Here is a 224251-nt window from a genome sequence, read left to right as displayed (position 1 = left end):
CGCGCCCCTTCTCGGCGAGCCTCAGCCACTCCGTCTCCGGCAGCTCCTCGGCCAGCCGGGCGGCGATCGCCGGGGTCGCGTCCGTGCTGGCGTTGTCCGCCACGGTGATCCGGAACGGGTACGGGAAGGTCTCGCGCAGATGGGCGTGCAGCCGCCGCACGCTGCGCTCCAGGTCCGCCTGCTCGTTGTGGACCGGGACGACCACGTCCAGGACCGGCTCGCGCTGGTGCGCCGGGAGCGGCGTCCGGAGCGGCAGATGATCCATCAGGTTTGTCACGTTCCATCCAGGTTCGTTCTCTGGCGCAGGGCATGCCGAAGGCGCTCGTGGCGTCACGGGGTGACCTGCCGCGGTGAGTGGTCGGGGTCGGGGGGCCGAGGGCCGGGTCGGCGGGGGCGGCTAGAAGAGCTCCCCCGAGGGCGGCGCGGAGACCTCCGTGTTGCTGGGCCGTCCGTCCGGGGTGTTCGTGGGCGGGCTGGTGTCCCGGTCCGGCGGCGCCTCGGTGTTCGTGTCCGCGTCGCCGTCCGACCCGGCCTCGGTCTCCGTCCCGCCGCCCCGGTCCTTCTCCTCGTTCTCGGTCCGGGTCGGGTCGGCGGTCGGGGACTCGCGGCCGGCCGAGGGGGCGGTGGTCGTCGGCGCGGAGTCGTCGGCGGATCCGCTGGGCGACTCCGGCGGCGACTCGGTGGGGCCGGAGAGCTCGGGCGAGGGGGTGGGGCCGGGGGTCGCCGGGGCCGTCGCCGGGCGCGGGAACGGGCCCTGCGGATGCTCGTCGCCCCGGTCGTGGGGCAGCGCGAACCAGGCGAAGCCCAGGGCGATGCCGACGACCGCCAGCACCGAGCCGGCAGCCCGCTTCACCGCGCGGACGCGCCGGTGGGCCCGCACCCCCGCGTGCAGCCGCACCTGGTGCTCGGGCTCGAAGGGGGTGTGCTCCCGGGAGTCGCGCATCATCCGCGCCAGCTCCCGCTCGAAGTGGTCCATCGGCTTCTTCACCCCACCGGCTCGATCACGTCGGACAGGAGGCGGCGCAGCCGTGCCACGCCCCGCGAGGCGTGCGACCGCGCGGTGCCCACCGGGCACCCCAGCACCTCGGCCACCTGCCGCTCCGACAGGTCCTGGTAGTACCGGAGCACCACCGCGGCCCGCTGCCGCGCCGGCAGCTGGGCCAGCGCGGCCTCCAGCCGGGAGCGCTCCACGACCGCGGCGGACACGTCACCGGTCTCGGGCAGGTCCGGCAGCTGCTCGACCGGCCGCTCCCCCCACCAGCGCCGCCGCGCCGACCGGGCCGCCGCGCGCACCAGCACCTTCCGTACGTACGCCTCCGGCGCCTCGTCCGCGATCCGGGGCCAGACGAACCACAGCTTGACCATCGCGTCCTGGAGCAGGTCCTCGGCCCGGTGCCGATCGCCACCCACGAGGAGACGGGACAGGTGGAACAACGCCGACCAGCGAGCTGCCACGAACCCGTCGAACCCTTCGGCCCGACTCTGCTCCACGCCCACCGTCCCCTGTCGCCACCGGCCCCCTACATTCAGGGAAAGACACTGGGCACGCCGAAACGATGCACCGGATTCGTGTGATCCGGGTTACACCGGGGGCCGCGTCGCCGAACGGCGTCAGGAGCAGCGGAACTTGGAGTCCGCCCAGTCGGCGAGCAGCAGGGTGTCGAAGGCGCCGTGCGGCTCCACGACCAGCCGTACGGTCCGCCGTCCGGTCAGGTCGACGTGGACGGGCACGGCGGCGTCACCCGCCTTCACCGTGCCGGACCGCCACAGCCGGACCCCGTCGGCGTGCACAGAGAAGGAGAACCGGCCGAGCCCCAGCGTCGAGTCGTCGACGCCGACCCGCGCCTCGTAGGCGTCGCACCGCCGGTTGAGGTCGATGGTGACGGAGGACCGGCCGTTCACGGTGACGCCGTGCGCGTAGTGCCGGCCCGCGATCGACAGCCCTTGCCGCTGCCACACCCAGCTGCTCTCGGCCAGCCGCATCTCGGGCCCGCTGCCGTCACCGGTGAGGTCGTACGCCAGCTCGTCCCACCGGTACTCGGCCGGGGCCGGCGGGGGAGGGGGCGTGGGTGTGGGGGCAGGGGTGGTCGGTGCCGGTGTGCGAGGCGGCTCGGGGGCGGGCGGGGCCGGCTTCGCGCTGGGCGTGCGGGTCGGTGTGGGGGAAGGGGTCGGAGTGGGCTTCGGGGCGGCCTTGGGGGCGGGCGGGAGCGGCTTCGGGCTGGGCGTGGGGCGCTCGGACCGAGGTGGCCGCGGGGTCGGTGTCTCCTCGACCACGGGGGACGGGACGGGCGGCTGCTTGGCGTCCGTCTTCTCGGCCGGCTTGTCGTGCCCGACCAGCGCGAGCACGATCGCCGCCACGACGCCCACGGCGACGACCCCGGCCGCGATACCGGCCTTCAGCGGGGCGCCCAGCCCTTCGGACGCGGCCGCGCCGCCGCCTCCGCCCGTGCCTCCGGACGAGGCGCCGCCCGCGGCACCGGCACCGCTCGCCGCGCCACCGCCACCCGAGGCCGCCGCGGCTCCCGCGGCACCGGCCGCGCCCGCTCCGGCGCCCCCGGCGACGAGGGCGGCCACCTTGGCGTACCCGGCGGCACCGAACCAGCCGATGACCGCGACCGGGACGACGGCCGGGATGCCTCCGGCGACCTCCTTGATCTGGCCCGCGGCCAGCCGGCACCGGGCGCACTCGTCGAGATGCTTGCGCAGACCGCGTTCGGCCCGGGTACGCAGACTGCCGCGCGCGAACGCGCCGAGCCGGTCGGCATAGCGGGCGCACTCCCCGTCCCGGGCGAGGCTGGCGCTGACATGCGCCTGGAGATAGGCCTGCTTGAGCCCCTCACGGGCCCGACTCGCCAGCACCCGCGTGCCGTTGGCGTCGAGCCCGAACAGCGTGGCGACCTCGCTCGGCGACTCGTCCTCCACCTCGGTGTGCCACAGCACCGCCTGCCAGCGCTCCGGCAGCGACCGGAACGCCTGCATGGCCAGCGACTGCTCGGCCTCGTGCATGGCCCGCACGTCCGCGCCGAGGTCGAGGGTGTCGTCGTCGGACATCTCGGCGGCCCGCGCCGACTGCGCCGCGAACACGGCGAAGTCGTCGACCAGTTGCTCCCGCCGCGCCGACCGCGTCCAGTCCGCCGCCGCCCGCCGGATCGAGGTGAGCAGATAGGCGCGTACGGCGTGCTCGGGACCGGAGCCGGACCGCACCGCCTGGAGCATGCGGGCGAACACCTCGGCCGTCAGGTCGTCGGCGGTGTGCGCGTCACGGCAGCAGGTGCGCGCGTACCGGCGTACGGCCTGCGCGTGCCGGCGGTACAGCTCCTCGTAGGCGCTGTCGTCCCCGGCCCGCATCCGGCCGATCAGGTCGGTGTCCGAGGGTGGCGGCATGTGCGGGGGCGTGCTGCTGTCCTCGCGCCGGTCGCGCTGCGCCGGGACGTTGCCCTCCGCGCGCGGAGCGCGGTCGTCCGGGGCGTCGCCGGGCGGCGGGACGTCCGGGCGGCCGCCCTGACTCGGCACCTGTGGGGTCGCCGCGTCGCCGTCGTCGCGCGACTCGTCCCACCCGTCAACGCTCATCGCGGAAAGCCCCCGCTGCCAGCTCCACCAGTCCCGGACACCGGGTCAGGGTGCCACATCGCCATTTGGCCGGGACCGGCGCGAACGGACATCCACTCGTCCGTGGGGACTTGGCGCGAGATGGCATGAGCATGACCCGAACGGGGGAAGGCTCAACGGGCCTGTTGGTGACGGCAGTTGAGCGATCGGGCCGGAACGCCCCGGTGTGTCCGTGACCGTGTTCGAGGGGGGCGGCGGGTCAGTGCCCCCCTTGTGCAACCACCCGTTCGGGGGCCCGGCGTCCGGCGGCCAGGGTGACCGCCGGACCGGCGGGCGGCACCCGCCGGGACACCGGATCACGCCGGCCAGGACGCCGCATCACGCCGCCGGGACGCCGGATCACGCCTGGGGGCGCGACCGCAGGCCCTCCAGCAGGATGTCGAGCAGCCGTGCCGAGGCCGCCGCCTGCTGGGCCGCGTCCGGCAGGGAGGGCGCGGCCGTCGCTATCACCAGCAGGACGTCCGACACCGACACGTCCGGCCGCAGCTCGCCCGCCGCGCGCGCCCGCTCCACGAGCCGGCCCACCACGTCGAGCAGCGCCGCCGCACCGGCGTCGTCCACCGGGTCGGCCGCCACGGCCGGAGCCGGCTCGGACACCAGCCGCAACTCGCCCGCGCCCGGCTGCACCCGCTGCTGCGGCACCCGCGCCTCGTCGGTCGCGGCCTCCTCGGCGACCCCGACCCGCAGGACCTGCGGCGGCAGCAGCCGGCCCGCGCCGGACGCCACCGACGTCCGCAGGAAGCGCGACAGCGCCGACCACGGCTCGTCCTCCTGGCCGAGCGCCGCACGCGCCTGGTCCGTCAGCCTCGACGTCTCCTCCTCGGCTATCCGCCGCACCAGGACGTCCTTGCTCGGGAACCGGCGGTACACCGTCCCGACGCCGACCCGGGCCCGGCGGGCCACGTCCTCCATCGGCGCCCCGTACCCGAGTTCGCCGAAGACTTCACGCGCCGCGCGCAGCACGTGCTCCAGATTGCGCTGCGCGTCCACGCGCAGCGGCGTCGTACGCGACGACTCCCCACGTCCGGCGCCCGCGCTCATGGCGGAGCCCATCGCCCCACCCGCCGGCGCGACGGCGGACGCGGAAGCCCATCGAGAATCCTGAACATGCATAAGTGATCCCCCGGTAATGACGTCTCCCCCCGGAGACACTCCCCGTCATTGCTAGCCGGAGCGTCGCGGAACAAGCCCGGGACAACGAGCCCGTCCCGTGTGTCTCACGGACCCGATGAGCGCATCCCCCTGCACCCCGTCGACACACGAACATAGTTGAGAGGGGGTCAATTCAGAAGGGGCACGTTCCGCACGGAGCGCCCCTCGATCGGAGTACGGGTCGTTTACGTCCCGATTGCGCCACCCGCGCACCCCCAGTCCACCCCTTCTGACCTGCGGACTCTTCGCACAGTCCGGCAATTCGGCCAAATCGCGGCGGCGTCGGCCACCGGTCATACAAATCGTCGAGGCTGTGGACAAACGCAAGCGACGGGTGCGTCATGGGATGGTGAAGGAGCGTGCGCGCATTCTCGTTGTCGGCGGCGGCTACGTCGGGATGTACACGGCCCTGCGTCTCCAGCGCCTCCTCAGACGGGAACTGGCGCGGGACGAGGCCGAGATCCGCCTCGTCACCCCGGACCCGTACATGACGTACCAGCCGTTCCTCCCGGAGGCGGCGGCCGGCTCCATCTCGCCGCGGCACGTCGTCGTCCCGCTGCGCGCCGTCCTCCCACGGTGCCGGATCGTCCTCGGCGAGGTCACCGCGATCGACCACGCCGCCCGCACCGCGACCGTGACCACCCTCGCCTCCGGCGAGGAGGGCCCGAGCGAGGCCATCGCCTACGACGAACTCGTCCTCGCCCCCGGCTCCGTAGCGCGCGCCCTGCCCGTCCCCGGCCTCGCCGACCACGGCATCGGCTTCAAGACCGTCGAAGAGGCCATCGGCCTGCGCAACCACGTCATCGAACAGATGGACATCGCCTCCTCCACCCGCGACCCCGAGATCCGCGACGCCGCCCTCACCTTCGTCTTCGTCGGCGGCGGCTACGCGGGCGTCGAGGCCCTGGGTGAACTGGAGGACATGGCCCGCTACGCCACGCGGTACTACCACAACGTCCGCCCCGAGGACATGAAGTGGATCCTCGTCGAGGCCTCCGACCGGATCCTCCCCGAGGTCGGCGCGGACCTGGGCCGCTACACCGTCTCCGAGCTGCGCCGCCGCAACATCGACGTACGGCTGCACACCCGCCTGGAGTCCTGCCAGGACCGTGTCGCCGTCCTCGACGACGGCTCCCGCTTCCCCACCCGCACCGTCGTGTGGACGGCCGGCGTCAAACCCCACCCGGTCCTCGCCGCCACCGACCTGCCCCTCGACGAGCGCGGCCGGCTCCGGTGCACCGCCGAACTGTCCGTCGAGGGCACCACGCACGCGTGGGCCGCCGGGGACGCCGCCTCCGTCCCCGACGTCACCGCCCGCGAACCCGGCACACTCTGCGCGCCCAACGCCCAGCACGCCCTGCGCCAGGCCAAGGTGCTCGGCGACAACATCGTCCACACCCTGCGCGGCGAACCCCTCGAGACGTACGCGCACGCGTACGCCGGCTCCGTCGCCTCCCTCGGCTTCCACCAGGGTGTCGCCCAGATCTACGGCCGCCGGCTCAAGGGCTACCCTGCCTGGTTCATGCACCGCGTCTACCACCTCAGCCGGGTGCCGACCTTCAACCGCAAGGCCCGCGTCCTCGCCGAATGGACGCTCTCGGGTCTCTTCAAGAGGGAGATCGTCTCGCTCGGTTCACTCGAACATCCGCGAGCCGAGTTCGAACTCGCGGCCGGTGGAAAACATCCACACAGGCCCGAAGACGACCCGAAGGGGTCGTCCTGACCGGACCCAGGAACTCCCCGGCCGGGGCAGGCGTCTGACGGGTGTCGGCCGGGACGGCCGCCCTGCCAGACTGACCCCGACCGATCCCGGACGACCGGAGCCGGCCGAAGACGACGACACGAGGCAAGGATTCGTGAACTTCACGCGCTGGAGCGCCCGGCTCCCCGGAACGCAGCGCCGCGCCGCAGCGCGGACCGAACCCGCGGCGGCCCTCGCCCAGGACCGGCCGGGCGACGGTCCCGGAGCCGTCCCCGCGGCCCGTGTCGAGCAGCTCACCGACGCCGGCCGGCCGATCCCCGCCCTCGACGAGCTGCCCGCGCGTGAGGTCCTCGACCGCGTCCCCGCCCTGGTCGCCCTCGTCCACGGCCCCGAGCACCGCCTCGCCTACGTCAACGACGCGTACGCCGCCGCCTTCGGCCCCCGCCTCACCGGCGAACCCGCGCGCGCGGCCCTCCCCGAACTCGCCGGGCTCGGCCTGCTCCCGCTCCTCGACCAGGTCCTGCGCAGCGGCCGCTCCCGCACCCTGAAGTCCCGCAAGGCCACCGACGGCCGCTCCTACACGTTCACCTGCACGCCGGTCACCGAGGGCGACGGCGGCGTCCTGGTCTTCGCCACCGACGTCACCGACCACGCCGAGGCCGCCGAGCGCCTGCGCGCCAGCGAGCGCCGCCAGCGCGAGACGGCCGTCACCCTCCAGCGCTCCCTGCTCCCGCAGGAGCTGGAGGAGCCGGACGACCTGCGCATCGCCGCCACCTACCACCCCGGCGGCACCGAGGCCGCCGTCGGCGGCGACTGGTACGACGTCATCACCCTCGGCGGCGGCCGCACCGCCCTCGTCATCGGCGACGTCATGGGCCGGGGCGTCCGCGCGGCGGCCGTCATGGGCCAGCTCCGCACGGCGGTACGCGCGTACGCCCGCCTCGACCTCCCCCCGCACGAGGTGCTCCAGCTGCTGGACGGCCTCGCCATGGAGATCGACGCGAACCAGATCGCGACCTGCGTCTACGCCATCCACGACCCCAACGAGGGCAGCCTGGTCTACGCCTCCGCGGGACACCTGCCGATCCTCGTCCGCGACGAGCACGGCGCCGTCCAGCGCGCCGACGAACCGACCGGGCCGCCCCTCGGCACCGGCGGCTGGATGCACGCGTCCGGCTCGATCGCCCTCAGCCCCGGCTCCACGGCCGTCCTCTACACGGACGGCCTCGTCGAACGCCGGGACAAGGACCTGGACGAGGGCATCGCCTCCCTGGAGACGGCCCTCGCCGGAGCGACCGGCACCCCGCAGGTCGTCTGCGACCGCCTGGTCCGCTCCGCCGGCGTCACCGCCGACCACGACGACGACGTCGCCGTCCTCGTCCTCCAGCACCCCGCCCGCACCGGCCCCGACCACGAGCTCTTCCGCAACGCCGCGCTGGAGCTGCTCGGCGGCGTCGAGGCGGCCCCCCGCGCGCGTGCCTTCGCCTCCGGGGTGCTGACCAGCTGGCGCTTCCCGTCGGACCTGCACGACCACGGCGTCCTGGCCACCAGCGAACTCGTCGCCAACTCCCTCCAGCACGGCACACCGCCCATGCGCCTGCGCCTGCGCCGCACCGACCGCCGCCTGATCATCGAGGTCACCGACGGCGACGACCACCTGCCGCGCCGGCGCCGCGCCGAACCGGCCGACGAGTCGGGCCGGGGCATCGCCATCGTCGCCAGCATCGCCTCGGCCTGGGGCTCCCGCCGCACCCCCGGCGGCGGCAAGGCCGTCTGGTGCGAGTTCGTCCTGCCCCGGGACAGCTCTTAGGGCCAGGGCCCTTCGCTCGGATCAGGCGTGCGCCGACTGCCCCGCCGGCGTCGCGGTCCCCTGGGCCACGACCCGGCTGCGGTGCAGCCACGGCTGGTCCTGTGCGACGGTCAGCCGCCGCCCGAGCCGCAGCGCCAGCCAGGTGACCCCCAGCGAGAACAGCGCGAACGTCACCACGTACGGCCCGTGCAGCGACGCCCCCATGGGTCCGCCCACAGCCGGCCCCACCGCCAGCGCGAGCTGCTTCACCAGGGCGAACGCCGAGTTGTACTGCCCGGCCAGACCCGTCGGCGCCAGATCCGCCACCAGCGGGGCGACGGTCGGCGACAGCATCGCCTCACCCAGCCCGAACAGCGCGTACGTGGAGATGAAGGCGGCGGTCGCCATCTCCTTGCTGCCGTTCCCCAGCCCCGCGTACGCCGCCGCGACCCATGCCACGGCCCAGATCAGCCCGACCGCGGCGATGACCCGCGTCCGACGCCGGCGCTCGACGAACCGCAGGACCACGAACTGCGCCACCACGATCATCGCGGTGTTCGCCGCGAGCGCGGTGCCCAGCGTCGACGTCGACACCCCGGCCGCCTCCACGCCGTAGGCGCTCAGCCCCGACTCGAACTGCCCGTAGCAGGCGAAGAACAGCACGAAGCCCAGCACACACAGCTGCACCATCTGCCGGTGGCGCAGCATCTCCCGCCAGCTGCCCTTGGCCGAACGGCCCTCCGGCGCCCCGCCGACCTGCGGCGCCCGCGGCATCCGCACGGTCGCCATGACGACGACCAGCAGCAGGAACATCGCGGCCTCGATCGCGAACAACAGCGTGAACGAGGACACGCTCGTCGCGTCGACGAGATGCCCGCCGATCAGCCCGCCGACCCCGAGCCCGAGGTTCTGCAGGAAGAACTGCGTCGCGAAGGCACGGGACCGGGTGTCCGCCGAGGAGCAGTCCACGATCATCGTGGCGAGCGCCGGCTGCATCACGGCCTGCCCGGCGCCGAGCACGGCCGACGCCAGCAGCACGGCCGCCGCGCTCCCGGCGAGCCCGAGCCCCATCGCTCCGACGGCGGCGGCGACCAGGGCGGCGAGCAGCACCGGCAGCGGGCCGCGCCGCACGATCGCCCGTCCGGCGAACGGCAGCACGACCAGCGCGGCCACGGCGAAGACGGCGAGGACCAGCCCCGCCGTCATGGCACCCAGTCCCCGCACCTGCGCCACATAGACGTACAGGTAGGGGACGGTGAAACCGAGCCCGAACGCGCTGAGTGCGTTGCCCACGTGGATCCGGCGCATCGCTGCGCCCCTCGCCCTGGTCACGTTCACCTCTCTTCTGGCAGACCCTCGATGCAGGCCTGAAGACTTCGAACCTAAACTTCGAAGCTAAACAGTACACAATGAAGGACTTCGATGCGAAGCAGGGCCGTGCCATACTCCCCCCATGGGCGACCCCGACATCGGCGAACCGACGCTCGAAGAGCAGATCGCCGCCTACCAGCGCGAGTTCCAGGACCTCGACCCCCAGGTCGAGAAGATCGTCTCTGCCCTGTCCCGGCTGAACCGGCGCATGAACGTCGCCTACGGGCGCCAGACCGCCGCCCTGGGGATCAGCAACACGGACTGGGAGGTCCTCAAGGCCCTCGTCCTCTCCGGCGCCCCGTACCGGATGGGCCCCGGCGAGCTCGCCAAGCGCCTCGGCCTCACACCGGCCGCGATGACCCACCGGATCGACCGCATGGTCGCCGAGGGCCTGGTCACCCGGGAGCGCGACGAGAACAACCGGGTCCGCGTCATCATCGAGCTGACCGCGGAGGGGCGTGCCAAGTGGCTCGAGGCGATGCGCCTCGCGACCGTCTTCGAGGAGGACCTCCTCCAGGACCTCTCTCCCGAGGAGCGCGCGACCCTGGGTGAGGCCCTGACCCGTCTGCTCCGCCGGGTGGAGGACGCCCAGCCGGACGCCGGCGGACGCCTCACCGACCTGGACTGAAAAGATCTTGACAGGGGGCGGTTGACATCGCCTTGGCCGATCCGTAAGGTTCTTCGGGTTGCCACGGAGCCGGAACGGTTCTGCGACAACACCTCCCGCCGCGACAGCGGCACCTCAAACCACCAGCACGATCTCCCTGACGGGTTGATTTCGGCGTGCCCGAATTCAATTCGAATAAGGGGCCGGCGGCCCGATTGGGAATCGCCGGAAGGATCCGCTAAGGTTTGAGACGTCGGAACGGCCCAACCGCCGCGAAGACAAGCTCCGCTGACTGGGGATCAGGCCGAAAAGGATCTGGTAAAGTCGGAACCGCCGGAAGGGGAAACGCGGAAGCGGGAACCTGGAAAGCACCGAGGAAATCGGATCGGAAAGATCTGATAGAGTCGGAAACGCAAGATCGAAGGGAAGCGCCCGGAGGAAAGCCCGAGAGGGTGAGTACAAAGGAAGCGTCCGTTCCTTGAGAACTCAACAGCGTGCCAAAAGTCAACGCCAGATATGTTGATACCCCGTCTCCAGCATCTGCTGGGGCGAGGTTCCTTTGAAAAAACACAGCGAGGACGCTGTGAACGTCGGGATTATTCCTCCCGATGTTCCGCTCTCGTGATGTGTGCACCCGATCACGGGTAAACATTCACGGAGAGTTTGATCCTGGCTCAGGACGAACGCTGGCGGCGTGCTTAACACATGCAAGTCGAACGATGAACCACTTCGGTGGGGATTAGTGGCGAACGGGTGAGTAACACGTGGGCAATCTGCCCTGCACTCTGGGACAAGCCCTGGAAACGGGGTCTAATACCGGATACTGAGCCACTTGGGCATCCAAGTGGTTCGAAAGCTCCGGCGGTGCAGGATGAGCCCGCGGCCTATCAGCTTGTTGGTGAGGTAATGGCTCACCAAGGCGACGACGGGTAGCCGGCCTGAGAGGGCGACCGGCCACACTGGGACTGAGACACGGCCCAGACTCCTACGGGAGGCAGCAGTGGGGAATATTGCACAATGGGCGAAAGCCTGATGCAGCGACGCCGCGTGAGGGATGACGGCCTTCGGGTTGTAAACCTCTTTCAGCAGGGAAGAAGCGAAAGTGACGGTACCTGCAGAAGAAGCGCCGGCTAACTACGTGCCAGCAGCCGCGGTAATACGTAGGGCGCAAGCGTTGTCCGGAATTATTGGGCGTAAAGAGCTCGTAGGCGGCTTGTCACGTCGGTTGTGAAAGCCCGGGGCTTAACCCCGGGTCTGCAGTCGATACGGGCAGGCTAGAGTTCGGTAGGGGAGATCGGAATTCCTGGTGTAGCGGTGAAATGCGCAGATATCAGGAGGAACACCGGTGGCGAAGGCGGATCTCTGGGCCGATACTGACGCTGAGGAGCGAAAGCGTGGGGAGCGAACAGGATTAGATACCCTGGTAGTCCACGCCGTAAACGGTGGGCACTAGGTGTGGGCAACATTCCACGTTGTCCGTGCCGCAGCTAACGCATTAAGTGCCCCGCCTGGGGAGTACGGCCGCAAGGCTAAAACTCAAAGGAATTGACGGGGGCCCGCACAAGCGGCGGAGCATGTGGCTTAATTCGACGCAACGCGAAGAACCTTACCAAGGCTTGACATACACCGGAAACGTCCAGAGATGGGCGCCCCCTTGTGGTCGGTGTACAGGTGGTGCATGGCTGTCGTCAGCTCGTGTCGTGAGATGTTGGGTTAAGTCCCGCAACGAGCGCAACCCTTGTCCCGTGTTGCCAGCAGGCCCTTGTGGTGCTGGGGACTCACGGGAGACCGCCGGGGTCAACTCGGAGGAAGGTGGGGACGACGTCAAGTCATCATGCCCCTTATGTCTTGGGCTGCACACGTGCTACAATGGCCGGTACAATGAGCTGCGATACCGCGAGGTGGAGCGAATCTCAAAAAGCCGGTCTCAGTTCGGATTGGGGTCTGCAACTCGACCCCATGAAGTCGGAGTCGCTAGTAATCGCAGATCAGCATTGCTGCGGTGAATACGTTCCCGGGCCTTGTACACACCGCCCGTCACGTCACGAAAGTCGGTAACACCCGAAGCCGGTGGCCCAACCCCTTGTGGGAGGGAGCTGTCGAAGGTGGGACTGGCGATTGGGACGAAGTCGTAACAAGGTAGCCGTACCGGAAGGTGCGGCTGGATCACCTCCTTTCTAAGGAGCACTTCTTACCAACTTCGGTTGGTCAGAGGCCAGTACATCAGCGAATGTCTGATGCTGGTTGCTCATGGGTGGAACGTTGACTACTCGGCACGGTCCAGGATGGACCAGGCGCTAGTACTGCTCTTCGGGGCGTGGAACGCTGATCTGGTCAACTGACTGTGTCGGGCACGCTGTTGGGTGTCTGAAGGTACGGCCGTATGGTCGCTTTCAGTGCCGGCCCCAGTGCACTCGAGCTTCTGCTCGGGGTGATGGGTGGTTGGTCGTTGTTTGAGAACTGCACAGTGGACGCGAGCATCTGTGGCCAAGTTTTTAAGGGCGCACGGTGGATGCCTTGGCACCAGGAACCGATGAAGGACGTGGGAGGCCACGATAGTCCCCGGGGAGTCGTCAACCAGGCTTTGATCCGGGGGTTTCCGAATGGGGAAACCCGGCAGTCGTCATGGGCTGTCACCCGCTGCTGAACACATAGGCAGTGTGGAGGGAACGCGGGGAAGTGAAACATCTCAGTACCCGCAGGAAGAGAAAACAACCGTGATTCCGGGAGTAGTGGCGAGCGAAACCGGATGAGGCCAAACCGTATGCGTGTGAGACCCGGCAGGGGTTGCGCATTCGGGGTTGTGGGATCTCTCTTTCATGGTCTGCCGGCCATGAGACGAGTCAGAAACCGTTGATGTAGGCGAAGGACATGCGAAAGGTCCGGCGTAGAGGGTAAGACCCCCGTAGTCGAAACGTCAGCGGCTCGTTTGAGAGACACCCAAGTAGCACGGGGCCCGAGAAATCCCGTGTGAATCTGGCGGGACCACCCGCTAAGCCTAAATATTCCCTGGTGACCGATAGCGGATAGTACCGTGAGGGAATGGTGAAAAGTACCGCGGGAGCGGAGTGAAATAGTACCTGAAACCGTGTGCCTACAAGCCGTGGGAGCGTCGGGCGAGCACTTGTGCTTGCCTCGTGACTGCGTGCCTTTTGAAGAATGAGCCTGCGAGTTTGCGGTGTGTTGCGAGGTTAACCCGTGTGGGGAAGCCGTAGCGAAAGCGAGTCCGAATAGGGCGATTCAGTAGCGCGCTCAAGACCCGAAGCGGAGTGATCTAGCCATGGGCAGGTTGAAGCGGAGGTAAGACTTCGTGGAGGACCGAACCCACCAGGGTTGAAAACCTGGGGGATGACCTGTGGTTAGGGGTGAAAGGCCAATCAAACTCCGTGATAGCTGGTTCTCCCCGAAATGCATTTAGGTGCAGCGTCGTGTGTTTCTTGCCGGAGGTAGAGCACTGGATAGGCGATGGGCCCTACCGGGTTACTGACCTTAGCCAAACTCCGAATGCCGGTAAGTGAGAGCGCGGCAGTGAGACTGTGGGGGATAAGCTCCATGGTCGAGAGGGAAACAGCCCAGAGCATCGACTAAGGCCCCTAAGCGTACGCTAAGTGGGAAAGGATGTGGAGTCGCAGAGACAACCAGGAGGTTGGCTTAGAAGCAGCCACCCTTGAAAGAGTGCGTAATAGCTCACTGGTCTAGTGATTCCGCGCCGACAATGTAGCGGGGCTCAAGCGTACCGCCGAAGTCGTGTCATTGCGATATGTACCCCAACGGGGATCGTGATGGGTAGGGGAGCGTCGTGTGCCGGGTGAAGCAGCACCGGAAGGTAGTTGTGGACGGTTCACGAGTGAGAATGCAGGCATGAGTAGCGATACAAACGTGAGAAACGTTTGCGCCGATTGACTAAGGGTTCCTGGGTCAAGCTGATCTGCCCAGGGTAAGTCGGGACCTAAGGCGAGGCCGACAGGCGTAGTCGATGGATAACCGGTTGATATTCCGGTACCCGCTGTGAAGCGTCAAACATCGAATCCAGTGATGCTAAGCCCGTGAAGCCGCCGGCTGAGTCTTCGGACGAGGTCGGAGTGGTGGAGCCGGTGACCCGAGCTGGTAGTAGGTGAGTGATGGGGTGACGCAGGAAGGTAGTCCATCCCGGGCGGTGGTTGTCCCGGGGTAAGGGTGTAGGACGGTGTGTAGGCAAATCCGCACACCATTGAGTCTGAGACCTGATGCCGAGCCGATTGTGGTGAAGTGGATGATCCTATGCTGTCGAGAAAAGCCTCTAGCGAGTTTCATGGCGGCCCGTACCCTAAACCGACTCAGGTGGTCAGGTAGAGAATACCGAGGCGTTCGGGTGAACTATGGTTAAGGAACTCGGCAAAATGCCCCCGTAACTTCGGGAGAAGGGGGCCACATCCGGTGAGAGGACTTGCTCCTCGAGCTGGGGGTGGCCGCAGAGACCAGCGAGAAGCGACTGTTTACTAAAAACACAGGTCCGTGCGAAGCCGTAAGGCGATGTATACGGACTGACGCCTGCCCGGTGCTGGAACGTTAAGGGGACCGGTTAGTCCGATTTCGGTCGGGCGAAGCTGAGAACTTAAGCGCCAGTAAACGGCGGTGGTAACTATAACCATCCTAAGGTAGCGAAATTCCTTGTCGGGTAAGTTCCGACCTGCACGAATGGCGTAACGACTTCTCGACTGTCTCAACCATAGGCCCGGTGAAATTGCACTACGAGTAAAGATGCTCGTTTCGCGCAGCAGGACGGAAAGACCCCGGGACCTTTACTACAGTTTGATATTGGTGTTCGGTTCGGCTTGTGTAGGATAGCTGGGAGACTGTGAAGCTTGGACGCCAGTTCAGGTGGAGTCGTCGTTGAAATACCAGTCTGGTCGTGCTGGATGTCTAACCTGGGTCCGTGATCCGGATCAGGGACAGTGTCTGATGGGTAGTTTAACTGGGGCGGTTGCCTCCTAAAGAGTAACGGAGGCGCCCAAAGGTTCCCTCAGCCTGGTTGGCAATCAGGTGTTGAGTGTAAGTGCACAAGGGAGCTTGACTGTGAGACCGACGGGTCGAGCAGGGACGAAAGTCGGGACTAGTGATCCGGCGGTGGCTTGTGGAAGCGCCGTCGCTCAACGGATAAAAGGTACCCCGGGGATAACAGGCTGATCTTCCCCAAGAGTCCATATCGACGGGATGGTTTGGCACCTCGATGTCGGCTCGTCGCATCCTGGGGCTGGAGTCGGTCCCAAGGGTTGGGCTGTTCGCCCATTAAAGCGGTACGCGAGCTGGGTTTAGAACGTCGTGAGACAGTTCGGTCCCTATCCGCTGTGCGCGTAGGAGTCTTGAGAAGGGCTGTCCCTAGTACGAGAGGACCGGGACGGACGAACCTCTGGTGTGCCAGTTGTCCTGCCAAGGGCATGGCTGGTTGGCTACGTTCGGGAGGGATAACCGCTGAAAGCATCTAAGCGGGAAGCCTGCTTCGAGATGAGGACTCCCACCCACTTGATGGGGTAAGGCTCCCAGTAGACGACTGGGTTGATAGGCCGGATCTGGAAGCACGGTAACGTGTGGAGGTGACCGGTACTAATAGGCCGAGGGCTTGTCCTCAGTTGCTCGCGTCCACTGTGTTGGTTCTGAAACCACGAACAACCCCATGCCATGGTCACGGTGTGGTGCGGTTGGACAGTTTCATAGTGTTTCGGTGGTCATAGCGTGAGGGAAACGCCCGGTTACATTCCGAACCCGGAAGCTAAGCCTTACAGCGCCGATGGTACTGCAGGGGGGACCCTGTGGGAGAGTAGGACACCGCCGAACAATTTTTGGGAAAGGGCTCACACCTTATGGTGTGGGCCCTTTCCGCATTTCCGGAGCTTTTTCGGAGTTGTTCAGGACGGGTGCACCAGGCCTGTGTCGTAGGCCAGGATCACCGCCTGGATGCGGTCCCGGGAATTCGTCTTGGCCAGGATGCGGCCCACGTGGGTCTTCACCGTCGATTCGGCGAGGTGCAGACGCGTCGCTATCTCGCTGTTCGTCCAGCCCTGGCCCACCACGGTGAGGATCTCCCGTTCGCGTTCGGTGAGGGCGGACAGGCGTGGGTCCTCACCCGTCACCACAGGGGCCCTCTCGGGAGTTCCTGACGGCAGGTGGTGGACGTAGGCGTCCAGGAGGCGACGGGTCACGCTGGGGGCGACCACCGCGTCACCCGTGGCCACCGCCCGGATGCCGGCCAGGAGTTCCTCCGGCTGGGCGTCCTTCACCAGGAAGCCCGAGGCGCCGGCGCGGAGTCCGGCGTAGGCGTACTCGTCCAGGTCGAACGTGGTCAGGATCAGGACCCGGGTGCGGTCTCCGGCGGCCGTGATGCGGCGGGTCGCCTCGATGCCGTCCAGGCCGGGCATGCGGACGTCCATCAGGACCACGTCCGGATTCAGTTCCGCCGTCATACGGACCGCTTCGCTGCCGTTGGCGGCTTCGCCGAGGACGGTCATGTCGTCCTGGCTCTCCAGGAGCATGCGGAAGCCGAAGCGCTGGAGGGTCTGGTCGTCGGCGATGAGGACGGTGGTCACTGCGGGGGTTCCTCCGGGAGGCTCAGACGGACGCGCCAGCCGCCCGCAGGGTGCGGGCCGGCCTCAAGTGTGCCGCCGTACAGGGCCGTTCGCTCGCGCATTCCGGGCAGGCCGCGGCCGTCCGGGCCCGGTGCGGGGCCGCCCCGGCCGGTGTCGGTGACCGTGGCGGTGACGGCGCCCCTCTCCTCGTACGACAGCTCTATGCGGGCGGTGGTGCCGGGGCCCGCGTGTTTGAGGGTGTTGGTGAGGGACTCCTGGAGGACTCGGTAGACGGTGAGCTGGCGGCCGGTGGAGAGGGACGGGGTGCCGGTGACCGTGAGGTCGAGGGGGAGGCCGGCCGCGCGGCCGCCGCTCACGAGCTGGTCGAGGTCGGTGAGGCCGGGCTGGGGGGCGAGTTGGAGGCCCGAGGTCTCGTCGGGGTGGTCCTCCTCGCGCAGGACGTCCAGGAGGCGGCGGAGTTCGCCCAGGGCCTGGCGGCTGGTCGTGGCGATGGCGTGCAGGGCCTGGGTCGCGCGCTCCGGGGACTTGGCGGCGGCGTACTTTCCGCCGTCCGCCAGGCCGGTGATGACGGAGAGGTTGTGGCCGATGATGTCGTGCATCTCCCGGGCGATCCGGGCGCGTTCGGCGGCCGCGGCGAGCCGGGCCTGCTGGTCGCGTTCGATCTCCAGGCGGCGGGCGCGGTCCTCGAGGGTCTCGGTGTGGTCGCGGCGGGTGCGGACGGTGATGCCGATGGCCGTCGCCACGGCGAACGTCATGAGGACGGGGACGATGTCCTGGTCCGGGCCGCCGCCCTGCGGATGGCGTACGGCCGTCACGGCGGCGCTCGCGGCGAGGAGGGCCGCGGCCCACCACAGGGTACGGGCGGGGCGGCGCAGGGCGATGTGGAAGACGACCAGCAGGTGCAGCATGACGGCCTGGAGGACGATGCCCGTCCAGGCGTTGACGAGGGCGAACGGGGTCAGCGCCAGGAGGACGGTGCGCGGGTGGGTGCGGCGCCACAGGAGCGGCACGGACAGGGCCAGGCTGAGGGTGAGGACGAGCCAGCGGGGGCTGTCGGGGGCGCGGGTGACGGTGAGCCAGCCGCCGCCGTAGTAGTCGATGAGGGCCGCCGTCACCCAGAAGCCGGTGAGGTGCAGGTCCCAGACGAGCGGACGGCGTGCGTCGAAGGCGCGGACGCGGCGGCTGACGCGCTGGACGTACTGGGTCAGCGGCTCGGCCGTGCGTGCCCCGGTGGCTGGTTGCTCCGTCACGTCGTCCATCGTGCGGGTTCTTCGCGACCGGTCCCAGAGGCGTGGGGCGTATTCCGGATGAGCGATGTCGTACCCGGGTACTACGGTTGCCGTCATGTGCACCGAGAGCTATGTGATCAGGTCGATACGGGCGGACGAGTGGCCGGCCGTGAAGGAGCTGCGCCTCGCCGCGCTCCAGGACCCGGTCGCGCACCTGGCGTTCCTGGAGACGTACGAGGACGCCCTGACCCGGTCGGACGCCTACTGGCAGGAGCGGGCGGCCGGAGCGTGCGAGGGGGCCGACGGGGCGCAGCAGATCATCGCCGAGCGGCCGGACGGGGTGTGGGTCGGTACGGCCACCGTGCTGATGGAGGAGCCGGGCACGACGGACTGGGCCGGGCTGCCGGTGGAGCTCAAGCAGGGGCATGTCGTCGGGGTGTTCGTACAGCCCGAGGAGCGCGGGAGCGGGCTGACGGACGTGCTGTTCGACGCCGCCCTGGAGTGGGCCTGGTCGCGGGGCGCGGAGCGGGTGCGGCTCATCGTGCACGAGGACAACGCGCGGGCGCAGCGCTTCTATCGGCGGGTGGGGTTCGAGCCGAGCGGTGTGGTCATGCCGCTCGGGGGGCCCGGGGGCGACGAGGAGATGCGTGAGCTGGAGTTCGTCATCGAGCGGCCCTGACCGGTGGGCCCTCGGCCGGGGAGTCTCGTCAAGCGGGGAGCTCGGCGTGCGGCCAGCGGGAGCGGGCCTGTTCGCGGGACCGGAGCAGGGCCAGGGTCGGCATACCCCGGTCCGCTCCGGTGGCCAGCAGCTCCGGCACCTGGGGAAGCGGAGCCACGGCGGCGACGTCGTCCAGGACGAGCGTCATTGGTGGGTCGAGGCGACCGGAGGATGACCGTTCGGCCATGCGCCGGCCGCGCTCGACCACGCTTGCGGCCAGGGCCGTCAGAAGGGGCATGGCGCCTGGTTCGGCTCTGGGATCCTCGATGGATTCACCCACCACGTAAAGCGTGCCCGTTTCGTGGACGAAGGAATCCAGGGTGAGGGTGTCGGTTCGGTGGGGAGTGCATGACTCCCGGATGTTGACCCTGGAGAGGGCGGCGAGCGCCCGGGTGGTCAACTCCTGGGCCATGTCCCGGCGTTCCGGGTGGGCGGTCAGGGCCGCCTCCAGCTCCCCCGCGGCGCCCGCCGCGGCCTTCGGGTGGGTCCGCAGGATGCGGACGGCGTCCTGGATCTGGCTTCCCTGGGACCAGCGGTGGACGTGCCGGACGGTACGGCCGTCGACGGCGGCGGCGTGCAGATAGCTGCGCAGCAGGGTCTCGGCGGTGTCGCCGAGCGCCTGGTCCAGCCGGGAGGTGGGGCGGACCGGGGCGAGCAGTGAGGCGGCCCGGGCGGCGGCCGTCGCCTTGTCCTCGCAGCCGCTGGTGGGCGACCAGTGGAGGCGGGCCGGGGTGTCGCACAGGTGGGTGGGGTCGTACAGGAGGACCGGGCCCAGCTTGCCGCGGGCGTCCTTGGTGTCCTGCCAGAGCGCCGGGTTGGACGTGACGACGAGCGCGGCGCCCTCGGCGTCGAGGACGGCCTGGACGGCGCTGCGCAGGCGGGCGTCCCTGGGTGCCACGAGGAGTGTGTCGCGGGTGGTGAGGGCGTCCGGGAGGGGCGCGAGGGCCGTCTCGGCCAATGCGGGGGCCTTGTTCCCCAGCGGGGCGGCCGGCCCGGCGATCGCTTCCGGGTGCTGCCCGACGGCAACTTCCTGCGTCGGCCGCACGGCTTCCTGCGTCGGCCGCACGGCCTCCGGCGCCGGGCGTACCGCCTCCGGCACGGGCTCGGGTTCCGTGCGCGGGGCCGGTACCTCGTGTTGCGGAGTGTCCCGGCGTACGCGTCCGGCGTACGGGTGTCCCGCGCGGCGGGCGGCGCGGACGGCGCGCCAGCGGGCCAGCGTGCCCATCACGAACACGGTGAGCACGACCAGCACCATCAACTGGCCGATGAACAGGCCCCAGAACAGCCCGTAGCCGGACAGCTGTCCCGCCGGCGTGTCCGGCCAGGCGCCCGCGAGGTCGTGGGCGTCGCCGATCAGGGCGCGCATGGCGAGCGGGGTGCGGGAGACCGTGACGCCGTCCGGCCACGACCCGTGTGCGAACAGGCCCGCGAGGCCCGTCGCCGTCCACACCATCAGGGTCATGCCGAGGAGGAAGCCGAGCATGCCGATCAGCAGGCCGTCGGGAATGCCTCCCTGGCCCTCCCGGTCCCGGCGCTCCCCGCGGTCGTCCGGTCTCACGCTCGCCTCCCCCTACGCCACCGTCGATTCCGAGTCGCCCAGATGCTGCTCCACGAAGGCCGCCGCCCGCTCCTCCGCCTCCAGTTCGGCGGCGCGCAGGGCGTCGTCGGCGAGGTGGTCGGCGGACGACTCGGTCATCGCGCGGTCGGTGAAGACCAGCGGGCGTTCGGACTCCGTGATCAGGTGTTTGACCACCTGCACATTGCCGTTGACGTCCCAGACCGCGATGCCCGGGGTGAGCGACGGGATGATCTCCACGGCCCAGCGGGGCAGGCCGAGGACACGTCCGGTCGCCCGTGCCTCGTCGGCCTTCTGCGCGTAGATCGTCCTGGTCGACGCCATCTTCAGGATGGCCGCGGCCTCCTTGGCCGCGGCGCCGTCGACGACGTCGGACAGATGGTGGACGACGGCGACGAAGGACAGACCGAGGCGGCGGCCGAACTTCAGCAGGCGCTGGAACAGCTGGGCCACGAACGGGCTGTTGATGATGTGCCAGGCCTCCTCGACCAGGAAGATGCGCTTCTTCCGGTCGGGGCGGATCCACGTGTGCTCCAGCCATACGCCGACGATCGCCATGAGGATCGGCATGGCGATGGAGTTGCGGTCGATGTGGGACAGGTCGAACACGATGAGCGGCGCGTCCAGGTCGATGCCGACCGTCGTGGGGCCGTCGAACATGCCCCGCAGGTCACCGTCGACCAGCCGGTCCAGGACCAGCGCCACGTCCAGGCCCCACGCCCGTACGTCGTCTATGGCGACGTTCATCGCCTCCGCCGACTCCGGTTCGGGGTGGCGCAGCTGCTCCACGATGTCGGTGAGGACCGGCTGCCGTTCGACGATGGTCTCGTTGACGTAGGCGTGCGCGACCTTCAGCGCGAAGCCGGAGCGTTCGTCCAGGCCGTGGCCCATCGCCACCTCGATGATCGTGCGGAGCAGCGCGAGCTGGCCCGTCGTGGTGATCGAGGGGTCGAGGGGGTTGAGACGGATGCCGTGGTCGAGGGCGGCCGTCGGGTCCAGCCGGATCGGCGTTATGCCCAGCTGCTCGGCGATGAGGTTCCACTCGCCGACACCGTCCTCGCCCTGGGCGTCCAGGACGACGACCTGGCGGTCGCGGAAGCGGAGCTGGCGCAGGACGTACGTCTTCTCCAGCGCCGACTTGCCGTTGCCGGACTCGCCGAGGACCAGCCAGTGCGGGGCCGGGAGCTGCTGGCCGTACAGCTGGAAGGGGTCGTAGATGTAGCCCTTCCCGGAGTACACCTCGCGGCCGATGATGACGCCCGAGTCGCCGAGACCGGGGGCGGCGGTCGGCAGGTACACCGCCTGCGCCTGGCCCGTGGACGTGCGCACCGGTGGCCGGGTCGTCTCGACCTTCCCGAACAGGAAGGACGTGAAGGCGTCGGTGAGGACGGACAGCGGGTCCCGCATCAGGTCCTACCTCCGAATGCCGGTGGCGAAGGGGAGTGTGTTCACGAATGCCCGGTGGTGCTCGCGGTCGCACCACTCCAGCTTCAGATACGACTTTCCGGCCGACGCCCGGATGGTCCGCTTGTCGCGGGCCAGGGCTTCGGGGGAGCGGGACGAGACGGTGATGTAGCCGACCAGGTTGACGCCCGCGGCGCCGCTCGCGAGGTCCTCGCCGCGCTGGTCGAGGCGGTTGTGGGCGGCGATGTCGCGGGGGTCGACCGTGCGGTTCATCTTGGCGGCGCGGCTGGCCTCGGCCTCGTCGTTGGTCTTCTCGGTGAGCATGCGCTCGATGGCGATCTCGGTGGGTTCGAGGTCCATCGTGACGGCGACCGTGCGGATGACGTCCGGGGTGTGGACGAGCAGCGGCGCCAGGAAATTGACGCCGACCGGGGTCATCGGCCACTCCTTCACCCAGGCCGTGGCGTGGCACCAGGGCGCGCGGGTGGAGGACTCACGGGTCTTCGCCTGGAGGAACGTCGGCTCCATGGCGTCGAGCTCGGCCGGCCACGCGTTGCGCCGGGTCATCGCCTGGATGTGGTCGATGGGGTGGTCCGGGTCGTACATGGAGTGGATCAGCGACGACAGCCGGCCCTGGCCGAGGGGCTGGCGGACCCGGATGTCGGCCTCCTGGAGGCGCGAGCAGATGTCGGTCAGCTCGCGGGCCATGACCACCGCCAGCCCGGCGTCCCGGTCGACCTTGCCGCGGCCGTGCGGGCGGGCGGCGCGGGCCATCGCCTGGGCCTCGGCGGCCAGTTCGCGCGTGTAGTGCATGCAGGCGACGAGGTAGGCGCGGTGCTGCTCGCTGCTCGTCGACACCATGGACTGCAGCTGGTCGTACGACTGCTGCAGCCAGGCCGGGGACCGGTCGTCGCCGCGGACGGCGACATCCTTGGCGTGGGCGTCGGGGTCGGCGGGCAGGGTGCGGGCCAGCATCTGCAGACGGGTCACGAAGCCGTCGTTGTTGGCGACGTGCTTCAGCAGGGTGCCGAAGCGGTCGACCAGGGCCTCCTGGTCCTCGGAGTCGCGCAGGCCGACGCCGGGGCCCTCGATCTCGATGGCGGCGGTGACGGTCCGGCGGTCGGCGTGCAGCAGCACGGCGATCTCGTCGGGCCCGAACGGGGCCGCCAGCCAGGTGATGCGGCCGATGCCCGGCGGCGGGCCGACCTCGACCTCACGCCCGTCGATACGGGTGCCGGCCTCCATGGCGGAGGAGCGGTAGGTGGTGCCCCGGCGCAGGGTGCGCTTGTAGCTGCGGTTGATCTCGAACCACTTGTAGAACGTCCGGTGCTTGTACGGCACGTAGACGGCGGCGAGCGCGAGCAGCGGGAAGCCCATGAGCAGCACGATGCGCAGGGACAGGCTCGGGACGAGGAGGCCGCACATCATGCCGAGGAACGCGCCGGCGATGATCAGCGCGATCTCGCCGGACTCGCGGTTGCGGCCGACGATGGCGTTCGGGCGGGCGCGGCCGATGAGATAGGTACGGCGGGGCGTGACCGGATGGGACACGTGGGACTCGGTCGTCAACGCCCGTCACCTCCTGGACGGTTGCTGCGGGTGTTGCCTGCGTGCGGGGTGTTCACCGGGCTGCTCGAACGGGGGGCCGGTGCGGCGGAGGGGACAGATCCGCCGCCGTTCGAGGAGCGCGAGCTGTGGGCGGCGACGCCGCCGGAGGCCGGGTTGGACGGGCGGGGACTGCCGGCCCCGCCTCCGCCGCCGTTGTTGTCGGCCCGGGAGCTGTGCGTCTTGATGCCCTGGGCGACGAGGGTGGCCGGGGAGCTGATGACGGCGGCGGCCTTGCTCTCGGCGCCGCGCATGATGCGGTTGTTGCGGGTGTTCGCGATCTCGTCGCCGAAGCCGGGGACGAAGCGGTAGATCATCGCCGAGGCGAAGATCGCGAGCAGGATGATCGCGAGGCCGGAGACCACGGCGGCGAGGGAGTCGGGGCCCTCCTCCGCGGCGAGGGCGCCGGCGAGGCCGAGGACGATGACGATGACCGGCTTCACCAGGATGACGGCGATCATGATGCCCGCCCAGCGGCGGACGTGGCCCCACAGGTCCTTGTCGACGAGCCCGGCGTACACGACGACGCCGAGCAGGGCGCCGACGTACAGCAGCACGGCCCGGATGTAGAGCTCCAGGTAGAGGACGCCTGCGGCGAGGATCGAGATCAGCGAGACCAGGATCAGCATGATCGGGCCGCCGCCGATGTCGTCGCCCTTCTCCAGGGCCTCGGAGAACGTGCCGAAGAACGTGTCGGTCTGGTTGCCGGTCGCCTTCGCCAGGACGTCGCTGACGCCGTCGGTCGCGGAGACGACGGTGTAGAGGATCAGGGGGGTGAAGGCGGACGCCAGCACCGTGAGCCACAGGAAGCCGATGGCCTCCGACAGGGCGGTCGCGAACGGCACGCCGCGCACGGCGCGCTTGGCGACGGCGAGCAGCCACAGGAGGAGGGTGAGGATGGCGGACGCGGCGAAGACGATGGCGTAGTGCTTCAGGAAGGTGAGGTTCGTGAAGTCGACCGTCGCGGTCTCCTTCACGGCCTCGCTGAGCCGGTCGACGGTCCACGCGGCGGCGTCGGCACAGCCCTTGGCGAGGGAGGAGAGGGGGTCGAGGGTGGTGGTGGGGTCGGTGAGGGAGGGGGTGCCGCCGCCACCGCCGGTTCCGCCCTGGTCCTTCTCGCAGTAGTCCTTGGCGGGGCCGACGATGAGGTCGCAGTTGTCACCGGACGGGGTGGGAGACGGTGTCGGTGCGGCGACGGCGCGCGTGGCCAGCAGGATGACCGCGGTCTGTGCGGTGGCGAGGGTGGCAGTGACCCTGAGCGCGCGGCGCGGGCTATCGGGCATACGTGAACCCTCCGTACGTATCGACGGCCTTGGCCATCTCGTCGGCGCTGGATGCCTTGTTGTCGCCCGGGACGGGCGCGGGGCCGTCCTTCTGGGAGAAGCTGTCGACCTTCCAGTCGTTGTTCGCCCAGCGCAGTTGCAGCGTCATGGTGAACCAGTCGCTGCTGGCCGGGTTGGTGGAGCTCTCCCCGGCCATGCCGAACACGCCCGTGCACCACACCTCGACGGCCGCTGCCGTGGCGGAGTAGCTCGTGACCTTGGTGCCGATCGGCACGGTGCGCGAGACGTACGTGTTACCCGCTGTGGCGGTGCCGTCGTCGTTCAAGCCGATGCTGCTGAGGAATTCCTTCGAGTAGGCCTTGTCGAACTTGGCGGCGAGTTCGGGCTGCCGGGCTTCGACGAACACCTGCCGGACGATGTCGGCACGGCGTTCGGGCTGCAGGATGTCGGCCGAGACCAGCGTCACCGCGAAGTTCGCCGCAGCGCTCTGCGCCCCCTGCTCGTCATGGGCGTACCCGCCGGGGATGCCCGCGGACTTGCCCTTGACCGGGCGCGTGCCCGTGGCCGCCGTGGACGAGGCGTCCGGCTTGTTCTCGTCGCCGGCGGACGCGCCGGAACCGTCGCCTCCACGGTTCGCGAAGGCGATCGCGGCGATGAGGAGCACGACCACGCCGACGACCGTGATCATGCTGCGGGACGACGAGCGGCCCCCTCTGCGCGCGCCCCCGTACACGTCACCACCGGCGTCGGGCAGCCGGGTGCGGGTCTGCCCCTCCCGATCGTCTCCCAGACTCATGCCGCGTACGCCCCCTCGGCGTCGGACGGATACACGTTGGAGTACGACGGTAGCCGCGCTGGTTCCCGCGCGGGCGCGGTGTGGTGACTCGACATCAGGGAGACGCAACCTCAGCCGGTGGGCACGACGGGTGGGTGGGGGACAGCGAGCCGGGCGTGCCCGGAAGGACGGCCGGAAGGACGGAGAGGTGAGGCGCTAGACGGCCATGCCGTACACGATGGTGAAGAGCGTGCCGAGGGAGCCGATGATGAAGACGCCCGTCAGGCCCGCCACGATCAGTCCCTTGCCCTGCTCGGCACTGAAGGTGTCCCGCAGCGCCGTGGCGCCGATGCGCTGTTTGGCCGCCCCCCAGATGGCGATGCCGAGACAGATCAGGATGGCGACCGCCATGACGACCTGGATCATTGTCTTGGCTTCGTTTCCCAGCGCTCCGAACGGACCCCAGTCCGGGGCGATCCCGCCGATGATGGTGTTGATGTCGCCCTTGTCGGCCGCAAAGAACATGTAAGTCACCGCCCCTGTTGGGTAGTTCCACGGTCCCCCCGCAGTGAGCAGAGGTCAGGTCTCATTCTCGCCGACAATGACGCTTCCGTATGTCGACTTGGCGTCATTGATGGTCGGGATTCGTACGAATAGCTCGTATGGTCACTCTGTGTATCACGCCAGGTTACGCCGGGCAACGAGGCCTGAGCGGAACCTGGGGTGTGGTTCTGTCGTTAGCCCCTCTTCGCGCCGGTGCCGCTTCTGGCGGCCTCCGGGGTGAGGGGTCGTGCCCGTGTTCTGCGGGTGAAGGCTATCCCGCCCGGGTGAACGCGCGCGTGACAGGGTGTCAGGCCTCGCTGGCCCCGCCGACGTTCGCCGTGATGAGCCGCAGAAGCTCTTTGGCCAGGGCGTCCTGTTCGGCCGTCAGGCCCATGGCGTCGCCGATCGCGAGCGGTACGGCGGCCGCGCGCTCGCGCAGCGCGGCGCCGGCCTCGGTGAGGCGCAGGGCGACCGACCGTTCGTCGTCGGGGCGGCGCTCGCGGCGCAGCAGCCCGCCCGCCTCCAGGCGCTTGAGCAGCGGCGACAGGGTGCTGGACTCCAGCTGGAGGGCCGCGCCGAGCTCGCGCACGGAGATCGAGTCCTGCTCCCAGAGCACCAGCATCACCAGGTACTGGGGGTAGGTCAGGCCCAGTTCGTCGAGAAGTGGCCGGTATCGAGCGGTCACCGCGCGGGAGGCGGCGTACAGGGCGAAGCAGAGCTGGTCGTCCAGGAGCAGGGAGCCGGGGTCGCGCGGGGGCGGATCGGGCGTCGGGGTCGGGCTCATCGCGGTCGCTCCTGGTGCGGCGGTTGCTTCCTGTGCGTTCTCCAAGTGTATCGAGTGCCATCTCATCGAGCCCTAAGAAGTCGACTACCAATCCATCGTTGCCTAATAAGTTGCGCACGACTTAATCGGGCGCTACTTTTACGTCGTGCCGCCGAACCCGGCAAGCCGGCCGGGCGGCCCTGCCCGCGGCACCCCGATCCGAGGAGATCGCCATGACCGAGTCCCAGCGCCCCGTTCTCGAGCCCGCCGCCCAGGCGTTCGCCGAGGCGACCGCGCAGCCGCCGTACCTCTTCGACCTCGGGCCGGAGGCCGGGCGCAAGGCCGTCGACGAGGTGCAGTCGGCGGAGGTGGCCAAGCCGGACGTCGACGAGGAGTGGCTGACCGTGGCCGGTGGGCCGACCGGGGAGGTCCGGGTCCGGATCGTCCGTCCGGCCGGGGCCACCGGGACGCTGCCGGTGATCGTCTATCTGCACGGCGCCGGCTGGGTGTTCGGCAACGCCCACACCCACGACCGTCTCGTCCGTGAACTGGCCGTCGGCGCCGGTGCCGCGGTCGTCTTCCCCGAGTACGACCTCTCGCCCGAGGCCCGCTATCCCGTCGCCGTCGAGCAGAACCACGCCGTGGCGCGCTGGGTCGTCGCCGAGGGCGCCGGGCACGGCCTCGACGCCGGCCGGATCGCCGTGGCCGGTGACTCGGTGGGCGGCAACATGGCGGCGGCGCTGACCCTGATGGCCAAGCAGCGCGGGGACGTCCCGCTGGTGGCGCAGGTGCTCTTCTACCCGGTCACGGACGCCTCGTTCGACACGGAGTCCTACCACCGGTTCGCCGAGGGGTACTTCCTGCGCCGGGACGCCATGCAGTGGTTCTGGGACCAGTACACGACCGACGCGGCCGAGCGCGCGCAGATCACCGCCTCGCCGCTGCGCGCCACCGTCGAGCAGCTCACCGGCCTCCCGCCGGCCCTCGTCGTCACCGCCGAGGCGGACGTGCTGCGGGACGAGGGCGAGGCGTACGCGAACAAGCTGCGCCAGGCCGGTGTGCCGGTGACCGCCGTGCGGTACCAGGGCGCGATCCACGACTTCGTGATGCTGAACGCGCTGCGCGGGACGCGGGCCGCCGACGGGGCCATCAAGCAGGCGATCGGCGTGCTGCGGGACGCCTTCGGGGCGTGACGGCGGCCCGGTGAGGGACCGTCAGCCGGCCGTCCCGCCATCGCCGGGCGCCAGGCTCGCGCGTACCGCCTGCGCCGTCGTGCCCGGGTCGTACCCCTCGGGGACCCCGTCGACCAGGATGATGTCGCCCCGCGCGTGGCGTGTGCGCAGCGGGGCGATCTCCCGGTAGGCGGGGGACTCCCACCAGGCGCGGGCCTCGGCGAGAGTGGGGAAGGCGATCATCACCACGGCGCCGGGCCAGTCGCCCTCGACCGTCTCGTGCGCGGTGCCGTGCACCAGGAAGCGGCCGCCGTACGGCTCGAAGGTCGCGGTGATGCGGTCGATGTACTCGGCGACCTCCGCGTGCGGGGTGACATCGCGCAGGTGGGCTATGGCGTAGGCGGGCATGGGGTCCTCCCGGAAGGGTCGGTTCGGTCGGAGCGAGCGGCCTGTGACCGGGATCGTGGCATGCCGGCCACGCGGGGGGCGATTACCCGCCGGGTCATGCGGGGGCGCCGGGTGGGCCGGTTGCCTGGGGCCGGGGGCGGGAAGCTCCTACACTGGCGCGGGCGGACTCCCGGCGGGTGAGGGGCGATTGACGGTGCGTAAGGCTTGGATCGTGGCGGGTTCCGCCGTCGCGGCGGGGCTGAGCTTCGTGATGGTGCTCGTCGTCGGGGTGTATCTCGTGGCCGGGAACCTGGCCGGCGGTCTGAGCGGTGGGGCCCGCAATCTGGCCAAGGGTGCGGTGCCGGCCGCGTATCAGGCGCTCGTGGAGAAGTGGGGCAACCTCTGCCCCGCCATCAACCCGGCCCTGCTCGCCGCCCAGCTGTACCAGGAGAGCGGCTTCAACCCGAAGGCGCAGAGCGCGGCGGCCGCCCAGGGCATCGCGCAGTTCATCCCGGGCACCTGGGCCACGCACGGCATCGACGGCGACGGCGACGGCGACCGTGACGTGTGGGACCCGGCGGACGCCATCCCGTCGGCCGCGTCGTACGACTGCTCGCTCGCCAAGTACGTGAAGGACGTGCCCGGCGACCCGAAGCGGAACATGCTGGCGTCGTACAACGCCGGGGCGTACGCGGTCATCAAGTACCGGGGCGTGCCGCCGTACAAGGAGACCCAGAACTACGTGAAGACGATCACGACGCTGGAGGAGAGCTTCGCCGCGCCGGTCTCCCGGCTCGACCCGAGCAAGCAGGCCGCCGGGGCCATCGCCTACGCGCAGAAGAAGCTGGGCACCCTGTATCTCTGGGGCGGCGACGGCACCGCCGAGGACGGCGGGCGCTTCGACTGCTCGGGGCTGACCAAGGCCGCGTACGAAAGTGTCGGGATCACGCTGCCCCGGGTCGCGAACGACCAGTGGAACGCGGGACCGCATCCGGCCAGGAACGAACTGCTGCCGGGGGACCTGGTGTTCTTCTCGGACGACCTGGGGAACTCACGGGCCATCCGGCATGTCGGCATTTATGTCGGCGGCGGGTACATGATCGACGCCCCGAGAACAGGTGCTGTGATCCGGTTCGACCCGATCGACACCCCCGACTACTTCGGCGCGACCCGGGTGACGGAGGATGGCGCGAAAGCGCTGCCCACGACGGTGTAGACGGAGCGTCAACCCTCCCCCTGAGCTGCGATGACGGGTCTCTCTTCGATAACGTCTGCGTGATCATTCAGTGGAGTGTGGAACGTAATGACAGGGACCGTGCGTTCCTGGTGACGTAGCCGGATCTACAACCACGGGGGTGGCGGAACGGCGTACGCAGGATGCGCCGAGAGACGATGAAGGGGCCGCGGCATCATGGCTGGACTCGCAGAATCCGGGTCGAACCCCGACGTCGAGCTGCTGTACGACATCAATGGCCTGGCCAAGGACGCACCGCACTGGTTCGACCGGGTCATGGAGTACGTCGGTGAGTACGGCGTGCTGCTCGGCCTGGTCCTCGCCGTGCTCTGGTGCTGGTGGACCGTACGGCGGCGCGGCGCGGAGGACGCGGCCTCCTCGGTGGCCGCGCTCGTGTGGGCGCCGCTGGCGGCGGGCATCGCCGTCCTCGTCAACGTGCCGATAAGGGGCTTCGTCGAACGCCCCCGGCCCTTCAACGACCATCAGGGCCTCGAGGTCCTGGTCAGCGGCAAGACCGACTACTCGTTCGTCAGCGACCACGCCACCATCGCGATGGCGCTCGGTGTCGCCCTGTTCGTCGCCAACCGGAAGTTCGGGCTCGTCGGTATCGGCCTCGCGCTGCTCGAAGGTTTCTGCCGGGTCTACATGGGTGTGCACTACCCGACCGACGTCGTCGGCGGCTTCGCGCTCGGCACCGCCGTCGCCCTGCTGCTGTCGCCCCTGGCCATGGCCCTGCTGACGCCGCTGATGTCCGCCATCGAGCGGTCGCCGCGCGCCGGCTGGCTGATCCGGGCCCGGGGAACCGCCGGTGACGACGGCGGCGCGGTGCTGCGCGGCTCCCGCAAGGACGGCTCCGGGGCCGAGGAGCGGGACCTGGCCGCCTGAGGCCTTAGAGCTCCGAACAGAAGTGGAGTCCGCGAGCCGGGCTCCACTTCTGTTCGGAGCTCTTACAGTGCCTGCGGGTAGGTGAAGAAGCCCTCCGGGTCGTACTGCCGCTTCAGCTTCGTCAGCCGGGTCGCCGCGTCCCCGTAGTACGCCGTGCGCCAGTTTCTCAGGGACGCGTCGGTGTAGTTCTGGTACGCGGCGCCCGAGGCGTACGGGCGCATCGCCTCGTGCGCGGCCGTCAGCCAGGACTGGACGGCGGTCCCGGACGTGCCAGCCCGCCACGAGCCGATGTACTGGGCCAGCATCCGCGAGCGGCGGTGCACGAACGCCGTCGCGGTGGGCGAGACCCGGTTCACGGCGCCGCCCAGGGCCGTCAGTGCGATGCTGCCGGAGCCGCCGCGGACCGACTCCATCTGCCGCATCAACGTCCGGATGCCGGCCGCCGACAGCGAACGGTCGAAGAAGTCCGACCTCGCCGCGTACGTCTCCCGGCCCAGCGCGCCCTGCGGGGAGCGGCCCGGAGTGTCGCCGGGCAGATGGCACCGCTCGTCCGAGAACGAGGAACAGCCCGCGTACAGCTCCATCGACTCCTCGTAGGAGCGGCGCTTGAGGACGACGTTGCGCGCGGGGCCGGGGCCGCCGGGGCCGTCGGCGAGGCGGTCGACGGCGTTCTGCAGCTCGCCGTAGGTGCCCAGCGAGAACGCCGAGACGGAGACGGTGGGGGTGGCGCCGGCGCCACCGAGGTGCAGCGCCGACCAGATCTCGTCCGGCTGGGAGGGGCCCCACTCCTGCCACGCCCGGATCACCGCGGCCGCCTTCGACCAGGGCCAGCTCATGTACGCGGTCACGGACTGCGGGGCGGGGTGCGTCTTGAAGTGCAGCTCCGTGACGACGCCGAAGTTGCCGTTGCCGGCGCCGCGCAGCGCCCAGAAGAGGTCCTTGTGCGTGGACGCGTCGGCGGTGAGCCGCTTGCCGTCGGCGGTGACGACGACGGCGCGGGTGAGGCTGTCGCAGGTCAGGCCGTAGGCGCGGGAGGTGACGCCGTGGCCGCCGCCCAGGGTGAGGCCGGAGACGCCGACGGTCGGGCAGGAGCCGGCGGGTATGGTCACGCCCTTCGCCGCGAGCGTCCGGTAGACGTCGATGAGCTTGGAGCCGGCGCCGACGACCGCGGTGCCGCCGGAGACCCGGATGCGGTCGAGCCGGGAGACGTCGACGATGAGGCGGCCGTCGCCGGAGGACCAGCCCGCGTAGCTGTGGCCGCCGTTGCGGATGGCGACCTTCAGACGGTGGGCGCGGGCGTAGGCCAGCGTGGTGCGGATGTCGTCGGTGTGGGCGACATAGGCGACGGCGGCGGGCTTCAGATGGTCGAAGCGGGTGTTGTAGAGCTGCCGGGCCGCAGCCCAGGAGGCGTCGCCGGGGCGTACGAGGGAGCCGTCGAGGTCACGGGCGAGCGCGGCCCAGGAGGCGGGGGCGGAGGCGGCGGAGGTGCGGGTCCGGGTGCCGGTCGCCTTCGGCGAGGACGACGACGGGGTTGCGCCGCCGCTCGCACCGGCCTCGCAGGCGGTGGCCGTCAGGGCGGTGAGCGCCGCCGCGGTACCGCCGATGAACGTACGCCGTTCCATGTCGCCTCCAGGGGTCACGTGGAACGAGACGGGGTGGTGCGCCGCGGGGTTCCACGACCGGGCCGCGAAGGCGCGACGCGCCCGGCGGCGTGACGGTGACTCCCACCGTTCGTTAAGCGGAACGACAAGGAGCCCGTGACGGACGTACCGGCTGGGGGTAGGCAGGCGATGGCGGAGAGGCAGCAGCACAGGCGCATGCGGGGAGCCGGCGTCGCGGTGGGTCTCCTGTGTGTCTGCCTCGCGGGCGGCGGATGCGCGCACAGCGGGGCCGCCGCCGAGGACGCCCGCGGCGGCGATCCGGTCGACGTGGTGCGCGAGGCCGCCGACGCGCTCGTGGACGCGCGCAGCTCCCGGGCGCGTACGTCCATGGAGATGGCCACCGGCGGCACCCGGGTCACCATCCGGGGCGAGGGCGTCTACGACTTCGGGCGGCAGCTCGGGCGGCTGAAGGTACGGCTGCCGCAGGACCCGGCGGGGACGGCCGGGCAGCGGCCGATCACCGAGCTGCTCGCGCCCGGCGCGCTGTTCATGAAGAACCGCGGCGCCGGTGTGCCCGCCGACAAATGGGTGCGGGTGGAGGCCCGGTCCCTGACCGACGGCAACCTCGTCACCGGCGGTGCCACCGACCCGTACGCCGCCGCCGAGGTGCTGCGGGGCGCCCGGACCGCGACGTACGTGGGGCGGGAGGAGATCTCCGGGACGCGGGTGCGGCACTACCGGGGGACCGCCGACCTGGGTGCCGCGGCACGCAGGGCGTCCGACGGGAACGCCCGGGCGCTCGCGGCGGCGGCGAAAGGGTTCGCCACGGACCAGGTGCCGTTCGACGTCTACCTGGACGACAAGGGGCTCGTCCGCAAGGTCAGACACCGCTTCAGCTTCGTCAACGGACAGCACCGCAGCGCCGTCGACGTGACCTCCACCACGGCGCTGTACGACTTCGGGGCCCCCGCCGACGTCCGGCTGCCGGACGACGACGACATCTACGCCGGGCAGATCGCCGAGGAGTAGAGGGGTCCCACCGGGGCATTGAGGACTAGCCCGTCCGTGCCATGCGCGGTCTGTAGGCCGCTCCCTACTCTAGGAAGCCGGTGACGGCAGAGAAGAGGTGATGCGCGTGGCTCCGGTCGGCGGTACGGCAGTTCAGGACCACGTGGCCCTCGCCGAGATCGAGCTGTGCGGAGAGCTGATCATCGCGGCGTCGGCCGCCCGTGAGGAGCGGCTCAGCCTGGAGAGCATCGACCAGGTGCTGCGGGTCGCGGAGGAGCGGGACACCCGGGCCCGCTGACGGGCGGGCGGAGGCTCAGGTCCGCAGCAGACGGCCGATGGCCTTCGTGGCCTCCTCGACCTTCGCGTCGATCTCGGCACCGCCCTTGAGGGCCGCGTCGGCGACGCAGTGACGGAGGTGCTCCTCCAGCAGTTGCAGCGCGAAGGACTGGAGCGCCTTCGTCGACGCGGAGACCTGCGTGAGTATGTCGATGCAGTAGACGTCCTCGTCGACCATGCGCTGCAGACCGCGGATCTGGCCCTCGATCCGGCGCAGCCGCTTGAGGTGTTCCGACTTCTGGTGGTGGTACCCGTGGACGCCGCGGTCGTGATCCGTCACGATGTCCGCGCCGGCCGTCGTCTCCACGGCGTCGGCGGCGGCGGAGGGCGCACCCGCGCCGGCCTCTGTGGTCGTCATCGCGTCCTCCCGACGTAAACCGCTTCTATACCCCTACCGGGTATATCGTATCGAACTTTGCCGGGTAGGGGCGTGACCACCACCACCCGTGGGCCGGGCCGACCCCGGCTTACGGGCGGCCCCCGTGCCGACCACTCTGCCTGATGGGCGACACTGGGAGGCGGCCCATTAGCCGTGGCCGGATGATGCGCCTAGCATCAGCCTGACCGAAACCGATGCATCCTGAGGACCACACGTGCGATTTCGTCTGACCCCCCGGGAGACGAGCTTCTACGACATGTTCGCCGCATCCGCGGACAACATCGTCACGGGCTCGAAGCTCCTGATGGAACTGCTCGGGGCGGACACCGCCGGCCGGGCCGAGATCGCCGAACGGATGCGGGCCGCGGAACACGCGGGTGACGACGCGACGCACGCGATCTTCCACCAGCTGAACTCCTCGTTCATCACGCCGTTCGACCGCGAGGACATCTACTCCCTCGCGTCGTCCCTCGACGACATCATGGACTTCATGGAGGAGGCCGTCGACCTGGTCGTCCTCTACAACGTCGAGGAACTGCCCAAGGGCGTCGACCAGCAGATCGAGGTCCTGGCGCGCGCGGCCGAGCTGACGGCCGAGGCCATGCCGAACCTGCGCACCATGGACAACCTCACGGAGTACTGGATCGAGGTCAACCGCCTCGAGAACCAGGCCGACCAGATACACCGCAAGCTGCTCGCCCACCTCTTCAACGGCAAGTACGACGCCATCGAGGTGCTGAAGCTCAAGCAGATCGTGGATGTGCTGGAAGAGGCTGCGGACGCCTTCGAGCATGTGGCGAACACGGTGGAGACCATCGCCGTCAAGGAGTCCTGACCCCTTCATGGACACCTTCGCTCTGATCCTGACCATCGGGGTCGCGCTCTTCTTCACGTACACGAACGGTTTCCACGACTCGGCGAACGCCATCGCCACCTCGGTGTCGACGCGCGCGCTGACGCCGCGGGCCGCGCTGGCCATGGCGGCCGTGATGAACCTCGCCGGTGCCTTCCTGGGCTCCGGGGTCGCCAAGACCGTCAGCGAGGGCCTGATCGAGACGCCCGAGGGCTCGACGGGCATGGGCATCCTGTTCGCGGCGCTCATCGGCGCGATCGTCTGGAACCTGATCACCTGGTACTTCGGGCTGCCGTCGTCGTCCTCGCACGCGCTGTTCGGCGGCATGGTCGGCGCGGCGCTGGCCGGCGGGACGAAGGTGTACTGGGACGGCGTCGTCGACAAGGTCGTCATCCCGATGTTCGTGTCGCCGGTCGTCGGCCTGGTGGCCGGCTATCTGGTGATGACGGCCATCCTGTGGATGTTCCGGCGGGCCAACCCGCACAAGGCCAAGCGGGGCTTCCGTATCGCGCAGACGGTGTCGGCGGCCGGTATGGCCCTCGGGCACGGCCTGCAGGACGCCCAGAAGACGATGGGCATCGTGGTGATGGCGCTGGTCATCGCCGACGTCGAGGACTACGGCGACCCGATCCCGGTGTGGGTGAAGATCGCCTGTGCGCTGATGCTGTCGCTCGGCACCTACGCGGGCGGCTGGCGCATCATGCGCACCCTCGGCCGCAAGATCATCGAGCTGGACCCGCCGCAGGGCTTCGCCGCCGAGACCACCGGCGCGTCGATCATGTTCGGCTCGGCCTTCATCTTCCACGCGCCGATCTCCACCACCCATGTGATCACCTCCGCGATCATGGGCGTGGGTGCCACCAAGCGGGTCAACGCCGTGCGCTGGGGCGTCGCCAAGAACATCGTCCTGGGCTGGTTCATCACCATGCCGGCGGCGGCGGTCGTCGCGGCCGTGTCCTTCTGGATCGTGGATCTCGCGGTCCTCTGAGGCCGTCTCGGTACGCCGTACGTACGTGGAAGGGCCCGCCCCCGGCTCCTGGGGGCGGGCCCTTCCTCTGCCTCGCGATGGCACCGCCATGCAGCACCGCGAGGGGTCCGGCGGGCGGCCCGGTCAGCCGAAGCGGCCCGAGATGTAGTCCTCGGTGGCCTGGACCGACGGGTTGGAGAAGATCCGCTCGGTGTCGTCGATCTCGATGAGCCGGCCGGGCTTGCCGACCGCGGCCAGGTTGAAGAACGCCGTGCGGTCGGAGACGCGCGCCGCCTGCTGCATGTTGTGGGTCACGATGACGATCGTGAACCGTTCCTTCAGCTCCCCGATCAGGTCCTCGATGGCGAGCGTGGAGATCGGGTCGAGGGCCGAGCAGGGCTCGTCCATGAGCAGGACGTCCGGCTCGACCGCGATGGCGCGGGCGATGCACAGCCGCTGCTGCTGGCCGCCGGACAGCCCCGAGCCAGGCCTGGCCAGCCGGTCCTTGACCTCGTTCCAGAGGTTGGCGCCCCGCAGGGACTTCTCGACGATGTCGTCCAGCTCGGACTTCTTGTAGGAGCCGTTGAGCTTCAGGCCGGCCGCCACGTTGTCGTACACCGACATGGTGGGGAAGGGGTTGGGGCGCTGGAAGACCATGCCGACCTCGCGGCGCACGGCGACCGGGTCGATGCCGGCGCCGTACAGGTTCTCGTCGTCCAGGAGGACCTTGCCCTCGACGCGGCCGCCCGGGGTGACCTCGTGCATCCGGTTGAGCGTGCGCAGGAAGGTGGACTTGCCGCAGCCGGACGGGCCGATGAAGGCCGTCACGGAGCGGGGCTCGACGGTCATGGAGATGTCCTCGACCGCGAGGAAGGAGCCGTAGTAGGCGTTGAGGCCGCTGACATCGATGCGCTTGGCCATGGGGATCACTGCTTCTTTCGTCCGGGTCGCTGACTGTGGCCGGCAGAGGGTCGCGTCAGCGACCGGCCTTGGGGGCCTTCCAGCGGGCGATGCCGCGGGCCGCCAGGTTGAGGATCATGATGAAGGCGATGAGCACCAGGGCCCCCGCCCAGGCGCGGTCGTAGGCGGCGCCCGAGCCGCCGCTGTTCGCGTACTGCAGGTAGATGTAGACGGGCAGGGAGGCCTGCGGGTCCTGGAAGGGGTTGGCGTTGATGAAGTTCGTCACCCAGACAAGGAGCAGCAGCGGGGCGGTCTCGCCGGTGATGCGCGCGACGGCGAGCATCACACCCGTCGTGATGCCGCCGACGGAGGTCGGCAGCACCACCTTGAGGATGGTCCGCCACTTCGGCACGCCCAGCGCCAGCGACGCCTCGCGCAGCTCGTTCGGGACGAGCTTGAGCATCTCCTCGGTGGAGCGGACGACGACCGGCAGCATCAGGATGGCCAGGGCCATGGAGCCGGCGAAGCCGGAGTAGCCCATGCCGAGGACGACGATCCACAGGCTGAGGACGAACAGGCCGGCGACGATCGACGGGATGCCCGTCATGACGTCCACGAAGAACGTGATCGCCTTCGCGAGCCTGCCGCGGCCGTACTCGACCAGGTAGATCGCGGTGAGCACGCCGATCGGGACGGCGATGGCGGTGGCGATGCCGACCTGCTCCAGGGTGCCGAGGAGCGCGTGGTAGATGCCGCCACCGGTCTCGGTGTCGGCGACCACGCCCATCGAGTGGGTGAGGAAGTAGCCGTCGAGGACCTTCACCCCGCGCCGGACGGTCTCGTACACGAGGGAGGCCAGCGGGATCACGGCGAGCAGGAACGCCACCCAGATCAGGCTGGTGGCGACGCGGTCCCTGGCCTGCCGGCGGCCCTCGACCCGGGCCGAGACGCCGTACGTGCCGGCGACGAACAGCAGGGCGGCGATCAGCGCCCACTGCACGCTGCTGTCCAGTCCGGCGGCCGCGCTGATGCCGAGGCCGAGGGCCACGGAGCCCGCGGCGACCGCCCAGGAGAACCACCTGGGCAGGGTGGCGCCCTTCAGGCTGCCCGGGCGCCGGGCGGAGAGGGTGGTGCGGCTCATGCGTTGGCCCCCGAGAACTCCTTGCGCCGCTCGATGATGAGCCGGGCGGTGCCGTTGACGAGCAGGGTGATGACGAAGAGAACCAGACCGGAGGCGATCAGCGCGTCCCGGCCGTCCGTGGTGGCCTCGTTGAACTTGCTCGCGATGTTCTGGGCGAAGGTGCCGCCGCCCGGGTCCAGGAGGCTGGCCTCGATGTCGAAGGTCGGCGACAGGACCATCGCGACGGCCATCGTCTCGCCGAGCGCGCGGCCGAGGCCCAGCATCGAGGCGGAGATGACGCCGGAGCGGCCGTAGGGCAGGACGGCCATCCGGACGACCTCCCAGCGGGTGGCGCCGAGGGCGAGGGCGGCCTCCTCGTGCGCCCGCGGGACCTGCCGGAAGATTTCCCGGCTGACGTTGGTGATGATCGGCAGGATCATGATCGCGAGCAGGATGCCGACGGTGAACAGCGAGCGCGGGGCGCCGCCGTTCCACTCGAGGACGCCGGTCCAGCCGAGGTACTCGTCCAGCCAGGCGTACAGGCCGCCCAGGTGCGGCACCAGGACGAGGGCGCCCCACAGGCCGTAGACGATCGACGGGACCGCGGCGAGCAGGTCGATCACGTACGCGATGGGGCCGCCGAGGCGGCGCGGGGCGTAGTGCGTGAGGAACAGCGCGATGCCGACGGAGACCGGCACGGCGATCGCCAGCGCGATGACCGACGACACGACCGTGCCGAAGGCGAGCACGGCGATGCCGAAGACCGGTGGGTCGCCGGTGGGGTTCCACTCGAAGGTGGTGAAGAAGTTGGCCTCGTCCTTGCCGATCGCGCTCGCGGCCCGAAGGCTCAGGAAGACGGCGATGGCGGCCATGAGGACCAGCAGGAAGATGCCGGAGCCGCGGGAGAGGGCGAGGAAGATCCGGTCGCCGGGGCGGGTGGCGCCTCGGGCGCCGGATCCGCGCTCGGCCCGGTCCGGGAGGGAGGCGGGTGGAGCAGTGTCGTTGTCGTTCTTTACCGATATGTCCATGGGGGTCTCCGGTCTGCGGAGCCGCCGCGCGGGGCGGCTCACGGCGGAGCGCGCCCGGCGGCGGGACGCTCCTGGCGGCGGTGCACCGGAAGTGCGGCCGGACCCGGGCCTGGGCCCGGCCGCGGCTCAGGTCAGCTCAGGCTCGAGATGGTGGAGCGGACCTTGGTGATGATCTCGGCGGGGACCGGGGCGTAACCGGCGTCGGCCAGCAGGCCCTGGCCGTCCTCGGAGGCGATGTAGGAGAGGAAGGACTTCACGGCGGGCAGGGACTCCGCCTTGTTGCCCTTGTCGCAGACGACCTCGTAGGTGACGAGGGTGATCGGGTACGCGCCCTCGGCGGACGGCGTGTAGTTCAGCTCCAGCGCCAGGTCCTTGCCGGTGCCGACGACCTTGGCCTCGGAGATGGACTTGGTGGCGTTCTCGGTGGTCGCCTCGACCGGCTCGGCGGCACCCGTCTTGATCTTGACGGCCTTCATGCCGTCCTTGACGTAGGACAGCTCCATGTAGGAGATGGCGCCCGAGGTCTGGGCCACCTGCTGCGCCACGCCGGAGGAGCCGGACGCGGACTGGCCGCCCTTGGCCTCCCAGGACTTGGCGGGCTCGTACTTCCAGTCGTCGGGAGCGGCGGCGGCCAGGTACTTGGTGAAGTTGTCGGTGGTGCCGGACTCGTCCGAGCGGTGGAACGCCTGGATCTTCAGGTCGGGCAGCTTCGCGTCGGGGTTGAGCTCCGCGATGGCCTTGTCGTTCCAGTTGGTGATCTCGCTGTCGAAGATCTTGGCGAGGGTGGGCGCGTCCAGGACGAGGCTGTCGACGCCCGGCACGTTGTAGCCGACGCCGATCGGGCCGACGACCATCGGCAGGTCGATGGCCTGGCCGCCGTCGGTGCAGGCGGTCTTCTTCGACTCGGCGATCTCCTCCGCGTCCAGTGCGGAGTCGGAGCCGGCGAACGCGGTCTGGCCCTGGAGGAAGGCGGTGACACCGGCGCCGGAGCCGGTCGGGTTGTAGTTGAGCTGCACGTCCTTGCAGGCCGCGCTGTACTGCCGGACCCATGCGTCGATCGCGTTCTTCTGCGCGGACGAACCGGACGCCTGCAGCTGGCCCTTGGCGTCGCCGCAGTCGATGGCGCCGGCCTTGGCGGTCGCCGCCGAGTCGCCGCCGGAGGTGCCGGTGTCGTCGGAGCCGCACGCCGTGAGCGCCAGGGCGCCGGAGACGGCGAGAGCGCCGAGTGCGAGAGCCCGCCGGGTCTTGCGCTGAAGCTTCACTTGAGGGGTTTCCTTCCGGGAGCCGCCGTCCTGAATTCGGCGGCGTGCGAAGAATGGTGATGAGGACACGTCCCCCGGGGCGCGGTCTCTCATCGTGCACGGCCGAAATTAGACAGATCAGGTGAAGCCGCCGAAGGGCGTGCGTGAACGGAGGGTGAACCCCTGAGGACGGGGCGGTGCGGCCGTAGCCCGGCCTGATCCGAACGAAAGGCCCTACGCCTGGTGCAGTAAGGCGAGCAGCGTGTCGACGAGGACGCGGTCCCTCGGCTGGGTCAGCCGGTCCCGGGCGCGCTCGGGGGTCAGCCAGAGCACCTGGTCGACCTCGGAGCTCGGCGTGAAGGTGCCGGGGCCCGCCTCGGCGGCCCAGTACCGCACCTCCTTGGGGCGGCCGTCCACGAGATAGCGGACCGTCGGCAGCTCGGCTCCGGGCCGGGGCGGGTGCCCGGTCTCCTCCTCGACCTCGCGCAGCGCCCCGGCGAGCGGGTCCTCGCCGGGGCGCAGCTTGCCCTTGGGGTGCGACCAGTCGTCGTACTTGGGCCGGTGGACCAGGCAGATCTCCAGCGCGCCGGTGTCGGGCGAGCGGCGCCACAGGGCGCAGCCCGCGGCGTGCACCGTACGGTCGTCGGCTCCTGTCATCGGGTGCGCCTCCTTGGGCCGGTGTGGGTCAGGGCGTGCCCACGGTCTGTTTCTGCCAGGACTGCTGGAACGCGAACCGGGCCGCCTCCACCTCGTGCCGCTGGTCGGCGTGCAGGACGCCGAGCGCGTAGGCCGTCGCGGGGGCGATGCGGGGGGTGCGGGCCGCCTGGGCGGCGGCGGTGGCCGCCTCGGCGGCGTCCCGGTGCCGGTCCAGGGCCTGCCCGGCCGCCGTCAGCCGTACGTCCATCAGGCCGGGGTCTGCGTGCAGGACCTCGCGGGCGTAGCGGTGCAGCCGCAGCAGGAGGCGGACCTGGTGCCAGGGCGCGTCCTGCGGATGCGGCGCAGGGTCCGGGGACAGGCCGTGGACCAGTGCCTCGGCGTTGTACGGGTGCCCGGCGGTCACCAGGGGCAGCGCGGCCACCGCGGCGGAGAGCCGCTCCTCGGCGGCGGCCGCCAGGGGCCGCAGATCGGCGCCGGCCGCCCCCGGGGCGAGCGGGACCTCGCTGGCCAGCAGGGCGACCGTGTCGGCGAGCGCGTGGAAGCGGCTGCCGCCGAGGGCCCGCAGGGCGGTGGAGTGGGCGCGGGTCCGGGCCAGGGTGAGCTGCCGTTCGAGCAGGGCGCCCGCCTTCGCCGCGCCCACGGCGAGCTTGCCGGGCTCGGTGGCACCGGACGGCGCCGGGCCCGGTGCCTGCGCCGGGAGCACCGGGGTCCCCGACAGCCGGTGCAGGGCCAGCAGCAGCCGCTCCAGACGGGCCGCGTACGCCTGCTCCAGGGCGAGCGTGCCCGACAGCCAGGACAGTTCCGGCTGTACGGACTCCGACCAGGCGGCGTCCAGCAGCGGGCGGAAGGTGTGCAGGCTGCCGCTGATCCGGCGGGCCGAGCGCCGCAGCGCCCGGACCGCGTCGACGGGCTCCGCGGCCGTGCCACCCTCCCGGTGCAGGCGCAGCGCGCGGAGGAACTCCGTGGCCTGGGCGCGGAGTTGGTCTGCGAGGGCCGTCCCGGGCACCGCGCCGGCCGCGGGGTCCGCCGGATCAGGGGGTCGGTGTGCCACGCCGGCGCCTCCGGGCGTCTATGAGCATCTCCTGGACGTTGCGCAGGGGCTGGCCCTCCGCGTCCGTCGCGTGCCGGGTCCACTCGCCGTCCGGGCCGAGATGCCAGGACGCGGTGGTGTCGGACATCCCGGTCTCCAGGAGCCGGTTCAGCGCCGCGCGGTGCGCCGGGTCGGTGACCCGGACCAGGGCCTCGATCCGGCGGTCGAGGTTGCGGTGCATCATGTCGGCGCTGCCGATCCACACCTCGGGCTCGCCTCCGTTGCCGAAGGCGAACACCCGGGAGTGCTCCAGGAAGCGGCCGAGGACCGAGCGGACGCGGACGTTCTCCGAGAGGCCGGTCACGCCCGGGCGGACCGCGCAGATGCCGCGCACCCAGATGTCCACCGGGACGCCCGCCTGGGAGGCGGCGTAGCAGGCGTCGATCAGGGCCTCGTCGACGATCGAGTTGACCTTGATGCGGACGTAGGCGGGACGTCCGGCGCGGTGGTGCTGGACCTCCTTGTTGATCCGGGCGATCAGGCCGTCCCGCAGGGACTTGGGAGCGACCAGCAGACGTCGGTAGGTCTCGCGGCGCGAGTAGCCCGACAGCCGGTTGAACAGGTCGGACAGGTCCGCGCCGACCTGCGGGTCGGCGGTCAGCAGGCCCAGGTCCTCGTACAGGCGGGCCGTCTTCGGGTGGTAGTTGCCGGTGCCGACGTGGCTGTAGCGCCGCAGGGTCTCGCCCTCCTGACGGACCACCAGCGACAGCTTGCAGTGCGTCTTCAGGCCGACCAGGCCGTACACGACGTGGCAGCCGGCCTCCTCCAGCTTGCGCGCCCACTTGATGTTGGCGTGCTCGTCGAAGCGCGCCTTGATCTCGACCAGCACCAGGACCTGCTTGCCGGCCTCGGCCGCGTCGATGAGCGCGTTGACGATGGGGGAGTCGCCGGAGGTCCGGTACAGGGTCTGCTTGATCGCGAGGACGTCCGGGTCGTCGGCCGCCTGCTCCAGGAACGCCTGCACGGACGTGGAGAAGGAGTCGTACGGGTGGTGCAGCAGGACGTCCCGGCTGCGCAGCGCGGCGAAGATGTCCGGCGCGGACGCCGACTCCACCTCGGCGAGGTCGCGGTGGGTGCCCGCGATGAACTTCGGGTACTTCAGCTCGGGCCGGTCGATGGAGGCGATCCGGAAGAGGCCCGTGAGGTCCAGGGGGCCGGTCAGCGGGTAGACCTCGGCCTCGCTGATCTTCAGCTCGCGCACCAGCAGGTCCAGGACCTCCTGGTTGATGTTCTCCTCGACCTCCAGGCGCACCGGCGGCCCGAAGCGGCGCCGCATGAGCTCCTTCTCCAGAGCCTGCAGGAGGTTCTCCGCGTCGTCCTCCTCGACCTCCAGGTCCTCGTTGCGGGTGACCCGGAACGCGTGGTGCTCCAGCACCTCCATGCCCGGGAACAGCTCCTCCAGGTGCGCGGCGATGACGTCCTCCAGCGGGACGTGCCGGCCGGGGGAGGCCTCCAGGAAGCGGGAGAGCAGCGGGGGCACCTTGACGCGGGCGAAGTGCGGGGTGCCGGTGACGGGGTTGCGGACCCGGACGGCCAGGTTCAGGGAGAGCCCGGAGATGTAAGGGAAGGGGTGCGCCGGGTCGACGGCCAGCGGGGTCAGCACCGGGAAGATCTGGTGCCGGAACAGGGTGAAGAGGCGGGCCTGCTCCTTCTCCGTCAGCTCGTTCCAGCGGACCAGGTGGATGCCCTCCTCCGCGAGTGCGGGAGCGACGTCCTCGTGGTAGCAGGCGGCGTGCCGGGCCATGAGCTCGCGCGAGCGGGCCCAGATCATCTCCAGCACCTCGCGCGGCTGGAGCCCGGAGGCGGAGCGGGTGGCCACGCCGGTGGCTATGCGGCGCTTCAGACCGGCCACCCGGACCATGAAGAACTCGTCCAGGTTGCTGGCGAAGATGGCCAGGAAGTTCGCCCGCTCGAGCAGCGGGGTGGTGGGGTCCTCGGCGAGTTCCAGCACCCGCTCGTTGAACGCCAGCCAGCTGCGCTCCCGGTCGAGGAAGCGGCCCTGGGGCAGCTGGACGCCCTCGACCTCGCCGATGTCGTAGGCGTCGAGATCGGCGTCGATGTCGGGTTCCAGGTCGGAGACGGCCGCGGAGGTGACGGTGTGCGGGCGGTGCGCCGCGATCGAGCCCACGGAGGGCTGCGCGTGCTGGACCTGTGCCTGGGCGTTCGAGGACTGGCTCATACGCCCATTCTTCCGCGCATCGAGGCGTACAGGCGCGTCGGAACGCGCGGGTGGGAGCGTCACCGGGAGGTGTCGTACGTCCCCGTTCCCCGCGCCCGTGTGCGGAGGCGGCGCGGGCTCTGGCACGGCGGGAGTCATGCGCCGAGGGTGGCAAGGCCGGTTGAACCGCCGGTTACCAGGACATGGCGTGCGGGACACGGCCGCGCCCGCCCGCACGTCCCCCCCCCCGTGGAGAGACGTACGGACGCGTGCGAGCGGCCGCTCCCGTCATACGGCTCGCGCGACCCGGCGGTTCAGCAGACGGAAGGAGAGCAGCACCGCGAGGGCCGCGAGGGTGAGGACGACGGCCGTCTCGGCCAGCTGCAGCGGCCAGAAGTGCGAGGCCGGGTGGAAGTCGCGGTAGTAGCCGACGATGTCGTGCTCGGCCAGACAGCGGGCGTCGTCTACGCAGATGGGGTCGCTGACGCGGGCGCCGGTCGAGGTCAGGGCGCCGTCGTCGACGACCATGCCGCTCCACTCGGGGTACTGCTTGCCGGTCAGCGTCTTGACCGGCCACAGGTACGGGCGCACATCGCTGAGGGCGATCATCAGCGCGCCGAGGCCGAGGACCGCGGTGCCGAGCGCGGGCAGGGCGCGGCGCTGGAGCATCCCCGCGAGGGCGCCGACGGCCAGGCCCAGCAGGGCGTAGGCGGTGGCGAGGGTGCCGTTGGCCTCGTAGGCCGGGCTCTGGTGCCAGTCCGCCATGCCGATGGTGACGCGCAGCGCGGGGTCGGCGGTGAACAGCAGGCGGTGCAGCAGGGTGAGCACGAGCATGCCGGCGGCCAGCAGCGCGGCCGGGACGGCGAGCTTCGCGGCGAGCCAGCGGGCCGGGGAGACCGACTGGGTCCAGGCGAGGCGTGCCGTGCCGTTCTCCAGCTCCCGGCCGATGAGCGCGGCGCCGGCCCAGGCCGCGGTGAGGAAGGGGACGATCTGGATGAGCCCGCCGGCCAGCGCCTCGGCGCTCCGGTAGCGGTCGGCGGCACGGCCCCCCATGTCGCAGCCCAGGTTCGGCCGACCGTCGAGACAGCCCCGGGACCGGTACTCGGCCCAGGCGGCGTCCGCGCCCGGCCCGTACGCCCACAGCAGGACGCCGGCGGCGACGGCCACCAGCATCACCCAGAACCACAGCGCCGAGCGGTGCAGCCGCAGCATCGCCCAGAGCAGGCCCCGGGGTCCGCGCCGCGCGGTGACGGCGGGCGCGGTGCTCTTGAGGGTCACGGTGGTCATACGGCGGCCTCCCGCACGTCGTCGAGGAGCAGGGCGGGGGCCTGCGGGGCACGGAGATGGGCGAGGACCAGCTCCTCCAGGGTGGGGGCGGTGTCCTGCCAGCCGGCGTCGAGAGGGCCCTCGGGCCGGATCAGGGCGGTGAGCGAGCGGCCGGTGGTGCGCGACTCGACGACGGTGTGCGGCTCCAGGGAGGTGTCGGCGCGCCCGGTGACCAGGCGGTGTGCGGCGAGCACGTCGTCCAGGGGGCCGGACAGGCGTACCCGTCCGGCGTTGAGCAGCAGCAGATGGTCGCAGGAGCCCTCCAGCTCGGCGACGACGTGCGAGGACATCACGACCGTGGTGCCGTGTCCGGCCGCGTCCGCCATGAGGGACGCCATCAGCTGGTGCCGGGCGAGCGGGTCGAGGTCGGCCATCGGCTCGTCCAGGAGGAGCAGTTCGGGCCGCTTGCCGAGCGCGAGGGCGAGGGCCACGCGGGTGCGCTGACCGCCGGAGAGGGAGCTGATCTTCGCCTCCGGGTCCAGCTCGCCCTCGGTGACGATCCGCTCCGCGACCTCGTCGTCCCAGCGGCCGGGGTTCAGCTCGCGGCCCCAGCGCAGGGTCTCGGCGACGGTGAGCTGGAGGTGCAGCGGCTTGTCCTGGGCGACGTAGCCGACGCGGGCGCGGGCCTCGGCGGGGGACCGGCCGAGCACGGTGAGCGTGCCGGCGGTGGGCCGGGCCAGTCCGGCGGCCAGGGAGAGCAGGGTCGACTTGCCGGCGCCGTTCGGGCCGACGACGGCGCACACGGCGCCCGCCGGGATCCGGAACGCGCAGCCGTCCAGCGCCGGCTTCCCCCGCCGTCCGAACCGCATGCCCAGCCCGGCCGCCTCGATGGCGGTCACGGTCATGACGGGTCCCCCTTGAAGTGTGTGTCCAGTACGGAAGTGAAGAGCGCGTCCACGTCGTCGCGGTCGAGTCCGGCCTCGCGGGCCCGTACGGCCCAGGCGTCCAGCTCGGCGCGGAGCGGCGACTCCGCCGGGGCGGTGCTCAGCGCCCGGCGCACGAAGGTGCCGAGTCCCCGCCGCGCCTCGACCAGGCCCTCGCGCTCCAGCTCCCGGTACGCCTTGAGGACGGTGTTCGGGTTGATGGCGGTCGCCTCGACGACCTCACGGGCGGTGGGCAGCTTGTCCCCGGGCTCCAGCAGGCCCAGGCGCAGCGCCTGTTTGGTCTGCTGGACGATCTGCACATAGGTGGCGACGCCGGAGCGCCGGTCGATGCGGTACTCGATCATCGCGTTCCACCACCCTTTCACTAATTGAGTAGTGAAAGGGTGGTGTAAGGGGGTCGGGAATGTCAAGCGGGGGCCGGTACGGTGACGGCGGCCGAGGGCGAGGGAGGGGCGCGTGAAGCTGTCCGCAGCGTGTGTGGTGGCCGTCGACGTGGGCTCCGTCCGCACCGGTTCCTTCGCCTGGGCGGCGGTCGACATGCCGGGGCACACGCTCACCGCGCACGGCGACGACCCCGCGGGTGCGGCCGGAGCGCTGAGCGCGGCCCTGACGGACGGGGCGAGCGCGGTGCTGGCGCTCGAGGCGCCGATGTCCGTGCCGGTGCCCGGCGACTGGAAGCTGCTGGGCAAGGGCCGTACCGGGGAGGGGAACCGGGCCTGGTCGGCGAGCGCGGGGGCCGGCGCGCTGGCGACCGGTCTGGCGCAGGGGGCGTGGTTGCTGGCGGAGATCGCCCGCGCGCTGCCCGGACTCGCGGCCACCACTCAGGTATCGCGCTGGCGCGGTGCGGCGGACGGGGGCGGGGCTCCGCTGCTGCTCGTGGAGGCGTTCGTGTCGGGGGAGGGCAAGCCGGTGCCGACCGCGCTGGGGCCGCACGCCGCCGACGCCGAGGCGGCCGCCCGGGCGGTGGCGGAGCGGCTGGCCGGCGAGGACGGCACCGATGGCACCGATGGCACCGACATGACCTGCGCGCCGCAGCGCGCGTTCAGTCTGCTCGCCGCGCAGGCGCACTGGGCCGGGCTGGCCGTCGCCGGCGACGAGCTCGCGCTCGACGTCCTCGTGGTCCGCGCCCGGCCCGCAGGGTGAGGGCCGCTCAGGTCTCCGTGCGGTACATCAGGTCCGTCTCGTACGTCGTGAAGCCGAGCCGTTCGTAGACGGACACGGCCGCCTTGTTGTCGGCGTCGACGTAGAGCATCGCCGTGGGCAGCCCCTGCGCGGCCAGGTGCCGCAGCCCGACCGTCGTCAGGGCCTTGCCGAGGCCGCCGCCCTGGACGCCGGGGCGCACCCCGAGGACGTACACCTCGCCGAGCCGCTCCTCCGCGTGGACCTTCGTCCAGTGGAAGCCGACCAGTTCGCCCTCCCGTTCGGCCAGGAAGAAGCCCGCCGGATCGAACCACGGCTCGGCCATGCGGTCGTCGAGGTCGCGCTGGGTGAGCGAGCCCTGCTCGGGGTGGTGGGCGAACGCGGCGGCGTTCACCGCGAGCCAGGCCGCGTCGTCCTGGCCGGGTACGAACGTGCGGACCGTGACGCCCGCCGGGAACACCGGGTCCGGCAGGTCGAGGCCGGTCAACGGCAGGCGCATCTGCCGCAGTTCGCGGAACAGGGTCAGCCCCAGCACCTGGGCGAGATGGCGGGCGGCGGAGTGCCCGCCGTGCGCCCACACCCGCAGCCGCTTGCCGGACGCCGCCAGCAGGGCCGTCCCCAGCGCCCGCCCGTGCCCATGGCCGCGGTGCGAGGGGTGCACGACCAGTTCGGCGGCGGGCGCCTCCACCGGATCCGTGTCCTCCAGCTGGGCGTACCCGACGAGTTCGCCGCCCACCGTCAGCAGCAGATGGGAGACGCCCTCCCGGCCGCCGCCAACGCTGTGCCGCAGCTGGAGTCTGCCCTGTTCGGACACCGCCTGCTGCCCGTCGATCCGGGCGGCCTCCGCGAGCAGTTCGAGGACGGCCTCGGTCTGCTCCGGGGCGAGGGCGGAGTAGGTCTCGACGGAACGGGACGGGACAGAGCGGGCGATGTCGTCGCTGGTCATGCGTACGAGGGTAAGGCGCTGTCCGGGCAAAGTCGCGGCACAGAAGCAACCAAGGTGTAACCCGGAACCCCCTGTCGCGCTACGCGCGTTGACTCTAGGCTGCGGGCCGACGGGCCCATGCCACTCACGACCCACAGGGGGGCGGATGTCAGCCACATCCCACCAGCAGCACCGCAGACGCCGTACATACGCACTGGTCGCGACGGCCGCCGGGCTCGCCACCGCCGGCGCGCTCGCCGCGGCCCTCCCCGCGACCGCCTCGCCGGCCCCTTCCGGCAAGGGCGGCCACGGTCACGGCCACACCAGCCGCTACCAGGACGTGCAGCTGCTGTCCTTCAACGACCTGCACGGCAACCTGGAGCCGCCGTCCGGCTCCTCCGGCCGGGTCACCGAACTCCAGGCCGACGGCACCACGAAGACCATCGACGCGGGCGGCGTGGAGTACCTGGCCACCCATCTGCGCCAGGCCCGCGAGGGCAACAAGTACTCCGTCACCGCGGCCGGCGGCGACATGGTCGGCGCCTCCCCGCTGATCTCGGGCCTCTTCCACGACGAGCCCACCGTCGAGGCGCTGAACAAGCTCAAGCTCGACGTCACCTCCGTCGGCAACCACGAGTTCGACGAGGGCTCCAAGGAACTGGCCCGCCTGCAGAACGGCGGCTGCCACCCCACGGACGGCTGTTACTCGGACAAGAAGTTCAAGGGCGCCGACTTCCCCTACCTCGCCGCGAACGTGCTGAGCGAGAAGAGCGGCAAGCCGATCCTCAAGCCCTACTGGGTGTGGAAGAAGAAGGACGTCAAGATCGGCTTCATCGGGGTCACCCTCGAGGGCACCCCGGGCGTCGTCTCCGCCGAGGGCGTCAAGGGCCTGAAGTTCAAGGACGAGGTCGAGACGATCAACAAGTACGCCAAGGAGCTGCAGCGCCAGGGCGTCAAGTCGATCGTGGCCCTCATCCACGAGGGCGGCTTCCCGGCCTCCACCTCGTACAACTACGACTGTGACTCCGGGAGCGCCGGCTCCGGCGTCTCCGGCCCGATCGTGGACATCGCCAAGAACATCACGCCGTCGGTGGACGCGCTGGTCACCGGCCACACGCACAACGCGTACGCGTGCACGATCCCCGACCCGTCGGGCAAGCCCCGCACGGTCACCTCGGCCTCGTCCTTCGGCCGCCTCTACACCGACACCACGCTGACGTACGACCGCCGCACCGGCGACATCGCCCGTACGTCCGTGAAGTCCGCGAACCACGTGGTCACCCGGGACGTCGCCAAGGCCCCCGACATGACCGCGCTGATCTCGAAGTGGAACACCCTCGCGGCGCCCATCGGCAACCGCCCGATCGGCTACATCTCCGCCGACATCGTCAAGGACGGCACCGAGTCCCCGCTCGGCGACCTGATCGCCGACGCCCAGCTCGCCTACGGCAAGGAGCTGGACCCGGAGACCGACCTCGCGCTGATGAACCCCGGCGGCATCCGGGCGCCCCTGACCTACGCGGCCCAGGGTGCCGAGGGCGACGGCGTGGTCACCTACGCCGAGGGCTTCACGGTGCAGCCCTTCTCCAACACGGTGAACCTCCAGGACCTCACCGGCGCCCAGCTCGTCCAGGTGCTCAAGGAGCAGGTCAGCGGCACCAACGCGGCCTCGCCGAAGATCCTGCAGATCTCCGCGGGCCTCACCTACACCCTCGACCTGACCAAGTCGGGCGCGGACCGTGTGGTGACGGACTCGATCAAGCTGAACGGCGCCCCGATCGCCCCGGCGGCCACCTACCGCGTCGCGATGAACAACTTCCTCGCGGGCGGCGGCGACGGCTTCACCACACTGGGCCAGGGCACGAACCCGCTCGTCGGCACGGACGACCTGACGGTGCTGCAGAAGTACCTGACGGCCAACTCCACGCCCACGAACCCGATCGCGCCCCCGGCGGCCGGCCGGATCACCGTCGTCCAGTAGGACGGCACCCCCGCACCGGTGGACAGGCGTGAACTGGATCGCAAACCTCCGGTAGCGGTTGCGGGTGGGGGGAGTGCGCATGGTCGGATGGACCGATGCGTTCCCCCCACCACATAACGGCGCATCACCCCCCGAACCCCTACGAGGAACTCGGCAGGCTGGACGACGGCCCGCTCGACCACTTCCTCACCGAGGACGTTCTCACCGAGGACACCGGGCTTCGGCCCGTGGAGGCGGACGCCCAGGACGACCCCTGGGCCCCGCCGGACCACCGCAGGAACGGCCGGCGCAGGCGGCGCGGCCGGCTCGCCGGAGCACCGCTCGCCCTCAAGGCCGTCGTCGGCCTCCTCGTCCTCGCCGCCTTCCTGACCCTGGCCGACCGCTGGGCCCTGCTCTACGCCGAACGCCGGTCCGCGGACGCCCTCCAGGACCGCCTGCATCTCGCGGCGGCCCCCGAGGTCGAGATCGACGGCTTCCCCTTCCTCACCCAGCTCGCCGGCGAACGCCTCGACTCGGTCAGGGTGACCGTCCCCGACGTGGCCGCCGACCGTGTCTCGCTCGCCCAGGTGACGGCCACCGCCCACGACGTACGCCTGGACACCGACGGCCCGCTGAAGGTGCGCGGCGCGTTCGTGCCCGCCCTGGAGGGCGACGTCCTGCTCTCCTTCGCCGACCTGCGGCGTGAACTCGGCGCCTCCCAGGTCACGTTCACCGGCGAGGGCCGCGACCGGGTGCGGGCCCGCGGCACCCTGCCCGTCGCCGGGCACGACCTCAGACTGCACGCCGAGGCCCAGGTCCGGCGCGAGGGCGAGCGCGGCATCGCCACCCATATCGGCGGGATGCGCCTGGAGATCGGCGACCTCGCGACCTACCGCCCCGGCGCCCGCGCCTCCGACGGCCTGCATCTGAGCCGGACGTCGGCGGCCCGGCTGGCCCGCGAGACCCGCAAGGCGAAGGCGCTGCTGTCGGTCCCGGCCGTCGTCGGGCGCCTCGGCGTCCCCGACACGGCCGTCCGCGCGGCCCTGCGCAACGAGGCGAAGCTGACCGAACTGACCGGCAGCCCCCGCTTCGTACGGCAGGCCATGCGCCTGAACCTCATCGACCTGGCGCTGGAGCACCCGAAACTGCTCGGCCTGCTCGGCTTCGACCCGGCCCTCCTGGACGCGCTGCCCCGTCTCACCCGCCCGGTCCTCACCGACCGACTCTCGCTCGGCTTCCGGCTGCCCGAACCCCCCAACGGACGGCTGCGGCTGCGGGACGTCCGTGTGGAGAAGGACGGCATCCGGGTCCGTCTCCAGGGCACGGACCTGGCGGTCGGCCGGAGTTGAGGAACAGCGATCACTCCTGGTCACAGGCGCGGGCGGGACCTTCCCGCTTCCCTCACGCCCTCTCCATCCACCCGGATCGGCCGGTGGTAGGTTCGGGCGCGTGACAACCACGGGGTCCGAGCGCACGCCGGCGCCGGAGGTCCTTTCCCGCGGCCCCGCCGGGCACGACGCCGCCGACGCGTCCACCGACGACCCCGGGGTCCGGCCCTGGCGATGGCGGCCCTCCGCACGACGCGCCGCCGGCGCGACCGCGGCCGTGCTCTGGGCGTCGGCCGCCGCCGTCCTCGCCCTCCACCGGTTCGACCCGGCCACCGTCGGGTCCGTCCTGCTCCCCACCGCCCTGGCCGCCGCCGCGGCCGGGGTCCTGTGCGGGCGCGCCCGGCGCTCCACGACCGCCGTCGTCCTTCTCGCGCTGGCCGCCGCCCTGGCCGTCGTCGGCGTGTGGGCCTCGGCCGGCGCGCACGACTGGCCCGGACCGCTGCGGGCGGCGGCCCTCGCCGGTGCCGTGGCCGCCGCGTCGGCGCTCGCCGGCTGGTGCACCCCCGCCGGGCGTCCCGCGCTGACCGGCGCCGCGGCCATCGTCGGCTGCCTCGTCCTCGGAGAGGCGGCGGTCCTGTTCCAGGGCGGCGCACACACGGCCGTCCAGCAGAGCCGGGCCGCCGCCCTGCCCGCGCTCGCGGTGGGCCTCGCCCTCGGCGTCCTGCCGCGGCTCGCCCTGACCGCCAGCGGCCTCACCGCCCTCGACGACCGCCGCACCGGCGGCGTCTCCGTCAGCAGCCACGGCGCCGGCACCGCCCTCGCGGTCACCCACCGCGCCCTCGCCCCGGCGACCGTCGTCCTCGCCCTGGCGTCGGGCGCGTCGGGCGTCCTCCTGCTGCGCACCGCGACCGCCGGGACGGTGACGCTCGCCGTGCTGCTGGCCCTCGTCCTCGTCCTGCGGGCCCGCGCGTACCCCCTCACCGTCGAGGTCGGGGCGCTGCTGCTGGCCGCCGCCGCCGTCGTCGTGCGGCTCGCCGCCACGTGGGGGGAGCCGGGCGTCGTCGTCCTCGCCCTGCTCGCGGTGCTGCATCTGACCGTGCGTCCGTCCGAGGCGCTGCGCGCGACGCTGCGCCGGGCCGGCGACCTGCTGGAGCCGTGGGCCGTGCTCGCCCTGGTACCGACGGCGGTCGTGGTGTCCGGCGGCTTCGCGTAGGGCAGGGTGACGGCGTGACGGGGACTCAGGACACACAGCGCGGCCCGCTCGGGCCCGCACCGGACGGCGGCCGGGGCCAGGAGCCGTCCCCGCCGCCGGTCCCCCGGCAGACCTTCGTTCCCGACCACACCCGGGGGACACCCGAGTCGGTGCCGACCGTCGACCCCCGCCTCGCCGTCGCCCTGGGACGCCCGCAGCACGGCGACTCGGCCGCCCGGCGGGCCGGTGCCTCGCTGCGCCGGCTGACCGCGTCGGCCGCGCAGGAGGTCACCGAGCACACCCGGCTCGCCCGTGAGGTGCAGCAGCCCGTCACCACCGGACGGGTCGTCGCCGTCACCTCGATCCGCGGCGGCGTCGGCAAGTCCACGGTCGCCGCGCTCCTCGGACGTACCTTCAACCACTACCGGCACGACCCCGTGCTCACCCTGGAGGCCGACGCCGCCCTCGGCACGCTCCCGATGCGCATGGGCGCCAAGACCGTGCGCTGGACCTGCGCCGACCTCGCGTCGATCCTGACCCCGTCGATGGGCCTGACCGACCTCACCGGCTATCTGGTGCCCGTCCAGGACGGCGGCTGGCTGCTGCCCGCGAGCCAGGGCCGGGTCGGTGCCCCGCTGGACGTACGGACCTACCGGACCGTGACCCTCGCGCTGCGCCGCTACTTCGCGGTCACCGTCGTGGACAGCGAGACGCTGCCCGGCGAGGTGGCCCGTACGGCGATGGACACCGCGCACGCCCGGGTCGTGGTCGCCCCGATGACCGCCGAGGGCATCCACGGCACCCGGCAGGTGCTGGACTGGCTGGCCCAGCTGCCGCACTCCGCGCTGCACAGCACCGTCGTGGCCCTCAGCGCCGCCACCCCGGACGCCACTCTCGACGAGCGGACGGCCGTGGCCCACCTGCGGGAACCGGGGGTCCCGGTGGTCCTGCTCCCCTACGACCGGCATCTCGCCCAGGGCGGCCCCATCCGCACCGACCTGCTCGCCACCGCCACCCGCGACGCGGCCGTCCGCCTCGCGGCGGAGACCATGCGCCGCGCGGTCGCCGCCCGCTGATCCGCTACGGCGTCTCGGGCGGGGGCGTCGGCGCCCCCGGCAGCCGTACCGTCGCCACCGTGCCGCCGCCCTCGGCCCGGGTCAGCGCGACCTCGCCGCCCGACTGCTCGACCGTACGGGCCACGATGGACAGGCCGAGCCCCGAACCGGGCAGCGCCCGCGCGCTCGGGGAGCGCCAGAACCGGTCGAAGACGTACGGCAGTTCGTCGGCGGCGATGCCCGGGCCGTGGTCGCGGACCGTGAGGACACCGTCGGCCAGGTCCACCTCGACCGTGCCGTCCGGCGGGCTGAACTTCACCGCGTTGTCGAGGATGTTGACCACCGCGCGCTCCAGCGCCGCCGGTTCCGCGCGGACATACCAGGGCCGCAGGTCGGCGCTGATCGTCAGCTCGGGGCCGCGCAGCCGCACCCGGCGCAGCGCGGCCTCCACGGTGTCCGTCAGGGAGACCACCTGGACCCGCTCCCCGCGCTGGCCCTGCGGCCGGGACAGCTCCTGGAGGTCGCCGATCAGGGCGGCCAGTTCGGTCATCTGCGCCTTCACCGAGGCGAGCAGCGCCTTGCGGTCCGCCTCCGGGAGGGGCCGGCCCGTCTCCTCGCTGCGGGTGAGCAGTTCGATGTTGGTGCGCAGCGAGGTGAGCGGGGTGCGCAGCTCGTGCCCGGCGTCGGCGATGAGCTGCTGCTGCAGCTCGTGGGAGCTGGCCAGCGAGGACGTCATGGAGTTGAAGGACCGGGACAGCCGGGCGATCTCGTCCTCGGCGTCGTCCTCCACCGGGATGCGGATGCTCAGGTCCTCGGTGCGGGCCACGTGCTCGACGGCCTCGGTCAGCTTGTCCACGGGACGCAGCCCGGCCCGCGCGACCGCGAGCCCGGCCGCCCCGGCGCCGACCACCCCGACCCCGGAGACGAGAAGGAGGATGAGGGCCAGGTCGTTGAGGGTGGCGCGGGTGCTCTTGAGAGGCACCGCGAGCTGGAGGGCGACCCCCTGCCCGTCGGTCGGGTCCACCCCGAGGTACCGGGTCAGCACCCTGACCTGCTCGCCGTCGTCGTCGGTGCCGTCGCGGAAGTGGACCTTGCGCTGGTCGGCACGCCGGATGACGTCCGCGTCGGAGCCGGTGACCTCGACCGTGCCCGGCGAGTTCGGGTCGACGCACGGGGTGCCCCGCTCCTTGATCGCCTGGACGTAGTCGCTGCGGCCCGGGAAGACCTGCGTATTGGCCGGGGGGTCCTGCGTGCACTCCTGCAGGAGCGCCGTGACCGTGCCGGGCCGGCGGGCCATCTCGTTCAGGTCGTCGTTCAGCTGCTCGTACAGCTTCCCCTGCACCAGGAACCAGCACGTCACCGAAACCGCCGCCACCGCGAACGCCACCGCCGCCGCCACCAGCAGCGACAGCCTCGTGCGGATCGGCAGGGCGCGGAAGCGGCGCAGCGCCCTGGTCACTCGGCGCCGCCCTGGCGCAGTACGTACCCCACGCCCCGGACGGTGTGCACGAGTCGCGGCTCGCCGCCCGCCTCCGTCTTGCGGCGCAGATACATGACGTAGACGTCGAGGGAGTTGGACGAGGGCTCGAAGTCGAAGCCCCAGACGGCCTTCAGGATCTGTTCACGTGTCAGGACCTGCCGGGGGTGCGTCAGGAACATCTCCAGCAGCGTGAACTCGGTGCGGGTCAGCTCGACGGGCCGCCCGCCCCGGAAGACCTCCCGGGTCGCGAGGTTCATCCGCAGATCGCCGAAGGCCAGCAGATCACCGTCGTCCGGCCGGCCGGCCCCGGCCGCCGCGTACGAGCTGCGCCGCAGCAGCGCGCGGACCCGGGCGAACAGCTCGTCCAGCTCGAACGGCTTGACGAGGTAGTCGTCGGCGCCCGCGTCCAGCCCGGTGACGCGGTCGCCGACGGTGTCGCGGGCGGTGAGCATCAGGATCGGCGTGGTGTCACCGGAGCCGCGGACGCGCCGGGCGGCGGTCAGGCCGTCCATCCGGGGCATCTGGATGTCCAGGACGATGAGGTCGGGCCGGTAGGCGGCCGCCTTCTCCAGGGCGTCCGCCCCGTCGACCGCGACCTCGGTGGCGTATCCCTCGAAGGCGAGACTGCGCTGGAGGGCTTCACGCACCGCCGGCTCGTCGTCGACGATCAGGATGCGCTGCGGTTCACGGTCGCCGTCGGCGGGGCTCATGGGCTCGGTTTCCTCGGATGCGGTGGGACGGACGGGATTCAGCGGCTGAACGTCTTCAGCCTCGCACGGTTGACGACAGGCCCTAAGGGCTGTCCCGTCATTCCCGGTGGATCGGCGCGCGGCGTCGGATGCGGTGCATCGCAAGGCGGAGGGTCGTCCGCATACTGGATGTATGCGGACGACCCGACAACGCGGCGAGGTGCCGTAGCCGGCGTCGCGCGCCCGCCGGGAATGACGGGACAGCCCTTAACTCTGCGATCCCGCCCGCAGCTTCGCCAGGTCGGCCTTGACCGTGTTCACCGGGATGGCGAAGCCCAGGCCGACGCTGCCGGCGTCGGAGGAGCCCGACCCGGCGGCCGAGTACATCGCCGAGTTGATGCCGATGATGTTCCCGTTCATGTCGATCAGCGCGCCTCCGGAGTTGCCCGGGTTCAGGGACGCGTCCGTCTGGATCGCCTTGTACGTCGTCGTCGACGACCCGGTGTCGCCGTTGAACTCCCGGCCGCCGAACTCGAACGGCCAGCCGCCGTCGGGCTGCTGCTGCCGCTGCCCCTCGTCCGTGGAGACCGTGACGTCGCGGTCGAGCGCGGAGACGATGCCGCTGGTGACCGTGCCGGTCAGTCCCTCGGGCGAGCCGATCGCCACGACCTGGTCGCCGACCTGCACCCCGCCGGAGTCGCCGAGGGTGGCCGCCGTCAGCCCCGACGCCCCCTTGAGCCTGATCAGCGCGAGGTCCTTGCCGCTGTCGGTGCCGACGACCTCGGCGGTGTACTGCTTGCCGTCGTCGGTGCGCACGGTGACCTGGGAGGCGCCGGAGACGACGTGGTTGTTGGTGACGATCTCGCCGTCGCTCGTGATGATCACGCCGGAGCCGGTGGAGGTGCCGGAGTTCGACTGCGCCTTGATCTCGACGATGCTCGGGCTGACGGCCTTGGCGACCCCGGCGACCGTGCCCTTCTGGCTGGACGGGACGACCGTCGTGCCGGTGGGCGCTCCGGTGGCCGCGGTGCCGTCGCGGGTCAGCTCCTGGATGCCGTAGGCGGTGCCGCCGCCGATCGCCGCCGCGACGATCGCGACGGCGGCGAGGAGGGCGACGGGGCGGCCGCGCCTGCGGGTCCGTCCGGCCGGCGGCTGCGCGACCGGCTCGTGGAAGAGAGCGGTGGGCGCCGACCCGCCCTCGGGGTGACCGGCCGGGTAGGCCGGCGGGGGCGGCCATTCCGGGTTCACGGGGGAGGAGGCGTGCTGCTGGGCGCCCGGGTACGGGTGGTCGTCGTCGCCGCTGCGGCGGTAGCTCTCGGTCATACCGTCGAGCGTGGCGCCCGACCATGAGAGCTTCCTGAGCGCGGGCTGAGAAGCCCGGCAGAAGGCCGTATGCCCGATATAAAGACGGTCAGGCGCAGCCGCAGGACTGCCGCTGGACGAGCCGGGACGGGAACACCTTCAGCCGCTCCCGGCGCGAACCCGCGACCCGCAGCCCGTCGTCGAGGACGAGGTCGACCGCGGCGCGCGCCATGGCCGAGCGGTCGGAGGCGACCGTCGTCAGCGGCGGGTCCGCCAGCGCCGCCTCCTTGATGTCGTCGAAGCCGGCGACGGCCAGCTCGCCCGGCACGTCGAGGCGCAGCTCGCGCGCCGCGCGCAGCACACCGATGGCCTGGTCGTCGGTGGAGCAGAAGATCGCGGGGGGCCGGCGCGGCCCGGACAGGATGTCGAGCGCTATGCGATAGGCGTCATAGCGGTTGTACGGCGCCTCGAAGAGCCGTCCCTCGGTGGGCAGCCCGGCCTCGGACATCGCCCGCTTCCAGCCCTCGACGTGGTCGGAGACCGGGTCGCCGACCGCGGGGGTCTCCGCGGTGCCACCCATACAGGCGACATACGCGTACCCGTGTTCCAGCAGATGGCGTACGGCGAGCTGGGCGCCGCCCAGGTCGTCGGTGACGACGGCGACGTCGTCGATGGCCTCGGGCCGCTCGTGCAGCAGGACGACCCGGGCGTCCCACGCCTCGATCTCGGCGGCGGCCAGGTCGTTCAGGGCGTGCGAGACGAGGATGAGCCCGGAGACCCGCATCCCGAGGAACGCCCGCAGATAGTGGACCTCGCGCTCGCCGACGTAGTCGGAGTTGCCGACGAGGACCATCTTGCCGCGCTCGGCGGCGGCCCACTCGACGGCGTGCGCCATCTCCCCGAAGAAGGGCTGGCGGGCGTCCGGGACGATCAGGCCTATGAGGTCCGTGCGCCGCGACGCCATCGCCTGGGCGACCCGGTCGGGCCGGTAGCCCAGCTCCTTGATCGCGGCGAGCACGCGCTCGCGGGTGGCCGGGGCGACCGGCCTGGGTCCGTTGTTGATGACATAGCTGACGACGGCGGTCGATGTCCCCGCCAGTCGTGCGACGTCATCGCGAGTCACCTTGGCCACGCGCGGAGTCTACGCGGATGGACCCACTCTGGGCAGGGCGTGCGGGAGCTTCCCGTATGCCGGACAGGACCCGGCCGCGCCGGTGCGCCCCGCCCGGCGGGCCGTCAGGCGTCGGCGCGGAGCTCGGTGGCGTCCAGGGCGGCCGCGGTGTCCGTATCCACCGGCTTTGCCCGCCCCGAAGCGGCCTTCGGCTCCTCGGCGGAGCGCTCCGGCTTCTCCGGGGTAACGAATCGGTAACCGACGTTGCGGACGGTGCCGATCAGCGACTCGTGCTCGGGGCCGAGCTTCGCGCGCAGCCGCCGTACGTGCACGTCGACCGTCCGGGTGCCGCCGAAGTAGTCGTAGCCCCAGACCTCCTGGAGGAGCTGGGCGCGGGTGAAGACACGTCCCGGGTGCTGGGCGAGGTACTTCAGCAGCTCGAACTCCTTGAAGGTCAGGTCGAGGACCCGGCCCTTCAGTTTCGCGCTGTAGGTGGCCTCGTCCACGGACAGGTCGCCGTTGCGGATCTCCATGGGGGAGTCGTCGTTGACGATCTGCTGGCGTCCCATGGCGAGCCGCAGCCGGGCCTCGACCTCGGCCGGGCCCGCGGTGTCGAGCAGGACGTCGTCGATGCCCCAGTCGGCGGTGACGGCGGCGAGGCCGCCCTCGGTGACGACGAGGACGAGCGGACAGCCGGGGCCGGTGGAGCGCAGCAGCTGGCACAGGCTGCGCACCTGCGGCAGGTCGCGGCGGCCGTCGACGAGGATGACGTCGGCGCCGGGGGTGTCGACGAGGGCGGGGCCCTCGGCGGGGGCCACGCGCACGTTGTGCAGCAGCAGGCCGAGTGCGGGGAGCACCTCCGTCGACGGCTGGAGGGCGTTGGTCAGGAGCAGCAGAGAACTCATACGTCTGGTTCCTCCTCGGTCCCTGCGAGGACGTGTGCGGTACGGAACTGCTCTGCGATCCCGAAGGCCCCGTACACACCCGCGGTCTCCCGCGTCGTATACAACGCTTCCGAAAGCACAAAAGGACCCGGGGGCAACGCTGCCCGAGTCCTCTGCCCAGCAGAATAGCCCACATGAGCAACGGTCCGGCAGGTCATGTGGCACGATCCACGGTTCGTCCGAATCCCGAGACGGCCCAGGCGGCCGGACCGGGACGTATGCGGACGTTCCTCAGCACCGACGACGGTGTGGCCGTCGATTCCGTATACGACCCGGGCCAGGCCGTATACGAAGAGGGCCGGCCGTCCGGCGACACCCCGGTGTTCGTCGTCGCGCACGGCTTCACGGGCGACGCGGACCGGCCTCACATTCGACGGGTGGCGGGCGTGCTCCGGCGGTACGGCGCGGTCGTCACCTTCTCCTTCCGCGGCCACGGGGCGTCGGGCGGCCGCTCGACGGTCGGCGACCGGGAGGTGCTGGACCTGGCCGCGGCCGTGCGGTGGGCGCGGCGACTCGGGCACGCGCGCGTGGTGACCGTCGGCTTCTCCATGGGCGGCTCGGTGGTCCTGCGCCACGCCGCGCTCCACCGCGACGACGACGCCCGCACGGACGCGGTGGTGGCGGTGAGCGCGCCCGCGCGCTGGTACTACCGGGGCACACCGCTCATGCGCCGGCTGCACTGGATGGTCACCCGCCCCGAGGGCCGGCTGGTGGGCCGCTACGGCTTCCGCGTCCGCATCCACCACCGCGAATGGGACCCGGTGCCGATGTCGCCGGTCGAGGCGGTCCCCAGGATCGCGCCGACACCGCTGCTGATCGTGCACGGCGACCGGGACGGCTACTTCCCCCTCGACCACCCCCGGATGCTGGCCGCCGCGGCCGGTGACCACGCCGATCTCTGGCTGGAGCCCGGCATGGGGCACGCCGAGAACGCGGCGGGCGAGGACCTGCTGGCCCGGATCGGGGACTGGGCCGTCACCCGGTGCGGCTAGCCTGACCGTGTACACAGACGACCGATCGAGGGACGGGATGGCAAAGGTCACGGTGCGCTACTGGGCCGCCGCGAAGGCCGCAGCCGGGGTGGCGGAGGACGCGTTCGACGCGGCCACGCTCGCCGAGGCGCTGGACGCCGTACGCGCGCGGCACCCCGGTGAGCTGGAGCGCGTCCTGCGGCGATGCTCGTTCCTCGTCGACGGTGACCCCGTGGGCACCCGCGGGCATGAGACGGTACGGCTGGCCGACGGCGGCACGGTCGAGGTGCTCCCGCCGTTCGCAGGAGGGTGACGATGACCGACCAGCCGTATCAGGGATACGACGGGTACGACGGGTACGACCCGTACCGGCAGCAGCCGGCGCCCCAGGGGTGGCCGCAGCAGCAGCCGTACGACGACCCGCAGGCGGCCCAGCCGTACACACAGCAGTGGCAGGGGCAGACCTGGGAGACACAGGTCCAGCCCCCGGTGGCCCCGCCCGCCGAGGAGACGGCGTACATGCCGTCCCAGGGAGCCGGCGCGGCCTACGGCGGCCACCAGCAGCCGGGCTGGGGCGGCACGCAGGCCCCCGCCCCGACGCAGACCCCCGCTCCCGCGCAGACGCCGCCCGCCGACGGTTCCGAACCCGGGTACGGGCCCGCGACCGTCGCCGGGAACGCCCGCATCACGGACGCGCAGCGGGCCCGCCTCGAGGGCCGCTCGCCGATCATCGAGCCGGGCGTGCAGCCGGCCGGGCTGACCGCGCTGCTCGGGCTGCTGCTCGCGGGGGCCGCGGCGATCGGGCCGTACGCCCTCGTCGTTCCCCTCGTCGCGCTGCAGGCGGTGACGGCCGCGGGCTGGTTCCGGCTGAACGGCATGTGGCCCGCCCGGCAGGGCATCGCGCTGGCCTTCGCGGGCGCGCTCACGGCGGACGTGGCGCTGCTGGCGTCCGGCCGCACCCCGGCGGCCATCCTCGGCACGCTGGGCGTCTGGGTGCTGCTGGCGCTGGTCCTCCAGCTCCGCTCGCACGCCGACCCGGACGAGCGGATGTACGGCCTGATGGCGACGGTGGCCTCGGCCGCCCTCGCGATCGTCGCGTCCGGCTACCTCGCCGCGCACGGCGACGCGGTGACCGTGGGCGCCGCCTCCGTCGCCGTCGCCGTCCTGGTGCGGGCGCTGCCGACGCCCGCGTCCGTGGCCGCCTCGCTGCTCGCCGCGGCGGGAGCGGGGGCGCTGGCCGGCGCGCTGACCGGCCTGGGGTCGGCGGGCGCCCTGCTCGGCGCCGGTGCCGCCGTGTGCGCGCTGATCGGGCACCGGGTCGCGAGCTACGACTACCCCTCGCGCTTCGTCCACTTCACGGCGGGCGTCGCCCTGCCGCTGGCCGCCGCGGCCCCCGCGGTGTACCTGCTCGGGCGGGCCCTGCTCTGAGGCCGGGGTCCGGGCCGCCGGACGGTCGCGCCTGTCACAGGTGATCGACAATCCGGCGGTCCGGCCGCGCCACGGGGTTAGTCTCACGGCGTGGACGGCCACCCGGCCGTCGGGAACCGTCGTCGTGGACGACCGTCGAGGTGGGGGAAGACCAGCCATGCGAGCCCTGCGCATACTGCTCATCGTCGTGGTGATCCTGGGCGGCCTGTTCGTGCTGGCCGACCGGCTCGCCGTCGGGTTCGCCGAGGACGAGGCCGCCGGGAAGCTCCAGGCCACCGAGAACCTCGCCGCCACCCCGGACGTGTCCATCAAGGGCTTCCCGTTCCTCACCCAGGTCGCCGGCGGCACGCTGGACGACGTCGAGGTCGGCATCAAGGACTACGAGGCCACCGCCGAGGGCGGCACGATCCGCATCGACGACCTCCAGGCGAACATGAAGGGCGTCGAGTTCTCCGGCGACTACAGCTCCGCCACGGCGGCCAGCGCCACCGGCACCGCCTCCATCACCTACGCCGAGCTGCTGAAGACCGCCAAGTCCGAGCAGACGCAGGTCGCGCCCGGTGTCACCGCCCGTGTGGTCGGCCTCTCCGACGGCGGCAACGGCAAGATCAAGGTCTCCGTCGAGGCGACCGTCCTCGGCACCAAGCTGCCCCAGCCGGTCTCCGTCCTCAGCTCGGTCACCGCCGAGGGCGACACCGTGCGGGTGCACGCGGACAAGCTCCCCTCGTTCGGCGGCGCCGACGTCGCCGAGAACCGGGTGCGGACCATCACCGACTTCGAGCAGAAGATCGACGGTCTGCCCGGCGGTATCAAGCTCGACAGCGTCCAGGCCGCGAAGGACGGCGTGGAGATCACGGTGCGGGGTTCGAACGTCCGCCTCGCCGGGTAGGACGGGCCTGGACGAAGCGGACGGCCGGCCTTCCCGGGCCGGACACCGCGCGTCCAAGGGGCGAGACGCCGCCGTCCGCCCCCTAACCACGACCGCCGACACGGACGCCCGGAACCCCTTCCGGAGCGGGGTCGGCGGTCTTCTGGTTTCACATCCCGGACAATCTTGTCTCAGCATGCGACACACCGGTGACATGGCCGCCCGTCCGTCCCTACGATCGAGGCCATGAAGCGACAGGCGGACCTCACGAAGCGGCGGGCAGTAGACCTGTGCCGCGTCGCCGCCATGCTCTGTCGCCCCTTCTGAGCGGACAGGCCGGCTCCGCGCCGGTCCCACCCCCCGCATCCCCGCAGCCCTGACTCGGGCACCCGTGCGCGAACCGGCCGCCTGGCCGGTGCCGAACCGCACGCCCGCACCTTCGCAACGCCCCGCCGCAACTGCCCCGGAGGAGAAACATGAGCCGCAGCGACGTCCTGGTCGACGCCGACTGGCTGGAGCAGCACCTCGACGACGCGAACATCGCGATCGTGGAGGTGGACGAAGACACGTCCGCCTACGAGAAGAACCACATCCGCAACGCGATCCGGATCGACTGGACCAAGGACCTGCAGGACCCGGTCCGCCGCGACTTCGTCGACCAGGAGGGTTTCGAGAAGCTCCTGTCGAAGAAGGGCATCGCCAACGACACGCTGGTGATCCTCTACGGCGGCAACAACAACTGGTTCGCGTCCTACGCCTACTGGTACTTCAAGCTCTACGGCCACGAGAACGTCAAGCTCCTCGACGGCGGCCGCAAGAAGTGGGAGCTGGACGCACGCGAGCTGGTCGCCGGCGACGACGTCCCCGAGCGCCCGGCCACCGACTACAAGGCCAAGCCGCAGAACACCGCGATCCGCGCCTTCCGTGACGACGTCGTGGCTGCCATCGGCTCGCAGAACCTGGTCGACGTCCGGTCGCCCGACGAGTTCTCCGGCAAGCTGCTCGCCCCGGCGCACCTGCCGCAGGAGCAGTCGCAGCGCCCGGGCCACGTCCCGACCGCCGCGAACATCCCGTGGTCGAAGAACGCCAACGACGACGGCACCTTCAAGTCGGACGACGAGCTCAAGGAGCTCTACGCCCAGGAGGACGTCGACCTGGCGAAGGACACCATCGCCTACTGCCGCATCGGTGAGCGTTCCGCGCTGACCTGGTTCGTGCTGCACGAGCTGCTCGGCGTGGAGAACGTCAAGAACTACGACGGCTCCTGGACCGAGTACGGCTCCCTGGTCGGCGTGCCGATCGAGCTCGGCACCGGCAAGTAACCCACCTCAGCGACCCCGACCGGCCTTCCTTCCGGTCAGACCCAACCTGGAGAAAGACATGTGTGGAGCGAAGGCCGGCGGCCCCGACGCCTCGACGATCAAGCCCGGTGAGACCACGATCCAGGGTCATGTGACCCGCGACGGCGAGCCGGTGACGGGCTACGTCCGTCTGCTGGACTCGACCGGCGAGTTCACCGCCGAGGTCCCCACCTCCGCGACGGGCCAGTTCCGCTTCTACGCGGCCGAGGGCACCTGGACCGTCCGCGCGCTGGTGCCGGGCGGGACCGCCGACCGCACGGTCGTCGCCCAGCAGGGCGGCCTGGCCGAGGTCGCGATCGCGGTCTGAGGCAGTACGGACGAAGGGCCGCACCCCGGGGACACCGGGGTGCGGCCCTTCGGCATGCGAGCCCGGCGAGCCGACCTACCCTGGACGTATGTACGCACGGCGGCGTCACCGGTACTTCGCCTTGATGGGGCTCTGCGTCACGCTCTTCGTCCTGGCGTGGGCCGTCGTGCGCCTGTGGTCGGTCCCCGTCGCGGTGGGCATGTGCGTGGTCGCCATGGTGATCCCGCCGCTGGCGGCGATGGTCGCCAACCGGCGCGGCCCCGACGACCGCTGGTGGGACGAGCCCTCCGGGGACCCGCAGTCCGACGAGTGGTGGGACGAGCTGGACGGCAAGAAGAAGCCGCAGTAGAACGGGCCGTATGCCGCCCGCCCGCGTGTCCACCGTCGTGCTGGACGCCCCCGATGCCCATGAACTCGCGCGGTTCTACCGCCGGCTCCTCGGCTATGTGGTGCGGGCCGAGGAGCCGCACTGGGTGCTGATCGGCCCGCCGCCCGGCTCCGAGGGCGTCGCGCTGGCCTTCGAGACCGAACCGGACTACGTACGGCCGATCTGGCCGACGCGCCGCCCGGGCGACCAGCAGATGATGCTCCACCTGGACGTCGAGGTGGACGACCTGGCCGCCGAGACCTCGCGGGCCGTCGAGGCGGGGGCCGCCCTCGCCGCGTACCAGCCGCAGGACGACGTGCGGGTGCTGTTCGACCCGGCGGGCCACCCGTTCTGCCTGTGGACGGAGGCCGGTCGCTGGACGGGGGCCGGGGGTCAGTAGACGAGGGCCTGGGTGCCGTCCGTCATCGCCTCCTGGACGAAGACCTGGGCGCCCGCGATGCGCACGCCCTCGAGCACGTCCTTCTCCGTGATGTCCCGGCGGGCCGCGCACTGGGTGCACAGGGTGACCCGGCCGCCCGCGAGGAGGGAGTCCAGCAGGTCGGGGAGCGGGGCCGCGTGCGGCAGCTCGAACTCGGCGGCCCGGCCCGGCAGGGCGAACCAGGCGGACTCGCCGGTCAGCCACAGGGAGACCTCCACGCCACTGGCCACGGCCACCGCCGCGACCGTGAACGCCTGGGAGCAGCGTTCGGGAGCGTCGGCCCCCGCCGTCACCTTGATCACCAGCTTGTTCGCCATGGCCGAATCGTAATCAAGACCGCTACAACCTGAGGCTTGGGTCATCGGTCTCCTGTGCGCCGCATGTGAAATGCGCACGTCACGCACTGTGGGAGACGTCGTGGAACAACCCGAAAGACCGGGCGAGCCCGAGGGCAAGGCCCCACCCGGCACCGCGCCCGAGCCCGGGCCCGCCGAGCCGGAGACCGCCGCCGAGCCGGCGGCCATCGAGCCGGAGACCGCTGCCGAGCCCGGCGCCGTCGAGCCGGAGACCGCCGCAGCGCCGGTCCGTGCCCGCCGCCGTGGTCGTACGGCGCTGCTGATCGCCGGGGCCGTCGTGCTCGGGCTCGTCGCCGGGACCTGCACCGGATACCTGGTGCAGGCCGACCGCGAGCCCACGAAGCTGCCGCCGCTGTCCCAGCCGACGCTGAAGCAGTCCAAGGGCGAGGCTCCCGAGCCGCTGTCGGCCGCGCGGGACCGGCACGTACGCACCGACGGCGACCTGCGCAAGCTGCTGCTGAAGAAGCCGCGCGGCGCGAAGGACGCCGACTGGTCGTCGGCCGAGGACGGCTGGATGGACCTGGCCTCCTATGCCGAGGCCTTCGAGCGCCCCAAGCCCGCCTTCGCCCATCTCGTGGGCGACGAGTTCCGGCGTGCGGCCGTCGTCGCCTGGGAGCAGGGCCAGACCGCGGTGGAGATCCGGCTCGTCCAGTACCGGCAGGAGGAGTCGATGGCGGCGTCCGAGAGATCGAACGGAGCCCATTACTGGGCGGACGACGACGGCAACCAGTCCTGGCCCGTCCCCGGCACGGAGGAAGGCATGGCGTACGCCTACACGAAGCCGGAGACCAAGCCGGGCTACCTGCCGGAGTACAAAGCGAGAGCCTTCGCCTGGCGCGGTGACATCGAGATGGAGATCTTCGTGAGCTCCACCAAGCCGGTCGGCAAGAAGACCATTCTCGGACTGGCCAAGCGGCAGATGGAGCGGCTGTGAGCGAGGAACGTCCCCTGGACGAGGGCAGCGCCCCCGCCACCGAGAGCCCGGCCGAGACGGCCGCCGAAGAGCAGCCGCCCGCCCGGAAGAGGTGGTCCCGCCGCCGGGTCGCCACCATCGCCGGAGCCGTCGTGGCCGTCGCCGCGATCGTCGCCGGCACCGGCTACACAGTCGTCACCGTGCGTGACGCCGACCGCGACGCCGGGGCGCCGACGTGGAAGTTCCCGTCGGCCGCCGCCGACCGCCCCGCGAAGGCGCCGAAGGCCACCGGCCTCGCCGGGATGCTCGTCCCGTACGGCACGGACAGCTGGGTCCGCGGTCCCGACATGGGCGAGTTCGGCTCGGACGCCCAGCTCACCGGCACCCAGGCGGAGGCCCTGCGCAAGGAGTCGCTGCGCGACCTGCCGCGCTCCCAGCGCCGTGAGCTGGAGAAGCGGATGGACCGCATGCGCCCGAAGGGCGTGGCGATGCGCAGCTACTTCAGCGAGTTCGCCGCCGGCCGCGCCGGAGGGTCCGTCTACGACATCTACGGCGTGAGCGTCATGCTCAGCCGGATGGACAACCGCACGGCCGTTCGGGACATGGTCCGGACCCAGAACGGCCTTCTGACCGCCCTCGACATCTTCCGCAAGGGCCCGGCGGTCAAGGGTCACAAGGACGCCAAGTGCTTCCTGATGCCGAAGGAGCTCAGCGAGGGCACCGACGAGATGTCCTGTTCCGGATACGTCGGGGACGTGCTGGTCACGCTCTCGGCGCAGGGCGCCCGCCCTCTGGACGCCAAGGCCGTCGCGAAGCTCATGAGCACCCAGCTCGACCGCATCGCCGAACCCGGGAAGGCCGTATGACCGAGCAGCAGGCCCGTGCCGTCGAGCCGGGCCCCGAGACGACGCCCGCGGGCGGCCTCGCGACGGCGGAGGCACCGGCGCCCGCACCGGAGCAGACCCCAGCCCCGGAGACCGCCGTCCCCGAGACTCCGGGACCCCCGAAGGACCGCCGGGTCCTGCGGGCCGTCCTGCGCTGGACCGCCGCCGTGGTGGTGTTCGCGGCCGTCGGGGCCGGAACGGCGTACGGGATCACGGGGATGGAACGCACCGAGGTGCCCGGGCTCGCCACCGAGTCGGACGGGCGCTGGGACTACCCCACGCTGACCCGGCCGCCACTGCCGTCGGGCAGCCCCCGGCCGTTCGCCGAGGAGAACGGCGCGGAGGCGCACCACGCCGACCCGCGCGCTCTGCTGCTGCCCGCGCCCGCGGGTGCCGTCGAGGACCGCGCCCTGCGCGGCGAGGACGGCTGGCTGCCGACAGAGGATTTCCTGAAGGAGTTCGCCGACGAGGACGAGCGCGCCGACCTGCGGCAGATGCTCAAGGACGACGGTCTGCGGCACATCGCGGCCCGCGGCTGGACCACCGAGGACGGCACCAGCACCCGGATCTATCTGCTCCGCTTCGACACCTCGGTGATCGTGGACGACCTGGCCGCCCGCATGGCGCCCTTCGGAGCCCCGGGCTACCAGCTGCGCGGCACGGAGACGTCCGTCGCCGACGAGGGCTTCGCGAACCTGCCCTGGCCCGGTGACTTCCCGCGCTGGGCGTACACCGAGTCCAAGCCGTACGGCGCGGAGCAGGTCCGGCAGGCGTACCTGGGCGCAGGTGACGTCCTCGCCGTGATCGTGCAGTCACGGAAGGGCACCGCCGCCTCCGTGCCGTTCCGCCAGACGGTGACCCTGCAGGGCCAGCTGCTCGGCTGATCCCGCGAGGGCGCACCTCACACGAAGGGCCGGTCCCGGGCCGACTAAGCTGGGGACCGGCCCTTGTACGTTCCGCTCAACCTCCGCTCAATCGAGGAGCACCCCGTGGAGATCTTCTTCGAAGCCCTGCTCGTCCTGGTCTGCGTCGGCGTCCTCGCCTTCGCCGGCCTGACCGTGAAGAAGCTGTACCAGGGCCAGCGCTGACCCCCCGTCCCAGACGTACGAGACTTCTGAGCTGCTCATGATCGAGATCCCGTCCGACCTCCACAAGGACCTCGTGCCCCTCGCCTTCCTGCTCGGCAACTGGGCCGGCGCGGGCGTGCACGACTTCCCCGGTTCCGAGAAGTGCAACTTCGGTCAGGAGGTCTCGTTCACGCACGACGGCCGGGACTTCCTGGAGTACCAGTCCCACACCTGGGTGCTCGACACCGAGGGCAACAAGGTGCGCCCGCTGGAGTCCGAGTACGGCTTCTGGCGCATCGACGCCGACCGCAAGGTCGAGGTGACCATGGTCCGCCATGACGGCGTGGTCGAGATCTGGTACGGCGAGATGGCCGACAAGAAGCCCCAGATCGACCTGGTGACCGACGCCGTGGCCCGTACGGCCGCCTCCGGGCCCTACTCCGGCGGCAAGCGCCTGTACGGCTACGTCAAGAGCGACCTCATGTGGGTCGGCGAGAAGCAGACCCCCGAGGTCGAGCTGCGCCCCTACATGTCGGCGCACCTGAAGAAGGTCGTCACCCCCGAGGACGTCGAGCGCTGGGCCAAGGCCCTCCCCGACGACATGCCGGACGACGGCATCGCCTTCTTCAAGTAGTCCTAGACTCTTCGGTGTGGTGAGCACCGACTGGAAGAGCGACCTGAGGCAGCGCGGCTACCGGCTGACGCCGCAGCGCCAGCTTGTCCTCGAAGCCGTGGACACCCTGGAGCACGCGACCCCCGACGCCATCCTCGTGGAAGTGAGGAAGACGGCGTCGGGGGTCAACATTTCCACGGTCTACCGCACCCTGGAGCTGCTGGAGGAGCTGGGCCTGGTCAGCCACGCCCACCTGGGGCACGGCGCCCCCACCTACCACCTGGCCGACCGCCACCACCACATCCACCTGGTCTGCCGGGACTGCGACAACGTCATCGAGGCCGATGTGTCGGTGGCCGCCGAGTTCACCGCCAAGCTGCGCCGCGACTTCGGCTTCGAGACCGACATGAAGCACTTCGCGATCTTCGGCCGGTGCCGGGACTGCGCGGCCCGGGGGACGACCGGGAAGACTTCAACTACCGGGTCGTAGGCTGGACCCATGAAGAGCCCCCTGCTGACCCTGCCCGGCGCCGTGCCCGCCGAGGGCGTGGACGAAGGCGTCGCCGCCCACTACGGCGATCTGTTCCGCGAGCAGCGCGCCCTCGCCGACGGCACCGGCTTCGTCGACCTCTCCCACCGCGGTGTCGTCACCGTCTCCGGCGAGGACCGGCTGACCTGGCTGCACCTGCTGCTCACCCAGCACGTCGCCGACCTGCCGGCGGGCGAGGCCACCGAGGCGCTGATCCTCTCCGCGCACGGCCACATCGAGCACGCCCTGTACCTCGTCGACGACGGCACGACGGTCTGGGCGCACGTCGAGCCCGGCACCCAGGAAGCGCTGATCGCGTACCTGGAGTCGATGAAGTTCTTCTACAAGGTGGAAGTCGCCGACCGAACCGGCGAGTTCGCCGTGGTGCACCTGCCCGCAGGGTCGATCGCCGAGGTCCCCGAGGGCGTCGTCGTCCGCGAGACGGCGTACGGGCGCGATCTGTTCCTGCCCCGCGCGGACCTGGAGTCCTACGCCGAGCAGGCCGGCCCGCCCGCCGGGCTGCTCGCGTACGAGGCGCTCCGCGTCGAGCGGCACCGCCCCCGTCTGGGCTTCGAGACCGACCACCGCACCATCCCGCACGAGCTGGGCTGGATCGGTACGGCCGTGCATCTGCAGAAGGGCTGCTACCGGGGCCAGGAGACGGTCGCCCGGGTCCAGAACCTCGGCAAGCCGCCCCGCCGCCTGGTCTTCCTGCACCTGGACGGCAGCGAGGTGCACCTGCCCGTCGCCGGCACCGAGATCCGCCTCGCGGACGAGGAGCCCGACGGCCGCAAGATCGGTTTCATCACGACCTCGGTCCGCCACCACGAACTGGGCCCGGTCGCCCTCGCCCTGGTCAAGCGCAACGTCCCCGTGGACGCCCGCCTGATCGCGGGCGACACCGCTGCCGCCCAGGAAGTGGTCGTCGAGCCCTGACCGGCAGGGTCCGGGTCTAGATCTCGATCAGCACGGTGAACGGGCCGTCGTTCGTCAGGGACACCCGCATCTTGGCGCCGAAGCGGCCCGTCGCCACCGTCGCGCCCAGCGCGCGCAGGTGCGCGACGACCTCGTCGACGAGCGGCTCGGCGACATCGCCGGGGGCCGCCGCGTTCCAGGTGGGGCGGCGGCCCTTGCGGGCGTCGCCGTAGAGGGTGAACTGGCTGATGACGAGCAGCGGGGCGTCGATGTCGCTGCACGACTTCTCGTCGTCCAGCATGCGGATCGACCAGAGCTTGCGGGCGAGCTGCGCCGCCTTCTCCTTGGTGTCCTCGTGCGTGACGCCGACGAGGACACACAGCCCCTCGCCGGTGATCTCGCCGACCGTCTCGCCGTCCACGACGACGCTCGCGCCGTCCACTCTCTGCACCACAGCTCGCATACGGCCATCATGCCGTGCGTCCGGAGACGGTCGGGCACCGCCCGGTGGGCGACGTCCGCTGTCCCGAAGCCCCCTTCGGGTGCTTCTTTTTGAACAGGTAACCCCCCATCTGGGGCTGTTCGGGGGCTCTCGGTCACTCGGGGGCCGGTCGGGATGGCACGATGCTCCCACACGCCGGTCGAGGGGACGGTTGAGGCACATGAGCACACCGAGTACCGGGCAGCCGCCCGGGGCTGTCGTGCTGGCCCACACGGGCCGGCTGGACAGTCTGCGGCCGCCCACGCAGCGCACCGCCGACGATCCGGGCCCGGGCCCGCACGCACCGCTGCCCCCGGAGCCGCCCGAGCAGGACCTGACCCTTCTCACCCTGCCCGAACTGCGCACACTGCGCCGGGACGCGCAGAGCGACGAGGCCGATCTGAGCTATGTGCGGCGCCTGTTGCAGGGCCGTATCGACATCCTGCGGGCGGAGCTGGCACGCCGGTCCCCGGCGGGCGCCGCCGCCGTCGTGGACCGCCTCCCGGAGATCCTCACCGACGCCCCCGCACGGCACCGCTCGTCGGCCCGCCATGTCACGCTCGGCACCCCGCAGAGCGAGGAGTCGCGGCGGCTGGCGTCCGAGATGCTGGCCGAGGTCGAGCTGTCCGACCTGCGGGCCCGCACCGACGCCGAACTGAGCGCCGCGATGGGGCGCCTGGTCCGCTACGAGCAGCAGGTCTCCCGCCGGCGCCAGCGTCTGCAGCGCACCGCCGACGAGTGCGGTGCGGAGATCACCCGCCGCTACCGCGACGGGGAGGCCCAGGTCGACGACCTGCTGAGCTGACGGCCGAACGGCTCGGGGCGCGTGGGTGCGGGAAAATTCCCGGGACACCTTCCGCGCCCCGACCTACCGTGGCCCCATGAGCCGTTCCGCAGCCCCCAGCGACATCGACATCCGCCCCCTGACCGAGGGCGACGTCCCGGAGTGGAGCCGGGCCATGAGGACCGGGTTCCTTCGCTCGCCGGGGGTCAGCGATGCGGAGGTCGCGGACCGGGAGTCGTACATCGACCCGGCCCGCACGCTCGGTGCCTTCGACGGGGGCCGCTGTGTGGCCACCTTCCGGTCCTTCGCGCAGGAGATCACCGCCGTCGGCGGCGCCGCCGTCTCCGCCGACGCGGTCACCAACGTCACCGTCAGCCCCACCCACCGCCGCCGCGGTCTGCTCAGCCGGATGATGGCCCGGGACCTGACGGCCGCCCGGGAGCGCGGCGACGTCGTCGCGACGCTGATCGCCGCCGAGTACCCGATCTACGGCCGTTTCGGGTTCGGGCCCGCCGCGTGGACGGCCGAGTGGACCGTCGACGTGCTGCGCGCCGGGGTCGACCCCCGGTGGTCGGGGCCTGAGGACGGCGGCCGTATCGAACTGGTCGACCCGGGCGAGGTCCGCAAGGCGGGTCCCGAGCTGTTCGAGCGGGTGCGCCGGGCGCAGCCGGGGGCCGTCGACCGGGACGACCGGTGGTGGCAGGTGAACACCGGCGGGCTGGTGCTGGAGGGGTCCTCGTGGACCGAGCCGTTCTTCGCCGTGTACCGCTCGGCGGACGGCGCGGTCGACGGGCTGGTGTCGTACACGGCGGACGACCGCTGGGGCGACTCCAAGCAGCCCCTCAACACGGCGACCGTGAACTGGCTGATCGCGGCGACCCCGCGGGCCGAGCGCTCCCTGTGGCACTACCTGTGCTCCATCGACTGGATCACCGCGGTGAAGAGCGGCCGGCGGGCCCCCGACGATCTGCTGCCCCTGTATCTGCCCGATCCGCGGGCCGCGCGCATCACGACGCTGGCGGACTGGCTGTGGGTGCGGGTCCTGGACGTCGTACGGGCGCTGGAGGCGCGTACCTATGCCGGGCAGGGCGCGCTGGTGCTGGAGGTCGTGGACGGCTCCGGGCTGTCGGGCGGGCGGTTCCGGCTGGAGGCGGCCGCGGACGGCGCGTCCTGCGCGCCGACCACGGCCGCCGCGGACCTGACCCTCGACGTGGCCGACCTGAGCCGGCTGTGGCTCGGCGACGAGTCCGTCGTACGGCTCGTCGCGCTGGGGCGGGTGCGGGAAGAGCGAGCGGGCGCCGCCCTGACGGCCGACGCCCTGCTGCGTACGTCCAGGCGACCGTGGTGCCCGGACGTCTTCTGAACCTCCTTGCGACGAGGGGGTGACGGGTCCGCTCATCCGTAGCGAGCTGTTCAGTTGTGGCTGTGCGTGCTGCTATGCGGTTGTGGCTGTGCGATCGCTGTTCGGTTGTCGATGTGAAGTTGTGGCTGTGCGGACCGACCGGACTCCCGGCTCCCCTCCGGAAGGGAGCCCAGCTGGTGAACCTGCGGCGACTCATGGCCAACTCCTTGAAGCTTGACCATGTCGCTGAAGTTGGCGACCAACTTCACTGTAGTTATGACCGTCTCGACGCGTCCTATAACCACCATCCGGTGAACTGCCCAAAGATGGCGGGAAGTTGTAATGTTCGGTCGTGGAGCCGAAACACGCCTCCGCCACTGGGCGGAAGAGGTCACAGCGGCCACAGACTTCACACCGGGAGGTGGCCGCGGCGCTGCGTGCCCGGATCACCTCGGGCGAACTGCGGCCGGGCCAGCGCATGCCCACCCAGGCCAAGCTGGCCGACGAGTTCGGCGTCGAGCGCGGAGCCGTCCGGCAGGCCCTGCGCATCCTGCAGTCCGAGCACCTGCTCACCAACGCCTCCAAGGGCGCTCCGGCGACCGTGGCCCCCGAGCCGGGCAGGCCCGTCACCGGCCCGGAAGCCGTGCCGCAGCCCACCATGGTGACCCTCGGACCGCGTATCGCGGCCGCCTTCGCCGCCCCGCACGTCGAGATCGACGCGCTGTGCCTGACCTCGGTCTCGCTCACCCTCGCCATCGGTGAGCCGCTCCGCCGGATCCACGCGGGGCATATGAAACCGGCCAAGGTCGACGTGCGGATCCTGCTGCCCAGCCGGGACATCCCGCTCGCCTTCCCGACGCCGGTGGACGAGGCGTCCGGCGACTTCGACGTCCAGCTGCGCCGGCGCTGGCTCGACCAGCGCAACGCCCAGGGCCAGGTCCTCCGGCACAACCTGCTCGCCCTGCGCTCCACGCACGGCATCGACGTCCAGGTCACCTTCCGCGCGCTGCCGTTCACCCCGCCGGTGAAGCTGTACCTGCTCAACGGCACGGAGGCGCTGTTCGCCTACTACACGCTGACCCGCAGCGAGGTCGAGATCGGGCAGCGTCAGCTGGAGATGTACGACGCCCCGGGCATCCAGTCGACGCTGTTCGCCTTCGAGCAGGGGGCCGGACTGCGCGACACGACGTTCGTGGAGCAGTCGCACGTGTGGTTCAACGCACTGTGGGAGACCATCAGTTCGGAGCTGACGCTCACGACCTGACGGCCTCCCACAGCGTTCGGCCTGCGCCTTTCGACAGTCCCTCGCGCGTACGGCTCACAGGGCCGGGCCCGAGAAGAGGACGGCGAGGACGGCGGCACCGATGGAGCTGACGGCCGGGTTCCTGGCCTTGATGCCTATGGTGAGGAGGAGCAGGCCGATGAGGCCGGTGGCGCCGTACTTCCACTGCAGAAGCTGCTCGACGCCGACGACGAAGACGGCGGAGAGGAGTGCGAGAACGGGCATCGGTGTTTCCCCCTTCGATCTTCCGGGGATGGAAGGATTACTTCCGCCAACTCAACCAACTTGGTGCCAACTCTGAAGAGGTTGTCCCCACTTGGCGCCTACTTTGAAACAAGCTACAAACAACTCCCGCTAGATGGGCACAAGTTGTAGCGTTTGGTCGTGACTCAGGAGAACGTGGCCGTGAACGGCAGCAGGAGACTCTCGCCGCAGGAGATCGCCGACATCCTGCGGGAACGCATCCGCGTCGGGGAACTCAAGGCCGGCGACCGCCTGCCCACGCAGGCCGAGCTCGCCGAGGAGTTCGGCGTGGAGCGCGGCACCGTGCGCCAGGCCCTGCGCGCCCTCCAGGAGGACGGCCTGCTCACCAATGTCAGCAAGGGCAGCCCGCCGCGGATCGCCCTGCCCGCGCCCACCCGGGGCGCTCCCCAGCCGACGATGGTCGGCCTCGCCCCCCGCCTGGCCGAGGCCTTCGCCGCGCCCCACGTCCGCATCGACGTCGTCTGCCACACCTCCGAGACCCTGATGCTCGCCCTCGGCGAACCGCTCCGCCTGATCCACGAGGGTTCGATACGCCCCGAATCCGTCGACGTCCGCGTCCTGCTGCCGTCCCGCACCATCCAGCTCGCCTTCCCGGTCTCCGTGGCCGGCGGCGAGGGCGACGACCCGGTGCACAAGCGGTGGCTGGAGATGCGCAACGCCCAGGCGCGCGTGCTGCGCCACAACCTCCAGGCGCTGCGCTCCACGGTCGGCGTCGACGTCCGCGTCACCTTCCGGGCGCTGCCGTTCACCCCACCGGTGAAGCTGTATCTGCTCAACGGCACGGAGGCGCTGATCGGCTACTACGTCCTCACCGAGCGGCAGGAGGAGTACGAGAGCCGGACCCTGGACATGTACGACGCCCTCGGCTCGACGTCCCTGCTCTTCTCCTTCGTGGAGCAGGCCGGACAGCGGGACGCCGCGTTCGTGCAGGAATCGCAGAAGTGGTTCGACGCCCTCTGGGAAACCATCACGACTGACCTGACACTCTCCTAGTGACTCCTGATACGACGCACACTGAAGCGGTGGCAGCACACCCGGACGCCGAACCCGACGACCTGACGGCCCTGGTCGAGCGCGCGCGGGTGGTGGTGTGGGACTTCGACGGCCCGATCTGCCGGCTCTTCGCAGGGCACAAGGCGGAGGGCGTCGCACGCGACCTGGTGAGCTGGCTCGAGGGACGCGGACTGCACAGCCTGCTGGACGAGGCCGAACGGGAGTCCCTCGACCCGCACGTCGTCCTGCGCGCCGTGAACCGCCGCCACCCGGGCAGCGACCTCGTCGCCGAGCTGGAGGAACGCCTCACCCAGGAGGAGCTGCGCGCCTCCGCCTCCGCGATGCCCACCGCGTACGCCGACGTCCTGATCCACACCTGGGCGGAGATCGGCGCCCGCCTCGCCGTCGCCACGAACAACTCCCCCCGGGTCGTCCGCACCTACCTCACCGGCCGCCGCCTCCTGCACCGCTTCCAGCCCCACATATACGGCCGCACCCAGGACCTCCAGTACCTCAAGCCCCACCCGCACTATCTGAACCGGGCGTTGAGCGCGATGGGTGCGGCGCCGTCCGAGGCCTTGTTCATCGGTGACGCGCCGACGGACTACTCGGCCGCCATGGAGGCCGGCGTTCCGTTCGTGGGCTACGCCCGTGACGAACGCAAGGAGAAGCAACTGCGCCAGGCTGGGGCTGCCCATATCGTCACGGACTTCCTCGATGTGTTGAAGGCCGTACGGCAGTCCGCTTGACGAGCGAGCCGGGGGCCGGCCGACGATGGTCGGCCCTGGGCTCGAAACTCGGTCAGCTGTCCGGAATGCGCCGAACGAGTTGTCCGCGACGTGCCGTCATCAGAACCGGGCACCGGTGGACTGAGCTGTGACCACCGCCTGGACGTGCGCGAATCAGGGTGCGCGACGGTTCATCAGGGCGGAACAGTTATGCACTTGTGCGTAAAACCGTGAGCGTCAGGCGCTAATCTCGGCCAGTGCCTCCTCTGCCACACGGAGCGCGCCTTTCGCTGGCGCACCGCCTTCTGGACTCCCGTCTGCTCCGGGGCGAGGCCGATGTGCTCCAGGGCCACCACAACACCAATTACGTGATCCGGCTGGGACTGCGTCTTGGCCTGGCACTGGGAGCTCCGCCCTTCACCCGTGCCAAGTACCGGGTGCCCCTGAAGACGGTCGAAGTCGTTCCCCGTATCTGGCCGAGCGAGGCCGAGGTACTGGAGGTCGTCTGCAGACATCTGCCGGAGGTGCCGCGCTGCCTCGCTGTGCTCGGCGAATCAGGCGAACGGTCCCTGCACCGGTATCGCAGGGGAGAGGCGCTCAGTGAGCGCAACCCGGCAGGCGCCGTCGACGAGCGATTGATGCGGGAGTTCGCCGCCTTCTTCGTCAGGACCGCCGAGGTACCGGTCGACGAGCTTCCCCCGCTCCCCGCGGACTGGCCCGCCGACGGGGACGGCGACGCCTTCCTGCACTGGCTCGTGAACTTCACCGAGCAACAGGTGTACCGACCCAACCGGGAGCGCTTCGGTGCCCTCTTCGAAGCGCTCGGCATCCCGCATGATGCGATGGCACGGTTCAAGGAGCGCCACCATGGCCTGGCCTCCCGCCCCTTCGCGCTCCTGCACACCGATGTCCATCGCGCGAACATCCTGGTGCACCGCGGGCGTGTGGCGGTGATCGACTGGGAGCTGGCGATGTACGGGGATCCGCTCCATGACCTGGCGACCCATCTCGTCCGTATGGGGTACGAACCGGCGGAGCGCGCGCGTATGGTCGAGCTGTGGACGCGAGCCATGACGGAGGCCGGTCGCACCGACCTCACGGCGGAACTCCAGAAGGACCTCGAGGTCTACCTGGCCTTCGAGTACGCCCAGTCCGTGTACACCGACATCATGCGCCCCGCGCTCGACCTGCTGGCCGACGCCGGTGACCAGCACTTCAAGATGGCCGCAGGCCGGGTGCGACGCGCTCTGGGGCGCGCGCAGCAGCCTCTGCTGCTCGATGACGTGCTGCCTGCGGAGGAGGAGATCGTGGAGGCCCTGAGGACGTGGCACAGCACGGACTCACGTTCCGGTCCAGCCACGACGGTGCGACGGGAGGCGTCGCGCCGGAACCCGTCCGAACTCCGTGCGCTGCGGGCCACGGCGGAGCGGATCTCCCGCGGCCGATGCGTGTTGTTCGACTTCGACGGACCGCTGTGCCGGTTGTTCCCGAACGGGTCGGCCGCCCTCGCGGACGAACTGCGAAAGGTCGTCGCGACACGGGGGGCCATGGCCTCCCTGCCCGCCGACGCGTTGATCTCCGATGACCCTCAGGTCGTACTGCGAGCGGTCGACCTGCACTGCTCCGACGACGCGCTGCTGGCCGCACTCGAAGCGTGTCTCGTCCGGGGCGAGATCGACGCGGCACGGGACGCGCCGGCCACTGAGGGCGCCGTGGACTTCGTGCGGCTGCTGACCAGGGAGCGGGTACGCCTGGCCGTCACCACGAACAACTCGCCGCAAGCCGTGGCGGTATACGTGGACCGGATGGGCCTCGCGAAGAGCTTCGGGGGCCGCATCCATGGCCGTACCGGCGATCCGAAGCGGCTGAAGCCCGACCCGGACTGTCTGCTGCGCGCACTGGGCCAGCTGGGCGCCGACGCGGCGGACGCCGTGATGATCGGGGACACGGCGACGGACCTCGCGGCGGCGGAGGCGGCCGGAGTCTCGTTCATGGGATACGCCTTCGACGAGCAGGCAGCGAAGGTGCTGCGCGAGGCGGGCGCCCCGGTCGTCATCACCAGGTTCGAGGACCTCGCGTCCATGATTCCGTGGTGAGGACGAGGGCCTCTTCCTGAGAGGTCGGATCAGCGGCACCATGAGCGGGTTCGATCCAAGTCGGGGGCTCACAGGGGGAATCGGTGTCGGACACGAGGCCGTCGTGGGGCGGCAGGCTGGCGGCTCGCTGGGGCCGTGCGGAACCCACACTCACGCGGCTATTCCTTGCCGGTGTCTTCGGCGTGGGGCTGGTCGCGCAGTTCGTGAAGCCCGTCGGGGACGCGCTCGCGGACAAGGTCTATCTGGGCGGGGCGCTGGTCACCGTCGTGGGGTACGTGCTCTACGCGGAGGTGCAGAGGCTTAACGGTCGTCTGGACAGCCAGATGCAGAGGCTGCACTCGGGAAGGATCGTCACGCCGAGGGAACTGGAGAGCGAGTTCCAGGAGGCGCTCGAGGGCAGGGACGTCCGGCTGGCGGCGATGGCCTTCACCGGGGAGACACTCGCCGTCCCGCTGAAGAACTTCCTCCAGGACCTGGGTGAGAACAGGCAGCGCAAGGTGAGCATACGAGTCCTGGTGCCCGACTTCAGCCGGCAGATCGAGGTACCGGGTTTCGCGGGCGAGGACGGGAAGATCTCCGACTCGCCGGCTTTCCGCGCGGAACTGAGACGCAAGATCACGGATTACGAGAGAAGCCTGAGGGAGCAGAGGGGCCGGATGGCCGTTGCGAACAAAGGGACCCTGACCGTCGAGTTCCGAGTCCTGCACATGTCGCCCTCTCTTAAGCTCTACTTCATCAACGACCGGGTGTACGAGGGGATCTACGACAAGATCGACCTCCGTCCTGAACCCTGGACCACCGGCGGCCCCGCCCAGCCTGGTTCCGCTCCGGTGGACGGCCGTCTCCTCGACCTCATCGGTTACGACTCCCTCCTGACCCGATGGTCACCGGACGGCGGGGCCCACGACCGCATGATGATCAGGCGTCGTCAGGAGTTTTTCGAGACACTTTGGAACGCAGCACGTGAACTCGCGCCGACAAACCAACCTCCCGCCCAATCAGGCGGGCCCTGAGCTCTGGCTCGGACGTCACGCGGGCATGCGCTTGTTCACAGCGAGCCTGGGAGGGTGTCTACGAGCGCGGAGTACATCCTTTGCCAGACAACTTGCCGCCGAAGAGGCCGTCCAGTTGAGCAGTGGCGACTCGGGCGCGGTCGAGGGTCCGCTCCAGGGCTACCACCACGAGACATATGAGATCGCCCTGCCCGGTGCCGCTGGTGATGGTGAGTCCGAGGCACGCCGGGTCAAGTGCCGTGCCCCCCGGGACCATCTGCTGTGGTTCGACCGGCGGTGCTTCCTCTCGGAGGAACAGCTGCTGGCGACCTTGCAGGGACTTGTCTCCCGTATCCCGGGGTTCGTTGAAATCGGGGACATCCGGCTGCAGAGGTTCATCGAGGGGCGCACCCTCGGGGCCGTGCACGGTCCCGGGCGGCCCGTCCCGGAGCATGTGCTCGACCAGATCCTCCGGCTCTTCGGCGAGCTGATCGCCGTCGCGCCGGGCACCGTACGGGCCGAGCGCCGTTGTCTGGCGGAGGACCGGGCCGAGGACCGGGACTGCGCCGGGTTCCTGGACGGACTGATCCGGTTCGCCGAGGAGCGGGTGTACGAGGACAACCTGGACGCGTTCGGCGGGCTGTTCGCCGCGCTCGGGGTGGACGACGAATCGTTCGGGCGGCTGCGCAAGCACGTCCTCGTCCCCGGTCTCACGCGGCGGCCGTTCAGCCTGCTCCACGCCGACCTGCACCGGGAGAACTTCGTCCTGGATCCCGTCGGCCGGCTGTGGGTCATCGACTGGGAACTGGCCATGCTGGGCGACCCGCTGTACGACCTCGCCACGCATCTGCACCTCATGGGCTACCCGGCCGCACAGGAGGCCCGGGTGATCGAGGGCTGGCTGGCGGTCGCGGAGCGGTCCGCGCCCGGCAGCACCGACGGCTGGCGGGACGACCTGCCCCGGCTGCGGGACTTCAAGCGGGCCCAGAGCGTCTTCACCGACGTCATTCGGGCGACCCAGGTCCTCGGCGACGGGCGGGCGTTGAACTGGGGGCGCTGGTTCACCGAGTCGGTGAAGGTCCAGCGGGTGCTGGAGCGGGCGGCCGTGCCGCTCGGCCTGGACGAGGTGCCGACCCTGACGGCCGTGGCACGCTCGCTGCGCGACTGGCACCGCAGGCATCGCGGCTGAGCCGTCCGGACGGCTGGGGCCCGTGCGTGCCCGGCGCGTAGGCTCGCGTTCATGAGCGACGACAGCACCCCCGCCCCCGGCCTGCGGGAACGCAAGAAGCGGCGTACGTACGAGACCGTCTCCGAGACGGCCATCCGGCTCTTCCTGGAGAAGGGCTTCGACGCCGTGTCCGTCGCCGAGGTGGCCGCCGCCGCCGAGATCTCCAAGCCGACCCTCTTCCGGTACTTCCCGGCCAAGGAGGACCTCGTGCTGTACCGGATCGCCGATCACGAGGAGGAGCCCGCGCGCGTCGTGGCCGCGGCGGAGGGATCGCCCGTCGAGGCGCTGCGGCGGGACTTCCTCGACGCGATCGAGCGCGGGGACCCCATCACCGGGCTCGACGACCACCCGCAGGTGCTCGCCTTCCACTCGCTCGTCTACGGCACACCGGCCCTCGTCGCCCGGATGTACGCCTACCTCGAGCGCTCCGAGACCGCGCTCGCCGAGGCGCTCGGCGGCGGGCTGGACGCGCGGCTCGCGGCCGGGCAGATCGTGGCCGTACGGCGGATCCTCGCGGAGGAGAACTGGCGCCGGATCAAGGCGGGGGAGCCGTTGGAGGAGGTCAGGAGGGATGCGATCGCGGCGGCGGAGCGGGCGTTCGGGTGGCTTGAGGCCGGGCTTCCGGAGCTGGCGGCGCACACTCGGTGAGTTACGGTAAATAATTTAACCGAGTTGCCTTTTCGGGGTAGGGTGGCGGCATGACGCCTGCCGACCCCTCCGCCGACGACCTGCACACCGTGCTCCTGGACGAGCGCGCCCATCACGACCGCTGCCGTGCCGGCCTCGCCGCGATGGCCGACGGGGCCGACCACCAGGTGGTCATCGGCGAGCAGGCCTCCGCCTCCGGCGCCGACGCCGAGGTGCTGGGGCGGCGGCTGCGCGGTCAGGCCAAGGCGCTGCGCGAACTGCCCGAGGGGCCGCTGTTCTTCGGGCGGCTGGACTTCACGGACGGCGAGCGGCAGACCGCCCTGCACATCGGCCGGCTGCGGATCAGCGAGCACCCCGCCGACCTGCCCCTCGTCGTCGACTGGCGTGCCCCCGTGGCCCGCGCCTTCTACCAGGCCTCCGCCCGCGACCCGCAGGGCGTGGCCGTACGGCGGCGCTTCGGATGGGCGCCGGGCAGCAGGGGCGACTCCGGCGACCTCACCGGGCTGGAGGACGAGCATCTGGACCGGGGGGAGTCGCGGGTCAGCGAGATCGTCGCACGGGAGATCGAGCGGCCGCGCGTCGGGCCGATGCGGGACATCGCCGCCACCATCCAGCCCGAGCAGGACGACCTCGTACGGGGCGACCTCGCCGTCTCCCTGTGTGTGCAGGGCGCCCCGGGCACCGGCAAGACCGCCGTCGGCCTGCACCGGGCCGCCTATCTGCTCTACACCCACCCGCAGCGCATCCGCCGTGGCGGACTGCTGATCCTGGGGCCGAACCCGACCTTCTTGTCGTACATCTCCGAGGTGCTGCCCGCGCTGGGCGAGACCGGGGTGCGCCAGTCGACGCTGGCCGGCGAGATCGCCCGGCATCCGGTCCGCGGGACCGACGACGAGCGAGCCGCCCGGCTGAAGCACGACGTCCGGATGGCGGAGGTGCTGCGGCGGGCGCTGTACGTGCGCGTGGGGCGGGCCGAGGGCCTGGCCCCGGTCGTCGTGGCCGACGGTTCCTACCGGTGGCGGGTCCCGGTGGACGCGCTGCGGGGGATCGTCGAGGGCGTCCGCGCGGAGGAACCGCCGTACGAGGTGGGGCGGGAGCGGGTGCGGTCCCGGGCCGTACGGCTTCTGCGCGAGCAGGCCGAGCGGCGGGCCGGGCCGCAGACCGCCGCCTGGGCGCAGCGGGTGTCGCGGGGGCGCGCGGTCGGCGCGTATGTGGAGGCCGTCTGGCCGAAGGTGCGGCCGGAGGAGGTCGTCGCCGAGCTGTTCACGGATCCGGAGGTGCTGGCGGACGTCTCTGACGGGGTCCTCGATGACGACGAACGGAAGGCGCTGCTCTGGGCGAGACCGCCGCGCTCGGGGAAGTCGGCCCGCTGGTCGGCCGCCGACCTGGTCCTCCTGGACGAGGTCGCCGGGCTGATCGAGCGCCCGGAGGGGTACGGGCATGTCGTCGTCGACGAGGCGCAGGACCTGTCGCCGATGGAGTGCCGGGCGATCGCGCGCCGCTCGCCGTTCGGCTCGCTGACCGTGCTGGGGGACCTGGCGCAGGGGACGACGCCGTGGGCGGCGCGGGACTGGGCGTCGGCGATGGCGCACCTGGGCAAGCCGGACGCCGTGGTCGTCCCGCTGACCACCGGGTTCCGGGTGCCGCGCGCGATCCTGGAGCTGGCGGACCGGCTGCTGGCGCGGCTTGCGGTGTCCGTGCCGCCGGCCCGCTCGCTGCGCGCCGACGGGGAGCTGCGGTTCCGGGCGGCCGGGGACGACCTGGCGGGTGCCGTCGTGGGGGCGGTCCGGGACGCGCTGGGGTGTGAGGGATCGATCGGGGTGATCGCGGCCGACGCGGACGTGGCCCGGGTGCGGGAGGCGCTGGCGGCGGCCGGGATCCGGGCGGGGCCGGCGGACGAGCCGGGGGAGCGGGTGGTCGTCGTACCGGCGCGCGAGGTGAAGGGACTGGAGTACGACCACGTCGTCGCCGTGGAGCCGGCAGCGATCGCGGAGGCGGAGGAGCGCGGGTTGCACCGGCTGTACGTGGTGCTGACGCGCGCGGTGGCCGGGCTGGAGGTGGTGCACGGGAGGCCGCTGCCCTTCTGAACGGCGGCACGGCGGCCTCCCGAGCGCGCGTCCGTCAGCCGGCGGCGTCGAGGAGCGGTATCAACTGCTCCTCCTCGTACGTCAGATGGGCCTCCAGCTCCGCCGTCAGCCGGGCCACCTCGTCCCGCGCCGCATCCCGCCCGTTCGCCGAGCCCTCCTCCCCGACGGCCCGGCGCAGCCGCTCCACGAGGTCGGCGATGTGCTCGTGCTCCTCGCGCAGACGGTCCAGCACGGGGGCGTGGGCGGGGTGGCGGTCGGCGAGGAACGGGAACAGCGCGGTGTCCTCGCCGGTGTGGTGGTTGTGCAGGCCCTGGCAGAACGTGAGGCAGTTGACGCGCAACTGGGCGCCCAGGGTGGAGCCGCCCTTCGCCATCTCGTCGCGGATGATGGCGAGTTCACGGCGGAAGGCGTCGTGCACGACCTTGATGGCCTCGCCCATGGAGGAGGCGTTGATGTTCGGCGGGCCCTGCGTGATCTCGTACAGGGCGACCACGGGGATGACGCGTTCCGTCCGCTCCTGGTAGGCGGCCCAGCCGGGGTCCGCCTCCACGGCCCGCGCGAAGGCCCGGTCCCGTTCCTCGCCCTGCAGGACGACCGCGCGCGCCGGGTAGGTGAACGCCCCGGACTCCACGGTGACCTCGGGGTGGGCGACGAGGTTGTGGAACCACGCCGGGTGCTTCGACGACCCGGCGGCCGAGGCGATGACCAGGACGCGTTCGCCGCCGTCCGGGAGATAGGCGACCGGGGTGGTGTGGGGGCGCCCGGTGCGGGCGCCGGTGGTGGTGAGGAGGAGCAGCCGGCCGCCTTCGAAGGGGCCGCCCACGCGGCCCTTGTTGGCGCGGAACTCCTCGATGACCTGCTGATTGAAGTCATGGGGCATGCGGGGTGTCTGGTCTCTTTCTCTTCGTCTTCTCTTCGTCGGTCTCCGTCTGGGAGGGAAGCGAAGAGAAAAGGCGGGCTCCTGGCCCGCGCCCATGGCCTCACTCAGAGGCCGGGCAACACCCAACTCGCTCACGGCACAAGGCCGACCCGGCAGTCATGCGGTCGACGGTAGCGCAGGGACCGCCCAAGGGCGATCCTGTTTTCGATGCTTCTGTTCCTCGACGTCGACGGCACGCTCATCCCTTTCGGGTCGCAGCGGCCGTACCCCCTGTACGAAGCACCCCGCACCCTGCCCGGACCACCCGCCCACCCGCTGCTCGCCCGCGTGGACCCCACGCTGGGCACCCGTCTGCGACGGCTCGCGAAGCTGGGCTGCGAGCTCGTCTGGGCCACGACCTGGCTGGACGACGCGAACTCCGCCCTCGCGCCCTGGCTCGGCCTGCCCCCGCTCCGCCTCGTCGACTGGCCGGACGAGGACGCCGAGCCATGGCTCGGGAAGCGTGCCCCGCACTGGAAGACACGGCCGCTGGTGGCCTGGGCGGCGGGCCGGGCGTTCGTCTGGGTGGACGACGAGATCACCGATGTGGACCGCGTCTATGTGGCCGCGCACCATCCCTCCCCGGCCCTCCTGCACCGGGTCGACCACCGCCACGGCCTCACCGACCACGACTTCACGGTCCTGGAGGAGTGGATCGCGGGCGGGGGCCGGAAGAGCGGGTCACCGGCCCTTTGATCTCGTAGGACAGGTGCCCCCTTCGGGGCCCGGACTGTGCCGTGGCAGAGGTCTGCGGCTAGGCCGTGTCCGCAAAGTCCCGCCTGCCGTTCGACGCCCGGCACTCCCCCAAGCTCTTCGAGCAGGGGGGACCCCCACTCGCCGCACCGGCCGGCCACCCGCGTACAACCAGTACGCGGGAGCCCGTCCGGCACTCCCCCCAGCTCTTCGAGCAGGGGGTACCCCCAGAGCACGCACCGGACGCCGCTCGGCCCGCCCTACGGGCGGACGACGCGACTTTACGGACACGACCCAGCGGGCGCCCTCAGGTTCGTCACGCGGAGCACTGTCGGTGGAGTGCAGCACGGCCTCGGCGATCTCGCGCACCCGTTCCATGGTGATGCCGGTCCGTTGTTCGACGGCGAGCGGGTGGTCGGTGGGTTCCAGCTCGACCGAGGGCCGCTCGCCGACCGGACGGGTGTGGACGTGGGTCCGCAGGTTGATGGTGCTGGGGGAGTAGATCGGCAGATCGGTGGTGAGCCAGCCGAAGTACGGCTTCTCCGACTCGCGTCCTGGCGTGTCCCACAGGTCGGCCGAGCGGGAGAAGTTCTCACGGCTGAGAGAGACCCAGACAGCCCAGGAGAACACCTCTTCGCTGTCGATGACCGGTATCTCGATCAGGCCCTTGACGAAGTAGTGCTGCGCCTTGATGACGCACTGATCCGAGGAGAGCAGGCAGTCGGGGGCGTCGGCGAAACGCGGGTCCCAGACGTAGGGGGCGGCGGCGGAGTAGTTCATCGGCAGCTCGCCGTGGTGCCTGCCGCAGCACGTGCAGGTGAATCCGAGATCGTCGGCCATGGCTAGGAGCCTAGTGATCCCACTCGTCCCCGCTGAAGGTGAGGCGACTGCTGTCCGTTCCCAAAAGATCTGGATCGAGGAGGTGTCTCTGACCTGGGGAATCCACCAAAAGTTTTGGGCCGAAACCCCTCATGTGAGTGATGCTGCGAGCCAGCTCAGTCAGAGTCTTCATGATCACTGGCGAGATCGTCTGAGGCGGGTCGAAGCCTGCGACGCGCCGGGTCCAGGCGTTCGCCATAGTCGCTGCGAAGATCCCAGTCAGGGACTTGTCGAGCGTTCCGGCCAGCCTATGAATCGGCGCCCGGACGGCCTCGTCGTCGACGAGACGGCTGAGGTCCGTCATCTGCACTCGCTCCAGCCGGTCCGACAGGACCAGCGCTTCATCAGAGGTGAGCTTGATGATGATCTCCGTGTTCTCCACTGCTCGAACATAGTTCGCCGACCCTGCGGCGTCAGAGGTGTCTGGCACAGTGCCGCCGTGGACATCGATTCCTTCTGGAAGCTCATCGAAGAATGCCGACGGCAGACGCGGGGCCGGGACGAACGGCTGACGTGGTTGCGTGACGAGTTGTCGCGGAGGCCGCTGACAGAGATCGTGCAGTTCCAGGTTCGCCTGGACGAAGTGACGCACGAAGCCTTCACCTGGGATCTCTGGGCTGCTGCGGAGCGGATCTTCGGGGGCTGGTGTTCGGACGACGGATTCTGCTACTTCGGCCTGTGGATGGTGGGGCTCGGTCGGGAAGCCTTCGAGCAGGCAATGATCGATCCCGACGCTCTGGCCGACACTCCAGAGGTTCAGTGCCTGATGGGTCGCCCTCGGGAGCTCTGGAACGACGACTGGCCGGAGTGGGAGTCTCTCGACTACGTCGCCATGGAGGCGTATGGACTACTCACTCGCGCGGATGACGACGGCGGCGACGCATTCTATGAAGCCGTCGAAGCCGAGCAGGGCGCTGTAGGCGGCAATCCAGGGCCGCGCGGCGAGCAGTGGGACGTGCGATGCGAAGACGAGGCGATGCGCAAACTGCCGAGACTGAGCGCGATGTTTCCCCTCCGCCCACTGGTCCGGTAGGCGCGAAAGCGCGAGGGATCAGGCCGAGGCTTCGGGGTTCGACAGACAAGCGATGCCACGCGTGGCCGCAACCGTCGGAGCAGAAGCGCTCTCGTCGGCGTTCGTCGGCGACGGCCAGCACCGCGATCAGTAGCCGGAATGACTTGAGGCGCTCGTCGTGCGGGTTGAGACTGGCGATCTTTCCGAGTTGTTGGTCGATCCGCCCTCGTGTGATCAGAACTGCCGGTGTGTGCGTGGCGCGAAGCCCGGCGCGTCGGATACTTTCCGGGCCGTCCTCGGCGGTGGCGCGGGCCTGAATGCAGAAATGTGACAGGAGGCGCAGGGTGTTGGACTGCTCCTCAGTCGAGAGGCCCTCGAACCACTCGATTCCCTGTGGCATCGGCCGAAGCTCTTGGGCGAGTTCGTTGAGAATGATGTACGGATCAGTCATCCTCACGCCCCCGTTGCACTCGGATCGCCGCTGTCCATGGTGCTGCGATGTGGAAAACCCCGAACCCGCCCTCACCGCTTCGGATCTGCACGTGGTGATGTGCTGTGCGATGTGCACTTTTACCTGTACGCCGTGCTGAGCTGCACTGTCGATGGGGAGTCGAACCCCCGCGTTGCTCTTCACGCGCCAGGAGTGGGCCGGAGAACCGCCGGCCCTCGGTGTGTGCACGCTTCCGAAGCTGCTACCTGCTCCACATCGTCCCCGCCTGCTGGACTACTCAGTCCAGCAGATCCGCCTCCCAGTTCGTACGCTGGATCCGTATATCGACCTCGCGGATCTCCCGCGCGAGAACATCCGCCTGACCGCGCAGTTCCGCCACGGGAAGCGCGGAAAGCATCATCAGCTCGGACCGAAGCTGTCGGCCATATCCCCGCTCGCCGCTACCCGCCGCCGCGTCAGCCGCCGCGGTGACCACGGAGTGACGCAACCGCAGGACATCCCGGCGTGCGAGGGCATCGGTGAGCGTGCCGTCCGAACCCATCTCCACGGTGGCATTGGTCCGGTTGATCCGCCGGATCAACGTTTCCAGAGCGCTCAGCACCTCACCGGCCTCAGCCAGCAACTGGGCGGCGTCCTCGGCGGGCGTCTCCCCCTCCTGGTACCGCGCACTGCTGACGACGCGCGCTCGCAACTGTTCTACACGGCGCGTCGCTTCTGCACGTTCTGCCAGTGCCTCAGCAAGCTTCACTGTCTCCACCTCCCCCTCCATGAGCTCGCACGAGTATACGAGTGTGAACCAGCTCATACGCACTTGGATTTTGATCCACAGGGGCTCTGACCAGCCACTGGAACGAGAGCGGACAGCCGCTCAGAGCGCTACGCAAAGAGAACCCGACAGTGCGAAGGAGAATGAGTGGGAATCCGCCGGTTTCAGCGAGGCGGGACAACAGGCTGGCCAGCTTCGCCAGGACTCCGCCAAGTTGTTTGCCAGAACCACTGGGACTCGCCACATCTACTGAGAACGGACAGCCGTGGCGAGCCGCACCGGCTCCGCCCGGGTGGTGTGGCGCACTTTTGCAAGCGGGTGCTTGCAATAGTTAGCGAGGGTGCGGCACAGTGGAGGCATGGCATCGCTCAACGTCGGCAATCTCGGCGAGTATCTGCGCGAGCAGCGGCGCACCGCGCAGCTGTCGCTGCGGCAGCTCGCCGATGCCGCCGGGGTGTCCAATCCGTACCTGAGCCAGATCGAGCGCGGGCTGCGCAAGCCGTCCGCGGAGGTGCTGCAGCAGGTCGCCAAGGCCCTGCGGATCTCCGCGGAGACGCTGTACGTCCGCGCCGGCATCCTCGACGCCGAGCGGGACCGGGACGAGGTGGAGACGCGTGCCGCGCTCCTGGCCGACCCGACCCTGACCGAGCGCCAGAAGCAGGTGCTGCTCCAGATCTACGAGTCCTTCCGCAAGGAGAACGGCTTCGGGATATCCCCCGAGGACGTGGAGGCGGAAGCGGCCGAGCGGATCGCCGACGCCGTGGAGGACCTGGCCGGCGACCCGGGGGACGGCACGGACCCCGACCGTGACGGCGAGGGCACCGGTGGCCGTCCGGCCCGAGCCACCCGCACGCCCCGTACGACCCGATCGACCCGCACGAAACGTACGTCCGACGGCGACGACGCCGGCCCGGAGAACGAGACCGGCCCGCAGCAGTCGGCCGGCTGACCGTGGACCGCCGTACGCACCCCGTGCGTCGGCCGCTCCGCAGGTGTCGGCCGTCCGGCCGGCCGCGGGTACCCAAAACCCTCATCCGATAGCGACCCGGGAGGACCATCACCATGGCCATCACCGACGACCTGCGCAAGACCCTCAGCGACCCGACCCCGCTCTACTTCGCCGCCGGCACCGCCGACCTCGCCCTCCAGCAGGCCAAGAAGGTGCCCGGACTGGTGGAGCAGCTGCGCACCGAGGCGCCGTCGCGGTTCGAGGCCGTGCGCAACACCGACCCCAAGGCCGTCCAGGAGAAGGCCGCCGCCCGCGCCAAGGAGGCCGGCGCCAAGGCCAAGGAGGCCCAGGAGGCCCTGCAGGCCAAGGTCACCGAGCTTGTCAGCAGCCTGGACACCGACATCAAGAAGCTGGGCACCAGCCTGGACGCCGACTTCAAGAAGTTCGGCAGCAACCTCGACGCCGACCTGAAGAAGTTCGGCGAGAGCGCCCAGGACCTCGCGCTGCGCACCATCGGCGTCGCCGCCGAGTACGCCGTGAAGGCCCGTGAGACCTACGAGAAGGTCGCCGAGCACGGCGAGCAGGCCGTGCGCACCTGGCGCGGCGAGGCGGCCGAGGAGATCGAGGAGTTCGCGATCGCCGTCGAGCCGGACGCCAAGCCGGTCGAGGTCAAGGACGAGAAGCCGGCGCCCGCGGCCGCCAGGCCCGCCGCCCCGGCCGGGCCGACCCCGGTCCGGACCGAGCCGGCCGCCGCCGCGGCGAAGAAGACCCCGGCCAAGAAGGCTCCGGCCAAGAAGGCCACCGCGAAGAAGACCACCCCTCCGGCCAAGTAGCGGACGGGCGGAGCAGGGCCACGGGGACGGGCCGGGCACTTACCGAGTGCGCGGCCCGTTCTCCGGGTAACGGTCCTGCGGATGCGGGTACGGTGACCGCGTAGACACAAGCTGATTCAGGTGGTGGACGTTGTGCTGATGCAGGGCTTCGCGGGGTTCATGTGGCTGCTGAGCGTGGCCCTGATCCTCTTCAGCGGCTTCGCGCTGATCGACGCCGCCGTCCGCCGGGAGGACGCCTACCGGGCGGTCGACAAGCAGAGCAAGGCCTTCTGGCTGATCATCCTCGGGCTCGCCTTCGTGGTGAACCTGATCTTCAACATCCTGTCGTTCCTGCCGATCATCGGCCTCATCGCGACGATCGTGTACATGGTCGACGTCCGCCCCGCCCTGCGGGGTCTGTCCGGCGGCGGCCGCACGCGCCGGGGCGGCTCCAGCAGCGACGGCCCCTACGGGCCGTACAACGGCGGCCGCTGACCGGTCCGACCGGTCAGGATGAGCGGTCGGACGACGAGCGGCCGTACGACGAGCGGAGGGCGCCGGCCGAGGCCGGGCGCCCTCACGCCGACCGGTCGAGCAGCAGTACCGCCACGTCGTCCGTCAGCTCGCCGCCGTTGAGGTCCCGGACCTCGTTGACGGCCGCCCTCAGCAGTTCCTCGCCGCTCAGGCCCTCGCCGAGCTGGCGGCGGACCATGTCGACCATGCCGTCCTGCCCCAGCCGCTCCCGGCCCTCGCCGACGCGGCCCTCGATCAGGCCGTCGGTGTAGAGCATCAGGCTCCACTCGGCGCCCAGCTCCACCTGCATCCGCGGCCAGCGCGCGCCGGGCACCAGCCCGAGCGCCGGACCGTTGTTGTCGTACGGCAGCAGCCGTGCCGCCCGGCCCGGGCGGGCCAGCAGCGGGGACGGATGCCCGGCCAGGCAGAGCCCGGCGCGGCGCCCGTCCGGCGCAATGTCGACCGTGCACAGCGTCGCGAAGATCTCGTCGTCGCTGCGCTCGTGCTCCAGCACCTGCTGGAGCGTGTTCAGCAGCTCGTCGCCGCAGAGCCCGGCCAGCGTCAGCGCCCGCCAGGCGATCCGCAGCTCCACGCCGAGCGCGGCCTCGTCGGGCCCGTGCCCGCACACATCGCCGATCATGGCGTGCACGGTGCCGTCGGCGGTGCGGACGACGTCGTAGAAGTCACCGCCGAGCAGCGCGCGCGAGCGGCCCGGGCGGTAGCGGGCGGCGAACCGCAGTGAGGAGCCCTCCAGCAGCGGCGTCGGAAGCAGGCCGCGCTCCAGGCGCCGGTTCTCCTGCGCCCGCAGCCGGCCCTCGGCCAGCCGTCGCTCGGCCGTGTCGGAACGTTTCCTCTCCACCGCGTAGCGGATGGCCCGGCTCAGCAGCCGGCCGTCCAGCTCGTCCCGGAACAGATAGTCCTGTGCGCCGACGCGCACGGCCTCGGCGCCGCGCTCGGCGTCGCCGGACGCGGTGAGGGCCAGGACGGCGTGCCGGGGCGCGAGCTCCAGGACGTGCTTGAGCACGCCGAGCTCGTCCTCGTCGCCGGTCCGGCCGGGGGCGGGCAGCGCCAGGTCCAGCAGGATGCAGTGGACGTCGTCGGTGAGCAGCCGCGCGGCCTCGGTGAGGTTGCGGGCCGTGCGCACCCGGATGGGCTTGCCGGCCGGGTCGAACATCTCCGGCACGATCGTCGAGCCGGGATCGTCCTCGATCAGCAGCAGCGTCAGATTGGTGTGCGGGGTGTTCTCGACCGTCTGATCCTTACGCGGGGCCTCATCCGTGAAGGTGCCGCCGCCTGGGGTCGCGGCCTGCGCCTGACCTGTCTCCACGGCCGGGATCGCTCTCTGCCGCGGTACGGGTACGGGCATTGTCGTGAGTTCCTTCCCTCCCCCCGAGGGCATGGTCGACCGAGGGTCCTCGATCCACCGACGGGGACCATAGCGGGTGTCGGCGCCGCAGCGGAATGGTGTGGGGCACGTCCGGCGGACCCTCGCCGCTGTCATATGCCGCGATTGCTACCGCAGTTGGACAGGCCGACGGGGGCCCGGGGATGACGAACGTCACGTCTGTGGTGGGGTGGTGGGAAATGTGACGTGGAGTGGGTCACGTGGTGGCGGTCACCACGAGAACGTCACAAAGTGTCGCGCCGTGACGGAGCGGGAGGCGTCACAAGACGCCCTGAAACCTCACGCATCGGGACGGACCACCCCGAGGATCCGCATCGAACCGGCCCCCGCCACCGTCACCGTCCGGCCCGGTCGCGGGGCGTGGATGATGGCGCCGTCGCCGACGTACATCGCCACATGGCTGGCGTCGGCGTTGTAGATGATGAGGTCGCCGGGGCGCATGTCCTCGACCGCGATGTGCTCGAGCCGCTTCCACTGCTCCTGGGACGTCCGGGGGATCGGGCGTCCCGCGCTCGCCCACGCCTGTGAGGTCAGCCCCGAGCAGTCGTACGTCTTCGGGCCCTCGGCGCCCCACTCGTACGGCTTGCCGAGCTGGTCGGTGGCGTAGGCGACGGCCTTGCGGCCCTGCTCGGACGCCTTCGTCTTCAGATCCTCGAGGATGCCGGAGTCCAGCCAGGCGGTCTGCGCCTTGCGGGCGGCCGCCGCCTCCAGCTCGGCCAGGCGCTCCCGCTCCTCCTTCTCGAGCTGCGACTCCAGCTTCTCGGCCGCCTTGATCTGCTTCTCGATCTTCTTCTGGGCGGCCGCCTTGGCCTTGCGGCCCGCTTCCAGCTTCCGCCACTGGGCGGAGGCGTCCTTCGCGTACTGCTCCAAGTCCTGCTGGGTGCGTGTCAGTTCGGCCAGGAGGCCCTTCGTGGCGCGCTGGCCCTGGAGTACCCGGCGGGTGTTGTCGAGGAAATGCTGAGGGTTGTCGCTGAGCATCAGATGCGCCTCGTCCGGCAGTCCGCCGGAGCGGTACTGGGCGGCGGCCGCGGCGCCGGCGCGCTCCTTCAGCTCGGCCAGCTTCTCCTTGCCCTTGACGATCTTCTTCGCCAGCTCGACGATCTCCGCCGACTGCTTCTCGGCGGCCTCCTCGGCGGCGTTGTACTCGTCGGTGGCGACGGACGCCTCGTGGTACAGCTTCTCCAGCTGGGCGCGGACCGCTTCCAGTTCCTCATTGGACACCGGCGTCGGGGTGGCGGAGGCGGAGGCGCTGGGGGAGGGGGACGGGGTCGGTGCCGCGAAGGCCGTACCCGGTGCCGCCAATACGGTGACCGCGCAGACGACGGTCACGGCCACCGTGATCAGGCCGCGCTTGCCCGTGCCCATACCTGTGCCCCCAAACTGATGTCCCGTCAGTAACTTCAGGCGTCCGGGGGATCGTGCCATGTCGGCGCGCAAAGTGACAGAGGTCTGCTTTCCCCCGTCCCCTCCCGGTCATGACGATCACCCCGCCTTTGTGACGAACGACTCAGGGAGATCGTTCCCCGCAGGTCAGAGGGGTGGGGAGGGATGCGGGTCGACTCCCGTGACCGGAGGGGTCAGTTCCAGGACTCCTGCCGTGACGCGGAGGTCAGTTCCGGGGCGCCAACGCCGCCCAGTCCAGAGTGACTTCGCCTTGCCGCCAGCGCACCGGCCCGTCCGTCACCGGCCAGTCCGCGGTCAGCTGACGCACGGTCCGGATCCAGCGCTGGCGCGCCCCGTACGAGGCGTAGGGCGCGGCGGCCGCCCAGGCGCGGTCGAAGTCGCGCAGGAAGGCGTGCACCGGTTCGCCGGGGACATTGCGGTGGATCAACGCCTTCGGAAGCCGTTCGGCGAGGTCCGACGGCCGCTCCAGCGAGCCCAGCCGGGTCGCGAAGGTGACCGTGCGCGGCCCCTCCGGCCCGAGCGCCACCCATACATGTCGGCGCCCGATCTCGTCGCACGTCCCCTCGACCAGCAGCCCGCCCCGCGAGCCGGTCGCCGGATCGGCCGGGGCGAGCCGGGCGCACAGCCGCTCCCACACCTCGGCGACCTGCTCCTCGTCGTACTGGCGCAGCACGTTCGCGGCGCGGACGAGGTGCGGCCGCTGGGGGAGCGGGATCTCGAAGCCGCCGTGCCGGAAGACGAGCCCGTCGCGTTCGTACGGCTTCGCGGCGGCGACCCGGGCCGGTTCGATCTCGACGCCGACGACCCGCACGCGCGGTGCGACGGCGCGCAGCCGGCCGAGCAGCTCCACGGCGGTCCAGGGGGCGGCGCCGTACCCGAGGTCGACCGCCACGGGGTCGGGCGCCCGGCGCAGCTCGGCCCCGTGCGCGTGGGCGATCCAGCGGTCCATGCGCCGCAGCCGGTTGGGGTTGGTCGTGCCGCGCGTCACCGATCCCACGGGGCGGTGGGCTGCGCGGGCTGTCATGGATACGAGGGTAAGGGGCCCGCGCACCCCCTCCCCGGCGCGCGCACCACCGCCGGCCCGCTGCATGGCCCCGCGCCCACAGGGGAACCCGTCCCGGACAGCGCACCCGCCCGGACAACGCAGCGCCACCTCGAACGGTTGAGCGACACCCGGTAACGCCTCGGCAAAAACCACCCCGCCAGGAATGGGAACCCCGCCCTCCGGCGTTGCACCGCCTTGGAGGGCGTATCCGACCCTCTGTCCGGCATGCCCGCAGGCCAAGGAGGAACGCCACGTGAGCCAGTACGTCAGCAGGCTCGGGCGTCGCTCCGCGGCGGCCCCGTCGCGGCTGAGGCTGCACCGCCGCCCCCGTCGCGTCGCCATGCTCTCCGTGCACACCTCACCGCTGCACCAGCCCGGCACCGGCGACGCCGGCGGCATGAACGTCTACATCGTCGAACTCGCGCAGTGCCTCGCCGCGATCAACATCGAGGTCGAGATCTTCACGCGCACGACCGCCACGGACCTCCCCCCGGTCGTCGAGCTGGCCCCCGGCGTCCTCGTCCGGCACGTCGACGCGGGCCCCTACGAGGGCCTCAACAAGGAGGACCTCCCCGCCCAGCTGTGCGCCTTCACGCACGGCGTCATGCAGGCCTGGGCCGGACACCGCCCCGGCTACTACGACCTCGTCCACTCGCACTACTGGCTCTCCGGCCATGTCGGCTGGCTCGCCGCCCAGCGCTGGGGCGTCCCCCTGGTGCACGCCATGCACACCATGGCCAAGGTCAAGAACGCCAACCTGGCCGACGGCGACACGCCCGAGCCCGCCGCCCGTGTGATCGGCGAGACGCAGATCGTCGACGCCGCCGACCGACTCATCGCCAACACCGAGGAGGAGGCCGACGAGCTGGTACGGCACTACGCCGCCGACCCGGCCAAGGTGGCCGTCGTCCACCCCGGCGTGAACCTCTCCCGCTTCTCCCCGGCCGACGGCCGGGCCGCGGCCCGCGCCCGCCTGGGTCTTCCGCAGGACGCCTTGATCCCGCTCTTCGCGGGCCGCATCCAGCCGCTGAAGGCGCCGGACATCCTGCTGCGCGCGGTCGCCGTCCTCCTCGACGAGCGGCCCGAGCTGCGCTCCCGCATCCTGGTGCCGGTCGTCGGCGGCCCGAGCGGCAGCGGCATGGCGAAGCCGGAGGGGCTGCAGAAGCTCGCCGCCCGCCTCGGCATCGCGGACGTCGTACGGTTCCGTCCGCCGGTCGGGCAGGATCAGCTCGCGGACTGGTTCCGGGCCGCGTCGGTGCTGGTCATGCCGTCGTACAGCGAGTCCTTCGGGCTGGTCGCCATCGAGGCTCAGGCGGCCGGCACTCCGGTACTGGCGGCCGCGGTCGGCGGGCTGCCGGTGGCCGTGCGGGACGGCCGTACGGGCTTCCTGGTCGAGGGCCACAATCCGGCCGCCTACGCGCGCGTGCTGCGCGCCTTCGCCGACGACCCGCAGCTGTGCCCCCGGATGGGCGAGGCGGCGGCGCGGCACGCCCAGTCGTTCGGCTGGGACACCGCGGCCGGCGCCACGGCGGAGGTCTACACGGCCGCCGCCCAGGCCCACCGCCGTCGCGTACGCTCCCACCATGGCTGACGCACAGAAGGCGGCGCAGGTCGTCGAGGGAGCACTGAAGGACGCCGAACTGGAATGGGAGAGCCCCGAGCCGGGCACCTACGTCGTCAAGCTCCCCGGCACGCGGAAGCTGTCCACGACCGTCTCCCTGATCGTCGGCCGCCACTCCCTCTCCCTGAACGCCTTCGTCATCCGCCACCCCGACGAGAACGAGTCCGGCGTCCACCGGTGGCTCCTGGAGCGCAACCTCAAGCTGTACGGCGTCAGTTACGCCGTCGACCGGCTCGGCGACGTGTACGTCACCGCCCGCCTCCCGCTGGCCGCGATCACCGCCGACGAGATCGACCGCATCCTCGGCCAGGTCCTGGAGGCGGCCGACGGCGCCTTCAACACCCTCCTGGAGCTCGGGTTCGCCACCGCGATCCGCAAGGAGTACGCGTGGCGGCTCGCGCGCGGCGAGTCGACGCGCAACCTGGACGCGTTCAGCCATCTGACCCAGAAGCCGCAGGACTGACGCCGACCCGCGTTCCCCTGAAAACCTGACCCCTGCACGCCCTCTTCCCGCAGCAGGGGTCCCGTGGCATGCTCACCCTCCGACGCACTTCTGAACATCGTTCACATCCATGAAAAGCACATCCATGACAAGCATGCGGCATGGAGGGCGTACGGACATGGGCAACGCGCATCTCACCAGACGGGCCCTGCTCGGCGGAGCCACGGCCGTGGCGCTCGCCGCGACGACCGGCACCACGGCCCGGGCGGACGCCCCGCCCGCCCCGGGCCCCGGCGCCCCTCAGGTCCCCGCCCCGGGACACGGCACCCCGCAGGTCCCCGCCCTCTGGCACGAGTTCACCCGCACCCCCTGCACCCACCCGCAGATCCCCTACGTGGGCCGGGCCGGCCGGCACGGCGGAGACCGCCGGCGCCCCCGCCCCCGGATCGTCGCCGACGTCCGCGCCTTCGGCGCCGTGGCGGACGGCACCACCGACTGCGCCCCCGCGATCAACCGTGCCATCGCCGCCGCCGGAAGGGCCGGCGGTGGCACGGTCACCATCCCGCCCGGCACCTTCCGCATCGACGACGTCATCCGCGTCGGCCACTCGAACGTCGTCCTGCGCGGCGCCGGCAGCGGCCGTACGACCCTGCTCGCCACGAAGAACCTCACCGAGCTGATCGGCGTCTACGGCTCCCGCTACGGCGGCGACAAGTCGTCCTGGTCCTGGGCGGGCGGCCTGATCTGGCTGGCCCCCGAGGCCCGCTGGAACTCCCTGGTCGACGCGATCCGGGCCCGCGACTGGCCGTTCGAGGGCTGGACCGGCAACCGGCGCGACGAGTGGCGCACCCTCACCACCGTCGCCCCCGCCCGCCGCGGCTCCTGGACGGTCCGGGTGGCCGACCCGTCGGCGCTGCGCCCCGGCGTCCTCGTCCTGCTCCGCCTCGCCGACGACGCCGAGCACACGCTCCTCGAGCACATGAGCGGCGGCGGACCCGGCGCCGAGGCGTACACCTGGGACGACAAGACCAAGCTGACCTCGTACGTCCCCTACGAGTGGCCGGTGCGCGTCACCCGGGTCCGCGGCCGCGAGGTCACCCTGGAACGCCCCCTGCCGCTCGACGTGCGCCCCGAGTGGGACCCCCGACTGACCACGCACGTCGGGGAGTTGACCGGTTCGGGCGTGGAGGGCCTCACTCTGGAGGCGGTGGAGACTCCGCAGCAGCCGCACCTCCTCGACAAGGGCCACAACGGTGTCGTCCTGCAGTGCGCCTACGACTGCTGGGTGCACGACGTCACCGTCCGCCATGTCGACAACGGCTTCGGTCTGGTGGCCGCCTCCGCCTGCACGCTCACGCACACGCGCGTGGCGGGACGCGGGGTGCACCACCCGTACTTCTGCCGCGAGGGCTCGCACGACAACCTCGTCGAGGACTTCACGATCGAGGCCCGCACCACCCCCGCCCCCGCCAACACCCAGCTGCACGGCATCAACGTCGAGGGCCTGTCCTCCCACAACGTCTGGTCACGGGGCGACATGCGCATGGGCACCTTCGACAGCCACCGCGGCCTGCCCTTCGCCAACGTCCGCACCGACATCACCGTCGTCAACGACGGACGGCACGGCGGCGACGCGAGCGCCGGACCGCTGTTCGGGGCGCGCTTCACCCACTGGAACATCCGGGTGACCAACGGCCGCGCCGGCATGGTCCGCCTCGACGGCCTCGCGCCCTACTCGGCGACCGTCGGCCTCAACGAGGTCGGCGAGTTCGGCCAGATCGACGTACCCGACTTCACCGGCGACCTGCACGCCCGCCTGGAGCTGTACGGCACCACCGACGTCGTACGGCCCCGGAATCTGTACGACGCTCAGCGCGCGCTGGCGCGGTAGCGGCCCGGGGTGACGCCCACCAGGCGGCGGAAGTGCCGGGTGAGATGGGACTGGTCGTAGAAGCCGGTCGCGGCGGCCACCTCCGCCGGCGCCCGGCCCTCCAGCAGCAGCCCACGGGCCCGGTCGACCCGGCGGGACATCAGGTACTGGTGCGGGGCGATGCCGTACGCGGCGCTGAACGACCGCACGAGATGGGCGGGATGGGCCCGCACCAGCGCCGCCGCCTCGTCCAGGGCGATGCCCGGCACCACCCGCTCGTCGAGGAGTTCACGCAGCCGGCGGGCGAGCTCGGGGTCGCGGCGGTCGGCCTCGGTCGCCGTCCTCGGCCGCAGGCAGGCGCGCAGCCGGTCGCCGATGAGGGTCAGCCGGCTGTCGGCCTCCAGCTCGTCACCGGGCTGGGCGAGGGCCGCGTGCAGCTGTCCGACGCGCCGCCGCAGCACCGGGTCGCGCAGATCGGGCGAGTCGACGGCCGGGCCGATCAGGTCGTCGCCGAGCCGGGTGCCGTCCAGGTACAGGACGCGTTTGCGGAAGCCGTGCGGGGTGGCGGGGGAGCCGTTGTGCGGGACGTGCGGCGGCAGCAGGGTCACGGTGTCGTGCGGGGTGCCGTGCTCGTGCCGGTCCAGGTCGTAGCGGACGGCGCCGTCGTCGACGATCAGCAGCGTCCACGCCTCGTGGACGTGCATCGGGTACGCGTACTCGGTGAAGTGGGCGTGGAAGACCTCGGTGACGCCCGGGACGCGGGGACGCCACGCGGTGACCTCCTCGCGCGTGCCCATGCAAAGAACGTACAAGACCGGACCGTGCGGCGTCGGCGAGTCTCGCCGTATGAACGCTGAAGCACCCGTGCACGACGGGGCGGCCGCCGCCCCTGTCCGTTTCGATACCAAGATCGCCGTGCTGCTGCGCGAGGACCTGGAGACCTGGCAGCGGCTGAACGTCACCGCGTTCCTGGTCAGCGGCCTCGGGACGCAGCTCCCCGAGGTGATCGGGGAGCCGTACGAGGACGCGGACGGCGTCCCCTATCTGCCGATGTTCCGCCAGCCGGTGCTGGTCTTCGAGGGCACCAAGGAGACCCTGACGGCGGCCCACTCCCGCGCGCTGTCCCGTGCCCTGCCGCGCGCGCTGTTCACCTCCGACCTCTTCGCCACCGGCCACGACGGCGCCAACCGGGCGGCGGTCCGGGCCGTGGGCACGGACGCGCTGGACCTGGTGGGGCTGGCGGTCTACGGACCGAGGAACGCGGTGGACAAGGTGCTGAAGGGGGCACGGATGCACCCCTGAGCGCCCTTGCCCATGGGGTCAGGCCGCGCTGGTCTCCGGCTTGGACGCGGCGACGGGGATGGTGGCGCCGGGCGCGTCGGCGGGCGGCCGGCGCGTCAGCGCGCCGTACCCGACCGCGGCCACCGTACCGACGGCCGCGCACAGCGCCCACAGCCACGCGGCGCCGAGGCGGTCGATGACCAGGCCCGACATCAGCGGGGCGACGAGCGCCGCCACCGACCAGGACAGGGTGTAGACGCCCTGGTAGCGGCCGCGTCCGTGCGCGGGGGACAGTCGTACGACGAGGCCCGTCTGGGTGGGCGCGTTGAGCATCTCGCCGAGCGTCCACACGCACACCGTCAGCGCGAAGACGCCGACCGACCCGGCGAACGCGGTGAGCCCGAAGCCGTAGCCGGCCAGCAGCGACGACACGACGAGGATGCGGCCGGCGTCCCTGCGTTCGATGAACCGGGTGACCGGGATCTGCAGCGCGACGATCAGGACGCCGTTGACGCCGATCGCGAGGCCGTAGTCGGCCGGGGAGAACCCGGCCGCGCCCATGGCGACCGGCAGCCCGACCGCGCCCTGCTGGAAGACCAGGGCGACCAGGAAGCACAGCCCGACGACACCCATGAAGCGCCGGTCGCGCAGCACGGTCCCCAGCCGGATCTCCTCGCCGGGCCTGCCGGTGTCCGTCTTCTCGGGCCGCGACTCGGGGATCCTCATGAAGACCACGACGGCGCAGACGGCCGTCATCCCGGCCTCCAGCAGGAACCCGGCCCGGTAGCTGACCTCGGCGATGAACCCGGCGGCCATGGAGGAGACGGCGAAGCCGAGGTTGATGGCCCAGTAGTTGAGCGAGAAGGCCCGGACCCGGTCCTCGGGCCGGACGATGTCCGCCATCATCGCCTGCACGGCGGGCCGGGAGGCGTTGGAGGCCGCGCCGACGGCGAAGGCGACGGCGGCGATGGCCACCGGGTGCTGCACGAAGGCGAGCACCGCCACCGACACGGCGGTCGCGGACTGCGCGATCAGCAGGGTGGGCCGGCGGCCGAGCCGGTCGGCCATCACGCCGCCGCCGAGCGAGGAGACGACCCCGCCGAGGCCGTGCAGCGAGGCGACCAGACCGGCGTAGGTGGCCGACTGGCCGCGCTCGAGCGTGAGGTACAGCGCCATGAAGGTGGCGACGAAGGCGCCGAGCCGGTTCACGAGGGTGCTCGTCCACAGCCACCAGAACTCACGGGGGAGCCCGGAGACGGTCTCCCTGGTGGCGCGTCTGACGGCGGCGAGTGACATAGCGGGTCCCCCACGGATGGCAGCCGGAAACGGCAGCGGAAGTAATGAGCAGACGAGGCAACCGAACCTTACGAATCCGCACCGAGGGGAAGCCACTCGATTAACAGATCCCGTCAACCGTCCGCCTGCTGGGCGGGGCCGCCGGGGGCGCGAATCCGTGGATTACGCTCTGAGGCATGGCCGACGCACCGTACAAGCTGATCCTCCTCCGCCACGGCGAGAGCGAGTGGAACGCGAAGAACCTGTTCACCGGCTGGGTGGACGTCAACCTCAACGAGAAGGGCGAGAAGGAGGCGGTCCGCGGTGGCGAGCTCCTGAAGGACGCCGGACTCCTGCCCGACGTGGTCCACACGTCCCTCCAGAAGCGCGCGATCCGCACGGCCCAGCTGGCGCTGGAAGCGGCCGACCGCCACTGGATCCCGGTCCACCGCTCGTGGCGCCTGAACGAGCGCCACTACGGCGCCCTGCAGGGCAAGGACAAGGCGCAGACCCTCGCCGAGTTCGGCGAGGAGCAGTTCATGCTGTGGCGCCGCTCCTACGACACCCCGCCGCCCCCGCTCGCCGACGACGCCGAGTACTCCCAGTTCTCCGACCCGCGCTACGCGACCCTCCCGCCGGAGCTCCGCCCGCGCACGGAGTGCCTCAAGGACGTCGTCGTCCGCATGCTCCCGTACTGGTTCGACGCGATCGTCCCCGACCTGCTGACCGGCCGCACGGTCCTGGTCGCGGCCCACGGCAACTCGCTGCGCGCCCTGGTCAAGCACCTGGACGGCATCTCGGACGCCGACATCGCGGGCCTGAACATCCCGACGGGCATCCCGCTCGCCTACGACCTGGACGCCGACTTCAAGCCGCTCACCCCGGGCGGCCGCTACCTCGACCCGGACGCCGCGGCGGCGGCGATCGAGGCGGTCAAGAACCAGGGCAAGAAGAAGTAGCTTCGATGATCATGCCTCCCACCTGCGCAGACGGCGCGGATGGGAGGCATTTTCACGGCCTGGGACCACTCTGGGCCCTCAGTCCTCCGGGCTTCCGGTGGTCCTCATTCAGCGACGTACGCCAGACGTGGCGCACCTCTTACCAGCCGTGCTGGGCGTCCCCCAATACGGTGCTGCCGAGGTGCGCGGCGAGTTTCTCGGCGCGTGGAAGGTCGCCCCACTTGTCGACGTGAACGAAGACTGTGTGGCGGTCGGCCGGTTGCAACCAGTTGACGTCATCGCAGTTGAAGAGAACTTCGACGCCATCGTATTTGCCATGCCCATATGAATCCGTCTCTGTATCGTCCGGCCACCTGCCGCTCAAGCCGATCGAGGCAGTTCCCTGCCCCACGGCCCTCACGAACCGGTCCTCCACGGTGCCCGGAGGGACGTAGTGCAAGACGGACAGAGGCAGTTCCGGCTCCAGCAAGCGATGGTGGGCCGTAAGGAGGTCCAAGCCGAAGTCCAGAAATTCACCTGTCACCGGGTCCGTCCGAGGACTGGCGTAGTGGAAGTCGGCCTCGGGCAGCACCGTCGCCATCCGCCGCGCATCCTCGACAGTCAGCAGATCGGCCATCAGCGTCACCTCGTCGTCGCGTTCCTCCAGCAGATCGTTCAGGCGCAGTGCCTGCGTCCACGCCTCCATGGCGTCAGTGGTACGGAAGACGGGGTACGCCTGTGAGTTGCCCATGCGCCCCACCTTCGCAGGCAGCGGTGGGGATGCTCGAGGGAGGGCTCCATGCCTCCTTCATCACACCGCCGTGATGGGTGGGCGTACCGGATGAGGGTGAGGTTCCACCGCCGACATGTCCGCTACGTCATCCATGAGTGAACCGGGGCGGCACCGCCGGTCCCTCTCCGGGCCCTCCGAGGTCGGCAGACGACGGCAGACGACGACCAGCGACGACAACCGGACCGCAGGTCGCCCCGGCCTCCCGTAGGGCCGCCACCGCCGCCTCCGCGTCCTCCTGCGGTACGCCGTCGAGGATCACGGCGGGCAGGTGAACTGCCAGAGCCTTGCTGTGCCAGAGGCTCAGGCCCGTCAGGCGTCGGACGGTCTGGACGACGTCCAGCGTGCGGGGGCCCAGGGCGAGGAGCACCACGTCATGGGGTACTTCGTCGCACACCAGCCAGACGTACCTGTCCGTCATGAGTCCCCCTGCCCATCGCCGCCCTCAGCGTACGGCCCCGTCCCGCCCCGGCTACCCTCCCGCCATGGAGCAGCACCCCCTCGTCCGTGACCTCTACCCCGGCCTCGTCGCCGAGCTGACCGCCCTTCTGGAGGAGGAAGAGGAACGGGAGTTGGCCCTCTCCGCACGGGACCTTCGGCTTGTCGAGGCGTGTGGGTGCGGGGACGGGTTCTGTCAGAGTTTTCGGACCGCGCCTCATCGGCCGGGGGAGCCGTACGGGCCCGGGCATCGGTGCGTTCCCCTCGTGCCCGCGCAGGGCATGCTCTGCCTCGACGTCGTCGACGGCCGCATCGTGTACGTCGAGGTGCTGGACCGGCCGCCGCTCAGGACGCCGTCGCCACCCGCTCCACCGGGAACGTCACTCCCGTCAGTTCCTCCGACACCGTCCACAGGCGGTGCATGACCGTCTCGTCGTGGGAGGCGGGGCTGGACGTGACCAGCTTCGGGTAGCCGCGGATCTCGCCCCGGCCGCCGGGGCCGTAGTACTGGCCGCCCGTCACGGCCGGGTCGGTGGCCGCGCGCAGAGTGGGCAGGGCGCCCATCGCCGGGTCCTGGGTGAGCAGGGGGGTGATCCGGCCGGCCGGTACCCGGAGCGGGGCCGGGAGGTGGCGGAGCAGCTCGGTGTTGGAGACGCCGGGGTGCGCCGCCGCCGCGATCGTCGTGCCGTGCGGGGCGAGCCGGCGCTGCAGTTCGTACGTGAACAGCAGGTTGGCGAGCTTGGACTGGCCGTAGGCGCCGACGCGGCTGTACGACCGCTCCCACTGCAGGTCGTCGAAGTGGATCGCGGCCCGGATGCGGTGCCCGACGCTGCTGACGTTCACGACACGGGAGCCGGGGACCGGCAGCAGCCGGTCGAGCAGCAGGCCGGTGAGGGCGAAGTGCCCCAGGTGGTTCGTGCCGAACTGCATCTCGAAGCCGTCGGCGGTGGTCTGCTTCGGCGTGTACATCACGCCGGCGTTGTTGATCAGCAGGTCGATGCGCGGATGCGCGGTGCGCAGGTCCGCCGCCGCTGCCCGGACGGAGGCCAGGGACGTCAGGTCCAGCGTCTGGACGGTGACGTCACCGCGGATACGGGCCGCCGCCCGCGCCCCCTTCTCCACGTCCCGCACGGCCATGACCACCGTCGCCCCGTGCTCCGCCAGCATCCGGGCGGTCTCGAAGCCGAGCCCGGTGTTGGCGCCGGTCACGATCGCCACCCGGCCGCGCTGGTCGGGGATCTGCTGTTCGGTCCACTTCTCGGTCATCGCCTGCTCCTCGGGTCGCCTTCGGCAGCTGTAACGAACCGCCGGTCTGTTATGTGGCCGAGCATAAGGGACCGGTGGTCTGATAGCAAGAGACCGGCGGTCTGTAAGTTAGGCTGAGATGTGACTTTTCAGCGGGCGCGAAGCGAGGAACAGCGAGAGGCCCGCCGCCGGGCCATCCTCGACACGGCGGCGGCGATGCTCGACGAGATGCCGGTGGCCGAGCTGAGCCTGAACGAGCTCAGCCGGCGCGTGGGCCTGGCCAAGTCGAACGTCCTGCGCTACTTCGAGTCCCGCGAGGCCGTCCTGCTCGAGCTCCTCGACGACTTCCTCGGGCGCTGGCTCGTCGAACTGGAGGGCGAGCTGGCCGAGGGGGTCGAGGCGGGCGCCACGGCCGAGGTGCGAGCGGCCCAGCTCGCGGACGTCCTCAGTCGGTCGCTGGCGGACCGTACGGTGCTCTGCGATCTCTTCGGCGCCCAGGGCGGCGTCCTCGAGCGCAATGTCTCCGTCGAGGTCGTCAAGCGGCACAAGCGCGCCTCCCTGGCCCGACTCGACGCCATGACCGCGCTCCTGCGCCGCCATGTGCCCGAACTGGGCGAGGGCGCCCAGCTGTTCTGCCTGATGTGCCTCGCCTCGTCCGGTGCCCTCTCGGCCTACGTCCCCCCGCCGCCCCCCGTCCTCGCCGCCTACGCCGAGGAGCCCGCCCTCGCCGCGCTGAATCTGGAGATGCCCGAGACTCTGCGGGTCGCTTTCACCGCGATGCTCCTGGGTGTCGTCCCGCGCACCTGAGGGGGCCGGGTGGCGGGGCCTCGGCGCCCCCGGTCCCTGTTCCTGGCGTGCTCTCGCCGCCCCCGGCCCCCTGTTCCTGGCGTGCTCTCGCCGCCCCCGGCCCCCTGTCCCTGGCGTGCTCTCGCCGCCCCCGCCGATGTCCCTAGCGTGGACACGCCGTAGCCAGCAGAAAATGCCGATGGTACAAATAGCGACATGTCGGACCGACACGACCGGTGGACGCGGGGACGATGGCGCTCGCTGGTCGGCAGGAGTCCCCGAAGCGTTGCCGGTCAGGTGTTCGTGCTCCAGGTGGCGCTCGTCCTGCTGCTCGTGGTCTGTGCCGTCGTCGCCCTCATCCTCCAGTCGAGCCGCGACACCCAGACCGAGGCGAAGCGCCGCTCGATCGCCGTCGCGCAGACCTTCGCGCACGCGCCCGGCGTCCTCGCGGCGCTGCGGACGGAGGACCCCTCGAAGGTGCTCCAGCCGCTGACCGAGGCGGGGCGCGGCGCCGCAGGCGTCGACTTCATCGTCGTCATGGACACCGACGGCATCCGCTACACCCACCCCCTCCCGGACCGCATCGGCAAGCGTTTCGTCGGCACCATCGAGCCCTCCCTCGCGGGCCAGGTGTACACGGAGAGCGTGCACGGGCCACTCGGCAAGGAGGTCCAGGCGACCGTCCCGATCGACGACGGCAACGGCAAGGTCATCGCGCTCGTCTCCGCCGGGCTCAAGGTCAAGAGCGTGACGGGTGAGGTGTACCGGCAGCTCCCGATCATCCTGGGCGCGGGCGCCGGCGCGCTCGCCGTGACGGCGGGCGGCACCGCCCTGGTGAGCCGACGGCTGCGCCGCCAGACCCACGCCCTCGCCGCCGACGAGATGAACCGGATCTACGAGCACCACGACGCCGTACTGCACTCGGTCCGCGAGGGTGTGCTGATCATCGACGACGGCCGGCTGCTGCTCGCCAACGACGAGGCCAGGCGCCTGCTGGAACTGTCCCCGGACGCCGAGGGCCGGCATGTGGCGGAGCTGTCCGGGCTCGACCCGGAGACCGTGGACCTGCTCGCCTCCGGTCGCGAGGCAACCGACGAGGTGCACTTCGCGGGCGACCGCCTGCTGGCGATCAACCAGCGGCACACCGACCGGGCCGGTCCGCACGGCACCGTGGTCACCCTCCGCGACACCACCGAACTGCAGGCCGTCTCCGGCCGCGCCGAGGTCGCCCGGGAACGCCTCAAGCTGCTGTACGACGCGGGCCTCGGCGTCGGCACCACCCTCGATGTGATCGGCACCGCCGAGGAACTGGCCAAGATCGCCGTCCCCCGCTTCGCCGACTTCGTCACCGTCGACCTGGCCGACGGCGTCGTACAGGGCGACGAGCCGACCCTCACGGCGACGGACATGCGGCGGGTCGCCGCGCACGGCATCCGGGACGACCACCCCCTCTACGAGGTGGACCGGCTCATCGACTTCCTGCCCACCACCCCGCAGGCCCGCGGCTACGGCACCGGCCGCTCCGTCCTCGTCGCCGACCTGGCGACCGCCGCCGACTGGCAGGCCCAGGACCAGGAGCGCACCCGGGAGATCCTCGACTACGGCATCCACTCCCTGATCGCCGCGCCGATCCGGGCCCGCGGCGCCGTCCTCGGCCTGGTCAACTTCTACCGCGGCAAGGGGCACGAGGCGTTCGACGCCGAGGAGCTGTCCCTGGCGGAGGAACTGGTGGCGCGCGCCGCCGTCAGCATCGACAACGCCCGCCGCTTCACCCGCGAGCACACCATGGCCGTCACCCTCCAGCGCAGCCTGCTGCCGAGGGAGCTGCCCGAGCAGAGCGCCCTGGACGTCGGCTCCCGCTACATACCGGCCCAGTCCGGGGTGAGCGGCGACTGGTTCGACGTCATCCCGCTGCCGGGGAGCCGGGTCGCCATGGTCGTCGGCGACGTGGTCGGCCACGGCCTGCACGCCGCCGCCACCATGGGCCGGCTGCGCACCGCCGTGCACAACTTCTCCACCCTCGACCTGCCCCCCGACGAACTGCTCAGCCACCTCGACGACCTCGTCGGCCGCATCGACCAGGACGAGGCATGTGCCGACCGGGCCGCCGTCGTCGGCGCCACCTGCCTGTACGTGATCTACGACCCCGTCACGCGCCGCTGCGCCATGGCGCGGGCCGGCCACCCGGCTCCCGCCCTCGTCCGCCCCGACGGCGAGGTCAGCTACCCCGACCTCCCGGGCGGACCGCCGCTCGGCCTCGGCGGCATGCCCTTCCGTACGGCGGAGTTCGACCTCGACGACGGCACCCAGCTCGTCCTCTACACCGACGGCCTCATCGAGGACCGCGAACGCGACCTCGACGTCGGCCAGGAACTGCTGCGCCGGGCCCTGACCGGCCACCCCGAGCGCGCACCGGAGGACAGCTGCCGCGCGGTCGTGGACGCACTGCTTCCGGCCGGCCCCAAGGACGACGTGGCCCTGCTGATCGCCCGGACCAAGGCGCTCCCGCCGGACCACGTGGCCACCTGGGACGTGCCGCCCGACCCGTCCGCCGTCGGCCGGGTGCGCGAGGCCGTCTCCGGCAAGCTGGCGAAGTGGGGCCTGGAGGAACTGGACTTCGTCACCGAACTCGTCCTGAGCGAGCTGGTCACCAACGCCATCCGCTACGGCGCCGAGCCCATCCAGGTACGGCTGATCCGCGACCGGGTGCTGACCTGCGAGGTCTCCGACTCCAGCAGCACCTCACCGCATCTGCGGTACGCCGCGACGACCGACGAGGGCGGCCGCGGTCTCTTCCTGGTCGCCCAGACGACCGAGCGCTGGGGCACCCGGTACACCTCGCAGGGCAAGGTCATCTGGGCCGAGCAGGCGCTGCCGGGCGCGGTGGGCACACCCTGAACAGCGGCTACGTCCTCACCCGCACTGGCAGGGGTTCCCGGACTGGCACCCGCAGCCGCACCCCGAACCGCAGCCGCAGGCCCCGAACAGCGGGAGACTCCGGACGTCGGCGGGCTGCTCGGTCGGGCGTTCCCGAGTCGGGTCGGACGTGGTGTCGGGCGTGCTGGGGGATTCGGCCATGGTCCCTCCTAGAAGGCTGGTGCCTGTGCCCATTGGATGCCCGCCCCGCTGGGCGCATCAACGGCGCACGGAGGCTCGTACGCGCCCGGACCGGCCCCCGCGATCCCGCGCGAACCACCGCGGCGCCCGCGCGCTCTACGCCCCGTCCGCCCCCGGCGCCGGCTGGATCCCGGGCTGTACCTCGGCCTGCAGCTCGTCGGCGTGCTCCCCGGTGACCAGGTAGACGACCCGCTTCGCGACCGCCACCGCGTGGTCGGCGTACCGCTCGTAGTAGCGGCCGAGCAGCGTCACGTCGACCGCGGTCTCGATGCCGTGCTTCCAGCGCTCGTCCATCAGGTGCTGGAAGAGCGTGCGGTGCAGCAGGTCCATCTCGTCGTCGTCCTGCTCCAGCTGGAGCGCGAGGTCGACGTCCTTGGTGACGATCACCTCGGCCGCCTTGGCCATCAGGCGCTGCGCCAGCTGCCCCATCTCCAGGATGGTGGCGTGCAGGTCCTGCGGGATCGCCCGCTCCGGGTAGCGCAGCCGCGTCAGCTTGGCCACGTGCTGGGCCAGGTCGCCCGCCCGCTCCAGGTCCGCCGACATGCGCAGGGAGGTCACCACGATCCGCAGGTCCGTCGCCACCGGCTGCTGGCGGGCGAGCAGCGCGATGGCCCGGGCCTCCAGGTCGTGCTGCAGGTCGTCGACCTTCTGGTCCGCCTCGATCACGCTCTCGGCCAGCTTCAGGTCGGAGTCGAGGATGGCCGTCGTGGCGCGCCCGATCGCCGACCCGGCCAGCCGGGCCATCTCGACCAGGCCGTCGCCGATCGAGTCCAGTTCCTCGTGGTACGCGTCCCGCATCAGGGTCCCTCTCTCACATCTGCCTCCGGGGGTGGACCCGGCGGCCTGTCGTCTCACCGGAAAAGCCGCTTTGCCGGGTGTCCGACGGTCCTACGGTCGTGCCCTACGACAGTAGGACCGTCGTCAGTCGTACGGTCGGGAGAAATCACGGTCCGAAAGGATCACGGTCCGACAGACCCACGATCAGCCTGACGCACGATCCAACGGAACCACGATCCGACAGGATCACGATCCGACAGGATCACGATCAGCCAGACCTACGGTCGGCCAGGCCCACGATCCGACAGGACAACGTTCCGACAGTCCGACGCTCCGAAGAGCCGCCCATGCGATCGTCACGCCGCCCCGCCCCGCCGTACCCGGCCGCCGAACCGCCGTCCCGCTCCCGACGATCCCACGATGCGATCGCCACGCGTCCGTTTCCGCCACCCCGAGTGAACCGGCCCCGTCTCCCAGGTGAACTCTGGGCGACGAGTGTCGGAGGTCGCACTCCGCACGCTGTGGGCATGACCTGGGCCATGCCTAACCTGGACGCATGGACGTGAACGCGGCGGTCGCCGCAGCGGCTGCGATCGCCGGGCTCCTCACCGGTGTCATCGCCGTGCTGGCGTTCCGCTGGAGCGAGCGCGACCTGAAACGCCCCACCCGTACCTCCCTGCACACCGACCCGGTCCTGCCGCCCGGCGTGGACACGGTCCTGTCGGTGCTGCGCTCCTCCGCCGTCGTCCTCGACGAGGGGGACGCCGTGGTCAAGGCCAGCTCGGCGGCGTACGCCCTCGGCCTGGTCCGCGGCGGCCGGCTGTCCGTGGAGCCCATGCTCCAGATGGCCCGCGACACCCGGCGCGACGGCGAGATACGGCAGGTCGAGCTGGACCTGCCGCGGCGGGGCACCGGACGCGGCGAGGCCCTCGCGGTGTCCGCGCGGGTCGCGCCCCTCGGCTCCCGGCTGGTCCTCCTGCTGGTCGAGGACCTCACCGAGGCCCGGCGTATCGAGGCGGTCCGCAGGGACTTCGTCGCCAACGTCAGCCATGAGCTGAAGACACCGGTCGGCGCGCTCTCGCTGCTGTCCGAGGCCGTCATGGACGCCGCCGACGACCCCGAGGCCGTCGAGCGCTTCGCCGGGCGTATGCAGATCGAGGCGACCCGCCTCACCAACCTGGTGCAGGAGCTCATCGACCTCTCCCGGGTGCAGAACGACGACCCGCTGGAGGACGCCGAGCCGGTCCGTGTGGACGAGCTGGTCGCCGAGGCCATGGACCGCTGCCGGCACGCCGCCGGGACCAAGCAGATCACCATGGCCGCGAGTGTGGCGGCGCCCGGGGAGTCCGATCAGGGCGGCACCGTCGACCTGCGGATCTGGGGCAACCGCGGCCAGCTCGCCGCCGCGCTCGGCAACCTCGTGGAGAACGCCGTCAACTACTCGCCCGCCCGCACCCGCGTCGGCATCGCCGCCCGCAGGATCACCGTGCCGGGCGGCGACCTCGTCGAGATCGCGGTGACCGACCAGGGCATCGGCATCTCCGACAAGGACAAGGAGCGCATCTTCGAGCGCTTCTACCGCGTCGACCCGGCCCGTTCCCGCGCCACGGGGGGAACCGGTCTCGGTCTCGCGATCGTCAAGCACGTGGCCGCCTCGCACGGCGGGGAGGTCACGGTGTGGAGCTCCGAGGGACAGGGCTCCACCTTCACCCTGCGGCTGCCGGAGGCGGGCGCTGCCCGCGACCGCGGCCGGCAGCAGCCCGGACCCGACGACGACGACGGGCCCGCAGCTCTCACGCATTCCCGCACCACCCCCGAGTCAGCCGCGTACGAAACGCTTTCCGCCCCGGAGGTCCATCCGTGACCCGAGTGCTCGTCGTCGAGGACGAGGAGTCCTTCTCCGACGCCCTGTCGTACATGCTCCGCAAGGAGGGCTTCGAGGTCGCGGTCGCGACCACCGGGCCCGACGGACTCGACGAGTTCGACCGCAACGGAGCCGACCTCGTCCTCCTCGACCTGATGCTGCCGGGGCTGCCCGGCACGGAGGTGTGCCGCCAACTGCGCGGCCGCTCCAACGTCCCGGTGATCATGGTGACCGCCAAGGACAGTGAGATCGACAAGGTCGTCGGCCTGGAGATAGGGGCCGACGACTACGTCACCAAGCCGTTCTCCTCGCGCGAGCTGGTCGCCCGTATCCGGGCCGTCCTGCGCCGGCGCGGCGAGCCGGAGGAGGTGACCCCGGCCGCCCTGGAGGCGGGCCCGGTCCGGATGGACGTCGACCGGCACGTGGTCACGGTCTCCGGCTCCAAGATCGACCTCCCGCTGAAGGAGTTCGACCTGCTGGAGATGCTCCTGCGCAACGCGGGCCGGGTCCTCACCCGGATGCAGCTGATCGACCGCGTGTGGGGCGCCGACTACGTCGGGGACACCAAGACGCTCGACGTCCACGTCAAGCGGTTGCGCGCCAAGATCGAGCCGGACCCGGGCGCGCCCCGCTATCTGGTGACCGTGCGCGGCCTCGGCTACAAGTTCGAGCCGTAGAACGGCCCGCATCCCGCCGGTACGCCGAAGGGCGGGACCCCACGTATGGGGGTCCCGCCCTTCGGCGTGTCTACGGCGCTCAGTGCCCGGCGGCCGACTGGGAGGCGCTGTCGGAGGGGAGGACGGCGGTGCCCGTCTCCTCCGTGCCCGCCTCGGTGCCGGCGCCCGCGGTGGAGTCCGTCGAGCCCGTGGCGCCCGCGGAGGCGCCGGCGGCCGGGGTGCCCGTCGGGGTGCCGGACGGCTTCGCGCCGGCCTCGGGGGCGGCCGGGACGGCGCTCGGGCCCCAGCTCTCGTAGTAGCCCTCGGCCGGGACGACGAGGGCGCGCAGGCTCACGTCACCGGTCCTGCTGAAGGTGAAGGTGATCGCCTGGGCGTCGCCGTCCTTGATGGCCTCGCGGCCCTTGGGCAGCACGGCGGAGGCGTTGTCCTTGCCGCCGAGGATCAGCGAGCCGCCGGCCGGGATGGTCAGGCTGCCGCCCTTGGCGGGCTTGAGCTCGGCCTCCTCGCCGGAGTCCTTCACCTTGACCGAGTCCAGCGTCTGGGCGCTGTCGCCGGAGTTGAACAGGGTCGCGGAGACCACGGCGGGGCCGGTGGACTCCAGCTCGGGCTGGGTGACGACGATGGCGTTCTGGATCTTGATGTCTCCGACGCTGGTGGCCGCGTTGTCCGGCTTGATCTCCAGTGTCCGCGCGTCGTTGCCGGCGGCGCACGCGGCGAGCGAGGTCATCGAGAACGCGAGGGCGGCAGCGGCGAGGACGCCGCGTCGAAGGCTGCTGCTCACGGCGGCGGCAACTCCTTGACTCGAACGGGGCGGGCGCGTAAAGCCGCCCTAAGTGTCTGTCAGCGGCCTCAGGTTACCGAGCCGTTCCCGCGCCGCCGCACCCGACCCTCCCCTGAGCGGCCAAGTGCCGACGAAGTCCCTCTTCCACCACTGGTCCCTTCACCCACAAGTGATCCGGTCACCGCATTGCCCGTGAGCAGGTCCGTCATTCACATAACGAGGGCCGCACGACCGCTCGCGGCATTTTTGTGAAGGAATGCGCGGGCACCCCGGAATTGATCACCGGCCGTACCGCCGACCGGGTAGTGATCAATTCTGGATTCGGCCGGGACCGGGCGTCGGGACACCGAACGGAGTAGCGGAAGTCGCACGCATGGAACCGGACATTTGTGTACGTTAGGTCTCTCGTGGGCAGGCTCGGGGGTGCGTGACGAGCGCGTTTCGGCCCGCCCGCAGAGCCCCTCCGACCTGCGAATACCTGCTTCCGTTCGGCTCGCGCAGCACGTTCCTGTTGGAGTTGTCAAGCCCTGAGATATGCCCTGACCTGCGAAAACGCCATTCAGAACCCGCCGTTTCCGTGTTACCCTGGATAGCCACGGAAGGGGTACCTGTCACATGACGTTCAAGGTTGGCGACACCGTGGTCTATCCCCATCACGGGGCCGCGCTGATCGAGGCTATCGAAACTCGTCAGATCAAAGGCGTGGACAAGACCTACTTGGTGCTGAAGGTCGCCCAGGGTGACCTGACGGTACGTGTGCCAGCGGACAATGCGGAGTTCGTCGGCGTACGTGATGTGGTCGGTCAGGACGGGCTGGACCGGGTCTTCGAGGTGCTGCGCGCGCCGTACGCCGAGGAGCCCACGAACTGGTCGCGTCGTTACAAGGCAAATCTGGAGAAGCTCGCCTCCGGCGATGTCATCAAGGTCGCGGAAGTCGTGCGTGACCTGTGGCGTCGTGAGCGCGAGCGCGGACTGTCCGCCGGTGAGAAGCGCATGCTCGCCAAGGCCCGGCAGATCCTGGTGAGCGAGCTCGCCCTCGCGGAGAACACGAACGAGGACAAGGCCGAGGCCCTGCTCGACGAGGTCCTCGCGTCCTGACGCGGAAGCGTCCGTCTCAGCTCAGCACCAGTGCTGTGTGATCGAAAAAAGTGCCGCGGTGCCCGATGACCCTGCAGTCGCCGGGCGCTGCGGCATGTTCGCATCGCGCTGACGTCTGATCTCGGGGGCGCCCCCGATACTGGACGTGCCGGGCCCGGGCAGCTGGCTCGACCGACTGTCACGGAAGGGTCCGGTCAAGGTGTCGCGCCCGGCACTCCCCCAGCTCAGGCTGACGCTCGAGCAGGGGGCACGCCCAGGCCATACCCACCTGGGCCGAGCACACAAACCTGACAGGAACCGATGTCCGACGAATCGCGTCCCTCGCCCCCGCAAGAGCGCGCCGGCACCCGCACGGCCGTCGTGATCCCGGCCGCCGGACGAGGTGTGCGCCTCGGTCCTGGCGCCCCCAAGGCGCTCCGCGCGCTGAACGGCACGCCCATGCTCATCCACGCCGTCCGCGCGATGGCGGCGTCCCGGTGGGTCTCCCTGGTGGTGATCGTGGCCCCGCCCGACGGCGCGGCCGAGGTCAAGAGCCTGCTCGACGCGCACGCGCTGCCTGGGGGTACCCCCGGCGGCAGCTGGGGGAGGACCGACTTCCTGGTCGTCCCCGGCGGCGAGTCCCGGCAGGAGTCCGTCCGGCTCGGCCTCGAGGCGCTGCCGCCGGACCACGAGATCGTCCTGGTGCACGACGCCGCCCGGCCGCTGGTCCCCGTCGACACCGTCGACGCGGTCATCGAGGCCGTCCGCGACGGCGCCCCGGCCGTCGTACCGGCCCTGCCGCTCGCCGACACGGTGAAGGAGGTCGAGCCCGCCGAGGAGCCCGGCACCCCCGAACCGGTCGTGGCCACCCCGGCCCGCGCCCGGCTGCGCGCCGTGCAGACGCCGCAGGGCTTCGACCGCGCCACGCTGGTGCGCGCCCACGAGACGGTCACCGGGGACGTCACCGACGACGCGAGCATGGTCGAGCAGCTCGGCCTGACCGTCGTGGTCGTACCCGGCCACGAGGAGGCGTTCAAGGTCACCCGGCCCCTGGACCTCGTCCTCGCCGAGGCGGTCCTGGCCCGCAGGAGGCTCAACGATGGCTTCTGAGCCGTATCCGCTGCCCCAGGTGGGCATCGGCACCGACATCCACGCCTTCGAGGAGGGCCGCGAGCTGTGGTGCGCCGGCCTGAAGTGGGAGGGCGAGGGCCCCGGACTCGCGGGCCACTCCGACGCGGACGTCGTCGCCCACGCCGCCTGCAACGCGCTGTTCTCGGCGGCCGGGCTCGGTGACCTCGGACAGCACTTCGGCACCGGGCGCCCCGAGTGGTCGGGGGCGCCGGGGACCGTCCTGCTGACGGAGGCCGCCCGGATCGTGCGCGAGGCCGGCTTCCGGATCGGCAACATCGCCGTGCAGGCCGTCGGCCCCCGCCCGAAGATCGGCAAGCGCCGCGACGAGGCCCAGAAGATCCTCTCCGAGGCGGCGGGCGCACCCGTGTCCGTGTCGGGCGCGACGACGGACGGCCTCGGCTTCCCCGGCCGGGACGAGGGCCTGATGGCGGTGGCGACGGCACTGGTCGTACGGGACGGCCGGGACGGCTGACGGCGGCGGCCGCACGGGACGGCGGCGAATCGCCGCCAAGGCACCGGGCAGTGGGATCCGCCCACTACCCTAGGTGTCGTGACTATTCGGCTGTACGACACCAGCGCCCGGCAGATCCGTGACTTCACCCCGCTCAAGCCGGGCTGTGTCTCGATCTACCTCTGTGGCGCCACCGTGCAGGCCGCGCCGCACATCGGGCACATCCGCTCCGGTCTCAACTTCGACATCATGCGCCGCTGGTTCGCGTACCGCGGCTATGACGTGACGTTCATCAGGAACGTCACGGACATCGACGACAAGATCATCTCCAAGTCCGTGGACCAGGGCCGCCCCTGGTGGTCCATCGGCTACGAGAACGAGCGGGCCTTCACCGACGGCTACACCGCCCTCGGCTGCCTCCCGCCGACGTACGAGCCGCGTGCCACCGGCCACATCACCGAGATGGTCGAGATGATGCGCGGCCTCATGGAGCGCGGGCACGCCTACGAGGCGGACGGCAGCGTCTACTTCGACGTCCGCTCCTGGCCCTCCTATCTGGAGCTGTCCCGGCAGGACCTCGACGAGATGCGCCAGCCCGCCGAGGACGGCATCACCGGCAAGCGGGACCCGCGCGACTTCGCGATGTGGAAGGCCGCCAAGCCCGGTGAGCCGGACTGGGAGACGCCGTGGGGCCGGGGCCGTCCGGGCTGGCACCTGGAGTGCTCGGCGATGGCGCACAAGTACCTGGGCTCCGCCTTCGACATCCACGGCGGCGGACTCGACCTGATCTTCCCGCACCACGAGAACGAGATCGCCCAGGCCAAGGCCTACGGCGACGAGTTCGCCCGGTACTGGGTGCACAACGCCTGGGTCACCATGAGCGGCGAGAAGATGTCGAAGTCGCTCGGCAACAGCGTGCTGGTGTCCGAGATGGTCAAGCAGTGGCGCCCGATCGTCCTGCGCTACTACCTGGGCACCCCGCACTACCGCTCGACCATCGAGTACAGCGAGGAGGCCCTGCGTGAGGCCGAGTCGGCGTTCGCCCGGATCGAGGGCTTCGTGCAGCGCGTCGTGGAGAAGGCCGGCGTCGTCGAGCCCTCCGCCGACGTGCCGCCGGCGTTCGCCGAGGCGATGGACGACGACCTGGGCGTCCCGCAGGCGCTCGCGGTCGTGCACACCACCGTCCGGCAGGGCAACAGTGCGCTCGCCGCCGACGACAAGGAGGCCGCCGTGGCGCGCCTCGCCGAGGTGCGGGCCATGCTCGGTGTGCTGGGCCTGGACCCGCTCGATGCGCACTGGGCCGGTGAGACCGACCGGGGCGAGGACCTGCACGGCGTGGTGGACACCCTCGTCCGGATGGTCCTCGACCAGCGCGAGGCGGCCCGCTCCCGCAAGGACTGGGCGACGGCGGACGCCATCCGCGACCAGCTCAACCAGTCCGGCCTCGTCATCGAGGACAGCCCGCAGGGCCCGCGCTGGACCCTCGGCCCGCGCTGACCGGGGCCGGCTCCGGGAAGATCGATTGTGCCGCCCGGCCCTCCGGGCGGCACACTGCACAGTACGCACATTCGAACGCTCACGAAGACAGGTAGGTCATGGCCGCGAACAACCGCCGCATGTCCGGCAAGAAGGGCGCGCAGGTCGGCAGTGGCGGCCAGCGACGCAAGGGTCTCGAAGGCCGGGGCCCGACCCCGCCCGCCGAGATGCGCAAGGGCCACAAGAAGAACCGCGTCGCCAACGCCAAGGCGAAGCAGGCCGTCCGCCGTCCCACGCCCCGCGGCCGCGGCGGCAGGAGCACCTCGGAGCTGGTCGTCGGCCGCAACCCGGTCGTCGAGGCGCTGCGCGGCGGCGTTCCCGCCAGCACCCTCTACGTGCAGCAGTTCATCGACAACGACGAGCGCGTCCGCGAGGCCCTCCAGCTCGCCGCCGAGCGCGGCGGCATCAACCTCATGGAGGCCCCGCGCCCCGAGCTGGACCGCATGACGAACGGCCTGAACCACCAGGGCCTCGTCCTGCAGGTCCCGCCGTACGAGTACGCGCACCCCGAGGACCTGACGGGCGCCGCCGCCGACGCCGGCGAGGACCCGCTGATCGTCGCCCTCGACGGGGTGACCGACCCGCGCAACCTGGGTGCCGTCGTGCGCTCGGTCTCCGCGTTCGGCGGCCACGGCGTCCTCGTCCCCGAGCGCCGCGCGGCGGGCATGACCGCCGGCGCCTGGAAGACGTCCGCCGGTACGGCCGCCCGGACACCGGTCGCGCGGGCGACGAACCTGACCCGCGCACTGGAGGCGTACAAGAAGGCGGGCCTCGTGGTCGTCGGTCTCGCCGCCGACGGGGAGGCCGAGGTCGGTGACCTCCAGGCCCTGGACGGCCCGGTCGTCATCGTCGTCGGCAGCGAGGGCAAGGGCCTGTCCCGCCTGGTCGGCGAGACGTGCGACGTGCGGGTGCGCATCCCGATGCCGGGTGGCGCGGAGTCCCTCAACGCCGGTGTCGCGGCCGGGATCGTGCTCTACGAGGCGGCCGGCCGACGCCGCTGAACACCTGTCCGTGGGGTCACCCGTGCGGGCTAATTGCGGTGACAGTGGTGCGACCTGCGCATCCTTGACGCGGTCCGGACACATCGGACCGGTCAAGGCAGTGTCCTAACCTCGCGTCACTCGGTTAGTTGAGTGTGGACACCAGAACACCCCGCACTCCCACGGGGGACCGCTCGTCGGGATACGACGACGCTCCCGCGCTGAGCATGGTGAAGGTGCCGAGCGATCCGGCGCAGATCATCGTCAATCACGCGAGTTTCCGCGTGCTGCTGGGCGCGTCCACCGGGCGCCCCACGTCCCAGCGGATCGCACGGCACCTGAGCGCGCCCGAGGACACCGCCCGTGTGCCCGCCGGCCACGCCGCGGGCGCGGCGTCCGGCGCCCGGCGCCGGGTGTCCGTCTGGAACGGCATGTCGGCGCCCGACGACACCGGCGCCCACCGCCTCCTCCAGGCCGCCCGGGACGGCAGCGTCCGGCACGGTGACGAGGCGGCCCCGTTCGCCGGCGGCACCCAGGTCATCCCGCGCGTCGACGTCGGCACCGGCTACGCCGGGAGCTACGACGACTACGACGACGACCTGACCCGGACCGTCGAGACCCCGATCGTCGGGGCGCAGCGCACGCACGGGGAGTCCCTGGACACCCGGCTGCTGCCCCATATGCGTACGGTCGAGAGCGCGTACGACGAGGAGTACGCGTACGGCGCCGACGACTTCGGGCCGCACGACGACCTCGACGGGGCGGACGACGACGGGACCGACGCGGCGCCCAGGCGCTCCGGCGACGACCCCGCCCGGCACGCGTACTACCCCGGCCGCCGGATGAACCTCGGCGTGGTCCTGCTCCCGCTGCGCGTCTTCCTCGGCTTCATCTCGATCTACGCCGGCATGGGCAAGCTGTGCGACCCCGTCTACTTCGACGGCGGCAAGCGCGGCTCCATGGTGACCTGGCTCAACACCCTGCATCCGTGGGAAGTCGCCGAGCCGCTGCGCCAGTTCGCGCTCGCGCACCCGGTCGGCGCCGGCCTGGTGATCGCCTTCTTCCAGGTCATCGTGGGCGTCCTCACGGTCCTGGGGTGCTGGCAGCGGGTCGCCGCGGTGGTCGGCGCGCTGCTGTCCGCCGCGCTGCTGGTCACCGTCAGCTGGAAGAGCGTCCCCGCCTACGACGCTCCCGACATCATCTACCTCGCCGCCTGGTCCCCGCTGATCATCGCCGGGGCGCCCGTCTACTCCATCGACGGACGGCTCGCGGGGATGGCCTGGCGCCGGCTCGGCCCCCGCTCCGACATCTGGGAGCTGCGGCAGTACGTACTGCGCCGCGGCGCCCTGATCACGGCGCTGGTCACCGGGGTGACCCTGCTCGTCGGCTCGCTGCTCGGCGGCGCGGTCCGGGACGCCGACCGTGTGGTGGTGCCCGGCCCGGGCGAGGCCCCGCGCAACGAACTGCCGGGCTCGCCGCTCCCGGAGAAGCCCGGCAAGCGGCACAGCAAGTCGCCGTCGGCCTCCAACTCGCCGACGCAGGGCGCCACATCGGGCACCACGTCCCCGTCCGGCGCCGCGAGCAGCCCTGGCGCCACCCGGGACACCGGCTCGACCGGCGTGGGTACGCCCAGCCAGACGCAGGGGACGGCCGGGCAGGCGCCGCCCCAGCAGTCCTCGCCGACCGACCAGGAACCCGGCACCACCGACCCGACGTCCGGCGGCCCGACCTCCGGCGGCGGAGGCTCCACGGGCGGCGGCTCCGAGCCGGACCAGCCCGGCCTGGTGGGCGGTCTGCTGGGCTAGGCCTTGGGCACACGGAAGGGCCCCGGACTTCCAGAGTCCGGGGCCCTTTTCGCGGCGTAAGGCTGTCGCAGACCGCCGCAGGGCGCTCAGCGGCCCTGGGCCGCCAGTTCCTTCGCGGCCTCCGTGAGGTCCTTCGCGGTGTCGATGGCCCTCCAGTACGCGCCCTGAGGCAGCGGGAAGCCGTAGAGGCGCCGCTCGCGGGCGAGATGGGGGAACGTGGTGCGCTCGTGGTCGCCGCGCTCGGGCAGCAGGCCGGCGAAGGCGGGAGAGAAGACGTAGACGCCCGCGTTGATCTCGAAGGTCGACGGCGGGGCCTCGATGAAGTCGGTGATGTGCCCGAAGCCGTCCGTCTTCACGGCACCCCAGGGGATACGCGGCCGCGCGAGGGCGAGGGTGGCGACGGCGTCACGCTCGGCGTGGAAGTCGGCCATGTCGCGCAGCGAGAAACGCGTCCAGATGTCGCCGTTGGTGGCGTACCAGGGCTGGTCGGGGTGCGGCAGATGGGCGGCGGCGTACTTGAGGCCGCCGCCGCGGCCGAGGGGCTCGGGCTCGACGACGGTCGTGACGCGCACCGGAAGGTCGGCCGACTTCAGCCAGTCCTGGAGCACCTCGGCGAGATGCCCGCAGCTGATCACGACGTCCGTCACGCCTTCTTCGGCGAGCCAGACGAGCTGATGGCCGATGATCGGCGTCCCCGTGCCGGGGATCTCGACCATCGGCTTGGGCCGGTCGTCGGTGTACGGGCGCAGCCGGGAGCCCTGGCCGCCGGCCAGGACGACGGCTTGAACGGGGCGGGACGCGGCGTTCGGATCACTCATGACCGCACTGTACGCGGCGCCCCGCCCACGGCATGCGTGGGAAACCGTCCCGCCATCAGCCGTTACCGTCCGGAAGCGCGAGCGTGCCCCCGCGGAGGCACGGGACGGGGTGTGGGTCGACGCCGCTACCGGTGGGCGGCCGCCACCCCCGAGGCGAACGCGGTGTCGCAGACGGGCCGGGAGAAGGACTGCGCACGCGTCGGGCCGTACGCGCGGACCGCGGCGCGGCCGAGGGCGCGGGCGATGGAGGCGCAGTGCCGGCCGAGCGACGGACGCTCGTCGACCGCCTGCTGGAGATGGGTCAGGGCGACCCCGGGGTTCTTCTCCTGCAGTTCGGTCAGCAACTGGTCGCGCAGCACCTCCTGCGGAGCGCGCGGGGCGGCGTTCTTCGCACCGCCGACGCTCGTGACGTCGGTCGCCGTGAGCACCGAGTCCGAGGAGTTCCCCGACCAGTTGACGCGGGTGACCGCGAGTGTCCCGGAGAGCACCAGGACGACGGGCAGGACGAGGGCGAGAGTGCGGCCGAGCTGGCGGGCGGGGCCCCGGTGGCCGCGTCGAGTCTGTTGGGTGGTGGAGTGCTTCACGCGAGTGAGGGTAGCGTTCAGTGCGGATATGGCGACATTTAGTCACCGGTTCGAGGGACGGCCATCCTGCTTTCCCTGCTTGCGTGTTGACGCACACCATTCGAAATGACCGGTATGCCGGGGTATTTGTCGACAACGGAAAGGGCCCCGCAGAAGTCTGCGGGGCCCTTCTCGTTCCGTGCGGGTGCCTCGGCGGGCGAGGCGCCCGCTCAGTCGGACAGGCGCTTGCCCGTCGACGTCGAGAAGACGTGGGTCTCACCGGAGCGCGGGACGATGTGCAGCGTGCTGCCCTTCTCCGGGACGTCGCGGCCGCTGACGCGGACCACGAGGTCCTTGGAGTCGTCGCCGCCGACCTTGGCGGTGCCGTAGACGTAGGCGTCGGCGCCGAGCTCCTCGACCACGTTCACCGTGACGGCGAGACCCTGGTCGGAGTCGGGGCCGGCCACGTCGAAGTGCTCGGGGCGGACACCGACGGTGACCGTCTTGTCGGTGGTCGCGGAGAGCGCGTCACGGTCGACCGGCACGACCGAGTTGCCGAACTTCACGCCGCCGTCGGCGATCGGGACCTCGACCAGGTTCATCGCCGGGGAGCCGATGAAGCCGGCGACGAAGAGGTTCGCCGGGCGGTCGTACATGTTGCGCGGGGTGTCGACCTGCTGGAGCAGACCGTCCTTGAGGACCGCCACACGGTCGCCCATCGTCATGGCCTCGACCTGGTCGTGGGTGACGTAGACGGTGGTGATGCCGAGACGGCGCTGGAGCGACGCGATCTGCGTACGGGTGGAGACACGGAGCTTGGCGTCCAGGTTGGACAGGGGCTCGTCCATGAGGAAGACCTGGGGCTCACGCACGATGGCGCGGCCCATCGCCACACGCTGGCGCTGACCGCCGGAGAGCGCCTTGGGCTTGCGGCCCAGGTACTCGGTGAGGTCGAGGATCTTCGCGGCGTCCTCGACCTTCTGGCGGATCTCCGCCTTCGGGACACCGGCGATCTTGAGCGCGAAGCCCATGTTGTCGGCGACCGTCATGTGCGGGTACAGCGCGTAGTTCTGGAACACCATGGCGATGTCCCGGTCCTTCGGCGGCAGGTGCGTGACGTCGCGGTCACCGATGCGGATGGCTCCGCCGTTCACGTCCTCGAGCCCCGCGAGCATCCGGAGCGAGGTGGACTTGCCGCAGCCGGACGGACCGACCAGGACGAGGAACTCGCCGTCCGCGATCTCGATGTCGAGTGCGTCGACGGCGGGCTTGTCGGAACCCGGGTAGATCCGGGTCGCCTTGTCGAACGAGACAGTGGCCATGGTGATGGGCCCCCTTCTACCGGCAGGAACGTGCCGGACGATCCGTTGTAGGAAGGTGGTTGGTGTAGTCCACATGTGCGGACTGGCACTGGACGCTACCTGGCGTTCGTATGGTCTGTCAGTACCAGGAGCATGTGAACTTCACGGGAATTCTCGGCGGAGCCCGCCCGCGGGGTGGGTACACTGCACGGGCGCGTGCGTGAAGCGCGCGCACGCCTCCTTAGCTCAGCTGGTCCAGAGCGGCTGTCTTGTAAACAGCAGGTCGTCGGTTCGAATCCGACAGGGGGCTCTTCGCAACTGCGGGGCGGTGACTCGAAAGAGGCCGCCCCGCACGTCTTTTCCCGTCCCCTTTCACACCGCCATGTCCCGTCAGGGACACGGGACATACGCCGTCATGGAATAGGATCGCTACTGCTAGTGTTCACGCAGTCACAGTGGGCAATCAGCCTCATGTATGTAATGAAATCCGAGGGTTCCATGCGCAAGCTTCACAAGGTCATGATCGCCGCTGCCGCCGCCGGCGGGCTCACCGCGATCGGCGCGGGCACGAGCGTCGCCCACGACGCCACCCCGTCCGTGACGGACATGTACCGCCCGTACCAGGAGTGCAGCCCGCAGACCGTGGCCGCCACCGACGTCCCGGTCGCCGTGCTCGGCCTCTCCGAGACCTTCGACACCACCTGCGGACAGTTCAACAACGCCTTCACCCGCTGACGACCGGCGGCGTGGTCGTGCGCGACGCCTTCCGCGGGCCCCTTCGGAATCACCCCCGAGGGGGCCCGTTCCTGCGCGGCCACCGGGAAGGCGTGTCCGGGCCCACCCCCACCAAGGAGACTCAACACATGTTCAACGGCAAGAGGATCGTGGCTGTCTCGGGGCTGCTCGGCGGCCTCGCCCTGGCCGGCATCGGTGCCGGACCGGCCCAGGCTGCGGCCCCGGCCTGCGCCCTCGACGCGCAGGGCAACATCATCTGCACGCAGACGGTCACCGGGCAGACGCCCGAGGGTGACGACTTCGTCCTGCGGCGCAGCGTGAACTGCCAGCCGTCGAAGCCCCTCACCCTGCCCGCTCCCGGGGTCCTGTCCAACGGGCAGACCCGGATCGGCCCCCAGATCACCTGCGCCGACATGAACGAGACGGCGCCCGCGGTCCCCGCCGACAGCGGCGAGCAGAACGAGGTGAGTCCGCTCATCGCCCGCCTCCTGGGCTGAGCGGGCGACCGCGGTACGAAAAAAGCACGAAAAAAGCAGCGGACGGCCGGAATCAGGGAGACCTGATCCGGCCGTCGCTTTTTTTTTCGCGCGCCCGGACCAGTACTTCGGCGAATGGGTGAGGGTTCCTTCCGGGCCGTGACCCGGACCCGGGGTGACGTCGTTTTCGTTGGAAGGAAACGGACCCGACACGCCTCCGGCTGCGACGAAAGATCCCAAATTGCTACGGATTGACTGTATATGCTCACATTAAGTAGTCAACCAGGGCCTCGTGCCCGGGAAGAAAGGGTCAATCCATGCGCAGGTTTCAGCGCGTCGCGGTGGTAGCCGCGGCTGTTGCGGGGCTGTCCGCCTTCGGTATCGGTGCCGGTACCGCGTTCGCCGACGAGAACGAGTGGGAGGGGCAGTTCGTGACCGCGGTGGCGAACTCCTCGGCCAACGCCGTCGCCACGACGGCCACGCCGGCGGCCGAGAAGGCCGCCCCGGAGGCCGCTCCGGTCGCCGCCGCCCCTGAGGCCGCCCCGGTGGCCGCCCCCGAGGCCGCTCAGCCGGTCGCCCCGGAGGCCGCTCCCGTCGCCGCTCCGGAGGCCGCCCCGGCCGCCGCGCCCGAGGCCGCGCCGGAGGCCGCTCCCGAGGCCGCCGCCCCGGAGTACGGCTACGGCGAGTACGTCGCGAAGTAAGCATCTCCCCGCGGGAACCGGTGCACGAGATTCAGGGCCTCGCATCGGATTCCCCCGGTACGCCGCACGCGGTGTGCCGGTGAAACCTCAGAATTCGCAGCCCGGCCGCGCGGCAGACCCCTTCGGGGTGCGCGGCCGGGCTGCGGCGGTGCCGACGCCGGACGTTCCCGAACAGGCGCCCGGCGACGGGTTTTTCGACACTCGACCAACACCAGGACAAGAGGAACGCAGCACATGAACGGTCGACAGAAGATCGCAACCGTATCGGGGCTCATCGGAGCGCTCGCCGTCCTCTACGGCGGCGCCGCACCCGCGTTCGCGGACGACTCCAAGGGGGTCTGCACCATCACCTCGCAGGGCGACATCGTCTGTGTGAAGAAGAGCGAGGTCGTCCACAAGGACAAGCGCAACGGCTATGTGCTCCAGCAGAAGCAGGACTGCTCGACGACCGAGCGGCCCCGTGTGATCACGGCCGACGGCCGGGTGGGACGCGAGGGCTCCGTGGAGTCGGGTCCCGTCGTCGAGTGCAACAACGAGGCGGAGCTGCCCAAGGGGTTCAAGCTCCCCAAGTTCGACTTCTGACACCCGCCGCGCCGGCCCCTTTCAGCCGGCCCCCTTCGGGGGCACGAAGAAGCCGGACCCGGAGTGATCCGGGTCCGGCTTCTTCATACTGTGCTGTGGGAGAGAACTCCCTTACCTCACTTGCCGAAGGCGCTGTTGTTGCAGCCCATGGAGGAGCCGAGGTGGGTCTCCTGCGCGCCCGGGTTGCCCTCGCCGTTCAGCAGGTTGCCGCCCAGGCCGTTGGCGATGCCGACCTGGCCCAGGATGTCGACGTTGGCGTCGTGCGAACGGCAGTTGCTGCTCTGCAGGACGCTGACGCTGCTGCCCTTCTGGCCCCAGCCGCCCTGGTCGGCCGTGGCGGTGCCGGCGCCCAGGAGTCCGACGGTGCCGAGCGCGGCGACCACGACGGCGGCCTTGTGGAGCTTGTGCATGTTCATCTCCGGTGGAGTGGAGGTGGGTTGCGATCCGTCATGGACCGCGTGCGTACAGTCACGGAGGCTAATAGGAAGTATTTCTGGGCAATGGGCGGCGCGCCCGAATTCGGGAGAGTCTCACCACGTTGGCCGATGGGGTCGGAATTCGAATTGTTCTCCGGTGAATTGCGGGAAAAAAGGAGTCCCGGCGCCGGACTCGCGGTCCGGCGCCGGGACTTGATCCCGCTCGGGCCGACGATGCGGCCCGGGGTGGCTCAGAAGGCGCTGTTGCTGCAGCCCATCGTCGAGCCGAGGTGGGTGTCCTGCGCGCCGGGGCTGCCCTCACCGTTGAGCGCGCTGCCCAGCAGGCCGTTGAGGATGCCGACCTCGCCGAGGACGTCGAGGTTCAGGTCGTGCGACTTGCAGTTGGAGCTCTGCAGGACGCTGTACTTGTCGCCGCCGCTCTTGCCGTGGCCCTCGTCGCCGTGCGCGGTGGCCGTGCCGGCGCCCAGGAACCCGACGGTGCCGAGGGCGGCGACCACGACGGCGGCCTTGCGAAGCTTGTGCATGTCATCTCCGGTGGAGTGAGGTGGGGTGCGATCCGTGAGAGATCGACTTCGTACAGTTACCGGAGATTAATAGGAACTATCCGATATGTCCGGAGCGGCACGCCGACTTGATCGATGTCGCCCCGGAAGCACCCGGAAAGTCGTCAGCGCGTGGCGTGCGCGGTGGCGAGGGAGTTGGCCTGGCTGTTGGCCTGGTCGCAGTCGATGCCGCGGGTCTCGGCGGCGGCCAGCACGGCGACCGGGACGGCCGCGTTGAGCAGGCTCTGCGGGCTGCACTCCTGGTACGGGCGGAAGAGGTTGGCCTGCTGGACCGGGCCCGACGGGGCGGCGGCGGGCTGCGGGTTGACCTGCGGGCTGATCTTCGGGCTCAGTTGGGGGCTGACCTGCGGGCTGACCTCCGCGCCGCGCTGCGGGGCCGCTGCCGGGGCGGGTGCCTGACGCTGCGCGGACGGCACGTTGGAGGACTGCGCGCTGGCCTGGGAACCGGTCCACGAGCTGGCCTGGGCGTCCTGCTGCGGCGCCGCCGGGGCGCCACCGCCGTACCCGACGGGGGTCTCCCCGGCGAGGCTGGGGGCCGCGCCGATCGCCGACAGACCACTGGCTGCTGCCACGACGAGTGCGACCTGGTGAAGCTTGCGCATGGAACTCGGCCCTTCATTGACCTTGCATGGACGTACGGGAATTGCTCCGACCCATGCGGGGAACGACCCGGCGGCGCACGCGGTCACGTCCCGGAATGCGCGCTCACCCGTTTGGCGCGGAATGCTTTTATCCGACCGGCGGCATTTGAGTGACGGAATTCGGCGTGCCGTGACCTGGCGGCCCCCGTTTCGTTCCCCAGCAGGAAGGCGTGAAGTCCACATGACAGCTCAGGCATTACCCCTGTAAGGGCGCAGTACGAATATCAGACTGAGCGCACGCGACATCCCCACGAATTAATACGGATTTCCCTGCACAGGTAATGAAGGGCCGAGGGTTTCCATGCGCAAGCTTCACAAGGCCGCGCTCGTCGTAGCGGCGGCAGGCGGTCTCACCGCCATCGGTGCCGGCGTGAGCGAGGCCGCCGACCAGCCCGTCGGGTACAGCGGTGCCGCCCCGGCTCCCGCTCCCGGCTACCCGGCGCCGCAGTACGCGGCCCCGGCACCGGCTCCCGCCCCCCAGTACCAGGCGCCGCCGCCGCAGTACGCGGCTCCCGCTCCGCAGTACCAGGCGCCGCAGCAGTACGCCGCCCCGGCGCCTGCTCCCGCCCCGCAGTACCAGGCGCCCCAGTACGCGCCGGCTCCCGCCCCGCAGTACCAGGCCGCTCCGCAGCAGAGCGCGCCGGTGGCCGCGGCGGCGACGTCCCGCTCGGAGGGCGCTGCGGCCGTCAGCCATCCGCAGCCGGCTCCGCAGTACGCGGCGCCCGCCCCGGCTCCGGCGCCCGCTCCGGTGGCCGCCCCGCAGGCGCCCACCGGGTACGCCAGCGCCGCCGCCACCTCGGGCGGCTTCGCCCAGGCCTCGACGCCGCAGGCCGCTCCGCAGGCCGCCCCGCAGCAGGCGGCGCCCCAGGTCGTGCCGCAGGTGACGCCGCAGGCCGCGCCCCAGGTGATGCCGCAGGTCGCCCCGCACGTCTCCGCTCCGCAGGTCTTCAGCCCGGAGCCGGCGCCGCGGGTCGCCCCGCAGGTGAACCCGCAGGTCAACCCTGAGGTGAACCCGCTGATCAACCCGCTGATCTCGCCGGCGAGCGCGCCGCAGGTGCCGGGCCTCGGCCTGGGCCAGGTCGCGGCGCCCCCGGTGGGTCAGCTGGGTCTGCCCCGCCTCGGCTGATCACCGCACCGATCCGCCGCACACCCCCTCAATCGCAAGACCAACGGAGAGAACATGCGCAAGCTCCACAAGGTGGCCCTCGTGGGCGCCGTCCTCGGCAGCGTCGGTTCGTTCGGCGCCGGCACCGCCCTGGCCCACGGTGAGGCCCGGGCCCATGACGTGGACATCACGCAGGGCATCGAGTGCCGCTCGCACGACATGAACATCGACGTCCTCGGCAACCTCGGCGCCCTCAACGGCGCGCTGGCCAACGCCCTCAACGGCGAGGGCTCGCCGGGTGCCCAGCCCAGCCACCTCGGCTCGGACATGGGCTGCAACAGCGCCGCCCTCAAGTAGCCGCAGGAAGCGCACGGTTCACGCCCGCTCCGTCACGGGGCGGGCGTTGGACTGCCGCCTCGGCAACGCTGTGTGAACGTGTGTGACTCTACGTGTATGGTTGGTCGCGTCGGCTCACGAGGCCCGACGGAACGGACGGCGAGGAGTGGTCCCTTGGGCAAGTCGACCTTGCTGAAGATCCCCCGCATGCGACTGTCCTACGCCGACGAGATGCTGCTGGTCAACGGCTGCCCCGGCGTCATCGGCCTCGCCGCCGTCTTCTCCGGTGAGCCGCCCGCGCCGGACCGGGTGCGCGCCCGGGTCGCCGAGCGCTGGTCCGGCCTGGAGCGGATGCACCACGTACTGGACCTCCCGGCGGGCGGAGCGGGTGGCGCGCGGTGGACCGTGCCGGGGCCGTTCGACCCCGGCGCCCACGTCGCCGTAGCCCCGGCCGGGTTGGACGCGCTGTGGGCCACGAGCGTGGACGGGCCGCTGCCCGGTGGACTCCCGCCCTGGCGGCTGTACATCGTCCCCGGCGCGGCGTACGGCGGGGACTTCGCGCTGGCCCTGGTGGCCCAGCACACCCTGCTGGACGGGCGGTCCCTCGCGACGCTGATGCGGGCCCTGGTGGACACGCCCGCCGCCGCGCGGAGCGCGGCCCGGCCGGCGCCGGCCCGCACCGGACTGCGTGCCGCGGGCCGGGAGCTGAGGACGATGACGGCCGTCGGGCAGTCCGTGCCGCTGCGGCCGCCCGGCGAGGCACGGGCGGCGGTCGCGGTGCGCGAACTGGCCGCGGACACCGTGCGATCGGCCCGCCGGCAGCCCGCCGACGGGCGGGGCGCGACGCTCAACGAACTGCTGGTGGCCGCCGTCGCCGGAGCGCTGCGCGCCCGCTACGGACCCGTCCGGGACTGGAGCGCACGGGACGAACCCGTGTACACGGCGGTGCCCTGCGATCTGCGCACCCGGACGAACACCACGGAACTCGGCAACACCGTCACGGTCGTCCGGGTGCCGTTGCCCGTCGACGTGGACGGCCCCGTGGCACGGCTGCGTGCCTGCCAGGCCGCGCTGGCCACCGTCCCCGACCGGGCGGCCGTCCACGCCGGCGTGCTCTTTCCCGCTGTAGAAGCGGTTCGCCGCACGGGGCCCTGGGTGACCCGGCTGCTGACCGGCCGCGGGCGGCACACCTGTTTCGCCGCGACCGCCACCACGGCGCTCAAGTGGCCCGGCGCGGCCGACACGTTCGACGGGCGGCGTCTCGTGCGCACGGTGGGGCTCCCGCCCCTGCAGCGGCCGGGCACCGTCAGCTTCGCCCTGGCCCAGGTGGGGGACGCGGTCACGCTCACCGTCGTGTCCCATCTGCGCCCGGACGACGCGGGACGGCTCGCCGACGCGGTCGTCGCGGAGTTCGGCACGTGGGCCCGGACGACGACGCCGTCAGCGCCCTGACGGCACCACGAGAGGGAGGCAGTTGGATGGAAGCGGAACACGGCCACGTATGGGAAGCGCTGCGCCCGCTGTGCGCGCGGGTGATGTCGGTGCCGGCGGAGGCGGTGGTGCCGCACGCCCGGCTGGTCGCCGACCTCGGCGCCGACAGCCTGGACATCACCGAACTCGAGGTGGCGTCCGAGGAGATGTTCGGGGTGTCCCTGCGGGGCACCGACAAGTCCCGGGTGTCCACCGTGGGTGATGTCGCCGACCTGATCGTGCGGCTGCGCGCCGGGGCCACCGGCCTCCACAGCCCCGTGGGCCGATGACCGGCCGCCCCGCCGTCGCCGTCACCGGCCTCGGTGTGCGCTGCGCGGCCGGCTCGACCCCGGACGAGCTGTGGGACAGCCTGCTGCACGGCCGTTCGGCCGTCTCGCTGCACTCCTTCGACGCCGACGGCACCGTGGTGCACCCGGCGTCGGCGATGCACGGCTTCGACCCGGCCGGGTACCTCGCGCCCAAGGAGGTGCGGCGCACGGACCGTTCGGTGCAGCTCGCGGTGTGCGCCGCCCTGGACGCCGTGACGGACGCGGGCGGGCTGCATGTCGCGCCCGAGCGGCGCGCGGTCGTCACCGGCACCGGGTACGGCGGGGTGACCAGCCAGGAGAACGGCATCGGGCAGCCCGACGTGCTCTACGCGCCGCGGCTGATGAACAACGCGGGCGCGTACTGGATCACCGCCAAGCTCGACGTCACCGGGCCCAGCCTGACGATCTCCACCGCCTGCTCCTCCGGTACACACGCCGTGGGCGAGGCGCTGCAGATGATCCGGTCGGGCTGCGCGGACGTCGTCGTCGCCGGAGGCCATGACAGCCCCCTGACGCCGACGACCGCGCTGGCCTTCGGCCGGGCCGGCGCGATGGTCACCTCCTGCGCCGAACCGGAGTCCGCGTCACGGCCGTTCGACGCCGCGCGGCAGGGCTTCGTCCTCGCCGAGGGCGCCGCCTTCCTGGTGCTGGAGCGGCTCGACCTGGCCCGGGCGCGCGGGGCACGGGTGTACGCCACGCTCACCGGGTACGGCCGTACGTCCGACGCCTTCCACCTCACCGCGCCGCACCCCGACGGGGTGGGCGCGCGGGCCTGTATGGAGCGGGCGCTGGCCGACGCCGGGACCACCGCCGACGCCGTCACCCATGTCAACGCGCACGGCACCGGCACCGAGTTGAACGACCTGGCGGAGGCGCGGGCCATCAGCGGTCTGTTCGGGCCGCGGCGGGTGCCCGTGACCGCGCCCAAGGCCGTGACCGGGCACGGGCTCGGGCTCGCGGGGGCGCTGGAGGCCGTCGTCACCGCGCTGTCCGTGCGCGAGGGCATCGCACCGCCCACGGCCCATCTGACCCGGCTGGACCCGCGCTGCGAGCTGGACGTCGTCGTCGGTGAGCCGCGCAAGATCCCGGACGGGCCGGTGCTCAGCAACAGCTTCGCCTTCGGGGGCCACAACGCCTGTGTCGTCCTCGACTCGCCCCGTCTGTGAGCACCGGCGGCGGACATGACCGGGGGAAACGCGGAAGGGAGGCGGCGGGGCATGAGGCTGACGGCCATCGAGGAAGGGCACCTGCGCAACGGGATGCCCGGGACCATCGGGATCGTGGGGCTGTTCCCCGCGGACGGGCCGCCGTTCGACCTGGCGTGGCTGCGGGCCCGGGTCCGGGAGCGCTGGGGCGGCCTGGAGCGGATGAACCTCGCGCTGCGGCCGCCCGTCGGCCCGGCCGCGTTCTCCGGGCACCGCTGGGCGGTCCGGCCGTTCGACCCCGCCGCGCACATCGCCGTGGACGACCGGGACCTGCACACCCTGCTGACCGACGCCGTGAGCCGGCCGCTGCCCGAGGACCGGCCGCTGTGGCGGCTGCTCGTGACGGAGCGGGCCGGCGAGAGCGGTGAGCGTGCCGTCGTCCTGCTCGCGCACCACGCGCTGCTCGACGGCCGGTCGCTGGAGACGCTGTTCCGGCTGCTGATGGACGACGCCCGGCCGCCCCGCCCGCCCGTGCCGGGTACGGCGCCCGCCCGGCGGCCGGTCCGCGCCGCCGGCGTGGGCCGGGAGCTGCGGATCATCGGCGCCCGGGGCCGGGCCCTGCCCGCCGCGCCCACGGAGGACTACGCCCCGTCGGTGGCCGTCGTACGCCTCGACGCGCCCGTGATGCGCGCGGCCCGCCGTCAACCCGAGGCCGGCCGCGGCGCCACGCTCAACGAACTGCTGCTCAGCAGCTTCGCCGGTGCCCTGCGCGCCCGTTACGGCCCGCTGAGCGCCTGGCCCGCCGGGCCCGCCCCCTTCTTCGGCACCGTCCCCGTCGACCTGCGCGGCCGGCACGACGCGCACCGGCTCGGCAACGGCGTCACCGCGCTGCGCATCCCGCTCCCCGTCGATCTGGACTCGCCGGTGGCACGGCTGCGCGCCTGCCAGGAGGAGGTCGCGGCGTTCGACCACCGCTGCGACGCGCACCGGGCGATCCTGCCGCCGCTGCTCGCCACCGCGCGGGCCATGCCCTGGCTGGCCCAGGTGATGGCCCGGCGCCTCGCCCGCCCCGAGCTGACGACCAGCCTGTGCACGGCCTTCAAGTGGCGGGACAACCCGAGCCGGCTGCACGGGCGCACCCTGGCCCGGGTCGTGCCCCTGCCGCAGCTCGCGACACCGGGCACCGCGAACCTGTGTCTGGTGCACTGCGCGGACACCTACACCCTCACCGTCGTCAGCCATCTGCGGACCGGTGACGCCGAGGCGATCGGCGGCGCCGTGGCCCGTGAGCTGGCGGCGGTCGCGGCGTGCGAGGCCCCGGCGGACCGGACGGCGCGCGAGGTGCGGGCTCGGTGAGTCAGGACCGCGCGGCGCCGCCGCCCAGTGCGGCCAGCGCGTCGTCCGTCAGCCGGTACACCGTCCACTCGTCCTGCGGGCGGGCGCCCAGGGACTCGTAGAAGGCGATGGACGGGGCGTTCCAGGTGAGCACCGACCACTCCAGACGCTGGTAGCCGCGCTCCACGCACAGCCGGGCCAGCTCGGTGAGCAGCGCCTTGCCGTGGCCGGCGCCCCGGGCGGCCGGGCGGACGTAGAGGTCCTCCAGATAGATGCCGTGCACCCCGCGCCAGGTGGAGAAGTTCAGGAACCAGAGGGCGCAGCCGACGGTCTCGCCGGTGGCGTCGTCGGCCGCGATGTGCGCGTACACGGCGGGGCGTTCACCGAAGAGGGCCTCGTGCAGCTGCTCCTGCGTCGCCCTGGCCTCGTGCGGCGCCTTCTCGTACGCGGCGAGCTCACGGATCAGGGTGTGCAGGGTGGGGACGTCGGCGGGGGTGGCGGGGCGAATCATGGGGGAGGCTATCCGGACCGCCCGCGCAGCCGCTCCGCGATCTCGTAGTGGCGCTCGTCCAGGGGGCGGCCGTCCTCGATGTTCCAGAGGGAGTTCTGCAGCAGGCGGCCGTGTGTCCAGGCCAGGGCGCGGGGCCGGTCCAGGCCGAGGGTGTCGGTGAGGGCGTCGAAGCGCCAGAGGACGTCGTCGGCGTCGAAGCGGTTGTCCAGGGCGGGCCAGAGTTCGAAGGCGGGGTCGCCGGCCAGGGGTTTGGGGTCGATCGCCAGCCAGGGGGCGCGGGTGGAGGCGAGGACGTTCTCCTCGTGCAGGTCCCAGTGGAGCAGGCGGTCGCCGGGCTCGTCGACGACCTCCCGCAGGGCGGCGGCGCAGTCGGTGAGGAGGCGGCGGGCCCGCGGGTCCGTGAGCCGGTCCAGGGCGCGCGGGGTGCGCTCCAGCATGCGGTGCGCGATGTCGCGGAGGTGGCGCAGGCCCGGGGGAGCGGGGAACGACGTCAGATGGGCGAGGAGTCGGGCGATGATCAGGACCGACTCGTGGGCGTCCGGGAGGTGGGCCAGGGAGCGGGTGGGGTCGAGGCGTTCCAGGAGCATCGTGCCGGTGGCGGGGTCGTGGTCGAGGAGGCGGACCGCGCCGTCGCCGTCCCACACGCGCAGGGCGACCGGCTCGCCGGCGGTCTCGTCGTCGAGGAGCTGGAGCTTCAGGGCGGCGGGGGTGCCGTCGCGCCGGGTCACCGGGACGACCAGTGCGGCGACCCCGTGCATCGGACGTCCGTCGACCGCCAGCTCCCAGCGGTCGAGGAAGCCGGCCGTGAGTGTGGGGAGGGCGGCGACGAAGGCGCGGCCCGCCTCCCCGTTGTACTCCTGCTGCGACGCGGCGAGCTCCGCGGGGACCTCGATCATTCCGGGGACCCTACCGGGCTCCCGGAATCGGCTCCTTCGAATTACCGTCCTCGCATGAGCAGATCGGACAGTGGCGCGGTGAACGGCGGCATCTCCTTCTGGTACGCCGACGACGGCCTGCCCGCGGTACGTGAGCCGCTGGCCGGGGACGCCTCGGCGGACGTGGTGATCGTGGGCGGCGGCTACACGGGGCTGTGGACGGCGTACTACCTGAAGAGGGCGGTCCCCTTCCTGCGGATCACCGTCCTGGAGCAGCGCTTCTGCGGGTACGGCGCGTCCGGGCGCAACGGCGGCTGGCTGTACAACGGCGTCGCGGGCCGCGACCGGTACGCGAAGCTGCACGGGCACGAGGCGGCCGTACGGCTCCAGCGGGCCATGAACGACACCGTCGCCGAGGTCGTCCGGGTCGCCGGGGAGGAGGGCTTCGACGCGGGCATCCACCAGGGCGGCGTCCTGGAGGTCGCCCGGACGCCCGCGCAGTGGGCGCGGCTGAAGGCGTTCCACGAGCACGAGTTGTCGTACGGCGAGAAGGACCGGGAGCTGTACGGCGCCCGGGAGACGGCCGAGCGGATCCGGGTGGCCGACGCGGTCGGCTCGACGTGGACGCCGCACGGCGCGCGCGTGCACCCCGTGAAGCTGGTCAAGGCGCTCGCGGCGGCCGTCGAGGCGCTGGGCGTCACCATCCACGAGCTGACACCGGTGACCGAGATCCGGCCGAAGCACGCCGTCACCCCCTACGGCACCGTGCGCGCGCCCTACGTACTGCGCTGCACGGAAGGCTTCACGGCCGGGCTGAAGGGCCAACGGCGCACCTGGCTCCCCATGAACTCCTCGATGATCGCCACCGAGCCGCTGACCGAGGAGCAGTGGGCGTCGGTGGGCTGGGAGGGGCGCGAGACGCTCGGCGACATGGCGCACGCCTACATGTACGCGCAGCGCACGGCCGGCGGGCGGATCGCGCTGGGCGGCCGGGGTGTGCCGTACCGCTTCGGGTCGCGCACGGACAACGACGGGCGCACCCGGCCGGAGACCGTCGAGGCGCTGCGGGAGGTGCTGGTCGCCTTCTTCCCGTCGCTGGCCGGGGTGCGCGTCGAGCACGCCTGGTCGGGGGTGCTGGGCGTGCCGCGCGACTGGTGCGCGACGGTGACGCTGGACCGCTCGACGGGCCTCGGCTGGGCGGGCGGCTACGTCGGCTCCGGCGTTGCCACGGCCAACCTGGCGGCCCGCACCCTGCGCGACCTCGTCCAGCAGGACTCGGGGCAGGGCGGCAGGACCGACCTCACGGAACTGCCGTGGGCCGGCCACAAGGTCCGCAAGTGGGAACCGGAGCCACTGCGCTGGCTGGGCGTCCACGGCCTGTACGCCGCGTACCGCGCGGCGGACCGCAGGGAGCGGGAGACGAACGCTGCGGAGTCGTCCCGGTTGGCGCGGGTGGCGGATCGGGTGGCGGGGCGGCACTGACGTACGCCCCGCGAGGCGGGCGGGGCCCCTGGAAACTCGTGGGTTCGATGTCGTACCTGTGTGCGAACATCGCCTCAACGACCAGACCCCCAGGGGGATTTCCTTGTCCAGTGACCGCTCAGGTCCCTCGGCGAGACGGAGGCGGCCGACCAGGGTGCCGGCCGCCCTCGCCGCTCTCGTCTCCTTGCTCGCCTCCCTGCTGACCCTGACCGCGGTGAGCCCCGCCGTCGCCGCCGAGGAGTGCGCGCCGCTCGCGCTCGCGCCGTTCGGCGACCCCGGTGACGCCGTCGGCAGGGCGACCGTCGCACCTGACTCCAGCGTCTGCTTCACCGTCACCGTCGAGACCGCGGGCCTGTATCTGGTACCGGCGCTCGACGGTCACGGCAACACCCTGACCCGGCAACTGCTCGCCGCCGACGGCAGCGAGGTGGACTGTCACGGCGACTCGTACACGACCAACGGCATGTGCACCGTGCCGGCGGCCGGCACCTACCGCCTGAGGGTGCTCAACAGCGGCTGGGAGGACGCGGCAGCCTCCGTCACCTTCGTGCCGCTCGGCTCGACCCGGGGCTGCGCCGACCCCGTCGGCACCGGCTGGGACCAGCCCGACGTCACCCGTACGACCGTGAGCCGGGTGGAGGTCGACTGCCAGCCGTTCCAGGGCGAGCCCGGTGACCGGATCCGCCTCACCCACGGTTCGAAGGCGTACGGCGACTCCCTCGCCTGGATCACCGACGCGAGCGGCAGGCGGATCTGCGAGCGGTTCCCGGAGGACGGCGAGGACAGCTGTGTGCTGCCGGGCGACGGTCCGTACCGGGTGATCTCCACCGTCTCCCGCACGGAGCAGGGCTTCCCCGCCGAGTACGGGGTGAAGGTGCGCCGGCTCGACGACCCGCAGGGCTGCACCGCCGCCCCGGTCAGCTCCTTCGGCGCACTGGAGCGGCAGGACCTCACCACCAACCCGTGCTTCACGTTCACGGCCGGTGCGGCCGGGCCGTACACCGTGCACTCGGTCACCGGGGACCGCGAGGTCGGGGTGGCCCGGGTGTACGACGAGGCCGGGCTGAGCGTGTGCCGGTACGGCGCCGACCCGTGCCGGATCAAGACACCGGGCACCTACACGGCCGTCCTCGACGACGGCTCCTACCCGTTCCGTGACACCCGTGCCGGACTGGTCGTCCTCGACCGTGCCTCGGACGCGGGGTGCGTGGCGACCGGGACGGGACCGCACAAGGGGGAGCTGAGCACCGTCGGGCAGTACGACTGCCTGGCGCTGGACGCCCCGCAGGGCGCGCGGATCGCCGCGCTCACCTCGCTGTCCTCGGCCGGGCTCACCCCCGAGGTGGAGGTCCTGGACCGCACCGGCACTCCGCAGTGCGACGAGTCGGAACTGCGCGGCGGCGACTGCGCGCTGACCGGCACGGCCCCCTACCGCGCGCTGGTGCACACCGAGGACGGCGGCGACTCGGCGACGGGCACCTACACGGTGGCCCTCCACCGCACCGACGTGAACGAGGGCTGCCCCGTGCTGCCCGCCGGAAGCTTCGGCGCGGGCGGCGCGAAAGCCACGATGACCACCGGCGGCGGCGTCTTCTCGCACTGCCTGCACATCCCGGCGGACGCGCACACGGACGCCGAGATCTTCCAGCTGGTCACCACCGCCGGTACGGCCTCGGCGGCCTTCTCGGTGCTGGACTCCGACGGCAAGCGGATCTGCGAGCGCTCGGCCACCACCCACGGCTGGTCCCTGTGCCCGCTGAGCCCGGGCAAGGCCCACACCGTGCTGGTCAACGGCCGTGACGAGGCGGCCACATACACCCTGACCCGGCGTGACGTCACCGCGAGCGCCTCCTCGGCGGGCTGCGTGAAGTCCGCGGCCACGCAGGTCGGCGGGGCGTCCGTGGGCGGTGCCTACGGTGATCCCGGCACGCTGAACTGCCACCAGGTCACCACCAGCGCGGCCTCCGACGTGCTGCACGTCAATGTGCGGGACGCCCTGGGCACGGCGAACATGATGGTGGTCGGCGGCGACGGCACCGCCGAATGCTCCTTCCGCAACCGCTCCTGTGCGGTCACCGGGTCCACCACCCACCAGGTCCTCGTGCAGACCCCGGCCACCCTCAAGGCGGCGCCCGCCTACCGTCTGGACGCGCTGCGTGTCGCGACCGCGGACGGTCCGGCGCCGGAGTGCACGAGGGTGCCGTCGGTGGCGTACGGCTACGGGCCCGTGACCGGGACGCTCGACGAGGAGCACAGCGCGATGTGCGCGGTGCTGCCGACGGCCGGGTACGACCGGTTCGACGCCGAGATCGAGGACACCACCGGGGCCACGGCCACCGCCGTGCCCACGCTGTACGACAGCGCGTGGAACGACGGCTGTACCGGCTCGTCCTCGGGCTACCGCTGCGCGGCGGGGAGTTCGTCCGGCGGCGCGGCCCCGAGCGTGTTCCTGCTCGGTCTCCCGGACAAGGCGGCCGGCACCTCCTACCGCGCCCGGCTGAACTGTGCGGCGACGCCGTGCGGCCCGGACGACGTGAATGTCACGTCCGTCGGTCCGGAGACCGCGGCCGCGGGCAGCGACGTCACCCTCACGGTGACCGGTACCGCGCTGCCGGCGAACGCCACCGTGCGGCTCCTGCAGAGCGGCAGGACGCTGAACGCCACGACCCGGTCGGTGTCGGCGGACAACCGGACGCTGACCGCGACCGTCGACCTGACCGGCGCGGCCACTGGCACCTGGACCGTCAGCGTCCTGGCGGGCGGCCGGGAGTTCCAGCGCGGTTCCCTCACCGTGACGCCCCGGCCCGCGCCGGCGAACACGGCCGCTCCCAAGGTCACCGGCACGGCGAAGACGGGTGCCAAGGTCACCGCGGCACCCGGCACCTGGTCGGCCACCCCGACGTCCTACACCTACCAGTGGAAGGCGAACGGCACGGCGATCAGCGGGGCGACCGCGGCGACGTACACCGTGCCCGCCGCCATGGTCGGCAAGACGCTCACGGTGACCGTGACGGCGCTCAGATCCGGCTGGCTCAGCGGATCGGCGACCTCGGCGGCGGTGACCGTGGCCAAGGGCGACGCGCCCAAGGCGACCAAGCTGCCGGTGATCAGCGGGACGGCGAAGGTCGGCAGGACGCTCAAGGCCACCACTGCGACATGGAGCCCCGCAGCGACGTCGTACGCCTACCAGTGGTACGCCGGCGGCACGGCGATCAGCGGGGCGACCAAGTCCTCGCTGGTGCTGAAGTCCGCGCAGAAGGGCAAGAAGATCACCGTGAAGGTGATCGCGCGGCGCACCGGGCACAAGGACGGCTCGGCGGTGAGCAAGGCGACCGCGGCGGTTGCCCGCTGACCTGGCGACAACGGTGGGGGAGGGGCCCCGGCGGGCCGGTCGGGTCCGCCGGGGCCCCTCCCTCGTGTGCTCAAGTCACCGGTTCCTCCGCCGGTGTCGGGTGGGGTGTGCCGTGGCTCGGGGGTTTTGTCGTCACCATCAGGGCCGCTACGACGCCGGCCAGGAGCATGATGGCGGCCGCCCACCAGATGGCCACCGTGTAGCCGTGCACGATGCCCTGCTGGGTGACCAGTTCGCGGCGGGCCGGGGTCGTGAGGTGGGCCGTGATGTAGGCGGCGGAGCTGGTGGTGGCGATCGTGTTGAGCAGGGCCGTGCCGATCGAACCGCCCACCTGCTGCGAGGTGTTGATCGTCGCCGAGGTGACGCCGGAGTCCTGCGGTGCCACGCCCGCCGTCGCCGTGGCGAACACCGGCATGAAGATCAGGCCCATGCCGAGTCCCATGAGGATCAGGGCGGGCAGGACGTGGGCCGCGTACGAGGAGTTCACGGTGAGCTGGGTCAGGAGCACCATGCCGGTCGCGGCCAGCAGGGCGCCCGGGGCCATCAGCAGGCGGGGTGCCACATGGTCCAGGAGGCGGGCGGCGATCTGGGTGGAGCCGATGATGATGGCGGCCGTCAGGGGCAGGAAGGCCAGCCCGGTCATCACCGGGCTGTAGCCGAGGATGACCTGCAGGTAGTACGTCATGAAGAGGAACAGGCCGAACAGGCCGATGACCGCCAGGGCCATGGTCAGGAAGCAGCCCGCCCGGTTGCGGTCCCTGACGATGTGCAGCGGCAGCAGGGGGACCGGGGCCCTGGTCTGCCAGGTGACGAACGCCGTCAGCAGGGCCACGCCCGCCGCGAACATGGAGAGTACGAGCGCGTCGGTCCAGCCTCGGGATTCCGCCTCGGCGAAGCCGTAGACGATCGCCACCAGGCCGCCGCAGCCCAGGAGTACGCCGGGCACGTCGAGGCGGGCGCCCGCATGGACGGGGCTGTCGTGGAGCAGGGCGTAGGCGCCGATCACGGCGATCACGGCGATCGGCACGTTGACGTACAGGCACCAGCGCCAGTCCAGGTACTCGGTGAGGACGCCGCCGACGATGAAGCCGATGGCGCTGCCGCTGCCGGCCAGGGCGCCGTAGATGCCGAACGCCTTTCCGCGCTCTCTGGGGTCGGTGAAGGTCGTGGTGAGCAGCGACAGGGCGGACGGGGCCAGGACGGCGGCGAAGACGCCCTGGAGGGCGCGGGCGCCGAACAGCATCCCGGCGGAGGTGGCGGCACCGCCCAGCGCGGAGGCGGCGGCGAAGCCGATCAGGCCGATGACGAAGGTGCGTTTTCGGCCCGCCAGGTCGGCTATGCGTCCGCCGAGCAGGAGCAGCCCTCCGAACGCCAGCGTGTAGGCCGTGATGACCCACTGGCGGTTGCCGTCGGAGATGCCGAGGTCCGCCTGGGCGGAGGGGAGCGCGATGTTCACGATGGTCGCGTCGAGGACCACCATGAGCTGCGCGAGTGCGATGACCACCAGACCCCACCAGCGGCGGGGGTCTGCTTCCCGGGCGCCTTCACCCGTTCGGGTGACTGTCATCTGGCCAGAAGACCATGGTTGGGGAGGCGTCGCATCTGGGGAGGACGGCCGTCGTGGCCGGGGCGCGGTCATGGTTCCAGCACCACCTTCCCGGTGGTCGCGCGGGTCTCCAGGGCGCGGTGGGCGGCAGCCGCCCGGGCGAGCGGGAAGCGCTGCACGGCCGGGACCAGACGGCCCGCGGCGGCCTCGGTGAGGGCGCGCAGCTCCAGGGTCCGCAGCGGGTCGGGGCCACCGGCCCGGCGCAGCATCGCGGGGCCCAGGACCTGTTCTGACACCCCGTCGACGAGGAGGGGGCCGCCGCCGCGCAGGCCCTCGGCGGACCAGCCGAACACCAGGTGCCGGCCGCCCGGCCCGAGCAGGGCGACACTCGCGCGGGCCACCTCGCCGCCGACGCCGTCGAGGACGACGGTGGCGGGCCGTCCGCCGAGGAAGGCGCGCACCTTCTCCGGCCAGCCCGGGTCCGTGTAGTCGACGGCGAGGTCGGCGCCGTTCTCGCGGACCCGCGCTGTCTTCTCCGGTCCGCCGGCCAGGCCGACGACCAGGGCCCCGGCGTTCTTCGCGTACTGCACGAGCAGGGTGCCGAGGCCGCCCGCCGCGGCCGGGACGACGGCCACCGTGTCCGGCCCGAACTCGGCGAACTGGACGATCCCCAGCGCCGTACGGCCCGTGCCGATCATGGCGACGGCCTGCGCGAAGTCCAGGTTCTCCGGGATCTCGTGGACCCGCTCGACGTCCGTGACGGCGAGTTCGGCGTAGCCGCCCGGCGCGAAGCCGAGGTGGGCGACGACCCGCTTGCCGAGCCAGAGTCCGGCGACGCCCTCGCCGAGCGACTCCACGACTCCGGCCACTTCGCGGCCTGGGATCGTGGGCAGGCTCGGCGGCTCGGGCGACGGGCCCTGGAAGCCCTCGCGCAGGGCCGTGTCGAGCAGATGGACGCCGGCGGCCCGGACGGCGATCCGGACCTGGCCGGGGGCCGGGCCCGGGTCGTCGACCTGCTCGTACGTGAGGTTCTCGGCCGGGCCGAAGGTGTGCAGACGGATGGCGTGCATCGCGGGTCCCCCTCGCTGACGGTGCGGGTCGGTCGGGCGTCCCGCCCGGGCGGACGGGGACGCTGCGACGATGCTCCGACCTCAAGCTTGGTCGAGGTCAAGCGCCTTCCGGCCGAGCGCCAGGGACACGGCCGTGAGCGCGCTGGTGAAGGACACCTCGGACAGCACGCCCGGCGCCGCCACCTGGTCGCCCGCCAGATGGACGCCGTCGCCGCGGTCCACGGCCGGCCGGTCCCGCCAGCTGGTGCCGGGCGGATCCACGGCACCGGTGCGGCCGCTCGCGAGGGCGTCGCGGCGCCAGGTGACCCGCTCGCGCCAGCCGGGGAAACCGAGGTCGAGGAGCTGCTCGGCGCGGGCCGAGCCGTCCGCGCGGGACTCGTCCGGGGCGATCGGGATCTGCCCCTGGATCAGCTGCTCGCCGGCGGGCGCGAGCGACGGGTCCTGGGCGGTGAACCGCTCCAGCCAGCCCGGCGCGTCCAGGTCGGAGACGATGAAGGCGTCGCCGCGCCGGGTGCGCAGGGCGAGGTCGATCAGCGCCGTCCGGCCGCTCGGCCAGGTCAGCGAGTCGTCCCGGAGCAGCCGCCGGGCGGCGGCCAGCGAGGTGGCGACGACGACCGGGGTGTCCGTCGGCAGGGTGTCGATCCGGGCCAGCGTCTCCACGCGCACCCCGAGGTTCCAGGCGCGCGCCGCCATCCGGTCGATGACGCTCGCCCAGCCGCCGCGCGGATAGTGCGCCTCCGGAGGCAGCCGGGTGGCCCGGCGCAGCCGCTCGTGCACGAACGCGGCGGACAGGGCGCCGGGGTCGTGGTGGAAGAGCGCGACCGCCGCGTAGTGCGCCGCGACTCGTGCGGCCTCCTCGCCCGCGACGCCGGTCGCCCAGGTCCGGAAGTCCTGATCGACGGGCGCCTGCGGCACACCGGGCCGCAGCAGCTTCAGCAGGGCGAGGGGCGGGGTGCGGCGCAGTGCGCCCCGGTACCGGAGCCGGAAACGGGCCGCCTCACGGGCCGGGATGGGGGCGAGCGGGCCGATCAGGTCCCGCTTGGCGAGCCACGTCCAGTGCGGGCCGCCGTTGTAGAGGGCGTGCGGTCCCTCGTTCGTCCGGTACGGGCCGTCCGCGGTCCGGGCCCGGCCGCCCAGGGTGTGGTGGGCCTCGTACACGGTGACCTCGGCGCCCGCCTCGGCGGCGGTGATGGCCGCGGTGAGTCCGGCGAAGCCGCCGCCGACGACGGTGATGCGGTGCATGGCTGGGGATCTCCCTCGCGCTCGGTGCGCCCGTGGGCCTTCCTTTGCCGGTACGACGGCCCGGGTGCCCCGGATGTGACATCGCCCCCGGGCACCGAACACTCCGGGGATCGCCGCAGGTGACGGGCGTTGTCAGTGGCGGGGTGCAGCATGGGGGCATGGCGGGAAGAGCGAGGGGTGCGGGCGCCGGCGCGGCGCGGGGTCCGGGGCGCGGGGGTGTGCCGGGTGCGCGGCGGCCGGAGTTGCGGCTGCCGCCGCTGGAGCCCTACGGGGGCGGCGGGCTGGAGCCGGACGGCGACTACGACGGGCTGGAGTTCGCGGAGGCGGACCTCTCCGAGCAGGACGGCGGGGGCGCCCGCTTCATGGACTGCGCGCTGCGCGGCTGTGTGCTGGACGGGACACGGCTGCGGTACGCCCGGCTCCTGGACTCGGTGCTCTCGGCGCCGCGCGGGGTCGGCACGGACCTCGCGGAGGCGACGCTGCGGGACGTCGAGGTGCTGGACGCCCGGCTGGGCGGGACGCAGGCGCACGGAGCCGTGCTGGAGCGGGTGGTGGTCCGGGGCGGCAAGATCGACTATCTGAATCTGCGCAAGGCGAAGCTCCGGGACGTCGTCTTCGAGGGCTGTGTCCTGGTCGAACCGGACTTCGGGGGCGCCCGTCTGGAGCGGGTGGAGTTCGTGGACTGCGTGCTGCGCGGGGCCGACCTCACCGGTGCGACCCTGACGGACGTGGATCTGCGCGGCGCGACCGAGCTGGACATCGCGGGCGGCCTGGACCGGCTGTCCGGGTCCGTGATCAGTACGGGGCAGCTGCTGGACCTGGCACCGGCGCTGGCGGCGCAGGTGGGCATCCGCGTGGAGGGGTGACGGGCGCGCGGCCCGCGTCTCACGGCAGCCGGGGAAACCGTGCCTGGAGTGTCCAGATCGCCGGGTTCTCGCCCAGGTCCTCGTGCAGGTCGACCAGGTCGGCGATCAGGTCGTGCAGGAAGTCCCGGGCCTCCCGGCGCAGGTCGGCGTGCGAGAAGGTCAGGGGGGGCTCCTCCGCCGGCATCCAATCGGCCTCGATGTCCACCCAGCCGAACCGGCGCTCGAAGAGCATGCGGTCCGTGGACTCGGTGAAGTCCAGCTCCGCGTGCTGCTGGCGGGAGGCGCGGGAGCCGGCCGGGTCCCGGTCCAGCCGCTCCACGATGTCGCACAGCGCCCAAGCGAAGTCGAGCACCGGCACCCATCCCCAGGCTGTGGACAGCTCCCGGTCCGCCTCGGTGTCGGCGAGGTAGACGTCGCCGCAGAAGAGGTCGTGGCGCAGGGCGCGCACGTCCGCGCGGCGGTAGTCCGTCTGCGGCGGGTCGGGGAAGCGGTTGGAGAGGGCGTAGCCGATGTCGAGCACGCTGGGCATGGTGTCACGGCTCGCGCTCATAGGATCACCGACGTGTCCCGTACCGCACCCGCCGCCCCCGGCGCCGGCCTCAGCGCCGTCCCCGCCGCCGCCCTGAGCGCCCTGCTCGCCCTCGCGCTCACCGCGTGCGGCGGCGTCGACGGCACCCCCGGGGGCCCGGGCGTGCGCGACCCGTACTTCCCCAAGGCCGGCAACGGCGGCTACGACGTCGGCCACTACGCCCTCGACCTGTCCTACGACCCCGCCACCCGGCATCTCGCAGGCACCGCCGAGATCACCGCGCGTGCCAAGAAGGACCTGTCCGCCTTCGACCTGGACCTGACCGGCCTGGACGTCGAGCGGGTCGAGGTGGAGGGGCGTCCCGCCCGCTTCAGCCGCAACGGCCAGGAGCTGATCGTGCGGCCGCGCGACGAACTCGTCGAGGGCGAGACCTTCCTTACCGTCGTGCGCTACTCCGGCAGCCCCCGCACTGTCACCGACCCCGACGGCTCCAAGGAGGGCTGGCTGCGCACCGCCGGGGGCGGGGCGCTCGCGCTGGGGGAGCCGACCGGCTCGATGGCGTGGTTCCCCGGCAACCACCACCCGTCCGACAAGGCGACCTACGACGTCACGGTGACCGTGCCGGAGGGCACCGAGGTGGTGTCCAACGGGGAGCTCGCCGGCCGGCGCACCACCGGCGGCCGTACGGCCTTCCGCTGGCGTACGGCCGAACCGATGGCCGGGTATCTGGCCACCCTCGCCATCGGCGACTACACCGTGCACCGGTCCACCGTCCGCACGGTGGCGGACCGGGAGATGCCCGTGTACGCGGCCGTCGTCCCCGGCCAGGAGAAGGCCGCCCGGAAGGCGCTGGCGACGCTGCCGGAGGTCGTGCGGTGGGGCGAGGACGCCTTCGGCCCCTACCCGTTCGCCTCCACCGGCGCGATCGTCGCCGGTGAGCAGGACGCCGGGTACGCGCTGGAGACGCAGAACCGTCCCGTCTTCCCCGGCGCCCCCGACACCGGGCTGCTCGTGCACGAGCTGGCCCACCAGTGGTTCGGCAACTCGGTGACCCCGGAGAGCTGGCGGGACATGTGGCTGAACGAGGGCTTCGCCACGTACGCGGAGTGGCTGTGGCGGGAGGACCACGGCGGCGACAGCGCGCAGGAGACCTTCGACGCCCTCTACGACCACGGCGAGGACGAGCACGAGGACCTGTGGTCCTTCCCGCCCGCCGATCCCCCCGGCGCCGACCGCATCTCCGACGAACCCGTCTACTCGCGTGGCGCGATGGTGCTCCACAAGATCCGGCAGACGGTCGGGGACGAGGACTTCCGGGAGCTCGTACGGGGCTGGGCGGCGAAGCACCGCCACGGCAACGCCGACACCGACGACTTCACGTCGTACGTGGAGCGGACAGCCCCCGACGAGGACTTCACCCCGATCTGGAGTAACTGGCTGTACGGGAAGGGCAGGCCCGAGCGCCCCTAACGCGACTCGGCCTTCTCCACGTCCTTCCGTATCGCCGCCCGTGCCGCCCACACCGCCTCCGCGTGCTTCAGACGGCGTTCCTGCATCGCGGCGGAGTCCAGCGGGGGATCGCCGGTGGCGAAGGCGGTCTGCAGGTCCCGGAGGGTGGCGTACACGGCCTCCAGGACGTCCGCCATCTCCTGCGGGACGCACAGCAGGGCGCTCTCGCGGGCCTCGTCGCAGCCCGAGGAGCGGAACGCCTGCCGTACGGCCGCCGCGCGCTCCCGGCCGTCGGCGGTCACGGCGGCCTCGCGCATGTCCTCGTAGGCCAGCCGGTACGTGGTGAGGGCGGTGACGTGGATCCGGCGGCGTTCCTGGCGGGTGCGGTCGGCCTGGTCGCGGCGCCAACGGACGCGGTCGGCGACGAGGGTCGAGCCGACGCCGACGAAGGCGCCCAGGGCCGTGGCGGCGAGGGTCGTCCAGTCCATGACGGGTCAGGAATCCCCGTTCTCGGTGCTCTCGGTGCTCTCGGTGTACGAGGCCAGCAGCCGGGCCAGGTCCGGCGGCCACAACGGCTCGGGCGCGGCGACGAGTTCGGCCGCCGTCCACCAGTGCCAGCCGAGGATCTCGCCGCCGTCCTCGCCGAGCTGAGGGCCCGTCGGCTCCCGGCGCGCGCCGAGCGCGAGGTAGATGTGCTCCCGGCGGCGCAGCGGGATGCCCTGGTGGGTGAAGTCGTGGTCCCAGGTGCACAGCAGCGGCCCCGGCTGCACGTCCGTCCAGCCGGTCTCCGCGCGCAGTTCGCGTACGGCGGTCTCGCGGGGGTCCTCCTCCGAGGCGGGGCCGCCGGGCAGGGCCCAGTGCGGGCCGGCCTCGTCGTCGGCGTAGCGGAACAGGAACACCGCGCCCTCGGGGTCGAGCACGGCCACCCGGGCGCCGGTGAGCACCGCGCGCGGGGTCACGGCCAGGGACTTGCGCAGCACCGTGCAGGGCCGGTCGTGCTCACGGTCCCTGCCGTGCCCGATCGCCTCGTAGCCGAGGGACGCCCAGAAGGCGAGGGCCGGAGCGTTGCCGTCGAGGACCGCGAGGCGGACGCCGGTGTGGCCCGCGGCCGACAGGCGCTCCTCCACGAGCGCGGCGAGCCGGGTGCCGTGGCCCTGGCGCTGGGCCGACGCGTCCACCATCAGCAGCCCGATCCATGGGTCCGGGTCGTCGGGGTCGGGGTGGCGGGCCAGGGTGATCACGACGCCGACCAGCCGTCCGGCGCTGCGCGCGAGCAGGACCTCCGCCCCCGGTACGGCCAGCTCGTCGGCCAGGGCCGCCGCCACCTGCTCCGGCCGGATGTCGTCCGGGTCGGGGAAGTCGCCGCTGAGCGCCTGGAACGCGCGGTTGGAGGCGTACAGGGCGGTCAGCTCGGTCAGGAGCGGGGCCGGGATGTCGTGGTCGGGGGTGGTCGGCAGGGGGTCGAGGATCACGGGGGCAACCTATCGGAGGGGCCGCCCGCGCGGCCGTACGACGCCGGAACCCCCCGGCGGACCGGGGGGTTCGGGTCGGTGCGGGGGACCGTCAGACGTTGACGCCGAAGTCCTGCGCGATGCCGACGAGACCCGAGGCGTAACCCTGGCCGACGGCACGGAACTTCCACTCCGCCCCGTTGCGGTACAGCTCGCCGAAGACCATGGCGGTCTCGGTCGCGGCGTCCTCCGACAGGTCGTAGCGGGCGATCTCGGCGCCGCCTGCCTGGTTCACGATGCGGATGTACGCGTTGCGGACCTGGCCGAAGTTCTGCGAGCGGTTCTCCGCGTCGTAGATGGAGACCGGGAACACGATCTTGTCGATGTCGGCGGGCAGACCCGCCAGGTTGACGTTGATCGCCTCGTCGTCGCCGGCGCCCTCGCCCGTGCGGTTGTCGCCGGTGTGCACGATCGTGCTGTCCGGGGTCTGCTTGTTGTTGAAGAAGACGAAGTGGGCGTCCGAGTAGACCTTGCCCTGCGTGTTGACCGCGATCGCCGAGGCGTCGAGGTCGAAGTCCGTGCCGGTGGTGGTGCGGACGTCCCAGCCGAGACCCACGGTGACGGCGGTCAGGCCCGGAGCCTCCTTGGTGAGCGAGACGTTGCCACCCTTGGACAGGCTTACAGCCATTGTTGGGAGTCCCTTCCCTCGTTGCGGTACGGCTAGAAGCTACAGCTACCCCTATGAACGCGGGGAGCGGTACCTCAGTTCCAGGTGTCTTTACTTTCTTTGCCGAAGTACGCCCGCAGGGGGCAACCGCCACCGGTACGCCGCCGATATTCGCGTGACGTGGACGGGACAGGCGCGGGACCATGGAGGACATGTCCGGTCCCCATGTCATCCGCGGCTCCGTCTCCCTCCCGGAGACCGAGCTCATGTGGCGTTTCTCGCGCTCGGGCGGTCCCGGGGGCCAGCACGTCAACACCAGCGACTCGCAGGTCGAGCTGCGCTTCGACCTCGCGGCCACCGAGGCGCTGCCCGAGGTGTGGAAGCAGCGGGCGCTGGAGCGGCTGGCCGGCCGGCTCGTCGACGGCGTCCTGACCGTACGGTCCTCCGAGCACCGCTCCCAGTGGCGCAACCGCGAGACCGCCGCCGTACGGATGGCCTCGCTGCTCGCGGAGGCGACGGCCCCGCCGCCCAAGCCGCGCCGCCCCACCCGCGTCCCGCGCGGGATCAACGAGCGGCGGCTGCAGCAGAAGAAGCAGCGCGCCCGGACCAAGCGCGGCCGCTCCGGCCGGGACTGGACCTGAAGGCTCTCGGGACAGCCCTTAGAGACTCGCCGTCGTCAGGTCCAGCACGCCCACCGTCTGGTCGCCGGACGTCTCCCCGGTCGTACGGAAGCCCAGGCCGAGGTAGAAGCCCTCGGGGCCGTCCGGGCCCGGGTGCCAGGTGACGAACAGCTCACGGCCGCCGCGGCGGCGGATCTCGGCGGCCACGGACGCGACCGCGAACCGGCCGTAGCCACGGCCCTGCTCACGCGCGTCGATGTTCAGCCGCCACAGCCCCGAGCGGCGCACGCTGCCGCCGTCGCCGAGCCAGTCGATGTCGAGGAAGGCCATCAGGAAGCCGACCGGGCGCTCCCCGTCCATGATCAGCCGCGGCCAGGCCACCCCCTCGGGGTGGACGTACGCCTCGGCGAGGGACTCCACGACCGGGGTCACCGCGTGTTCCTGGTCGGGGCGGACCCGTATGCCCGTGGCGGACTCGAGATTTCCAGGTGTGATCTTTTCGAGGCGCGGCGAGGAAGTGATCGACGTCATCCCGGGAGGGTAAGCCGCGCGATCTTCCACGGGCGCGGGAATTTCCTCCGCGACGGCCGCTCATCGCGCGCGGAGATCACCTCAACTGCCGGTAACGGCCCCGGAAATACGTCAGCGGACCGCCGTCCGGACTCGGCAGCGAGGCCGTCAGGACGCGGCCGATCACCAGCGTGTGGTCGCCGGCGGTCACGCGCTGCTCGGTGCGGCACTCCAGCGTGGCGAGCGCGCCGCCCACCAACGGGGCGCCCGTCTCGGCGCCGCGCGTGTACGGGATGTCGGCGAAGAGCAGCCGGTCGCTCACCCGGCCCTTCATGGCGAAGCGGCCCGCGATGTGCCGCTGGCTCTCGGAGAGGACGGACACCGCCCACAGCGGCTGCTCGTCGAGCAGGTCGTCCATGCGCGAGCCCTCCCGCAGGCTGACCAGCACCAACGGCGGGTCCAGGGACACGGACAGAAAGGCGGTGGCCGTCATCCCGACGTCCTCGCCGGCCGGCGCGTGCGGGTCGTCGGGGTCCAGGGACGGCTCCAGGGCGGTCACCAGCACCACACCCGCGGCCAGCCGCGACATGGCGGCGCGGAACTCGTCGTTGCTCACTCCCTCAGCATGCCCGTGGGGGCCGCGCGAGGCGGGGAGGACGGCGGTGACGGGCGGCGCGGGAGTGGTGAAGTTCGGCACGGGGAAACGCTAATGTCGGCCGACGGCGGGCACATCGGGCCTGCGGACGAGAACGGACCTAGGACTCGCGACGTACGGGCTTCCGGGGCGTTTCGCGGCACCTCCACACAGGCGCCAAGTTTGCGTTCTGTGAACGCACAGGAAAAACGCGGAAACGCCGCTCAATTGTTCATGTTCTTCTGTGACTTGAGTCACAAGGGCCATTAATTGTTGACCCTGTGTACCGAGTGGGCAGCGCGCTGTGATTCAGTGGCGGTGAACCCAGCAAGGACGATATGCCGAAGAGCACCCTTGAAGCGCTGCGAGGTCTCGGGGGGAGGGTGAGCATGGAGACCGAGTCGGAACCGTACGTCCGTCTTGCGACCCTGCGGCAACTGCACCAGGTCATGGCTGACATGAACACGGCTCGCAGCCTGGCCGACACCCTCCAGACCGTCGCCGACGGCGTCGTCAACGGCCTCGGCTACGAACTCGCCTGCGTCAACCTGGTGCGCCCCGACGGCGATCTCGTGGTCGCCGCCTTCGCCGGCAACCCGGCGGCCGAGGCCCTCATCACCGGCCGCGTCGGCTCCCGCGATTCCTGGGACCGCCGGCTGAACATGGGCGAGCACTGGGGCGACCTGGTCTTCATCCCGCACACCGAGGGCTGGGTCCTCGACGACGACGACGTCCCGCAGTGGTACACCGAGGGCCCCGCGCCCCGCTTCGAGGACGAGTGGCACCCCGCCGACCGCCTCTTCGCCCCGATGTACACGCCCGGCGTGCACGGCGGCGCGTGCGGCGAGCTGATCGGCGTGCTATCGGTCGACCGCCCGCGCAACGGCCGGCTGCCCGGCGCCTGGGGCCGCGAAGCGCTCCAGATGTACGCCTTCCAGGCCGCCATCGCCATCAGCAACGCACGTCTACGCGCGAATATGCAGCGCGCCCTGGTCCGTCTGGAGCGCGACCAGCAGGCGCTGCGGGCCAGCGAGGAGAGCTTCCGGCAGGCCTTCGAGTACGCGCCCTCCGGCATGGCGATCGCCGAGATGGGCGGCGACCAGCACGGCCGCATCCTGCGCACCAACGACGCCCTGTGCCGGCTGCTCGGCCGCCCGGCCTCCGCGATGCGCCGCTACTCCTTCTCCGACCTGGTCCACCCCGAGGACATCGGCACCCTGCTGCGCACCTCCGCCGAGGGCGGCCGGGCCGAGCTGCGGCTCGCGCGCCGGGACGGCACCTATGTCTGGGTCTCCCTGCGCAACAGCGTGGTCGCGGACGCCGCCGACGGCCCGCGCTTCCTGCTCACCCATGTCGAGGACATCGAGGAGCGCAAGCGCCGCGAGCTCCAGCTCGCCCACCGCGCCTCCCACGACTCGCTCACCGGCCTGCCGAACTCGGCGGAGCTGCGCTCACGCCTGTCCGCCCGGCTGTGCAAGCGCCAGGCGCACGCGGGCGCGCTGGAGTCCACGGACGCCGCCTACGGCCACCCCGCCGTCTTCGACGCCAACGGGCACGGCTTCGACTTCCCCGGCTCGGCGGCGCTGGACGCCTACGACCACCATGTGCACACCGTCGCGCCCGAGGAGTCCGGGCGCGACGACGGCACCAAGGGCCTCGCGGTGCTCTTCTGCGACCTCGACGGCTTCAAGTCGATCAACGACCGGTTCGGGCACAACGCGGGTGACGCGGTCCTCATCGAGGTGGCCCGGCGGCTGACCCGGGGCGTCCGCGACGGCGACACGGTCGCCCGGCTCGGCGGCGACGAGTTCGTGATCCTCGCGGACGGGCTCGGCCGGGCCGACGCCCAGGACCTCGCCGTCCGGCTGCGCAACGAGATCATCCAGCCCATCCGGGCCGAGGGCCGGGCCGTGCGCGTGGGCGCCAGCTTCGGCATCGGATGGGCACACTGCGGAATGACCGCGGACGAAGTGTTGAAGTCCGCCGACGAGCGGATGTACGTAGAGAAACGATCTCGTCCCAAACAGCACAGACGGGCGGGATGAAGTCCAGGTCAGCGAGCTGGTGCGGTGTGAGTCACCCGTTTGGGCGCACAGGAGCGGGTAGGCTCGCCACTCTGACCCCCTGCATCGCAGCCCGCACCTGGTGAGGAGTACCAAGGGATGACGTCCGGCAACAACGGCGCCACTACGCCCGAGGACGACGACCCGTTCGGCTACCTCTACGCCGACGGGCAGGCCAACGGCGCCCAGCCCCCGTCCGGTGGCTACGGCTACCCGAACGCCGTCAACCGGGTGCGGACCGTCGGCCAGCGCCAGTACGGCCAGCAGCCGGCCGGTCCCGGCCAGATACCGCAGCAGCAGGGCGCCTACGGCCAGCCCAACGCGCACTACGCGGCCCCGGAGACCCTGCCCGGCGGGGCGCAGACGACCCAGATGTCCCACAGCGCCGGAACCGGTGGCGGCGGTCGCGGTCGCGGGCCCAACACCAAGGGCCTGCTGATCGGCGCCATCGCGGTCGTCGCGGCGGTCGTCATCGGCATCAGCGTGGCCATGCTCGGCGGCGACGACGAGGACGACCCCTCGGGCGACGGCGCGCAGGCGGGCCCGACGCAGTCCCAGAGCGCGGAGTCCAAGCCCTCGAAGACCACCGACCCCGGTGACGAGGTCGAGCTGCCGAAGAGCGACGCCAAGACGCTGGCCCTCGGCGGCACCGCGGCCACCGCGTCCGACGTCAAGGGCGCCCAGGCGGACGGCGGCGTGTACGTCACCGGTTTCAACCAGGTCGGCTCGTCGGTCACCTGGACGGTGAACGGCATCCCGAAGGGCGGCAAGTACACCGTCTACGTCGGCTACAGCGTCCCGGGCAAGGACCAGAACGCCACGCTCACGGTCAACGGCACGCCCTCCACCGCTCCGGTCAACCTCAAGAACTACGCGAACGCCGCCGAGGGCGACTACGAGAAGGGCTGGACGAAGACCTACAACTACGTCCAGCTCAACAAGGGCACGAACACGATCAAGGTGTCGTGCGAGGAGGGCAACCAGTGCGACGCCCTGCTCGACCAGGTGTGGCTGGTCAAGGGCTGGGTCAAGTCCTAGGCCATGTCCTAGGCCGTGTCCGCAAAGTCCCGCCTGCCGTTCGACGCCCGGCACGCTCCCCCAAGCTCTTCGAGCAGGGGGTACCCCCGGAGCACGCACCGGACGCCGCTCGGCCCGCCCTACGGGCGGACGACGCGACTTTACGGACACGACCTGGGCACGGCTCACGCGGCGGTGGCCTCGCCGGTCACCGCCACCCGGGCCAGCAGGTCCTCGTAGGCGCCCCGGTCGAACTCTCCGGCCGTCGGTGCCGCCACGCTCGCCGCGCCCAGCGCCGTCGCCCGGGCCAGCCGGTCCGGCCAGGCCAGATCCTCGACCAGCCCCGACAGCAGCCCCGCGACGACCGCGTCGCCGGCGCCCGTCGGGTTGCCGCGCAGCCGGGCGGGCGGGGCCGCGCGCCAGCGCCCCTCCGGGGTGACCGCGAGCAGTCCGCCCTCGCCGAGGGAGGCCACCACGGCGCGGGCGCCCCTGCGCCGCGCGTCCTGCGTCGCCCGGGACGGCTCGTGCGACCCGGTCAGCTCGGCCAGTTCCCCGGCGTTCGGCTTCAGCACGTCCGGGCGGGCGGCGACACCCCGGCGCAGCGCCTCGCCGCTGGTGTCGAGGAGGACCGGCACCCCGGCCGTCCGCGCGGAGCGGACCAGCCCGGCGTAGGCCCCGACCGGCACTCCCGGCGGCAGGCTGCCGCACAGGGCCACCGCGGACGCGCCGGCGACGAGGGTGTCGTACGCCTCCTGGAAGGCGGACCACTCGGCGGGCGAGACGGTCGGGCCGGGCTCGTTCAGCTGGGTCGTGTCACCGGTGCGGTCGTCGACGACGGCGACGGTGCGCCGGGTCGGGCCGGTCACCGGGACCAGGGCGTCGACCACCCCGGGGACGGCGGTCAGCCGCTCCCGCACCTCCCGGCCCGTCGCGCCGCCCGCGAAGCCGGTGACCGTCACCTCGTGGCCGAGGGCCGCCAGGACGCGGGCCACGTTCAGGCCCTTCCCGCCGGCGCGTTCGGTGACCTCGGAGACCCGGTGGGAGGTGTGGGGGTGCAGCGCCCCGACCCGGTAGGTGATGTCGAGAGCGGTGTTCAGCGTGACCGTCAGGATCACCTGGGCCGACCTCCCCCGAAAGAAGTTCTCGATGCGTGTGCCGTTCACCCGCGGACGTCCGGTGCGGGCGTCACGATCATGCCAAAAGGGCGGCGGCCGTCACAGTCTCCCAGGACAACCACCGCCCTCAACAGGCGGACACATCACCCCAGTTGGGGATCGATCACCCATTCACCGCGGCGCATCACGCCCTTGAGCTCGAAGTCGGCGTCCAGGACGACCAGGTCGGCGTCCTTGCCGGGCTCCAGCGAGCCGACGCGGTCGTAGCGGCCGAGCAGCTTGGCCGGGTTGGCCGACAGCGCCGCCACCACGTCCCCGACCGGCAGCCGGTCGATGGTCACCGCGCGCTTGAAGGCGCGGTCCAGGGTGAGGGTGGAGCCCGCGATCGAGCCGCCCTCCACCAGGCGGGCCACGCCGTCGGCGACCTCCACCTCCAGTGGGCCGAGCATGTAGCGGCCGTCGCCGAAGCCGGCGGCGTCCATCGCGTCCGTGATGAACGCGACCCGGTCGGCGCCCGCGTGACGGAACGCCAGTTCCAGGGAGGCCGGGTGCAGATGGGTGCCGTCGTTGATCAGCTCGACCGTCACCCGCTCGTCCTCGAGCAGGGCCACGATCGGGCCGGGCTCGCGGTGGCCGAGCGGGGGCATCGCGTTGAACAGATGGGTGGCGACGGTCGCGCCGGCGTCGATCGCCTCCACGGTCTGCTCGTAGCCGGCGTCCGTGTGCCCGATCGCGGCGATCACGCCGTGCTCGGCGAGCAGCCGTACGGAGTCGATGCCGCCCGGCAGCTCGGTGGCGAGGGTGACCATCGCCGCGTGGCCGCGGGCCGCGTCGACCAGCTTGCGGACGTCCGCCGGGTCCGGGTCGCGCAGCAGCTCCTCGGAGTGCGCGCCCTTGCGGCACGGCGAGATGAACGGCCCCTCGAAGTGGATGCCCGCGATGTCGCCCTGCTCGGCGAGCTCGGAGAGCAGCCCGGCCCGGCGGGTCAGGAAGTCCATGTCGCCGGTGACGGTGGAGGCGACCAGGGTCGTGGTGCCGTGCAGCCGGTGGGTGCGGATGCCCTGGAGGACGTCCTCGGGCGTGCCCGAGGTGAAGGACGCCCCGCCGCCGCCGTGATTGTGGATGTCCACGAAGCCCGGCACGATCCAGTGGCCGGTGAGGTCGGCACGGCGGGCGTTCTCCGGTGCCGTGCCGGCGATCCGGGCGCCGTCGACGATCACCTGGCCCTCTTCGAGCGTCCCCGTCGGCAGGACCACGTGGGCGCCGGACAGGACGAGGGGACCCCTGTCCGCCGCGGGCCGGGGGTGCGTTGTGGCGCTGTCCCGCGCCCCTGAGGGGATTGCCATCAGGCCGATTCCTCCGTGCGGTCGGTGGATGTGAGGAGATCCCAGGCCAGAAGACCGGCACCGAGGCAGCCGGCCGTGTCCCCGAGTGCCGCGGGGACGATCTCCGGCAGCTTCTGGAAGGTGACCCGCCGCCGGACCGCGTCCCGCAGGGGTGTGAACAAGGTTTCCCCCGCCTCGGCCAGACCGCCACCGATGATCAGGGTGCGCGGGTCCAGCAGGGTGAGGGCGGTGACCAGACCGTCGGCGAGCGCGTCCACGGCCGTCCGCCACACGCGGACGGCGTTCGGGTCGCCGGACAGGACGGCCTTGGCGCAGTCCGCGGCGTCCGCCTCCGGGTCGCCGCAGGCGGCGGCCCAGGCCTCGCTGACGGCGGCCGCCGAGGCGTACCGCTCCAGACAGCCCCGCTGTCCGCAGGGGCAGGGGGCGCCGCCGGGCCGGACGACGACATGGCCGATCTCGCCGGCGAAGCCGTGCGCGCCCGCCTCCACCCGGCCGTCGATGCCGATGGCGCCGGCGATCCCGGTGCCGAGGGGCACGAACAGGAAGCGGTCGGCGCCGCGGCCCGCTCCGACGCGGCCCTCGGCGAGGCCACCGGTGCGCACGTCGTGGCCGAGGGCGACGGGGACCCCGCCGAGCCGTGCGGCGAGCAGATCGCGCAGCGGGACGTCCCGCCAGCCCAGGTTGGCGGCGTAGACGGCGAGGCCGCGCTCGGGGTCGACGATCCCGGGGACCGCGACACCGGCGGCGGCCGCGGGCTCGCCGAAGTGCTGCTCGCCGTGGGCGCGCAGCTCGGCGGCGAAGTCGAGGATGCCCTCGACGACGGCCTCCGGTCCGCGCGCGCGGCCGGTGGGCCGGCGGGCCTGGTGGAACAGCTCGCCGTCCGCCCCGGCCAGGGCGGCCTTCATCCCGGTGCCGCCCACGTCGAGGGCGATGACATGTCTCACGGGGACAGTGTGGCTTGCCAACCCGCGAGAGGTCTAGTCCACTTGCGTGGTGTAGACCTGTGGGGGCACATATGTATGACGATTCGAAATTTTCGAACAGAGGTATGGGGCGGATTCGCGTGCAACGGCGTGGTCGGAGGCGTACAGGAACGGTCGTCGCGGTGGTGGCCGCACTGGGCATGACGGCGGTGCTGGGCGGCTGCGGAGTGACCGGCGACACGGACGACGTCACGCTCACGCTGGTGGCGGCCGACTACGGCGACAGCGAGGCCACCAGCTCGCGGAAGTACTGGGACAAGCTCACCGAGGCGTACGAGGCGGAGCACCCCGGGGTGACCGTCGACGTCGAGGTGTACTCCTGGAACGAGGTCGACGCCAAGGTCAAGGAGATGGTCGCCGCGGGCGAGGCACCCGACCTCGCACAGATCGGCGCCTACGCCGACTATGCCGCGAAGGACCTGCTGTACCCGGCCGACGACCTGCTCTCCATCCCGGTGCAGGCCGACCTCGTCCCGCAGCTCGCCGAGGCGGGCCAGGTGGACGGCGTCCAGTACGGCCTTCCCTTCGCGTCCTCGACGCGGCTGCTCTTCTACAACAAGACCCTCTTCCAGCAGGCCGGCCTGTCCGCGCCGCGCACCTGGAAGGAGCTGGCGGCCGCCGCCGCGGCGCTCAAGGCGCAGGGCGTGAAGTACCCGTACGCGCTGCCGCTCGGGTCCGAGGAGGCACAGGCCGAGACGATGCAGTGGCTGCTCAGCGGTGGGGGCGGCTACACCGACCCCCAGCTCGGCACCTACAGCATCGACTCCCCGGAGAACGTCAGCACCTTCACCTGGCTGCGGGACAGCCTGGTCGGCAAGGGCCTCACCGGCCCGGTCCCGCCCGGCGAGCTGAACCGCGCCGACGCCTTCACCGCCTTCACCAAGGGTGACGTCGGCATGCTCAACGGGCACCCCTCGCTGATGCAGACGGCCGAGAAGAAGGGCGTGGAGTTCGGCATGGTGCCCATGCCCGGCCTCGACGGACCCACCAAGTTCTCCATGGGCGTGGCCGACTGGATGATGGCGTTCAAGCAGAACGACCACGCCGAGCAGATCGGCACGTTCCTGAACTTCGTCTACGACGAGAAGAACGTCCTGGACTTCTCCCGGCGCTACGACCTGCTCCCCGTCACCACCTCCGCGTCCCACGTGATGTCCGGCGCGAAGGAGGACGCCGACCTCAAGCCCTTCCTGGAGCAGCTGCCGTCCTCCGAGCTCTACCCGGTCGGCCGGACCTCCTGGGCCACGGTCAGCGCGGACGTCAAGAAGAGCATCGGCGCGACGGTCACCTCGGGCGGCAGCCCGGCGACGGTCCTGGCCCGGCTCCAGACCACGGCGAACCGGCTGGACGCCGCCGAGTAGCAGCCGCTGTCGGTGGCGGGGGTTACGGTGCCAGGCATGGACCAGCAGCAGGAACGGCCCGAGCCGGCCCTCGCCGACCGCGAACGGGCAGTGCTCGCCCTGGAGCGCCGGGGCTTTCCCGGCCCCGGCGCCAAGGAGCGCGCCATACGCGAGGAGCTGGGCCTGGCGCCGGTGCGCTACTACCAGCTGCTCAACGCCCTGCTGGACGACCCGAGGGCCCTGGCCCACGACCCGGTGACGGTGAACCGGCTGCGCCGGGTGCGCGACGCGAGGCGGTCCGAGCGCTGAGGGCTACCCGGCCCGCCGCTGGATAGTGTCCAGGTATGGCCCGTCACAACGATCCGAACGACCCGACCCCGTCCGCCCCCGCGTCCGGCGCGGCCCTCCCGGAGCCCACCACCGGCCCCGGCCGGGACGGGCTGGCCGCGCTGCTCGCCCGGCCCGCCCGCGCCCTGGTCGCCCTGGACTTCGACGGAACCCTCGCGCCGATCGTGCCCGACCCGGAGAAGGCGCGCGCCCACCCGGAGGCGGTGCCCGCGCTCGCCCGGCTCGCACCCGAGGTCGCCGCCGTGGCCGTGATCACCGGCCGGCCCGCCGAGGTGGCCGTGCACCACGGCGGCTTCGCCGGGGTCCCGGGCCTGGAGCACCTGGTGGTGCTCGGGCACTACGGCGCCGAGCGCTGGGACGCCGCGAGCGGTGAGCTGTCCGCACCCGACCCGCACCCCGGGGTCGCGGCCGCACGCGCCGCCCTGCCCGCCCTGCTGGCGGAGCACGAGGACGGCACCTGGATCGAGGACAAGGGGCACGCGGTCGCCGTGCACACGCGCCGCGCCGCCGATCCGCAGGGCACCTTCGACGCCCTGCGCGGCCCGCTCACCGACCTGGCCGAGCGCAACGGCCTCATCGTCGAACCGGGCCGGATGGTCCTCGAACTGCGCCCGCCCGGCATGGACAAGGGCAAGGCCCTGAGCGACCTCGCCCACGACCTCGGCGCCGAGGCGGTCCTGTACGCCGGAGACGACCTCGGCGACCTGCCCGCCTACGCCGCCGTCGACGACCTGCGGGCCAAGGGCGTCCCCGGCCTCCTGGTCTGCAGCGGCAGCGAGGAGGTCACGGAACTCTCCGAGCGGGCGGACGTGGTGGTCCCGGGCCCCGAGGGCGTGGTCGCACTCCTGCGCACCCTCGCGGACCGCACGAAGACGGACCGCACGCCCACAACCTGACCGGTCAGGCCGCCCCGTCCCCCGTCAACGCGTTCAGCTGGTCCAGGAACCACCGGGCGGGGGGCAGGGCCGTCGCCGCGGCCGCCAGGCGCTTGGAGCGCTCCGCCCGCTCCGCCGGGGGCACCGACAGGGCCTCGTGCAGCGCCTCGGCCGTGGCGATCACGTCGTACGGGTTGACGGGGAGGGCGTCCTCGCCGAGCTCCTCGAAAGCGCCGGCCTCACGGGACAGGACCAGGACGCACCCCTCGTCGGAGACGAGCGGCACCTCCTTGGCGACCAGGTTCATTCCGTCCCGGATGGGGTTGACCAGGGCCACGTCCGCCAGCCGGTAGGCGGCCAGGGAGCGGGCGAAGTCGTCCTTGACGTGCAGGACGACCGGCGTCCAGCCGGGCGTCCCATAGGCGTCGTTGATCTCCTGGGCGACCCGCTGCACCTCGGCCGTGTAGTCGCGGTAGACGGCGAGGTCCTGCCGCGAGGGGTAGGCGAAGGCCACGTGCACCACGCGCTCGCGCCACTCGGCGTGGTCGTCGAGCAGCTGCCGGTACGCCAGCAGGCCGCGCACGATGTTCTTGGACAGCTCGGTGCGGTCGACGCGCACGACGGTGCGGCGGGGCGAGCCGTCGGGGGCGGTGCCGATCTCCTCGCGCAGCGCCGTCATCCGCTCGGACACGTCGGACTCGTGCGAGCGGGCCCGCAGGAAGTCCGCGTCCGCGCCCAGCCCGTGCACCCCGATCCGGGTGCCGCCGAGCCCGCCGGCGAACCGCTCGCAGCACGCCTCGAAGGCGTCCGCCCAGCGCCGGGTGAGGAAGCCGAGCCGGTCCGCGCCGAGCATCCCGCCGAGGACCTGCCGGGCGATGTCGTCGGGCAGCATCGCGAAGTACTCCGGCGGCGCCCACGGCGTGTGCGAGAAGTGCCCGATCCGCACGTCCGGGCGCAGTTCGCGCAGCATCCCCGGCACCAGCGTCAGGTGGTAGTCCTGGACCAGCACGGCCGCCCCGGGGGCCGCCCGCTCGGCCAGCGCCTCGGCGAAGGCGCGGTTGTAGGTCTCGTACGAGGCCCACTGGCGCCGGAACTCCGCGTCGAAGACCGGCTCCAGCGGGGTCTGGTAGAGCATGTGGTGCACGAACCACAGGACCGAGTTCGCGATGCCGTTGTACGCGTCCGCGTGCACGTCCGCCGGGATGTCCAGCATCAGCACGCCGTCCTCGCCGGCCCCGCGGCGCACCGCCTCCCGGTCGCCGTCGGACAGCGCCGAGCACACCCACAGGGCGCCCGCGTCCGGCCCGATCGCCGACAGCCCGGAGACCATTCCGCCGCCGCCCCTCTTGCTGTGCAGCGAACCGTCGTCGCGCACCTCGTAGGAGACCGGGCCGCGGTTCGAGGCGACCAGTACCTTGGCAGCAGTCTGCGGGGAAGCCATACGCCTCAACCTAGCCCGGCCCGGAAACGCTCAAACGTACGGTTCGGCTCAGTGGGGGCTCACGCACGCGCTGTATACGGCCGGTGCCCGGCGTTCACGCGACCCTGCGCGTCGCGTACTCCGCGATCTCCACCATCGGCGGGCGCTCCTCGGTGTCCACCGAGTACGTCCGAGGCTCGAAACCGTCGGCGCCGCGCTCGAACTGGGTCAGCGCCGGACGCACCAGATGCCCGCGCGCCAGCCGCAGCTGGGCGGTGCGGTAGATCGCCGCGGACATCCGGCCCAGCGCCTGCCCGTCCTGGTGCCGGTGCTTGCGCACCCCCACGTCCACCTGCGCGAGAGCGTCCAGTCCCACCAGATGCAGGGCGTCCACCAGCATGCCCAGCTCGACGCCGTACCCGACCGGGAAGGGCAGCTGCTCAAGCAGGCTGCGCCGGGCCGCGTACTCGCCGCCGAGGGGCTGTACGAATCCGGCCAGCTGCGGCCAGTGCATGTTCAGCAGCGGGCGGGCCATCAGTTCGGTGACGCGGCCGCCCTGCCCGGAGGCGCCGCCGAGCGGGCGGTCGTACATCGCCTTGACCAGGTCGACCCCGGGGTCGGTGAGCAGCGGCCCGACGATGCCGAGGACGAAGTCCGAGGAGAACTCGCGCAGGTCGGCGTCGACGAAGCAGACGATGTCCCCGCCCGTGACCAGCAGCGACCGCCACAGCACCTCGCCCTTGCCGGGCACGGCCGGGACGCGGGGCAGGATGTCGTCGCGGTGCACGACCCGCGCGCCGGCCGCCGCGGCGACCTCGGCGGTGCGGTCGGTGGACCCGGAGTCGACGACGACGATCTCGTCGACCAGCGGCACCTGGTGCACCAGGTCGTGGGCGATGATCGCGACGATGTCGCCGACCGTCTCCTCCTCGTTGAGCGCGGGCAGGACGACCGACACCGACTGGCCGCTGCGCTGCTTGGCGGCCAGGACATGGTGCAGCGGGCGGTCGGCCAGGGACCAGGAGCGGCTGATCAGCCAGCGCTCGACTTCTTCCAGCACGGTCGGCGGCTCCTCACTGTCGAACGACGTCGGTGATCCATCTCGCGGTTCGGACGGCTCTCTCAACTGTCCTGGCCTTCGGTTACAGTCTTGAACAACGCGAGTGACCATCGCATGTCAGGGTCGCCCGGGTTCACAACCGCAGTACAACCGCATACCGCTCATCCAGAGGGGCAGAGGGACACGGCCCGATGAAGCCCCGGCAACCCTCCAGTCGGTTCTCGTAGATCAGCGTCGATCGTCACCGTTGATCGTCCTCGCGAGGCTCCCGGCTAGGGAAGGTGCCAAATCCGTCTCACGGCGAGATGCGTCGTGAGGAAGATGAGGAGAAAGGGCCTCGCCTCACATGGCTGTGCAGACTGTTGCAAGCAGCACCGACTCCACCGTAGACCTCGGCCCCGCAGCGGCGCTCTCCTGTCGCGAGTGCGGCCACCGCGTCCCGCTCGGCCCGGTCTTCGCCTGCGAGGAGTGTTTCGGCCCGCTCGAGATCGCCTACGACTTCTCCGGCTACGACACCGAGAAGCTCCGTCAGCGCATCGAGGCGGGCCCCGCGAACATCTGGCGCTACGCGCCCCTGCTGCCCGTCCCGGCCGACGTGGCGGACAAGCCGAACATCAACCCCGGCTGGACCAAGCTCGTCAAGGCCGACAACCTCGCCCGCGAACTGGGCGTCACCGGCGGCCTGTACGTCAAGGACGACTCCGGCAACCCGACGCACAGCTTCAAGGACCGCGTGGTCGCGCAGGCCCTGGAGGCCGCGCGCGCCTTCGGCTTCACCACCCTGTCCTGCTCCTCGACGGGCAACCTGGCCGGCGCCGTGGGCGCCGCCGCGGCCCGCGCCGGCCTCCGCTCGTGCGTGTTCATCCCGCACGACCTGGAGCAGGGCAAGGTCGTCATGGCCGCGATCTACGGCGGCGAGCTTGTCGGCATCGAGGGCAACTACGACGACGTGAACCGTTTCTGCTCCGAGCTGATCGGCGACCCGGCCGGTGAGGGCTGGGGCTTCGTGAACGTCAACCTGCGGCCGTACTACGCCGAGGGCTCCAAGACGCTCGCGTACGAGATCTGCGAGCAGCTCGGCTGGCGCCTGCCGGACCAGCTGGTCGTCCCGATCGCCTCCGGCTCCCAGCTCACCAAGATCGACAAGGGCCTCCAGGAGCTGATCAAGCTCGGGCTGGTCGAGGACAAGCCGTACAAGATCTTCGGTGCCCAGGCCGAGGGCTGCTCGCCGGTGTCCACCGCCTTCAAGGCGGGGCACGACGTGGTCCGCCCGCAGAAGCCGGACACCATCGCCAAGTCGCTCGCCATCGGCAACCCGGCCGACGGCCCCTACGTCCTGGACATCGCGCGCCGCACGGGCGGTGCGGTGGAGGACGTGACGGACGCCGAGATCGTGCAGGCGATCAAGCTGCTCGCGCGCACGGAGGGCGTCTTCGCCGAGACCGCGGGCGGTGTGACGGTGGGCGTCACGAAGAAGCTCATCGAGAGCGGGGTGCTCGACCCCACCAAGACCACGGTCGTCCTGAACACCGGTGACGGCCTGAAGACGCTGGACGCGGTGGCGGGTACGGGCCTCACCGCGACGATTCGTCCCAACCTTGACTCCTTCCGAGAGGCTGGCCTCGCATGAGCGTGACCGTTCGCATCCCGACCATCCTGCGCACCTACACCGGCGGTCGGGCCGAGGTCGCCGCCGAGGGCGCGACCCTGGCCGAGGTCATCTCCGACCTGGAGAAGAACCACACGGGGATCGCCGCCCGTGTGCTGGACGACCAGGGCAAGCTCCGCCGCTTCGTGAACGTGTACGTGAACGACGACGACGTGCGTTTCGAGCAGGGTCTGGAGACCGCCACTCCGGACGGCGCCGGTGTCTCCATCATTCCGGCCGTCGCCGGCGGCTGACCGGATGACTGAACATTACCTTCGGTAACCTCAGTCACCGAGCGTTCATCGAATTGCCTCCTCCGTGAGAGAAACGGAGGAGGCAATTCTGTGTGATTGAGCGGGGTACAGTTGGGGAACGCACCGCCGGTTCACGGACCGGCCGCCTTTGATGCGTGCCGCCGGCCCGACAAGAAGTAGCCAAAGTGCGCGGCCCTTTTGCGACTCATGCCCCGTTTGTCCGGCCGGACTTGACGCGAAGTCAGCGGAATTGTCCCCACATTCCCGACCGGTCGTGCCCGGATTTCTCGTCCGATTGACCTGTTGCAGACGGCAGTTGGGCAGATACATTCAGCCGCGGTCGACGCGTTCCGGCGCACGCCCCCGACCGATTGGGGGGTGAGGTCTGACCCGGATCCGCGAAGTGTGGATCTGTGCAAGGGCCAGTAATAGGGGAGTTAGGCATGGCTCAGGGCACCGTCAAGTGGTTCAACGCGGAGAAGGGGTACGGCTTCATCGCGGTCGACGGTGGTGCGGATGTTTTCGTCCACTACAGCGCGATCCAGATGGACGGTTACCGCACCCTGGAAGAGGGCCAGCGGGTCGATTTCGAGATCTCGCAGGGTCAGAAGGGGCCGCAGGCGGACATGGTCCGGCTGGCGACCGGCTGAAGCACGCGTCGACGAACAGCAGCGACGTTCTTCTTCGAAGGGCCCGCGCCTCCTGGGGGCGCGGGCCCTTCGCCGTGCCCGCGCGCCCCTGTGCGCGACGGGCGCGCAGCGCGGGCGCCTTGCACTCTCGTACCCCGAGTGCTAATCATTGGCGTTAGCACTCTGAAGGTGAGAGTGACAAAGGAGGACCGGGTCGGTGAGGCCCGCAGGCCAGGTGGGGCAAGGAACCACGCGGCCGGCGAGCCGTCCGTCGCGGGCGCGGGCGCGGTCCGAAGGAATCACCCCCAGTCCTGGAGGGACCACTTCACATGGCCAAGATCATCGCGTTCGACGAGGAGGCGCGGCGCGGCCTCGAGCGCGGCATGAACCAGCTCGCGGACGCCGTCAAGGTGACGCTCGGCCCCAAGGGCCGCAACGTCGTCCTCGAGAAGAAGTGGGGCGCCCCCACGATCACCAACGATGGTGTCTCCATCGCCAAGGAGATCGAGCTCGAGGACCCGTACGAGAAGATCGGCGCCGAGCTGGTCAAGGAAGTCGCCAAGAAGACGGACGACGTCGCCGGTGACGGTACGACCACCGCGACCGTCCTCGCCCAGGCCCTGGTCAAGGAGGGCCTGCGCAACGTCGCCGCCGGCGCCAACCCGATGGCCCTCAAGCGCGGCATCGAGCGTGCCGTCGAGGCCGTCAGCGCCGCCCTGCTCGAGCAGGCCAAGGATGTCGAGACCAAGGAGCAGATCGCTTCCACGGCCTCCATCTCCGCCGCCGACACCCAGATCGGCGAGCTCATCGCCGAGGCCATGGACAAGGTCGGCAAGGAAGGCGTCATCACCGTCGAGGAGTCCCAGACCTTCGGTCTGGAGCTGGAGCTCACCGAGGGTATGCGCTTCGACAAGGGCTACATCTCGGCGTACTTCGCCACCGACATGGAGCGTATGGAGGCCGTTCTCGACGACCCGTACATCCTGATCGCGAACTCCAAGATCGCCAACGTCAAGGACCTGCTCCCGCTCCTGGAGAAGGTCATGCAGTCGGGCAAGCCGCTGCTGATCATCGCCGAGGACGTCGAGGGCGAGGCCCTGTCGACCCTGGTCGTCAACAAGATCCGCGGCACCTTCAAGTCCGTCGCGGTCAAGGCCCCGGGCTTCGGCGACCGCCGCAAGGCGATGCTGAACGACATCGCCATCCTCACCGGTGGCGAGGTCATCTCCGAGGAGGTCGGTCTCAAGCTGGAGAACACCTCCCTGGACCTCCTGGGCAAGGCCCGCAAGGTCGTCATCACCAAGGACGAGACCACCATCGTCGACGGTGCCGGCTCCTCCGAGCAGGTCCAGGGCCGGGTCAACCAGATCCGCGCCGAGATCGAGAACAGCGACTCGGACTACGACCGCGAGAAGCTGCAGGAGCGCCTGGCGAAGCTCGCCGGCGGTGTCGCGGTCATCAAGGCCGGTGCCGCCACCGAGGTGGAGCTCAAGGAGCGCAAGCACCGCATCGAGGACGCCGTGCGCAACGCCAAGGCGGCCGTCGAGGAGGGCATCGTCGCCGGTGGTGGCGTGGCCCTGCTGCAGGCCTCCAGCGTCTTCGAGAAGCTGGAGCTCCAGGGCGACGAGGCGACCGGTGCGGCCGCCGTCAAGCTCGCGCTCGAGGCCCCGCTGAAGCAGATCGCCGTCAACGCCGGTCTCGAGGGCGGCGTCGTGGTGGAGAAGGTCCGCAACCTCACCCCGGGTCACGGCCTGAACGCCGCGACCGGTGAGTACGTCGACCTGGTCGCCGAGGGCATCATCGACCCGGCCAAGGTGACGCGCTCCGCGCTGCAGAACGCCGCGTCGATCGCCGCGCTGTTCCTCACCACCGAGGCCGTCATCGCCGACAAGCCGGAGAAGGCCGCGGCCCCGGCCGGCGGCGGCATGCCGGGCGGTGACATGGACTTCTGATCGTCCTCGGGGCCCCCGGCCCCGGACGGTCCACGTCCTACACGGAGGGCGGCACTTCCTGTTCCGGCAGGAGGTGCCGCCCTTCGGCGTGTCCGGGCTCACGCGGACGGGAACGGCGAACGGGATGCGGGGGAGCCGGGGAAGTGCTTAAGGTGGTGTAACAATGCACGCGCACATACTGCCCGGTCAGTCGACCGCATCCCCCACCGAGGAGCCCCCCGTATGACCCTCGCCCAGCCCGCCGCCTCCCGTGCGGCCGAGATCCTGTCCCGGCCGGCCGTCATCAACGGCCTCACCGTCCCGAACCGCATCGTGATGGCGCCGATGACCCGGATGTTCTCGCCGGGCGGCGTCCCCGGGGAGGACGTGCTGTCGTACTACGCGCGCCGGGCGGCGTCCGGCGTCGGTCTGATCGTCACCGAGGGCACCTATGTCGGGCACCCGTCGGCGGGCCAGAGCGACCGGGTGCCCCGGTTCCACGGCGAGGAGCAGCTGGCCGGCTGGGCGAAGGTCGCCGAGGCGGTGCACGCGGCGGACGGCACGATCGTGCCGCAGCTGTGGCACATCGGCATGGTCCGCGAGCAGGGCCAGCAGCCCTTCCCGGACGCCCCGGCCATCGGCCCCTCCGGGCTGCGCATCGGCGCCGACGAGCCCACCGGCCGCGCGATGACCCGCCAGGACCTGGACGACGTGATCGCCGCCTTCGCGGAGGCCGCCGCCGACGCCGAGCGCATCGGCTTCGACGGCGTGGAGATCCACGGCGCGCACGGCTACCTGGTCGACCAGTTCCTGTGGGCGGGCACCAACCGCCGCACCGACGCCTACGGCGGTGACCCGGTCGCGCGCACGCTCTTCGCCGCCGAGATCGTGGCCGCCGTACGCGAGCGGGTGTCGCCCACCTTCCCGGTGATCTTCCGCTACTCGCAGTGGAAGCAGGAGGCGTACGACGCGCGCCTCGCGGAGACCCCGCAGGAGCTGGAGGCCATCCTCGCCCCGCTCGCCGCCGCCGGTGTCGACGCCTTCCACGCCTCCACCCGCCGCTACTGGATCCCGGAGTTCGACGGCTCCGACCTCAACCTCGCGGGCTGGACGAAGAAGCTGACCGGCCGCCCCACCATCACGGTCGGCTCGGTCGGCCTCGACGGCGAGTTCATCCGGGCGTTCGTGGGGGAGGGCTCCGCCACCAAGGGCTTCGACGACCTGCTGGACGCGCTGGAGCGCGACGAGTACGACCTGGTGGCCGTCGGTCGCGCCCTGCTGCAGGACCCGCAGTGGGCGGCGAAGGTCCTCGAGGGCCGCATCGACGAGCTGAAGCCGTACGACGCCGCGTCGCTGCGGACCCTCAGCTGACCCCGGCCCCGCGCGGCCGTCACGCTGGGGAAGGGGTGGGGGACACGGGGTGCCTCGCCGCTGCAGGGTGGTCCTCGCGGTCGGCACGCGAGCCCGCCACGGTGGAGTAGCGGCTACAGATTGCCCAGGGGCTCGATGTCGACCTTCACCGGGGTGCCCCAGATCCGCAGCACCTCGTAGTCGGTGAACTCGTGCACCAGCCGGTACGCCATCGCCGCGCGCGGCCCGCGCCGCTGGGCGGCGAGATACAGCTCGGCCTCCTGGCGGTCGCGGCGCGGGGTCCCGCACAACTGCCACTCCTGGCCGTTCCACAGCTCCGGCAGCCAGCGCTGCTGGGGCTGGGGGCGGTCGCCCCGCACCCCGTACCGGGACGGCGCCGTCGGCTCGGGGGACCGGGGCACGTCGGGGCCGTTGAACTCCGAACGCCGCGCGGCCCGGCGCCGGGTCTCGCAGAGCAGGCACAGGTCGTGCGCGTTCTCGTCGACCGGCCCGTTCGGATGCTCCGGGCAGCGCGTGGCCGGCGCCGCGCCGGAGACGCTCTCGTCGAGCAGCTCCAGCGCGCGGCGCAGATCCGCCTTCATCTCGTGCAGCTTCGCGTCGGGCGTGTCCGCGGAGAGGGCGTCGCCGTGCTCACCGAGGACACGGAGAGCACGGCCCAGGGCGGTCATCTGGGCGTGGTTCATGGACCCCAGTCTGGGCAGTCCCCACCCCTTCGCGCCAACTCTCAGCCCATCGTCCTCGCCCCGTCCAGGGACTCCCTGATGATGTCGGCGTGACCGGCGTGCTGCGCGGTCTCGGCGATGATGTGCAGCAGCACCCTGCGGGCCGACCAGCGGGCGTCCTCGTCGAACCACGGCGCCCGCGGCAGCGGGTGGGACGCGTTCAGGTCCGGCAGCTTCGCGACGAGCTCGTCGGTGCGCCGGGCGACCTCCTCGTACTCCGCCAGCACCCCGGCCAGCGTCTCGCCCGGCAGCATCCGGAACTCGTCGGCGCGCTTGGCGAAGTCCGCCTCGGTCATCGTCGAGAAGTCGGGCATCGCGGCCGGTCCGTCCACGATGAAGTCGGCCCACTTCTGCTCCACCGACGTGACGTGCTTGATCAGCCCGCCCAGACACAGCGCGCTGGCGGTGCTCCGGATGCCCGCCTGCTCGTCGGTGAGATCACGCGTGGTGAACCGCAGGAAGTGCCGGTGCTTGGCGAGCGTCTCCAGGAGGTCGGCGCGCTCGTCCGTGACGGTGGTGGTGTTCGTGGTGTCGGTCATGAGCCCACCGTAGAAGTCGTTTAGGTCAGATCCTGACCGCTTCGACGAAGGCCTCCCACGCGGATTCGGAAAAGACGAGCGCCGGTCCGCCGGGGGTCTTGGAATCACGGACGGGGACGAGGGTGGGGAAGTCGTGGGTGACTTCGAGGCAGTTGCCGCCATCGCCGCCGCTGTGACGGGACTTGTGCCAGGTGGCCGCCTTCAGGTCCTGCTCAGGGATGCTCCTCATGCGCGTAATCCTGCGCCATGGCCTCGATGAGGGCCAGGGACTTGTACGGAGACAGCGCGCAGGCCGCGAGCAGCTCGTAGGTGTGCCGTCGGCGTCGGACGGTGGCGGGGTCGTCCTCCAGCCGTCCGGTGCCGACTCCTTCGAAGTAGACGAGCGGGGGCGCGTCCTCGAACTCCATCAGCTTGAGGGCGCCCTGCATGGCGGCGTGCGCCCCGCCCTCGAAGGGCAGCACCTGGACGATGACCCGGCTGCGGCGCATCAGGGCGGCGATGTGCCGCAGTGCCTCCGCCATCACCTCGCGTCCGCCGGTGACCCGCCGCAACGCGCCCTCGTCCAGAACCACCCACAACAACGGGTGTGTTGGATCGCTGAGCAGACGCGTCCGCTCCATCCGCGCGCTCACCAGCCGGTCGATCGTCTCCTGCGGGGCGGTCGGCTGGTAGGCCCGGCACACCGCCTCGGCGTAGGCGGGCGTCTGCAGCAGGCCGGGGACGAGGAGCGGGGCGTACTCACGGATCTCCGTGGCCGTCGCCTCGGCCTCCGCCGCCTGCGCGAAGTGCTCCGGATACCGGGACTGCGCCGTCACCCGGCAGTTGCGCTGGAAGAAGTCGTCCGTGCCCAGCACTTCGTCCAGCACCCGGGCCTGGTCGGGCTGGATCCGCCGGGTCCCCGCCTCCAGCTGGCCGACGAACGAGCCGCTGACGAACAGCAGTTGCCCCAGCTTCTCCTGGCTGAGGCCGGCCTTCTCGCGCGCGTGCCGCAGCTCGGCGCCGAGCAGCGCACGGGGCGACGACGACGGATCCAGGTCCTTGGGCCCCGGCATGGCACCTCCCGGTCGGACAGCGAAGGGTGTTGGGACGTTCCCTCTGGCCAGCCTAGGGACGATTCCGCCACTCTGTGTGGCGAATCAGTGACTCCGCGTGGAGAGGTGACCCCCCATGAGGTCCTCCGAAGAGATCGTCGCGTCCCTGCGGGAGGCGTTCGGCGCCGTCGGTGTCGTCCTGCCGTCCCTGTGCGTGGACCCCGTCACCGGGGCCGGGAAGGAGCCGTACGCCCTCGTGCAGTTGGGGCGGTGCAACGTGCGGACCGCCGAGCGGCTGGTGGCGGTGCTGCGGGACGCGGCGGAGGTCAGGCGCCGGCCTCTCGCAGCGCCTCCCGCAGATGCCCCCGCGCCGCGCTGAGCAGTTCTGTAGCTGTCGGGCCGTCGACGTCCGCGAGGAGGACCAGGATGGCCGTCTTCACCTCGCCGTCCGCCTCGGTCAGGGCGCGTTCGACGGCCTCGTGGTCCGCGCCCGTGGCGAGGGAGACGATGCGGCGGGAGCGGGCCCGCAGCTTCTCGTTGGACGCGCGGACGTCGACCATCAGGTTCCCGTACGTCTTGCCGAGCCGGATCATCGTGATCGTCGACAGCATGTTGAGGACCAGCTTCTGTGCCGTGCCCGCCTTCAGCCGGGTCGAGCCGGTCAGCAGCTCCGGGCCGACGACGACCTCGATGCCGTGCTCGGCGGCGGCCGCCAGCGCGCTGTCCGCGTTGCAGGACAGGCCGATCGTCAACGCGCCGAGCCGCCGGGCGTGTTCGACGGCACCGACGGCGTACGGGGTGCGCCCGGAGGCGGAGACGCCGACCACCGTGTCCAGCGGGGTCAGCGTGAGCGCGTCGAGGTCGGCGCGGGCCAGCTCTGCGGAGTCCTCGGCCCCCTCGACGGAGGTCACCACCGCCTTCGGGCCGCCCGCGATGAGGCCGACGACCTGCCCCGGGTCGGTGTTGAAGGTGGGCGGGCACTCGGAGGCGTCGAGCACGCCGAGCCGGCCCGCGGTGCCCGCGCCCGCGTAGACGAGGCGCCCGCCCCGGCCCATCCGCTCCGCGACGGCGTCGACGGCGGCGGCGATCTCGGGCAGGCGCCGGGCGACGGCGGCGGGCACCGAGCCGTCCTCGCCGTTCATGATCCGGGCGATGTCGAGGGTCGGCAGCCGGTCGATCTCGGCGAACTCGGGCCGGAACGCCTCGGTGGTCAGGGTCTCCAGCTCGGCGCGGAGGTCACGAGGAGTGGAAGCGGAGGTCATGCGCGGGCGGCTCTCTTCGTTGCTCGACGACGCGACTTTACGGACACGGCCTAGCGGCGGTGCCGGTGGGCCAGGGCCTCGTAGGAGGCGGCCAGCGCGGGCGCCGCGGTGTCGTACGTCCGTTGCGCCACCCCGACGAACAGGCAGTCCACGACGAGGAGCTGGCTCGTCCGGGACGACATGGCGGCGGGCCGCAGCTCGCTCTCGCGGGCCGTCGACGTGGTGAGGACGTGGTCGGCGTACTGCGTGACCGGGCCGTCGGGGCGCCCGGTGATGGCGACCGTGGTGGCCCCGTGCTCGAAGGCGACCCGCAGCGGCTCGATGACGTCCCCGGTCGAACCGGAGTGCGTGATCGCGATGGCCACGTCCCCGGCGCGCAGCTGCACCGCGTTCGTCACCGCGAGGTGCGGATCGCTGTGGGCGTGCGCTATCAGCCCTATCCGCAGCAGCTTCTGCGTGAGGTCCTGGGCGACCAGGCCGCTCGCCCCGATGCCGTACACGTCGATCCGGCGGGCCGCCGCGGCGGCGGTGACCGCCGCGCCGAGCTGGACGGTGTCGAGTCCGGCCGCGGTGTCGGCGAGGGTCTGCTGCTCGTCGTAGGCCAGCTTGGCGACGACGTCGGCGATCGGGTCGTCCACGGCGATGTCGGTGGTGATCGCGGGGGCGCGGCCCGACTCCTGCTGGGCGGCCAGACCGGCCAGGGCGAGCCGCAGATCGCGGTAGCCGGGGTAGCCGAGGAGACGGGCGGTGCGTACGACGGTGGCCTCGCTGGTGCCGGTGAGCTCCGCGAGCCCGGTGACCGTGAGGGCCGCACAGCCGGCGGGGTCCTTCGCCACCGCTTCCGCGACCCGCTGCATGGAGCGGGTCATCGAGGGGGCGAGCGTACGCACCTTCGCCGCGAGGGCGGCGGGCGCGGGCGCGCGGCCGAAAGTTTCCTTCACGTCATTGGTCACATATGAAACGTATTTTCAATGCCGGGTCGTGGTCAAGAGTGCGCACAATAGACGCATGGACCCGGTCACCCCCATCGAACAGGCGCTGCACACGGCCCGCGCCCTGGTGCTCGCCGACCTGGCGGCCGACGAGGCCGCCGAGGCGGACGTCGTCTCCCTGGTGGAGCAGTCCGTGGTCGAGCGCCGCTGGTGGGTGGAGCAGTGGCCGGACGGAGTGGCGTACGTGCCGGGTCTGGTCGCCCAGGACGTGCAGGACGCGCTCCTCGACCGGCACGGCCGCTGGCCGCTGTGCCCGGTCTGCGGCACCGGCGAGCCGCACGCGCTGGACGTCGAGCCCGAACTGGGGCCGGACCCGCACTGGGTGTGCCACAAGGCGGGCGTGAAGGTCGCGCCGGTCGGCCTGCTCGGGACCGCGCTCGGCGGGAAGCCGTCCGCGTGACGATCTACATCGACCCGCCCACCTGGCCGGGCCACGGCCGCCTGTGGTCGCACGTCGTCAGCGACGTGTCGTACGACGAGCTGCACCGGTTCGCCGACGGGATCGGCGTCCCGCGCCGGGCGTTCGAACGCGACCACTACGACCTCCCCGCGCACCGGTACGCCGACGCGGTCCGCGCGGGCGCGGTCGAGGTCAGCAGCCGCGAGGTGGTGCGGCTGCTGTACGGGGCCGGGCTGCGCAGGCGGAAGAAGGACATGCGTCACTGACCGGAGGCTGCGCCCGCCTCCCGGCGGACGTACAGCCGCAGCGGTCCCTCCTCGTGCCGCTCCTGAGCCGCACGCTCCTCCTCGACGCTCGCGCGGACGTAACCGGCGCGCTCGACGACCCGCTGCGAGGGGGTGTTGTCCTCCTCGATCGTCGCGCACAGGCTGTGGACGTCGTCGCGGGCCAGCGCCCACCGGGACAGGGCGTCCAGTGCCTCCGCCGCGTAGCCCCGGCCTCGGGCGCCCTCCACCAGGTCGTAGCCGATCTCCGCGCGGCCCTCCTCGTCCGGGGCGCCGTGGAAGCCGATCCCGCCGACCGCGAGACCGTCCTCCCGGCGCAGAAGCACGAACACGCCGAACTCGGGGCGGTGCACGCCCGCCTCGTACGCCTGCGTCAGCATCCCGGCGGCCTCCCGCGTCCCCTCGTAGGGCCCGCCGACGACCCAGTCGAACCCGCCGTCGCCGCCCTGGGCGAGATCGGCGGCGGTGGCCGGGGTGAGCCCCTGGAGGGTGAGCCGGTCCGAGGTGAGGACGAGGTCGTTCTTCCAGCGCCAGCCGTCGACCGGCGCACGGCCGGGCAGATCGCCGCGGCCGGTGGCCCACAGGAGGGTGCGCCAGGGGTCGGGGTCCGGCCGGACCTCCGGGAAGATCGTCGTCAGCACGAACTGGGCGAGCCCGGCCGGGGGTTCGTAGTCCAGCCCCAGCCCGACGGCGATGTCATGGGTGTGCAGCAGCACCTCGGCGACGCCCATCGCGGCGAACCCCTCGCGGTTCGCGCTGCGGAACGGATACGGGTGGAAGGCGCGCACCTCGGGCGGCGTGGTGCTCAGGACCGCCGTGAGCAGGACGCCGGTCGTCTCGAGGACGTCGAGCAGACCGTCGTTGCCGGTGCCCTCGTCCAGGGTGATCTCGAAGGGGACGTATCCGCTCCGCGCCCGTCCCGCGAGCTGTCCCGCGTAGGCGATGAGGTCGCCGGCCATGTGCTCGGCCGTGGCGCGGCAACTCCAGTCGAGACGCCCCGCCTTCACCCCGTCCCAGTCCCGGTCCGCCACCGTGCGCAGCAGCGCCACGGCATCGGCCACGGCCTCGGTCACCTGTTCCCCGCCCCTGTGTCGCATGGCGTGCAGGCTACGGTTCCGCACGGCTCAGAGCGACAGCATTTCCAGTTCCGAGGAGAGGTTGTAGCGGGCGGTCGCCTCCCACTTCTCCCGGCCGTACGGCGTGCGGAACAGGCTGGGCAGGTCGAGGAGTTGCCGCAGCACGTCGGCGCGGCCGGCGCGGAAGGCGTCGTTCGGGACGAAGTGGTACTCCTCGCGGACGGCGGCCGTGTAGGCCGCGTACGCCGAGGGCGGCGCGGCGAGGATCGCGAGGTCGGCGTCGCACAGCACCTCGCCGTTCAGGTCGCCGGGCGCCGGATCGTGCGTGACGGTGAGCCGCACCAGCCGGGCCACCTCCGCGGTCCGCTCGGCGGGCACCCCGGCCTCGGGAAGCGCCCGCTCGGCGAGCCGGGCGGACCGCTCCTCGTTGGTCGACCGGTCGGGCAGATACACGGCGTCGTGGAACCACGCGGCGAGCCGGACGGCCTCGACGTCCGTCGCGTACTCCGCCAGCTCGTCGACGTGGTCCAGCACCGCCGTCAGGTGGTCCACGGTGTGATAGCGCCGCTGCGGCTCGGACCAGCGCTTCAGGAGCGCCTTCCCGTACCGCTCGGGCGCGATGGCGCAGGAGTCGTCGCCGCGTGCGGCGAGCAGGGTGCGCAACCAGCGGGCGCGGAGGTCATCGAGGTCGGCCATGACGCCATTCTGCCCGCGGACGGCGGAGGGTCGCCCTACGCGACGGCGGTCCCCTCGAGCTCGACCAGCTGACCGGGGACCGCCAGCCGTGCCACCCCGAGCATCGTGGTGGCCGGTGCCACCCCGGCGGCGCCCAGGCGCGACGCCAGTACGCCGTAGTGCGGAAGGAGCCGGTCGACGTCGGTGGTGCAGACGTTGAGCCGGACGAGGTTCGCGAGGGACATGCCGGCCTCGCCGAGCACGGCCTCCAGGTTGTCGAGGCTCAGCGCCAACTGCGCGGCCATGTCCCCCTCGTGCTGCGGCTTCCCCTCCGCGTCCATCGCGGTCTGCCCGGAGCAGTACAGGGTCCGGGTGTGCCCGGAGACGACCTCCCCCTGGTTGAATCCCAACGCCACGGACCAGGTCACCGGGTTGACTGCCGTTCGTTCCACTGCCACTTCAGCTCCCGTCGATGTCGGTGCCCGGGAGCCTTCCGGCAAATCCCGACACCTTTCGTCAGGTATGCGAGGGGATCCGAGGCCACGCGAGTACGCGGCCCGGAAGCCCGGCCCGACCGACCGGAGACGCCCTAGCGTGGACGGCATGACATCTGCTGACGTGCACGACGTACGGGACCCGGAGCTGCCGGGGCGGCTGCTGACCGTCGAGCGGGACACGCTGGTCCCGCTGCTGCGGACGCGGCCCGACGAGGACTTCGCGCGCAGGACGGCCGCGTGTCCGGGGTGGTCGGTGCGGGATGTGCTGGCGCACAGTTCGGCCGCGCTGACCCGGGTGGTGGACAACCGGCTGGGGGAGGGCGTGTTCTCGCCCGAGTCCAACGACCGGGACATCGTCGAGCGGGCCGGGTGGAGCAACGCCCGGATCGTCGACGAGCTGGAGCGGGCGATGACCGAGGCGGGGCCGGTGATCGCCAAGGCGGGCGGGGCCCTGGACGGGGTCGGGCTCGGCGAGTGGGTGCACGCCGGTGACGTGCGCGAGGCGCTGGGCGAGCCGGGGGCGTACGCCGGGGCCGGGCTGCCCGACGCGCTGGCGCTGCTGGCGTGGCTCACGCGCGAGCGTCGGCATGTGCCGCTCCAGGCCGACCTGGACGACGTGGACGAGCCCCTGCGGCTGGGCGACCCGCTGGCTCCCCGGCCCCCGGCGCGCTACATCGGCGACGCCACCACCCTCGTACGGCTGTACTCCGGGCGTCCGGCGGCCGGGGCGTCGTACGAGCTGGCGGGCGCGGAGCCGGCGGAGCTGAACATCTTCGGGTGACCCCGTTTCCGGCCATGGGTTGAGCGGGACCCCGGATGGGCAGGCGTAGGCTTGGATTGGACTAGACCTGTAGTCGCCAGTTGTCGCCGCCGAATGCCGAGGAATGGGGTCCCATGAGCGAGCGTGCAGTCCTGGAGGTGATCGCCCTCGGCGTCGAGGACGCGGTCGCCGCCCAGGCCGGGGGTGCGGACCGGCTCGAACTCGTCACCGACATGGCGGCGGACGGGCTCACCCCGCCGGTCGAGACGTTCACCGGGATCCGCGCCGCCGTCGACATCGATCTGCGCGTGATGCTGCGGCTGGCCGGCGGGTTCGCGGTGGGGGACGTCGAGCGGGTCGTCCGGGCGGCGCGCGAGCTGCGGGACGCCGGGGCGGACGCGTTCGTGCTCGGCTTCCTCGACGCGGACGGGTCGGTGGACCTCGCCGCCATGGAGCGGGTGGTGGCGGAGCTGGACGGGTGCCGGTGGACGTTCCACCGGGCGATCGACCGCGCCGCCGACCGGGACGCCCTGCGCAAACAGCTCGACGGGATGCCGGGCCTGGACACCTACCTCACGGCGGGGGCGGCGGGCGGCGTCGACGACGGCCTGCCCACGCTGCTCGCGGAGGCGGCACGGGACGGCGAGCCCGGCTACGAACAGCGCGTCCTGGTCGGCGGCGGCCTCCGCCTCGACCACGTCCCGGACCTCCTGGCGGCGGGCATCGACGCCTTCCACATCGGCGGCGCGGCCCGCCCGACCGGCTGGACGGGCCCGGTCTCCGCAGAGGCGGTCTCCACCTGGAGAACCGCCCTGGACACCCCGGCAAAGGTCTTTTAGGGCCTGCTGGGGGCGCGGGCACTGCTTTTTCACCGGTCGCGGGGAGGTGCTTTCGCGGGGCGCGGGGCACTGCCTTCCACAGGGCGCCGGGAGGTGCTTTCAGGGGCGCGGGGAACTGCGCGACCAGCCCCCACCGGCCGGCACCCGGCACACAAAGCCGACCCCCCGCTCCCGTAGCCGCCCCAACTCACAGCAACTGCGCAGGCAACGCCCCCGTATGGGTGACGGTCAACCCCGACACCGCCCGAGTCAGCGCCACATACAACCGCCGCAACCCCGTCCGCTCATCCGGCTCCCCCTCCACCACGGCCCCCGGTTCGTCCAGGACCACGTAGTCGTACTCGAGCCCCTTCGCCAGCGACGCCGGCACCAGTGTCAGCGGGACGCGCCGGGTCGTCTCCTCACCCGGCGCCAGATACTCCAGCCCCGCCGCCTTCAGCGCCTCCGCCAGCGCCGGCACCCGCGCGTCAGCGGCGATGAGCCCGACCGACCCCTCGTGCCGCAGCGACTCCTCGCACGCGGAAGCGACCTCCGCCGCCTCCTCGACCGTACGGATCTCGAAGAACCCGGGGTTGTCACGGATCGACGCCACCGGCGCCAGCCCCGGCGCGATGGACGGCAGCAGACGCGACGCGTACGTGATGACGTCCGTCGGCACCCGGAAACCGGCCGTCAGCTCCTCGATCACCCCGTCCCGCTTGCCGAGGTGCGTCAGCGCCTCCTCCCAGCTGCGGGTCGCCCACGGAGTGGTCCCCTGCGCCAGGTCGCCCAGCACGGTCGCCGAACCGGTCGTGCAGCGCCGCCCCACCGCCCGGTACTGCATCGGCGACAGATCCTGCGCCTCGTCCAGCACCACATGCCCCAGCGACGGCGTGCGCGTCACGAGGTCGCTCGCCTCGTCGATCAGCACCGCGTCCGCCGCCGACCACTTCGCCGACTTCACCGACCGCGCCGGCTTCGCCCACAGGATCGGCCGCTGCTCGGCCTCGTCGAGGACGCCGTCCGCGTGCTCCGCCAGGAACTCCGCGTCCGACAGCAGCCGCAGCACCAGCTTCGCCGGGTCCACCGGCGGCCAGATCGCCTTGACGGCCGCCTTCACCGCCGCGTTGCGGGCCACCGCGTCCTGCACCCGGTCGTCCGGCGCCTCGCCCGACCGCTCCATCTGCACCAGCACCGCGTGCGCGATCCGCTGCGGCAGCGCCTCGCGGGCGGCGCCGTACCGGATGCCGCGGTCCAGCAACTCGCGGACGATCTCCTCGACCTCGTACGCCGGGACACGCCACCGCCGTGAACCGCGCACCACGACCACCGCCTCGGACGGCATGGTCACGTGCGCGTACACCGCCCGCCGCAGCACCTCGGCCATCCGTGCGTCACCCTTGATCACCGCGGCCGCCGCGTCGTCGGCGCCGCGCACCTCGACCTGGGCCACGAGATCGTCGACCGTGGCCTGGCGGACCGTCAGCTCGCCGAGCGCGGGCAGCACCTGCTCGATGTAGTGCAGGAAGGACCGGTTCGGCCCGATCACCAGCGTGCCGGTGCGGGCCAGCCGCTCCCGGTGCGCGTACAGCAGATACGCCACCCGGTGCAGGCCGACGGCCGTCTTCCCGGTGCCCGGGCCGCCCTGCACACACACGGTCCCGCCGAGCCCGGACCGTACGATCTCGTCCTGCTCGGGCTGGATCGTCGCCACGATGTCCCGCATGGGGCCGACACGCGGCCGTTCGATCTCCTGCTGGAGCAGCTTGCTGGTGCGCGCCGCCTCCGCCGGGTCGGACAGGTGCTCGTCCTCGTACGCCGTGAGATCGCCGCCGGTGTAGCCGAAGCGGCGGCGCAGCGCGATGTCCATCGGGTCCTTCTTGGACGCCCGGTAGAACGGCTGAGACACCGGCGCACGCCAGTCGACGACCATCGGGTCGCCCTCGGCGTCGTGCACATGCCGCCGCCCGATGTAGAAGCGTTCCCCCTCCGCGCCCTCGGCCTCCTCGGCACCCGGCGCGTGCAGATAGTCGAGCCGGCCGAAGAACAGCGGGGTGTCGCTGAGGTCGGCCAGCGCCTTGATGCGGTCGTCGATCTGCCGGGTCAGCACCTCGGCGTTGACCCAGTTCGCGCTCACGTCGCGGATGTCGAGGGACTCGACGTCCTCGCGCATGGCGCGCAGCGCGGCGCGTGAGGACGCCAGATGGGAGCGCTCTCGCTCCAGTGGGTCGAGGCTGTCGTCGACGGGCCTGGACAAGGGGGTGCCTCCGGATGACCAACGAGCGGATCGGACGAGAGAGAGCCGTCCGGTTTCCGTCCGGGCGGCGGCACTCCGCGAGGGGAGGCGGGCAAGAGCGGAGATTTTAGGCGAGACCGTCCCGCGCACGCCAACGAATATCCGGCACCCCCACCGGCACTCCGCAACCGGCGCCCCCACCGGCACTCCGCAACCGGCGCCCCCTAGGGGACGCCGTCCTCCTTCAGGGCGGCCCGTCCGCCCCGAGACGTACGGGACCGGCAGCCGGCTTCGGCCCGGAGACCGATGCGGGCTTTACGGACACCGACGCATCATGGAGACATGAGCGCAGCAACCATCCACCCGGCCCCCGCGGCCCCCCGCGGAGCGACCGCGCTCCAGGGGAGCCACCGTCATCGACTCGGTGAAGCCCTGCGCGCCGTCAAGGTGTTCATGGGCGCCGCCTTCGACGTGATCGTCCTCGGCGAGTACCGGGAGGAGGCGGGCGTCCGCCACAAGTGACGGACCCGCCGGTCACGGTGACACGAAGTCAGCGACCGTGACCGTACGGAATCGCCGGTTCCTCCCGGGCCTTCAGCTCTCGGTGCCCCCGGCGCCTTCCGCGAGGATCTCGTCGGCGTCCACGATCCGGTACGCGTAGCCCTGCTCCGCCAGGAAGCGCTGGCGGTGGGCGGCGAAGTCCTGGTCGAGCGTGTCCCGCGCGACCACGGAGTAGAAGTGGGCCTGGTGCCCGTCCGCCTTGGGCCGCAGCACCCGGCCGAGCCGCTGCGCCTCCTCCTGACGCGAGCCGAACGTCCCCGACACCTGGATGGCGACCGTCGCCTCCGGCAGGTCGATGGAGAAGTTCGCGACCTTGGACACCACCAGCACGTTGATCTCGCCCTGCCGGAACGCCTCGAACAGCTTCTCCCGCTGCGCGTTGGACGTCTCGCCCTTGATCACCGGCGCGTCCAGGTGCTCGCCCAGCTCGTCGAGCTGGTCGATGTACTGGCCGATCACCAGGATCTGCTGCCCGGCGAACCGGCGCACCAGCGCCTCGGTGACCTTCCGCTTGGTGTCGGTCGTCGCGCAGAAGCGGTACTTCTCCTCCTGCTCGGCGGTGGCGTACGCGAGCCGCTCGGAGTCCGTGAGGTTCACCCGGACCTCCACGCAGTCCGCGGGCGCGATGTAGCCCTGCGCCTCGATCTCCTTCCACGGAGCGTCGAACCGCTTGGGGCCGATCAGGGAGAACACGTCGGACTCCCGGCCGTCCTCGCGGACCAGCGTCGCCGTCAGCCCGAGCCGCCGCCGCGCCTGGAGGTCGGCGGTGAACTTGAAGACCGGCGCGGGCAGCAGATGCACCTCGTCGTAGAGGATCAGGCCCCAGTCCCGGGAGTCGAACAGCTCCAGGTGCGGGTAGACGCCCTTCCGCCGGGTCGTCAGCACCTGGTACGTGGCGATGGTGACCGGGCGGATCTCCTTGCGCGTCCCGCTGTACTCGCCGATCTCCTCCTCGGTCAGCGAGGTCCGCTTCACCAGCTCGTGCTTCCACTGCCGGGCGGACACGGTGTTCGTGACGAGGATCAGCGTCGTCGACTTGGCCTCGGCCATGGCCCCGGCACCGACCAGGGTCTTCCCGGCGCCGCAGGGCAGGACGACGACACCGCTGCCGCCGTGCCAGAAGTTCTCCACGGCCTGCCGCTGGTACGGCCGCAGCGCCCAGCCGTCCTCGTCCAGGTCGATCGGGTGCGCCTCGCCGTCCACGTACCCGGCGAGGTCCTCGGCGGGCCAGCCCAGCTTGAGCAGCGTCTGCTTGATCTGCCCGCGCTCGGAGGGGTGCACGGCGACCGTGTCCGGGTCGATGCGGTTGCCGACCAGCGGCGCGACACGCTTGGAGCGCAGCACCTCCTCCAGGACCGGACGGTCGGTGGTGGTCAGCACGAGGCCGTGCGCGGGGTGCTTGGACAGCGTGAGCCGGCCGTACCGGTCCATCGTCTCGGCGATGTCGACCAGCAGCGCGTGCGGCACCGGATAGCGGCTGTACGTCACCAGCGCGTCGACGACCTGCTCGGCGTCGTGCCCGGCGGCGCGCGCGTTCCACAGGCCGAGCGGCGTCACCCGGTAGGTGTGGATGTGCTCGGGCGCCCGCTCCAGCTCCGCGAACGCCGCGATCGCCCGACGGCACGCGTCGGCCTGCTCGTGATCCACTTCGAGGAGCAGGGTCTTGTCCGACTGGACGATCAATGGTCCGTTCACGTGGGTCCGTCCTTCCGCTCACCACTCGACCAAACGTCCAGTGTGCCTGATCCCTTCCGGGCCGCTCTCAGATCTGGTCGTCGGCCAGCTCGGCGACCCCGGTGATCCGGTGCAGCGGATACGTCCGCACCTCGTCCGCGGTGTGGTCGTACGCCGTCACGAACCCGCCCTCGACCCGTACCGGCGCGATCACCCGCTGACTGGCGGCGCCCTCGGCGTTGACGTACCCGATCCACAGGGCCTCGCCGGTCAGCACGGCCGCCTGCATGGTGGCCAGCGTCTCGGCGGAGGTGGTGCGGGGCAGCTCGCCGCCGCCCCCGGCCGGGGTGTCGCCGCCCGTCCTGCGCGGTGCCGTGGACGCCAGGTCGCCCGCCCGGATCGCGCGGATCGCGGCGGCCAGCAGTGTGGCGTCCGGCGCGGGCGGGCCGTCCGGCACCGGCTCGGGGGCCGTGCGCGGCGGCGTGCGGTGGGCGTCGGCCCGGGTGATCAGCACATCGCCCTCGGCGGACTCGGCGGCCGGCGCGAAGCCCATCGCGCGCAGCCCCTCCAGCAACGTCGCCGGGTCGCTCTGCGCGGCGAGCACGGTCGGCGCGAGGCGGCGCAGCCGCAGCCCGGCGGCCCGCTTGTCGGCGAGGATCTCGTTCAGCATCGCGTCGTCGTCGCAGCGGACGTACGCCGACGCGGCCCCCACCCGCAGCTGCCCGTGCCGCCGCGCCACGTCGTCGATCAGATACGCCAGCGGCTGCGGCACCGGCGTACGGGAGTGCTCGGCGAGGAAGGCGTGCAGGTCGGAGGCGGTACGCCCGGCGTCCAGGGCCCGGCGCACCGACCCCGGCGTGAACCGGTACACCGTCGCGCCGCCCTTGGACTCGACGTCCGCGAGCACACCCAGCGTGTCCGCGAGGGGCCGCCGCAGCGGTCCGGGCGCCACGGCCGTCAGGTCGGCCTGGAGCAGGACGTGGTCCAGCGGCTCAGGCAGCAGCGGCGCCAGCAGCCGGGCGGCGGCGGCCGCGGCGGCGGCCTGCTCGGCCGGCGGCAGCGGCTCGGGCTGCGGGGCGGGGCGCGGGTGCTCGTGGTGCACGGGCAGCTTGTCGCCGGGCCCGGTCGGCTCGGGCGCCGGGGTGCTCCGTCGCACCCCCGCGGGACCGTCCGCGGACGGACCGGTGGCCGAGGGCCCGGCGCCGTCCTTGGCCGTCCCGGCGGACGTGGCCGGGGGCAGGCCCAGCAGGGCCCGCCCGTGCGAGGACAGGGCGCCGCGCCCCGTCACACCCAGCCGCTCGGCCTCGTCCAGGGTCCACCGGGCCAGCCGGCCGCGCAGATCGTCCTCGCGCTGCGGCCCGCGCAGGGGCCGCTCCCAGCGCAGCCGGGCCAGCACCGACTCGGCCGACGGGGCCGCCCCCTCCGGGAGCGAGGCCAGCAGCGTCAGCACCCGGTGCCGCACCTCCGGCGCCGCCGAGCGGTCCAGGCCCGGGCCGAGCGCCGACAACGTGCGGTCCTTCGCGTCCCGGCCGCCGACCACGCCCGCCGTCCGGGTGGCCGTCAGCCAGGCCCGGGCCAGCGCCGCCCAGCGCTCGGCCGCCGGCAGCTCCAGCCACTCGTCGTAGGCGGGCGTGGCCGCGTACCGCTCGTCGGCCTCGCCGTCCGAGGCCACCAGGCCGGCGGTGTACGCGAGCTCCACCCAGAACGCGGCGACCGGCTCCGGCACGTCCAGGGCCACGGCGGTCCGCTTCAGGTCGCGCACGCTCAGGCCACCGGCCCGCAGCACCGCGGGCCCGCCCTCGTGCCAGTCCTTCAGCAGCTCCTCCATGGTGGCGAGCGCGGTGTACGCCTGCCCGGCCGCCGTCGCGTCCACGATCTGCGGGCGGTGCGTGGCGGCCGGCTCCACCGGCGGCGGCAGCGGCTCGGTGGCGCGGTGGGCGCGCCCGCCGCGCAGATGCAGCGCCGCCTCCCGGGGCAGTACGACCGTGCCGGGCGCGGTGGGCAGCAGCAGACCGCGGTCCATCAGCCAGCGCAGCCGGGGCGCCGGGTCCGCGGTGACCTGCCCGTACGGCGGCCCCCACACCAGCCGGGACAGCACCTCCACGGACTCCGGCGGCGCCTCGTCGAGCAGCGCCGACATGCGCCGCCGGTCGGAGAACAGCTCGGTCAGCGCGTCCAGGGCGGACACCGCGTCATGGGTGGACGCCAGCCCCGCCGCCGTCACGATCTCCTGGATCCGGCCCGGCGACATCCCGGACGCGGCCTCCCGCACGGTGGGCCCCAGCCCGGTCGGCGACGGATGCTGCGGCGAGGGCGCCAGCAGCTCACGGGCCGTGCGGACCAGCCGCAGCCGGTCGTCGGCGCCCCACACCAGCGCCTGCTCGCGCAGCGTCCGCAGGGCGTGCGGCAGGGCGCCCTCGACCGCCGGGTCGCCGTCGTCCCCGGCCATCAGCGCGAGCAGTCCGGCGTACGTCGCCGGGTCCGGTGCCACGGCCAGCGCCTCCGCCGTCTGCAGCGCGAACCGGTCCAGCCGCTCCAGGGCGCGCACCACGGACGCCCGGGTGCCGGCCCGCGTCGCGAGCTGCGTCAGATCCGTGGGGACGGGCGTGATGAGGTCGGGCCGGCTGCGCAGGAGCACGGCCAGCGAGGCGTCGTCCCGCGCGCGGAGCGCCTCCGCGAGGGAACGGGGCGGTACAGCCGGTTCGCTCATCCGACCCAATCTAGCGGGTGCGTGGCCGGGGCAGGGGAGGCGGCGAACCCCCGATCCACGCGCGGCGGGCGGGGCCGACGGCACCGGCGGCACCGCCCCCGCGTCCCGGGCACCGCCCGCGCCCTGCGCTAACGTCGTCCCACGGGGTACCACAACGCACCCACCCCGGAGGGGACTTCGTGGGGATCGAGAGCGACCAGGTCGTCTACGAGTATCTGAGCCGCGTCGGCGACGTGGCCCAGCAGCGGCAGCTGCCGTCGGCCACCCGGATGCGTCTGGTGAACGAACTGCGCGGCGAGATCGACCGGCGCCGCGCCAAGGCACCTGTCGACAGCCCCGCCGCCGTCCGGCGCATCATCGCCCGCCTCGGCAGCCCCGACGACGTCGTCACCGCCGCCGGGGGAGCGCCCGCCGCCGAGGGCACCGCGCCCCCGCAGGGCCCGGTCACCGCCGTGCCCGCCCAGCCGTCCGGCGACGACACCGCGTCCGCTCGGCGCCCCAAGGGCCTGCGCCGGATGGTGCCGCGCCCGCGCCCCTCCGAGGCCGCCCGCCCCGCCGCGCCCCCGCCGCCCCATCTGGCGACCGCGGCCGAACTGGGCGGCAGCGCGCTGCGGCCCGACTGGTGGGAGGTGGACAGCACCCCGCTCGGGCCCGGCGAGGACATCCCCGGGTTCGTCGGCGGCGTCGAGATCCCCGAGATGCTCCGCCGACCCCCGGCGAAGGACGCCCCCGGCACGAAGGACCCGGCACCGGCCGCCGTCGAGCAGGCCGACGACGACACGGTGGTGGACGAGGCACCCAAGCGCCGCCGCCTGCTGCGCCGCCCGGCGCTCCCCGAAGGCCGCTGGAACAACCCGCTGCTGCTGGCCGCCGCCGCCCTGCTGGTCGCCGGAGCGTTCCTCGGCAACCTCGTCGTGCTGCTGGTGGGCTGGCTCATCGCCTGGGGCTCCCGGCGCCTGAGCGACACCGAGACCAAGTGGGCGGTCGTGATCCTGCCCGGCCTCTCCCTCACCGCCGGGGTCGTCTGGCTCTGGGGCCGCGCCACCGGCCGCTGGGGCGAGGCCCTGGTCCAGGGCGAGACCAACGCGGCGATCGTCGAGACCTGGCCCTGGGTGGTGCGCGGCGCGGCCGTGGCGTCGGCCCTGTTCATCGTCTGGCGCTCCCAGCGGCGCACCTGACACCTGCCCGCGGGACGGCCGGGCGCGGCGGCTCGGCACAATGGCGCATATGGCACTCACCGTCGGCTTCGACCTCGACATGACCCTCATCGACTCCCGCCCCGGGATCCACGCCTGCTACCGGGCGCTGACCGAGCGGACCGGGACGTACATCGACGCCGACCTCGTGGTCACCCGGCTCGGGCCGCCGCTGGAGGAGGAGCTGGCGAACTGGTTCCCGGCCGACCGGGTCGCGGCCGTCGCCGAGGAGTACCGGGCGATGTACCCGGCGTTCGCCGTCGCCGCCACGTCCGCGCTGCCCGGAGCCCGTGAGGCGATAGCCGCCGTACGGGACGGGGGCGGACGCGCGATCGTCGTCACCGCCAAGCACGAACCGAACGCCAAGCTGCACCTGGAGCACCTCGGCATCGAACCGGACGCGGTCGTCGGCGACCTGTGGGCCGAGCAGAAGGCGGGAGCGCTGCGCGAGTACGGCGCGAGCGTCTACGTCGGCGACCACCAGGGGGACATCCGGGCGGCCCGCGCGGCGGACGCGCTGTCGGTGACCGTGGCCACCGGGCCGTTCGACGCCGCGCAGCTCGCCGAGCTGGGCGCGGACGTCGTCCTCGACGACCTCACCGGATTCCCCGACTGGCTGGCCGGCTACCGCGCGGCGGCCTGACGCGCCTGACGCCTGCCGGCCGCGATCGACCGGAACACCCCGGCGCCGGCGACGAGGAATCCGACGCCCATGAGCATGCTCAGACCGAACATGAAGGTCGGAAAAGGCGTCGTACCGAGCAGGAACGGGGCCATCGTGACCAGTGTGGCCACGGCGCCGACGAAGAAGACGATCGCACCGGCCCGGATCAGCCGGTCTCCGGGGGCGGCGGAATTCGCTTGGGTTTTGTCACGCACCGCACCAGGGTAGTTCCCTGCGCGAGGGAACGACCCGGCGACGTCTTGTCACCGGCCCCGGGACCATTAGCCTGGGTACCGGCGGGTCGAGGTCGACCCGCTGCAGTGCTGTCAAGAGCCGTTTTTTCAGAAGCAGTTTCCCGACGAGTACGAGGACGAGGACAGACGTGCCCACCGGCAAGGTCAAGTGGTTCAACAGTGAGAAGGGCTTCGGCTTTCTCTCCCGCGACGACGGCGGTGACGTCTTCGTCCATTCCTCGGTCCTCCCCGCCGGCGTCGACACGCTCAAGCCCGGCCAGCGGGTGGAGTTCGGCGTCGTCGCCGGTCAGCGCGGGGATCAGGCGCTGTCCGTCGTGCTGCTCGATCCGACGCCGTCCGTCGCGGCCGCCCAGCGCAAGAAGCCGGACGAACTGGCGTCCATCGTCCAGGACCTGACGACCCTGCTGGAGAACATCACGCCGATGCTGGAGAAGGGCCGTTACCCGGAGAAGAACTCCGGCAAGAAGATCGCCGGTCTCCTCCGGGCCGTCGCCGACCAGCTCGACGTATAGGCGGTACGGACCGCACGGCCGTTAGGCGGTACGGACCGCACGGCCGTAGGGATTTCCGGGATCTCTAGGGGAAATCCAGTGCGCGCGGGTCGAGGGGCGGAAGGAGTCCCTCGGCCGCCGCGCGGGTCAGCAGTCCACGCACGGCCGCGTATCCGTCCTCGCCGAGATCGGCCGTGAACTCGTTGACGTACAGACCGATGTGCTGGTCCGCGACCGACGGGTCCATTTCCTGCGCGTGTTCCATGACATAGGGCCGGGAGGCTTCCGGGTCGTCCCAGGCGGCCCGCACCGAGGCGCGGATCGCGTCCGCCAGCGCGGTCAGCCGGCCGGCGCCCAGCGACCGCTTGGCGATGATCGCGCCCAGCGGGATCGGCAGCCCGGTGGTGTCCTCCCAGTGCTCGCCCATGTCGGCGAGCTTGTGCAGCCCGTAGTTCCGGTACGTGAAGCGCGCCTCGTGGATGACGAGACCCGCGTCGACCTTCCCGTCCCGCACCGCGGGCATGATCTCGTGGAACGGCATCACCACGATCTCCCCGACCCCGCCGGGCACGGTGTCGGCGGCCCACAGCCGGAACAGCAGATACGCCGTCGACCGCTCGCTCGGCACCGCGACCGTGCGCCCGGCCAGGTCCGTCCCGGCCTCCCGGGTCAGCACCAGCGGCCCGCAGCCCCGGCCCAGCGCACCGCCGCAGGGCAGCAGCGCGTAGGTGTCCAGGACGTACGGCAGCACGGCGTACGACACCTTCAGCACGTCCAGCTCGCCGCGCTCGGCCATGCCGTTGGTGACGTCGATGTCGGCGAACGTCACGTCCAGGGCGGGGGCACCCTCGACACGGCCATGGGCGAGGGCGTCGAAGACGAACGTGTCGTTCGGGCAGGGGGAGTACGCGATCTGCAAGGGGTCACCGGTCATGTGGGTTCCAACTCCGGAGGACGGGGGTGATCTTCCCGAAGCCCTCGGCGAGCGCGGCCAGCGCGTCCCCGATCCGCCAGGCGGCGCGGTCGCGCGGGCCGATGGGGTTGGAGACCGCGCGCAGCTCCAGGACGGGTGTGCCGTGGGCGGCGGCGGCCTCGGCGACACCGAAGCCCTCCATGGCCTCGGCGAGGGCGGTGGGGTGGCGTTCGCGCAGCCGGGCGGCGCGGGCGGCGGTGCCGGTGACGGTGGAGACGGTCAGGACGGCGCCGGGGCGGGCGCCCGTCGCGGCCGCGACCTCGTACACGAGGGCCTCGGGCGGGCGGTGGGTGACGGTGCCGAAGCCCAGCTCGGTGACGGGCAGAAAGCCGTCGGGGGTCTCCGCGCCCAGGTCGGCGGCCGTGATCTCGTCGGCGACGACGAGGGAGCCGACGGGCGCGTGCGGCGCGAAACCGCCGGCGATGCCCGCCGATACGACCAGGCCGAACGGGCGGCCGGTCAGCGCGGCGGTGGTCAGGGCCGTGGCGGTGGAGGCGGCCGCGAGGGCGGGGCCGACCCCGGCGGCGATCACCTCCGCGTCCGGCAGGCCGAGCGCCGGGGCCACCGCGTCCCGCTCGGCGGGGACCGCGGTGGCCACGAGGATCCGGACAGCGGACGTGATCAGGCGTCCTTCTTCAGCTTGAAGGACCACACGCCGGTGACGTCCCGCTCGCCCTCCTTGATGGAGACGAGCGTCGAGTTGCCGCTGGCGCCGTACTGGGCGTTGAAGAACACGCTGCCCGGGACGGTCCGGTAGGTCTTGGTGCTGGAGTCGGTGAGCGGCTGGCCGTTCATGAGGATCGTCCAGCCCTCGTCGGCGATCTCCGGGTCGACACCGAAGCGCACGGTCTCGTCCGGGTCCACCGTGATGGTCTTGATGTCCTTGCCCTTGAGGCACTTGGGGAGATCCGCGGTCTTCACGGTCTCACCGCTCTCGCCACCGCAGGTGGCCTCCGAGTGGACGGAGGACGTGCCGACGGTCACCGTGGCGAGCGGCGTCGGCTTGTCGCAGGCCGACAGGACGAGCACTCCGGCGGAAACGGCGCCGGCGGCGGCGAGCGCGCGGCGGCGTCGCACAACGGATTGCAGCGTGGTCATGGGCGAAGGCTATCGGGCGGGTGTCGTGCTCTCTCCATGCGGGGGCGGCGTGCCGTGTCACGGAGGCGGGACGGCGTGGTCCCTCACTCGACCCGGGGCCGGCCGTGCCCGCCGTGCCGGGCCGACCCGAGCAGGCCCTTGACGGTGGTCAGCCAGCCGGTGGCGACGATGGCGGCGCCGACCAGCAGCCCCAACGAGCCCCGCAGCGGCAGCACGATGCCGATGGCGCCGCCGAGCACCCACGACATCTGCAGCAGCGTCTCGGAGCGGGCGAACGCCGACGTCCGCACCGACTCCGGCACGTCCCGCTGGATCAGCGCGTCCAGCGACAGCTTCGCCAGCGCCTGCGCGAACCCGGCGACCGCCGCGAGGCAGGCCACCACGACCGCGCCGAACAGGGCCGCCGCGGTGAGCGCCATGGCCATCACCAGGCCCACGACGGTGACGATGATGATCTCCGGCGCCCGGGATCTGAGCCAGGCGCCGACCGCCGTGCCCAGCGCGTTGCCGGTGCCGGCCGCCGCGGCGACTATGCCGAGGGACACGGCGGCGCTCTGCCCGGACATCGGGTGCTCCCGCAGCAGGAACGCCAGGAAGAAGATCAGGAACCCGGACAGACAGCGCAGGGCGGCGTTGGCGCCGAGGGCGTGGGTGACCGCGATGCCGACCGTGCGCAGCCCCGGGCGCTTGACGGGCTTGCGGTGCGGGCCGTGCAGATGCTGCTCGTCGGCGGCGAGCAGCGCCCGGTCCTCGCCCTTGGCCGAGTCGACCTTCGGGGGCAGCGTGAACGACAGGACCGTACCGGCGATGAAGATCGCGCAGGCGCCGAACAGCGGCCAGCGCGGCCCGACCGCCTGCAGCCCGGCGCCGATCGGCGCGGCCACCCCGGTGGCCAGCAGCCCGCCCAGGGTGACCCGGGAGTTGGCCTTCACCAGCGAGAAGCCCGGTGGCAGCAGCCGGGGCACGACGGCGCTTCTGACCACGCCGTACGCCTTCGAGGCGACCAGCACCCCGAGCGCGGCCGGATACAGCTGCAGATCGCCGCTGACGACGGCGCTGGACAGGACGAGGGCGAGCAGCGCGCGGGCCAGCATGGCACCGGCCATGGCGGCCCGGCGGCCGTGCGGGATGCGGTCGAGAAGCGGACCGATCACGGGGGCCAGCAGAGTGAACGGCGCCATCGTGATGCCCAGGTAGAGCGCCACCCGGCCGCGGGCCTCGTCCGTGGGGACGGAGAAGAAGACGGTCGAGGCGAGCGCGACGGTGATCATGACGTCGCCCGCGCCGTTCACCCCGTGCAGCTCGATCAGCTTGCCGAGGCCCGACTCGCCCGCGCCGTGCGCGTGCGTGGCCTTGCGGATGCCGCGCGCCGGCCCGGTGAACGGGAAGTGCAGGGCACGGCCCAGCGTGCGGAAGGGGCCGCGCCTCCGGCCCGTTCCGCCACGTCGGTTACGGCCGCCCTCGGGCCCACCGGTGCCGGTGGCTCCTTCGGGCTGCCTCGCGGTCGCCACGACGCAATAGTGCCCCGTAATGGGGGTGGCTAGTGCGGTTACGGCGCGTATGGAGGGCACGGGCAGCCGGTCGGCGGGCATCGCGGAGCGCCGAGAAGCACCGTCGGTGTAGGCCCAGCGCCCGCGCACAGGTAGCGTGCGTATCTCAGCCATCCCGCACAATGGATGACGTAGGTGCGCCCGAGCGCGATTCGGACGCGGACGTCGACGCGGCCCACAGGTCCGCTCCGTCCGCTCCGCCGCCTTGAGGCACCCGCACCCGTAAGACGGCGTAGGAGAGAAGCGATACCTGTGAGCGCAGCGACCACGCGAAGCCGCACCCCCGATCGTCTGTGCGCCGAGGCCGTCGACCTCGCCCGCAGCGCCGCCGAGGAGGCCGCCGCACCCGGTGTCGTCGGAGAGCACGCGGGCGTGGTGTCCGAGGGCGACCGTGTGGTCACGCACTTCTTCGAGTGCAAGGAGCTCGGGTACCGCGGCTGGCGCTGGGCGGTCACCGTGGCCCGCGCCTCCCGCGCCAAGATCGTCACCCTCGACGAGGTCGTCCTGCTGCCCGGACCGGACGCGCTGCTGGCGCCCGAGTGGGTGCCGTGGAGCGAGCGGCTGCGCCCCGGCGACATGGGCCCGGGCGACCTGCTGCCCACCGACGCCGACGACCTGCGCCTGGAGCCCGGCTACACCGGCGTGGACGAGCCGGGCCCGAACGCGCCCGTCTCCGAGGAGATGGCCGAGCTGGTCGAGGCGGAGGACGCCGAGGTCACCGGCGGCACCCCGGCGAACCTGCCGATGGCCCCCTCCCGAGGCTCCATCGCCGCCATCGCCGACGAACTCGGCCTGCGCCGCGCCCGCGTGCTGTCCCGCTACGGCCTGCACATCGCCGCGGACCGCTGGGAGGAGGGGTTCGGCGCGAAGACGCCCATGGCGCAGGCGGCTCCCGCCACCTGTGTCAGCTGCGGCTTCCTCGTCCCGATCGGCGGCTCCCTCGGCCAGGCCTTCGGCGTCTGCGCCAACGAGTTCTCCCCGGCCGACGGCCATGTGGTCTCCCTGACCTACGGCTGCGGCGGCCACTCGGAGGCGGCCGTCATGCCGAAGCCGCCCCGCCCGGCCCCGCCGGTCGTCGACGAGACCCGCGTCGACCCCTTCCCTCTCCGCCCGTCCCCGGACTCGGGCTCGGTCCCGGCCACGACGGACGAGGACTCGGCGGAACTCGGCCACTCGTAGGGACGGCGGGACGCCTCAGTCGCCCGCCGCGCCCTCGGGCCGGTACCGGGGCAGCCCCTCCGTGGAGATCGTCCAGTCCGCGATGGCGACGTCCTCCCCGTACACGAAGTCCTCACGGGTCGCGTGGCGCGGCCCGTCGGGGGTGGAGTGGATGTCGCTGAGCACCGCGCCGGTGCCGGTGCGGGGGTCGAACACGGCGTGGACGGGGATGCCGATCAGCGGGTAGTCCCGTGTCCTGGCGACCCAGTCGTTGTCGGCGTCCCGGGCATGTCCCTGGTCGTGCCGCGGTGAGCGCAGGGCAGGCAAACCGCCCGGAATCAGGCCGAGTTGCTGTTGTCCACCCGCCTGGGCGAGTTTGCTCCGGAGCCGGGCGTCGTCCGAATACGTCGGCCGGGCTCGGGGTGCTCGGCGGATGATCTTCCGGGGTGCTCCGGACCGGTGGTGATCTGCACCCGGGTGGGGCAGGCGGTACCTTCGTCGCGACGGCGATGAGGAGTGTCAACGTGAGCAAGTTCGTGCGGCCCGCGGCCGAGGGCGCCGACCCGTTCGGTACGGCGCGGCTGCGGCGTGGAGTGCTGGACGCCTGGGCGACCAGCCCCGCCCGGTTCCGGGAGGACGCCAACGCCGAGGAGGACCTCGTCCTCGGCGGGTACCGGGACCGGCTGGTCGTGGAGCTCGCGCAGAACGCCGCCGACGCCGCGGGCCGGGCCGGGGTGCCCGGGCGGCTGCGCCTCACCCTGCGCGAGGGCGTGCTCGTCGCCGCCAACACCGGTGCGCCCCTGGACGCGGCCGGTGTCGAGTCGCTGTCCACGCTGCGGGCCTCCGCGAAACGCGACAGCGAGGCCGTGGGACGGTTCGGCGTCGGCTTCGCCGCCGTCCTCGCCGTCACCGACGAGCCCGCCGTCGTCGGACGGCACGGCGGGGTGCGCTGGTCGCTCGCCGAGGCCCGGGAGCTGGCCCAGGACACCGCCCGGCACAGCCCCGGACTGGGCGACGAGATCCGGCGCCGCGACGGGCATGTGCCCCTGCTGCGGCTGCCGTTCGCCGCCGAGGGCACCGCCCCCGACCCGTACGACACCGTCGTCATCCTGCCGCTGCGCGACACCGCCGCCGCCGACCTGGCCGAGCGGCTGCTGGGTGCCGTCGACGACGCGCTGCTGCTCGCCCTGCCCGGCCTGGAGGAGGTCGTGGTCGAGATCGGCGACGCCGCGCCGCGCACCCTGCGCCGTCGCGCCGACGGCCCCTTCACCGTCGTGGAGGACTCCGCGTCCGGCGTCACCCGCTGGCGCACGGCGTCCGCCCACGGCCCGCTCACCCCCGAACTGCTCGCCGACCGCCCCGTCGAGGAACGCCTGCGGCCCCACTGGTCGCTGACCTGGGCCGTCCCCGTGGACCCCGCCGACGGCAGCCCCGCCCGCCCCCGCACCGCGCCCGTCGTGCACGCCCCCACGCCCAGCGACGAACCGCTCGGCGTGCCCGCCCTGCTCATCGCGTCGTTCCCGCTCGACACCACCCGCCGGCACGCCGCCCCCGGCCCGCTCACCGACTTCCTCGTGCAACGCGCGGCCGACTCCTACGCCGAACTCCTCGCCGCCTGGCGTCCGGTGGACGAGGGCGTCATCGCGCTCGTGCCCGGCCCGCTCGGCAAGGGCGAACTCGACGGCGCCCTGCGCCAGGCCATCCTGGAGCGCCTGCCCCGGACGTCCTTCCTGCCGCCCGCCCTGCGCCCGGCCGAGCCGGACCCCGAGCTGCCCGAGTCGCTGCGCCCGCGGGACGCCGAGGTCGTCGAGGGCGCCGGCGCCGACACCGTACGGGTGCTGGCCGAGGTGCTGCCCACGCTGCTGCCCGCCGGTCTGGAGCGGAGGACGGAGCTGCGCACCCTCGGCGTCGCCCGGGTTCCGCTCACCGACGCCGTCGACCGGCTCGCCGGACTGGAGAAGGAGCCCGGCTGGTGGAACCGGCTCTACGACAGCCTCGCCGGGGTCGACCCGGACCGGCTGTCCGGGCTGCCCGTGCCCCTGGCTGGGGGTACCTCCCAGACGTCCGGTACTGGGGGAGGCCGCACGACCATCGGGCCCCGTCAGGTCCTGCTGCCCACCCCCGGCGGCACCTCCGTCGCCCCCGAGGTCCTGGCCCGCCTCGGCCTCAAGGTCGCTCACCCGGACGCCGCGCACCCCCTGCTGGAGAAGCTCGGCGCCCTCGCGGCGACCCCGCGCGCGGTCCTGACCACACCCCAGGTGCGGGCCGCCGTGGCCGCCTCCCTCGACGACGACGGCGCGATGGACTGGGAGCAGGACGTCCCCGACGCCGAGGAACTGGCCGACACCGTGCTCGCCCTCGTCCGGGACGCGGGCCTCGAGCCCGGCGACGAGCCCTGGCTCGGCGCGCTCGCGCTGCCCGACGAGGACGGGGAACTCACCGCCGCCGGGGAACTGGTGCTGCCCGGCAGCGCCTTCGCCGAGGTCATGCGGGAGGGCGAACTGCCCTTCGCGGACGCCGAGCTGGCCGGGCGATGGGGGGAGCAGCCGCTCGCCGCCTGCGGTGTGCTCGCCGGGTTCGCGCTGATCCGCGCCACCGACGTCGTCCTCGACCCGGACGAACTGGAGCCTCGGGACGGCGACTTCGCCGAGCCCGACGACGCTGGTCTGCTGGACGCCGTCGACGTGTGGTGCGAGGACGTCCTGGACCGGTTCCCGGACACCCCGGTGCCGCCCGTCGCCACCGAACTCGTCGCCGTACGCGATCTGGAACTGGTCGACGACGACAAGTGGCCGCAGGCCCTGGCCATGCTCGCGCAGCCGCCGCTGCGGGACGCCCTCACCCAGCCGGTGCGCGTCCTGCTCCCCGACGGCACCCACGAGGTCGTACGGCCCTACACGGCATGGTGGCTGCGCGGGCACCCGGTGCTGGACGGCCGGCGTCCCGCGGGCCTGCTGGCCGCCGGCGGCGACCCGCTGCTGCGCGGCCTGTACGAGGAGGCCGACGCGACCGGCTTCGACGACGAGCAGGTGCTGCGCGCCCTCGGCGTACGCACCTCGGTCGCCGCGCTGCTGGACGAACCGGGCGGCGCCGCCGAGCTCCTGGACCGCCTCGCCGACCCCGACCGGACGGTCACCGCGGCCCAGCTGCACGCCCTGTACGGGGCGCTGGCCGAGCTGGACCCGGATCAGGTGACCCTGCCGGACGACCTGCGGGCCGTCGTGGACGGGCGGGTCGAGGTCGTCGACGCGGCCGACGCCGTGGTCGTCGACTCACCGGACCTGCTGCCGTTCACCGCGGGTGTGCCGTTGCTGCCGGTGCGGCCGGCCCGGGCGGCGGACCTGGCCGAGCTGTTCCAGGTGCGGCGGCTGAGCGAGTCCGTCGCCGGAGCCGTGGACTCCGAGGGCACCGAGCACGAGGTGCCGGAGGCCGTCCGCGCGCTGCTCGGGCCGCGCACCCCGGCGTCGTACGTCGAGCACGAGGAACTCGTCGTGGACGGTGTGGAGATCGACTGGCGGCTGACCGACGACGGCGTCCTGCACGCGGCCACCCTGGAGGGCGTCGCCGCCGGACTCGCCTGGGCGGCCGGGCAGTGGCCGCGCCGCTTCGAGGTGGCGGCCCTGCTGGAGGACCCGTCGCGCACGGCGGAGTTGGCGCGCGACCGGTGGTTCGACTGAGGTGACTCGCCGCCGGCGTGGTCACACATATTTCCCTCACATCTCGTACAACCTTTCGTGGCCTTCGCTGATCTGATCATCCGAGCCAACTGGCTCCACGATCACTTGGGCCCGGCCGGTGACGAGCCGTACGGAACGATCACGCCGGGCCCCTTCTCCTCCTGGGGAACGCATGCGCATTCGAGCCACTGTGGCCGCCGTCTCCGGCGCCCTGGCCCTCTCCGCCCTGGCCGTTCCGGCCGCCCAGGCCGGCAATGACAGCGACGTGGCCGCGAAGAAGCCGACCGCCGCCGAGCGCTTCGGCAGCTCCCAGAACCGGTCGGCGTTCAGCACGTCCGCGGCCGCCGAGGCCGAGCCCGTCGTGTCCAAGGTGACGATCAACTCCGGCTCCGCCGTGGTCGTCGGCACCACGTACGCCAAGAACTTCACCGTGTCGGTGACCGCCAGCCACGCCACCGGCATCCAGGACGCGTACGTCGACCTGTGGCACGGCACCGACCTCGACAACATCGACGGCCTGCTGATGTCGAACGAGGACGCCGCCACCTGCACCGCCACCAGCGCCACCACGTCGACCTGCAAGCTCACCTTCACGGCGGTGCCGGGCAGCGACCTGTACATGAACGCCCTGGCCGGCACCTGGCACGTGACCGCCGGTGCTCTCGCGGGCGACGGCAGCATCTACTGGAACGACTTCCACACGACCCACCGGGTCCAGCGCTACTCGAAGCTCACGGTCAACGCCTCTCCCGAGCCGGTGACGAAGGGCAAGACCATCACCGCCACCGGCAAGCTCTCCCGGGCGAACTGGGAGGACTTCAAGTACCACGGCTACACCAACCAGTCGGTGCAGCTGCAGTTCCGCAAGAAGAGCAGCAACACCTACACCACCGTGAAGACCGTCAAGTCGAACTCGACGGGTGAGCTGAAGACCACGGTCACGGCCTCCGTCGACGGCTACTACCGCTGGTCCTTCGCGGGCACCAGCACGACCCCGGCGGTCAAGGCCGCGGGCGACTTCGTCGACGTGCGCTGAACCCCGTAGTACTCGACCGTCGTGTGCCAACCCCCGGAAGCCGTCCGGGGGTTGGTGACGAAGGTCACTGAATTGGCCCGCCGGTGAGACAACCGGCACCGGCGGGCGCGTATCTGATCACATGGGTCAACAGGCCCCCGATCACCCGGGCCCCGTCGTGACCGAGCGGGGCCCCTTTCCGTACCAGGGGAACGCATGCGCATCAGAGCCACCGTGGCCGCCGTCTCCGGCGCCCTGGCCCTCTCCGCCCTCGCCGTCCCGGCCGCGCAGGCCGACGGCTCCTCCGTGGACCGAGCGGACGTGGCGAAGGTCCGCCGGGCCGCTCTCGCCGCCACCGCTCGTGCCGCCGCCGTCGAGGGCCGGCCGTACGCCCTGAACGTCTCCTTCTCCAACTTCAAGATCGCCAAGGCGGTCAAGGTCGGCACCACCAACCACGTGTCCACGACCGTGAGTTACACGCTGACCCACGGCGCGGACGTCGACATCAAGGCCCGCGACTTCCTGACCGACCCGATCCTCTACAAGGGCTCCTTCGCCGCCCCGGAGAACCGGCTCTACGGCAACAAGCCCGCCGTCTGCACGGCCACCTCCGCGACGACGGCCACCTGCAAGGGCACCATCGACGTCTACCCGGCCGCGAGCGAGCTGATCAACTCCGACGCCGGCAGCTGGAAGGCGTCGGCCGAGGCCACCGCCTTCAACGGCGAGGACCCGGACGACGAGGTCTTCGACATCACCAAGGTCGGCTACAAGAGCCAGGGCGACCTCGGCACCACCCTGCTCCAGCGCTACTCCAAGCAGACGGTGAACGCCTCGCCGGAGCCGGTGCAGAAGGGCAAGACCATCACCGTCACCGGCAAGCTCTCCCGGGCCAACTGGGAGGACAACAAGTACCACGGCTACACCGCCCAGCCGGTGAAGCTGCAGTTCCGCAAGAAGAACAGCAGCACCTACACCACGGTGAAGACCGTCACCACCAACGGGACGGGCGAGCTGAAGGCCACCGTCACCGCCACCGTCGACGGTTACTTCCGCTACACGTTCGCGGGCACCGGCACGACCCCGGCGGCCACCGCCGCGGGCGACTACGTGGACGTCCGCTAGGTCGTGTCCGTAAAGTCGCGTCGTCCGCCCGTAGGGCGTGCCGGGCGTCGAACGGCAGGCGGGACTTTGCGGACACGGCCTAGCCCTCGGGCGGGCTCAGCACGGGACCCGGCGGTCGACCCACTTCCACAGGAACTCCAGGGCGACCGCCGCCACCGCCGCGATACCGACCGCGATCCACGGCATCGTCATCCCGACCAGCCGCAGCGCGAAGAACTCCTGCAGCCACGGCACCACCAGCACCAGCAGGAACGCGAAGCCCATCGCGGCCACCAGCGCGATCCGCCACCAGGTGTACGGCCGGGCGATGATGACCAGCACCCACATGGAGATCAGGAACAGCGTCAGGGTGGCCACGCTGGTCTCCGCGGGCAGGCTGTCGTCCCCCGAGTAGTGGGCGCGGGCGATCAGATACGTCGCGAACGTCGCCACCGCCGCCACCACCCCGCCCGGGATCGCGTAGCGCATGACCCGCCGTACGAAGTGGGGCTGCGCCCGCTCCCGGTTCGGCGCGAGCGCCAGGAAGAAGGCGGGGACCCCGATGGTGAGCGTCGACAGCAGGGTCAGATGGCGGGGCAGGAACGGGTACTCCACCTGCCAGAACACCACCATCAGCGCCAGCAGCACCGAGTAGACCGTCTTCACGAGGAAGAGGGTCGCCACGCGCGTGATGTTGCCGATCACCCGCCGCCCCTCCGCCACCACCGACGGCAGCGACGCGAAGCTGTTGTTCAGCAGCACGATCTGGGCGACGGCCCGGGTGGCCTCCGACCCGGAGCCCATGGCGACCCCGATGTCGGCGTCCTTCAACGCGAGCACGTCGTTCACACCGTCGCCGGTCATCGCGACGGTGTGGCCGCGGGACTGCAGTGCCCCCACCATGTCCCGCTTCTGCTGCGGGGTGACCCGCCCGAACACGGTGGCGTCCTCGATCGCGCCGGCCATCTCGTCCCGCTCCCGGGGCAGCCGGCGCGCGTCGACGGTCGTCCCGGTCAGCCCGAGCTTGGTCGCGACCGCGCCCACCGACACCGCGTTGTCCCCGGAGATCACCTTGGCCTGGACGTTCTGCTCGGCGAAGTAGCGCAGGGTGTCGGCGGCGTCGGGCCGCAGCCGCTGCTCAAGGACGACGAGGGCGGCCGGCTTCGCGTCCAGGGCGACCTCGGGGTCGTCGAGCTCGCGGGCGGCCCGGGCGAGCAGCAGCACCCGCAGGCCCTGCTCGTTCAGCCGGTCGGTCTCGGTCAGCGCGGGATGGTCGTCGGAGAGCAGGACGTCGGGCGCGCCCAGCAGCCAGGTGCCGGACTGGCCGTCGCCCTCGCTGAAGGTGGCGCCGCTGTACTTGCGGGCGGAGGAGAACGGCAGCGCGGCGGTGCGGCGCCAGTCCTCGGCGGCGGGGTAGGCGGCGATGACGGCCTTCAGGGAGGCGTTGGGGCGGGGGTCGGACTCGCCGAGGGCGCCGAGGACCGTACGGACGTAGGACTCGTCGAAGCCGTCCAGGGTGCGCAGCGCGGTGACGTCCATGCCGCCCTCGGTGAGGGTGCCGGTCTTGTCGAGGCAGACGGTGTCGACGCGGGCCAGGCCCTCGATGGCGGGCAGCTCCTGCACCAGGCACTGCTTGCGGCCGAGCCGGATGACACCGATGGCGAAGGCGACCGAGGTGAGCAGCACCAGCCCCTCCGGGACCATCGGCACGATGCCGCCGACGGTCCGGGCGATCGAGTCGTCGAGGTCGTTCTCCTTGACGAACAGCTGCGTGATGATCAGACCGATCGCGGCCGGGACCATCATCCAGGTCACGTACTTGAGGATGGTCGAGATGCCCGACCGCAGCTCGGAGTGGACGAGCGTGAACCGGGACGCCTCCTCGGCGAGCTGCGCCGCGTACGCCTCGCGTCCGACCTTGGTGGCCTGGAAGGCGCCGCCCCCGGCGACGACGAAGCTGCCGGACAGGACCGCGTCGCCGGGCCGTTTGACCACCGGGTCGGCCTCGCCGGTGAGCAGCGACTCGTCGATCTCCAGGCCGTCGGCCTCGACGCACACCCCGTCCACCACGGCCTTGTCCCCGGGCCCGATCTCCACGAGGTCGTCGAGGACGATCTCGGAGGTGCCGATCTCGGCGGCGACCCCGTCCCGGCGGACCGTGGGCCGCGCCTCCCCGATCACCGCGAGCGAGTCCAGGGTCTTCTTGGCCCGCCACTCCTGGACGATCCCGATGCCCGTGTTGGCGAGGATGACGAAGCCGAACAGGCTGTCCTGGATCGGCGCGACGAACAGCATGATCAGCCAGAGCACGCCGATGATCGCGTTGAACCGGGTGAAGACGTTGGCGCGGACGATCTCCGCCATGGACCGGCTGCTGCGCACCGGCACGTCGTTGACGGCTCCCCGGGCGACCCGTTCGGCGACCTCGGCCGCGGTGAGCCCGCCCGCCGCGACGGTGACGGAGGCGGCGTGCACGGGGTGGTCCACATCGGTGCCCGCGTCGGCATGCGTCATGCATTCGACGGTACGTGCGGAGCGGGGAGTTCACCCGCCGAGTGCGCGTAAGTTCCGACCGCGGGAGGAGCCGTCTCGTACCGGGGTCGTACGGCCGCTATTCGGCGGAGGGCGCCGTCGGCCGCCCGGCGCGCGCGCCGGCGCTCTCCCGCTCCGCCGCCACCCGCTTGATGGCCGTCTCGCGCCGGCGGACGTACCAGATGCCGATGAGGCCGAGGCCGCCGCCGGCCAGGCAGGTCCACACCCACCAGGTGCGCCCGTGGTCGTCGAACCAGCCGTAGAACGGCAGCTGCACGACGAAGAGGACGAACCAGATGATGGTGCCGCCGGTGATGGTCGCGACCACGGGGCCCTCCAGGGGCTCCGGCGCCTCGTGCTTGGGGGTCCACTTCGCCATGCGACACAGCTTACGAGGCGATCAGGTCTACGCGCGGAGATGGCTCTTCCGGGCTTTATATGTTCATACTGAAACGGTTTGAGTCTGACCACTTCTCTTCGTAGGAAACACCAAAAGCATGTCCACCTCGGCTCCTGCCAAGGCCCCCACCCCTGAACAGCCGGGAGCCGGGCCCACCTACGGCGCACTCGACCGCTTCTTCAAGATCTCCGAACGCGGCAGCACCGTGCCGCGCGAGATCCGCGGCGGTCTCGCCACCTTCTTCGCGATGGCGTACATCATCGTGCTGAACCCGATCATCCTGGGCAGCGCGAAGGACATGTACGGGCATCAGCTGGACAACGCCCAGCTGGTCACCGCCACCGCCGTCACGGCCGCCTTCAGCACCCTGCTGATGGGCGTCATCGGCAATGTGCCGATCGCGCTCGCCGCCGGCCTCGGCGTGAACTCCGTCGTCGCCCTCCAGCTCGCCCCGCGCATGTCCTGGCCCGACGCGATGGGCATGGTGGTCCTGGCCGGATTCGTGGTCATGCTGCTCGTCGCCACCGGTCTGCGCGAGCGCGTCATGAACGCCGTGCCGTTCGGCCTGCGCAAGGCCATCGCCATCGGTATCGGCCTGTTCATCATGCTGATCGGCCTCGTCGACTCCGGCTTCGTCAGCCGTATCCCGGACGTCGCCCAGACCACGGTGCCGCTCCAGCTCGGCACCGGCGGTCACCTGGTCGGCTGGCCGGTGCTGGTCTTCGTGCTCGGCTCGCTGCTCACCCTCGCGCTGATCGTCCGCAAGGTCCCCGGCGCGATCCTCATCTCGATCGTCGCGATGACCGTGGTCGCCGTCGTCATCGAGGCCGTCGCGACCGTGCCGTCCTGGGGCCTGACCACCCCGAAGTGGCCCGGCAACCCGGTCGCCAGCCCCGACTTCGGGCTGATCGGCGAGGTCAGCCTGTTCGGCGGCTTCGGCAAGGTCGGCGTGCTGACGGGCGTCCTGTTCGTCTTCACCGTCCTGCTCTCCTGCTTCTTCGACGCCATGGGCACGATCATGGGCGTCAGCGACGAGGCGAAGCTGACCGACGGCCGCGGCCAGATGCCGGGCATCAACAAGGTGCTGTTCGTCGACGGTCTCGCCGTCGCCGCGGGCGGCGCCAGCTCCTCCTCGGCCACGACGGCCTTCGTGGAGTCCACGGCCGGCGTCGGCGAGGGCGCCCGCACGGGCCTCGCCAACGTCGTCACCGGCGGTCTGTTCGCGGTGGCGCTGTTCCTGACGCCGGTCGCCACGATGGTGCCGTCCCAGGCGGCCACCCCGGCCCTGCTCGCGGTCGGCTTCCTGATCCTCGCGAACTCCGTCAAGGAGATCGACTGGGCCGACTACACGATCGCGATCCCGGCCTTCGTGACGATGGTGATGATGCCGTTCACCTACTCGATCACCAACGGCATCGGCATGGGCTTCATCACCTTCGCGGTGCTGCGGCTGGCCGCCGGCCGCGGCCGGGAGGTCCCGGCCGCGATGTACGTGGTGGCGGCGGTGTTCGGCTTCTACTACCTGATGCCGGCCCTGGGTCTCACGTGACGCCGTAGAACTTCTCTGTCTCCTCGACGGCGGACTGGAACCGTTCGTCGAAGTCATCACGGATGAGCGTCCGGACCACATAGTCCTGGACGCTCATTCCTCTTTTGGCGGCATGCCGGCGCAGCCGGTCGAGCAGCTCGTGGTCTATCCGCAGGCTGAGCACGCTGGTCCCCATGCACACGAGGGTCGCGGCACCTTCCGGTGCGGTGTGTCACGTTCCGCCGCTGGATCACCCATATGAGTGACGAACGCGTGACGTGGCGGGAGTCACGGGAGGCCCACGCGTCCCCAGTGGTATTTAGCCAGAGTAATGAGTTACGCTAATGAACATGTCGGACCTCACCCATGGCGACGACGCTGCCGCCGTGAACTCCCTGCGCTCCGCGGTCATGCGCCTCTCCCGCCGCCTCAAGCACCAGCGGGTCGACGAGTCGCTGAGCCCCACCGAGATGTCGGTGCTCGGCACCCTCTCCCTCTGCGGCAGCGCCACCCCCGGTGAGCTGGCCCGCAAGGAGCACGTCCAGCCGCCGTCGATGACGCGCATCGTCGCCCTGCTGGAAGCCAAGGGCCTCGTCCGGCTGGAGCCCCACCCGGAGGACCGGCGCCAGAAGGTCGTCACGAAGACCGAGCAGGCCGAGACCATGCTCGCCGAGAGCCGCACCAAGCGGAACGCCTTCCTGGCCACCCTCGTCGAGGGGCTCGACGAGGACGAGTGGGCGACCCTGCGCGCCGCCGCCCCCGTCCTGGAGAAGCTCGCACACCTGTAGGCAGTCACCAAGGAGGCGACCACTTTTGAGTTCGGGACCCGGAGCAGACTCCGCCCCCGCACCGACCACCCACGACTCCCCGCCCGTTCCCGAGCGCCGCAACTCGATGTTCAGCTCGCTGCGGATCCGGAACTACCGGCTGTTCTTCCTCGGCCAGGTCGTCTCCAACACCGGAACCTGGATGCAGCGCATCGCCCAGGACTGGCTGGTGCTCAGCCTCACCGGCTCCGCGACCGCCGTCGGCATCACCACCGCGCTGCAGTTCCTGCCCATGCTGCTCTTCGGCCTGTACGGCGGCGTCCTCGTCGACCGGCTGCCCAAGCGCCCCACCCTCATCGCCACACAGTCCGCGATGGGTCTCACCGGCGTCGCGCTCGCCGCCCTCACCCTCACCGGACACGTCCAGGTCTGGCACGTCTACCTGGCCGCCCTCGCCGTCGGCTTCGCGACCGTCCTCGACAACCCGGCCCGGCAGTCGTTCGTCTCCGAGATGGTCGGCCCCGGCCAGCTGCAGAACGCCGTCAGCCTCAACTCCGCGAACTTCCAGTCCGCCCGGCTCGTCGGACCCGCCGTGGCCGGTCTGATGATCACCGGGGTCGGCACCGGCTGGGCCTTCCTCGCCAACGGCCTGTCCTTCGTCGCACCCATCGCGGGCCTGCTGCTGATGCGGGCCCGCGAGCTGCACGTCGTCGAGCGGGCGCCGCGCGGCAAGGGACAGCTGCGCGAGGGACTGCACTATGTCGCCGGGCGCCCGGACCTGATCTGGACCATCGTCCTCGCCGGGTTCGTCAGCACCTTCGGCTTCAACTTCCCCGTCTTCCTGTCCGCCTTCGCCGACGACGTCTTCCGCGCCGGCGCCGGCTCCTACAGCCTCTTCAACACCCTGATGGCCGTCGGCTCCCTCGCCGGAGCGCTGCTCGCCGCCCGGCGCGGCACGGCCCGGATGCGGGTGCTGATCGCCGGGGCCGTCGCCTTCGGCGCCATGGAGATCGTGGCGGCCGTCGCGCCCTCCCTGTGGCTGTTCGCCCTGCTCATGGTCCCCATCGGCATGTTCGGCATGACGGTCAACGTCACCGCCAACAGCAGCATCCAGATGGGCACCGACCCGAGCATGCGCGGCCGGGTGATGGCCCTCTACATGATGGTCTTCATGGGCGGCGCCCCCCTCGGCGCCCCGATCGCCGGCTGGGTCACGGACGCGTACGGCGTCCGGGCGGGCCTCGCCTCGGGCGGCGCCGTGACCGCCGCCGCGGCCGTCGCCGTCGGCCTGGTGCTGGCCCGTATGGGCGGGCTGCGCCTCTCGGTCGGCTGGTGCCACGGGCACCCGAAGGTGCGGTTCGTACCGCGCGAGCGCGAGCAGCTGGCGACCGCCGCATAGGTCGTGTCCGGCGAGAGGCGTGCCGGGCGCCGGGCGGCAGGCGGGACTTTGCGGACACGGCCCAGGACGGACACGGGCACGGCGGCGAGACTTGCACCATGAGACTCTTCGCCGCCGTGCTGCCGCCGGACGACGTGGCGCGGGAACTGCACACCGAGGTCGCGGCCCTGCGGAGCCTGCCCGGCGCCGACCTGCTGCGCTGGACCGCGCGGCCCGGCTGGCACTTCACCGTCGCCTTCTTCGGCGAGGTCGACGACGACCTCCTGCCCGCCCTGTCCGCCCGGCTGGAGCGGGCCGCCCGGCGGACGGCGCCCTTCCCGCTGGCGCTGCACGGAGGGGGCCAGTTCGGGCACGGGCGGGCCCTGTGGACGGGCGCCGGCGGTGACGTGCCCGCCCTGCGCGTGCTCGCGGGGCGCTGCGAGGCGGCGGCCACGAAGGCGGGCGTGCCGATGGGGGAGCACCGCCGGTACAAGGCCCATCTGACGCTGGCCCGCAGCCGGACCGCCGTGGACACCCGGCCGTATGTGACGGCCCTCGCGGACTTCACCAGCCGCACCTGGACCGTGGCCGAGCTGGCGGTCGTCCGCAGCCATCTGCCCACCTCCGGCGTACCGGGCGAGCAGCCCCGCTACGAGGTGGTCGCCCGGCGGCCGTTCGGGGCCGCCGGTTAACCTCGATGGCGTGGACCCGAAAACCCGTAACCGGATCATGGCCGGTGCGCTCGTGCTGATGTTCGTCCTCGTGGCCGTGGCGGCGGCGCTCGGACGGTGACCTCGCGCCGCCTGTCCGGCCTCTACCAGGCGAACGCCTCCGGCGACGGCCCCGGACCCGGGAACACCTCGTCCAGCCCGGCCAGCAGCTCCTCACTCAGCTCCAGCTCCACGGCCCGCAGCGCCGACTCCAGCTGACCGGCCGTGCGCGGGCCGACGATCGGTCCCGTGACGCCGGGCCGGGTCAGCAGCCAGGCCAGGGCGGCCTCGCCGGGCTCCAGACCGTGCTTGTCGAGCAGGTCCTCGTAGGCCTTGATGCGGGCGTGTGCCGCCGGGTCGGCGAGGGTCTCCGCGGCCCGCCCGGAGGTACGGCGACGGCCCTCGGCCTCCTTCTTGAGCACCCCGCCCAGCAGACCGCCGTGCAGCGGCGACCAGGGGATGACCCCGAGGCCGTACTCCTGCGCGGCCGGGATGACCTCCATCTCGGCGCGGCGCTCGAAGAGGTTGTAGAGGCACTGCTCGCTGACCAGCCCGATGGTGCCGCCCCGCCGGGCGGCGGTCTCGTTGGCCTGGGCGATCTTGTAGCCGGGGAAGTTGGAGGACCCGGCGTACAGGACCTTGCCCTGCTGCACCAGCACGTCGATGGCCTGCCAGATCTCGTCGAACGGGGTGTTCCGGTCGATGTGGTGGAACTGGTAGAGATCGATGTGGTCCGTCTGCAGCCGCTTGAGGCTGGCGTCGACCGCGCGCCGGATGTTCAGCGCGGAGAGCTTGTCGTGGTTGGGCCACGCCTGGCCGTCGGCGCCCATGTTGCCGTACACCTTGGTGGCGAGGACGACCTTGTCGCGCCGGTCACCGCTCTTGGCGAACCAGTTGCCGATGATCTCCTCGGTACGGCCCTTGTTCTCGCCCCACCCATAGACGTTCGCGGTGTCGAAGAAATTGATGCCGGCGTCCAGCGCCGCGTCCATGATCGCGTGGCTGTCGGCCTCGTCGGTCTGCGGTCCGAAGTTCATCGTGCCGAGGACGAGTCGGCTGACCTTGAGTCCCGTGCGTCCGAGCTGCGTGTACTCCATGGAGTGCACGCTAACCACTTCGAGTGCGCTCCAGGCAAGGGCGCGCGACCCCGTCAGTCGCGGGGGAAGTCGTCCGTCTTCAGGACGAGGTCGACGACCGTGCCGGTCAGGTCGACGTCGGTGCCGAAGTCGACCCGGGTGCAGGTCGTGTAGTCGCCGTCCTTGGGGTCGGTGTGGACGTGACAGCGCCCCTGGTACGGATCGGCGATCAAGTAGACGGGGACCTCGGCCTCGGCGTAGGCGAGGCGCTTGGGGCCGTAGTCGTTGGCGGCCGTGCCCTGGGAGATGACCTCGGCGACGAACTCGACGTCCTGGTATCGCCAGTGGCCCCTGTCGTCCTCCTCGGCCGCATCCTTGAGCAGGGCGACGTCAGGGCAGAAGCCGTTGTCGTGGCCCGGAAAATCGATGCGGACGTCTGAGAACACGGCGGCGTCCATGCCGAACCTGTCCTCGAGGGCCCGCACGATTCGGCGGATGATGCCCCAGTGCGTGCTCCGCTGCGGTGTCATGTAGACGTTGCCCCCGACGATCTCGACCCGGTAACCCTCGGGGACGGGCATACGCTCGAGCAGCTCGAACCATTCGTCCAGGCTCGGGGTGCTGGCGTCGGCGTCGGCCATCGCGATCCTGTCTTCGAGGACGGTCATCGTGGCGCTCCTCCCCGGCTGCTCCACGGTCAGGTGCAGCCGCGCTGTACAACGATACGCACGGTGACGGCGGCACGGAGACGAAGCTCACACGGGGGGGTCAGAGCGGGCCGTACGGCGCGCCCAGGTCCCAGGCCTGGTGCATCGCGTCCGCGAAGGCCCCGGCGATCTTGTGCTCGCCGCTCGCGTTCGGGTGGGTGCCGTCGTACGTGTCCAGGTCGATGGCGTACGACGGCGGCGGGGACGCCAGCAGCAGCGGGGAGCGGGGCTGGTCCAGGTCGGCGACCGTCTTTGCCAGGAGTTCGTTGAAGCGGGTGACCTGCGCGGCGAAGGGCGGGTCGTCCACGGCCCGGACGTTCGGGATGACCGGCAGCACGACGAGGCGCACGCGCGGGTTGCCCGTGCGTGCCTCGGCGACGAAGGCGCGGACGTTCTCCGCGGTCTGCTCGGCGTTCGTGTAGAAGCCCAGGTCGATCAGGCCCAGCGAGACCAGCAGGACGTCGGCCCGGTGCGCGCGGACCGCGTCGGCGATCAGCGGGACCATGTGCTGCCAGCCCTCGCCCCAGCCGGCCAGATGGGCGCGCGGGAACTCGGGGTCGGCGTACCCGTACGAGCTCGGGGACTCGGTGGCCTTGTCGTACAGCGTCTCGCGCGGGCCGACGAGGGCGAAGGGGCCGCCGTGGGTGTCCCGCAGGTGCTGCCACATGCGGTAGCGCCATGTGTGTTCGCCGGCGCTGCCGATGGTCATGGAGTCGCCGACGGGCATGAACCTGAGCATCCGCTCATGATGGACGATCTCCCGCGGGTGCGAGGAGCCGGTGGGGGTGTGAAGCCCGCCACGCGGCGTGCGCCCCCGGCGAGGCGCGATGTCCGGCGAGGGCCCCGCTCCGAACGCCCGGGCCGGATGGCAGGCTTGGGGCATGCGCCGACCGCTCGCCATACTCGCCGGGGTCCTGCTCACCGGTGCGCTCACGCTGCCCGCGTCCGCCGCCGACGGGAACGAGGACTTCACGATCGAGGACCCGCGGATCACCGAGTCCAGCGGCCTGGCCGCCTCCCGCCAGCACAAGGGCGTCTACTGGACGCACAACGACCAGGACACGGGCGCCTACCTGTACGCCGTCGACAGCGCCACCGGCAAGACGGTCGCGCGGATCACCCTGACCGGGGTGGGGACGCCACGCGACGTGGAGGCGATCTCCATGGGCCCCGACAACCAGCTGTACGTCGGTGACATCGGGGACAACGACGGTGTGGAGTGGCCCTATGTGTGGATCTACCGGCTGCCCGAGCCGAAGGTCCTGAAGGACCAGTCGGTCCGGGCCACGCAGTACGTCGTGAAGTACTCCGACGGCACCCGGGACGCCGAGTCGATGGTGGTCCACCCGAAGACCGGGCGCGTCTACATCATCGACAAGCAGGAGGACGGCGGGCATCTGTACGAGGGCCCGGAGAAGCTCTCCCCGTCCGGCGCGAACGTCTTCGAGCCGACCACGCCGGTCGACCTGTGGGCCACCGACGCGGCCTTCTCCCCGGACGGGCGGACTCTCGTGGTCCGCGGCTACTTCGGGGGTCTCGCCTACGACTGGAACGGCGGGAAGCTCAAGCGGCTGGAGCGGGTCAGCGTGCCGCTCGGGCAGGGGGAGTCCGTGACGTACTCGCCCGACGGAAGCAAGATCATGCTGGGCAGCGAGGGCGTGAACAGCTCGGTGGTGGCGAAGGACGCGCCGGGGGACACCGGCTCCGACTCGTCGTCGTCGGGCGGGAGTTCGGCCTCCCCGGACGGGGACGACGGCACGGACGGAACCTTGAAGGTCGGTGCCGTGGCGGTGCTGGCCGTCCTGGTCGTGTTCTTCGTCCTGCGGAGGCTGTTCCGGCGGGCGTGAGCGCCGCTCAGTCCGCGTCGCCCGCCGTGCGCCCTGTGCCTGCCCGGTCCTCGTCGCCCGCCGTGCGACGGGCGACGAACACCTCCAGGCCGTCCAGGATGCGCTGCAGGCCGAACTCGAAGTGGTCGAAGTCGGGGCCGAAGGTGTCCTCGGAGAGGCCGGCCAGGACGGGGTAGCGCCCGCTGAGCATGGCCTTCTCCAGCGCCGGCCGCTGGGCCTCCCAGAACTGGGCGTCCGTCAGCCCCGAGCTGCGCTCCGCCTCCTCCTGGTACAGCTGGGTCCGCGCGGCTCCGACGACGTATCCGTCGATCATGATGATCGCCGACAGCAGTTCCGGGTCGGTCAGGCCCATCGGCTTGATCCGGCCGAGCATCTTCTCCAGGCCGTCCAGGGCGTTCGGGCCGAGGATCGGCCGGGACTGGTTGACCTCCAGCAGCCAGGGGTGCCGCCGGTACAGGGCGAGGGTCGCCCGGCCGAGGGCCTCCAGGGCCGAGCGCCAGCCGCCGTCGCCGAGCTCCGCCGCGTCCGCCGAGACGCGCTGCACCCGGTCCAGCATCAGGTCGAGCAGCTCCGCCTTGCCGGGGACGTAGCGGTACAGGGACATGGCGCCGGTGCCGAGCTCCGCCGCGATCCGGCGCATCGACAGCGCGCCGATCCCGTCGCGGTCGGCGACCTCGACGGCGGTCTCCACGATGCGGTCGAGGGTGAGGCCCGGCTTCGGCCCCCGGCTGGGCATCTGCCCCGTGCCCCAGAGCAGGTCGAGGGTGCGCGCGATGTCGCCGCTGCCACTGGTCTCCGTACCGCCGCCACCGCTGCTCATACGGGCAGTCTAGATCCGCGTCCGAAAACTGGGTACACCGTACGCGCCATCGGGTACGGTGTACCCGGTTAATGGAAGGGGGACCCCATGAACGACGACGGTCACGCCGTACGGGCGGAGGGCCTGGAGAAGCGGTACGGCGAGAAGCGCGCCCTGGACGGTTTCGATCTCGCCGTCCGCGCGGGCACCGTGCATGGACTGCTGGGCCCGAACGGCGCGGGCAAGACCACCGCCGTCCGCGTCCTGTCGACGCTGATCAGGGCGGACCGCGGACGGGCGGCCGTGGCCGGGCTCGACGTGGCCCGCCGGCCGCGCGAGGTGCGGGCGCGGATCGGGCTGACCGGGCAGTACGCGGCGGTGGACGAGGTGCTCACCGGGCGGCAGAACCTGGAGATGTTCGGGCGGCTGTTCCACCTGGGCGGCCGGCGGGCCCGGCTGCGGGCCGCCGAGTTGCTGGAGCAGTTCGACCTCACCGACGCCGCCGACAAGGGCGTCGGCGACTACAGCGGCGGCATGCGGCGCCGGCTGGACCTGGCCGCGTCGATGATCCTCGCCCCGGCCGTGCTGTTCCTGGACGAGCCGACGACGGGGCTCGACCCGCGCAGCCGCGGGGAAGTGTGGGACTCGGTACGGGCGTTGGTCGCGGACGGCACGACCGTGCTGCTGACCACGCAGTATCTGGAGGAGGCCGACCGGCTGGCCTCCCGGATCACCGTCATCGACCAGGGCCGGGCCATCGCCGACGACACCCCGGACGCCCTGAAGAACCGGGTCGGCGGCGACCGGATCGAGGTGGTGGTCGCCGAACGCTCCGAGATCCCGCGCGTGGCAAAGGTCATCGCCCGGGTCGCCGACGGCGAACCCGAGGCGGACGAGACCGAGTTGCGGGTGCACGCCGCCGTGACCGACCGGGTGGCCGCCCTCACGGACGTCGCCCGCACGCTGCAGGACGAGGGCGTACGGGTCGAGGACATCGGTCTGCGCCGGCCCAGCCTCGACGACGTGTTCCTGCGCCTGACCGGACATCGCACGGAGAAGGAGGCGGCGGCATGAGCGCGCTCGACCTGACCGGACCGGCCGGCCGCGGCCGGGTGTACTGGGCGCTCGCGGACTGCTGGAACATCGTCCGCCGGGGCCTGACCCACTACCACCGCCAGCCGGTCAACATCGCCTGGCAGTTGGGCTTCCCGATCCTTTCCGTCCTTCTGTACGGCTATGTCTTCGGCAGCGCGATGAAGGTGCCAGGGGGCGGCGACTACCAGGACTTCCTGATGCCGGGCATGTTCGTGATGACCATGGCCTTCGGCTTCATCAACACCGCGACCGTCGTGGTGTACGACTCCACCAAGGGCGTCATCGACCGCTTCCGCTCCATGCCGATGGCGTCCTCCGCGGTGGTGGCCGGACGCGGGGTGACCGATCTGATCGTCGCCTGCGCCGAGTTGGCCATCCTGATGCTCACCGCGCTGGCCATGGGCTGGCGTCCGGACGGCGGCTGGGGCTTCCTCGCCGCGTTCGGGCTGCTGCTGTGGCTGCGGTTCGCACTGATCTGGCTCGGCGTCTGGCTTGGTCTGCTGGTTCCCAACCCGGAGGCGGCGGGCGGTCTGTTCGCGGTGGCCTTCCCGCTGACGATGATCTCCAGCATCTTCGTCGCCCCGCAGCTCATGCCCGACTGGCTGGGCTGGGTGGCCGCCTGGAATCCGATCTCCTCCACGGCCGCTGCGACCCGCGAACTGTTCGGCACGCCGGTGGGCGGCGGCGACTCCTGGGTGGAGCAGCACGCGTTGCTGATGGCCGGGGTGTGGCCGGTGATCCTGACGGCGATCTTCCTGCCGCTGGCGGTGCGGCGGTTCCAGAAGCTGAGCCGGTAGGTCGTGCCCGGCCCGGCTCCGCCCTTCGCCTGACGCGGGGGGAGCCGGGCCGGCCGGGTGTCCGGAATTGCCGTAACTCCCGTTTTCCGTGGGGTTTCTGAGAGCGGGCTGTGCCTCGATTTGGTCAAGTCTTGCTCGAATTCGCATATGAGCGGTGCGCACTTCGGCGACGATGCGGCACGGCCCGCGTCACTCGTGGGTCTGACCCCGACACCGTTGCGAGAGAACTCCATGAGAAGAAGCGCAGCCGTACTGTGCGGCGCCACGGTCGTCCTGGCCGGGACACTCACCGCCGTTCCCGCCAACGCCAGCTCGCCACACTCCGCGAGCACGGCCCTGTCGACCGCCGTCGCCAAGGTCGCCTGGAAGAAGTGCGGGACGGACGACACCCCCACGCTCCAGTGCGGGACGGTCAAGGTGCCGCTCGACTACGCGAAGCCGCGCGGACGCCAGATCACGCTGGCCGTCTCCCGTGTGCCGCACACCGCGTCCAAGTCCCAGGGCCCGCTGCTGGTCAACCCCGGCGGTCCCGGTGGCAGCGGCCTGTCGCTGGCCGAGTTCGTCGCGTCCTCCCTCCCGAAGGAGGTCGCCGCCCAGTACGACGTCATCGGCTTCGACCCGCGCGGCGTGGGCGAGAGCGAGCCCGCCCTCGACTGCAAGCCGGGCCACTTCGACCCGGTGCGCCCCAACTCCGTGCCGAGCACCCGGGCGCTGGAGAAGGCCAACGTCGACCGGGCCAAGGCGTTCGCCAAGGCCTGCGGCACCAAGTACGCGGATGTCCTGCCGTACATCGACACGGTCAGCGCCGTGAAGGACATGGACTCGATCCGCCGGGCCCTCGGCGCGTCGAAGATCAACTACTTCGGCTACTCGTACGGCACCTACCTCGGCGCCGTCTACGCCAAGCTGTACCCCGAGCGGGTGCGGCGCCTGGTGCTGGACTCGATCGTCGACCCGACCGGTGTCTGGTACGAGGACAACATCCAGCAGGACTACGCCTTCGACAAGCGCCACAAGGCCCTGATGGCGTGGATCGCCAAGTACGACGCCACGTACAAGCTCGGCACGAACCCGAAGAAGATCGAGGCCAAGTGGTACGCCATGCGGGCGGCCCTGGCCAAGAAGCCGGCCGGCGGCAAGGTGGGCGCCTCCGAGCTGGAGGACATCTTCATACCGGGCGGCTACTACAACGGGTACTGGCCGACGCTGGCCAGGACGTTCGCGGCGTACGTCAACGACCACGACACGGCGGCGCTGGTGACGGCGTACGACAACATCGCGGCGATCGACGCCTCCGGTGACAACGGCTACAGCGTCTACGCGGCCGTGCAGTGCCGTGACGCCTCCTGGCCGCGCGACTGGAAGCAGTGGCGCAAGGACAACTGGGCGGTGCACGAGAAGGCGCCGTTCATGGCCTGGAACAACGCCTGGTACAACGCGCCGTGCGCGTTCTGGCCGACCAAGACGCTGAAGCCGGTGAACGTCTCCAACAGCAAGCTCCCGCCGGTGCTGCTGTTCCAGGCGACGGACGACGCGGCCACGCCCTACCAGGGCGGTGTCACCATGCACCGGCTGCTGAAGAACTCCAGCCTGGTGGTGGAGCAGGGCGGCGGCAACCACGGCATCACGCTGAGCGGCAACGCCTGCCTCGACAAGCACCTCGCGGCGTACCTCACCAACGGCAAGGTCCCGCACGGCAAGGGCACGGTCGACGCGGTGTGCGACAAGCTCCCCGACCCGACGCCGCAGCCCGCGGCGCGGAAGGCGGCCGGCGCCGGCACCCTGAGCGCGATCCTGGGCTCCGCCCGCTGATCGACCGACACAACGACAGGGGGCGCCCGGCGACACTCGCCGGGCGCCCCCTTCGTCACGTACGCGGGAAGGTCAGAGCTTCTCGATGACGTAGTCGACGCACTTGGTGAGCGCCTCGATGTCCGACGGGTCGATCGCCGGGAACATCGCGACGCGCAGCTGGTTGCGGCCCAGCTTGCGGTACGGCTCGGTGTCGACGATGCCGTTGGCGCGCAGCACCTTGGCGACGGCGGCGGCGTCCACCTCGTCCGTGAAGTCGATCGTGCCGATGACCTGCGAGCGCTTGGCCGGGTCGGTGACGAACGGGTTCGCGTACTTGATGTCCTCGGCCCAGCCGTACAGCGTGCGGGCGGAGGTCGCCGTGCGGCGGACCGCCCAGTCCAGGCCGCCCTGGCCGTTGATCCACTCCAGCTGCTGGTTCAGCAGGAAGAGGGTGGCGAGCGCCGGGGTGTTGTACGTCTGGTTCTTGCGGGAGTTGTCGATCGCCGTCGGCAGGGAGAAGAACTCCGGGATGTGGCGGCCGGACGCGTGGATGCGCTCGGCGCGCTCGATCGCGGCCGGGGAGAACACGCCGATCCACAGGCCGCCGTCGGAGGCGAAGGACTTCTGCGGGGCGAAGTAGTAGACGTCCGTCTCGGCGATGTCGACCGGCAGGCCGCCCGCGCCGGAGGTGGCGTCGACCAGGACCAGGGAGCCCTCGTCGGCGCCGGCCACGCGCTTGATCGGCATGGCGACACCGGTGGAGGTCTCGTTGTGCGTGAAGGCGTAGACGTCCACGCCCTGCTGTGCGACGGCCTCGGGGTGCGTGCCCGGCTCGGAGACGATGACGTCCGGCTCGGCGAGCCACGGGGCCAGCTTGGCGGCCTTGGCGAACTTCGAGGAGAACTCGCCGAAGTTCAGGTGCTGCGACCTGTTCTCGATCAGGCCGTGCGTCGCGATGTCCCAGAAGGCGGTGGAGCCGCCGTTGCCGAGGATCACCTCGTAGCCGTCGGGCAGGGAGAACAGGCTCTTGATGCCCTCGCGCACCTGGCCGACCAGGTTCTTGACGGGAGCCTGGCGGTGGGAGGTGCCCAGCAGGGAGGTACCGGTCGCGGCCAGCGCGTCCAGCGCTTCCGTCCGCACCTTGGAGGGGCCCGCGCCGAAACGTCCGTCGGCGGGCTTGATGTCAGCGGGAATCTGGATCTCAGCCACGACACGGAGGGTAGCCGGTGGAGGAAACCCCGGCGAAACCTCGTCCGTCCGGTGAGACGGCGGGCTGGTTGAGTGGACGTATGGGCGAACTGGAGAGGGAACTGCGCGCGGCGGTCCGGGGCGAGGTCGGGTTCGACGTCATGTCCCGTGCCCTGACGACCATGGACGCGTCGAACTACCGGCGTGTCCCGCTGGGGGTGGTGGCCCCCATGGACGCCGACGACATCGCCGCCGCGCTGGCGGTGTGCCGGGAGCACAGGGTGCCGGTGGTGGCGCGGGGCGGCGGCACGTCCATCGCCGGACAGGCCACCGGCACCGGGGTCGTCCTGGACTTCACGCGACACATGGACCGGCTGGTGTCGCTGGACCCGCAGACGCGCACCGCCGTCGTCCAGCCCGGCCTCGTCCTGGACCGGCTCCAGGAGGCCGCGGCCCCGCACGGGCTGCGCTTCGGCCCCGACCCGTCCACGCACAGCCGGTGCACGCTCGGCGGCATGATCGGGAACAACTCCTGCGGCGCCCACTCCGTGGCGTGGGGGACGACCGCCGACAGCGTGCGGGAGCTGGACGTGCTCACCGCGCGCGGCGAGCGGCTGCGGCTCGGGCGGGACTGGGCGGGCGCGCCGGACGGGCTGCGCGCCCTGGTCGAGGGGGACCTGGCCCGGCTGCGCACCGGCTTCCCCGAGCTGCCCCGCCGGATCTCCGGGTACGCGCTGGACGCGCTGCTGCCCGAGCACGGCGCCGATGTGGCCCGCTCGTTCTGCGGCAGCGAGGGCACCCTGGGCATCGTCACCGAGGCGGTCGTACGGCTGGTGCCGGCGCCCCGCGCGCGGGCGCTCGCCGTGCTGGCGTACGCCGACGAGAGCGCCGCCGCCGAGGCGGCCGCCGGGCTGCTGCCGCTCGGCCCGCTCACCGTGGAGGGCATGGCCGCCGACCTCGTCCCCGCGTCGGCCGCGCTGCCCCGCGGCGGCGCCTGGCTGTTCGTGGAGACGGGCGGGGAGTCCGAGGGCGAGGCACGCGCGCATGCGGAGACGATCGTGCGCGCCGCCGACGTCGTGGACGCCGCCGTCGTCACCGACCCGGCCGGGCAGCGGGCCCTGTGGCGGCTGCGGGAGGACGCCTCCGGCACGGCGACCCGGATGCCGGACGGCACCGAGGCGTGGCCCGGCTGGGAGGACTGCGCGGTGCCACCGGCGCGGCTGGGGGCGTATCTGCGGGAGTTCCGGGCGCTGCTGGCCGCCCACGGGCTGCGCGGGGCGCCGTACGGGCACTTCGGGGACGGCTGCATCCACATCCGTATCGACTTCGACCTGCTCACCGACCGGGGCGTCGGCCGCTTCCGGCGCTTCTCCGAGGAACTGGCGGACCTGGTCGTCGCGCACGGGGGCTCGCTGTCCGGGGAGCACGGCGACGGGCAGGCCCGCGCCGAACTGCTGCCTCGGATGTACGGCGAGGAGACGGTCCGTCTCTTCGAGCGCGCCAAGGGCGTATGGGACCCCGACGACCTGCTCAACCCCGGGATGCTGGTGCGCCCCGCACCCCTCGACGCCAACCTGCGCTTCGCGGTCCTGCCCCGGGAGCCCGTGGACGTCGCGTTCGGCTACCCGGCGGACGGCGGCGACTTCGCGGCGGCCGTCCGGCGCTGCGTCGGCGTCGCCAAGTGCCGTACGACGTCGGTGGGCGGGCCGGGCGTGATGTGCCCGTCGTTCCGGGCGACCGGCGCCGAGGAGCACTCCACGCGCGGGCGGGCCCGGCTGCTGCACGAGATGCTCGCCGGGGAACTGGTGACCGACGGGTGGCGTTCGGGCGAGGTGCGTGACGCGCTGGACCTGTGCCTCGCCTGCAAGGGATGCCGCTCCGACTGCCCGGTCGGGGTGGACATGGCCACGTACAAGGCGGAGTTCCTGCACCACCACTACGCCGGCCGGCGCCGCCCCGCCGCGCACCACAGCATGGGCCGGCTGCCCCGCTGGCTGCGCCTGGTGGACCGGACGCGGACGGCGGCCCTGGTCAACTCCCTCGCCTCGGTCCGGCCGCTGGCCGCGCTCGCGAAACGCCTCGGCGGGATCGCGCCCGGGCGGCGGCTCCCGAGGCTCGCGACCCGTACCTTCAGCCGCTGGTGGGAGAGCCGGGAGAAACCTGCGGCCCCGGCGGGCGGAGAGCTGGTCGTGCTGTGGCCGGACACCTTCACCGAGCATCTGTCGCCGTCCGTCGGGCAGGCGGCCGTCCGGGTGCTGGAGGCGGCCGGACTGCGGGTGGCGCTGCCGCCGACGGTGCGGATGACCCCGTCCGGGCCGGGCGAGGGCGTGGCGGTGGCCATGGACCCGCTGTCCGTGCTGCGCGGCCGGCAACGGGTCTGCTGCGGACTGACGTACGTCTCCACCGGCCAGCTCGACCGGGCCCGCGCGGTGCTGCGGCGCACCCTCGACCTGATGGAGCCGCTGCTGGAGCGGGACACCCCGGTGGTCGTGCTGGAGCCCAGCTGCGCCGCGTCCCTGCGCACCGACCTGCCCGAGCTGCTGCACGACGACCCCCGCGCCCACCGCCTCGCCGGGCGCGTCCTGACCTTCGCCGAGGCCCTGGAGCGGTACGCGCCCGGCTGGGCGCCGCCCCGGATCGGGCGGCCGGCGGTCGGGCAGACCCACTGCCACCAGCACGCCGTCCTCGGCGACGCGCCCGACCGCCGGCTGCGCGAGGCGGCGGGTCTCACGGGCGGACTGAGCGGCGGCTGCTGCGGTCTCGCGGGGAACTTCGGCTTCGAGAAGGGCCACTACGACGTGTCCGTGGCCTGCGCGGAGGAGCAACTGCTTCCCGCGGTGCGGGACGCGGGCGAGGACGCCGTCGTCCTGGCCGACGGGTACTCCTGCCGGACCCAGCTGGAGCAGCTGGCGGGCGTGCGGGGGCGGCATCTGGCGGAGGTCCTCGCGGAGGCGCTGGAGCAGGGGTGATGGGCCGTCCGGGAGCGGACGGACGCGCTGGAGATGAGCGGGGCGCCGGGCGCCCCTAGGCTGACGGACGGTGGAACGCCGCCCTCCGGTACGGCAGGCACCCCTCCCGGCCGTCCCGTCCGGTCCTCGACAGGAGCCCCCCATGCCCCTCCTCCTCCGGCCCCTCACCCGCGACGAGCACCTGGCGTTCGTCGCGGCCCGCCGCTCGGCCAGCCACACCCAGGTCCCCTCCTGGGGCGAGGTGAAGCCGGACTGGACGGCGGAGAGCCTGGGCTGGTTCGACGAGGAGGGACGGCTGCTCGGCGCGGGCCTCGTGCTCTACCGCCCGCTGCCCCGCCTGAGGAAGTACCTGGCGTATCTGCCGGAGGGCCCGCTCATCGACTGGCACGCGCCCGACCTGGCCGAGCGGTGGCTGGCGCCGCTGGTGGCGCATCTGAGGCGCAAGGGCGCCTTCTCGGTGCGGATGGGGCCGCCCGTCGTCGCCCGGCGGTGGAGCCCCGACGCGGTGAAGGCGGCCATCGCCGACCCGGCCGCGCACCGGCTGAGGGACGTGGAGCCCACGTTCCACGACCCGCGCGCCGCCGAGATCGAGGAGCGGCTGCGGGACGCCGGATGGCGGCGGTCCGAGCCGGGCGGCGAGGAGGGCTTCGCGGCCGGGCAGCCCCGGTACGTGTGCCAGGTGCCGCTGGCCGGGCGGTCGCTGGACGACGTCCACCGGGGGCTCAACCAGCAGTGGCGGCGCAACATCAAGAAGGCCGAGAAGGCGGGCGTCAAGATCGTGCGGGGCGGCCCCGAGGACCTGCCCGTCTTCCACGAGCTGTACCGGGAGACCGCCGAGCGCGACCGGTTCGTGCCGCGCCCCCTGCCCTACTTCCAGCGCATGTGGACCGCGCTCACCGCCGAGCACCCCGACCGGATGCGGCTCTACCTCGCCCATCACGACGGTGAGGTCCTCGCCGCCGCCACGATGCTCACCGTCGGCGAGCACGTCTGGTACTCCTACGGCGCCTCCACCAGCCGCCGGCGCGAGGTCCAGCCGAGCACCGCCATGCAGTGGCGGATGATCGCCGACGCGCACGCGGCGGGCGCCGCCGTCTACGACTTCCGCGGCATCACGGACACCCTGGAGGAGTCCGACCATCTGCTGGGTCTGCTGCGGTTCAAGGTGGGCGCGGGGGGTGAGGCCGTCGAGTACCTGGGCGAGTGGGACCTGCCGGTGAACCGGCTGCTGCATCGGGCGCTGCATCTGTACATGGCTCGGCGGTAGGCGCGGGGCACCTCCCGACGGGCAGGCGCCGGGCGGCCTCGGCAGGCGTGGGGCCGGCTTCCGGGCGAGCCTTGCGGTCCACACTCTGGGACAGTGGCATAACGGGTTCACACGCCTGACCGAGTCCATTACCCTGGACTCGGCAGTACAGCACACTGAACGAACTCGCAGCCTAGCCCTGGAACGCCCGTGAGCATCCCCGAAGCCGCCGCCGCGCCCGCGCGGACCGGCACCCCGGCCCCCGCCGAGCCCGCCGCCGGCCCCCCTGGCCGCTTCGGCTCCCTCGGCCCGGTGGGCCTGGTGCTCGCCGGCGGTATCTCGGTCCAGTTCGGCGGCGCCCTCGCGGTGAGCCTGATGCCGCGCGCCGGAGCACTCGGCGTGGTGGCGCTGCGGCTGCTCGTCGCGGCGGTCGTCCTGCTGGTGGTCTGCCGGCCCCGGCTGCGCGGCCACTCCCGGACCGACTGGGGCACGGTCGTCGTCTTCGGCATCACCATGGCCGCGATGAACGGCCTCTTCTACCAGTCCGTCGCCCGTATCCCGCTGGGCCCGGCCGTCACCCTGGAGGTGCTCGGCCCGCTCGCCCTGTCCGTCCTCAGCTCACGCCGCGCCCTCAACCTCGTATGGGCCGGACTGGCCCTCGCCGGGGTCTTTCTGCTCGGCGGCGGGGGGTTCGGCAGCCTCGACCCGCTCGGTGTGGTCTTCGCCCTGGGCGCCGGCGCCATGTGGGCGGCCTACATAGTCTTCAGCGCCCGTACGGGCCGGCGCTTCCCGCAGGCCGACGGGCTGGCGCTGGCCATGGCGGTGGGTGCCGTGCTGTTCCTGCCGCTGGGCCTGGCCGAGGCGGGCGCCAAACTGGCCGACCCGGTGACCCTCGGGCTGGGCGCGGCCGTGGCGCTGCTCTCCTCGGTCCTGCCCTACACGCTCGAACTCCTCGCCCTGCGCCGCCTGCCCGCGGGGACCTTCGCGATCCTGATGAGCCTGGAACCGGCGATCGCCGCGACCGCCGGGTTCCTCATCCTCGACCAGGCCCTGTCCACCGTCCAGGCGCTCGCCATCGCCCTCGTCATCGCGGCGAGCATGGGGGCGGTGCGGACGCAGGTGGGGCGCGGACGGCGCCGGGGGCGGAAGGCCGCGCCCCGGGTGAGGGACGCCGCCTGATCCACACGAAAGGCCGAGAGGGCGTGCCGGGCGTCGAACGGCAGGCGGGACTTTGCGGACACGGCCTAGCGCATCAGCAGACCCCGCAGCCCCAGCCCGTAGTGCACGCGCAGCCGCTGCAGCTCCCACAGGCCCACCGCCGTGATGGAGAGCGGGGAGCCCAGGATGAACACGAACCGGATCAGCGTCGGCACGCCCTCGTGGGCGCCGGTGAACACGTCGATCAGCGCCATCTCCCACGCCAAGGCCATGATCAGCAGCGGCGGCACCGTCTCGTGGATGTCCGCGGTGCGGAACACGTGCTGGACGGCGAGCCCCACGCCGAGGACGACGAACGGCAGCACCCAGAAGAGCACGAGGAGGAGGACCGCGAGCATGAGGCCCTTCGTCGCGGTGAAGTGCCCCTCGACGAGAGGTTCCTCGCCCTCGAAGAATCCCGAGAGCACGATGATCGGGAACACGGAGGCCGCCGCCATCATCGCCACGATCGCGCCGAAGCACCGCCCGGCCCGGCGCAGCAGGTCCCGTCGCGCCGCCGGAGCGGCCAGGTAGTACAGGACGCCGACGACGACCGGGAGGGTCGCCGCCAGCACGAGGGCACTGGTCCACGACTTGTCGACCTGCTCGTCCGCCGCGTCGGTGATCTTGGTGGAGAGCTTGTAGCTGTAGGACATCCACAGGAACGCGCCCACACCGACCCAGGTCCTGATCTTCCGCATCCGGGCCACCTGCGGATCCGAGACGATGCCCGGCCGTGACGGGGTGAAGACCCTGCGCGCGGTGTGGAGGGGGCCGATGTACCGCCGCAGCCGGCTGATCGGCCCGCCCTGTGGTGGCCCCGGCGGCCCCGGCGGCACCGGCCCCGGGTGGGGCGGCTGGGGCTGCGGCGGCACATGGGGCTGCGGCGGATACGGCGGCTGCGGCTGTGGCTGCGGCGGGTGGGGCTGGGGCCCCTGGGGCGGCTGTCCGCCCGGGTTCCAGTTGCTCATCGTTCGTCCCCCGATATGTGCGTTGGCGCCGTGATGGGCGCGATCGGCGAGTGTATTGAGCACATGGCGTCCTCGCGGACTTCACCCCAGGTCGTCCACCGAACGATCGCAATTATGCAAGCACGCTTGCTTGTTTTATCCGGCGCTGCCATGCTCCTCAGCACGCCGCACACCGCCGTGCCCCGAGGGGAGCGTCCCGTGTCCGATCCGACGCCCGTGTTCGACGACCTGCGCGAGGAGAGCGAGGAACTCGACCGGCTGGTGGCCGGTCTGAGCCCCGCGCAGTGGGCGCTCGCCACCCCCGCGCCCGGCTGGACCGTCGCCCACCAGATCGCGCATCTCGCCTGGACGGACCACTCGGCGCTGCTGGCCGCGACCGACATGGACGCCTTCCACACCCTGGTGGAGAAAGCGCTGGTGGCGCCGGGCTCCTTCGTCGACGACGGGGCCGAGGAGGGGGCCGCGCTGCCGCCCGACGAGCTGCTGGCGCGCTGGCGTGACGGCAGGGTGGCCCTGGACAAGGCGCTGCGCGCGGCACCCCGGGGAGGCAAGCTCCCCTGGTACGGCCCGCCCATGTCGGCGGCCTCCATGGCCACGGCCCGGCTCATGGAGACCTGGGCTCATGGACTGGACATCGCCGACGCCCTCGGTGTGGTGCGGCCACCCACCGACCGGCTGCGGCATGTGGTGTGGATCGGGGTGCGCACCCGTGACTTCGCCTTCACCATCCATGGGCTGCCGGTGCCGTTCGAGCCGTTCCGGATCGAACTGACCGCCCCGTCCGGCGAGCTGTGGACCTACGGTCCCGAGGACGCCGACCAGCGGGTCACCGGGAGCGCCGTCGACTTCTGCCGGCTGGTCACCCAGCGCGCCCACCGCTCCGACCTGGACCTGCGGGCCGAAGGTGCCGACGCCGACCGCTGGTTCGACATCGCCCAGGTCTTCGCGGGTCCGCCCGGCGCGGGGCGCGGCCCGAAGGGGGAGGGCGCCCGGTGACGGCGGCCGCGCGGCCGCTGCGGATCGGCAACGCCTCCGGCTTCTACGGTGACCGCTTCGAGGCCATGCGCGAGATGCTGACCGGCGGAGACCTGGACGTCCTCACCGGTGACTACCTCGCCGAGCTGACCATGCTCATCCTCGGCCGCGACCGGCTGAAGGACCCCGGCGCCGGATACGCCCGCACCTTCCTGCGGCAGCTGGAGGAGTGCCTCGGGCTCGCCCACGAGCGGGGCGTGAGGATCGTCGCCAACGCGGGCGGGCTCAACCCGGCCGGGCTCGCCGACGCCGTACGGGCCCTCGCGGAGCGGCTCGGTGTCCCGGTGCGCGTCGCCCATGTGGAGGGCGACGATGTGGCGGACCGCCACCCCGGCAGCCTCGCCGCCCATGCCTACCTCGGCGGCTTCGGGATCGCCGCCTGCCTGCGGGAGGGCGCGGACGTCGTGGTCACCGGGCGGGTGACCGACGCGGCCCTGGTGACCGGGCCCGCCGCCGCCCACTTCGGCTGGGGGCCCGGCGATCACGACCGGCTCGCCGGCGCCGTGGTCGCCGGACATGTGCTGGAGTGCGGGGCGCAGGCCACCGGCGGCAACTACGCGTTCTTCGACACGGCCGCCGCGACCCGCCCCGGCTTCCCGCTCGCCGAGCTGCACGAGGACGGCCACTGCGTCGTCACCAAGCACCCCGGCACCGGCGGCCTCGTCGACGTCGGCACGGTCACCGCCCAGCTGCTGTACGAGACGGCCGGCGCCCGCTACCCCGGACCCGACGTCACCGCCAGGCTGGACACCGTACGGCTCACCCAGGACGGGCCCGACCGGGTCCGGATCGACCAGGTGCGCGGCGAGGCCCCGCCCCCCGGGCTCAAGGTCGGCGTCAACCGTCTCGGCGGCTTCCGCAACGAGGTCGTCTTCGTGCTCACCGGGCTGGACGTCGAGGCCAAGGCGGCGCTCGTACGGCGGCAGATGGAGGACGCGCTCGCCAAGTCCCGGCCCGCCGAGGTGCGCTGGGACCTGGTCCGCACCGACCGGCCCGACGCGCCGACCCAGGAGACGGCGAGCGCCCTGCTCCGGCTGGTCGTGCGGGACCCGTCCCAGGAGAACGTCGGACGGGCGCTCAGCGGGGCCGCGATCGAGCTGGCCCTCGCCAGCTACCCCGGCTTCCATGTGCTCGCACCACCCGGAAAGGGCACGCCCTATGGGGTGTTCGAGGGTGTGTACGTCCCCCATGGTGCCGTCGGCCATGTGGCCGTCCTCCATGACGGACGCCGGATCACCGTGGCGCCGCCCCAGGAGACGGCCGTGCTCGACACCGTCCCGGAGCCGCCGGTGCCCGAGCCCCTGCCCGCCGGGCCCACCCGGCGCGCCCCGCTCGGCCTGGTCGCGGGCGCCCGCAGCGGGGACAAGGGCGGGGACGCCAACGTCGGCGTCTGGGCCCGCACCGACGACGCCTGGCGCTGGCTCGCACACGAACTCACCGTGGACCGGTTCCGCGAACTGATCCCGGAGAGCCGTGAGCTGAGGGTGACCCGGCACGTCCTGCCACGGCTGCGCGCCCTGAACTTCGTCGTCGAGGGCATCCTCGGCGAGGGCGTCGCCGCCCAGCACCGCTTCGACCCGCAGGCCAAGGCCCTCGGCGAATGGCTGCGCAGCCGCCACCTCGACATCCCGGAGAGTCTGCTGTGACCGTCCTGCCCACCACCCTGGACCCCACGAGCCCCGACCACCGGGACAACCGGGAGGCCATGCTCGCCAAGCTGGCCGAGCTGGACGCCGAGCACGCCAAGGCCCTCGCGGGCGGCGGCGAGAAATACGTCCAGCGGCACCGCAAGCGCGGCAAGCTGCTCGCCCGCGAACGCATCGAGCTGCTCCTCGACCCGGACTCCCCCTTCCTGGAGCTGTCCCCGCTGGCCGCCTGGGGCAGCGACTACACGGTCGGCGCCTCCCTCGTCACCGGGATCGGCGTGGTCGAGGGCGTCGAGTGCCTGATCACCGCCAACGACCCGACCGTGCGCGGCGGCGCGAGCAACCCGTGGTCGCTGAAGAAGGCGCTGCGCGCCAACGACATCGCGCTCGCCAACCGGCTCCCCGTGATCAACCTTGTCGAGTCCGGCGGCGCCGACCTGCCCTCCCAGAAGGAGATCTTCATCCCCGGCGGCGCCATCTTCCGGGACCTGACCCGGCTGTCGGCGGCCGGCATCCCGACCGTCGCCGTCGTCTTCGGCAACTCGACGGCGGGCGGCGCCTATGTGCCCGGCATGTCCGATCACGTGATCATGGTCAAGGAGCGCGCCAAGGTGTTCCTCGGCGGCCCGCCCCTGGTGAAGATGGCGACCGGCGAGGAGAGCGACGACGAGTCGCTGGGCGGCGCCGAGATGCACGCGCGCGTCTCGGGCCTCGCCGACTACTTCGCCGTCGACGAAGCAGACGCGCTGCGGCAGGCCCGGCGCGTGGTCGCCCGGCTCAACCACCGCAAGGCGTACCCCGATCCGGGCCCGGCCGAGCCGCCCAAGCACGACCCGGAGGAACTCCTCGGGATCGTCCCCGGCGATCTGAAGACTCCCTTCGACCCGCGCGAGGTCGTCGCCCGGATCGTGGACGGCTCCGACCTCGACGAGTTCAAGCCGTTGTACGGGACCAGCCTGGTGACCGGCTGGGCGAGCCTGCACGGCTACCCGGTCGGCATCCTCGCCAACGCCCAGGGCGTGCTGTTCAGCGAGGAGTCGCAGAAGGCCGCGCAGTTCATCCAGCTGGCCAACCAGCGCGACATCCCGCTGCTGTTCCTGCACAACACCACCGGCTACATGGTCGGCAGGGAGTACGAGCAGGGCGGCATCATCAAGCACGGCGCCATGATGATCAACGCGGTCTCCAACTCCCGTGTCCCGCATCTGTCCGTCCTCATGGGCGCCTCCTACGGCGCCGGGCACTACGGCATGTGCGGCCGGGCCTACGACCCGCGCTTCCTGTTCGCCTGGCCGAGCGCCAAGTCGGCGGTCATGGGCCCCCAGCAGCTCGCCGGGGTGCTCTCCATCGTCGCCCGGCAGTCCGCCGCGGCGAAGGGACAGCCGTACGACGACGAGGCGGACGCCGCGCTGCGCGCCATGGTGGAGCAGCAGATCGAGTCCGAGTCGCTGCCGATGTTCCTGTCCGGGCGGCTCTACGACGACGGCGTCATCGACCCCCGCGACACCCGCACCGTCCTCGGCCTGTGCCTGTCCGCCGTGCACACCGCGCCCTACGAGGGCGCGCGCGGCGGCTTCGGCGTCTTCCGGATGTGAGGGAACCAGTGATCACTTCTGTCCTCGTCGCCAACCGGGGCGAGATCGCCTGCCGGGTCTTCCGCACCTGCCGCGACCTGGGCGTGCGCACGGTCGCCGTGTACTCGGACGCCGACGCGAACGCCCTGCACACGCGCGTGGCCGACACGGCCGTACGGCTGCCCGGCGCGGCGCCCTCCGAGACGTATCTGGACGGCGCCCTGATCGTGAAGGCGGCGCTCGACGCCGGCGCGGACGCCGTGCACCCCGGCTACGGCTTCCTCTCCGAGAACGCCGGCTTCGCACGGGCCGTCCTCGACGCGGGCCTCGTCTGGATCGGGCCGGCGCCGGAGGCCATCGAGGCGATGGCGTCCAAGACCCGGGCCAAGGAACTCATGGGCCTCGCCCCGCTCGGCGAGGTCACCGAGGCCGACCTGCCCGTCCTGGTGAAGGCCGCCGCGGGCGGCGGCGGGCGCGGGATGCGGATCGTGCGTCGCCTCGACGAGCTCGACGCGGCGCTCGCGAGCGCCCGCGCGGAGGCCGCGAGCGCCTTCGGCGACGGCGAGGTGTTCGTCGAGCCGTACGTCGAGCGCGGCCGCCATGTCGAGGTGCAGATCCTCGCCGACACCCACGGCACGGTGTGGGCGCTCGGCACCCGGGACTGCTCGCTGCAGCGGCGGCACCAGAAGGTGATCGAGGAGTCCCCGGCCCCCGGGCTCTCCGACGCGCTCACCGCCGAGCTGCACGCCCTCGCGGTCCGGGCCGCCCGCGCCGTGGACTATGTGGGCGCCGGCACGGTCGAGTTCCTGGTCGACGGCGACACCGCGCACTTCCTGGAGATGAACACCCGGCTCCAGGTCGAACATCCGGTGACCGAGGAGGTGTTCGGCGTCGACCTGGTCGCGGAGCAGCTGCGGATCGCCGAGGGCCACGCCCTGGACCCCGAGCCGCCGCCCGCGCGCGGGCACGCCGTCGAGGCCCGCCTGTACGCCGAGGACCCGGCCCGCGACTGGGCCCCGCAGACCGGCACCCTGCACCGGCTCGCCGTCCCCGGCGGTGTCCGCCTGGACACCGGGTTCACCGACGGCGACGGGATCGGCGTCCACTACGACCCGATGCTCGCCAAGGTGATCGCCCACGCGCCCACCCGCGCGGAGGCCGTCCGCAGGCTCGCCGGCGCCCTGGAGCGTGCCACGGTCCACGGCCCGGTCACCAACCGGGACCTCCTCGTACGCTCCCTGCGCCACGAGGAGTTCACGGGCGCCCGTATGGACACCGGCTTCTACGACCGTCACCTCGCCGAGCTGACCGCCCCGGCCCCGGACCCGTACGCCCCGCTGGCCGCCGCGCTCGCCGACGCCCGTGGCCGCTCCCGGTTCGGCGGCTTCCGCAACGTCCCCTCCCAGTCTCAGGTCAAGCGGTACGCCGTCGGTGAGGAGGAGCACGAGGTGCGCTACCGGCACACCCGCACCGGCCTCGAGGCCGACGGGGTGCGCGTCCTGCACGCCGACGCGCACCGGGTCGTCCTCGAGGCCGACGGCGTACGGCGGACCTTCGAGGTCGCGCGGTACGGCGACGAGGTGCATGTGAACGGCACGCGTCTCACCGCGCTGCCCCGCTTCCCCGACCCCACGGCACAGCTCGCCCCGGGGTCCCTGGTGGCCCCGATGCCGGGGACGGTCGTCCGGGTCGCCGACGGCCTGGCGGAGGGGTCGGCCGTCGAGGCCGGTCAGCCGCTGCTCTGGCTGGAGGCGATGAAGATGGAGCACAGGATCACCGCACCGGCCGCGGGCACGCTCACCGCCCTGCACGCCGCCCCCGGACAGCAGGTGTCCGTCGGCGCCCTCCTGGCGGTCGTCCAGCCGTCCGGCTGACGGCCCCGAACCGCCCCGAACTGCACGGTCAGCCACGACGAAGGAGTCACATGGCCATGATCGAGACCGAGGAACACAAGGCCCTGCGGGCCGCCGTGGCCGCCCTGGGCAAACGCCACGGCCGCGGATACGACCGGGAGACCCTGTGGGCGGAGGCGGCCAAGCTCGGCTACCTCGGCGTCAACCTGCCCGAGGAGTACGGCGGCGGGGGCGGCGGCATATCCGAACTGTCCATCGTGCTCGAGGAGC

At 71.8% G+C, this 224251-nt stretch carries 213 protein-coding genes, 1 tRNA gene, 3 rRNA genes, 3 pseudogenes and 1 riboswitch (2 of these 221 cut by a window edge); of the genes and pseudogenes, 119 read left to right on the top strand and 101 right to left on the bottom strand.

The window, feature by feature from the left end:
* From DC008_RS16270 to DC008_RS16250, 5 genes are all read right to left on the bottom strand, one after another.
* A protein-coding gene (locus DC008_RS16270; RefSeq protein WP_108707609.1) for a bifunctional glycosyltransferase family 2/GtrA family protein crosses the window boundary here: on the bottom strand, positions 1 to 265 show its 5' portion. Its footprint begins 950 nt before the window's first position; the window shows 265 of its 1215 coding nt (coding positions 1–265); its start codon is at positions 263 to 265; its stop codon lies beyond the left edge, outside the window.
* 132 nt (positions 266 to 397) lie between these two features.
* Positions 398 to 976 carry a hypothetical protein gene (locus DC008_RS16265; RefSeq protein ID WP_123954006.1) on the bottom strand — a complete coding sequence of 193 codons (579 nt, stop codon included), beginning with the start codon at positions 974 to 976 and terminating at the stop codon, positions 398 to 400.
* Between the two features lie 8 nt (positions 977 to 984).
* Positions 985 to 1491: a SigE family RNA polymerase sigma factor gene (locus DC008_RS16260; protein ID WP_108707607.1), complete on the bottom strand. Its 507-nt coding sequence runs from the start codon at positions 1489 to 1491 to the stop codon at positions 985 to 987.
* 120 nt (positions 1492 to 1611) lie between these two features.
* Positions 1612 to 3570: a sigma-70 family RNA polymerase sigma factor gene (locus tag DC008_RS16255; protein ID WP_108707606.1), complete on the bottom strand. Its 1959-nt coding sequence runs from the start codon at positions 3568 to 3570 to the stop codon at positions 1612 to 1614.
* Between the two features lie 378 nt (positions 3571 to 3948).
* Entirely contained in the window at positions 3949 to 4722 is a 774-nt protein-coding gene (locus DC008_RS16250) for a TetR/AcrR family transcriptional regulator (protein WP_108707605.1), read from the bottom strand.
* A gap of 385 nt (positions 4723 to 5107) precedes the next feature.
* Here DC008_RS16250 and DC008_RS16245 point away from each other — a divergent pair, with 385 nt between their 5' ends.
* Positions 5108 to 6484, top strand: a complete 1377-nt coding sequence (locus tag DC008_RS16245) for an NAD(P)/FAD-dependent oxidoreductase (RefSeq protein WP_108707604.1) — start codon at positions 5108 to 5110, stop codon at positions 6482 to 6484.
* Positions 6485 to 6617: 133 nt separating this feature from the next.
* Positions 6618 to 8273, top strand: coding sequence for an ATP-binding SpoIIE family protein phosphatase (locus DC008_RS16240; protein ID WP_108707603.1), 1656 nt, complete (start codon positions 6618 to 6620; stop codon positions 8271 to 8273).
* A gap of 21 nt (positions 8274 to 8294) precedes the next feature.
* On the opposite strand, the gene DC008_RS16235 is transcribed toward DC008_RS16240, so the two are convergent.
* Positions 8295 to 9560: an MFS transporter gene (locus tag DC008_RS16235; RefSeq protein WP_208645899.1), complete on the bottom strand. Its 1266-nt coding sequence runs from the start codon at positions 9558 to 9560 to the stop codon at positions 8295 to 8297.
* Positions 9561 to 9705: 145 nt separating this feature from the next.
* Between DC008_RS16235 and DC008_RS16230 the strand changes: the two genes are divergently transcribed.
* The 4 genes from DC008_RS16230 (at position 9706) to rrf (ending at position 16044) form a co-directional block, all read left to right on the top strand.
* Positions 9706 to 10251 (top strand): MarR family winged helix-turn-helix transcriptional regulator, encoded by a 546-nt coding sequence (locus tag DC008_RS16230; RefSeq protein ID WP_108707601.1) that lies wholly within the window; start codon positions 9706 to 9708, stop codon positions 10249 to 10251.
* A 630-nt stretch (positions 10252 to 10881) separates the two neighbouring features.
* Positions 10882 to 12407 (top strand): 16S ribosomal RNA (locus DC008_RS16220).
* Positions 12408 to 12715: 308 nt separating this feature from the next.
* Positions 12716 to 15837: ribosomal RNA gene (locus DC008_RS16215) — 23S ribosomal RNA — on the top strand.
* Positions 15838 to 15927: 90 nt separating this feature from the next.
* Positions 15928 to 16044: ribosomal RNA gene (gene rrf / locus DC008_RS16210) — 5S ribosomal RNA — on the top strand.
* The 16S, 23S and 5S rRNA genes sit together here, the layout of an rRNA operon.
* 71 nt (positions 16045 to 16115) lie before the next feature.
* On the opposite strand, the gene DC008_RS16205 is transcribed toward rrf, so the two are convergent.
* On the bottom strand, positions 16116 to 16793 hold the full coding sequence (locus tag DC008_RS16205; RefSeq protein ID WP_108707600.1) for a response regulator: 678 nt from the start codon (positions 16791 to 16793) through the stop codon (positions 16116 to 16118).
* Entirely contained in the window at positions 16790 to 18052 is a 1263-nt protein-coding gene (locus DC008_RS16200; protein ID WP_108707599.1) for a sensor histidine kinase, read from the bottom strand. The genes DC008_RS16205 and DC008_RS16200 overlap by 4 nt, the downstream gene beginning before the upstream one ends.
* An 85-nt stretch (positions 18053 to 18137) precedes the next feature.
* Here DC008_RS16200 and DC008_RS16195 point away from each other — a divergent pair, with 85 nt between their 5' ends.
* Complete coding sequence (locus DC008_RS16195) at positions 18138 to 18701, top strand: GNAT family N-acetyltransferase (protein WP_235075196.1); 564 nt, start codon at positions 18138 to 18140, stop codon at positions 18699 to 18701.
* Between the two features lie 28 nt (positions 18702 to 18729).
* Here the strand turns inward: DC008_RS16195 and DC008_RS16190 are convergent, their stop codons facing one another.
* The 7 genes from DC008_RS16190 to DC008_RS16160 all read right to left on the bottom strand — a co-directional run bounded on the left by DC008_RS16190 (position 18730) and on the right by DC008_RS16160 (position 26710).
* The gene (locus tag DC008_RS16190) at positions 18730 to 20298 is read right to left on the bottom strand and encodes a type IV secretory system conjugative DNA transfer family protein (RefSeq protein WP_108707597.1); all 1569 of its coding nucleotides are present in this window, start codon (positions 20296 to 20298) and stop codon (positions 18730 to 18732) included.
* A gap of 12 nt (positions 20299 to 20310) precedes the next feature.
* Positions 20311 to 21723, bottom strand: a complete 1413-nt coding sequence (locus DC008_RS16185) for an ATP-binding protein (protein ID WP_108707596.1) — start codon at positions 21721 to 21723, stop codon at positions 20311 to 20313.
* Between the two features lie 6 nt (positions 21724 to 21729).
* A complete protein-coding gene (locus DC008_RS16180; protein WP_055624820.1) occupies positions 21730 to 23289 on the bottom strand; it encodes an SCO6880 family protein in 1560 nt (519 codons plus the stop codon).
* Complete coding sequence (locus tag DC008_RS16175; protein WP_108707595.1) at positions 23286 to 24608, bottom strand: hypothetical protein; 1323 nt, start codon at positions 24606 to 24608, stop codon at positions 23286 to 23288. The genes DC008_RS16180 and DC008_RS16175 overlap by 4 nt, the downstream gene beginning before the upstream one ends.
* Positions 24598 to 25404 carry a DUF8175 domain-containg protein gene (locus tag DC008_RS16170; RefSeq protein ID WP_108707594.1) on the bottom strand — a complete coding sequence of 269 codons (807 nt, stop codon included), beginning with the start codon at positions 25402 to 25404 and terminating at the stop codon, positions 24598 to 24600. Before DC008_RS16170 ends, DC008_RS16175 begins: the two co-directional genes overlap by 11 nt.
* A 195-nt stretch (positions 25405 to 25599) precedes the next feature.
* The gene (locus DC008_RS16165) at positions 25600 to 25908 is read right to left on the bottom strand and encodes a hypothetical protein (RefSeq protein WP_055624817.1); all 309 of its coding nucleotides are present in this window, start codon (positions 25906 to 25908) and stop codon (positions 25600 to 25602) included.
* Positions 25909 to 26233: 325 nt separating this feature from the next.
* Entirely contained in the window at positions 26234 to 26710 is a 477-nt protein-coding gene (locus tag DC008_RS16160) for a MarR family winged helix-turn-helix transcriptional regulator (RefSeq protein ID WP_208645896.1), read from the bottom strand.
* Positions 26711 to 26922: 212 nt separating this feature from the next.
* On the opposite strand from DC008_RS16160, the gene DC008_RS16155 reads away from it, so the two are divergent.
* Positions 26923 to 27882 (top strand): alpha/beta hydrolase, encoded by a 960-nt coding sequence (locus DC008_RS16155; RefSeq protein ID WP_108707593.1) that lies wholly within the window; start codon positions 26923 to 26925, stop codon positions 27880 to 27882.
* 21 nt (positions 27883 to 27903) lie between these two features.
* Here DC008_RS16155 and DC008_RS16150 read toward each other — a convergent pair whose 3' ends face one another.
* Positions 27904 to 28269 (bottom strand): DUF1330 domain-containing protein, encoded by a 366-nt coding sequence (locus DC008_RS16150; RefSeq protein WP_108707592.1) that lies wholly within the window; start codon positions 28267 to 28269, stop codon positions 27904 to 27906.
* 250 nt (positions 28270 to 28519) lie between these two features.
* On the opposite strand from DC008_RS16150, the gene DC008_RS16145 reads away from it, so the two are divergent.
* Together DC008_RS16145 and DC008_RS16140 are read left to right on the top strand one after the other, a co-directional pair.
* Positions 28520 to 29464, top strand: a complete 945-nt coding sequence (locus DC008_RS16145; RefSeq protein WP_374207470.1) for a C40 family peptidase — start codon at positions 28520 to 28522, stop codon at positions 29462 to 29464.
* Positions 29465 to 29659: 195 nt separating this feature from the next.
* Complete coding sequence (locus DC008_RS16140; RefSeq protein WP_108707591.1) at positions 29660 to 30367, top strand: phosphatase PAP2 family protein; 708 nt, start codon at positions 29660 to 29662, stop codon at positions 30365 to 30367.
* Between the two features lie 62 nt (positions 30368 to 30429).
* Here the strand turns inward: DC008_RS16140 and DC008_RS16135 are convergent, their stop codons facing one another.
* The gene (locus tag DC008_RS16135) at positions 30430 to 31989 is read right to left on the bottom strand and encodes an FAD-binding oxidoreductase (RefSeq protein WP_108707590.1); all 1560 of its coding nucleotides are present in this window, start codon (positions 31987 to 31989) and stop codon (positions 30430 to 30432) included.
* Between the two features lie 168 nt (positions 31990 to 32157).
* Here DC008_RS16135 and DC008_RS16130 point away from each other — a divergent pair, with 168 nt between their 5' ends.
* Positions 32158 to 32997 carry an SCO4651 family lipoprotein gene (locus tag DC008_RS16130; RefSeq protein WP_108707589.1) on the top strand — a complete coding sequence of 280 codons (840 nt, stop codon included), beginning with the start codon at positions 32158 to 32160 and terminating at the stop codon, positions 32995 to 32997.
* 100 nt (positions 32998 to 33097) lie between these two features.
* Positions 33098 to 33274 (top strand): hypothetical protein, encoded by a 177-nt coding sequence (locus tag DC008_RS35435; protein ID WP_164492314.1) that lies wholly within the window; start codon positions 33098 to 33100, stop codon positions 33272 to 33274.
* Positions 33275 to 33289: 15 nt separating this feature from the next.
* Here DC008_RS35435 and DC008_RS16125 read toward each other — a convergent pair whose 3' ends face one another.
* Positions 33290 to 33670, bottom strand: coding sequence for a metal-sensitive transcriptional regulator (locus DC008_RS16125; RefSeq protein WP_108707588.1), 381 nt, complete (start codon positions 33668 to 33670; stop codon positions 33290 to 33292).
* A gap of 235 nt (positions 33671 to 33905) precedes the next feature.
* On the opposite strand from DC008_RS16125, the gene DC008_RS16120 reads away from it, so the two are divergent.
* Both DC008_RS16120 and pitH read left to right on the top strand, forming a co-directional pair.
* The gene (locus DC008_RS16120) at positions 33906 to 34526 is read left to right on the top strand and encodes a DUF47 domain-containing protein (RefSeq protein ID WP_055624809.1); all 621 of its coding nucleotides are present in this window, start codon (positions 33906 to 33908) and stop codon (positions 34524 to 34526) included.
* A 7-nt stretch (positions 34527 to 34533) separates the two neighbouring features.
* Positions 34534 to 35532 (top strand): low-affinity phosphate transporter PitH, encoded by a 999-nt coding sequence (gene pitH / locus DC008_RS16115; protein ID WP_108707587.1) that lies wholly within the window; start codon positions 34534 to 34536, stop codon positions 35530 to 35532.
* A gap of 123 nt (positions 35533 to 35655) precedes the next feature.
* On the opposite strand, the gene pstB is transcribed toward pitH, so the two are convergent.
* The 10 genes from pstB to DC008_RS16065 all read right to left on the bottom strand — a co-directional run bounded on the left by pstB (position 35656) and on the right by DC008_RS16065 (position 46259).
* Positions 35656 to 36432 (bottom strand): phosphate ABC transporter ATP-binding protein PstB, encoded by a 777-nt coding sequence (gene pstB / locus DC008_RS16110; protein ID WP_055624831.1) that lies wholly within the window; start codon positions 36430 to 36432, stop codon positions 35656 to 35658.
* A gap of 55 nt (positions 36433 to 36487) precedes the next feature.
* Positions 36488 to 37552: a phosphate ABC transporter permease PstA gene (gene pstA / locus DC008_RS16105; protein WP_108707586.1), complete on the bottom strand. Its 1065-nt coding sequence runs from the start codon at positions 37550 to 37552 to the stop codon at positions 36488 to 36490.
* A complete protein-coding gene (gene pstC, locus DC008_RS16100) occupies positions 37549 to 38559 on the bottom strand; it encodes a phosphate ABC transporter permease subunit PstC (protein ID WP_108707585.1) in 1011 nt (336 codons plus the stop codon). Before pstC ends, pstA begins: the two co-directional genes overlap by 4 nt.
* A 131-nt stretch (positions 38560 to 38690) precedes the next feature.
* Positions 38691 to 39821: a phosphate ABC transporter substrate-binding protein PstS gene (pstS, locus tag DC008_RS16095; protein WP_208645894.1), complete on the bottom strand. Its 1131-nt coding sequence runs from the start codon at positions 39819 to 39821 to the stop codon at positions 38691 to 38693.
* Positions 39822 to 40034: 213 nt separating this feature from the next.
* A complete protein-coding gene (locus DC008_RS16090) occupies positions 40035 to 40457 on the bottom strand; it encodes an NUDIX hydrolase (RefSeq protein ID WP_108707583.1) in 423 nt (140 codons plus the stop codon).
* 28 nt (positions 40458 to 40485) lie between these two features.
* Positions 40486 to 41508, bottom strand: coding sequence for a CHAD domain-containing protein (locus DC008_RS16085; RefSeq protein ID WP_108707582.1), 1023 nt, complete (start codon positions 41506 to 41508; stop codon positions 40486 to 40488).
* Positions 41489 to 43864 carry an RNA degradosome polyphosphate kinase gene (locus DC008_RS16080; RefSeq protein ID WP_208645892.1) on the bottom strand — a complete coding sequence of 792 codons (2376 nt, stop codon included), beginning with the start codon at positions 43862 to 43864 and terminating at the stop codon, positions 41489 to 41491. Before DC008_RS16080 ends, DC008_RS16085 begins: the two co-directional genes overlap by 20 nt.
* Before the next feature lie 129 nt (positions 43865 to 43993).
* The gene (locus DC008_RS16075; RefSeq protein ID WP_108707580.1) at positions 43994 to 44992 is read right to left on the bottom strand and encodes an ABC transporter permease; all 999 of its coding nucleotides are present in this window, start codon (positions 44990 to 44992) and stop codon (positions 43994 to 43996) included.
* Positions 44989 to 45876 (bottom strand): ABC transporter ATP-binding protein, encoded by an 888-nt coding sequence (locus DC008_RS16070; RefSeq protein ID WP_108707579.1) that lies wholly within the window; start codon positions 45874 to 45876, stop codon positions 44989 to 44991. Before DC008_RS16070 ends, DC008_RS16075 begins: the two co-directional genes overlap by 4 nt.
* Positions 45873 to 46259: a GntR family transcriptional regulator gene (locus DC008_RS16065; protein ID WP_055624799.1), complete on the bottom strand. Its 387-nt coding sequence runs from the start codon at positions 46257 to 46259 to the stop codon at positions 45873 to 45875. Before DC008_RS16065 ends, DC008_RS16070 begins: the two co-directional genes overlap by 4 nt.
* Before the next feature lie 112 nt (positions 46260 to 46371).
* Between DC008_RS16065 and DC008_RS16060 the strand changes: the two genes are divergently transcribed.
* Entirely contained in the window at positions 46372 to 47058 is a 687-nt protein-coding gene (locus tag DC008_RS16060) for a hypothetical protein (protein WP_108707578.1), read from the top strand.
* Between the two features lie 7 nt (positions 47059 to 47065).
* On the opposite strand, the gene mshD is transcribed toward DC008_RS16060, so the two are convergent.
* A complete protein-coding gene (mshD, locus tag DC008_RS16055; RefSeq protein WP_108707577.1) occupies positions 47066 to 48001 on the bottom strand; it encodes a mycothiol synthase in 936 nt (311 codons plus the stop codon).
* 145 nt (positions 48002 to 48146) lie between these two features.
* Between mshD and DC008_RS16050 the strand changes: the two genes are divergently transcribed.
* The 4 genes from DC008_RS16050 (at position 48147) to DC008_RS16035 (ending at position 53536) form a co-directional block, all read left to right on the top strand.
* Positions 48147 to 49961, top strand: coding sequence for a bifunctional metallophosphatase/5'-nucleotidase (locus tag DC008_RS16050; protein ID WP_108707576.1), 1815 nt, complete (start codon positions 48147 to 48149; stop codon positions 49959 to 49961).
* A 95-nt stretch (positions 49962 to 50056) separates the two neighbouring features.
* The gene (locus tag DC008_RS16045; protein ID WP_108707575.1) at positions 50057 to 51289 is read left to right on the top strand and encodes an LmeA family phospholipid-binding protein; all 1233 of its coding nucleotides are present in this window, start codon (positions 50057 to 50059) and stop codon (positions 51287 to 51289) included.
* A gap of 100 nt (positions 51290 to 51389) precedes the next feature.
* Positions 51390 to 52481: a type VII secretion integral membrane protein EccD gene (locus DC008_RS16040; protein WP_108707574.1), complete on the top strand. Its 1092-nt coding sequence runs from the start codon at positions 51390 to 51392 to the stop codon at positions 52479 to 52481.
* Positions 52482 to 52495: 14 nt separating this feature from the next.
* A complete protein-coding gene (locus DC008_RS16035) occupies positions 52496 to 53536 on the top strand; it encodes a CpaE/TadZ family protein (RefSeq protein WP_374207469.1) in 1041 nt (346 codons plus the stop codon).
* Between the two features lie 4 nt (positions 53537 to 53540).
* Here DC008_RS16035 and DC008_RS16030 read toward each other — a convergent pair whose 3' ends face one another.
* From DC008_RS16030 to DC008_RS16010, 5 genes are all read right to left on the bottom strand, one after another.
* Positions 53541 to 54974 (bottom strand): HAMP domain-containing sensor histidine kinase, encoded by a 1434-nt coding sequence (locus DC008_RS16030; RefSeq protein WP_108707573.1) that lies wholly within the window; start codon positions 54972 to 54974, stop codon positions 53541 to 53543.
* Positions 54971 to 55705, bottom strand: coding sequence for a response regulator transcription factor (locus tag DC008_RS16025; RefSeq protein ID WP_108707572.1), 735 nt, complete (start codon positions 55703 to 55705; stop codon positions 54971 to 54973). Before DC008_RS16025 ends, DC008_RS16030 begins: the two co-directional genes overlap by 4 nt.
* 246 nt (positions 55706 to 55951) lie before the next feature.
* A complete protein-coding gene (locus DC008_RS16020) occupies positions 55952 to 57007 on the bottom strand; it encodes a S1C family serine protease (RefSeq protein ID WP_108707571.1) in 1056 nt (351 codons plus the stop codon).
* 88 nt (positions 57008 to 57095) lie between these two features.
* Complete coding sequence (locus DC008_RS16015) at positions 57096 to 58118, bottom strand: LacI family DNA-binding transcriptional regulator (RefSeq protein WP_055624789.1); 1023 nt, start codon at positions 58116 to 58118, stop codon at positions 57096 to 57098.
* A 104-nt stretch (positions 58119 to 58222) separates the two neighbouring features.
* The gene (locus DC008_RS16010) at positions 58223 to 59002 is read right to left on the bottom strand and encodes a winged helix-turn-helix transcriptional regulator (RefSeq protein ID WP_108707570.1); all 780 of its coding nucleotides are present in this window, start codon (positions 59000 to 59002) and stop codon (positions 58223 to 58225) included.
* Positions 59003 to 59175: 173 nt separating this feature from the next.
* On the opposite strand from DC008_RS16010, the gene DC008_RS16005 reads away from it, so the two are divergent.
* The 9 genes from DC008_RS16005 (at position 59176) to DC008_RS15970 (ending at position 64743) form a co-directional block, all read left to right on the top strand.
* Positions 59176 to 60033 (top strand): alpha/beta hydrolase, encoded by an 858-nt coding sequence (locus DC008_RS16005; protein WP_108707569.1) that lies wholly within the window; start codon positions 59176 to 59178, stop codon positions 60031 to 60033.
* Positions 60034 to 60070: 37 nt separating this feature from the next.
* Positions 60071 to 60325, top strand: coding sequence for a MoaD/ThiS family protein (locus tag DC008_RS16000; RefSeq protein ID WP_055624786.1), 255 nt, complete (start codon positions 60071 to 60073; stop codon positions 60323 to 60325).
* 2 nt (positions 60326 to 60327) lie between these two features.
* Positions 60328 to 61440, top strand: a complete 1113-nt coding sequence (locus DC008_RS15995; protein ID WP_108707568.1) for a hypothetical protein — start codon at positions 60328 to 60330, stop codon at positions 61438 to 61440.
* 157 nt (positions 61441 to 61597) lie between these two features.
* The gene (locus tag DC008_RS15990) at positions 61598 to 62329 is read left to right on the top strand and encodes an LmeA family phospholipid-binding protein (protein WP_108707567.1); all 732 of its coding nucleotides are present in this window, start codon (positions 61598 to 61600) and stop codon (positions 62327 to 62329) included.
* Positions 62330 to 62554: 225 nt separating this feature from the next.
* Positions 62555 to 62635: an Ms5788A family Cys-rich leader peptide gene (locus DC008_RS36465; protein WP_350751515.1), complete on the top strand. Its 81-nt coding sequence runs from the start codon at positions 62555 to 62557 to the stop codon at positions 62633 to 62635.
* 149 nt (positions 62636 to 62784) lie between these two features.
* The gene (locus DC008_RS15985) at positions 62785 to 63630 is read left to right on the top strand and encodes a sulfurtransferase (RefSeq protein ID WP_108707566.1); all 846 of its coding nucleotides are present in this window, start codon (positions 62785 to 62787) and stop codon (positions 63628 to 63630) included.
* Between the two features lie 58 nt (positions 63631 to 63688).
* A complete protein-coding gene (locus tag DC008_RS15980; RefSeq protein WP_042174833.1) occupies positions 63689 to 63976 on the top strand; it encodes a DUF1416 domain-containing protein in 288 nt (95 codons plus the stop codon).
* Between the two features lie 88 nt (positions 63977 to 64064).
* Entirely contained in the window at positions 64065 to 64325 is a 261-nt protein-coding gene (locus DC008_RS15975; protein ID WP_055624782.1) for a DUF3099 domain-containing protein, read from the top strand.
* 10 nt (positions 64326 to 64335) lie between these two features.
* Positions 64336 to 64743 carry a VOC family protein gene (locus DC008_RS15970; protein WP_108707565.1) on the top strand — a complete coding sequence of 136 codons (408 nt, stop codon included), beginning with the start codon at positions 64336 to 64338 and terminating at the stop codon, positions 64741 to 64743.
* Here DC008_RS15970 and DC008_RS15965 read toward each other — a convergent pair.
* A complete protein-coding gene (locus DC008_RS15965; protein WP_108707564.1) occupies positions 64737 to 65099 on the bottom strand; it encodes a DsrE family protein in 363 nt (120 codons plus the stop codon). The genes DC008_RS15970 and DC008_RS15965 overlap by 7 nt on opposite strands.
* Before the next feature lie 100 nt (positions 65100 to 65199).
* On the opposite strand from DC008_RS15965, the gene DC008_RS15960 reads away from it, so the two are divergent.
* From DC008_RS15960 to ygfZ, 6 genes are all read left to right on the top strand, one after another.
* Positions 65200 to 66072: a hypothetical protein gene (locus DC008_RS15960; protein ID WP_108707563.1), complete on the top strand. Its 873-nt coding sequence runs from the start codon at positions 65200 to 65202 to the stop codon at positions 66070 to 66072.
* Positions 66069 to 66917 carry a hypothetical protein gene (locus DC008_RS15955; RefSeq protein WP_235072096.1) on the top strand — a complete coding sequence of 283 codons (849 nt, stop codon included), beginning with the start codon at positions 66069 to 66071 and terminating at the stop codon, positions 66915 to 66917. Before DC008_RS15960 ends, DC008_RS15955 begins: the two co-directional genes overlap by 4 nt.
* Entirely contained in the window at positions 66914 to 67819 is a 906-nt protein-coding gene (locus tag DC008_RS15950; protein ID WP_108707562.1) for a hypothetical protein, read from the top strand. The genes DC008_RS15955 and DC008_RS15950 overlap by 4 nt, the downstream gene beginning before the upstream one ends.
* Positions 67820 to 68060: 241 nt before the next feature.
* Positions 68061 to 68636, top strand: a complete 576-nt coding sequence (locus DC008_RS15940; RefSeq protein ID WP_055624777.1) for a heme-binding beta-barrel domain-containing protein — start codon at positions 68061 to 68063, stop codon at positions 68634 to 68636.
* Positions 68637 to 68652: 16 nt separating this feature from the next.
* Entirely contained in the window at positions 68653 to 69105 is a 453-nt protein-coding gene (locus DC008_RS15935; RefSeq protein ID WP_055624776.1) for a Fur family transcriptional regulator, read from the top strand.
* Positions 69106 to 69114: 9 nt separating this feature from the next.
* Positions 69115 to 70080 carry a CAF17-like 4Fe-4S cluster assembly/insertion protein YgfZ gene (ygfZ, locus tag DC008_RS15930; RefSeq protein ID WP_108707561.1) on the top strand — a complete coding sequence of 322 codons (966 nt, stop codon included), beginning with the start codon at positions 69115 to 69117 and terminating at the stop codon, positions 70078 to 70080.
* A 16-nt stretch (positions 70081 to 70096) separates the two neighbouring features.
* Here the strand turns inward: ygfZ and dtd are convergent, their stop codons facing one another.
* A complete protein-coding gene (gene dtd, locus DC008_RS15925) occupies positions 70097 to 70522 on the bottom strand; it encodes a D-aminoacyl-tRNA deacylase (RefSeq protein ID WP_108707560.1) in 426 nt (141 codons plus the stop codon).
* 199 nt (positions 70523 to 70721) lie between these two features.
* Here dtd and DC008_RS15920 point away from each other — a divergent pair, with 199 nt between their 5' ends.
* From DC008_RS15920 to DC008_RS15910, 3 genes are all read left to right on the top strand, one after another.
* Positions 70722 to 71345, top strand: a complete 624-nt coding sequence (locus DC008_RS15920) for an RsiG family protein (protein ID WP_108707559.1) — start codon at positions 70722 to 70724, stop codon at positions 71343 to 71345.
* A 76-nt stretch (positions 71346 to 71421) separates the two neighbouring features.
* Positions 71422 to 72687, top strand: a complete 1266-nt coding sequence (locus DC008_RS15915; protein ID WP_108707558.1) for a GNAT family N-acetyltransferase — start codon at positions 71422 to 71424, stop codon at positions 72685 to 72687.
* Between the two features lie 331 nt (positions 72688 to 73018).
* Positions 73019 to 73930, top strand: coding sequence for a winged helix-turn-helix domain-containing protein (locus DC008_RS15910; RefSeq protein ID WP_108707557.1), 912 nt, complete (start codon positions 73019 to 73021; stop codon positions 73928 to 73930).
* A 54-nt stretch (positions 73931 to 73984) separates the two neighbouring features.
* Here the strand turns inward: DC008_RS15910 and DC008_RS15905 are convergent, their stop codons facing one another.
* Positions 73985 to 74173, bottom strand: a complete 189-nt coding sequence (locus tag DC008_RS15905; RefSeq protein WP_055624770.1) for a hypothetical protein — start codon at positions 74171 to 74173, stop codon at positions 73985 to 73987.
* Positions 74174 to 74326: 153 nt separating this feature from the next.
* Here DC008_RS15905 and DC008_RS15900 point away from each other — a divergent pair, with 153 nt between their 5' ends.
* The 7 genes from DC008_RS15900 to DC008_RS15865 all read left to right on the top strand — a co-directional run bounded on the left by DC008_RS15900 (position 74327) and on the right by DC008_RS15865 (position 82984).
* The gene (locus DC008_RS15900; protein ID WP_063885510.1) at positions 74327 to 75205 is read left to right on the top strand and encodes a winged helix-turn-helix domain-containing protein; all 879 of its coding nucleotides are present in this window, start codon (positions 74327 to 74329) and stop codon (positions 75203 to 75205) included.
* On the top strand, positions 75205 to 75954 hold the full coding sequence (locus DC008_RS15895) for an HAD family hydrolase (protein ID WP_244221362.1): 750 nt from the start codon (positions 75205 to 75207) through the stop codon (positions 75952 to 75954). Before DC008_RS15900 ends, DC008_RS15895 begins: the two co-directional genes overlap by 1 nt.
* A gap of 236 nt (positions 75955 to 76190) precedes the next feature.
* Positions 76191 to 78029, top strand: coding sequence for a phosphotransferase (locus DC008_RS35955; RefSeq protein WP_244221361.1), 1839 nt, complete (start codon positions 76191 to 76193; stop codon positions 78027 to 78029).
* A gap of 83 nt (positions 78030 to 78112) precedes the next feature.
* Positions 78113 to 79042, top strand: coding sequence for an ATP/GTP-binding protein (locus DC008_RS15880; protein ID WP_164492313.1), 930 nt, complete (start codon positions 78113 to 78115; stop codon positions 79040 to 79042).
* A 115-nt stretch (positions 79043 to 79157) separates the two neighbouring features.
* Positions 79158 to 80210 (top strand): phosphotransferase, encoded by a 1053-nt coding sequence (locus tag DC008_RS15875; RefSeq protein WP_244221360.1) that lies wholly within the window; start codon positions 79158 to 79160, stop codon positions 80208 to 80210.
* Positions 80211 to 80261: 51 nt separating this feature from the next.
* On the top strand, positions 80262 to 80897 hold the full coding sequence (locus tag DC008_RS15870) for a TetR/AcrR family transcriptional regulator (protein ID WP_108707554.1): 636 nt from the start codon (positions 80262 to 80264) through the stop codon (positions 80895 to 80897).
* Between the two features lie 50 nt (positions 80898 to 80947).
* Positions 80948 to 82984 (top strand): HelD family protein, encoded by a 2037-nt coding sequence (locus tag DC008_RS15865; protein WP_108707553.1) that lies wholly within the window; start codon positions 80948 to 80950, stop codon positions 82982 to 82984.
* Positions 82985 to 83018: 34 nt separating this feature from the next.
* Here DC008_RS15865 and DC008_RS15860 read toward each other — a convergent pair whose 3' ends face one another.
* A complete protein-coding gene (locus tag DC008_RS15860) occupies positions 83019 to 83864 on the bottom strand; it encodes a nitroreductase/quinone reductase family protein (RefSeq protein WP_108707552.1) in 846 nt (281 codons plus the stop codon).
* Between the two features lie 207 nt (positions 83865 to 84071).
* Here DC008_RS15860 and DC008_RS15855 point away from each other — a divergent pair, with 207 nt between their 5' ends.
* The gene (locus DC008_RS15855; RefSeq protein ID WP_108707551.1) at positions 84072 to 84599 is read left to right on the top strand and encodes an HAD domain-containing protein; all 528 of its coding nucleotides are present in this window, start codon (positions 84072 to 84074) and stop codon (positions 84597 to 84599) included.
* A 324-nt stretch (positions 84600 to 84923) separates the two neighbouring features.
* On the opposite strand, the pseudogene DC008_RS15850 reads toward DC008_RS15855, so the two are convergent.
* Positions 84924 to 85376 (bottom strand): annotated as a pseudogene (locus DC008_RS15850) (DUF2199 domain-containing protein); the annotation flags it as partial.
* Positions 85377 to 85446: 70 nt separating this feature from the next.
* The gene (locus DC008_RS36335; RefSeq protein ID WP_341867290.1) at positions 85447 to 85857 is read right to left on the bottom strand and encodes a hypothetical protein; all 411 of its coding nucleotides are present in this window, start codon (positions 85855 to 85857) and stop codon (positions 85447 to 85449) included.
* Positions 85858 to 85914: 57 nt separating this feature from the next.
* Between DC008_RS36335 and DC008_RS15840 the strand changes: the two genes are divergently transcribed.
* Complete coding sequence (locus DC008_RS15840; protein ID WP_108707550.1) at positions 85915 to 86508, top strand: DUF4240 domain-containing protein; 594 nt, start codon at positions 85915 to 85917, stop codon at positions 86506 to 86508.
* Between the two features lie 61 nt (positions 86509 to 86569).
* Here DC008_RS15840 and DC008_RS35950 read toward each other — a convergent pair.
* Together DC008_RS35950 and DC008_RS15830 are read right to left on the bottom strand one after the other, a co-directional pair.
* Positions 86570 to 86938: pseudogene (locus DC008_RS35950) on the bottom strand (DUF5958 family protein); the annotation flags it as partial.
* A 277-nt stretch (positions 86939 to 87215) separates the two neighbouring features.
* Positions 87216 to 87686 carry a DIP1984 family protein gene (locus DC008_RS15830; protein ID WP_108710717.1) on the bottom strand — a complete coding sequence of 157 codons (471 nt, stop codon included), beginning with the start codon at positions 87684 to 87686 and terminating at the stop codon, positions 87216 to 87218.
* A gap of 376 nt (positions 87687 to 88062) precedes the next feature.
* Between DC008_RS15830 and DC008_RS15825 the strand changes: the two genes are divergently transcribed.
* The 3 genes from DC008_RS15825 (at position 88063) to DC008_RS15815 (ending at position 89960) form a co-directional block, all read left to right on the top strand.
* Positions 88063 to 88653: a helix-turn-helix domain-containing protein gene (locus DC008_RS15825; protein ID WP_108707549.1), complete on the top strand. Its 591-nt coding sequence runs from the start codon at positions 88063 to 88065 to the stop codon at positions 88651 to 88653.
* 113 nt (positions 88654 to 88766) lie between these two features.
* Positions 88767 to 89486, top strand: coding sequence for a hypothetical protein (locus tag DC008_RS15820; RefSeq protein WP_108707548.1), 720 nt, complete (start codon positions 88767 to 88769; stop codon positions 89484 to 89486).
* Between the two features lie 138 nt (positions 89487 to 89624).
* Positions 89625 to 89960, top strand: a complete 336-nt coding sequence (locus tag DC008_RS15815) for a DUF2516 family protein (RefSeq protein ID WP_079033876.1) — start codon at positions 89625 to 89627, stop codon at positions 89958 to 89960.
* Between the two features lie 82 nt (positions 89961 to 90042).
* Here DC008_RS15815 and DC008_RS15810 read toward each other — a convergent pair whose 3' ends face one another.
* From DC008_RS15810 to DC008_RS15800, 3 genes are all read right to left on the bottom strand, one after another.
* Positions 90043 to 91344, bottom strand: coding sequence for a PP2C family protein-serine/threonine phosphatase (locus tag DC008_RS15810; protein WP_164492312.1), 1302 nt, complete (start codon positions 91342 to 91344; stop codon positions 90043 to 90045).
* 318 nt (positions 91345 to 91662) lie between these two features.
* Positions 91663 to 92748, bottom strand: coding sequence for a C40 family peptidase (locus DC008_RS15805; RefSeq protein ID WP_108707546.1), 1086 nt, complete (start codon positions 92746 to 92748; stop codon positions 91663 to 91665).
* Between the two features lie 244 nt (positions 92749 to 92992).
* Positions 92993 to 93811: a class I SAM-dependent methyltransferase gene (locus DC008_RS15800; RefSeq protein ID WP_235072086.1), complete on the bottom strand. Its 819-nt coding sequence runs from the start codon at positions 93809 to 93811 to the stop codon at positions 92993 to 92995.
* A 274-nt stretch (positions 93812 to 94085) separates the two neighbouring features.
* Between DC008_RS15800 and mshA the strand changes: the two genes are divergently transcribed.
* From mshA to DC008_RS15785, 3 genes are all read left to right on the top strand, one after another.
* The gene (gene mshA, locus DC008_RS15795) at positions 94086 to 95423 is read left to right on the top strand and encodes a D-inositol-3-phosphate glycosyltransferase (RefSeq protein ID WP_055624757.1); all 1338 of its coding nucleotides are present in this window, start codon (positions 94086 to 94088) and stop codon (positions 95421 to 95423) included.
* Positions 95416 to 95916, top strand: coding sequence for a type III secretion system chaperone family protein (locus tag DC008_RS15790; RefSeq protein WP_108707544.1), 501 nt, complete (start codon positions 95416 to 95418; stop codon positions 95914 to 95916). The genes mshA and DC008_RS15790 overlap by 8 nt, the downstream gene beginning before the upstream one ends.
* Positions 95917 to 96073: 157 nt before the next feature.
* A complete protein-coding gene (locus DC008_RS15785) occupies positions 96074 to 97786 on the top strand; it encodes a glycosyl hydrolase family 28-related protein (RefSeq protein WP_108707543.1) in 1713 nt (570 codons plus the stop codon).
* Here DC008_RS15785 and DC008_RS15780 read toward each other — a convergent pair.
* Positions 97765 to 98562, bottom strand: coding sequence for a helix-turn-helix transcriptional regulator (locus DC008_RS15780; protein WP_108707542.1), 798 nt, complete (start codon positions 98560 to 98562; stop codon positions 97765 to 97767). The two genes, DC008_RS15785 and DC008_RS15780, sit on opposite strands and share 22 nt — an antisense overlap.
* A gap of 49 nt (positions 98563 to 98611) precedes the next feature.
* Between DC008_RS15780 and DC008_RS15775 the strand changes: the two genes are divergently transcribed.
* The gene (locus tag DC008_RS15775) at positions 98612 to 99067 is read left to right on the top strand and encodes a DUF2000 domain-containing protein (RefSeq protein WP_108707541.1); all 456 of its coding nucleotides are present in this window, start codon (positions 98612 to 98614) and stop codon (positions 99065 to 99067) included.
* Positions 99068 to 99085: 18 nt separating this feature from the next.
* Here DC008_RS15775 and DC008_RS15770 read toward each other — a convergent pair whose 3' ends face one another.
* The gene (locus tag DC008_RS15770) at positions 99086 to 100342 is read right to left on the bottom strand and encodes an MDR family MFS transporter (RefSeq protein WP_108707540.1); all 1257 of its coding nucleotides are present in this window, start codon (positions 100340 to 100342) and stop codon (positions 99086 to 99088) included.
* Positions 100343 to 100518: 176 nt separating this feature from the next.
* Here DC008_RS15770 and DC008_RS15765 point away from each other — a divergent pair, with 176 nt between their 5' ends.
* Positions 100519 to 101280: a phosphoglyceromutase gene (locus DC008_RS15765; RefSeq protein ID WP_055624752.1), complete on the top strand. Its 762-nt coding sequence runs from the start codon at positions 100519 to 100521 to the stop codon at positions 101278 to 101280.
* A gap of 139 nt (positions 101281 to 101419) precedes the next feature.
* Here the strand turns inward: DC008_RS15765 and DC008_RS15760 are convergent, their stop codons facing one another.
* The 3 genes from DC008_RS15760 to DC008_RS15745 form a co-directional block, all read right to left on the bottom strand.
* On the bottom strand, positions 101420 to 102010 hold the full coding sequence (locus DC008_RS15760; RefSeq protein ID WP_108707539.1) for a hypothetical protein: 591 nt from the start codon (positions 102008 to 102010) through the stop codon (positions 101420 to 101422).
* Between the two features lie 127 nt (positions 102011 to 102137).
* Complete coding sequence (locus DC008_RS15755) at positions 102138 to 102470, bottom strand: ribosomal protein L7/L12 (RefSeq protein WP_108707538.1); 333 nt, start codon at positions 102468 to 102470, stop codon at positions 102138 to 102140.
* Positions 102471 to 102832: 362 nt separating this feature from the next.
* Positions 102833 to 103753 (bottom strand): SDR family NAD(P)-dependent oxidoreductase, encoded by a 921-nt coding sequence (locus DC008_RS15745; RefSeq protein WP_108707537.1) that lies wholly within the window; start codon positions 103751 to 103753, stop codon positions 102833 to 102835.
* A gap of 120 nt (positions 103754 to 103873) precedes the next feature.
* Here DC008_RS15745 and DC008_RS15740 point away from each other — a divergent pair, with 120 nt between their 5' ends.
* Positions 103874 to 104539 (top strand): TetR/AcrR family transcriptional regulator, encoded by a 666-nt coding sequence (locus DC008_RS15740; protein WP_108707536.1) that lies wholly within the window; start codon positions 103874 to 103876, stop codon positions 104537 to 104539.
* 195 nt (positions 104540 to 104734) lie between these two features.
* Positions 104735 to 107416, top strand: coding sequence for a SpoIIE family protein phosphatase (locus tag DC008_RS15735; protein WP_108707535.1), 2682 nt, complete (start codon positions 104735 to 104737; stop codon positions 107414 to 107416).
* 315 nt (positions 107417 to 107731) lie between these two features.
* Here DC008_RS15735 and phoU read toward each other — a convergent pair whose 3' ends face one another.
* Positions 107732 to 108433, bottom strand: coding sequence for a phosphate signaling complex protein PhoU (gene phoU / locus DC008_RS15725; protein WP_108707533.1), 702 nt, complete (start codon positions 108431 to 108433; stop codon positions 107732 to 107734).
* 535 nt (positions 108434 to 108968) lie between these two features.
* Between phoU and phoR the strand changes: the two genes are divergently transcribed.
* Both phoR and phoP read left to right on the top strand, forming a co-directional pair.
* Positions 108969 to 110276: a two-component system sensor histidine kinase PhoR gene (gene phoR / locus DC008_RS15720; RefSeq protein ID WP_108707532.1), complete on the top strand. Its 1308-nt coding sequence runs from the start codon at positions 108969 to 108971 to the stop codon at positions 110274 to 110276.
* A 5-nt stretch (positions 110277 to 110281) separates the two neighbouring features.
* Positions 110282 to 110953 (top strand): two-component system response regulator PhoP, encoded by a 672-nt coding sequence (gene phoP / locus DC008_RS15715; RefSeq protein ID WP_466744556.1) that lies wholly within the window; start codon positions 110282 to 110284, stop codon positions 110951 to 110953.
* 79 nt (positions 110954 to 111032) lie between these two features.
* Here the strand turns inward: phoP and DC008_RS15710 are convergent, their stop codons facing one another.
* A complete protein-coding gene (locus tag DC008_RS15710; RefSeq protein WP_108707531.1) occupies positions 111033 to 111734 on the bottom strand; it encodes a copper chaperone PCu(A)C domain-containing protein in 702 nt (233 codons plus the stop codon).
* A 615-nt stretch (positions 111735 to 112349) separates the two neighbouring features.
* Here DC008_RS15710 and DC008_RS15700 point away from each other — a divergent pair.
* From DC008_RS15700 to DC008_RS15675, 6 genes are all read left to right on the top strand, one after another.
* Positions 112350 to 112832 carry a CarD family transcriptional regulator gene (locus tag DC008_RS15700; protein ID WP_003953493.1) on the top strand — a complete coding sequence of 161 codons (483 nt, stop codon included), beginning with the start codon at positions 112350 to 112352 and terminating at the stop codon, positions 112830 to 112832.
* A 300-nt stretch (positions 112833 to 113132) separates the two neighbouring features.
* Entirely contained in the window at positions 113133 to 113921 is a 789-nt protein-coding gene (ispD, locus tag DC008_RS15695) for a 2-C-methyl-D-erythritol 4-phosphate cytidylyltransferase (RefSeq protein WP_108707529.1), read from the top strand.
* Positions 113911 to 114414 (top strand): 2-C-methyl-D-erythritol 2,4-cyclodiphosphate synthase, encoded by a 504-nt coding sequence (gene ispF / locus DC008_RS15690; RefSeq protein ID WP_108707528.1) that lies wholly within the window; start codon positions 113911 to 113913, stop codon positions 114412 to 114414. The genes ispD and ispF overlap by 11 nt, the downstream gene beginning before the upstream one ends.
* Positions 114415 to 114492: 78 nt before the next feature.
* Positions 114493 to 115890 (top strand): cysteine--tRNA ligase, encoded by a 1398-nt coding sequence (gene cysS / locus DC008_RS15685; protein ID WP_108707527.1) that lies wholly within the window; start codon positions 114493 to 114495, stop codon positions 115888 to 115890.
* A gap of 98 nt (positions 115891 to 115988) precedes the next feature.
* On the top strand, positions 115989 to 116930 hold the full coding sequence (rlmB, locus tag DC008_RS15680; RefSeq protein WP_108707526.1) for a 23S rRNA (guanosine(2251)-2'-O)-methyltransferase RlmB: 942 nt from the start codon (positions 115989 to 115991) through the stop codon (positions 116928 to 116930).
* Positions 116931 to 117064: 134 nt separating this feature from the next.
* On the top strand, positions 117065 to 118714 hold the full coding sequence (locus DC008_RS15675) for a DoxX family protein (protein WP_108707525.1): 1650 nt from the start codon (positions 117065 to 117067) through the stop codon (positions 118712 to 118714).
* An 86-nt stretch (positions 118715 to 118800) separates the two neighbouring features.
* Here DC008_RS15675 and DC008_RS15670 read toward each other — a convergent pair whose 3' ends face one another.
* The 3 genes from DC008_RS15670 to DC008_RS15660 all read right to left on the bottom strand — a co-directional run bounded on the left by DC008_RS15670 (position 118801) and on the right by DC008_RS15660 (position 121417).
* Positions 118801 to 119532, bottom strand: coding sequence for a nucleotidyltransferase family protein (locus tag DC008_RS15670; protein ID WP_108707524.1), 732 nt, complete (start codon positions 119530 to 119532; stop codon positions 118801 to 118803).
* A 125-nt stretch (positions 119533 to 119657) separates the two neighbouring features.
* Complete coding sequence (locus DC008_RS15665) at positions 119658 to 120116, bottom strand: hypothetical protein (protein WP_055625319.1); 459 nt, start codon at positions 120114 to 120116, stop codon at positions 119658 to 119660.
* A 209-nt stretch (positions 120117 to 120325) separates the two neighbouring features.
* Positions 120326 to 121417, bottom strand: coding sequence for an ABC transporter ATP-binding protein (locus DC008_RS15660; RefSeq protein WP_108707523.1), 1092 nt, complete (start codon positions 121415 to 121417; stop codon positions 120326 to 120328).
* Between the two features lie 214 nt (positions 121418 to 121631).
* On the opposite strand from DC008_RS15660, the gene DC008_RS15655 reads away from it, so the two are divergent.
* From DC008_RS15655 to DC008_RS15635, 5 genes are all read left to right on the top strand, one after another.
* Positions 121632 to 121706 (top strand) — tRNA-Thr (locus DC008_RS15655).
* A gap of 188 nt (positions 121707 to 121894) precedes the next feature.
* Positions 121895 to 122131, top strand: a complete 237-nt coding sequence (locus DC008_RS15650) for a hypothetical protein (protein WP_055625317.1) — start codon at positions 121895 to 121897, stop codon at positions 122129 to 122131.
* A gap of 128 nt (positions 122132 to 122259) precedes the next feature.
* Positions 122260 to 122628 (top strand): hypothetical protein, encoded by a 369-nt coding sequence (locus DC008_RS15645; protein WP_108707522.1) that lies wholly within the window; start codon positions 122260 to 122262, stop codon positions 122626 to 122628.
* A gap of 296 nt (positions 122629 to 122924) precedes the next feature.
* Positions 122925 to 123308, top strand: a complete 384-nt coding sequence (locus DC008_RS35705) for a hypothetical protein (RefSeq protein WP_208645887.1) — start codon at positions 122925 to 122927, stop codon at positions 123306 to 123308.
* 234 nt (positions 123309 to 123542) lie between these two features.
* On the top strand, positions 123543 to 123890 hold the full coding sequence (locus tag DC008_RS15635) for a hypothetical protein (protein ID WP_244221359.1): 348 nt from the start codon (positions 123543 to 123545) through the stop codon (positions 123888 to 123890).
* A gap of 116 nt (positions 123891 to 124006) precedes the next feature.
* Here the strand turns inward: DC008_RS15635 and DC008_RS15630 are convergent, their stop codons facing one another.
* The 3 genes from DC008_RS15630 to DC008_RS15620 all read right to left on the bottom strand — a co-directional run bounded on the left by DC008_RS15630 (position 124007) and on the right by DC008_RS15620 (position 125492).
* Positions 124007 to 124300, bottom strand: a complete 294-nt coding sequence (locus DC008_RS15630; RefSeq protein ID WP_055625148.1) for a hypothetical protein — start codon at positions 124298 to 124300, stop codon at positions 124007 to 124009.
* A gap of 257 nt (positions 124301 to 124557) precedes the next feature.
* On the bottom strand, positions 124558 to 124851 hold the full coding sequence (locus DC008_RS15625; protein WP_055625143.1) for a hypothetical protein: 294 nt from the start codon (positions 124849 to 124851) through the stop codon (positions 124558 to 124560).
* Between the two features lie 143 nt (positions 124852 to 124994).
* Positions 124995 to 125492: a hypothetical protein gene (locus tag DC008_RS15620; protein ID WP_108707521.1), complete on the bottom strand. Its 498-nt coding sequence runs from the start codon at positions 125490 to 125492 to the stop codon at positions 124995 to 124997.
* 340 nt (positions 125493 to 125832) lie between these two features.
* Between DC008_RS15620 and DC008_RS15615 the strand changes: the two genes are divergently transcribed.
* The 6 genes from DC008_RS15615 (at position 125833) to DC008_RS15590 (ending at position 131272) form a co-directional block, all read left to right on the top strand.
* A complete protein-coding gene (locus DC008_RS15615; protein WP_108707520.1) occupies positions 125833 to 126657 on the top strand; it encodes a hypothetical protein in 825 nt (274 codons plus the stop codon).
* Between the two features lie 54 nt (positions 126658 to 126711).
* Entirely contained in the window at positions 126712 to 126993 is a 282-nt protein-coding gene (locus DC008_RS15610; RefSeq protein WP_055625140.1) for a hypothetical protein, read from the top strand.
* Between the two features lie 153 nt (positions 126994 to 127146).
* The gene (locus tag DC008_RS15605) at positions 127147 to 128424 is read left to right on the top strand and encodes a wax ester/triacylglycerol synthase domain-containing protein (RefSeq protein ID WP_108707519.1); all 1278 of its coding nucleotides are present in this window, start codon (positions 127147 to 127149) and stop codon (positions 128422 to 128424) included.
* 26 nt (positions 128425 to 128450) lie between these two features.
* Positions 128451 to 128732, top strand: a complete 282-nt coding sequence (locus tag DC008_RS15600; RefSeq protein ID WP_108707518.1) for an acyl carrier protein — start codon at positions 128451 to 128453, stop codon at positions 128730 to 128732.
* Complete coding sequence (locus DC008_RS15595) at positions 128729 to 129937, top strand: beta-ketoacyl-[acyl-carrier-protein] synthase family protein (RefSeq protein WP_108707517.1); 1209 nt, start codon at positions 128729 to 128731, stop codon at positions 129935 to 129937. Before DC008_RS15600 ends, DC008_RS15595 begins: the two co-directional genes overlap by 4 nt.
* A 51-nt stretch (positions 129938 to 129988) precedes the next feature.
* Positions 129989 to 131272 carry a wax ester/triacylglycerol synthase domain-containing protein gene (locus DC008_RS15590; protein WP_108707516.1) on the top strand — a complete coding sequence of 428 codons (1284 nt, stop codon included), beginning with the start codon at positions 129989 to 129991 and terminating at the stop codon, positions 131270 to 131272.
* A 1-nt stretch (position 131273) separates the two neighbouring features.
* Here the strand turns inward: DC008_RS15590 and DC008_RS15585 are convergent, their stop codons facing one another.
* Entirely contained in the window at positions 131274 to 131762 is a 489-nt protein-coding gene (locus DC008_RS15585) for a GNAT family N-acetyltransferase (protein ID WP_108707515.1), read from the bottom strand.
* 8 nt (positions 131763 to 131770) lie between these two features.
* Positions 131771 to 132658: an aminoglycoside phosphotransferase family protein gene (locus DC008_RS15580; protein ID WP_108707514.1), complete on the bottom strand. Its 888-nt coding sequence runs from the start codon at positions 132656 to 132658 to the stop codon at positions 131771 to 131773.
* 54 nt (positions 132659 to 132712) lie between these two features.
* Between DC008_RS15580 and DC008_RS15575 the strand changes: the two genes are divergently transcribed.
* Together DC008_RS15575 and DC008_RS15570 are read left to right on the top strand one after the other, a co-directional pair.
* Positions 132713 to 134119 (top strand): NAD(P)/FAD-dependent oxidoreductase, encoded by a 1407-nt coding sequence (locus tag DC008_RS15575; RefSeq protein ID WP_208645885.1) that lies wholly within the window; start codon positions 132713 to 132715, stop codon positions 134117 to 134119.
* A 154-nt stretch (positions 134120 to 134273) separates the two neighbouring features.
* The gene (locus tag DC008_RS15570) at positions 134274 to 137471 is read left to right on the top strand and encodes a Tat pathway signal protein (protein ID WP_108707512.1); all 3198 of its coding nucleotides are present in this window, start codon (positions 134274 to 134276) and stop codon (positions 137469 to 137471) included.
* A 70-nt stretch (positions 137472 to 137541) separates the two neighbouring features.
* Here DC008_RS15570 and DC008_RS15565 read toward each other — a convergent pair whose 3' ends face one another.
* From DC008_RS15565 to DC008_RS15555, 3 genes are all read right to left on the bottom strand, one after another.
* Positions 137542 to 139038, bottom strand: coding sequence for an MFS transporter (locus DC008_RS15565; protein WP_108707511.1), 1497 nt, complete (start codon positions 139036 to 139038; stop codon positions 137542 to 137544).
* Positions 139039 to 139106: 68 nt separating this feature from the next.
* Complete coding sequence (locus DC008_RS15560; protein WP_108707510.1) at positions 139107 to 140087, bottom strand: zinc-binding dehydrogenase; 981 nt, start codon at positions 140085 to 140087, stop codon at positions 139107 to 139109.
* A gap of 81 nt (positions 140088 to 140168) precedes the next feature.
* Complete coding sequence (locus DC008_RS15555) at positions 140169 to 141329, bottom strand: FAD-dependent oxidoreductase (protein ID WP_108707509.1); 1161 nt, start codon at positions 141327 to 141329, stop codon at positions 140169 to 140171.
* 158 nt (positions 141330 to 141487) lie between these two features.
* Between DC008_RS15555 and DC008_RS15550 the strand changes: the two genes are divergently transcribed.
* Positions 141488 to 142195 (top strand): pentapeptide repeat-containing protein, encoded by a 708-nt coding sequence (locus DC008_RS15550; protein ID WP_108707508.1) that lies wholly within the window; start codon positions 141488 to 141490, stop codon positions 142193 to 142195.
* Between the two features lie 19 nt (positions 142196 to 142214).
* Here DC008_RS15550 and DC008_RS15545 read toward each other — a convergent pair whose 3' ends face one another.
* A complete protein-coding gene (locus DC008_RS15545) occupies positions 142215 to 142715 on the bottom strand; it encodes a hypothetical protein (protein ID WP_108710715.1) in 501 nt (166 codons plus the stop codon).
* A gap of 42 nt (positions 142716 to 142757) precedes the next feature.
* Between DC008_RS15545 and DC008_RS15540 the strand changes: the two genes are divergently transcribed.
* Entirely contained in the window at positions 142758 to 144194 is a 1437-nt protein-coding gene (locus tag DC008_RS15540; protein WP_108707507.1) for a M1 family metallopeptidase, read from the top strand.
* Here DC008_RS15540 and DC008_RS15535 read toward each other — a convergent pair.
* The 3 genes from DC008_RS15535 to DC008_RS15525 form a co-directional block, all read right to left on the bottom strand.
* Entirely contained in the window at positions 144191 to 144661 is a 471-nt protein-coding gene (locus DC008_RS15535) for a hypothetical protein (RefSeq protein ID WP_108707506.1), read from the bottom strand. The two genes, DC008_RS15540 and DC008_RS15535, sit on opposite strands and share 4 nt — an antisense overlap.
* A 6-nt stretch (positions 144662 to 144667) precedes the next feature.
* Positions 144668 to 145645, bottom strand: a complete 978-nt coding sequence (locus DC008_RS15530; RefSeq protein WP_108707505.1) for a bifunctional GNAT family N-acetyltransferase/NUDIX hydrolase — start codon at positions 145643 to 145645, stop codon at positions 144668 to 144670.
* Positions 145646 to 145736: 91 nt separating this feature from the next.
* Complete coding sequence (locus DC008_RS15525; protein WP_037709701.1) at positions 145737 to 146312, bottom strand: TerD family protein; 576 nt, start codon at positions 146310 to 146312, stop codon at positions 145737 to 145739.
* Positions 146313 to 146494: 182 nt separating this feature from the next.
* Here DC008_RS15525 and arfB point away from each other — a divergent pair, with 182 nt between their 5' ends.
* Positions 146495 to 146932 (top strand): alternative ribosome rescue aminoacyl-tRNA hydrolase ArfB, encoded by a 438-nt coding sequence (gene arfB, locus DC008_RS15520; protein ID WP_108707504.1) that lies wholly within the window; start codon positions 146495 to 146497, stop codon positions 146930 to 146932.
* 18 nt (positions 146933 to 146950) lie between these two features.
* On the opposite strand, the gene DC008_RS15515 is transcribed toward arfB, so the two are convergent.
* Entirely contained in the window at positions 146951 to 147442 is a 492-nt protein-coding gene (locus DC008_RS15515; protein ID WP_208645883.1) for a GNAT family N-acetyltransferase, read from the bottom strand.
* A gap of 76 nt (positions 147443 to 147518) precedes the next feature.
* Entirely contained in the window at positions 147519 to 148118 is a 600-nt protein-coding gene (locus DC008_RS15510) for a flavin reductase family protein (RefSeq protein ID WP_108707503.1), read from the bottom strand.
* A 326-nt stretch (positions 148119 to 148444) separates the two neighbouring features.
* Here DC008_RS15510 and cdgB point away from each other — a divergent pair, with 326 nt between their 5' ends.
* Positions 148445 to 150100 (top strand): diguanylate cyclase CdgB, encoded by a 1656-nt coding sequence (cdgB, locus tag DC008_RS15505; RefSeq protein ID WP_108707502.1) that lies wholly within the window; start codon positions 148445 to 148447, stop codon positions 150098 to 150100.
* A 117-nt stretch (positions 150101 to 150217) separates the two neighbouring features.
* On the top strand, positions 150218 to 151156 hold the full coding sequence (locus DC008_RS15500) for a CBM35 domain-containing protein (RefSeq protein ID WP_108707501.1): 939 nt from the start codon (positions 150218 to 150220) through the stop codon (positions 151154 to 151156).
* 164 nt (positions 151157 to 151320) lie between these two features.
* On the opposite strand, the gene DC008_RS15495 is transcribed toward DC008_RS15500, so the two are convergent.
* From DC008_RS15495 to DC008_RS15485, 3 genes are all read right to left on the bottom strand, one after another.
* Positions 151321 to 152250: a 1-phosphofructokinase family hexose kinase gene (locus DC008_RS15495; protein WP_108707500.1), complete on the bottom strand. Its 930-nt coding sequence runs from the start codon at positions 152248 to 152250 to the stop codon at positions 151321 to 151323.
* Between the two features lie 143 nt (positions 152251 to 152393).
* Positions 152394 to 153596, bottom strand: coding sequence for an N-acetylglucosamine-6-phosphate deacetylase (nagA, locus tag DC008_RS15490; RefSeq protein ID WP_208645880.1), 1203 nt, complete (start codon positions 153594 to 153596; stop codon positions 152394 to 152396).
* Complete coding sequence (locus DC008_RS15485; RefSeq protein ID WP_108707499.1) at positions 153596 to 154540, bottom strand: ROK family protein; 945 nt, start codon at positions 154538 to 154540, stop codon at positions 153596 to 153598. Before DC008_RS15485 ends, nagA begins: the two co-directional genes overlap by 1 nt.
* 104 nt (positions 154541 to 154644) lie before the next feature.
* On the opposite strand from DC008_RS15485, the gene DC008_RS15480 reads away from it, so the two are divergent.
* Genes DC008_RS15480 through otsB form a run of 3 tightly spaced genes read left to right on the top strand, consistent with a single transcriptional unit; the run spans position 154645 to position 157163 of the window.
* Positions 154645 to 155940, top strand: coding sequence for an extracellular solute-binding protein (locus DC008_RS15480; protein ID WP_108707498.1), 1296 nt, complete (start codon positions 154645 to 154647; stop codon positions 155938 to 155940).
* A 36-nt stretch (positions 155941 to 155976) separates the two neighbouring features.
* Entirely contained in the window at positions 155977 to 156228 is a 252-nt protein-coding gene (locus DC008_RS15475; RefSeq protein ID WP_108707497.1) for a DUF3263 domain-containing protein, read from the top strand.
* Between the two features lie 35 nt (positions 156229 to 156263).
* On the top strand, positions 156264 to 157163 hold the full coding sequence (gene otsB / locus DC008_RS15470; protein WP_108707496.1) for a trehalose-phosphatase: 900 nt from the start codon (positions 156264 to 156266) through the stop codon (positions 157161 to 157163).
* 4 nt (positions 157164 to 157167) lie between these two features.
* Here the strand turns inward: otsB and DC008_RS15465 are convergent, their stop codons facing one another.
* Positions 157168 to 158583, bottom strand: a complete 1416-nt coding sequence (locus DC008_RS15465) for an alpha,alpha-trehalose-phosphate synthase (UDP-forming) (RefSeq protein ID WP_108707495.1) — start codon at positions 158581 to 158583, stop codon at positions 157168 to 157170.
* 94 nt (positions 158584 to 158677) lie between these two features.
* Positions 158678 to 159622 (bottom strand): glucosyl-3-phosphoglycerate synthase, encoded by a 945-nt coding sequence (locus DC008_RS15460; protein ID WP_108707494.1) that lies wholly within the window; start codon positions 159620 to 159622, stop codon positions 158678 to 158680.
* A gap of 158 nt (positions 159623 to 159780) precedes the next feature.
* A riboswitch (SAM riboswitch) is annotated at positions 159781 to 159950 on the top strand.
* An 18-nt stretch (positions 159951 to 159968) separates the two neighbouring features.
* On the opposite strand from DC008_RS15460, the gene thrC reads away from it, so the two are divergent.
* From thrC to DC008_RS15435, 5 genes are all read left to right on the top strand, one after another.
* Entirely contained in the window at positions 159969 to 161252 is a 1284-nt protein-coding gene (gene thrC, locus DC008_RS15455) for a threonine synthase (RefSeq protein ID WP_108707493.1), read from the top strand.
* Complete coding sequence (locus DC008_RS15450; RefSeq protein WP_108707492.1) at positions 161249 to 161524, top strand: MoaD/ThiS family protein; 276 nt, start codon at positions 161249 to 161251, stop codon at positions 161522 to 161524. The genes thrC and DC008_RS15450 overlap by 4 nt, the downstream gene beginning before the upstream one ends.
* 443 nt (positions 161525 to 161967) lie before the next feature.
* Positions 161968 to 162174 (top strand): cold-shock protein, encoded by a 207-nt coding sequence (locus tag DC008_RS15445; RefSeq protein WP_007493268.1) that lies wholly within the window; start codon positions 161968 to 161970, stop codon positions 162172 to 162174.
* Positions 162175 to 162482: 308 nt separating this feature from the next.
* On the top strand, positions 162483 to 164105 hold the full coding sequence (gene groL / locus DC008_RS15440; RefSeq protein ID WP_108707491.1) for a chaperonin GroEL: 1623 nt from the start codon (positions 162483 to 162485) through the stop codon (positions 164103 to 164105).
* Positions 164106 to 164327: 222 nt separating this feature from the next.
* Complete coding sequence (locus tag DC008_RS15435; protein ID WP_108707490.1) at positions 164328 to 165455, top strand: NADH:flavin oxidoreductase; 1128 nt, start codon at positions 164328 to 164330, stop codon at positions 165453 to 165455.
* Positions 165456 to 165568: 113 nt separating this feature from the next.
* Here DC008_RS15435 and DC008_RS15430 read toward each other — a convergent pair whose 3' ends face one another.
* The 4 genes from DC008_RS15430 to DC008_RS15415 are packed head-to-tail and all read right to left on the bottom strand — an operon-like array spanning position 165569 to position 167768.
* Positions 165569 to 166138 (bottom strand): hypothetical protein, encoded by a 570-nt coding sequence (locus tag DC008_RS15430; RefSeq protein WP_108707489.1) that lies wholly within the window; start codon positions 166136 to 166138, stop codon positions 165569 to 165571.
* A gap of 41 nt (positions 166139 to 166179) precedes the next feature.
* Positions 166180 to 166716: a DinB family protein gene (locus DC008_RS15425; protein WP_108707488.1), complete on the bottom strand. Its 537-nt coding sequence runs from the start codon at positions 166714 to 166716 to the stop codon at positions 166180 to 166182.
* 25 nt (positions 166717 to 166741) lie between these two features.
* The gene (locus tag DC008_RS15420) at positions 166742 to 166945 is read right to left on the bottom strand and encodes a DUF397 domain-containing protein (protein WP_108707487.1); all 204 of its coding nucleotides are present in this window, start codon (positions 166943 to 166945) and stop codon (positions 166742 to 166744) included.
* Positions 166929 to 167768: a helix-turn-helix domain-containing protein gene (locus DC008_RS15415; RefSeq protein WP_108707486.1), complete on the bottom strand. Its 840-nt coding sequence runs from the start codon at positions 167766 to 167768 to the stop codon at positions 166929 to 166931. Before DC008_RS15415 ends, DC008_RS15420 begins: the two co-directional genes overlap by 17 nt.
* 115 nt (positions 167769 to 167883) lie before the next feature.
* Here DC008_RS15415 and DC008_RS15410 point away from each other — a divergent pair, with 115 nt between their 5' ends.
* Entirely contained in the window at positions 167884 to 168126 is a 243-nt protein-coding gene (locus DC008_RS15410) for a hypothetical protein (RefSeq protein ID WP_079033907.1), read from the top strand.
* Here DC008_RS15410 and murQ read toward each other — a convergent pair.
* Positions 168074 to 169009 carry an N-acetylmuramic acid 6-phosphate etherase gene (murQ, locus tag DC008_RS15405; RefSeq protein WP_108707485.1) on the bottom strand — a complete coding sequence of 312 codons (936 nt, stop codon included), beginning with the start codon at positions 169007 to 169009 and terminating at the stop codon, positions 168074 to 168076. The two genes, DC008_RS15410 and murQ, sit on opposite strands and share 53 nt — an antisense overlap.
* A 50-nt stretch (positions 169010 to 169059) precedes the next feature.
* Positions 169060 to 169962, bottom strand: coding sequence for a MurR/RpiR family transcriptional regulator (locus DC008_RS15400; protein ID WP_055625104.1), 903 nt, complete (start codon positions 169960 to 169962; stop codon positions 169060 to 169062).
* A gap of 55 nt (positions 169963 to 170017) precedes the next feature.
* Between DC008_RS15400 and DC008_RS15395 the strand changes: the two genes are divergently transcribed.
* Positions 170018 to 170401, top strand: a complete 384-nt coding sequence (locus DC008_RS15395; RefSeq protein WP_108707484.1) for a hypothetical protein — start codon at positions 170018 to 170020, stop codon at positions 170399 to 170401.
* A complete protein-coding gene (locus DC008_RS15390) occupies positions 170398 to 170667 on the top strand; it encodes a DUF4031 domain-containing protein (RefSeq protein ID WP_108707483.1) in 270 nt (89 codons plus the stop codon). Before DC008_RS15395 ends, DC008_RS15390 begins: the two co-directional genes overlap by 4 nt.
* On the opposite strand, the gene DC008_RS15385 is transcribed toward DC008_RS15390, so the two are convergent.
* From DC008_RS15385 to DC008_RS15375, 3 genes are read right to left on the bottom strand one after another with little or no spacing between them, the layout of a single operon-like run.
* On the bottom strand, positions 170661 to 171782 hold the full coding sequence (locus DC008_RS15385; protein WP_108707482.1) for a GNAT family N-acetyltransferase: 1122 nt from the start codon (positions 171780 to 171782) through the stop codon (positions 170661 to 170663). The genes DC008_RS15390 and DC008_RS15385 overlap by 7 nt on opposite strands.
* Before the next feature lie 27 nt (positions 171783 to 171809).
* Positions 171810 to 172457 (bottom strand): HD domain-containing protein, encoded by a 648-nt coding sequence (locus tag DC008_RS15380; protein WP_108707481.1) that lies wholly within the window; start codon positions 172455 to 172457, stop codon positions 171810 to 171812.
* 35 nt (positions 172458 to 172492) lie between these two features.
* Complete coding sequence (locus DC008_RS15375) at positions 172493 to 172888, bottom strand: RidA family protein (RefSeq protein ID WP_108707480.1); 396 nt, start codon at positions 172886 to 172888, stop codon at positions 172493 to 172495.
* A 151-nt stretch (positions 172889 to 173039) separates the two neighbouring features.
* Between DC008_RS15375 and DC008_RS15370 the strand changes: the two genes are divergently transcribed.
* Positions 173040 to 173714 (top strand): maleylpyruvate isomerase family mycothiol-dependent enzyme, encoded by a 675-nt coding sequence (locus DC008_RS15370; RefSeq protein WP_208645878.1) that lies wholly within the window; start codon positions 173040 to 173042, stop codon positions 173712 to 173714.
* A 113-nt stretch (positions 173715 to 173827) separates the two neighbouring features.
* Positions 173828 to 174532 carry a copper homeostasis protein CutC gene (locus tag DC008_RS15365; RefSeq protein WP_108707478.1) on the top strand — a complete coding sequence of 235 codons (705 nt, stop codon included), beginning with the start codon at positions 173828 to 173830 and terminating at the stop codon, positions 174530 to 174532.
* 187 nt (positions 174533 to 174719) lie between these two features.
* Here the strand turns inward: DC008_RS15365 and DC008_RS15360 are convergent, their stop codons facing one another.
* Complete coding sequence (locus tag DC008_RS15360; protein ID WP_108707477.1) at positions 174720 to 176768, bottom strand: HelD family protein; 2049 nt, start codon at positions 176766 to 176768, stop codon at positions 174720 to 174722.
* A gap of 321 nt (positions 176769 to 177089) precedes the next feature.
* Between DC008_RS15360 and DC008_RS15355 the strand changes: the two genes are divergently transcribed.
* A complete protein-coding gene (locus DC008_RS15355) occupies positions 177090 to 177269 on the top strand; it encodes a hypothetical protein (RefSeq protein WP_055625096.1) in 180 nt (59 codons plus the stop codon).
* 72 nt (positions 177270 to 177341) lie between these two features.
* On the opposite strand, the gene DC008_RS15350 is transcribed toward DC008_RS15355, so the two are convergent.
* Together DC008_RS15350 and DC008_RS15345 are read right to left on the bottom strand one after the other, a co-directional pair.
* Complete coding sequence (locus DC008_RS15350; RefSeq protein WP_055625095.1) at positions 177342 to 179003, bottom strand: DNA repair helicase XPB; 1662 nt, start codon at positions 179001 to 179003, stop codon at positions 177342 to 177344.
* A 67-nt stretch (positions 179004 to 179070) separates the two neighbouring features.
* Positions 179071 to 181692, bottom strand: coding sequence for a helicase C-terminal domain-containing protein (locus DC008_RS15345; protein ID WP_108707476.1), 2622 nt, complete (start codon positions 181690 to 181692; stop codon positions 179071 to 179073).
* A gap of 179 nt (positions 181693 to 181871) precedes the next feature.
* On the opposite strand from DC008_RS15345, the gene DC008_RS15340 reads away from it, so the two are divergent.
* Positions 181872 to 182870, top strand: coding sequence for a hypothetical protein (locus DC008_RS15340; RefSeq protein WP_108707475.1), 999 nt, complete (start codon positions 181872 to 181874; stop codon positions 182868 to 182870).
* 40 nt (positions 182871 to 182910) lie between these two features.
* Complete coding sequence (locus tag DC008_RS15335) at positions 182911 to 183531, top strand: HAD family hydrolase (RefSeq protein WP_374207357.1); 621 nt, start codon at positions 182911 to 182913, stop codon at positions 183529 to 183531.
* Here DC008_RS15335 and DC008_RS15330 read toward each other — a convergent pair.
* On the bottom strand, positions 183513 to 183767 hold the full coding sequence (locus tag DC008_RS15330; protein WP_108707473.1) for a hypothetical protein: 255 nt from the start codon (positions 183765 to 183767) through the stop codon (positions 183513 to 183515). The two genes, DC008_RS15335 and DC008_RS15330, sit on opposite strands and share 19 nt — an antisense overlap.
* Positions 183768 to 183934: 167 nt before the next feature.
* Between DC008_RS15330 and DC008_RS36245 the strand changes: the two genes are divergently transcribed.
* Positions 183935 to 184318: a cold-shock protein gene (locus DC008_RS36245; RefSeq protein ID WP_055623670.1), complete on the top strand. Its 384-nt coding sequence runs from the start codon at positions 183935 to 183937 to the stop codon at positions 184316 to 184318.
* A gap of 64 nt (positions 184319 to 184382) precedes the next feature.
* Here the strand turns inward: DC008_RS36245 and DC008_RS15320 are convergent, their stop codons facing one another.
* The 4 genes from DC008_RS15320 to DC008_RS15305 all read right to left on the bottom strand — a co-directional run bounded on the left by DC008_RS15320 (position 184383) and on the right by DC008_RS15305 (position 187879).
* On the bottom strand, positions 184383 to 185231 hold the full coding sequence (locus tag DC008_RS15320; RefSeq protein ID WP_108707472.1) for a 1,4-dihydroxy-6-naphtoate synthase: 849 nt from the start codon (positions 185229 to 185231) through the stop codon (positions 184383 to 184385).
* On the bottom strand, positions 185221 to 185922 hold the full coding sequence (locus DC008_RS15315; protein WP_279632337.1) for a futalosine hydrolase: 702 nt from the start codon (positions 185920 to 185922) through the stop codon (positions 185221 to 185223). Before DC008_RS15315 ends, DC008_RS15320 begins: the two co-directional genes overlap by 11 nt.
* Entirely contained in the window at positions 185892 to 186368 is a 477-nt protein-coding gene (locus DC008_RS15310) for a hypothetical protein (protein WP_055623668.1), read from the bottom strand. Before DC008_RS15310 ends, DC008_RS15315 begins: the two co-directional genes overlap by 31 nt.
* A gap of 83 nt (positions 186369 to 186451) precedes the next feature.
* Complete coding sequence (locus DC008_RS15305; RefSeq protein WP_108707471.1) at positions 186452 to 187879, bottom strand: MFS transporter; 1428 nt, start codon at positions 187877 to 187879, stop codon at positions 186452 to 186454.
* A gap of 291 nt (positions 187880 to 188170) precedes the next feature.
* Between DC008_RS15305 and DC008_RS15300 the strand changes: the two genes are divergently transcribed.
* The gene (locus DC008_RS15300; RefSeq protein ID WP_108707470.1) at positions 188171 to 189097 is read left to right on the top strand and encodes a DUF3027 domain-containing protein; all 927 of its coding nucleotides are present in this window, start codon (positions 188171 to 188173) and stop codon (positions 189095 to 189097) included.
* A gap of 15 nt (positions 189098 to 189112) precedes the next feature.
* Here the strand turns inward: DC008_RS15300 and DC008_RS15295 are convergent.
* Positions 189113 to 189352, bottom strand: a pseudogene (locus tag DC008_RS15295) (Uma2 family endonuclease); the annotation flags it as partial.
* A 248-nt stretch (positions 189353 to 189600) separates the two neighbouring features.
* On the opposite strand from DC008_RS15295, the gene DC008_RS15290 reads away from it, so the two are divergent.
* From DC008_RS15290 to DC008_RS15280, 3 genes are all read left to right on the top strand, one after another.
* Positions 189601 to 192753 carry a sacsin N-terminal ATP-binding-like domain-containing protein gene (locus DC008_RS15290; protein ID WP_108707469.1) on the top strand — a complete coding sequence of 1051 codons (3153 nt, stop codon included), beginning with the start codon at positions 189601 to 189603 and terminating at the stop codon, positions 192751 to 192753.
* A 172-nt stretch (positions 192754 to 192925) separates the two neighbouring features.
* The gene (locus DC008_RS15285) at positions 192926 to 193789 is read left to right on the top strand and encodes a DUF5707 domain-containing protein (protein ID WP_108707468.1); all 864 of its coding nucleotides are present in this window, start codon (positions 192926 to 192928) and stop codon (positions 193787 to 193789) included.
* Between the two features lie 195 nt (positions 193790 to 193984).
* Positions 193985 to 194893 carry a hypothetical protein gene (locus DC008_RS15280; protein ID WP_108707467.1) on the top strand — a complete coding sequence of 303 codons (909 nt, stop codon included), beginning with the start codon at positions 193985 to 193987 and terminating at the stop codon, positions 194891 to 194893.
* Positions 194894 to 194989: 96 nt separating this feature from the next.
* Here the strand turns inward: DC008_RS15280 and DC008_RS15275 are convergent, their stop codons facing one another.
* Both DC008_RS15275 and DC008_RS15270 read right to left on the bottom strand, forming a co-directional pair.
* Positions 194990 to 197386 carry a cation-translocating P-type ATPase gene (locus DC008_RS15275; RefSeq protein WP_108707466.1) on the bottom strand — a complete coding sequence of 799 codons (2397 nt, stop codon included), beginning with the start codon at positions 197384 to 197386 and terminating at the stop codon, positions 194990 to 194992.
* Between the two features lie 97 nt (positions 197387 to 197483).
* The gene (locus tag DC008_RS15270; RefSeq protein WP_108707465.1) at positions 197484 to 197783 is read right to left on the bottom strand and encodes a DUF2530 domain-containing protein; all 300 of its coding nucleotides are present in this window, start codon (positions 197781 to 197783) and stop codon (positions 197484 to 197486) included.
* A 118-nt stretch (positions 197784 to 197901) separates the two neighbouring features.
* Here DC008_RS15270 and DC008_RS15265 point away from each other — a divergent pair, with 118 nt between their 5' ends.
* On the top strand, positions 197902 to 199353 hold the full coding sequence (locus DC008_RS15265; protein ID WP_108707464.1) for an NCS2 family permease: 1452 nt from the start codon (positions 197902 to 197904) through the stop codon (positions 199351 to 199353).
* Here the strand turns inward: DC008_RS15265 and DC008_RS15260 are convergent.
* Positions 199346 to 199528 carry a ribbon-helix-helix protein, CopG family gene (locus tag DC008_RS15260; RefSeq protein ID WP_108710711.1) on the bottom strand — a complete coding sequence of 61 codons (183 nt, stop codon included), beginning with the start codon at positions 199526 to 199528 and terminating at the stop codon, positions 199346 to 199348. The two genes, DC008_RS15265 and DC008_RS15260, sit on opposite strands and share 8 nt — an antisense overlap.
* A 154-nt stretch (positions 199529 to 199682) precedes the next feature.
* Between DC008_RS15260 and DC008_RS15255 the strand changes: the two genes are divergently transcribed.
* The 3 genes from DC008_RS15255 to thpR all read left to right on the top strand — a co-directional run bounded on the left by DC008_RS15255 (position 199683) and on the right by thpR (position 202169).
* Positions 199683 to 200120 (top strand): MarR family winged helix-turn-helix transcriptional regulator, encoded by a 438-nt coding sequence (locus DC008_RS15255; protein ID WP_055623692.1) that lies wholly within the window; start codon positions 199683 to 199685, stop codon positions 200118 to 200120.
* Positions 200121 to 200145: 25 nt separating this feature from the next.
* Positions 200146 to 201498: an MFS transporter gene (locus tag DC008_RS15250; RefSeq protein WP_108707463.1), complete on the top strand. Its 1353-nt coding sequence runs from the start codon at positions 200146 to 200148 to the stop codon at positions 201496 to 201498.
* 98 nt (positions 201499 to 201596) lie between these two features.
* A complete protein-coding gene (thpR, locus tag DC008_RS15245; RefSeq protein WP_108707462.1) occupies positions 201597 to 202169 on the top strand; it encodes an RNA 2',3'-cyclic phosphodiesterase in 573 nt (190 codons plus the stop codon).
* 122 nt (positions 202170 to 202291) lie between these two features.
* Here the strand turns inward: thpR and DC008_RS15240 are convergent, their stop codons facing one another.
* From DC008_RS15240 to DC008_RS15230, 3 genes are all read right to left on the bottom strand, one after another.
* On the bottom strand, positions 202292 to 203284 hold the full coding sequence (locus tag DC008_RS15240) for an aldo/keto reductase (protein WP_108707461.1): 993 nt from the start codon (positions 203282 to 203284) through the stop codon (positions 202292 to 202294).
* Positions 203285 to 203337: 53 nt separating this feature from the next.
* Entirely contained in the window at positions 203338 to 203931 is a 594-nt protein-coding gene (locus DC008_RS15235) for a Uma2 family endonuclease (protein ID WP_108707460.1), read from the bottom strand.
* 100 nt (positions 203932 to 204031) lie between these two features.
* Positions 204032 to 204709, bottom strand: coding sequence for an SGNH/GDSL hydrolase family protein (locus tag DC008_RS15230; RefSeq protein WP_108707459.1), 678 nt, complete (start codon positions 204707 to 204709; stop codon positions 204032 to 204034).
* 142 nt (positions 204710 to 204851) lie between these two features.
* Between DC008_RS15230 and DC008_RS15225 the strand changes: the two genes are divergently transcribed.
* Positions 204852 to 205817: a lactonase family protein gene (locus tag DC008_RS15225; RefSeq protein ID WP_108707458.1), complete on the top strand. Its 966-nt coding sequence runs from the start codon at positions 204852 to 204854 to the stop codon at positions 205815 to 205817.
* Between the two features lie 7 nt (positions 205818 to 205824).
* Here DC008_RS15225 and DC008_RS15220 read toward each other — a convergent pair whose 3' ends face one another.
* Entirely contained in the window at positions 205825 to 206637 is an 813-nt protein-coding gene (locus tag DC008_RS15220) for a TetR/AcrR family transcriptional regulator (protein WP_108707457.1), read from the bottom strand.
* Positions 206638 to 206724: 87 nt separating this feature from the next.
* On the opposite strand from DC008_RS15220, the gene DC008_RS15215 reads away from it, so the two are divergent.
* From DC008_RS15215 to DC008_RS15205, 3 genes are all read left to right on the top strand, one after another.
* On the top strand, positions 206725 to 207690 hold the full coding sequence (locus DC008_RS15215; protein ID WP_108707456.1) for an ATP-binding cassette domain-containing protein: 966 nt from the start codon (positions 206725 to 206727) through the stop codon (positions 207688 to 207690).
* A complete protein-coding gene (locus DC008_RS15210; protein WP_108707455.1) occupies positions 207687 to 208508 on the top strand; it encodes an ABC transporter permease in 822 nt (273 codons plus the stop codon). The genes DC008_RS15215 and DC008_RS15210 overlap by 4 nt, the downstream gene beginning before the upstream one ends.
* Positions 208509 to 208739: 231 nt before the next feature.
* On the top strand, positions 208740 to 210320 hold the full coding sequence (locus DC008_RS15205) for an alpha/beta hydrolase (RefSeq protein WP_108707454.1): 1581 nt from the start codon (positions 208740 to 208742) through the stop codon (positions 210318 to 210320).
* A gap of 72 nt (positions 210321 to 210392) precedes the next feature.
* Here the strand turns inward: DC008_RS15205 and serC are convergent, their stop codons facing one another.
* Complete coding sequence (gene serC, locus DC008_RS15200; protein ID WP_055623649.1) at positions 210393 to 211511, bottom strand: phosphoserine transaminase; 1119 nt, start codon at positions 211509 to 211511, stop codon at positions 210393 to 210395.
* An 80-nt stretch (positions 211512 to 211591) separates the two neighbouring features.
* Between serC and DC008_RS15195 the strand changes: the two genes are divergently transcribed.
* From DC008_RS15195 to DC008_RS15185, 3 genes are all read left to right on the top strand, one after another.
* Positions 211592 to 214459, top strand: coding sequence for an FAD-binding and (Fe-S)-binding domain-containing protein (locus tag DC008_RS15195; protein WP_108707453.1), 2868 nt, complete (start codon positions 211592 to 211594; stop codon positions 214457 to 214459).
* 142 nt (positions 214460 to 214601) lie between these two features.
* Positions 214602 to 215726 carry a lipid II:glycine glycyltransferase FemX gene (locus DC008_RS15190; RefSeq protein WP_108707452.1) on the top strand — a complete coding sequence of 375 codons (1125 nt, stop codon included), beginning with the start codon at positions 214602 to 214604 and terminating at the stop codon, positions 215724 to 215726.
* Between the two features lie 189 nt (positions 215727 to 215915).
* A complete protein-coding gene (locus tag DC008_RS15185; protein WP_108707451.1) occupies positions 215916 to 216884 on the top strand; it encodes an EamA family transporter in 969 nt (322 codons plus the stop codon).
* 65 nt (positions 216885 to 216949) lie between these two features.
* Here DC008_RS15185 and DC008_RS15180 read toward each other — a convergent pair whose 3' ends face one another.
* A complete protein-coding gene (locus tag DC008_RS15180; RefSeq protein WP_244221358.1) occupies positions 216950 to 217873 on the bottom strand; it encodes a hypothetical protein in 924 nt (307 codons plus the stop codon).
* A gap of 198 nt (positions 217874 to 218071) precedes the next feature.
* On the opposite strand from DC008_RS15180, the gene DC008_RS15170 reads away from it, so the two are divergent.
* From DC008_RS15170 to DC008_RS15150, 5 genes are all read left to right on the top strand, one after another.
* Positions 218072 to 218869 carry a TIGR03084 family metal-binding protein gene (locus DC008_RS15170; protein WP_108707450.1) on the top strand — a complete coding sequence of 266 codons (798 nt, stop codon included), beginning with the start codon at positions 218072 to 218074 and terminating at the stop codon, positions 218867 to 218869.
* Positions 218870 to 218934: 65 nt separating this feature from the next.
* Entirely contained in the window at positions 218935 to 220554 is a 1620-nt protein-coding gene (locus DC008_RS15165; protein ID WP_244221494.1) for an acyclic terpene utilization AtuA family protein, read from the top strand.
* A complete protein-coding gene (locus DC008_RS15160) occupies positions 220551 to 222149 on the top strand; it encodes an acyl-CoA carboxylase subunit beta (RefSeq protein WP_108707449.1) in 1599 nt (532 codons plus the stop codon). Before DC008_RS15165 ends, DC008_RS15160 begins: the two co-directional genes overlap by 4 nt.
* Positions 222150 to 222157: 8 nt before the next feature.
* Positions 222158 to 224002 (top strand): acetyl/propionyl/methylcrotonyl-CoA carboxylase subunit alpha, encoded by a 1845-nt coding sequence (locus tag DC008_RS15155; protein ID WP_108707448.1) that lies wholly within the window; start codon positions 222158 to 222160, stop codon positions 224000 to 224002.
* 50 nt (positions 224003 to 224052) lie between these two features.
* A protein-coding gene (locus DC008_RS15150) for an acyl-CoA dehydrogenase family protein (protein WP_108707447.1) crosses the window boundary here: on the top strand, positions 224053 to 224251 show its 5' end (the start). Its footprint extends 938 nt past the window's final position; 199 of the gene's 1137 nt are visible here — the first part of the coding sequence; it begins with the start codon at positions 224053 to 224055; the stop codon falls past the right edge of the window.

Source organism: Streptomyces nigra (assembly GCF_003074055.1).
GTDB lineage: Bacteria > Actinomycetota > Actinomycetes > Streptomycetales > Streptomycetaceae > Streptomyces > Streptomyces nigra.
Note: the sequence above shows the minus strand (reverse complement) of the source record. Positions and strands in the feature narration are given on the sequence as shown.

Bases quoted from the DNA above. Each gene is read 5' to 3' on its own strand.
- DC008_RS16265 (WP_123954006.1), bottom strand. From the start codon at position 976: ATGGACCACTTCGAGCGGGAGCTGGCGCGGATGATGCGCGACTCCCGG.
- DC008_RS16255 (WP_108707606.1), bottom strand. From the start codon at position 3,570: ATGAGCGTTGACGGGTGGGACGAGTCGCGCGACGACGGCGACGCGGCG.
- DC008_RS16250 (WP_108707605.1), bottom strand. From the start codon at position 4,722: ATGCATGTTCAGGATTCTCGATGGGCTTCCGCGTCCGCCGTCGCGCCG.
- DC008_RS16245 (WP_108707604.1), top strand. From the start codon at position 5,108: ATGGTGAAGGAGCGTGCGCGCATTCTCGTTGTCGGCGGCGGCTACGTC.
- DC008_RS16235 (WP_208645899.1), bottom strand. From the start codon at position 9,560: ATGCGCCGGATCCACGTGGGCAACGCACTCAGCGCGTTCGGGCTCGGT.
- DC008_RS16230 (WP_108707601.1), top strand. From the start codon at position 9,706: ATGGGCGACCCCGACATCGGCGAACCGACGCTCGAAGAGCAGATCGCC.
- DC008_RS16200 (WP_108707599.1), bottom strand. From the start codon at position 18,052: ATGGACGACGTGACGGAGCAACCAGCCACCGGGGCACGCACGGCCGAG.
- DC008_RS16195 (WP_235075196.1), top strand. From the start codon at position 18,138: ATGTGCACCGAGAGCTATGTGATCAGGTCGATACGGGCGGACGAGTGG.
- DC008_RS16185 (WP_108707596.1), bottom strand. From the start codon at position 21,723: ATGCGGGACCCGCTGTCCGTCCTCACCGACGCCTTCACGTCCTTCCTG.
- DC008_RS16175 (WP_108707595.1), bottom strand. From the start codon at position 24,608: ATGCCCGATAGCCCGCGCCGCGCGCTCAGGGTCACTGCCACCCTCGCC.
- DC008_RS16170 (WP_108707594.1), bottom strand. From the start codon at position 25,404: ATGAGTCTGGGAGACGATCGGGAGGGGCAGACCCGCACCCGGCTGCCC.
- DC008_RS16165 (WP_055624817.1), bottom strand. From the start codon at position 25,908: ATGTTCTTTGCGGCCGACAAGGGCGACATCAACACCATCATCGGCGGG.
- DC008_RS16160 (WP_208645896.1), bottom strand. From the start codon at position 26,710: ATGAGCCCGACCCCGACGCCCGATCCGCCCCCGCGCGACCCCGGCTCC.
- DC008_RS16155 (WP_108707593.1), top strand. From the start codon at position 26,923: ATGACCGAGTCCCAGCGCCCCGTTCTCGAGCCCGCCGCCCAGGCGTTC.
- DC008_RS16150 (WP_108707592.1), bottom strand. From the start codon at position 28,269: ATGCCCGCCTACGCCATAGCCCACCTGCGCGATGTCACCCCGCACGCG.
- DC008_RS16145 (WP_374207470.1), top strand. From the start codon at position 28,520: ATGGTGCTCGTCGTCGGGGTGTATCTCGTGGCCGGGAACCTGGCCGGC.
- DC008_RS16140 (WP_108707591.1), top strand. From the start codon at position 29,660: ATGGCTGGACTCGCAGAATCCGGGTCGAACCCCGACGTCGAGCTGCTG.
- DC008_RS16135 (WP_108707590.1), bottom strand. From the start codon at position 31,989: ATGGAACGGCGTACGTTCATCGGCGGTACCGCGGCGGCGCTCACCGCC.
- DC008_RS16130 (WP_108707589.1), top strand. From the start codon at position 32,158: ATGGCGGAGAGGCAGCAGCACAGGCGCATGCGGGGAGCCGGCGTCGCG.
- DC008_RS35435 (WP_164492314.1), top strand. From the start codon at position 33,098: ATGCGCGTGGCTCCGGTCGGCGGTACGGCAGTTCAGGACCACGTGGCC.
- DC008_RS16125 (WP_108707588.1), bottom strand. From the start codon at position 33,670: ATGACGACCACAGAGGCCGGCGCGGGTGCGCCCTCCGCCGCCGCCGAC.
- pitH (WP_108707587.1), top strand. From the start codon at position 34,534: ATGGACACCTTCGCTCTGATCCTGACCATCGGGGTCGCGCTCTTCTTC.
- pstB (WP_055624831.1), bottom strand. From the start codon at position 36,432: ATGGCCAAGCGCATCGATGTCAGCGGCCTCAACGCCTACTACGGCTCC.
- pstA (WP_108707586.1), bottom strand. From the start codon at position 37,552: ATGAGCCGCACCACCCTCTCCGCCCGGCGCCCGGGCAGCCTGAAGGGC.
- pstC (WP_108707585.1), bottom strand. From the start codon at position 38,559: ATGGACATATCGGTAAAGAACGACAACGACACTGCTCCACCCGCCTCC.
- DC008_RS16090 (WP_108707583.1), bottom strand. From the start codon at position 40,457: ATGACAGGAGCCGACGACCGTACGGTGCACGCCGCGGGCTGCGCCCTG.
- DC008_RS16080 (WP_208645892.1), bottom strand. From the start codon at position 43,864: ATGACTCCCGCCGTGCCAGAGCCCGCGCCGCCTCCGCACACGGGCGCG.
- DC008_RS16075 (WP_108707580.1), bottom strand. From the start codon at position 44,992: ATGACCACCGTGACCCTCAAGAGCACCGCGCCCGCCGTCACCGCGCGG.
- DC008_RS16070 (WP_108707579.1), bottom strand. From the start codon at position 45,876: ATGACCGTGACCGCCATCGAGGCGGCCGGGCTGGGCATGCGGTTCGGA.
- DC008_RS16065 (WP_055624799.1), bottom strand. From the start codon at position 46,259: ATGATCGAGTACCGCATCGACCGGCGCTCCGGCGTCGCCACCTATGTG.
- mshD (WP_108707577.1), bottom strand. From the start codon at position 48,001: ATGACCAGCGACGACATCGCCCGCTCTGTCCCGTCCCGTTCCGTCGAG.
- DC008_RS16050 (WP_108707576.1), top strand. From the start codon at position 48,147: ATGTCAGCCACATCCCACCAGCAGCACCGCAGACGCCGTACATACGCA.
- DC008_RS16045 (WP_108707575.1), top strand. From the start codon at position 50,057: ATGCGTTCCCCCCACCACATAACGGCGCATCACCCCCCGAACCCCTAC.
- DC008_RS16025 (WP_108707572.1), bottom strand. From the start codon at position 55,705: ATGAGCCCCGCCGACGGCGACCGTGAACCGCAGCGCATCCTGATCGTC.
- DC008_RS16020 (WP_108707571.1), bottom strand. From the start codon at position 57,007: ATGACCGAGAGCTACCGCCGCAGCGGCGACGACGACCACCCGTACCCG.
- DC008_RS16010 (WP_108707570.1), bottom strand. From the start codon at position 59,002: ATGAGTTCTCTGCTGCTCCTGACCAACGCCCTCCAGCCGTCGACGGAG.
- DC008_RS16005 (WP_108707569.1), top strand. From the start codon at position 59,176: ATGAGCAACGGTCCGGCAGGTCATGTGGCACGATCCACGGTTCGTCCG.
- DC008_RS16000 (WP_055624786.1), top strand. From the start codon at position 60,071: ATGGCAAAGGTCACGGTGCGCTACTGGGCCGCCGCGAAGGCCGCAGCC.
- DC008_RS15995 (WP_108707568.1), top strand. From the start codon at position 60,328: ATGACCGACCAGCCGTATCAGGGATACGACGGGTACGACGGGTACGAC.
- DC008_RS15990 (WP_108707567.1), top strand. From the start codon at position 61,598: ATGCGAGCCCTGCGCATACTGCTCATCGTCGTGGTGATCCTGGGCGGC.
- DC008_RS36465 (WP_350751515.1), top strand. From the start codon at position 62,555: ATGAAGCGACAGGCGGACCTCACGAAGCGGCGGGCAGTAGACCTGTGC.
- DC008_RS15985 (WP_108707566.1), top strand. From the start codon at position 62,785: ATGAGCCGCAGCGACGTCCTGGTCGACGCCGACTGGCTGGAGCAGCAC.
- DC008_RS15980 (WP_042174833.1), top strand. From the start codon at position 63,689: ATGTGTGGAGCGAAGGCCGGCGGCCCCGACGCCTCGACGATCAAGCCC.
- DC008_RS15975 (WP_055624782.1), top strand. From the start codon at position 64,065: ATGTACGCACGGCGGCGTCACCGGTACTTCGCCTTGATGGGGCTCTGC.
- DC008_RS15970 (WP_108707565.1), top strand. From the start codon at position 64,336: ATGCCGCCCGCCCGCGTGTCCACCGTCGTGCTGGACGCCCCCGATGCC.
- DC008_RS15965 (WP_108707564.1), bottom strand. From the start codon at position 65,099: ATGGCGAACAAGCTGGTGATCAAGGTGACGGCGGGGGCCGACGCTCCC.
- DC008_RS15950 (WP_108707562.1), top strand. From the start codon at position 66,914: ATGACCGAGCAGCAGGCCCGTGCCGTCGAGCCGGGCCCCGAGACGACG.
- DC008_RS15940 (WP_055624777.1), top strand. From the start codon at position 68,061: ATGATCGAGATCCCGTCCGACCTCCACAAGGACCTCGTGCCCCTCGCC.
- ygfZ (WP_108707561.1), top strand. From the start codon at position 69,115: ATGAAGAGCCCCCTGCTGACCCTGCCCGGCGCCGTGCCCGCCGAGGGC.
- dtd (WP_108707560.1), bottom strand. From the start codon at position 70,522: ATGCGAGCTGTGGTGCAGAGAGTGGACGGCGCGAGCGTCGTCGTGGAC.
- DC008_RS15920 (WP_108707559.1), top strand. From the start codon at position 70,722: ATGAGCACACCGAGTACCGGGCAGCCGCCCGGGGCTGTCGTGCTGGCC.
- DC008_RS15915 (WP_108707558.1), top strand. From the start codon at position 71,422: ATGAGCCGTTCCGCAGCCCCCAGCGACATCGACATCCGCCCCCTGACC.
- DC008_RS15905 (WP_055624770.1), bottom strand. From the start codon at position 74,173: ATGCCCGTTCTCGCACTCCTCTCCGCCGTCTTCGTCGTCGGCGTCGAG.
- DC008_RS15870 (WP_108707554.1), top strand. From the start codon at position 80,262: ATGAGCGACGACAGCACCCCCGCCCCCGGCCTGCGGGAACGCAAGAAG.
- DC008_RS15865 (WP_108707553.1), top strand. From the start codon at position 80,948: ATGACGCCTGCCGACCCCTCCGCCGACGACCTGCACACCGTGCTCCTG.
- DC008_RS15860 (WP_108707552.1), bottom strand. From the start codon at position 83,864: ATGCCCCATGACTTCAATCAGCAGGTCATCGAGGAGTTCCGCGCCAAC.
- DC008_RS15855 (WP_108707551.1), top strand. From the start codon at position 84,072: ATGCTTCTGTTCCTCGACGTCGACGGCACGCTCATCCCTTTCGGGTCG.
- DC008_RS15825 (WP_108707549.1), top strand. From the start codon at position 88,063: ATGGCATCGCTCAACGTCGGCAATCTCGGCGAGTATCTGCGCGAGCAG.
- DC008_RS15820 (WP_108707548.1), top strand. From the start codon at position 88,767: ATGGCCATCACCGACGACCTGCGCAAGACCCTCAGCGACCCGACCCCG.
- DC008_RS15815 (WP_079033876.1), top strand. From the start codon at position 89,625: ATGCAGGGCTTCGCGGGGTTCATGTGGCTGCTGAGCGTGGCCCTGATC.
- DC008_RS15810 (WP_164492312.1), bottom strand. From the start codon at position 91,344: ATGCCCGTACCCGTACCGCGGCAGAGAGCGATCCCGGCCGTGGAGACA.
- DC008_RS15805 (WP_108707546.1), bottom strand. From the start codon at position 92,748: ATGGGCACGGGCAAGCGCGGCCTGATCACGGTGGCCGTGACCGTCGTC.
- DC008_RS15800 (WP_235072086.1), bottom strand. From the start codon at position 93,811: ATGACAGCCCGCGCAGCCCACCGCCCCGTGGGATCGGTGACGCGCGGC.
- DC008_RS15790 (WP_108707544.1), top strand. From the start codon at position 95,416: ATGGCTGACGCACAGAAGGCGGCGCAGGTCGTCGAGGGAGCACTGAAG.
- DC008_RS15785 (WP_108707543.1), top strand. From the start codon at position 96,074: ATGGGCAACGCGCATCTCACCAGACGGGCCCTGCTCGGCGGAGCCACG.
- DC008_RS15780 (WP_108707542.1), bottom strand. From the start codon at position 98,562: ATGGGCACGCGCGAGGAGGTCACCGCGTGGCGTCCCCGCGTCCCGGGC.
- DC008_RS15775 (WP_108707541.1), top strand. From the start codon at position 98,612: ATGAACGCTGAAGCACCCGTGCACGACGGGGCGGCCGCCGCCCCTGTC.
- DC008_RS15770 (WP_108707540.1), bottom strand. From the start codon at position 100,342: ATGTCACTCGCCGCCGTCAGACGCGCCACCAGGGAGACCGTCTCCGGG.
- DC008_RS15765 (WP_055624752.1), top strand. From the start codon at position 100,519: ATGGCCGACGCACCGTACAAGCTGATCCTCCTCCGCCACGGCGAGAGC.
- DC008_RS15760 (WP_108707539.1), bottom strand. From the start codon at position 102,010: ATGGGCAACTCACAGGCGTACCCCGTCTTCCGTACCACTGACGCCATG.
- DC008_RS15755 (WP_108707538.1), bottom strand. From the start codon at position 102,470: ATGACGGACAGGTACGTCTGGCTGGTGTGCGACGAAGTACCCCATGAC.
- DC008_RS15745 (WP_108707537.1), bottom strand. From the start codon at position 103,753: ATGACCGAGAAGTGGACCGAACAGCAGATCCCCGACCAGCGCGGCCGG.
- DC008_RS15735 (WP_108707535.1), top strand. From the start codon at position 104,735: ATGTCGGACCGACACGACCGGTGGACGCGGGGACGATGGCGCTCGCTG.
- phoU (WP_108707533.1), bottom strand. From the start codon at position 108,433: ATGCGGGACGCGTACCACGAGGAACTGGACTCGATCGGCGACGGCCTG.
- phoR (WP_108707532.1), top strand. From the start codon at position 108,969: ATGGACGTGAACGCGGCGGTCGCCGCAGCGGCTGCGATCGCCGGGCTC.
- DC008_RS15700 (WP_003953493.1), top strand. From the start codon at position 112,350: ATGACGTTCAAGGTTGGCGACACCGTGGTCTATCCCCATCACGGGGCC.
- ispD (WP_108707529.1), top strand. From the start codon at position 113,133: ATGTCCGACGAATCGCGTCCCTCGCCCCCGCAAGAGCGCGCCGGCACC.
- ispF (WP_108707528.1), top strand. From the start codon at position 113,911: ATGGCTTCTGAGCCGTATCCGCTGCCCCAGGTGGGCATCGGCACCGAC.
- rlmB (WP_108707526.1), top strand. From the start codon at position 115,989: ATGGCCGCGAACAACCGCCGCATGTCCGGCAAGAAGGGCGCGCAGGTC.
- DC008_RS15670 (WP_108707524.1), bottom strand. From the start codon at position 119,532: ATGAGTGATCCGAACGCCGCGTCCCGCCCCGTTCAAGCCGTCGTCCTG.
- DC008_RS15660 (WP_108707523.1), bottom strand. From the start codon at position 121,417: ATGGCCACTGTCTCGTTCGACAAGGCGACCCGGATCTACCCGGGTTCC.
- DC008_RS15650 (WP_055625317.1), top strand. From the start codon at position 121,895: ATGCGCAAGCTTCACAAGGTCATGATCGCCGCTGCCGCCGCCGGCGGG.
- DC008_RS15645 (WP_108707522.1), top strand. From the start codon at position 122,260: ATGTTCAACGGCAAGAGGATCGTGGCTGTCTCGGGGCTGCTCGGCGGC.
- DC008_RS35705 (WP_208645887.1), top strand. From the start codon at position 122,925: ATGCGCAGGTTTCAGCGCGTCGCGGTGGTAGCCGCGGCTGTTGCGGGG.
- DC008_RS15635 (WP_244221359.1), top strand. From the start codon at position 123,543: ATGAACGGTCGACAGAAGATCGCAACCGTATCGGGGCTCATCGGAGCG.
- DC008_RS15630 (WP_055625148.1), bottom strand. From the start codon at position 124,300: ATGCACAAGCTCCACAAGGCCGCCGTCGTGGTCGCCGCGCTCGGCACC.
- DC008_RS15625 (WP_055625143.1), bottom strand. From the start codon at position 124,851: ATGCACAAGCTTCGCAAGGCCGCCGTCGTGGTCGCCGCCCTCGGCACC.
- DC008_RS15620 (WP_108707521.1), bottom strand. From the start codon at position 125,492: ATGCGCAAGCTTCACCAGGTCGCACTCGTCGTGGCAGCAGCCAGTGGT.
- DC008_RS15615 (WP_108707520.1), top strand. From the start codon at position 125,833: ATGCGCAAGCTTCACAAGGCCGCGCTCGTCGTAGCGGCGGCAGGCGGT.
- DC008_RS15610 (WP_055625140.1), top strand. From the start codon at position 126,712: ATGCGCAAGCTCCACAAGGTGGCCCTCGTGGGCGCCGTCCTCGGCAGC.
- DC008_RS15600 (WP_108707518.1), top strand. From the start codon at position 128,451: ATGGAAGCGGAACACGGCCACGTATGGGAAGCGCTGCGCCCGCTGTGC.
- DC008_RS15595 (WP_108707517.1), top strand. From the start codon at position 128,729: ATGACCGGCCGCCCCGCCGTCGCCGTCACCGGCCTCGGTGTGCGCTGC.
- DC008_RS15590 (WP_108707516.1), top strand. From the start codon at position 129,989: ATGAGGCTGACGGCCATCGAGGAAGGGCACCTGCGCAACGGGATGCCC.
- DC008_RS15585 (WP_108707515.1), bottom strand. From the start codon at position 131,762: ATGATTCGCCCCGCCACCCCCGCCGACGTCCCCACCCTGCACACCCTG.
- DC008_RS15580 (WP_108707514.1), bottom strand. From the start codon at position 132,658: ATGATCGAGGTCCCCGCGGAGCTCGCCGCGTCGCAGCAGGAGTACAAC.
- DC008_RS15575 (WP_208645885.1), top strand. From the start codon at position 132,713: ATGAGCAGATCGGACAGTGGCGCGGTGAACGGCGGCATCTCCTTCTGG.
- DC008_RS15565 (WP_108707511.1), bottom strand. From the start codon at position 139,038: ATGACAGTCACCCGAACGGGTGAAGGCGCCCGGGAAGCAGACCCCCGC.
- DC008_RS15560 (WP_108707510.1), bottom strand. From the start codon at position 140,087: ATGCACGCCATCCGTCTGCACACCTTCGGCCCGGCCGAGAACCTCACG.
- DC008_RS15555 (WP_108707509.1), bottom strand. From the start codon at position 141,329: ATGCACCGCATCACCGTCGTCGGCGGCGGCTTCGCCGGACTCACCGCG.
- DC008_RS15550 (WP_108707508.1), top strand. From the start codon at position 141,488: ATGGCGGGAAGAGCGAGGGGTGCGGGCGCCGGCGCGGCGCGGGGTCCG.
- DC008_RS15535 (WP_108707506.1), bottom strand. From the start codon at position 144,661: ATGGACTGGACGACCCTCGCCGCCACGGCCCTGGGCGCCTTCGTCGGC.
- DC008_RS15525 (WP_037709701.1), bottom strand. From the start codon at position 146,312: ATGGCTGTAAGCCTGTCCAAGGGTGGCAACGTCTCGCTCACCAAGGAG.
- arfB (WP_108707504.1), top strand. From the start codon at position 146,495: ATGGAGGACATGTCCGGTCCCCATGTCATCCGCGGCTCCGTCTCCCTC.
- DC008_RS15515 (WP_208645883.1), bottom strand. From the start codon at position 147,442: ATGACGTCGATCACTTCCTCGCCGCGCCTCGAAAAGATCACACCTGGA.
- cdgB (WP_108707502.1), top strand. From the start codon at position 148,445: ATGGAGACCGAGTCGGAACCGTACGTCCGTCTTGCGACCCTGCGGCAA.
- DC008_RS15500 (WP_108707501.1), top strand. From the start codon at position 150,218: ATGACGTCCGGCAACAACGGCGCCACTACGCCCGAGGACGACGACCCG.
- nagA (WP_208645880.1), bottom strand. From the start codon at position 153,596: ATGGCAATCCCCTCAGGGGCGCGGGACAGCGCCACAACGCACCCCCGG.
- DC008_RS15480 (WP_108707498.1), top strand. From the start codon at position 154,645: ATGGGGCGGATTCGCGTGCAACGGCGTGGTCGGAGGCGTACAGGAACG.
- DC008_RS15475 (WP_108707497.1), top strand. From the start codon at position 155,977: ATGGACCAGCAGCAGGAACGGCCCGAGCCGGCCCTCGCCGACCGCGAA.
- otsB (WP_108707496.1), top strand. From the start codon at position 156,264: ATGGCCCGTCACAACGATCCGAACGACCCGACCCCGTCCGCCCCCGCG.
- DC008_RS15465 (WP_108707495.1), bottom strand. From the start codon at position 158,583: ATGGCTTCCCCGCAGACTGCTGCCAAGGTACTGGTCGCCTCGAACCGC.
- thrC (WP_108707493.1), top strand. From the start codon at position 159,969: ATGGCTGTGCAGACTGTTGCAAGCAGCACCGACTCCACCGTAGACCTC.
- DC008_RS15450 (WP_108707492.1), top strand. From the start codon at position 161,249: ATGAGCGTGACCGTTCGCATCCCGACCATCCTGCGCACCTACACCGGC.
- DC008_RS15445 (WP_007493268.1), top strand. From the start codon at position 161,968: ATGGCTCAGGGCACCGTCAAGTGGTTCAACGCGGAGAAGGGGTACGGC.
- groL (WP_108707491.1), top strand. From the start codon at position 162,483: ATGGCCAAGATCATCGCGTTCGACGAGGAGGCGCGGCGCGGCCTCGAG.
- DC008_RS15435 (WP_108707490.1), top strand. From the start codon at position 164,328: ATGACCCTCGCCCAGCCCGCCGCCTCCCGTGCGGCCGAGATCCTGTCC.
- DC008_RS15430 (WP_108707489.1), bottom strand. From the start codon at position 166,138: ATGAACCACGCCCAGATGACCGCCCTGGGCCGTGCTCTCCGTGTCCTC.
- DC008_RS15425 (WP_108707488.1), bottom strand. From the start codon at position 166,716: ATGACCGACACCACGAACACCACCACCGTCACGGACGAGCGCGCCGAC.
- DC008_RS15420 (WP_108707487.1), bottom strand. From the start codon at position 166,945: ATGAGGAGCATCCCTGAGCAGGACCTGAAGGCGGCCACCTGGCACAAG.
- DC008_RS15415 (WP_108707486.1), bottom strand. From the start codon at position 167,768: ATGCCGGGGCCCAAGGACCTGGATCCGTCGTCGTCGCCCCGTGCGCTG.
- DC008_RS15410 (WP_079033907.1), top strand. From the start codon at position 167,884: ATGAGGTCCTCCGAAGAGATCGTCGCGTCCCTGCGGGAGGCGTTCGGC.
- murQ (WP_108707485.1), bottom strand. From the start codon at position 169,009: ATGACCTCCGCTTCCACTCCTCGTGACCTCCGCGCCGAGCTGGAGACC.
- DC008_RS15395 (WP_108707484.1), top strand. From the start codon at position 170,018: ATGGACCCGGTCACCCCCATCGAACAGGCGCTGCACACGGCCCGCGCC.
- DC008_RS15385 (WP_108707482.1), bottom strand. From the start codon at position 171,782: ATGCGACACAGGGGCGGGGAACAGGTGACCGAGGCCGTGGCCGATGCC.
- DC008_RS15380 (WP_108707481.1), bottom strand. From the start codon at position 172,457: ATGGCCGACCTCGATGACCTCCGCGCCCGCTGGTTGCGCACCCTGCTC.
- DC008_RS15370 (WP_208645878.1), top strand. From the start codon at position 173,040: ATGACATCTGCTGACGTGCACGACGTACGGGACCCGGAGCTGCCGGGG.
- DC008_RS15365 (WP_108707478.1), top strand. From the start codon at position 173,828: ATGAGCGAGCGTGCAGTCCTGGAGGTGATCGCCCTCGGCGTCGAGGAC.
- DC008_RS15355 (WP_055625096.1), top strand. From the start codon at position 177,090: ATGAGCGCAGCAACCATCCACCCGGCCCCCGCGGCCCCCCGCGGAGCG.
- DC008_RS15345 (WP_108707476.1), bottom strand. From the start codon at position 181,692: ATGAGCGAACCGGCTGTACCGCCCCGTTCCCTCGCGGAGGCGCTCCGC.
- DC008_RS15335 (WP_374207357.1), top strand. From the start codon at position 182,911: ATGGCGCATATGGCACTCACCGTCGGCTTCGACCTCGACATGACCCTC.
- DC008_RS15320 (WP_108707472.1), bottom strand. From the start codon at position 185,231: ATGACCGGTGACCCCTTGCAGATCGCGTACTCCCCCTGCCCGAACGAC.
- DC008_RS15310 (WP_055623668.1), bottom strand. From the start codon at position 186,368: ATGACCACGCTGCAATCCGTTGTGCGACGCCGCCGCGCGCTCGCCGCC.
- DC008_RS15285 (WP_108707468.1), top strand. From the start codon at position 192,926: ATGCGCATTCGAGCCACTGTGGCCGCCGTCTCCGGCGCCCTGGCCCTC.
- DC008_RS15280 (WP_108707467.1), top strand. From the start codon at position 193,985: ATGCGCATCAGAGCCACCGTGGCCGCCGTCTCCGGCGCCCTGGCCCTC.
- DC008_RS15275 (WP_108707466.1), bottom strand. From the start codon at position 197,386: ATGACGCATGCCGACGCGGGCACCGATGTGGACCACCCCGTGCACGCC.
- DC008_RS15270 (WP_108707465.1), bottom strand. From the start codon at position 197,783: ATGGCGAAGTGGACCCCCAAGCACGAGGCGCCGGAGCCCCTGGAGGGC.
- DC008_RS15265 (WP_108707464.1), top strand. From the start codon at position 197,902: ATGTCCACCTCGGCTCCTGCCAAGGCCCCCACCCCTGAACAGCCGGGA.
- DC008_RS15260 (WP_108710711.1), bottom strand. From the start codon at position 199,528: ATGGGGACCAGCGTGCTCAGCCTGCGGATAGACCACGAGCTGCTCGAC.
- DC008_RS15255 (WP_055623692.1), top strand. From the start codon at position 199,683: ATGTCGGACCTCACCCATGGCGACGACGCTGCCGCCGTGAACTCCCTG.
- thpR (WP_108707462.1), top strand. From the start codon at position 201,597: ATGAGACTCTTCGCCGCCGTGCTGCCGCCGGACGACGTGGCGCGGGAA.
- DC008_RS15240 (WP_108707461.1), bottom strand. From the start codon at position 203,284: ATGGAGTACACGCAGCTCGGACGCACGGGACTCAAGGTCAGCCGACTC.
- DC008_RS15235 (WP_108707460.1), bottom strand. From the start codon at position 203,931: ATGACCGTCCTCGAAGACAGGATCGCGATGGCCGACGCCGACGCCAGC.
- DC008_RS15230 (WP_108707459.1), bottom strand. From the start codon at position 204,709: ATGCTCAGGTTCATGCCCGTCGGCGACTCCATGACCATCGGCAGCGCC.
- DC008_RS15225 (WP_108707458.1), top strand. From the start codon at position 204,852: ATGCGCCGACCGCTCGCCATACTCGCCGGGGTCCTGCTCACCGGTGCG.
- DC008_RS15220 (WP_108707457.1), bottom strand. From the start codon at position 206,637: ATGAGCAGCGGTGGCGGCGGTACGGAGACCAGTGGCAGCGGCGACATC.
- DC008_RS15215 (WP_108707456.1), top strand. From the start codon at position 206,725: ATGAACGACGACGGTCACGCCGTACGGGCGGAGGGCCTGGAGAAGCGG.
- DC008_RS15210 (WP_108707455.1), top strand. From the start codon at position 207,687: ATGAGCGCGCTCGACCTGACCGGACCGGCCGGCCGCGGCCGGGTGTAC.
- DC008_RS15205 (WP_108707454.1), top strand. From the start codon at position 208,740: ATGAGAAGAAGCGCAGCCGTACTGTGCGGCGCCACGGTCGTCCTGGCC.
- DC008_RS15195 (WP_108707453.1), top strand. From the start codon at position 211,592: ATGGGCGAACTGGAGAGGGAACTGCGCGCGGCGGTCCGGGGCGAGGTC.
- DC008_RS15190 (WP_108707452.1), top strand. From the start codon at position 214,602: ATGCCCCTCCTCCTCCGGCCCCTCACCCGCGACGAGCACCTGGCGTTC.
- DC008_RS15180 (WP_244221358.1), bottom strand. From the start codon at position 217,873: ATGAGCAACTGGAACCCGGGCGGACAGCCGCCCCAGGGGCCCCAGCCC.
- DC008_RS15165 (WP_244221494.1), top strand. From the start codon at position 218,935: ATGCGCGAGATGCTGACCGGCGGAGACCTGGACGTCCTCACCGGTGAC.